Annotated in this window: 203 protein-coding genes, 1 tRNA gene, 2 rRNA genes and 1 pseudogene (2 of these 207 running past the window's edge); 85 read left to right on the forward strand and 122 right to left on the reverse strand. The window is 72.2% G+C overall.

The genetic code is table 11. From position 1 onward, the window contains the following. The 9 genes from tatA to OG361_RS08305 form a co-directional block, all read right to left on the reverse strand. Positions 1-126, reverse strand: partial view of a Sec-independent protein translocase subunit TatA gene (gene tatA / locus OG361_RS08265; protein WP_384574475.1) — the 5' portion only. The gene continues 168 nt to the left of window position 1, outside the view; 126 of the gene's 294 nt are visible here — the first part of the coding sequence; the start codon lies at positions 124-126; the stop codon falls past the left edge of the window. 184 nt (positions 127-310) lie between these two features. Then, positions 311-508, reverse strand: a complete 198-nt coding sequence (locus OG361_RS08270) for a hypothetical protein (RefSeq protein ID WP_405852698.1) — start codon at positions 506-508, stop codon at positions 311-313. A 35-nt stretch (positions 509-543) separates the two neighbouring features. Next, positions 544-807, reverse strand: coding sequence for a hypothetical protein (locus OG361_RS08275; protein WP_405852699.1), 264 nt, complete (start codon positions 805-807; stop codon positions 544-546). A 111-nt stretch (positions 808-918) separates the two neighbouring features. Then, complete coding sequence (locus tag OG361_RS08280) at positions 919-1,872, reverse strand: helix-turn-helix transcriptional regulator (protein ID WP_384574469.1); 954 nt, start codon at positions 1,870-1,872, stop codon at positions 919-921. A 16-nt stretch (positions 1,873-1,888) separates the two neighbouring features. Continuing rightward, on the reverse strand, positions 1,889-2,845 hold the full coding sequence (locus OG361_RS08285) for a helix-turn-helix transcriptional regulator (protein WP_384574466.1): 957 nt from the start codon (positions 2,843-2,845) through the stop codon (positions 1,889-1,891). Between the two features lie 123 nt (positions 2,846-2,968). Further along, positions 2,969-3,349, reverse strand: coding sequence for an FKBP-type peptidyl-prolyl cis-trans isomerase (locus OG361_RS08290; RefSeq protein ID WP_405852700.1), 381 nt, complete (start codon positions 3,347-3,349; stop codon positions 2,969-2,971). 43 nt (positions 3,350-3,392) lie between these two features. Continuing rightward, positions 3,393-4,334: an FKBP-type peptidyl-prolyl cis-trans isomerase gene (locus OG361_RS08295; protein WP_405852701.1), complete on the reverse strand. Its 942-nt coding sequence runs from the start codon at positions 4,332-4,334 to the stop codon at positions 3,393-3,395. A 119-nt stretch (positions 4,335-4,453) separates the two neighbouring features. Continuing rightward, complete coding sequence (pafA, locus tag OG361_RS08300; protein ID WP_187622747.1) at positions 4,454-5,815, reverse strand: Pup--protein ligase; 1,362 nt, start codon at positions 5,813-5,815, stop codon at positions 4,454-4,456. A 69-nt stretch (positions 5,816-5,884) separates the two neighbouring features. Continuing rightward, a complete protein-coding gene (locus OG361_RS08305) occupies positions 5,885-7,168 on the reverse strand; it encodes an MFS transporter (RefSeq protein WP_405852702.1) in 1,284 nt (427 codons plus the stop codon). A 244-nt stretch (positions 7,169-7,412) separates the two neighbouring features. Here OG361_RS08305 and OG361_RS08310 point away from each other — a divergent pair, with 244 nt between their 5' ends. Beyond that, a complete protein-coding gene (locus OG361_RS08310; RefSeq protein WP_405852703.1) occupies positions 7,413-8,432 on the forward strand; it encodes a LacI family DNA-binding transcriptional regulator in 1,020 nt (339 codons plus the stop codon). 163 nt (positions 8,433-8,595) lie between these two features. Here the strand turns inward: OG361_RS08310 and prcA are convergent, their stop codons facing one another. From prcA to arc, 5 genes are all read right to left on the reverse strand, one after another. Then, positions 8,596-9,348 (reverse strand): proteasome subunit alpha, encoded by a 753-nt coding sequence (gene prcA / locus OG361_RS08315; protein ID WP_384574451.1) that lies wholly within the window; start codon positions 9,346-9,348, stop codon positions 8,596-8,598. A gap of 46 nt (positions 9,349-9,394) precedes the next feature. Next, the gene (gene prcB, locus OG361_RS08320; protein WP_384574448.1) at positions 9,395-10,234 is read right to left on the reverse strand and encodes a proteasome subunit beta; all 840 of its coding nucleotides are present in this window, start codon (positions 10,232-10,234) and stop codon (positions 9,395-9,397) included. Between the two features lie 161 nt (positions 10,235-10,395). Beyond that, complete coding sequence (locus tag OG361_RS08325; RefSeq protein WP_030315996.1) at positions 10,396-10,608, reverse strand: ubiquitin-like protein Pup; 213 nt, start codon at positions 10,606-10,608, stop codon at positions 10,396-10,398. Between the two features lie 159 nt (positions 10,609-10,767). Continuing rightward, entirely contained in the window at positions 10,768-12,279 is a 1,512-nt protein-coding gene (gene dop, locus OG361_RS08330) for a depupylase/deamidase Dop (RefSeq protein WP_384574445.1), read from the reverse strand. A 180-nt stretch (positions 12,280-12,459) separates the two neighbouring features. Beyond that, a complete protein-coding gene (gene arc, locus OG361_RS08335) occupies positions 12,460-14,226 on the reverse strand; it encodes a proteasome ATPase (RefSeq protein ID WP_384574442.1) in 1,767 nt (588 codons plus the stop codon). Positions 14,227-14,467: 241 nt separating this feature from the next. Between arc and OG361_RS08340 the strand changes: the two genes are divergently transcribed. Further along, positions 14,468-14,779 carry a ferredoxin gene (locus OG361_RS08340; protein WP_384574438.1) on the forward strand — a complete coding sequence of 104 codons (312 nt, stop codon included), beginning with the start codon at positions 14,468-14,470 and terminating at the stop codon, positions 14,777-14,779. A 3-nt stretch (positions 14,780-14,782) separates the two neighbouring features. Here OG361_RS08340 and OG361_RS08345 read toward each other — a convergent pair whose 3' ends face one another. The 3 genes from OG361_RS08345 to OG361_RS08355 form a co-directional block, all read right to left on the reverse strand. Then, entirely contained in the window at positions 14,783-15,367 is a 585-nt protein-coding gene (locus OG361_RS08345) for a hypothetical protein (protein WP_405852704.1), read from the reverse strand. Between the two features lie 202 nt (positions 15,368-15,569). Then, positions 15,570-16,457, reverse strand: a complete 888-nt coding sequence (locus tag OG361_RS08350; protein ID WP_015032448.1) for a tRNA (adenine-N1)-methyltransferase — start codon at positions 16,455-16,457, stop codon at positions 15,570-15,572. A gap of 18 nt (positions 16,458-16,475) precedes the next feature. Further along, positions 16,476-17,609, reverse strand: coding sequence for a site-2 protease family protein (locus OG361_RS08355; RefSeq protein WP_405862149.1), 1,134 nt, complete (start codon positions 17,607-17,609; stop codon positions 16,476-16,478). A gap of 180 nt (positions 17,610-17,789) precedes the next feature. Here OG361_RS08355 and OG361_RS08360 point away from each other — a divergent pair, with 180 nt between their 5' ends. Further along, positions 17,790-18,692, forward strand: a complete 903-nt coding sequence (locus OG361_RS08360; RefSeq protein ID WP_405852705.1) for a RecB family exonuclease — start codon at positions 17,790-17,792, stop codon at positions 18,690-18,692. 105 nt (positions 18,693-18,797) lie between these two features. Then, positions 18,798-19,472, forward strand: a complete 675-nt coding sequence (locus tag OG361_RS08365) for a response regulator (RefSeq protein ID WP_384574430.1) — start codon at positions 18,798-18,800, stop codon at positions 19,470-19,472. A gap of 97 nt (positions 19,473-19,569) precedes the next feature. Here OG361_RS08365 and OG361_RS08370 read toward each other — a convergent pair whose 3' ends face one another. From OG361_RS08370 to metH, 4 genes are all read right to left on the reverse strand, one after another. Continuing rightward, entirely contained in the window at positions 19,570-21,150 is a 1,581-nt protein-coding gene (locus OG361_RS08370) for an ABC transporter substrate-binding protein (protein ID WP_405852706.1), read from the reverse strand. A 78-nt stretch (positions 21,151-21,228) separates the two neighbouring features. Continuing rightward, positions 21,229-22,818: an ABC transporter substrate-binding protein gene (locus OG361_RS08375; protein ID WP_405852707.1), complete on the reverse strand. Its 1,590-nt coding sequence runs from the start codon at positions 22,816-22,818 to the stop codon at positions 21,229-21,231. Between the two features lie 464 nt (positions 22,819-23,282). Continuing rightward, entirely contained in the window at positions 23,283-23,981 is a 699-nt protein-coding gene (locus tag OG361_RS08380; RefSeq protein ID WP_384574423.1) for an HAD family hydrolase, read from the reverse strand. Between the two features lie 213 nt (positions 23,982-24,194). After that, positions 24,195-27,707 (reverse strand): methionine synthase, encoded by a 3,513-nt coding sequence (gene metH / locus OG361_RS08385; protein ID WP_405852708.1) that lies wholly within the window; start codon positions 27,705-27,707, stop codon positions 24,195-24,197. Positions 27,708-27,950: 243 nt separating this feature from the next. On the opposite strand from metH, the gene OG361_RS08390 reads away from it, so the two are divergent. The 6 genes from OG361_RS08390 (at position 27,951) to OG361_RS08415 (ending at position 35,438) form a co-directional block, all read left to right on the forward strand. After that, a complete protein-coding gene (locus OG361_RS08390) occupies positions 27,951-28,715 on the forward strand; it encodes an IclR family transcriptional regulator (protein WP_405852709.1) in 765 nt (254 codons plus the stop codon). 371 nt (positions 28,716-29,086) lie between these two features. Continuing rightward, a complete protein-coding gene (locus tag OG361_RS08395; RefSeq protein WP_405852710.1) occupies positions 29,087-29,845 on the forward strand; it encodes an MIP/aquaporin family protein in 759 nt (252 codons plus the stop codon). A gap of 34 nt (positions 29,846-29,879) precedes the next feature. Then, complete coding sequence (glpK, locus tag OG361_RS08400; protein ID WP_405852712.1) at positions 29,880-31,412, forward strand: glycerol kinase GlpK; 1,533 nt, start codon at positions 29,880-29,882, stop codon at positions 31,410-31,412. 6 nt (positions 31,413-31,418) lie between these two features. Further along, positions 31,419-33,023 (forward strand): FAD-dependent oxidoreductase, encoded by a 1,605-nt coding sequence (locus OG361_RS08405; RefSeq protein ID WP_405852713.1) that lies wholly within the window; start codon positions 31,419-31,421, stop codon positions 33,021-33,023. A 99-nt stretch (positions 33,024-33,122) separates the two neighbouring features. After that, positions 33,123-34,184 carry an LLM class flavin-dependent oxidoreductase gene (locus tag OG361_RS08410; RefSeq protein WP_405852714.1) on the forward strand — a complete coding sequence of 354 codons (1,062 nt, stop codon included), beginning with the start codon at positions 33,123-33,125 and terminating at the stop codon, positions 34,182-34,184. 141 nt (positions 34,185-34,325) lie between these two features. Further along, positions 34,326-35,438 (forward strand): PAC2 family protein, encoded by a 1,113-nt coding sequence (locus OG361_RS08415; protein WP_405852715.1) that lies wholly within the window; start codon positions 34,326-34,328, stop codon positions 35,436-35,438. Between the two features lie 122 nt (positions 35,439-35,560). Here OG361_RS08415 and OG361_RS08420 read toward each other — a convergent pair whose 3' ends face one another. The 5 genes from OG361_RS08420 to OG361_RS08440 all read right to left on the reverse strand — a co-directional run bounded on the left by OG361_RS08420 (position 35,561) and on the right by OG361_RS08440 (position 42,325). Beyond that, positions 35,561-38,650 carry an NPCBM/NEW2 domain-containing protein gene (locus OG361_RS08420; RefSeq protein ID WP_405852716.1) on the reverse strand — a complete coding sequence of 1,030 codons (3,090 nt, stop codon included), beginning with the start codon at positions 38,648-38,650 and terminating at the stop codon, positions 35,561-35,563. Positions 38,651-38,763: 113 nt separating this feature from the next. Continuing rightward, complete coding sequence (gene mshC, locus OG361_RS08425; RefSeq protein WP_405852717.1) at positions 38,764-39,993, reverse strand: cysteine--1-D-myo-inosityl 2-amino-2-deoxy-alpha-D-glucopyranoside ligase; 1,230 nt, start codon at positions 39,991-39,993, stop codon at positions 38,764-38,766. Positions 39,994-40,177: 184 nt separating this feature from the next. Then, a complete protein-coding gene (locus OG361_RS08430) occupies positions 40,178-40,981 on the reverse strand; it encodes an SCO1664 family protein (protein WP_405852719.1) in 804 nt (267 codons plus the stop codon). After that, positions 40,978-41,568 carry a DUF3090 domain-containing protein gene (locus OG361_RS08435; protein WP_405852720.1) on the reverse strand — a complete coding sequence of 197 codons (591 nt, stop codon included), beginning with the start codon at positions 41,566-41,568 and terminating at the stop codon, positions 40,978-40,980. Before OG361_RS08435 ends, OG361_RS08430 begins: the two co-directional genes overlap by 4 nt. A 67-nt stretch (positions 41,569-41,635) precedes the next feature. Further along, entirely contained in the window at positions 41,636-42,325 is a 690-nt protein-coding gene (locus OG361_RS08440; protein ID WP_384574394.1) for a histidine phosphatase family protein, read from the reverse strand. A 53-nt stretch (positions 42,326-42,378) separates the two neighbouring features. On the opposite strand from OG361_RS08440, the gene corA reads away from it, so the two are divergent. Then, positions 42,379-43,371, forward strand: a complete 993-nt coding sequence (gene corA / locus OG361_RS08445) for a magnesium/cobalt transporter CorA (RefSeq protein ID WP_405862150.1) — start codon at positions 42,379-42,381, stop codon at positions 43,369-43,371. A 9-nt stretch (positions 43,372-43,380) separates the two neighbouring features. On the opposite strand, the gene OG361_RS08450 is transcribed toward corA, so the two are convergent. Continuing rightward, complete coding sequence (locus OG361_RS08450; RefSeq protein ID WP_405852722.1) at positions 43,381-44,166, reverse strand: ferritin-like domain-containing protein; 786 nt, start codon at positions 44,164-44,166, stop codon at positions 43,381-43,383. Between the two features lie 260 nt (positions 44,167-44,426). After that, the gene (locus OG361_RS08455) at positions 44,427-45,476 is read right to left on the reverse strand and encodes an LLM class F420-dependent oxidoreductase (protein ID WP_405852723.1); all 1,050 of its coding nucleotides are present in this window, start codon (positions 45,474-45,476) and stop codon (positions 44,427-44,429) included. 129 nt (positions 45,477-45,605) lie between these two features. Here OG361_RS08455 and OG361_RS08460 point away from each other — a divergent pair, with 129 nt between their 5' ends. Continuing rightward, a complete protein-coding gene (locus OG361_RS08460; RefSeq protein ID WP_384574385.1) occupies positions 45,606-46,583 on the forward strand; it encodes an aldo/keto reductase in 978 nt (325 codons plus the stop codon). After that, positions 46,580-48,853, forward strand: a complete 2,274-nt coding sequence (locus tag OG361_RS08465; RefSeq protein ID WP_405852724.1) for a helix-hairpin-helix domain-containing protein — start codon at positions 46,580-46,582, stop codon at positions 48,851-48,853. The genes OG361_RS08460 and OG361_RS08465 overlap by 4 nt, the downstream gene beginning before the upstream one ends. Before the next feature lie 64 nt (positions 48,854-48,917). Here the strand turns inward: OG361_RS08465 and OG361_RS08470 are convergent, their stop codons facing one another. Next, a complete protein-coding gene (locus tag OG361_RS08470) occupies positions 48,918-49,664 on the reverse strand; it encodes a hypothetical protein (RefSeq protein WP_405852725.1) in 747 nt (248 codons plus the stop codon). Positions 49,665-49,711: 47 nt separating this feature from the next. Between OG361_RS08470 and OG361_RS08475 the strand changes: the two genes are divergently transcribed. Further along, a complete protein-coding gene (locus OG361_RS08475; protein ID WP_267042707.1) occupies positions 49,712-49,900 on the forward strand; it encodes a DUF5703 family protein in 189 nt (62 codons plus the stop codon). Between the two features lie 55 nt (positions 49,901-49,955). Here OG361_RS08475 and OG361_RS08480 read toward each other — a convergent pair whose 3' ends face one another. From OG361_RS08480 to OG361_RS08490, 3 genes are all read right to left on the reverse strand, one after another. Beyond that, positions 49,956-50,795: a chaplin gene (locus OG361_RS08480; protein ID WP_405852727.1), complete on the reverse strand. Its 840-nt coding sequence runs from the start codon at positions 50,793-50,795 to the stop codon at positions 49,956-49,958. 155 nt (positions 50,796-50,950) lie between these two features. Continuing rightward, positions 50,951-51,184, reverse strand: coding sequence for a chaplin ChpH (gene chpH / locus OG361_RS08485; RefSeq protein WP_318107813.1), 234 nt, complete (start codon positions 51,182-51,184; stop codon positions 50,951-50,953). Positions 51,185-51,312: 128 nt separating this feature from the next. After that, the gene (locus OG361_RS08490) at positions 51,313-52,638 is read right to left on the reverse strand and encodes a M20/M25/M40 family metallo-hydrolase (RefSeq protein ID WP_384574374.1); all 1,326 of its coding nucleotides are present in this window, start codon (positions 52,636-52,638) and stop codon (positions 51,313-51,315) included. A 208-nt stretch (positions 52,639-52,846) separates the two neighbouring features. Between OG361_RS08490 and OG361_RS08495 the strand changes: the two genes are divergently transcribed. Together OG361_RS08495 and OG361_RS08500 are read left to right on the forward strand one after the other, a co-directional pair. Continuing rightward, a tRNA-Leu gene (locus tag OG361_RS08495) sits at positions 52,847-52,934 on the forward strand. 71 nt (positions 52,935-53,005) lie between these two features. Next, complete coding sequence (locus OG361_RS08500; protein ID WP_405852728.1) at positions 53,006-53,932, forward strand: pseudouridine synthase; 927 nt, start codon at positions 53,006-53,008, stop codon at positions 53,930-53,932. Here OG361_RS08500 and OG361_RS08505 read toward each other — a convergent pair. From OG361_RS08505 to OG361_RS08520, 4 genes are all read right to left on the reverse strand, one after another. Then, positions 53,916-54,545, reverse strand: a complete 630-nt coding sequence (locus OG361_RS08505; protein WP_405852729.1) for an MBL fold metallo-hydrolase — start codon at positions 54,543-54,545, stop codon at positions 53,916-53,918. The genes OG361_RS08500 and OG361_RS08505 overlap by 17 nt on opposite strands. Beyond that, complete coding sequence (locus tag OG361_RS08510) at positions 54,545-55,630, reverse strand: S-(hydroxymethyl)mycothiol dehydrogenase (RefSeq protein ID WP_405852730.1); 1,086 nt, start codon at positions 55,628-55,630, stop codon at positions 54,545-54,547. Before OG361_RS08510 ends, OG361_RS08505 begins: the two co-directional genes overlap by 1 nt. Before the next feature lie 121 nt (positions 55,631-55,751). Further along, entirely contained in the window at positions 55,752-57,209 is a 1,458-nt protein-coding gene (locus OG361_RS08515; protein ID WP_405852731.1) for an amino acid permease, read from the reverse strand. Positions 57,210-57,399: 190 nt separating this feature from the next. After that, a complete protein-coding gene (locus OG361_RS08520; protein WP_405852732.1) occupies positions 57,400-58,101 on the reverse strand; it encodes a FadR/GntR family transcriptional regulator in 702 nt (233 codons plus the stop codon). A 147-nt stretch (positions 58,102-58,248) separates the two neighbouring features. On the opposite strand from OG361_RS08520, the gene OG361_RS08525 reads away from it, so the two are divergent. From OG361_RS08525 to OG361_RS08535, 3 genes are read left to right on the forward strand one after another with little or no spacing between them, the layout of a single operon-like run. After that, positions 58,249-58,776, forward strand: a complete 528-nt coding sequence (locus OG361_RS08525; RefSeq protein ID WP_405852733.1) for a gluconokinase — start codon at positions 58,249-58,251, stop codon at positions 58,774-58,776. A 16-nt stretch (positions 58,777-58,792) separates the two neighbouring features. Continuing rightward, positions 58,793-60,205 carry a GntP family permease gene (locus OG361_RS08530; RefSeq protein ID WP_405852734.1) on the forward strand — a complete coding sequence of 471 codons (1,413 nt, stop codon included), beginning with the start codon at positions 58,793-58,795 and terminating at the stop codon, positions 60,203-60,205. Positions 60,206-60,258: 53 nt separating this feature from the next. Continuing rightward, positions 60,259-60,702 carry an ASCH domain-containing protein gene (locus OG361_RS08535; RefSeq protein ID WP_384560976.1) on the forward strand — a complete coding sequence of 148 codons (444 nt, stop codon included), beginning with the start codon at positions 60,259-60,261 and terminating at the stop codon, positions 60,700-60,702. A gap of 34 nt (positions 60,703-60,736) precedes the next feature. Here the strand turns inward: OG361_RS08535 and OG361_RS08540 are convergent, their stop codons facing one another. After that, positions 60,737-62,392, reverse strand: a complete 1,656-nt coding sequence (locus OG361_RS08540) for an FAD-binding dehydrogenase (protein WP_405852735.1) — start codon at positions 62,390-62,392, stop codon at positions 60,737-60,739. Between the two features lie 85 nt (positions 62,393-62,477). Here OG361_RS08540 and OG361_RS08545 point away from each other — a divergent pair, with 85 nt between their 5' ends. The 5 genes from OG361_RS08545 (at position 62,478) to OG361_RS08565 (ending at position 65,396) form a co-directional block, all read left to right on the forward strand. Further along, complete coding sequence (locus tag OG361_RS08545) at positions 62,478-63,107, forward strand: TetR/AcrR family transcriptional regulator (protein ID WP_405852736.1); 630 nt, start codon at positions 62,478-62,480, stop codon at positions 63,105-63,107. 63 nt (positions 63,108-63,170) lie between these two features. Continuing rightward, positions 63,171-63,935, forward strand: coding sequence for a glucose 1-dehydrogenase (locus OG361_RS08550; RefSeq protein ID WP_384560967.1), 765 nt, complete (start codon positions 63,171-63,173; stop codon positions 63,933-63,935). Positions 63,936-64,013: 78 nt separating this feature from the next. Continuing rightward, positions 64,014-64,529: an NUDIX domain-containing protein gene (locus tag OG361_RS08555; protein WP_405852737.1), complete on the forward strand. Its 516-nt coding sequence runs from the start codon at positions 64,014-64,016 to the stop codon at positions 64,527-64,529. Positions 64,530-64,618: 89 nt separating this feature from the next. Beyond that, a complete protein-coding gene (locus OG361_RS08560) occupies positions 64,619-65,014 on the forward strand; it encodes a YidH family protein (RefSeq protein WP_384560961.1) in 396 nt (131 codons plus the stop codon). Between the two features lie 43 nt (positions 65,015-65,057). Beyond that, positions 65,058-65,396 (forward strand): DUF202 domain-containing protein, encoded by a 339-nt coding sequence (locus tag OG361_RS08565; protein WP_384560958.1) that lies wholly within the window; start codon positions 65,058-65,060, stop codon positions 65,394-65,396. 21 nt (positions 65,397-65,417) lie between these two features. Here the strand turns inward: OG361_RS08565 and OG361_RS08570 are convergent, their stop codons facing one another. Further along, positions 65,418-66,347, reverse strand: a complete 930-nt coding sequence (locus OG361_RS08570; RefSeq protein ID WP_405852738.1) for an NADP-dependent oxidoreductase — start codon at positions 66,345-66,347, stop codon at positions 65,418-65,420. Between the two features lie 141 nt (positions 66,348-66,488). Here OG361_RS08570 and OG361_RS08575 point away from each other — a divergent pair, with 141 nt between their 5' ends. Continuing rightward, the gene (locus OG361_RS08575) at positions 66,489-66,785 is read left to right on the forward strand and encodes a hypothetical protein (RefSeq protein ID WP_405852740.1); all 297 of its coding nucleotides are present in this window, start codon (positions 66,489-66,491) and stop codon (positions 66,783-66,785) included. 87 nt (positions 66,786-66,872) lie between these two features. Continuing rightward, on the forward strand, positions 66,873-67,784 hold the full coding sequence (locus tag OG361_RS08580) for an MBL fold metallo-hydrolase (RefSeq protein ID WP_405852741.1): 912 nt from the start codon (positions 66,873-66,875) through the stop codon (positions 67,782-67,784). A 52-nt stretch (positions 67,785-67,836) separates the two neighbouring features. Here the strand turns inward: OG361_RS08580 and OG361_RS08585 are convergent, their stop codons facing one another. Further along, positions 67,837-69,135, reverse strand: coding sequence for an enolase C-terminal domain-like protein (locus OG361_RS08585; protein WP_405852743.1), 1,299 nt, complete (start codon positions 69,133-69,135; stop codon positions 67,837-67,839). 131 nt (positions 69,136-69,266) lie between these two features. Between OG361_RS08585 and OG361_RS08590 the strand changes: the two genes are divergently transcribed. Both OG361_RS08590 and OG361_RS08595 read left to right on the forward strand, forming a co-directional pair. Next, on the forward strand, positions 69,267-70,289 hold the full coding sequence (locus OG361_RS08590; RefSeq protein ID WP_405852744.1) for a phosphotransferase: 1,023 nt from the start codon (positions 69,267-69,269) through the stop codon (positions 70,287-70,289). A gap of 6 nt (positions 70,290-70,295) precedes the next feature. After that, positions 70,296-71,510 (forward strand): acyl-CoA dehydrogenase family protein, encoded by a 1,215-nt coding sequence (locus tag OG361_RS08595; protein ID WP_405852745.1) that lies wholly within the window; start codon positions 70,296-70,298, stop codon positions 71,508-71,510. A gap of 27 nt (positions 71,511-71,537) precedes the next feature. Here the strand turns inward: OG361_RS08595 and OG361_RS08600 are convergent, their stop codons facing one another. The 3 genes from OG361_RS08600 to OG361_RS08610 all read right to left on the reverse strand — a co-directional run bounded on the left by OG361_RS08600 (position 71,538) and on the right by OG361_RS08610 (position 73,854). Then, a complete protein-coding gene (locus OG361_RS08600) occupies positions 71,538-72,374 on the reverse strand; it encodes a hypothetical protein (RefSeq protein WP_405852746.1) in 837 nt (278 codons plus the stop codon). A 26-nt stretch (positions 72,375-72,400) separates the two neighbouring features. Further along, positions 72,401-72,994: a TetR/AcrR family transcriptional regulator gene (locus tag OG361_RS08605; RefSeq protein WP_405852747.1), complete on the reverse strand. Its 594-nt coding sequence runs from the start codon at positions 72,992-72,994 to the stop codon at positions 72,401-72,403. Positions 72,995-73,077: 83 nt separating this feature from the next. Further along, positions 73,078-73,854 (reverse strand): SDR family oxidoreductase, encoded by a 777-nt coding sequence (locus OG361_RS08610; protein ID WP_405852748.1) that lies wholly within the window; start codon positions 73,852-73,854, stop codon positions 73,078-73,080. Between the two features lie 198 nt (positions 73,855-74,052). On the opposite strand from OG361_RS08610, the gene OG361_RS08615 reads away from it, so the two are divergent. The 4 genes from OG361_RS08615 (at position 74,053) to OG361_RS08630 (ending at position 78,959) form a co-directional block, all read left to right on the forward strand. Then, complete coding sequence (locus OG361_RS08615; RefSeq protein ID WP_405852749.1) at positions 74,053-75,309, forward strand: exo-beta-N-acetylmuramidase NamZ domain-containing protein; 1,257 nt, start codon at positions 74,053-74,055, stop codon at positions 75,307-75,309. A gap of 75 nt (positions 75,310-75,384) precedes the next feature. Then, positions 75,385-76,728 carry an erythromycin esterase family protein gene (locus OG361_RS08620; protein WP_405852750.1) on the forward strand — a complete coding sequence of 448 codons (1,344 nt, stop codon included), beginning with the start codon at positions 75,385-75,387 and terminating at the stop codon, positions 76,726-76,728. A 141-nt stretch (positions 76,729-76,869) separates the two neighbouring features. Next, the gene (locus tag OG361_RS08625) at positions 76,870-78,195 is read left to right on the forward strand and encodes a serine-threonine protein kinase (RefSeq protein ID WP_405862152.1); all 1,326 of its coding nucleotides are present in this window, start codon (positions 76,870-76,872) and stop codon (positions 78,193-78,195) included. A 146-nt stretch (positions 78,196-78,341) separates the two neighbouring features. Further along, a complete protein-coding gene (locus OG361_RS08630) occupies positions 78,342-78,959 on the forward strand; it encodes a hypothetical protein (RefSeq protein WP_384560933.1) in 618 nt (205 codons plus the stop codon). Between the two features lie 259 nt (positions 78,960-79,218). Here the strand turns inward: OG361_RS08630 and soxR are convergent, their stop codons facing one another. Continuing rightward, positions 79,219-79,689 carry a redox-sensitive transcriptional activator SoxR gene (gene soxR, locus OG361_RS08635; RefSeq protein ID WP_384560929.1) on the reverse strand — a complete coding sequence of 157 codons (471 nt, stop codon included), beginning with the start codon at positions 79,687-79,689 and terminating at the stop codon, positions 79,219-79,221. A 158-nt stretch (positions 79,690-79,847) separates the two neighbouring features. On the opposite strand from soxR, the gene OG361_RS08640 reads away from it, so the two are divergent. After that, on the forward strand, positions 79,848-80,309 hold the full coding sequence (locus tag OG361_RS08640; protein ID WP_384560927.1) for a MaoC family dehydratase: 462 nt from the start codon (positions 79,848-79,850) through the stop codon (positions 80,307-80,309). 82 nt (positions 80,310-80,391) lie between these two features. Here the strand turns inward: OG361_RS08640 and OG361_RS08645 are convergent, their stop codons facing one another. The 3 genes from OG361_RS08645 to OG361_RS08655 all read right to left on the reverse strand — a co-directional run bounded on the left by OG361_RS08645 (position 80,392) and on the right by OG361_RS08655 (position 82,628). Then, positions 80,392-81,024, reverse strand: coding sequence for a TetR/AcrR family transcriptional regulator (locus OG361_RS08645; protein ID WP_405852751.1), 633 nt, complete (start codon positions 81,022-81,024; stop codon positions 80,392-80,394). A 91-nt stretch (positions 81,025-81,115) separates the two neighbouring features. Then, a complete protein-coding gene (locus OG361_RS08650) occupies positions 81,116-81,403 on the reverse strand; it encodes a YiaA/YiaB family inner membrane protein (protein WP_405852752.1) in 288 nt (95 codons plus the stop codon). Between the two features lie 67 nt (positions 81,404-81,470). Beyond that, the gene (locus OG361_RS08655) at positions 81,471-82,628 is read right to left on the reverse strand and encodes an acyl-CoA dehydrogenase family protein (protein ID WP_405852753.1); all 1,158 of its coding nucleotides are present in this window, start codon (positions 82,626-82,628) and stop codon (positions 81,471-81,473) included. Positions 82,629-82,696: 68 nt separating this feature from the next. Between OG361_RS08655 and OG361_RS08660 the strand changes: the two genes are divergently transcribed. The 4 genes from OG361_RS08660 (at position 82,697) to OG361_RS08675 (ending at position 86,348) form a co-directional block, all read left to right on the forward strand. Then, positions 82,697-83,452: a TetR/AcrR family transcriptional regulator gene (locus OG361_RS08660; protein WP_405852754.1), complete on the forward strand. Its 756-nt coding sequence runs from the start codon at positions 82,697-82,699 to the stop codon at positions 83,450-83,452. 18 nt (positions 83,453-83,470) lie between these two features. Next, positions 83,471-84,166 (forward strand): ArsR/SmtB family transcription factor, encoded by a 696-nt coding sequence (locus OG361_RS08665; RefSeq protein ID WP_405852755.1) that lies wholly within the window; start codon positions 83,471-83,473, stop codon positions 84,164-84,166. Between the two features lie 156 nt (positions 84,167-84,322). Then, positions 84,323-85,252 carry a DMT family transporter gene (locus OG361_RS08670; protein ID WP_384560916.1) on the forward strand — a complete coding sequence of 310 codons (930 nt, stop codon included), beginning with the start codon at positions 84,323-84,325 and terminating at the stop codon, positions 85,250-85,252. A gap of 214 nt (positions 85,253-85,466) precedes the next feature. Then, a complete protein-coding gene (locus OG361_RS08675) occupies positions 85,467-86,348 on the forward strand; it encodes a TetR family transcriptional regulator (protein ID WP_405852756.1) in 882 nt (293 codons plus the stop codon). Positions 86,349-86,370: 22 nt separating this feature from the next. Here the strand turns inward: OG361_RS08675 and OG361_RS08680 are convergent, their stop codons facing one another. Continuing rightward, a complete protein-coding gene (locus OG361_RS08680; protein ID WP_405852757.1) occupies positions 86,371-87,039 on the reverse strand; it encodes a TetR/AcrR family transcriptional regulator in 669 nt (222 codons plus the stop codon). A gap of 122 nt (positions 87,040-87,161) precedes the next feature. On the opposite strand from OG361_RS08680, the gene OG361_RS08685 reads away from it, so the two are divergent. The 10 genes from OG361_RS08685 (at position 87,162) to OG361_RS08730 (ending at position 96,288) form a co-directional block, all read left to right on the forward strand. After that, positions 87,162-88,100: a DMT family transporter gene (locus OG361_RS08685; RefSeq protein WP_384560911.1), complete on the forward strand. Its 939-nt coding sequence runs from the start codon at positions 87,162-87,164 to the stop codon at positions 88,098-88,100. Between the two features lie 74 nt (positions 88,101-88,174). Continuing rightward, positions 88,175-88,975 carry an MBL fold metallo-hydrolase gene (locus OG361_RS08690; protein ID WP_405852758.1) on the forward strand — a complete coding sequence of 267 codons (801 nt, stop codon included), beginning with the start codon at positions 88,175-88,177 and terminating at the stop codon, positions 88,973-88,975. 38 nt (positions 88,976-89,013) lie between these two features. Beyond that, the gene (locus OG361_RS08695) at positions 89,014-89,745 is read left to right on the forward strand and encodes a DsbA family protein (protein ID WP_405852759.1); all 732 of its coding nucleotides are present in this window, start codon (positions 89,014-89,016) and stop codon (positions 89,743-89,745) included. A 217-nt stretch (positions 89,746-89,962) separates the two neighbouring features. Further along, complete coding sequence (locus OG361_RS08700) at positions 89,963-91,141, forward strand: pyridoxal phosphate-dependent aminotransferase (RefSeq protein WP_405852760.1); 1,179 nt, start codon at positions 89,963-89,965, stop codon at positions 91,139-91,141. Continuing rightward, entirely contained in the window at positions 91,131-91,700 is a 570-nt protein-coding gene (locus OG361_RS08705; RefSeq protein ID WP_405852761.1) for a DUF6190 family protein, read from the forward strand. Before OG361_RS08700 ends, OG361_RS08705 begins: the two co-directional genes overlap by 11 nt. A gap of 98 nt (positions 91,701-91,798) precedes the next feature. Further along, positions 91,799-92,602 carry a dihydrodipicolinate synthase family protein gene (locus OG361_RS08710; RefSeq protein WP_405852762.1) on the forward strand — a complete coding sequence of 268 codons (804 nt, stop codon included), beginning with the start codon at positions 91,799-91,801 and terminating at the stop codon, positions 92,600-92,602. Next, positions 92,599-93,489 (forward strand): iron-containing redox enzyme family protein, encoded by an 891-nt coding sequence (locus OG361_RS08715; protein WP_405852763.1) that lies wholly within the window; start codon positions 92,599-92,601, stop codon positions 93,487-93,489. The genes OG361_RS08710 and OG361_RS08715 overlap by 4 nt, the downstream gene beginning before the upstream one ends. Beyond that, complete coding sequence (locus OG361_RS08720; protein ID WP_405852764.1) at positions 93,486-93,887, forward strand: Rieske (2Fe-2S) protein; 402 nt, start codon at positions 93,486-93,488, stop codon at positions 93,885-93,887. Before OG361_RS08715 ends, OG361_RS08720 begins: the two co-directional genes overlap by 4 nt. Then, on the forward strand, positions 93,884-95,365 hold the full coding sequence (locus OG361_RS08725) for a purine-cytosine permease family protein (protein ID WP_405852765.1): 1,482 nt from the start codon (positions 93,884-93,886) through the stop codon (positions 95,363-95,365). Before OG361_RS08720 ends, OG361_RS08725 begins: the two co-directional genes overlap by 4 nt. Then, positions 95,362-96,288, forward strand: coding sequence for a PDR/VanB family oxidoreductase (locus tag OG361_RS08730; protein ID WP_405852766.1), 927 nt, complete (start codon positions 95,362-95,364; stop codon positions 96,286-96,288). Before OG361_RS08725 ends, OG361_RS08730 begins: the two co-directional genes overlap by 4 nt. An 80-nt stretch (positions 96,289-96,368) precedes the next feature. Here the strand turns inward: OG361_RS08730 and OG361_RS08735 are convergent, their stop codons facing one another. After that, entirely contained in the window at positions 96,369-97,451 is a 1,083-nt protein-coding gene (locus OG361_RS08735) for a Zn-dependent alcohol dehydrogenase (RefSeq protein WP_405862154.1), read from the reverse strand. 106 nt (positions 97,452-97,557) lie between these two features. Further along, on the reverse strand, positions 97,558-98,949 hold the full coding sequence (locus OG361_RS08740) for an aldehyde dehydrogenase family protein (protein WP_405852767.1): 1,392 nt from the start codon (positions 98,947-98,949) through the stop codon (positions 97,558-97,560). A 542-nt stretch (positions 98,950-99,491) separates the two neighbouring features. On the opposite strand from OG361_RS08740, the gene OG361_RS08745 reads away from it, so the two are divergent. From OG361_RS08745 to OG361_RS08755, 3 genes are all read left to right on the forward strand, one after another. Further along, positions 99,492-102,059 (forward strand): S8 family serine peptidase, encoded by a 2,568-nt coding sequence (locus tag OG361_RS08745; protein WP_405852768.1) that lies wholly within the window; start codon positions 99,492-99,494, stop codon positions 102,057-102,059. Then, entirely contained in the window at positions 102,059-104,923 is a 2,865-nt protein-coding gene (locus OG361_RS08750) for an FG-GAP-like repeat-containing protein (protein ID WP_405852769.1), read from the forward strand. The genes OG361_RS08745 and OG361_RS08750 overlap by 1 nt, the downstream gene beginning before the upstream one ends. A gap of 107 nt (positions 104,924-105,030) precedes the next feature. Further along, positions 105,031-108,489: an ATP-binding protein gene (locus tag OG361_RS08755; protein WP_405852770.1), complete on the forward strand. Its 3,459-nt coding sequence runs from the start codon at positions 105,031-105,033 to the stop codon at positions 108,487-108,489. Here the strand turns inward: OG361_RS08755 and OG361_RS08760 are convergent. The 8 genes from OG361_RS08760 to OG361_RS08795 form a co-directional block, all read right to left on the reverse strand. After that, positions 108,464-109,225 carry a class F sortase gene (locus OG361_RS08760; protein WP_405852771.1) on the reverse strand — a complete coding sequence of 254 codons (762 nt, stop codon included), beginning with the start codon at positions 109,223-109,225 and terminating at the stop codon, positions 108,464-108,466. The two genes, OG361_RS08755 and OG361_RS08760, sit on opposite strands and share 26 nt — an antisense overlap. Next, entirely contained in the window at positions 109,212-109,898 is a 687-nt protein-coding gene (locus OG361_RS08765) for a hypothetical protein (RefSeq protein WP_405852772.1), read from the reverse strand. Before OG361_RS08765 ends, OG361_RS08760 begins: the two co-directional genes overlap by 14 nt. Positions 109,899-110,073: 175 nt before the next feature. Next, positions 110,074-111,477: a CitMHS family transporter gene (locus OG361_RS08770; RefSeq protein WP_405852773.1), complete on the reverse strand. Its 1,404-nt coding sequence runs from the start codon at positions 111,475-111,477 to the stop codon at positions 110,074-110,076. Between the two features lie 227 nt (positions 111,478-111,704). After that, positions 111,705-113,906, reverse strand: a complete 2,202-nt coding sequence (locus OG361_RS08775; RefSeq protein WP_405852774.1) for a molybdopterin oxidoreductase family protein — start codon at positions 113,904-113,906, stop codon at positions 111,705-111,707. Between the two features lie 169 nt (positions 113,907-114,075). Next, positions 114,076-114,828 (reverse strand): TetR family transcriptional regulator, encoded by a 753-nt coding sequence (locus OG361_RS08780; RefSeq protein WP_405852775.1) that lies wholly within the window; start codon positions 114,826-114,828, stop codon positions 114,076-114,078. A 19-nt stretch (positions 114,829-114,847) separates the two neighbouring features. Beyond that, positions 114,848-116,161 carry a hypothetical protein gene (locus OG361_RS08785; RefSeq protein WP_405852776.1) on the reverse strand — a complete coding sequence of 438 codons (1,314 nt, stop codon included), beginning with the start codon at positions 116,159-116,161 and terminating at the stop codon, positions 114,848-114,850. Then, entirely contained in the window at positions 116,158-116,997 is an 840-nt protein-coding gene (locus OG361_RS08790; RefSeq protein WP_405852777.1) for a hypothetical protein, read from the reverse strand. Before OG361_RS08790 ends, OG361_RS08785 begins: the two co-directional genes overlap by 4 nt. Continuing rightward, the gene (locus OG361_RS08795; RefSeq protein WP_405852778.1) at positions 116,994-119,084 is read right to left on the reverse strand and encodes a right-handed parallel beta-helix repeat-containing protein; all 2,091 of its coding nucleotides are present in this window, start codon (positions 119,082-119,084) and stop codon (positions 116,994-116,996) included. The genes OG361_RS08790 and OG361_RS08795 overlap by 4 nt, the downstream gene beginning before the upstream one ends. A gap of 171 nt (positions 119,085-119,255) precedes the next feature. Here OG361_RS08795 and hmgA point away from each other — a divergent pair, with 171 nt between their 5' ends. Genes hmgA through OG361_RS08810 form a run of 3 tightly spaced genes read left to right on the forward strand, consistent with a single transcriptional unit; the run spans position 119,256 to position 122,597 of the window. Next, positions 119,256-120,569, forward strand: coding sequence for a homogentisate 1,2-dioxygenase (gene hmgA / locus OG361_RS08800; protein ID WP_405852779.1), 1,314 nt, complete (start codon positions 119,256-119,258; stop codon positions 120,567-120,569). 40 nt (positions 120,570-120,609) lie between these two features. After that, the gene (locus OG361_RS08805; RefSeq protein WP_384571001.1) at positions 120,610-121,359 is read left to right on the forward strand and encodes a GntR family transcriptional regulator; all 750 of its coding nucleotides are present in this window, start codon (positions 120,610-120,612) and stop codon (positions 121,357-121,359) included. A gap of 14 nt (positions 121,360-121,373) precedes the next feature. Further along, positions 121,374-122,597, forward strand: coding sequence for a type ISP restriction/modification enzyme (locus tag OG361_RS08810; RefSeq protein WP_405852780.1), 1,224 nt, complete (start codon positions 121,374-121,376; stop codon positions 122,595-122,597). 63 nt (positions 122,598-122,660) lie between these two features. Here the strand turns inward: OG361_RS08810 and OG361_RS08815 are convergent, their stop codons facing one another. Then, a complete protein-coding gene (locus OG361_RS08815) occupies positions 122,661-123,398 on the reverse strand; it encodes a TetR/AcrR family transcriptional regulator (protein ID WP_405852781.1) in 738 nt (245 codons plus the stop codon). A gap of 63 nt (positions 123,399-123,461) precedes the next feature. Between OG361_RS08815 and OG361_RS08820 the strand changes: the two genes are divergently transcribed. The 3 genes from OG361_RS08820 (at position 123,462) to OG361_RS08830 (ending at position 126,462) form a co-directional block, all read left to right on the forward strand. Beyond that, positions 123,462-124,400: an ATP-binding cassette domain-containing protein gene (locus tag OG361_RS08820; RefSeq protein WP_405852782.1), complete on the forward strand. Its 939-nt coding sequence runs from the start codon at positions 123,462-123,464 to the stop codon at positions 124,398-124,400. Then, positions 124,397-125,173 (forward strand): ABC transporter permease, encoded by a 777-nt coding sequence (locus OG361_RS08825; protein WP_405852783.1) that lies wholly within the window; start codon positions 124,397-124,399, stop codon positions 125,171-125,173. Before OG361_RS08820 ends, OG361_RS08825 begins: the two co-directional genes overlap by 4 nt. A gap of 92 nt (positions 125,174-125,265) precedes the next feature. Continuing rightward, positions 125,266-126,462 (forward strand): CaiB/BaiF CoA transferase family protein, encoded by a 1,197-nt coding sequence (locus OG361_RS08830; RefSeq protein WP_405852784.1) that lies wholly within the window; start codon positions 125,266-125,268, stop codon positions 126,460-126,462. A 164-nt stretch (positions 126,463-126,626) separates the two neighbouring features. On the opposite strand, the gene OG361_RS08835 is transcribed toward OG361_RS08830, so the two are convergent. Next, positions 126,627-126,899 (reverse strand): hypothetical protein, encoded by a 273-nt coding sequence (locus OG361_RS08835; RefSeq protein ID WP_041662193.1) that lies wholly within the window; start codon positions 126,897-126,899, stop codon positions 126,627-126,629. 312 nt (positions 126,900-127,211) lie between these two features. Between OG361_RS08835 and OG361_RS08840 the strand changes: the two genes are divergently transcribed. Continuing rightward, positions 127,212-128,246: a serine/threonine-protein kinase gene (locus tag OG361_RS08840; RefSeq protein WP_405852786.1), complete on the forward strand. Its 1,035-nt coding sequence runs from the start codon at positions 127,212-127,214 to the stop codon at positions 128,244-128,246. Here OG361_RS08840 and OG361_RS08845 read toward each other — a convergent pair. Further along, the gene (locus OG361_RS08845) at positions 128,230-129,036 is read right to left on the reverse strand and encodes an SGNH/GDSL hydrolase family protein (protein WP_405852787.1); all 807 of its coding nucleotides are present in this window, start codon (positions 129,034-129,036) and stop codon (positions 128,230-128,232) included. The genes OG361_RS08840 and OG361_RS08845 overlap by 17 nt on opposite strands. Positions 129,037-129,683: 647 nt before the next feature. Between OG361_RS08845 and OG361_RS08850 the strand changes: the two genes are divergently transcribed. The 4 genes from OG361_RS08850 to OG361_RS08865 all read left to right on the forward strand — a co-directional run bounded on the left by OG361_RS08850 (position 129,684) and on the right by OG361_RS08865 (position 133,686). After that, on the forward strand, positions 129,684-130,514 hold the full coding sequence (locus tag OG361_RS08850) for a glycosyltransferase family 2 protein (protein ID WP_317601816.1): 831 nt from the start codon (positions 129,684-129,686) through the stop codon (positions 130,512-130,514). Next, on the forward strand, positions 130,511-131,629 hold the full coding sequence (locus OG361_RS08855; RefSeq protein ID WP_405852788.1) for a glycosyltransferase family 2 protein: 1,119 nt from the start codon (positions 130,511-130,513) through the stop codon (positions 131,627-131,629). Before OG361_RS08850 ends, OG361_RS08855 begins: the two co-directional genes overlap by 4 nt. After that, positions 131,626-132,429: a polysaccharide deacetylase family protein gene (locus OG361_RS08860; protein ID WP_405852789.1), complete on the forward strand. Its 804-nt coding sequence runs from the start codon at positions 131,626-131,628 to the stop codon at positions 132,427-132,429. Before OG361_RS08855 ends, OG361_RS08860 begins: the two co-directional genes overlap by 4 nt. A 138-nt stretch (positions 132,430-132,567) precedes the next feature. Then, on the forward strand, positions 132,568-133,686 hold the full coding sequence (locus OG361_RS08865; protein ID WP_384571192.1) for a DUF5925 domain-containing protein: 1,119 nt from the start codon (positions 132,568-132,570) through the stop codon (positions 133,684-133,686). Between the two features lie 97 nt (positions 133,687-133,783). On the opposite strand, the gene OG361_RS08870 is transcribed toward OG361_RS08865, so the two are convergent. Further along, entirely contained in the window at positions 133,784-134,158 is a 375-nt protein-coding gene (locus OG361_RS08870) for a GntR family transcriptional regulator (RefSeq protein WP_384571030.1), read from the reverse strand. A 74-nt stretch (positions 134,159-134,232) separates the two neighbouring features. Between OG361_RS08870 and OG361_RS08875 the strand changes: the two genes are divergently transcribed. The 3 genes from OG361_RS08875 to OG361_RS08885 all read left to right on the forward strand — a co-directional run bounded on the left by OG361_RS08875 (position 134,233) and on the right by OG361_RS08885 (position 136,332). After that, complete coding sequence (locus OG361_RS08875) at positions 134,233-135,156, forward strand: GNAT family N-acetyltransferase (RefSeq protein ID WP_405852790.1); 924 nt, start codon at positions 134,233-134,235, stop codon at positions 135,154-135,156. Beyond that, positions 135,137-135,616, forward strand: coding sequence for a DUF402 domain-containing protein (locus OG361_RS08880; protein ID WP_405852791.1), 480 nt, complete (start codon positions 135,137-135,139; stop codon positions 135,614-135,616). Before OG361_RS08875 ends, OG361_RS08880 begins: the two co-directional genes overlap by 20 nt. Positions 135,617-135,807: 191 nt before the next feature. Beyond that, positions 135,808-136,332, forward strand: a complete 525-nt coding sequence (locus tag OG361_RS08885; RefSeq protein ID WP_405852792.1) for a hypothetical protein — start codon at positions 135,808-135,810, stop codon at positions 136,330-136,332. Between the two features lie 94 nt (positions 136,333-136,426). Here the strand turns inward: OG361_RS08885 and OG361_RS08890 are convergent, their stop codons facing one another. The 5 genes from OG361_RS08890 to OG361_RS08910 form a co-directional block, all read right to left on the reverse strand. After that, complete coding sequence (locus OG361_RS08890) at positions 136,427-136,837, reverse strand: DUF6299 family protein (protein WP_405852793.1); 411 nt, start codon at positions 136,835-136,837, stop codon at positions 136,427-136,429. Between the two features lie 77 nt (positions 136,838-136,914). Further along, positions 136,915-137,091: a hypothetical protein gene (locus OG361_RS08895; RefSeq protein ID WP_405852794.1), complete on the reverse strand. Its 177-nt coding sequence runs from the start codon at positions 137,089-137,091 to the stop codon at positions 136,915-136,917. A gap of 8 nt (positions 137,092-137,099) precedes the next feature. Then, positions 137,100-138,596 (reverse strand): tripartite tricarboxylate transporter permease, encoded by a 1,497-nt coding sequence (locus OG361_RS08900; RefSeq protein ID WP_405852795.1) that lies wholly within the window; start codon positions 138,594-138,596, stop codon positions 137,100-137,102. Between the two features lie 3 nt (positions 138,597-138,599). Beyond that, positions 138,600-139,112: a tripartite tricarboxylate transporter TctB family protein gene (locus OG361_RS08905; RefSeq protein ID WP_405852796.1), complete on the reverse strand. Its 513-nt coding sequence runs from the start codon at positions 139,110-139,112 to the stop codon at positions 138,600-138,602. Continuing rightward, positions 139,109-140,092 (reverse strand): Bug family tripartite tricarboxylate transporter substrate binding protein, encoded by a 984-nt coding sequence (locus OG361_RS08910; protein ID WP_405852797.1) that lies wholly within the window; start codon positions 140,090-140,092, stop codon positions 139,109-139,111. The genes OG361_RS08905 and OG361_RS08910 overlap by 4 nt, the downstream gene beginning before the upstream one ends. Before the next feature lie 133 nt (positions 140,093-140,225). Here OG361_RS08910 and OG361_RS08915 point away from each other — a divergent pair, with 133 nt between their 5' ends. Together OG361_RS08915 and OG361_RS08920 are read left to right on the forward strand one after the other, a co-directional pair. Next, a complete protein-coding gene (locus OG361_RS08915) occupies positions 140,226-140,894 on the forward strand; it encodes a response regulator (protein WP_405852799.1) in 669 nt (222 codons plus the stop codon). A 143-nt stretch (positions 140,895-141,037) separates the two neighbouring features. Then, on the forward strand, positions 141,038-142,063 hold the full coding sequence (locus tag OG361_RS08920; RefSeq protein WP_405852800.1) for a lytic polysaccharide monooxygenase: 1,026 nt from the start codon (positions 141,038-141,040) through the stop codon (positions 142,061-142,063). 231 nt (positions 142,064-142,294) lie between these two features. Here the strand turns inward: OG361_RS08920 and OG361_RS08925 are convergent, their stop codons facing one another. From OG361_RS08925 to OG361_RS08940, 4 genes are all read right to left on the reverse strand, one after another. After that, the gene (locus OG361_RS08925) at positions 142,295-143,047 is read right to left on the reverse strand and encodes a D-Ala-D-Ala carboxypeptidase family metallohydrolase (RefSeq protein ID WP_405852801.1); all 753 of its coding nucleotides are present in this window, start codon (positions 143,045-143,047) and stop codon (positions 142,295-142,297) included. A gap of 141 nt (positions 143,048-143,188) precedes the next feature. Next, the gene (locus OG361_RS08930; RefSeq protein WP_405852802.1) at positions 143,189-144,067 is read right to left on the reverse strand and encodes an esterase/lipase family protein; all 879 of its coding nucleotides are present in this window, start codon (positions 144,065-144,067) and stop codon (positions 143,189-143,191) included. A gap of 155 nt (positions 144,068-144,222) precedes the next feature. Continuing rightward, positions 144,223-145,209, reverse strand: coding sequence for a DNA polymerase thumb domain-containing protein (locus OG361_RS08935; RefSeq protein ID WP_405852803.1), 987 nt, complete (start codon positions 145,207-145,209; stop codon positions 144,223-144,225). After that, positions 145,206-148,745 carry a DNA polymerase III subunit alpha gene (locus OG361_RS08940; protein ID WP_405852804.1) on the reverse strand — a complete coding sequence of 1,180 codons (3,540 nt, stop codon included), beginning with the start codon at positions 148,743-148,745 and terminating at the stop codon, positions 145,206-145,208. Before OG361_RS08940 ends, OG361_RS08935 begins: the two co-directional genes overlap by 4 nt. A gap of 236 nt (positions 148,746-148,981) precedes the next feature. On the opposite strand from OG361_RS08940, the gene OG361_RS08945 reads away from it, so the two are divergent. Continuing rightward, complete coding sequence (locus OG361_RS08945) at positions 148,982-150,019, forward strand: DUF3533 domain-containing protein (protein ID WP_405852805.1); 1,038 nt, start codon at positions 148,982-148,984, stop codon at positions 150,017-150,019. 55 nt (positions 150,020-150,074) lie between these two features. On the opposite strand, the gene OG361_RS08950 is transcribed toward OG361_RS08945, so the two are convergent. From OG361_RS08950 to OG361_RS08985, 8 genes are all read right to left on the reverse strand, one after another. After that, positions 150,075-150,959, reverse strand: coding sequence for a S1 family peptidase (locus OG361_RS08950; RefSeq protein ID WP_405852806.1), 885 nt, complete (start codon positions 150,957-150,959; stop codon positions 150,075-150,077). A 260-nt stretch (positions 150,960-151,219) separates the two neighbouring features. After that, positions 151,220-152,074: a S1 family peptidase gene (locus OG361_RS08955; RefSeq protein WP_405852807.1), complete on the reverse strand. Its 855-nt coding sequence runs from the start codon at positions 152,072-152,074 to the stop codon at positions 151,220-151,222. Positions 152,075-152,284: 210 nt separating this feature from the next. Then, on the reverse strand, positions 152,285-153,082 hold the full coding sequence (locus OG361_RS08960; protein WP_405852808.1) for a DUF1684 domain-containing protein: 798 nt from the start codon (positions 153,080-153,082) through the stop codon (positions 152,285-152,287). Positions 153,083-153,132: 50 nt separating this feature from the next. Further along, positions 153,133-154,107 (reverse strand): ABC transporter substrate-binding protein, encoded by a 975-nt coding sequence (locus tag OG361_RS08965; RefSeq protein WP_405852809.1) that lies wholly within the window; start codon positions 154,105-154,107, stop codon positions 153,133-153,135. Positions 154,108-154,168: 61 nt separating this feature from the next. Beyond that, the gene (locus tag OG361_RS08970; RefSeq protein WP_405852810.1) at positions 154,169-154,999 is read right to left on the reverse strand and encodes an amino acid ABC transporter ATP-binding protein; all 831 of its coding nucleotides are present in this window, start codon (positions 154,997-154,999) and stop codon (positions 154,169-154,171) included. Continuing rightward, positions 154,996-155,928, reverse strand: a complete 933-nt coding sequence (locus OG361_RS08975; RefSeq protein ID WP_405852811.1) for an amino acid ABC transporter permease — start codon at positions 155,926-155,928, stop codon at positions 154,996-154,998. Before OG361_RS08975 ends, OG361_RS08970 begins: the two co-directional genes overlap by 4 nt. Before the next feature lie 84 nt (positions 155,929-156,012). Then, a complete protein-coding gene (locus OG361_RS08980; protein WP_405852812.1) occupies positions 156,013-157,818 on the reverse strand; it encodes an FAD/NAD(P)-binding protein in 1,806 nt (601 codons plus the stop codon). Next, positions 157,815-158,672, reverse strand: coding sequence for an amino acid ABC transporter permease (locus OG361_RS08985; RefSeq protein ID WP_405852813.1), 858 nt, complete (start codon positions 158,670-158,672; stop codon positions 157,815-157,817). Before OG361_RS08985 ends, OG361_RS08980 begins: the two co-directional genes overlap by 4 nt. 512 nt (positions 158,673-159,184) lie before the next feature. On the opposite strand from OG361_RS08985, the gene OG361_RS08990 reads away from it, so the two are divergent. Beyond that, complete coding sequence (locus OG361_RS08990; protein WP_405852814.1) at positions 159,185-159,682, forward strand: GNAT family N-acetyltransferase; 498 nt, start codon at positions 159,185-159,187, stop codon at positions 159,680-159,682. After that, positions 159,679-160,656: an ABC transporter substrate-binding protein gene (locus tag OG361_RS08995; protein WP_405852815.1), complete on the forward strand. Its 978-nt coding sequence runs from the start codon at positions 159,679-159,681 to the stop codon at positions 160,654-160,656. The genes OG361_RS08990 and OG361_RS08995 overlap by 4 nt, the downstream gene beginning before the upstream one ends. A 45-nt stretch (positions 160,657-160,701) precedes the next feature. On the opposite strand, the gene OG361_RS09000 is transcribed toward OG361_RS08995, so the two are convergent. After that, positions 160,702-161,967, reverse strand: coding sequence for a DUF5685 family protein (locus tag OG361_RS09000; RefSeq protein ID WP_405852816.1), 1,266 nt, complete (start codon positions 161,965-161,967; stop codon positions 160,702-160,704). 311 nt (positions 161,968-162,278) lie between these two features. Between OG361_RS09000 and OG361_RS09005 the strand changes: the two genes are divergently transcribed. Continuing rightward, positions 162,279-162,713: a cell division protein SepF gene (locus OG361_RS09005; RefSeq protein ID WP_384571114.1), complete on the forward strand. Its 435-nt coding sequence runs from the start codon at positions 162,279-162,281 to the stop codon at positions 162,711-162,713. 42 nt (positions 162,714-162,755) lie between these two features. On the opposite strand, the gene OG361_RS09010 is transcribed toward OG361_RS09005, so the two are convergent. Beyond that, positions 162,756-164,549 (reverse strand): MFS transporter, encoded by a 1,794-nt coding sequence (locus OG361_RS09010; RefSeq protein ID WP_405852817.1) that lies wholly within the window; start codon positions 164,547-164,549, stop codon positions 162,756-162,758. Between the two features lie 403 nt (positions 164,550-164,952). Between OG361_RS09010 and OG361_RS09015 the strand changes: the two genes are divergently transcribed. Further along, a complete protein-coding gene (locus OG361_RS09015) occupies positions 164,953-165,888 on the forward strand; it encodes a phosphatase PAP2 family protein (RefSeq protein WP_405852818.1) in 936 nt (311 codons plus the stop codon). 76 nt (positions 165,889-165,964) lie between these two features. Here OG361_RS09015 and OG361_RS09020 read toward each other — a convergent pair whose 3' ends face one another. Continuing rightward, positions 165,965-166,180, reverse strand: a complete 216-nt coding sequence (locus OG361_RS09020; protein ID WP_358476031.1) for an I78 family peptidase inhibitor — start codon at positions 166,178-166,180, stop codon at positions 165,965-165,967. A 379-nt stretch (positions 166,181-166,559) separates the two neighbouring features. Here OG361_RS09020 and ctaD point away from each other — a divergent pair, with 379 nt between their 5' ends. Then, positions 166,560-168,296 (forward strand): cytochrome c oxidase subunit I, encoded by a 1,737-nt coding sequence (gene ctaD / locus OG361_RS09025; protein ID WP_405852819.1) that lies wholly within the window; start codon positions 166,560-166,562, stop codon positions 168,294-168,296. Here the strand turns inward: ctaD and OG361_RS09030 are convergent. The 4 genes from OG361_RS09030 to OG361_RS09045 form a co-directional block, all read right to left on the reverse strand. After that, a complete protein-coding gene (locus tag OG361_RS09030) occupies positions 168,211-169,221 on the reverse strand; it encodes a helix-turn-helix transcriptional regulator (RefSeq protein WP_405852820.1) in 1,011 nt (336 codons plus the stop codon). The two genes, ctaD and OG361_RS09030, sit on opposite strands and share 86 nt — an antisense overlap. Positions 169,222-169,454: 233 nt before the next feature. Beyond that, positions 169,455-170,729, reverse strand: coding sequence for a glycosyltransferase (locus tag OG361_RS09035; protein ID WP_405852821.1), 1,275 nt, complete (start codon positions 170,727-170,729; stop codon positions 169,455-169,457). 76 nt (positions 170,730-170,805) lie between these two features. Further along, positions 170,806-172,107 carry an ABC transporter substrate-binding protein gene (locus OG361_RS09040; RefSeq protein WP_405852822.1) on the reverse strand — a complete coding sequence of 434 codons (1,302 nt, stop codon included), beginning with the start codon at positions 172,105-172,107 and terminating at the stop codon, positions 170,806-170,808. Continuing rightward, positions 172,085-172,612 carry a hypothetical protein gene (locus tag OG361_RS09045; protein ID WP_405852823.1) on the reverse strand — a complete coding sequence of 176 codons (528 nt, stop codon included), beginning with the start codon at positions 172,610-172,612 and terminating at the stop codon, positions 172,085-172,087. Before OG361_RS09045 ends, OG361_RS09040 begins: the two co-directional genes overlap by 23 nt. Before the next feature lie 99 nt (positions 172,613-172,711). Between OG361_RS09045 and OG361_RS09050 the strand changes: the two genes are divergently transcribed. The 3 genes from OG361_RS09050 to OG361_RS09060 are packed head-to-tail and all read left to right on the forward strand — an operon-like array spanning position 172,712 to position 176,471. Then, positions 172,712-173,110, forward strand: a complete 399-nt coding sequence (locus tag OG361_RS09050) for a hypothetical protein (RefSeq protein WP_384571136.1) — start codon at positions 172,712-172,714, stop codon at positions 173,108-173,110. Next, positions 173,098-175,830 carry an ABC transporter permease subunit gene (locus OG361_RS09055; RefSeq protein WP_405852824.1) on the forward strand — a complete coding sequence of 911 codons (2,733 nt, stop codon included), beginning with the start codon at positions 173,098-173,100 and terminating at the stop codon, positions 175,828-175,830. The genes OG361_RS09050 and OG361_RS09055 overlap by 13 nt, the downstream gene beginning before the upstream one ends. After that, positions 175,827-176,471 carry an ATP-binding cassette domain-containing protein gene (locus tag OG361_RS09060; RefSeq protein WP_405852825.1) on the forward strand — a complete coding sequence of 215 codons (645 nt, stop codon included), beginning with the start codon at positions 175,827-175,829 and terminating at the stop codon, positions 176,469-176,471. The genes OG361_RS09055 and OG361_RS09060 overlap by 4 nt, the downstream gene beginning before the upstream one ends. Positions 176,472-176,488: 17 nt before the next feature. Here the strand turns inward: OG361_RS09060 and OG361_RS09065 are convergent, their stop codons facing one another. After that, positions 176,489-177,217: a transglycosylase family protein gene (locus OG361_RS09065; RefSeq protein WP_405852826.1), complete on the reverse strand. Its 729-nt coding sequence runs from the start codon at positions 177,215-177,217 to the stop codon at positions 176,489-176,491. A gap of 217 nt (positions 177,218-177,434) precedes the next feature. On the opposite strand from OG361_RS09065, the gene OG361_RS09070 reads away from it, so the two are divergent. Together OG361_RS09070 and OG361_RS09075 are read left to right on the forward strand one after the other, a co-directional pair. Further along, positions 177,435-178,217: a hypothetical protein gene (locus tag OG361_RS09070; RefSeq protein ID WP_405852827.1), complete on the forward strand. Its 783-nt coding sequence runs from the start codon at positions 177,435-177,437 to the stop codon at positions 178,215-178,217. Positions 178,218-178,603: 386 nt separating this feature from the next. After that, positions 178,604-178,876 (forward strand): hypothetical protein, encoded by a 273-nt coding sequence (locus OG361_RS09075; RefSeq protein WP_405852828.1) that lies wholly within the window; start codon positions 178,604-178,606, stop codon positions 178,874-178,876. Positions 178,877-178,980: 104 nt separating this feature from the next. On the opposite strand, the gene der is transcribed toward OG361_RS09075, so the two are convergent. The 6 genes from der to OG361_RS09105 all read right to left on the reverse strand — a co-directional run bounded on the left by der (position 178,981) and on the right by OG361_RS09105 (position 183,694). Next, a complete protein-coding gene (der, locus tag OG361_RS09080; protein WP_405852829.1) occupies positions 178,981-180,429 on the reverse strand; it encodes a ribosome biogenesis GTPase Der in 1,449 nt (482 codons plus the stop codon). Between the two features lie 70 nt (positions 180,430-180,499). After that, positions 180,500-181,144, reverse strand: coding sequence for a lysophospholipid acyltransferase family protein (locus OG361_RS09085; RefSeq protein ID WP_405852830.1), 645 nt, complete (start codon positions 181,142-181,144; stop codon positions 180,500-180,502). Then, positions 181,141-181,806: a (d)CMP kinase gene (gene cmk / locus OG361_RS09090; protein WP_405862156.1), complete on the reverse strand. Its 666-nt coding sequence runs from the start codon at positions 181,804-181,806 to the stop codon at positions 181,141-181,143. Before cmk ends, OG361_RS09085 begins: the two co-directional genes overlap by 4 nt. 183 nt (positions 181,807-181,989) lie before the next feature. Then, positions 181,990-183,078, reverse strand: coding sequence for a prephenate dehydrogenase (locus OG361_RS09095; protein ID WP_405852831.1), 1,089 nt, complete (start codon positions 183,076-183,078; stop codon positions 181,990-181,992). Then, positions 183,075-183,437, reverse strand: a complete 363-nt coding sequence (gene aroH / locus OG361_RS09100) for a chorismate mutase (RefSeq protein WP_141297311.1) — start codon at positions 183,435-183,437, stop codon at positions 183,075-183,077. Before aroH ends, OG361_RS09095 begins: the two co-directional genes overlap by 4 nt. Before the next feature lie 110 nt (positions 183,438-183,547). Beyond that, the gene (locus OG361_RS09105) at positions 183,548-183,694 is read right to left on the reverse strand and encodes a hypothetical protein (protein ID WP_405852832.1); all 147 of its coding nucleotides are present in this window, start codon (positions 183,692-183,694) and stop codon (positions 183,548-183,550) included. Here OG361_RS09105 and OG361_RS09110 point away from each other — a divergent pair. From OG361_RS09110 to OG361_RS09120, 3 genes are read left to right on the forward strand one after another with little or no spacing between them, the layout of a single operon-like run. After that, positions 183,693-184,037 (forward strand): DUF952 domain-containing protein, encoded by a 345-nt coding sequence (locus OG361_RS09110; protein ID WP_405852834.1) that lies wholly within the window; start codon positions 183,693-183,695, stop codon positions 184,035-184,037. The genes OG361_RS09105 and OG361_RS09110 overlap by 2 nt on opposite strands. Before the next feature lie 44 nt (positions 184,038-184,081). Then, the gene (locus OG361_RS09115) at positions 184,082-184,570 is read left to right on the forward strand and encodes a Rieske (2Fe-2S) protein (RefSeq protein WP_405852835.1); all 489 of its coding nucleotides are present in this window, start codon (positions 184,082-184,084) and stop codon (positions 184,568-184,570) included. Between the two features lie 10 nt (positions 184,571-184,580). Next, positions 184,581-185,270: a DNA polymerase beta superfamily protein gene (locus tag OG361_RS09120; RefSeq protein WP_405852836.1), complete on the forward strand. Its 690-nt coding sequence runs from the start codon at positions 184,581-184,583 to the stop codon at positions 185,268-185,270. A 51-nt stretch (positions 185,271-185,321) separates the two neighbouring features. Here OG361_RS09120 and OG361_RS09125 read toward each other — a convergent pair whose 3' ends face one another. The 14 genes from OG361_RS09125 to OG361_RS09190 form a co-directional block, all read right to left on the reverse strand. After that, positions 185,322-186,101 carry a DNA polymerase beta superfamily protein gene (locus OG361_RS09125; RefSeq protein WP_405852837.1) on the reverse strand — a complete coding sequence of 260 codons (780 nt, stop codon included), beginning with the start codon at positions 186,099-186,101 and terminating at the stop codon, positions 185,322-185,324. A gap of 3 nt (positions 186,102-186,104) precedes the next feature. After that, positions 186,105-187,136 (reverse strand): ADP-ribosylglycohydrolase family protein, encoded by a 1,032-nt coding sequence (locus OG361_RS09130; RefSeq protein ID WP_405852838.1) that lies wholly within the window; start codon positions 187,134-187,136, stop codon positions 186,105-186,107. After that, entirely contained in the window at positions 187,133-187,879 is a 747-nt protein-coding gene (locus OG361_RS09135; RefSeq protein ID WP_405852840.1) for an NUDIX hydrolase, read from the reverse strand. The genes OG361_RS09130 and OG361_RS09135 overlap by 4 nt, the downstream gene beginning before the upstream one ends. Further along, a complete protein-coding gene (locus OG361_RS09140) occupies positions 187,876-188,955 on the reverse strand; it encodes an AAA family ATPase (protein WP_384571181.1) in 1,080 nt (359 codons plus the stop codon). The genes OG361_RS09135 and OG361_RS09140 overlap by 4 nt, the downstream gene beginning before the upstream one ends. Beyond that, positions 188,952-189,605: a nicotinamide riboside transporter PnuC gene (pnuC, locus tag OG361_RS09145; RefSeq protein ID WP_405852842.1), complete on the reverse strand. Its 654-nt coding sequence runs from the start codon at positions 189,603-189,605 to the stop codon at positions 188,952-188,954. The genes OG361_RS09140 and pnuC overlap by 4 nt, the downstream gene beginning before the upstream one ends. Positions 189,606-189,723: 118 nt before the next feature. Next, positions 189,724-190,974 carry a pseudouridine synthase gene (locus OG361_RS09150; protein ID WP_405852844.1) on the reverse strand — a complete coding sequence of 417 codons (1,251 nt, stop codon included), beginning with the start codon at positions 190,972-190,974 and terminating at the stop codon, positions 189,724-189,726. Next, positions 190,974-191,567, reverse strand: coding sequence for an SMC-Scp complex subunit ScpB (scpB, locus tag OG361_RS09155; RefSeq protein ID WP_384571187.1), 594 nt, complete (start codon positions 191,565-191,567; stop codon positions 190,974-190,976). The genes OG361_RS09150 and scpB overlap by 1 nt, the downstream gene beginning before the upstream one ends. Then, positions 191,564-192,841, reverse strand: coding sequence for a segregation and condensation protein A (locus tag OG361_RS09160; protein ID WP_405852845.1), 1,278 nt, complete (start codon positions 192,839-192,841; stop codon positions 191,564-191,566). Before OG361_RS09160 ends, scpB begins: the two co-directional genes overlap by 4 nt. A 45-nt stretch (positions 192,842-192,886) precedes the next feature. After that, complete coding sequence (locus tag OG361_RS09165) at positions 192,887-193,387, reverse strand: hypothetical protein (RefSeq protein WP_405852846.1); 501 nt, start codon at positions 193,385-193,387, stop codon at positions 192,887-192,889. After that, positions 193,372-194,397: a ParA family protein gene (locus tag OG361_RS09170; RefSeq protein ID WP_030212665.1), complete on the reverse strand. Its 1,026-nt coding sequence runs from the start codon at positions 194,395-194,397 to the stop codon at positions 193,372-193,374. Before OG361_RS09170 ends, OG361_RS09165 begins: the two co-directional genes overlap by 16 nt. Positions 194,398-194,846: 449 nt before the next feature. Further along, positions 194,847-195,962, reverse strand: coding sequence for an alanine dehydrogenase (gene ald, locus OG361_RS09175; RefSeq protein WP_384576657.1), 1,116 nt, complete (start codon positions 195,960-195,962; stop codon positions 194,847-194,849). Between the two features lie 150 nt (positions 195,963-196,112). Continuing rightward, positions 196,113-198,098: an AAA family ATPase gene (locus tag OG361_RS09180; protein WP_405852848.1), complete on the reverse strand. Its 1,986-nt coding sequence runs from the start codon at positions 198,096-198,098 to the stop codon at positions 196,113-196,115. 214 nt (positions 198,099-198,312) lie between these two features. Continuing rightward, positions 198,313-198,939, reverse strand: coding sequence for an NUDIX domain-containing protein (locus tag OG361_RS09185; protein WP_405852850.1), 627 nt, complete (start codon positions 198,937-198,939; stop codon positions 198,313-198,315). Between the two features lie 96 nt (positions 198,940-199,035). Beyond that, positions 199,036-200,694: a CTP synthase gene (locus tag OG361_RS09190; protein ID WP_405862159.1), complete on the reverse strand. Its 1,659-nt coding sequence runs from the start codon at positions 200,692-200,694 to the stop codon at positions 199,036-199,038. Between the two features lie 664 nt (positions 200,695-201,358). Between OG361_RS09190 and OG361_RS09195 the strand changes: the two genes are divergently transcribed. Both OG361_RS09195 and OG361_RS09200 read left to right on the forward strand, forming a co-directional pair. Then, positions 201,359-203,161: a glycoside hydrolase family 15 protein gene (locus OG361_RS09195; RefSeq protein WP_405852851.1), complete on the forward strand. Its 1,803-nt coding sequence runs from the start codon at positions 201,359-201,361 to the stop codon at positions 203,159-203,161. A 76-nt stretch (positions 203,162-203,237) separates the two neighbouring features. Next, positions 203,238-204,620 (forward strand): FAD-binding oxidoreductase, encoded by a 1,383-nt coding sequence (locus tag OG361_RS09200; protein ID WP_405852852.1) that lies wholly within the window; start codon positions 203,238-203,240, stop codon positions 204,618-204,620. 6 nt (positions 204,621-204,626) lie between these two features. On the opposite strand, the gene OG361_RS09205 is transcribed toward OG361_RS09200, so the two are convergent. Together OG361_RS09205 and OG361_RS09210 are read right to left on the reverse strand one after the other, a co-directional pair. After that, positions 204,627-206,282 (reverse strand): flavin monoamine oxidase family protein, encoded by a 1,656-nt coding sequence (locus OG361_RS09205; protein ID WP_405852853.1) that lies wholly within the window; start codon positions 206,280-206,282, stop codon positions 204,627-204,629. A 91-nt stretch (positions 206,283-206,373) separates the two neighbouring features. Next, complete coding sequence (locus OG361_RS09210; RefSeq protein ID WP_405852854.1) at positions 206,374-207,894, reverse strand: APC family permease; 1,521 nt, start codon at positions 207,892-207,894, stop codon at positions 206,374-206,376. Positions 207,895-208,055: 161 nt separating this feature from the next. On the opposite strand from OG361_RS09210, the gene OG361_RS09215 reads away from it, so the two are divergent. Further along, a complete protein-coding gene (locus OG361_RS09215) occupies positions 208,056-209,678 on the forward strand; it encodes a PucR family transcriptional regulator (protein WP_384576637.1) in 1,623 nt (540 codons plus the stop codon). 37 nt (positions 209,679-209,715) lie between these two features. On the opposite strand, the gene OG361_RS09220 is transcribed toward OG361_RS09215, so the two are convergent. The 6 genes from OG361_RS09220 to OG361_RS09245 form a co-directional block, all read right to left on the reverse strand. Continuing rightward, positions 209,716-210,885, reverse strand: coding sequence for a glycosyltransferase family 4 protein (locus OG361_RS09220; RefSeq protein ID WP_405852855.1), 1,170 nt, complete (start codon positions 210,883-210,885; stop codon positions 209,716-209,718). A 111-nt stretch (positions 210,886-210,996) separates the two neighbouring features. Then, positions 210,997-211,761, reverse strand: coding sequence for a hypothetical protein (locus OG361_RS09225; RefSeq protein ID WP_405852856.1), 765 nt, complete (start codon positions 211,759-211,761; stop codon positions 210,997-210,999). Then, entirely contained in the window at positions 211,758-213,509 is a 1,752-nt protein-coding gene (gene recN, locus OG361_RS09230) for a DNA repair protein RecN (RefSeq protein ID WP_405852857.1), read from the reverse strand. Before recN ends, OG361_RS09225 begins: the two co-directional genes overlap by 4 nt. Before the next feature lie 140 nt (positions 213,510-213,649). Continuing rightward, positions 213,650-214,570 (reverse strand): NAD kinase, encoded by a 921-nt coding sequence (locus tag OG361_RS09235; RefSeq protein ID WP_384576625.1) that lies wholly within the window; start codon positions 214,568-214,570, stop codon positions 213,650-213,652. Next, positions 214,567-215,382: a TlyA family RNA methyltransferase gene (locus OG361_RS09240; protein ID WP_405852858.1), complete on the reverse strand. Its 816-nt coding sequence runs from the start codon at positions 215,380-215,382 to the stop codon at positions 214,567-214,569. Before OG361_RS09240 ends, OG361_RS09235 begins: the two co-directional genes overlap by 4 nt. 7 nt (positions 215,383-215,389) lie before the next feature. Further along, complete coding sequence (locus OG361_RS09245) at positions 215,390-215,668, reverse strand: hypothetical protein (RefSeq protein ID WP_405852859.1); 279 nt, start codon at positions 215,666-215,668, stop codon at positions 215,390-215,392. A gap of 42 nt (positions 215,669-215,710) precedes the next feature. Between OG361_RS09245 and OG361_RS09250 the strand changes: the two genes are divergently transcribed. Continuing rightward, positions 215,711-216,058, forward strand: a complete 348-nt coding sequence (locus OG361_RS09250; RefSeq protein ID WP_405852861.1) for an SCP2 sterol-binding domain-containing protein — start codon at positions 215,711-215,713, stop codon at positions 216,056-216,058. A gap of 54 nt (positions 216,059-216,112) precedes the next feature. On the opposite strand, the gene OG361_RS09255 is transcribed toward OG361_RS09250, so the two are convergent. The 4 genes from OG361_RS09255 to OG361_RS09270 form a co-directional block, all read right to left on the reverse strand. Next, complete coding sequence (locus OG361_RS09255; RefSeq protein ID WP_405852862.1) at positions 216,113-216,997, reverse strand: ABC transporter ATP-binding protein; 885 nt, start codon at positions 216,995-216,997, stop codon at positions 216,113-216,115. Beyond that, positions 216,994-218,028 carry a FecCD family ABC transporter permease gene (locus tag OG361_RS09260; protein WP_405852863.1) on the reverse strand — a complete coding sequence of 345 codons (1,035 nt, stop codon included), beginning with the start codon at positions 218,026-218,028 and terminating at the stop codon, positions 216,994-216,996. The genes OG361_RS09255 and OG361_RS09260 overlap by 4 nt, the downstream gene beginning before the upstream one ends. Continuing rightward, the gene (locus tag OG361_RS09265; protein ID WP_405862161.1) at positions 218,025-218,984 is read right to left on the reverse strand and encodes an iron chelate uptake ABC transporter family permease subunit; all 960 of its coding nucleotides are present in this window, start codon (positions 218,982-218,984) and stop codon (positions 218,025-218,027) included. Before OG361_RS09265 ends, OG361_RS09260 begins: the two co-directional genes overlap by 4 nt. Positions 218,985-219,201: 217 nt before the next feature. Next, a complete protein-coding gene (locus OG361_RS09270) occupies positions 219,202-220,278 on the reverse strand; it encodes an HAD hydrolase-like protein (RefSeq protein WP_405852864.1) in 1,077 nt (358 codons plus the stop codon). Positions 220,279-220,359: 81 nt separating this feature from the next. Between OG361_RS09270 and OG361_RS09275 the strand changes: the two genes are divergently transcribed. After that, positions 220,360-221,655 (forward strand): DUF1015 domain-containing protein, encoded by a 1,296-nt coding sequence (locus OG361_RS09275; RefSeq protein WP_405852865.1) that lies wholly within the window; start codon positions 220,360-220,362, stop codon positions 221,653-221,655. A 66-nt stretch (positions 221,656-221,721) separates the two neighbouring features. On the opposite strand, the gene OG361_RS09280 is transcribed toward OG361_RS09275, so the two are convergent. From OG361_RS09280 to OG361_RS09295, 4 genes and pseudogenes are all read right to left on the reverse strand, one after another. Then, the gene (locus tag OG361_RS09280; RefSeq protein ID WP_405862163.1) at positions 221,722-222,537 is read right to left on the reverse strand and encodes a hypothetical protein; all 816 of its coding nucleotides are present in this window, start codon (positions 222,535-222,537) and stop codon (positions 221,722-221,724) included. Between the two features lie 150 nt (positions 222,538-222,687). After that, positions 222,688-224,115, reverse strand: a pseudogene (locus tag OG361_RS09285) (hypothetical protein); the annotation flags it as partial. 161 nt (positions 224,116-224,276) lie between these two features. Next, positions 224,277-224,393, reverse strand: a 5S ribosomal RNA gene (rrf, locus tag OG361_RS09290). A 103-nt stretch (positions 224,394-224,496) separates the two neighbouring features. Next, positions 224,497-227,555: ribosomal RNA gene (locus OG361_RS09295) — 23S ribosomal RNA — on the reverse strand (it continues 60 nt past the right edge of the window).

Here is a 227,555-nt window from a genome sequence, read left to right on the forward strand (position 1 = left end):
CTCGCTCTTGAGGATGCGGGCCGACTTGCCCAGCGAGCGGGCCATGTCCGGGAGCTTCTTGGCGCCGAACAGGAGAATGATGACGACGAGGATGAGAATGATCTCGGTGGGGCCGAGCCTACCCATAGCTTTTACCTTCTTCACCGAGGCGACATGGAGTGCGTGCCCGGCGGGTCGGACATGTGTCCGGCCACCGCGCTGTCTGCGATCGTAACCCGCAGGAGTAAACGTGGGGCAATGCCCGTGCATATTCCGGATTGCGTCCCGCGAGCCCGGTCAGGGGTCGCTTCCCGCAGCGTACGGCACCGATTCAGCGCAGAGTCTCGCCTGTTCGAGCCAGTCCTGTGGCGGCGGTTTCGAGCTCCTCGGCGGCCTGGTTGATCCGCTCTGCGGTGCGGGCCACTTGACGGCCGAGGCGCTGGACCTCCAGGAAGACCTTGATGGCGAGGACGCCGAGGACGGCGATGCCCAGGAATCCGAGGGCGATGGCGAGCATGGGCCAGAACATGGGCTGAGCCTAGACCTTGGGCGGGTGCGGGTCGGTCAGACGGTGGTGTGGAGGCGCAGGGTGCGGACGCCGCCGCCGGTGAGCAGCTCGACGATGCGCTCGCCCGCGGGCTTGCGGACGGAGCTGCCGCACTCGGGGCAGGTGAAGGAGTAGAAGGTGGTGCGGCGGCTGGCTCCGATGGCGAGGCGCAGGGCGCTCGCGGAGAGTTCGAAGCGGGAGCGGCAGTCGGGGCAGGCGGCCTTGAAGAGGACCGGGGCCATCGTCGCCACAAGACCGTGCATCACGGACATTTCCCTCATCTCTCTACGGCAGAAACCAGGTCAACAGCTACGTCGTCAACCACGTCGATCGCTACGTCAGCGGCTACGTCAGCGGCTACGTCAACAACAGCGTCCTCGAAGCGGAGAACGTCACACGCCCTCGTACGCGGCGAGCGCGGCGGTCGCCGCTTCGCGGGCGCTGTCGGCGAGCTCGCGCGGCTCGACGATCCGCCCGTCGCTGCCCAGCCGGAGCGCGAGCCTCCGCAGCGAGGCGGGGTCCGGCGTCCGCAGGGTGATCCGCAGCCCCCCGTCGGGGAGCTCATCGGCCCGGTCGTGCGGGTAGTACTCGGCGACCCAGCGGCCGCCCGGGCCGACCTCGACGACGACCTCGGGGTCGTCGGCGGAGGGCTGGACCAGCCCCTCCGACAGGTCGCGCAGTTCGAGCTCCGGCGGCGCCGCGTGCTCGTCGAGGAGCCGGATCTCGACGACCCGGTCGAGACGGAAGGTGCGGCGCGCCTCGGAGAGCCGGCACCACGCCTCCATGTAGGTGTGGCCGACGGCGAAGAGCCGGATCGGGTCGACCTCGCGCTCGGTGAGCTCGTCGCGCGCGGGCGAGTAGTAGCGCACCCACAGCCGTCGGCGCTCGGAGATCGCCCGGTCGACCTCGGCGAAGACGCCGCCCTCGGACTCGAAGGTGACCGAGAGCCGGGAGCTGGCCCCGGCGGCCTCGCCGGCCGCGGCCTCCAGCTTGGCGGTGGCGCGCAGCAGCGCGTCCCGGTCGCTCTCGCGGAGCCCGGGCAGGGTGGCGACGGCGCGGGCGGCGACCAGGAGGGCGGTCGCCTCGTCGGCGGCGAGCCGCAGGGGCGCGGCGACGTCGTCCGGGTTGTGCCACCAGATCCGGTCGCCGTCGGTGTCGATGTCGAGGAGGTCGCCGCCGCGGAAGCTGGTGCCGCACATGGGCAGCACGTCCAGGTCGGAGATCAGCTCGTCCTCGGTGATCCCGAAGGCCCGGGCGACGTCGGCGACGTGGGCGCCGGGGCGCTCACGGAGATAGGTGACGAGGGACAGCATCCGCCTCGTCTGGTCGATCGCGTTGGCAGCCATGCGGTACGTCTTCCCCTCAGCCCTTGGCCACGGCGCGCAGCCGGTCCAGTACATCGGCCCGCAGATCCGCGGGTTCCCGCACGACGACGTCGGGACCGAACTCGACGAGCCAGGCATCGAGCCCGTGCCCGTACGGGATCTCCAGCTCGTCCCAGCCGTCGGCGCCCTCCCGCACGGACTGGGCGCGGGCCCGCAGCGGGTAGCCGCAGCCGGCGCGCAGCCGGATCCTGGCGGAGCGGGTGGCAGTCTCGCCGGCCCAGCTCTCGACGGTCTCGCGGACGGTGACGACGTCGGGCACGGGCGCGGTGAAGGCGCCGGCCCGGGAGCGGACCTTGCCGGTGATCCGGGAGAGACGGAAGACGCGCTCGGCGCCCCGGTCGCGGTCCCAGCCGGCGAGGTACCAGTGGCCGCGCCAGCACTCGAGGGTCCAGGGCTCGACCTGGCGGGTCTCGGGGCGGGCGGCGTTGGCCTTGCGGTAGTCGAAGACGACGGGGCGGCGGTCTCGGCAGGCGAGCATGAGGGGCTCGAAGGCGGCCTCGTGGACCGGGATGCGGGGTTCGAGGGCGCTGGGCTGGACGTCGTACGAGTCCTCCGCCTCGGGCATGCCGGCGGCGCGGAGCTTCTGGAGGGCGCCGCTGGCGGCCCCCGCGAGGCGGGCCTGCTGCCAGACCTTGGCGGCGAGGCCGAGTGCGGCGGCCTCCTCGGCGTCGAGGGTGATGGGCGGAAGGCGGTTGGAGTCGCGGCGGGCGAGGTAGCCGGTCTCCCCCTCCAGGTTCTCGACCGTCTCGATGACGAGGCCCAGCTCGCGCAGGTCGTCCTTGTCGCGCTCGAACATCCGGTTGAAGGCGTCGTCCCCGCTCGCTTCGAGGTAGGCCTCGATGGAGCCGCGGAGTTCGCGCTTGCTCAGCGGGCGGCGCGTCCCGAGCAGACACAGCGCGAGATTCATCAGTCGCTCGGACTTGGCAATCGCCATCGACGCCCCGCACCTCATTTACCGGATCCACTTGTCGGACGTCCGACCGTACCGCCCCGGAGTGTCGGGACAAAAGCCGAGGGCCCCCGCCACGGGTGGCGGGGGCCCTCGGACGACCGTGGGTCAGCGCTTGGCGACGCCCACGAGGTCGCAGACGAAGATCAGCGACTCGCCCGGGGCGATGGCGCTGCCGGCACCGCGGTCGCCGTAGGCGAGGTGCGCGGGGATGACCAGCTGGCGGCGGCCGCCGACCTTCATGCCCTCGACGCCCTTGTCCCAGCCGGAGATGACCTGGCCGACACCGAGACGGAAGTCGAGCGGGTTGCCGCGGTTCCAAGAGGCGTCGAATTCCTCACCGGTGGAGAAGGCCACACCCACGTAGTGGACCTTGACGAAGTCGCCGGCCTCGGCGATCTCGCCGTCGCCCTCCCAGAGGTCCTTGATCTCCAGGTCCTTCGGCGGCTCGCCACCCGGGAAGTCGACCTCGGGCTTCTCGATGCTCACTGAACTGCTCCTCATACTGATGAACTGCGCGATCGGGACAGTCTTACATCTTCGTCAGGATGTCCACGGCGAACACCAGCGTGGAGTTCTTCGGGATGCCCTGCTGCTCCTTGTCGCCGAACGCCTCGGACGGCGGGGCGACGATGAGGACGCGGCTGCCGATCTTCTTGCCGACGAGACCGTCCTTGAGGCCCTTCAGCGTGAGCTGCGCGAGCGGGAAGTTCGCGGGCTTGCCGGTGGTGTAGGTGGAGTCGAAGACCTTGCCGTCCTTCCACAGGGCGGCGACGTAGTTCACGACGACCGTGTCGGTGGCCTTGACGGCCTCGCCGTTGGCCTCGAGCACGTAGTTCGAGACGAGCTTGGTGGGCGGGTCGACCTTGGGAACGGTCAGCGAGGGCGCCTTGCCGTCGGTGTTCGTCCCGACCTTCGGCAGGTCCTTGTTCTCCTGGGCGACCGGCGTGCCGGTGGCGGACTTGGGGATCGTGACGGACTTCAGGATGTCAACGACGAAGACGAGGGTGGCGTTCGGCTTGATGCTCGGCGGCGAGCCCTTCTCGCCGTAACCGAGCTCCGGCGGGATGCCGACCTCGATGCGGCTGCCGACCTTCTGCCCTTCGAGGGCCTGCTCCCACCCCTTGATGACCTGGCCGGCGCCCAGCGTCACGTCGAAGGGCTGACCGCGGTCGAAGCTGTTGTCGAAGGGGGTGGTGGAGTCCCAGGCCTGACCCAGGTAGTTCACCTGGAGGGCGTCGCCCTTCTTCGTCACCGCGCCGTCACCCTCGCTGATGACGTTGACCTTCAGTTCCTTGGGCGGGTCGCCCTCGCCCTTGGCGAGGGTCGGCTTCTCGCCGAACTTGACCCCCGCGGTGATGGCGGGCAGCCCGTTCTTCATCGAGGCGGAATCGGAGCCCTTGTCGTCGCTGCCGCACGCCGCTGTCGAGAGCAGCAGCAGCGGGACGACGAGAAGGCCGGCAAGTCGGCGCACGTGTTCCTCAGATCTCAGACGGCACAGTAGTTGTGCCGACACTCTAGGCGCTCCTCCTGTCACGTCGAGGGCCCCGCACGCCAAACGTGCGGGGCCCCGGGGACACGTACGCGCCGGTCCTACATTCCGGCGATCAGCTTTTCGACGCGGTCGTCGACGGAGCGGAACGGGTCCTTGCACAACACGGTGCGCTGTGCCTGGTCGTTGAGCTTGAGGTGGACCCAGTCGACGGTGAAGTCCCGGCGCTGCTCCTGGGCGCGGCGGATGAAGTCGCCGCGGAGCCGGGCCCTGGTGGTCTGCGGGGGCACCGACTTGCCCTCGAAGATCTTCATGTCGTTGCAGATCCGGGCCGCCTGCCCGTTCTTCTGCAGCAGGTAGTAGAGCCCGCGGCGGCGGTGGATGTCGTGGTACGCGAGGTCTATCTGCGCGACCCGCGGGTTCGACATGGTCATGTTGTGCTTGGCCCGGTACCGCTCGATGAGCCGGTGCTTCATGACCCAGTCGATCTCGGTCTCGATGCGGTCGAGCCGCTCGCTCTCGATCGCGTCGAGGGTGCGGCCCCAGAGCTCCAGGACCTGGGCGACGGTGCCGGAGCGGATGCCGCGCCGGTCGACGAAGTCGACGGCCTTCTCGTAGTACTCGCGCTGGACCTCCAGGGCGGAGGCCTCGCGGCCGCTGGCGAGCCGGACCTTGCGCTGGCCCGTGATGTCGTGGCTGACCTCGCGGATCGCCCGGATGGGGTTCTCCAGGGTCAGGTCGCGCATCACGGTGCCGGCCTCGATCATGCGGAGCACCAGGTCGGTGGCGCCGACCTTGAGCAGCATCGTCGTCTCGGACATGTTCGAGTCGCCGACGATGACGTGGAGGCGGCGGTACCGCTCGGCGTCGGCGTGCGGCTCGTCCCGGGTGTTGATGATGGGCCGGGAGCGGGTCGTGGCGGAGCTGACGCCCTCCCAGATGTGCTCGGCACGCTGGGAGACGCAGAAGACCGCGCCACGCGGGGTCTGGAGGACCTTTCCCGCGCCGCAGATGAGCTGCCGGGTGACGAGGAAGGGAATGAGGATGTCCGCGAGCCGGGAGAACTCCCCGTGGCGGGCGACGAGATAGTTCTCGTGGCAGCCGTAGGAGTTTCCGGCCGAGTCGGTGTTGTTCTTGAAGAGATAGACGTCGCCCGCGATTCCCTCCTCGTGCAGGCGGCGTTCGGCGTCGACGAGCAGGCCTTCGAGAATGCGCTCGCCGGCCTTGTCGTGGGTGACCAGTTCGGTCACGTTGTCGCATTCCGGTGTGGCGTATTCCGGATGCGAACCCACGTCCAGGTACAGGCGGGCGCCGTTCCGCAGGAAGACATTGCTGCTGCGGCCCCATGACACGACACGGCGGAAGAGGTAGCGCGCCACTTCGTCAGGAGACAGTCGGCGCTGTCCCCTGAACGTGCACGTGACGCCGTACTCGTTCTCCAGCCCGAAAATGCGGCGGTCCATGTCTGAACATTACGCCTGACGGCGTGTGATGAAACCGGGTTGGGCGTTCCCGTTTCGATCATTTTCCGATCAGTGCGCGTTCTTTTCGGTGTGTACGGGGGTGGGACCGCCCGCGCTGACGGCGTGTCGCGCGTCGGCGGGGGCCGGGGACACCGGGGTCACGGGGACGTGGAGGGCGCGGCCGGTGGCGAGGAGGACGAGGAAGGCGATCAGGCCGCCCACGCCGGCGACGGCGAATCCGGCGACCGTTCCGGCGAGTTCGACGGCGGGTCCGGCGGCCGCGGAGCCGAGGGCCGAGCCGACGCCGAAGGTGGTGACGAGCCAGGAGAAGGCCTCGGTGACGGTCCCGGTCGGGGCGTGCCGGTCGACGACGATGAACGCGCAGGCGAGGGCGGGCGCGAGGAAGACGCCCGAGAGGACCGAGAGGGCGGTCATGGCGACCGGGCCCGGCGTGAGGGTCAGCGGCAGGTAACAGAGCGCGAGGAGCAGGACGAGGACCCGCAGGCGTCTCTCGGGCGCGCCGGACCACCGGCGGGCGCCGTAGGCGACACCGCCGAGGAGGGCGCCGAGGCCGAGGGCGGCCATCAGCCAGCCGTAGACGGAGGGGGTGCCCGCGTCGTCGGCGTAGGAGAGGGCGGCGACGGTGATGGAGCCGAGGGCGAGGCCGACGAAGAAGAAGGAGCCGAGGAGGGCGAGGAGGCCGGGCGAGCGCAGGGCCCCCAGCCAGTGGGCCTCGCGGGGCGCGGAGCGCCAGGCGCGGGAGGGCTCGGAGAGGACGACGGCGAGGGCCCCGAGGACGCCGAGGACGTTGATGACGAGGAGGGCGGCGGCGGGCGACCAGAGGGAGACCAGGAGCGTCAGCAGGAGGGGCCCGACGGTGAACATGACCTCCTGGGCGACCGCGTCGAGGGCGTAGGCGCGGTGGACCCGGTCCTCGCGGCCGAGGACGCTCGGCCACAGGGCCCGCAGTCCGCCCTCCAGGGGCGGGGTGAAGAGACCGGCGAGGACGACGGCCGCGTAGGCGAGGGCGAGGTGGCCGATGCCGGTGAGGGCGAGCAGGGCCATGCCGAGGGCGGAGAGGACCGCGGCGGGCAGCTGGACCCGGGGCTGGCCCTTGAGGTCCACGGCGCGGCCCAGGAGGGGCTGGCCGACGGCGGTGGCGACGCCGTAGGCGGCGATGAGTCCGCCGGCGAGGGTGTAGCTGCCGCCCTGGTCCCGGACGAAGAGCGTCAGGGCGATGGGGCCGACGCCGTTGGGCAGGCGTCCGACGAGCGTCCCGGCGAGCAGCCGGGCGGCGTGCGGTGCCCGGAGTATGTCGAGATAGCCGCCGTGTGCCGTGGCCTCGGTGGCCATGTCGGTCTCCCCTCACCCTCGGACCCCGCCGAGGTTTTACGTATAACGTCAGGCGTCATACGTATCATGTCGGCTGTACGCGGGTCCACCCCGCGCTCCGGGGACGACCGGGTACTGTCCGGATTCCACCCGGCGTACCGGCGTACCGGCGTAGCGACGCACCGACCGTCCGTCGTACCGGAGCGAGCGCCCGGGCACCGGAGAACCGACGACCGACCGAGACCCGTCCGACGCGGAGGCTTGTGTGCAGACCCCGGAGCCGCTCGGCGGCACGCGCCCGACCAGCCGGGACGTCGCCCGGGTCGCGGGCGTCTCGCAGGCCACCGTCTCGCTCGTCCTCGGCGACAAGTGGCGCGGCCGCGTCTCCGAGCGCACCGCCGACACCGTGCGGGAGGCGGCGCGGAGCCTCGGCTACCGGCCCAACCTGGCCGCCCGAAACCTCCGCCTCGGCCACACCCGTACGGCCCTGCTCGTCGTCCCGGCGCTCACCAACGAGTTCTTCGCCCGCGTCTACACGGGCGCCGCGACCGTCGCGGCCCGGCACGGCTTCGGCGTCGTCCTGTACCCCTCCCCCGACGGCGTGGGGCCCGCCAAGGACCCCTTCGCCTCGGCCCGTGCGGCACTCGACGGGGTCATCGCCTCCTCGATGGCCTCGGACGCCCTGAAGGCCTTCAGGGGCACGGACCTGCCCCTCGTCATGCTCGACAGCGACCCCGCCGACACCGGCGCCGCGGCCCACGTCAACCTCGACATCGCGGACGGCATGCGCCAGGTCACGGGCCACCTGCTCGCCCTGGGCCACCGCCGCTTCGTTCACCTCGCCTCGGCCGTGCCCTCCTGGACCTTCGACGTCCGGGCCGCCGCGCTCGCCGAGGCCCTCGCCGACGTGTCGGTACGGACCGTCCGCGCGCCGCTGGACGTGCACGGCGCCATGGCCGCCACGGAGCGCGCCCTCGCCACGCCCGGCCCGCGGCCCACGGCGCTCGTGTGCGACGACGACATCCTCGCGGCGGGCGCCTGCAAGGCCCTGCGGCGGCTGGGGCTGCGGGTCCCCGAGGACGTCTCGGTCACCGGCTTCGACGATCTCTCGCTCGCGACCGCCGTCGAACCGGAGCTGACGACCGTCTCACTGCCCGCCGAGCGCATCGGGGAGCGCGGCATGGCCGCCCTCCTGGCCGTCCTCGCGGGGGAACCGCAGGCTCCGGACGACCTCCCGGTCACCCTGGTCCCCCGCGGCTCCTCCGGGCCCGCCCCGGCCGCCTGAGCCGATCCGGAGGCAACCCCTCGGAAGCGGCGGCGGCCGGGCGCCCCGGGACCGCCCGGAATGCCCGAGGGGCCCCGGTCCGCTCACGCGTACCGGGGCCCCTCGACTCGGGCAGGGAGTGACTACTCCTCGGAGGCCTCGTCCGAGGGCTCCCAGGGAGTGACTACTCCTCGGGAGCCTCGTCCGAGGGCTCGTCCGTCTTCGTCACGGCCGCGTTGTCCGCCTGCAGGAGGCGCGACAGCTGCCGTCCGACGATCCGCTTGAACTTGCGCTGCTGCGGGCGCGTACGGTCCAGGACCGCCACCTCCAGCCGCTCCGCGGGGATCTCCCGCTCGCTGCCGTTGGTGTCCCGCGAGAGCGCCTGCACGGCCAGCTTCAGGGCCTCGGCCAGGGACATGCCGTCCCGGTGCCGCTGGTCCAGGAAGGAGCCGATCTGCTCCGCGTTTCCGCCGACCGCGACCGAGCCGTGCTCGTCCACGATCGAGCCGTCGTGGGGCAGCCGGTAGATCTGGTCGCCCGCCGGCTCGGCGCCGACCTCCGCGACGACCAGCTCCACCTCGTACGGCTTCTCCCCCGCGCTGGAGAAGATCGTGCCCAGCGTCTGGGCGTAGACGTTGGCCAGGCCGCGCGCGGTGACGTCCTCCCGGTCGTAGGTGTAGCCCCGCAGGTCGGCGTAGCGCACGCCGCCGATGCGGAGGTTCTCGTACTCGTTGTACTTGCCGGCGGCGGCGAAGCCGATCCGGTCGTAGATCTCGCTGAACTTGTGCAGTGCGCGCGACGGGTTCTCGCCGACGAAGACGATGCCGTCGGAGTACTGGAGGACGACAAGGCTGCGGCCTCGGGCGATGCCCTTGCGGGCGTACTCGGCCCGGTCGGCCATGGCCTGCTGGGGGGAGACGTAGAACGGAGTGGACACCGGCTGTCCGTCCCTTTCTTCTGGGCTTCTACAGAGCGACGAGTGGTCAGAGCAGGGCGGCGCGCGGCCCGTCGGGCTGCTCGAGACGCCGCTCGGTGACCGATCGGGCCAGGTCGGAGGACTCGCCCTCGGTGAGCCTGCGGAAACCCTCTTCGGTGATGACGGTGACGAGCGGGAAGATCCGGCGGGCCATGTCGGGGCCACCGGTCGCCGAGTCGTCGTCCGCCGCGTCGTACAGCGCCTGCACGACCAGGGTCGTGGCCTGCTCCTCGGTGAGGTCGGGACGGTAGAGCTTCTTCATCGACCCGCGCGCGAAGATCGATCCGGAGCCGGTGGCGGCGTAGCCGTGCTCCTCGGAGCGGCCGCCGGTCACGTCGTAGGAGAAGATCCGGCCCTTCTCCTTCGCCTCGTCCCAGCCCGCGAAGAGCGGCACGACGGCGAGCCCCTGCATGGCCATGCCGAGGTTGCCGCGGATCATGGTGGACAGGCGGTTCGCCTTGCCCTCCAGGGAGAGCGTGGCCCCCTCCACCTTCTCGAAGTGCTCCAGCTCCAGCTGGAACAGCTTGACCATCTCCACCGCGAGACCGGCGGTGCCGGCGATGGCGACGGCGGAGAACTCGTCGGCCGGGAAGACCTTCTCCATGTCCCGCTGCGCGATCATGTTGCCCATGGTGGCCCGCCGGTCACCGGCGAGGACGACCCCACCGGGGAACGTGACCGCCACGATGGTCGTGCCGTGCGGGGCGTCGATGACGCCGGGCGGCAGCTTGCGGCGGCCCGGCACCAGCTCCGGCGAGTGCTCGGACAGGAAGTCCATGAACGAGGACGACCCCGGCGTCAGGAAGGCCGCCGGCAGACGCCCGGTGCTACGAGAGTTGGCTTCCACGCGATTCCTTCCGGGTGGGGGAATCGGCCCGCCGTGGGACGAGCGAGCCGATCTTGATTGCTGTGCACGGACCCTACCCGTGCCACCGCCTGTCATCCGTCCCCGGACCCACGGCTTTCTCCGGGGCTCCGGGGACGGAGGAGTACAGGCGCGCTGTGCGGCTACTCGCCGCCCTTCTGTACGAAAGACCGCACGAAGTCCTCGGCGTTCTCCTCCAGGACGTCGTCGATCTCGTCCAGGACGGAGTCCACGTCGTCGCTCAGCTTCTCCTGGCGCTCCTGCAGGTCGGAGCTCGCCTCAGTGGTGGTCTCCTCGACCTCCTCCGTGGATCGCGTCGCCTTCTGCTGTCCGCCGCCGGTGTCCTTGGTCGCCATATCCCTCACCCCGCTCGAATCGGCCCGCTCGGTTGAGTCCGTACAAGATCAGACCCTATAGGTCGGGTCTGACTTCGGCCCCGCAGTTTCCACAACGCCCGGGCACTGATTCCATGATTCCCAGTGCCGGGGTATTTCAGGCCCGTGCCGGGCACCCGATCAGCCGCCGGAGAGCACGCGCACCAGTTCCTCGGCCGTGCGGCAGCGGTCCAGGAGCGCCTTCACGTGGGCCTTTGTGCCGCGGAGCGGCTCCAGGGTGGGGACGCGCTGGAGCGAGTCCCTGCCCGGCAGGTCGAAGATCACCGAGTCCCAGGAGGCCGCGGCGACGTCGTCGGCGTACTGCTCCAGGCAGCGGCCGCGGAAATAGGCCCTGGTGTCCTCCGGAGGCGCCGTCTCGGCCCGCTGCACGTCGGGCTCGTCCAGGAGCCGTTTCATGCGCCCGCGGGCCACCAGACGGTTGTACAGGCCCTTCTCGGGGCGCACGTCCGCGTACTGGAGGTCCACCAGGTGCAGGCGGGCCGCGTCCCAGTCCAGGTCGTCGCGGCGCCGGTAGCCCTCCATGAGCTCCCGCTTGGCGATCCAGTCGAGCTCGCCGGCCAGGCTCATCGGGTCCCTCTCGAGCCGGTTGAGGGTGTCCTCCCAACGGGTGAGGACGTCCTTCGTCTGCTCGTCGGCGTCGGAGCCGTACCGCTCCTCGACGTACTTCCTGGCCAGCTCGAAGTACTCCATCTGCAGCTGGACCGCGGTGAGTGTCCGGCCGCTGCGGAGCGTGACCAGGTACTGGAGGGTCGGGTCGTGCGAGACCTGGTGGAGGGTGCGGACCGGCTGGTCGACGGCGAGGTCCACGGTGATGAACCCGTCCTCGATCATCGACAGGACCAGGGCCGTCGTGCCCAGCTTGAGGTAGGTGGAGATCTCCGAGAGGTTCGCGTCGCCGATGATCACGTGCAGGCGGCGGTACCGCTCGGCGTCCGCGTGCGGCTCGTCCCGGGTGTTGATGATGGGCCGCTTGAGGGTGGTCTCCAGCCCCACCTCCACCTCGAAGTAGTCGGCGCGCTGGCTGATCTGGAAGCCGTGCTCCCGTCCGTCCTGACCGATGCCGACCCGGCCCGCCCCGGTCACGACCTGGCGGGAGACGAAGAAGGGGGTCAGGTGGCGCACGATGTCCGAGAAGGGGGTCTCCCGCTTCATCAGGTAGTTCTCGTGCGTGCCGTAGGAGGCGCCCTTGTTGTCGGTGTTGTTCTTGTAGAGGTGGATCGGCTGGGCGCCGGGGAGCTGGGCGGCCCGTACGGCCGCCTCCGCCATGATCCGCTCGCCGGCCTTGTCCCAGAGCACGGCGTCCCGCGGGTTGGTGACCTCGGGCGAGCTGTACTCGGGGTGGGCGTGGTCCACGTAGAGCCGTGCCCCGTTGGTGAGGATCACGTTGGCGAGGCCGATGTCCTCGTCGGTGAGCTGGGTGGAGTCTGCGGCCTCGCGGGCGAGGTCGAAGCCGCGGGCGTCCCGCAGCGGATTCTCCTCCTCGAAATCCCAGCGGGCGCGGCGCGCCCGGTGCATCGCCGCCGCGTAGGCGTTGACGATCTGGGACGAGGTGAGCATGGCATTGGCGTTCGGGTGTCCCGGGACGGAGATCCCGTACTCCGTCTCGATGCCCATTACTCGCCGTACGGTCATGCGGCCCTCCTTGCCCGGCGTCGCTCACAGTGCGCGACTCGGCGTTACCGAAGAGCCTAGATCGGCTCCGCGCTGGTGGGGAGATCACTTGCGGTATTTCCCGTGCTGCCGGGAGAAATGCTGGACGGAATGCGACGGCTGCGGATGCCCGGTTTCCGGACATCCGCAGCCGGTCGCGTTTTACAGGTACTGACCGGTGTTGGCCACCGTGTCGATGGAGCGTCCCGTGTCCGCGCCCTGCTTTCCGGTGACAAGGGTGCGGATGAAGACGATCCGCTCGCCCTTCTTTCCGGAGATACGGGCCCAGTCGTCGGGGTTGGTGGTGTTGGGCAGGTCCTCGTTCTCCTTGAACTCGTCCACGCAGGCCTGGAGGAGGTGGGAGACCCGGATACCCTTCTGGTTGTGGTCGAGGAAGGCCTTGATGGCCATCTTCTTGGCCCGGTCGACGATGTTCTGGATCATCGCGCCGGAGTTGAAGTCCTTGAAGTACAGGACTTCCTTGTCGCCGTTGGCGTACGTGACTTCGAGGAAGCGGTTCTCCTCGGATTCGGCGTACATCTGCTCGACGACGGACTGGATCATGCCGTGGGCGGCGGCCGCCTTGGATCCGCTGTGCTCGGAGATGTCGTCCGAGTGGAGCGGCAGGGTGGCCGTGAGGTACTTCGCGAAGATGTCCTTCGCGGCCTCCGCGTCCGGACGCTCGATCTTGATCTTGACGTCGAGCCGGCCGGGCCGCAGGATCGCGGGGTCGATCATGTCCTCGCGGTTGGAGGCGCCGATGACGATGACGTTCTCCAGGCCTTCCACACCGTCGATCTCGGCGAGCAGCTGGGGGACGATGGTGTTCTCCACGTCCGAGCTGACACCGGATCCGCGGGTGCGGAAGAGGGATTCCATCTCGTCGAAGAAGACGATGACGGGGGTGCCCTCGCTCGCCTTCTCCCTCGCACGTTGGAAGACGAGGCGGATGTGCCGCTCGGTCTCGCCGACGTACTTGTTGAGGAGCTCGGGGCCCTTGATGTTGAGGAAGTAGGACTTCCCCGCGGGCTGGCCGGTCACCTCGGCCACCTTCTTGGCCAGCGAATTGGCCACGGCCTTCGCGATCAGCGTCTTGCCGCAGCCCGGCGGCCCGTAGAGCAGGATGCCCTTGGGCGGCCGCAGTTCGTGCTCCTTGAAGAGGTCCGGGTAGAGGTACGGAAGCTCGACCGCGTCGCGGATCAGCTCGATCTGGTTGCCCAGACCGCCGATCTTCTCGTAGTCGACGTCCGGGACCTCTTCGAGAACGAGCTCCTCGACCTCGCTCTTCGGGACCACCTCGTAGACGTAGCCGGACCTGGAGTCGAGCAGCAGGGCGTCGCCGGCGCGGATGGTGACGTCCAGCAGAGGCTCGGCGAGCCTCACCACCCGTTCCTCGTCGGTGTGCCCGACCACCAGGGCGCGCTCGCCGTCCTCGAGGATCTCCTTGAGGGTGACGATGTCCCCGGCGCGCTCGTACTCCATGGCCTCGACCACGTTGAGCGCTTCGTTGAGCATGACTTCCTGGCCGCGCCGGAGCTCCTCGAGCTCGACGCTGGGGCTCACATTCACCCGGAGCTTGCGGCCCCCGGTGAAGATGTCGCACGTGCCGTCCTCATTTGCCTGCAGGAAGACACCGAAGCCGGCCGGCGGCTGTGCGAGCCGGTCGACTTCCTCCTTGAGGGCCACGATCTGGTCGCGGGCCTCACGGAGCGTGTTCGCGAGTCTTTCGTTCTGCGCGGACACGCCGGCCAGGTTGGTCTGCAGCTCGACGATCCGCTCTTCGAGAATCCTCGTGTGGCGCGGAGAGTCGGCGAGCTTGCGGCGCAGGACGGCGATTTCCTGCTCGAGATAGGCAACCTGACCGGCGGGGTCTTCAGACCCTCGCCCCGGCCGGATGCCGCGGTTGATGTCGTCGTCGTGGGCTGCCACGGTCCTCACCTCCTCCAAGGGGAGCTGGACGCTTCCTGACCCTACCTGCGTGGGTGGTGATTGAAACCCCTAGATCAAAAAGACTCTGGGCTGTGTCCGATCTTCACCCTTGCGGTTCCCCTCTCGCCAGGGGAATACCCACCCTTCACCGTCTGAAAGCGGGCGGTTGTATCGTCGTCATGGGTCAACACCCGTCAGAGGTGGCCCGACTTACCCGCGCGAAGCAGAAATGGCAGGAGATATGACCGTGCAGAACGATGCCCCGCCCACGGGCGCCGAGGAGGCGCTGGAGGTCTGGATCGACCAGGACCTGTGCACCGGGGACGGGATCTGCGCGCAGTACGCTCCCGAGGTCTTCGAGCTGGACATCGACGGGCTCGCTTATGTGAAGAGCGCCGACGACGAGCTCCTCCAGGACAGCGGGGCGACCACGCCGGTGCCGCTGCCCCTGCTCCAGGACGTGGTGGACTCCGCCAAGGAGTGCCCGGGCGACTGCATCCACGTACGCCGGGTCACGGACAAGGTCGAGGTGTACGGCCCCGACGCGGAGTGACGGTCAGGCGCTGAATGCCTCGGCGCGGGTGGCGCGGACGAAGGCGCCGCCCTGCCACACCCAACTGACCTGCTCCTTCTCGTCCGGGCAGCAGGTGGGTACGTCGGGTGACGAGTAGCCGAGCAGCGTGGCGTGCACCGCTCCGTCGCGGACGGCGAGCCCGGTGACGTTCCTGTGCTCGTCCGGTGCGACGAGCGTGGCCACCACGCGCGCGGGGGCGCCCGTGCCCTTGCCGCGGGTGAGGACGTAGATGCCGCCCGGCGGGGTGCCGGCGCCCGCTTCGCAGTGCACGACCGCAACGGTCTCCGGGTTTCCGTCCCCGTCGAGGTCGCCGGAGACCCGCTTCGCGATCTTGTGGGGGCCTCCCCCGCACTCCAGGGGGTAGTCGGCGTCGGCGGCCTCCGGAGCGGGCGCGGGACGCGGGGCCTCGGGGGCGGCGGTGGCTCCGGCGGGGCCGGGCTGGAGCAGTCCGGCGAGGGCGACGACCGCGGCGGTCGCGGTGGCGGTGGCCAGCCAGTGCGCCGGGCGGGCGCGGGTGTGCGCGAGGTCAGGCAGATCCGCGGGTTCCGGGGCGGCGGAGGGCTGCACGCGAGACGTCTCCTGTGGGGGCGGTGCGGAGGGTTTCCGGCATCGTGCCATACGTCACAGGGGGACGGAACAGCCGGGGTCGGCGTCCGTCCGGTCTCCGGCGCGGATCCGCCCCGGCGGCGGCCCGAACATGAGGACGCCGCCGTCGAGTTCCCTCCCGTGGGCGGGAACTCGGCGGCGGCGTGCTGCGGGTGTCGGGACGTCAGCCCTTGTTGGGGCCTTCGTAGTCCTCGCCGTAGGCACCCTTGGCGGGGCGGCGGCGGCGCATCGGGGGCTCGACGCCGTCCGCGAGGCGGCGGGCGGTGACGAGGAAGCCGGTGTGGCCGATCATGCGGTGATCGGGCCGGACGGCGAGGCCCTCGACGTGCCAGTTGCGGATCATGGATTCCCAGGGCTGCGGCTCGGCGTAGCAGCCGAACTCGCGGATGGACTCCACGGTGCGCGCGAGCTGGGTGGTGGTCGCCACGTAGCAGCAGAGGATGCCGCCGGGGACGAGGGCCTTGGAGACGGCCTCCAGGCACTCCCAGGGAGCGAGCATGTCCAGGATGACGCGGTCCACGTCGGTGTCGGACAGGTTGTCCTGGAGGTCGCCCACGGTCAGCTGCCAGGCCGGGTGGGGGCCGCCGAAGTAACGCTCGACGTTGCCCTTCGCGATCTCGGCGAAGTCCTCGCGGCGCTCGTAGGAGTGCAGCATGCCGCTGTCGCCGATGGCGCGGAGCAGGAAGCTGCTGAGCGAGCCGGAGCCCACACCCGCCTCGACGACGCGTGCGCCGGGGAAGATGTCGGCGAAGGCGAGGATCTGCCCCGCGTCCTTCGGGTAGACCACGGCGGCGCCGCGGGGCATGGACAGGACGTAGTCGGGGAGCAGGGGGCGCAGCGCGAGGTAGGCGACGTTTCCGGTGGTGCGGACAACGCTGCCCTCGGGGGCGCCGATCAGTTCGTCGTGCGGGAAAGAACCCTTGTGGGTGTGGAAGTTCTTTCCCTCTTCGAGCGTGAACGTGTAGTGACGGCCCTTGGGGTCGGTCAGCTGAACCTGGTCCCCGACCTTGAAGGGCCCGCGTCGGCGGGCGGCACCGGTCGGTTCGGACATGTGAACAGAGTACCGGGGTTACGAAGACGGTCGTGCCATGGCCCTGACGAAGGCGCGCTCGACGTCGGTGGTGGCGAGGACGCCGTAGATCTCCCCGGTCTCCTCGACGACCAGGTACTCCGTGGCGGGGCTGGTGCGGAGGTGGTCGAGGAGGGGCTGGCCGGCGAGCTCGGCGGGGACGCGCATGCCGTCGGCGAGGTCCTGCGCGAGGGTGCTGACGGCGACCCAGGGGCGGCGGTGCTGGGGGACGGCGGCGATGGCGGCCTCGCGGACGATGCCGGTGGGGTCGCCGCCGCCGTCGACGACCACGAGGGCGCGGGCGCCGGCCTCGTTGGCGCGGCGGAGGGCCTCGGAGAGCGGGGTGGTGGGTTCGACGGGGATGGCGCGGCGGGTGAGGGCGCGGGCGCGGAGCTCGGGGAGGTGCTCGCGGAGGCGGGCCATGCGGAGGCTGTTGCCGGCGCCGGTCCAGATGATGGCGGCGAGGATGGCGGCGAGCAGGGCGTCCGTGACGGTGTCGAGGCCGCTGATGTCGTCGGTGGCGTTGCCGAGGAGGCCGGTGCGGGTGAGCAGCGGCAGGCCGACGAGGACGAGGACGGCGAGGGCGCGGCCGACCCAGGCGGCGGCGATGGTGCCGCTCATGGGCTTGCCGGTGATCTTCCACACGACGGCGCGGAGCATGCGGCCGCCGTCGAGGGGCAGGCCCGGGAGGAGGTTGAAGGCGGCGACGATCAGGTTGGAGATCATCAGGCCTGCGAGGAGGACGCCGGGGACGGTGCCGGGCTCGACGGCGTACAGGGAGAGGTAGAACAGGCCGGCGAGGACGAGGGAGAAGAGCGGGCCGACGAAGGCGAGGACGAATTCGCGGCCGGGGGTCTCGGTCTCCTTCTCGATCTCGGAGACGCCGCCGAAGAACTGGAGCTGGATGCGGCGCACGGGGAGTTTGAACCGGAGCGCGGCGATCGTGTGGGCCAGTTCGTGGACGAGCACGGAGGCGTAGAAGGCGACGGCGAAGAAGAGGGAGACGAGGTAGCGGGCGGCGCCGAGCTCGGGCAGGACCCGCTCGATCTGGTCGCCGAAGACCCAGGTGATGAGGGCGGCGACCAGGAACCAGCTGGGTGCGACGTAGACGGGCACGCCGAAGGGGCGGCCCATGAGGATCCCGCCGCCGGGCTCCTCGGTCCGCTGCGGCTTGGGCTCGTCCTGGTTCACGGGTTCCTTTCGTCGCGAGGTGTGACCCACGTCGTTACGTCACGGTTCGATCATGCAGTGCGACGGGGTCCCAGGTCGATGGTATTCCGCTCGCTGTCGGTGGCGGGTCGTAGGGTCTGAGTCATGAGTACGAGCGAGCAGGTGCCGGCGGAGCCCCGGGCGCCCATGTCGTTGTCGCCGTCGCGGGCGAGCGATTTCATGCAGTGTCCGCTGCTGTACCGGTTCCGGGTGATCGACCGGCTGCCCGAGAAGCCGAGTCCGGCGGCGACGCGGGGCACGCTGGTGCACGCCGTGCTGGAGCGGCTCTTCGACGACGTGGCGGTGGAGCGGACGGCGCCGCGGGCGAAGTCGATGGTCCCGGGGCAGTGGGAGCGGCTCCTGGAGTCCAAGCCGGAGCTGGGCGAGCTGTTCGCGGAGGACCCGGAGGGGGAGCGCCTCGCGGGCTGGCTGGGCGAGGCGGAGCGGCTGGTCGAGCGGTGGTTCACGCTGGAGGATCCGACGCGTCTCGAACCGGCCGAGCGCGAGTTGTTCGTGGAGACGGAGCTCGATTCGGGGCTGCGGCTGCGCGGGGTGATCGACCGGATCGACGTGACGCCCTCGGGTGACGTGCGGATCGTCGACTACAAGACGGGCAAGGCGCCGCGGCCGGAGTACCGCGAGGGCGCGCTGTTCCAGATGACGTTCTACGCGCTGGTGGTCTGGCGGCTGAAGCGGGTGATCCCGCGACGGCTGCAGCTGGTCTACCTGGGCAGCGGTGACGTGCTGACGTACGACCCGGTGGAGGCGGACCTGCTGCGGGTGGAGCGGAAGCTCCTCGCGCTGTGGGAGGCGATCCGGCTGGCGACGGAGACGGGTGACTGGCGGCCGCGGCCGACGAAGCTGTGCGGCTGGTGCGACCATCAGTCGGTCTGTCCGGAGTTCGGCGGGACTCCCCCGGTGTATCCGCTGAAGATCGTCTCCGCGCGCCCGCCGGAGTCGGGCGAATCCGGGCAGGGCAGAATGGACCCGGCGCCGCCCGCACCGTGACATCAGCCCGATCCCCCGGGCCGAGCCCGATCCTCTGGGCTCAGCCCGATCTCGTGAGTTCAGCCCGACCGCTTGAGCTCAGCCCCGCCCCGTGAAGGAGCCCTTGTGACGATCCGCGTCCTCCTGGTCGACGATCAGCCGCTGCTGCGCACCGGCTTCCGGATGATTCTGGAGGCGGAGCAGGACATCGCGGTGGTGGGTGAGGCCGGTGACGGTCTCCAGGCGCAGGAGCAGGTGCGCGCGCTGCAGCCGGACGTGGTGCTGATGGACATCCGGATGCCGCGGATGGACGGTGTGGAGGCGACCCGGCAGATCACCGGGCCGGGCCGGGACGGTCCGGCGAAGGTGCTGGTGCTGACCACGTTCGATCTGGACGAGTACGTGGTGGAGGCGCTGCGGGCGGGGGCGAGCGGCTTCCTGCTCAAGGACGCCCCGGCGAACGAGCTGGTGCAGGCGATCCGTGTGGTCGCGGCGGGCGAGGCGATGCTGGCGCCGTCGATCACGCGCCGGCTGCTCGACAAGTACTCGGCGCATCTGCCGACGGGCGAGGAGCAGGTGCCGGACACGCTGAACACCTTGACCGATCGTGAGGTCGAGGTGCTGAAGCTGGTGGCCCGGGGGCTGTCGAACGCGGAGATCGCGGCGGATCTGTTCGTCAGCGAGACGACGGTGAAGACGCACGTGGGCCACGTGCTGACGAAGCTGGGCCTGCGGGACCGGGTGCAGGCCGCGGTGTACGCGTACGAGAGCGGTCTGGTGCGGCCCGGCGGCAATCAGTAGCCGGTCCTGCGGATACGGCGGAGGGGCCCGGTGCGCGTGTCGCGCGCCGGGCCCCTCCGCCGTTCACGTGGCTCCGTGAGCCTTCACCGGGGCCGTGTCAGCCCTTCTTCAGCTCCCAGAAGCGGAAGACGGTGGAGGAGTCGAGGGTCCACTCGAGACCGGTGACGTCGTCGCGGGCGACCGCGTACTGCTTGCCCTGCCAGAGCGGGAGGACCGGGAGTTCGTCGGCGACGAGGTCCTGGAGCTGCCCGTACTCGTCGACGGTGCCGGCGCGGTCGGCGGTCGCGGCGGTCTTCGGGAGGATGCTGCCGGTGATGGTGTTGTTCTCGTAGTGGTTGCCGAGGACGTTGCCCTCACCGAAGAACGGCGCGGTGAAGTTGTCGGCGTCGGGGTAGTCGGGGACCCAGCCCTTGACGTAGACGCCGTACTTGCCGGCGGCGATGTCCTTCTCGTACTGGTCGTAGGCGACGGACTTGACGTCGGCCTGGAAGAGCCCGCTGGCGTTGAGCTGACCGGCGATGGCCTTGAGCTCCTCGTCGGTGGCCGGGCCGTAGCGGCTGGGGGTGGACCAGAGGGTGAGCTTCACCTTGCCGGTGATGTCCGCATCCCGCAGGGCCTTCTTCGCCTTCGCCTCGTCGGGGGTCCCGTAGGTGTCGTAGAAGGCGGTGTTGTGACCGGCGACACCGGCCGGGACGATCGAGTAGAGCGGCGTGGCCGTCGACTTGTAGACGTTCTCGACGAGGGCCTCGCGGTTGACGAGGTGGGCGATGGCCCGGCGGACGCCGAGCTTGCCGACGACGGGGTCCTTCATGTTGAAGACGAGGTGCTGGACCTCGGCGCTGCTGCCCTGGATGACCTCGATGCCCTTGTCGTCGGTCGTGTCCGAGGCTTCGAGGGCGGCGATGTCGCCGGCGGAGAGGCCTCGGTAGGCGATGTCGACGTCGCCGTCGGTGAGGGCCTTGGAGAGGGCCGCGCGGTCGCCGCTGTAGAGCTTGAGGGTGATTCCGCCGTTCTTGGACTTGGCGTTGCCCCGGTAGCCGGAGTTGGCGGAGAAGGTGGCCTCGGTCTCGCTGAAGGAGTCCAGCTTGTACGGGCCGGAGCCGGTGGCCTTGCCGTCGGTGCGCAGGGCGTCGGCGGGGTACTCGCGGTGGTCGACGATGGAGCCGGCGCCGGAGGCGATCTTGCTGGGGAAGGTGGCGTCCGGGACCTTGAGACGGAAGACGACGGTGCGCTCGTCGGGGGTCTCGATGGTGTCGATCGTGGAGAGCAGCGGCGCGGGACCGGAGGGGTCGGCGATCTTGAGGGCGCGCTCGAAGGAGAACTTGACGTCCTCGGAGGTGAGCGGGTTGCCGTTGGAGAAGGTGAGGCCGTCCCGGAGGGTGCAGGTGTAGACCTTGCTGCCCGCGGAGAAGGCGCACTCGTCGGCGGCCTCGGGCTCGGGTGCGGAGCCGCCCTTGGGGAAGGCCAGCAGGGACTGGAAGACGTTGTTGAACAGCAGCCAGGAGCCGGGGTCGTAGCCGGCCGCCGGGTCGGTGGCGAGGATCTCGTCGGACATGCCGACGCGTATGCCGTCGCCGGATCCGGAGCCTCCGCCCTGCTCGGTGCCGCAGCCGCCGAGGAGGGCGGCGGACAGCCCCGCGGCGAGCGGGGCCGTCAGCCACTTCGTGTGTGCCTTCACAGAACTTGCCTCTTGATCTCTTGCCAGGCCGGCCGCGCGCTGGTGCGCGGCCGGTGTAACCGATCCAGCCGAGGGGGGTTATGCGGTGCCGCGGCCCAGTTCCCAGAGCAGCAGGTCCGAGGAGGTGTTGAGCGCGTACTCGACTCCTGTGAGGTCGTCGCGCGCGGCGACGTACTGCTTGCCCTGCCACAGAGGCAGGACGGGTACGTCCTGGGCGACGATCTTCTGGATCTGCGCGAAGACGGGGCTCGCGGCGGTGCGGTCGGCCTGGCGGCGCGACCGCGGGATGAGCTGGTCGCGGACGACCTTGTTGACGTACGGGGTGTTGAGGAAGTTGTCGCTGTCGAGGAAGGGGGCGATGTAGTTGTCGGGGTCCGGGTAGTCGGGGAACCAGCCGAGGCCGTAGACGGCGTAGTCGCCGCGCTTCTGGGCGGGGCGGAAGGTGGACCACTCGGCGCCGCGGACGGTGGCGTCGAAGAGTTCGCTGGCGACGAGCTGCTTCTTGATCGCCTCGAACTCCTGGGCGGTCTCGGCGCCGTAGTGGTCGGTGGTGTAGTTCAGGGTCACCTTGACCGGGGTCTTGACGCCGGCGCCCTTGAGGATCTTCGCGGCGCGGGCGGGGTCGGGCTCGCCGTACTCGTCGAAGAAGGGGGTCGCGTGGCCGGTGATGCTGGAGGGGATCAGCGAGTAGAGCGGCTCGGCGGTGGGGCCGTAGACGAGGTTGACGAGGGCGCCCCGGTCGACGACGGCGGCCATCGCCTGGCGGACGGCCTTCTCCTCGACGGAGGGGTCCTTGGTGTTGAAGGCGAGGTAGCGGATCTCCAGGCCGGGGACCTCGGTGACGCGGATGCCGTCCTTGGGGGTCTCGGTGAGGTCCTTGATCTGCTTCTGCGACAGGGAGCGGGCCATCATGTCGATGTCGTCGCCCTCGAGGGCCTTGCCCATGGCGCCGGCGTCGGCGAAGGCGCGCAGCTCGACCTTCTCGTTGCGCGGGACGATGTCGCCCTTGTACTTCGGGTTCCTGGTGAAGACGAAGCGGGCGGCCTTGTCGCCCTCGCGCTCGACCTTCATGGTGTACGGGCCGGACCCGTCGACGTCGAAGCCGGTGCGGAGCTCCCCGGCGGCGTACTTGTCCTTGCTGAGGATGCCGGCGACCGGGGTGGAGAGCTTGTACGGGAAGGTGGCGTCGGGGGTCTTCAGGTGGAAGACGACCTCGTCGGCACCCTTGGTCTCGACGGTGTCGATGTTGGCGAGGAGCGCGGCCGTTCCGTTGTCCGACTTGATCTTCAGGACGCGCTCGATGGAGTACTTGACGTCCTCGGCGGTGACCGGCGTGCCGTCGGCGAAGGTGAGGCCGGAGCGGAGCTTGCAGCGGTAGCTCTCGCTGGCCTTGTCGGAGAAGCCGCAGGTCTGGGCGGCCTCGGGGACGGGCTCGCCGCCGCCGCGGGGCACGTGCAGCAGGGTCTGGACGGTCTGCCGCAGGATGTTCCAGGTGCCGGTGTCGTAGGCGAAGGCCGGGTCGAGGGGGGCGGGGGCGTCCTCGGTCGCGATGAACTGGTCCGTGGTGCCGACGACGATGGCTCTGCCGTCCTCGGCTCCACCACAGGCGGCGAGCAGGGGGGCCAGCAGTACGGCCGCGGCGGGCAGCACCAGGGTCTTGCGGTTCATCAGGGACGTTCTCCTCATCCGGCCTTGGATGCAGCGGTCTGGGACACTCCGCCGCCGGCCGCCCGGTCGGGGCGGGAGCGATCGGGCCGGGTGTTGCGATCGGTCCTGTGTTCGCGGCGACTTGGGTGTGCGCCGGTGCACGCGGTTATGCGGCGAAGTACTCGCGAAAGATTAGTCGGCGGCGCCGCTATTGCCGGACCGCGGACGGGCGCGGGGGTAATCGCAGGGTGATCATGAATACGGGGTGCTCGATAGTCATGCGTCACCACGATGCGGACGGGGTCCACCGAACCGGGACACATGGGATCGGCGAAACCGGCAGATTTCGGGCGCCCCACACGACCGGGCCACCCACCGTCGGGCACTCTGGGTGACGAAGGTCACGTAGAGGCTTTATCGGTGAATGGCCCGGGTGATTTCCGCGCGCGAAAGCGCATTCAGCTGGGGGAAAGCTCAGACGAAGCTCAGATGCCGGTGATCAGGGTACGCAGGAAGGGCACGTCGACCTCTTCCAGGGAGCGCACGACGACCCGGCCCGGGGAAGGCGCGATCGGGGCGACGGAGGGCACCGCGACGACCCGGCAGCCCGCTGCCTCGGCGGCCGCCACGCCGGTCGCCGTGTCCTCGATGACGGCACAGAGCGCGGGATCGGCTCCCACGCCCCGGGCGGCCGTCAGATACGGCTCGGGGTGCGGCTTCGTACGGACGACCTCGTCGCCCGCGACGGTGAGGGTGAAGCGGTCGTGGCCGAGCGAGGCGAGGATCCGGTCGATGATCCGCCGGTGCGAGGCGGAGACCAGGGCGGTGGGGATGGAGTGCCGGGCCAGCTCGGCCAGGAGTCGCTCGGCGCCGGGCATGAAGGGCACGCCCCGCTCGATGCGCTGCTCGAACTTCTCGTTGAGCAGGACGGTCAGCTCGTCGAGGGTGATGTCGGCACCGGTGGACTCGATGAGGTAGCCCGCGCTGCGGGTCATCGGACCGCCGACGACGATGTCCTTCCATGCCTCGTCGAGCCGGTGCCCGAGGTCGGCGAAGACCTCGACCTCGGCGTCCCACCAGAACCCCTCCGTGTCGACGAGGGTCCCGTCCATGTCGAGGAAGACCGCCTGCAGCGCGGAGCTTCCGTTCGTACGGAACAGGGACGCGGGGACCGTACTGGTCATCCGGCACACCTTCCATGGAGGGACGAGAAGGCCGGCCCCCCTCCCCGGTACGGGGAGGAAGACCGGCCTGCACTGGACCGACAAGTGTACGTCTCGCTCAGCGAAGACGACGAGATTTACGCCGTGGCGGCCGCGGTGCCCCTGCGGAGGCGGCCGAGGCGGCCCCTACGGAGGCGGCCGCGGCGGGCCCCTGCGGGGTCGGTCACCGGGACGTCACCGTGCGTTGAAGTAGGTGGCTTCGGGGTGGTGGATCACGATGGCGTCGGTGGACTGTTCGGGGTGGAGCTGGAACTCCTCCGAGAGGTGCACGCCGATCCGCTCCGGCCGCAGCAGGTCCGCGATCTTCGCCCGGTCCTCCAGGTCCGGGCAGGCCCCGTAGCCCAGCGAGAAACGCGCGCCCCGGTACTTCAGCGCGAACATGTCCTCGACCGCGGCCGGGTCCTCGCCGCCGAAGCCCAGCTCCGCACGCACCCGCGCGTGCCAGTACTCCGCCAGGGCCTCCGCCAGCTGCACGGACAGACCGTGCAGCTCCAGGTAGTCGCGGTAGGAGTCCGACGCGAACAGCTCGGCCGTCGCCTCACCGATCTTCGAGCCGACCGTGACGACCTGCAGACCGACGACATCGACCTCGCCGGACTCCTCCGGGCGGAAGTAGTCCGCCAGGCACAGACGCCGGCCCCGTCGCTGGCGCGGGAAGGTGAACCGGGTCCGCTCGTTGCCCGCCTCGTCCAGGATGACCAGATCATCGCCCTTGGAGACACAGGGGAAGTAGCCGTGGACGACGGCCGCCTCCAGCAGGTTGTCCGTGTGCAGACGCTCCAGCCAGCCCCGCAGCCGCGGCCGGCCCTCGCTCTCCACCAGCTCCTCGTACGAGGGCCCGTCGCCGGCCCGGTTCTGCTTCAGGCCCCACTGCCCCTTGAAGAGGGCGCCCTCGTCGAGCCAGGACGCGTACTCCTTCAACGGGATGCCCTTGACGACCCGCGTCCCCCAGAACGGCGGAACCGGCACCGGATTGTCGACGGCCACGTCCGAACGGCCACCCGGCTCGGCCTCCTCGACCTGGAGAGCGGCGGCCTCGCGCTTCACCACCCGGCGCTGCTTCAGCTCCGGCAGCGCCGCACCCGGCACACCCCGCTTGACCGCGATCAGCGCGTCCATCAGCCGCAGACCCTCGAAGGCGTCCCGCGCGTAGCGGACCTCGCCCTGGTAGATCTCGTGGAGGTCCTGCTCGACATAGGCGCGGGTCAGGGCCGCGCCGCCGAGGATCACCGGATACTTGGCGGCCAGCTCGCGCTGGTTCAGCTCCTGGAGGTTCTCCTTCATGATCACGGTGGACTTCACCAGGAGACCCGACATGCCGATGACGTCGGCCCGGTGCTCCTCCGCGGCCTCCAGGATCGCCGAGACCGGCTGCTTGATGCCGATGTTGACGACGTTGTAGCCGTTGTTGGACAGGATGATGTCGACGAGGTTCTTGCCGATGTCGTGGACGTCGCCGCGTACGGTGGCGAGGACGATCGTGCCCTTGCCGTCGGCGTCGGTCTTCTCCATGTGCGGCTCCAGATAGGCCACCGCGGTCTTCATGACCTCGGCGGACTGGAGCACGAACGGCAGCTGCATCTGGCCGGAGCCGAAGAGCTCGCCCACGGTCTTCATGCCGTCGAGGAGGACGTCGTTGACGATCTCCAGGGCGGGCCGGGAGGTCAGGGCCTCGTCGAGGTCCGCCTCCAGGCCGTTCTTCTCGCCGTCGACGATCCGGCGCTTGAGCCGCTCGTCCAGCGGCAGCGCGAGGAGCTCCTCGGTCTTGCCCGCCTTCATCGACTTGGTGTTGACACCCTCGAACAGGGCCATCAGCTTCTGCAGCGGGTCATAGCCCTCCGCGCGCCGGTCGTAGATCAGATCCAGCGCCGTGGTGACCTGCTCGTCGTCGAAACGGGCGATCGGCAGGATCTTCGACGCGTGCACGATCGCCGAGTCCAGACCCGCCTTCACACACTCGTCGAGGAACACCGAGTTCAGCAGGATCCGCGCCGCCGGGTTCAGACCGAAGGAGATGTTCGAAAGACCCAGCGTCGTCTGCACCGCCGGGCGGCGCCGCTTCAGCTCCCGGATCGCCTCGATCGTCGCGATCCCGTCCTTACGCGACTCCTCCTGACCCGTGCAGATCGTGAACGTCAACGCGTCGATGAGGATGTCCGACTCGTGGATCCCCCAGTTCCCGGTCAGGTCCTCGATGAGCCGCTCGGCGATCGCCACCTTGTTCTCGACCGTCCGCGCCTGCCCCTCCTCGTCGATCGTCAGAGCGATCAACGCCGCACCGTGCTCCTGCGCCAATCGCGTGACCTTCGCGAACCGCGACTCCGGACCGTCCCCGTCCTCGTAGTTCACGGAGTTGATCACCGCCCGGCCACCGAGCTTCTCCAGACCCGCCCGCAGGACGTCGACCTCGGTCGAGTCCAGCACGATCGGCAGAGTCGACGCCGTCGCGAAACGACCCGCCAGCTCCCTCATGTCCGCGACACCGTCACGGCCCACGTAGTCCACACACAGGTCGAGCATGTGCGCGCCCTCGCGGATCTGGTCCCGCGCCATCTCGACGCAGTCGTCCCAGCGGCCCTCCAGCATGGCCTCACGGAACTTCTTCGACCCGTTCGCGTTCGTCCGCTCACCGATCGCCAGGTACGCCGTGTCCTGCCGGAACGGCACGGTCTGGTAGAGCGAGGCGGCGCCGGGCTCGGGGTGCGGGGTGCGCTCGGGGGGCGTGATGCCGTGGACCCGCTCGACGACCTGGCGCAGGTGCTCGGGCGTCGAGCCGCAGCAGCCGCCGACCAGGGACAGGCCGTAGTCGCGGACGAAGTTCTCCTGCGCGTCGGCCATCTCGGGCGGAGTCAGCGGGAAGTACGCGCCGTCCTTGGTCAGCACCGGCAGGCCCGCGTTCGGCATGCACATCAGCGGCGTGCGCGAGTGGCGGGCGAGGTAGCGCAGGTGCTCGCTCATCTCGGCCGGGCCCGTCGAGCAGTTCAGGCCGATCATGTCGATGCCCAGCGGCTCGAGCGCGGTCAGGGCCGCGCCGATCTCCGAGCCGAGCAGCATGACGCCCGTGGTCTCGAAGGCGAGCGAACAGATCAGCGGGACGTCGAGGCCCAGGGCCTCCATCGCGCGGCGCGCGCCGATCAGGCTCGACTTGGTCTGCAGCAGGTCCTGGGTCGTCTCCACGATCAGGGCGTCCGCGCCACCGGCCAGCAGGCCCTCGGCGTTCTGCTGGTAGCCGTCGCGCAGGACGTCGTACGCGATGTGACCGAGCGACGGCAGCTTGGTGCCGGGGCCGATGGAGCCCAGCACCCAACGCTGGCGGCCGTCCCTGGCCGCGAACTCGTCGGCGACCTCGCGGGCGATCCGGGCGCCCGACTCGGAGAGCTCGAAGATCCGGTCCGCGATGTCGTACTCGCCGGCGGCCGAGTGGTTGGAGCCGAAGGTGTTGGTCTCGACGCAGTCGACGCCGACCTCGAAGTAGGCCTCGTGGACCGAGCGGACGATGTCGGGCCGGGTCACGTTCAGGATCTCGTTGCAGCCCTCGAGGTTCTGGAAGTCCTCAAGGGTGGGGTCCTGGGCCTGGAGCATGGTGCCCATGGCACCGTCGGCGACGACGACACGGTCGGCGAGCGCCTCGCGGAGGGCGGCGGCGCGGGTCCGGCTGTCAGCGGAAGGGGTCGGCAACGAGGCCATGGATGAGCTCCCTGGAATGCGACGGCTGTCGGCTTTGCACCTTCGGCGGAGGGTGCACGGGGCCAGCGTAACCGCGCTCGGCCCGGGGTGGACACGGCGTCCCACGGGCCGGACGGCATCCTGTGTGCGGGGACTCCCGGTCCGGCCCGTTCTTGACCGACACTGTCCTAGGTGACGCAAGGTCGGCATCGACCGATAGTGTTCAGCATTGTCGAACAACGTAAGAGGGAGAAGGGTCGGGCGATGGCGAAGAACATCCAGTCGCTTGAACGGGCGGCGGCGATGCTGCGACTGCTCGCGGGCGGCGAGCGCCGGCTCGGCCTGTCCGACATCGCGTCCTCGCTGGGCCTCGCCAAGGGCACGGCGCACGGGATCCTGCGCACCCTCCAGGCGGAGGGCTTCGTGGAGCAGGAGGCGACCTCGGGCCGCTACCAGCTGGGGGCGGAGCTGCTACGGCTCGGCAACAGCTATCTGGACGTGCACGAGCTCCGCGCCCGGGCCCTGGTCTGGACGGACGACCTCGCGCGGTCCAGCGGCGAGAGCGTGCACCTGGGGGTGCTGCACCAGCGGGGCGTACTGATCGTGCACCACGTCTTCCGGCCGGACGACAGCCGCCAGGTCCTGGAGGTGGGGGCCATGCAGCCGCTGCACTCCACGGCGCTCGGCAAGGTCCTCTCCGCCTACGACCCGGTGGCCCACAGCGAGGGGCTGGAGGTCGAGCGGGAGGCGTTCACACCCCGTACGACGACCGAACTGGGCGACTTCGAGGCGCTGCTCGACATGACCCGGGCCAAGGGCTGGGCGGCGGACGTGGAGGAGACCTGGGAGGGCGTGGCCTCGGTGGCGGCGCCGATCCACGACCGGCGCCGGATGCCGGTGGGCGCGGTGGCGGTCACGGGCGCGGTGGAGCGGCTCTGCCCGGGCGGGGAGCTGCGTCCCGAGCTGGTGGCCGCGGTACGGGACTGCGCCCGCGCGGTCTCCCGGGATCTGGGGGCCGGCCGCTTCTGACCCGGCCGGGCGCCACCCGTGCGACCGAACCCGCGCGACTGACCCGTACGACTGACCTGACTGCCCCGTGCGGCTGCCCCGTACGACCGACCTGACTGACTCGTGCGGCTGCCCCGTACGACCGACCCGTACAAGCGAACCCGCCGGTAACGATCCCGTTATCGGCGGGTTTTTCGCATCCCGGGCCCTTGACGTGCTGTTAACCCGGGGGCAAAACTTCCGTTCACCGGTCGGCATTGTCGAACACCTAACGGCAATACACGCTAGAGTGTGGCAGTGCCAAGGGCCGGCAACGCCCTCACACGAGGGCGCGGACCACCGGAGGGACCCGGGGTTCGCCTTCCCCTGGACGAAGGACAAAGGAGTCGCGGGTGTCCAGCTCCGACATCTTCCTCGGCGAGACCATCGGTACCGCCGTACTCATCCTGCTCGGCGGCGGTGTCTGTGCCGCCGTCACGCTCAAGAGCTCCAAGGCCCGCAGCGCGGGATGGCTCGCGATCACCTTCGGGTGGGGCTTCGCCGTCATGACGGCCGTCTACATGACGGCTTCCCTCTCGGGCGCCCATCTGAACCCCGCCGTCACGGTCGGCATCGCCATCAAGGACGGGGAGTGGGGCAACGTCCCGGTCTACATCGCCGGCCAGATGCTCGGCGCGATGATCGGCGCGGCGCTGGTCTGGGTGGCCTACTACGGCCAGTTCCAGGCCCACCTCACGGACCCGGAGACCGTCGGCGAGAAGCCGCTCGAAGGCCCCGGCCCGGTGCTCGGCATCTTCTCGACCGGCCCCGAGATCCGGGTCACCTGGCAGAACCTGGCCACCGAGATCATCGGCACCGTCGTGCTGGTCCTCGCGGTGCTCACTCAGGGCCTCAACGACAGCGGCAAGGGCCTCGGCGTCATAGGCGCGCTCATCACCGCCTTCGTCGTGGTCTCCATCGGCCTCTCGCTCGGCGGTCCGACCGGCTACGCCATCAACCCGGCCCGCGACCTCGGTCCGCGCATCGTGCACGCCCTGCTCCCGCTGCCGAACAAGGGCGGCTCCGACTGGAGCTACGCCTGGATCCCGGTCGCCGGTCCGCTGATCGGTGGCGCCCTCGCCGCGGGTATCTACAACATCGCGTTCGCCTGAGCCGTCCTTCTTCCAGACCCCCTTGGAGCACACCGTGACCGACGCACACACGTCCGGCCCCTTCATCGCGGCCATCGACCAGGGCACCACCTCCTCGCGCTGCATCGTCTTCGACAAGGACGGCCGGATCGTCTCGGTCGACCAGAAGGAGCACGAGCAGATCTTCCCGAAGCCGGGCTGGGTCGAGCACGACGCCGCCGAGATCTGGACCAACGTCCAGGAGGTCGTGGCCGGCGCTCTCAGCAAGGCGAACATCACCTCCGCCGACGTCAAGGCCATCGGCATCACCAACCAGCGCGAGACCACGCTGCTGTGGGACAAGAACACCGGTGAGCCCGTCCACAACGCCCTCGTCTGGCAGGACACCCGCACCGACGGCCTCTGCAAGGAGCTCGGCCGCAACGTCGGCCAGGACCGCTTCCGCCGCGAGACCGGCCTGCCGCTCGCCTCGTACTTCTCCGGCCCCAAGGTCCGCTGGCTGCTCGACAACGTCGAGGGCCTGCGCGAGCGCGCCGAGCGCGGCGACATCCTCTTCGGCACCATGGACTCCTGGGTCATCTGGAACCTGACCGGCGGCGTCGAGGGCGGTCACCACGTCACCGACGTCACCAACGCCTCGCGCACCATGCTCATGAACCTGCACACCATGGCCTGGGACGAGAAGATCCTGCAGTCCATGGAGATCCCGGCCGCCGTGCTGCCGGAGATCCGCTCCTCCGCCGAGGTCTACGGCACGGTCAAGGGCGGCGTCCTCGACGGCGTCCCGGTCGCCTCCGCGCTCGGCGACCAGCAGGCCGCCCTCTTCGGCCAGACCTGCTTCGCCGAGGGCGAGGCCAAGTCCACGTACGGCACCGGCACGTTCATGCTGATGAACACCGGCGACAAGATCATCAACTCCTACAGCGGCCTGCTGACCACGGTCGGCTACCAGATCGGTGACGCGAAGCCGGTCTACGCCCTGGAGGGCTCGATCGCCGTCACCGGTTCGCTGGTGCAGTGGATGCGTGACCAGATGGGCCTGATCAAGTCCGCCGCCGAGATCGAGACCCTCGCGTCCTCGGTCGAGGACAACGGCGGCGCCTACTTCGTGCCGGCCTTCTCCGGCCTGTTCGCCCCCTACTGGCGCTCCGACGCGCGCGGGGTGATCGCCGGCCTCACCCGGTACGTCACCAAGGCGCACATCGCCCGCGCCGTCCTGGAGGCCACCGCCTGGCAGACCCGCGAGATCACCGACGCCATGACGAAGGACTCCGGCGTCGAGCTGACCGCGCTCAAGGTCGACGGCGGCATGACCTCCAACAACCTGCTGATGCAGACGCTCTCGGACTTCCTGGACGCGCCGGTCGTGCGTCCGATGGTCGCCGAGACGACCTGCCTCGGTGCCGCCTACGCCGCCGGCCTGGCCGTCGGCTTCTGGCCGGACACCGACTCGCTGCGCGCCAACTGGCGCCGCGCCGCGGAATGGACCCCTCGCATGGACGCCGACAAGCGTGACAGCGAGTACAAGAGCTGGCTCAAGGCCGTGGAACGCTCCATGGGCTGGCTCGATGACGCATCCGAGGAGTAATACGAGATGACCACCCTGCAGAGCGTCCCTGCCCTTGGGACGCACCCGGCGTCCGGCTCCCTCCCGAGCCGCGCCGAGACCCGGGACCAGCTTTCCAAGGCGACGTACGACCTCCTGGTCATCGGCGGCGGCATCCTGGGCATCTCCACCGCCTGGCACGCCGCGCAGTCCGGTCTGCGGGTGGCCCTGGTGGACGCCGGCGACTTCGCCGGCGCCACCTCCTCCGCCTCCTCCAAGCTGCTCCACGGCGGTCTGCGCTACCTGCAGACCGGCGCGGTGAAGCTGGTGGCGGAGAACCACTTCGAGCGGCGTGCGGTCTCCCGCCAGGTGGCACCGCACCTCGCCAACCCGCTCACCTTCTACCTGCCCGTCTACAAGGGCGGCCCGCACGGCGCCGCCAAGCTCGGCGCCGGTGTCTTCGCCTACTCCGCCCTGTCCGCCTTCGGCGACGGCGTCGGACACCTGCTCTCCCCCGCCAAGGCCGCGCAGGACGTGCCGGAGCTGCGGACGGACAACCTGAAGGCCGTGGCCGTCTACGGCGACGACCAGATGAACGACGCCCGCATGGCGCTGATGACGGTCCGCGCCGCGGTCGACGCCGGGGCCACCGTCCTCAACCACGCCGAGGTCACCGGGCTGCGCTTCACCCGGGGCCGCGTCACCGGCGCCGAGCTGAAGGACCGCACCAGCGGCGACGAGTTCGGCGTCACCGCCCGCCTCGTGCTCAACGCGACCGGCCCGTGGGTCGACCACCTGCGCAGGATGGAGGACCCGAACGCGGCCCCCTCCATCCGCCTCTCCAAGGGCGCGCACCTGGTCCTCAAGCGGACCTCGCCGTGGAAGGCCGCGCTGGCCACCCCGATCGACAAGTACCGCATCACCTTCGCCCTCCCCTGGGAGGACATGCTGCTCCTCGGCACGACCGACGAGGAGTACGAGGGCGACCCCGGTCAGGTCGAGGTGACCGAGAAGGACACCGCCCAGATCCTGGACGAGGCCGCGTTCTCCATCCGCGACCAGCAGCTCTCCCGCGATCTGATCACCTACGCCTTCGCGGGCCTGCGGGTGCTTCCCGGCGGTCCCGGCGACACCTCGAAGGCCAAGCGGGAGACGGTCGTCACCGAGGGCCGCGGCGGCATGCTGTCGGTGGCCGGCGGCAAGTGGACGACCTTCCGCCACATCGGCCGTACGGTGATGAAGAAGCTGGAGGCCCTCCCGGGCCACCCGCTGGGCGACGACTACGAGTCGGTCTCCACGCTGCCGAAGCGGCTCCCGCTGCCCGGCATCGCCAACCCGAACGCGGTCGCGCACCGGCTGCTCTCCGACGGTCCGGCGCCCGGCCCGCGGATGGCCGCCGACACCGCCAAGCACCTGGCGACGCACTACGGCTCGCTCTCCTTCGACATCGCCCGCATGGCGAACGAGAACCCGGAGCTGGCGCGGCGGATCCACCCCGACGCACCGGAGATCTGGGCGCAGGTCGCCTACGCCCGCGACCACGAGTGGGCCGAGACGGCGGACGACGTGCTGCGCCGCCGTACGACGCTGACGATACGGGGCCTGGCGACGGACGAGGTCCGCGCCGGCGTCGAGTCGATGCTGCGGAAGTAACTCCCGCGATTTCAGGGGCGGTTCCTCTCGGAGGGGCCGCCCCGATGCGTGCCATGCGCCGTCCACACCGCCGCAACACTCGACGCGCAGAGTGGACGTATGAAGTTTCAGGTCCTGTCGATCGTCCCCCACTCCCCGCACCCGCTCACCGGCGAACTGCTGTCCGCCGCCGACCGGTTGGAGCAGGTCGTCACGCTCGGCGAGGCCGCCGAACGCCTCGGTTTCGACGCGTACGCGATCGGCGAGCGGCACGCGGGCCCGTTCCTCTCCTCCGCCCCGACCGTGCTGCTCGCCGCGCTGGCCGCCCGGACGACCCGGATCAGACTGCTCACCGGAGTGACCGTGGTCGCGGTCCTCGACCCCGTCCGGGTCGCCGAGGACTACGCCACGCTGGACCAGCTCTCCCGCGGCCGGCTCGAACTCGTCGTCGGCAAGGGCGCGGAGGCCGGCCACTTCGACCTCTTCGGCCTCGACGAGGAGCGGCAGTGGGACCTCCAGAAGGAGAAGTACGAGCTGCTCCGCCGGCTCTGGTCGGAGGAGGGCGTCGACTGGGAGGGCGAGTTCCGGCCCCCGTTGAAGAACGTCACCACGGTGCCGCGCCCGTACGCCGGTCCGCCCCGGATCTGGCACGGCTCGGCCACCAGCCTCGCCTCCCCCGAACTCGCGGCGAAGCACGGCGATCCGCTCTTCACCGCCAACGCGATCCAGCCCAGGGCGGCGTACGCGCGGCTCATCGCCCACTACCGCGAGAAGTTCGAGGAGTACGGGCACGACCCGGCCCACGCGCGCGTGGCGGCCGGTTCCGGCGGGCTGCTGATCGCCGACACCGCCGAGCGGGCGGTCGCCCGCTACCGGGAGCTGTACGAGACGAAGGTGCGGCAGAGCTTCAGGCCGCACCTGGAGGGGAAGGCCGGGTACAACACCCCGTTCCGCACGATCGAGGACGCGATCGCGGGCGGCCCCCAGCTGATCGGTTCGCCGCAGCAGATCATCGACAAGATCCTCGGCTACCACGAGCACTACGGGCACGACCTCCAGTCCGTCACCGTCGACGCCTTCGGCCAGTCCACGGCCGAACAGACCGAGACGCTCCAGCGCTTCGCCGAGGAGATCGCACCGGTCGTACGGAGGGAGGCGCCGAGCACGCTCTGGGAGGAGTGAGACCGCCGTGTGCGGAGGCGAGTTCCTGGGTAGTCGATCAAGGCCGCACGGGTTTTCGGGGATGTCCGGGGGCTGCGGGCGGACCGCCGGAAAGCCGTAAGGTTGGTCCGTACGACAGGAACTTCGAAAAGGAGGCGCTGGGTGATCGAGCTCGAGGGGGTACCCGAGCTGATCGACCCGGTCATGGTGGCCGCGTTCGAGGGCTGGAACGACGCCGGCGACGCCGCCTCCACCGCGGTCGCCCATCTGGACCGGGAATGGAAGGGCGAGGTGTTCGCGGCCCTCGACGCCGAGGACTACTACGACTTCCAGGTCAATCGGCCCACGGTCTTCCTGGACAACGGAGTCCGGAAGATCACCTGGCCGACGACCCGGCTCTCCGTGGTCCGGATCGGCGGCGACAAGCCCCGTGACCTGGTGCTCGTGCGCGGGATCGAGCCCTCGATGCGCTGGCGCTCCTTCTGCAACGAGCTGCTCGCCTTCGCCCACGAGCTGGGGGTGGAGATGGTCGTGATCCTGGGCGCGCTGCTCGGGGACACCCCGCACACCCGGCCGGTCCCGGTCAGCGGAGTGACCTCCGATCCGGACCTGGCGCGGACGATGGACCTGGAGGAGACCCGGTACGAGGGCCCGACGGGCATCGTCGGCATCCTCCAGGAGGCGTGCACGCACGCGGGCGTGCCCGCGGTGAGCCTCTGGGCGGCGGTGCCGCACTACGTGTCGCAGCCGCCGAACCCGAAGGCGACGCTCGCGCTCCTCAACCGCCTGGAGGACCTGATCGGGCTGCGCATCCCGCTGGGCGAGCTGCCCGAGGACGCGCGGGCCTGGCAGGTGGGCGTGGACCAGCTGGCCGCCGAGGACAGCGAGGTCGCCGAGTACGTGCAGACCCTGGAGGAGGCACGGGACACGGCGGAGCTGCCGGAGGCCTCGGGCGAGGCGATCGCCCGCGAGTTCGAACGCTATCTGCGGCGCCGCGAGCCGGGCACCGGGCCCGGGGGCGGCCCCGGGCTGGCGACGGACGGCGGCGACTCCCCGTTCCTGCGGGACTCGGGGAGCGGCCGGACGAGGCCGCCGAAGCCGGAGCGCCCGGCACCGGAGCCGGAGGCCGCACCGGAGTCGGAGGCGGCACCGGAGTCCGGTCCGCAGCCGGAGTCCGGTCCGCAGCCGAGTCCCGAAGGGACCCCCGAAGAGACCTCCGAAGGATCCGCCGAAGGCTCTTCCGACGAGAGCGGGAACGGCGACTCGGAGAAGTAGAGACATCGGTACGGGAGGGGGTGCCCGAGGGCGCCCCTCCCGTACGCGTATCGGCCCGTCAGGCCGTCACGCGGCCACGCGGCCACGCGGTCACGCGGTCACGCGGTCACGCGGTCACGCGGTCACGCGCAGCTGAACCGGGCCGCCGCCCAGTCGCCGTGGTCGCCGCTCTTGGACCCGTTGGTGTCCGTGATCCGCAGCCGGACGTGCCGGGCCCCGGTCACGTCGACGTTCACCGGCAGGGTCGCGGACGCGCCCGTCAGCCGGGGCGAGGTCCACAGGACCGCGCCGTCCGCCTCGACGGAGAAGGCGACGTCCCCGTAACCGTTGATCTCGTCGTCGATCCCGACGTCGGCGGTGAAGGCGGTGCAGCGCCCACCGAGGTAGACCTCGATGTCGGAGTCGGCGTGGCCGCCGATCCCCTTCTCGTAGGTCTTCCCCGCCAGGGTGAGGGTCCGGCCGTCGGAGGCGCCGGACTCACCGTTGGAGCGGTCGCGTTCGGGCGGCCCCCAGCCGTTCGTGGAGCGCAGCCAGGCCAGGTCGCTCGCCCAGGCGTCGGCCGTCGGCGGCGGGGGCATCAGGCCGACCGCGAACCGCTGCGTGGCGGTGCGGTCGGTGCCCGCCGCGCGGTGGCGTGCGGTCGCGGTGAGGGTGGCCTCGCCGGGCTTCGCGTCCGCGGGAGGGGTGACGGTGACCTCGACGCGCCGGGTGGTGCCGGCCGGGACGCGGTCGACCGGCGCGGCCGGGGTGACCTGCCAGCCGGCCGGGGCGTCGAGACTCACCCGTACGTCGGTGGCGTCCCGGGTGCCCGCGGTGACGTCCACGGCGACCGTGCCGGGGGTGCCCGCGCCGAGCTCCTGTCCGGTCGGGGCGGCGAGGACGGCGGAGGCGCCCGGTACGGCGCCGCCGACCGCGCTGGTGCCGGTCAGCCGCAGCTCGAAGCCGCGGTCGGTGGGCAGGGCGGTGGTCTTGACCCGGACCACTCCCCCGCGCTCGTCGCGGTCGTACCACCAACCGCGGGAGGCGGTGTCGAAGGCGGCGCGGGTGGCGAGGGCGGGCAGCGCGCGCCCGTCGAGCAGGACGGCGCCGGGGGCGTCGCCGGTGTGGACGGTGAAGGCGTACGGCCGTGCGGTCGGCTTTCCGGTGTACGTGCCCCGGCTCGGGCCGATGCGGACGGAGACCTCACCGGGGCCGCCGTTCGGGGCGCGGACCTCGGCGCGCTGGGTGGCGTACCGGCCGCCGCGGTGTTCGCGGGTGACGCCGTCGTCCTCGTACAGCTCGAAGGAGGAGCTGCCCTTCGGGTAGATGTCCCAGGCGATCGGATCGCCGGGGGCGCGGTCGGTGTACGAGCGGATGTCACCGGGCCACATGGGGACGGCGGCCCCGGCCCGGACGAAGAGGGGCAGGGTGTCGAGCGGGGCGCTGTAGTCGTCGAGGGTGACCGGGCCCTCGTACGCGCGCCCGCTCCAGTAGTCGATCCAGGTGCCCTTGGGCAGGTAGATGCCGTCGCGTTCGACGGCGTCCCGGTAGACGGGAGCGACGAGGAAGTCCTCGCCGCTGAGGAACTCGTACTTCGCGGCCTCGGTCGCGGCCTTCGGGTCGTCCGGGTACTCCAGGGCGAGCGGCCGGGCGAGGCCGACGCCGGTCTTCGTGGCCCGGTGGGCGTGGCTGTAGATGTACGGGAGCAGGGCCTCGTGCAGCTTGAGGGAGGCGCGGTTGATCGAGGTGTACGGCTCTCCGTACCGGAAGGGCTGCTTGTCGTTGGCGGCCCAGCCGTCCATGGTCATGGTGACCGGCAGGAAGGTCTTCCACTGGAGGTCGCGGGTGTACGTCTTGGCGCTGCCGCCGAAGATCCCGTCGACGTCGCCGGTGGTGTAGGCGAGGCCGGACATGGAGGCGCCCGCGTAGGTGGGGATCTGCCAGCGGATGTACTCCCAGCTGCCCGACTGGTCGCCGGACCACTGGACGCCGCAGCGCTGGGCGCCGGACCAGCTCTCGGGGGCCCAGGTGAAACCGCGGGCGTCGCTGTGGGCCTCGATGCCGGCGTAGGCGTCCTTGCAGCCGTCGAGGGCGAACTTGTAGCCCGCGCCGACCCAGGCGACGTCGAGCTTGGCGACGCGCTGGCCGGCCGCGACCTGCTCGCCGAGCCGGTCGATGCCGTCCTCGGTCCACAGGCCGAGCTTCATGCCCCGCTCGCCCAGGCCGGTGGAGGTCTCGGCGAGGTTCTCGTAGCCGCAGCCGTAGCCGTCGTTGACGAGCATCCAGCCGTTGGGCATGTCGTTCTCGACGTAGCCGTCGGCGACCTTCAGGGCGTCGAGGGTGTGGCGCTCGCCGCGGTTGGCGTTGTGGAGGTAGCAGTCCGCGTCGCCGATCTCCAGGCCGTAGACGGGCGGCAGGAAGGGCTTGCCGGTGAGGCGGGTGTACTGGCCGATGACGTCCTTGAGGGCGTCCTGTCCGGTCCCGGCGAAGTAGTAGGCGTCGAAGCGCCGTTCCTTCGCGGTGGTGGTCACGGGCTCGGTGAAGGCGTAGGTGTTCGGGGCGTAGGTGTTGCGGTAGACGCCGTAGCCGGCCGAGGAGAGGTAGAACGGGACGGAGTTGGGGTGGCCGCCGTCGTTCCAGTCGTAGTCGACGCCGACCTCGACGGTCTTGTCGCGGTGGGAGGTGTTGCCGCGGCCGTTCTGCATTCCGGCGCCGTAGAACTGTTCGTCGGCGCCCCGGGCGAGGGTCTGGGTGGTGCGGTCCTGGTTCCAGGTGAGGCCCTGGGACTCGGACCAGAGCGGGGTGCCGTCGGCGCGTACGGCCGAGAAGCGCAGCGGCGACTTGGTGACGCGCAGGGTGACCGCGGCGGTGCCGAGTTCGTACCGGTCGCCGAGGTCGCGCCATCGGGTGCTCGGGGGCGGGCCCTGGGGCAGGGCGATGTCGGTGCCGGTGGGGTCGGTGAACCTGCCGTCGGGGGCGAGTTCGATGCGGAAGGTGTCGGCGGTGACGAAGGAGACGCGGGCCTCCGCCTGGCCTGCGGTCAGCCGGTAGACGGCTCCGTCGGCGGCGAATCCGGTGACGTCGCCGACGATGGTGTCGGCGGGATCGGCCGCGGCGGCTGCGGGGGCGGCCTCGGCGGCGGGGTCGGCCGCGGCCGCGGGTCCCGCGAGGGCGGCGACCATCCCGAGCAGTGCACCGGCGACTGCAGCTCTCATGCGCGTTGATGATTGCATGAGGTCTCTTTAGCGCGGAATCGAGTACCGCGACAGGGCAAAACGGAACCGCCCTTGGACTTCGCAAGGAAGTCCAAGGGCGTTTGCACAAAAGGGAGTTGAGCGAGATCCCGCTACAGGGCGACGCCGAGGAGCGCGTCCACGGCACGGGAGACGAGGCCGGGCGCGGACTCGTCGGTGCCGCCCTCGGCGTCCTGGAGCGCGGCCCAGCGGTCGACCGCGGCGAGCGCGGCCGGGGCGTCGAGGTCGTCGGAGAGGGCCTCGCGGAGCTCCTCGACGAGGGCGTCGGCGGACGGGCCGTCGGGACGCGAGACGGCGGCGCGCCAGCGGCCGAGGCGCTCCACGGCGTCCTGGAGGACCTGGTCGGTCCACTCCCAGTCGGCGCGGTAGTGGTGGGAGAGGAGCGCGAGCCGGATGGCGGCCGGGTCGACGCCGTCGCGGCGCAGGCGCGAGACGAAGACGAGGTTGCCCCGGGACTTGGACATCTTCTCGCCGTCCAGGCCGACCATGCCGGCGTGGACGTACGCCTTGGCCATCGGGAACTCGCCGGTGAGGGCCTGGGCGTGGGAGGCGCCCATCTCGTGGTGCGGGAAGATCAGGTCGGAGCCGCCGCCCTGCACGTCGAAGCTCATGCCGAGGTGGTCGAGGGCGATGGCGACGCACTCGATGTGCCAGCCCGGGCGGCCGGCGCCGAGGCTGGCGCCGTCCCAGCTCGGCTCGCCCTCGCGGGCGGCCATCCAGAGCATCGGGTCGAGCGGGTTCTTCTTCCCGGGGCGGTCCGGGTCGCCGCCGCGCTCGGCGGAGAGGTGGCGCATGAGCTCGGTGTCGTAGTTCGACACCTGCCCGAAGTGCGGGTCGGCGTCGACGGAGAAGTAGATGTCGCCTTCGAGCTCGTAGGCGGCGCCGGAGTCCCGGAGGCGCTCGACGAGCGGGATGATGCCCGGTATGGCCTCGACCGCACCGATGTAGTGCTGCGGCGGCAGCATCCGCAGGGCGGTCATGTCCTCGCGGAAGAGAGCGGTCTCCCGCTCGGCGAGGCCGACCCAGTCGATGCCGTCGCGGATGGCGCGTTCCAGCAGCGGGTCGTCCACGTCCGTCACGTTCTGGACGTAGTGCACCTGCCGCTTGGTGTCGAGCCACACGCGCTGAACGAGGTCGAACGCGTTGTAGGTCGCCGCGTGACCCATGTGGGTCGCGTCGTACGGCGTGATGCCGCAGACGTAGATACGGGCGACGGGGCCGGGGGCGAGGGTGACTCGTCCGCCGGTCGCGGTGTCGTGGATCCGGAGGTCGCGGCCCTTGCCGGGAAGGGCGGGGACCTCAGAAGCGGGCCAGGCATGCATGACCCGAGCGTAACCGGACAGGTGTTCCGGATACGAACCGGATCCGGGATCTTGACCTATTAGGCGGTCTTGCGGGTCGGAGGCTTGCGTGCATACCCCCCAGGGGTCCATGCCCTCTTCCGCGCGATGGCCGAAACTTTTCGGTCCGGAGGCCGGCCGGGGCGGGCCGGGGCGGTCCGGAGTCTCAGACCGGTGGCCAGGGGATCGCGGGCCACTGACCCGAGGGCTCCGGGTGCCGGCCGCCCGCCCGCAGGGTGGCCACGCGCCCGCGTACCGCCGCCACCTCGGCCCCGGTCAGCAGTTCGGCCAGACGGGTCGCGAGCGGCGCTCCGGGCGCCAGGGACCGGTCCAGCCCGTCGAGGACCGCGGCGGCCTCGGCGGGCAGCTCCTCGCCCGCCCAGCCCCAGAGGAGCGTGCGCAGCTTGTCCTCGACGTGGAAGGTGACCCCGTGGTCGATGCCGTACAGGCGCCCGTCCGGGGCCGGCAGCAGGTGCCCGCCCTTGCGGTCGCCGTTGTTGATGACGGCGTCCAGGACGGCGAGGCGCCGCAGCTCGGGGGTGTCGGCGTGGACGAGGAGCGCGGTGCGGTCCTCGTCGATCTGCGCGGGCCCCACGGCCTTCCAGCCCTCCCCCGCCTCCTCGTCCTCGGTGAGGGCGAGCAGCCGCGCCTCCGGGTCGGCCTCGATCCACAGCTGGACCATGCCCTCCCCGTACGGACCCTCGCGGAGCACGGTCGGCGGGACCAGGCCCCAGCCGGTGGCCTCGGAGATCTCGTACGCGGCGACCTCGCGCTGCGCGAGCGTGCCGTCGGGGAAGTCCCACAGCGGCCGCTCCCCGGCGACCGGCTTGTAGACGCAGGCCGCCTCGTGGCCCTCGTACGCGACGGAGCAGTAGAGCACGGCGTTGGACGCCTCGCGGACCTGGCCGCGCACGGTCAGCTCACCGCGGGCCAGCAGCTCGGCGGCCGGCGGGGTCTCGGGGCTGCTCATGCTCCGCGACGGTATCCGTTCTGGCGCGGGCAGACGTGACCCTCGGGGTCGAGCGGCAGGCTGCACAGCGGGCACGGCGGCCGGCCGGCGTTCACGACGTCCAGGGCGCGCTTGGCGAAGGCCCGGGCCTGGGCGCCGCTGAGGCGGACGCGGAGCATCGGCGGACCGTTCTCCTCGTCCTGGAGCATCCGCTCCTCGGCCTCGGCGAGATCCTCCTCGGACTCCACGTCGAGCTCGACGAGCGCCTGCGCCTCGACGATCATGCGCTGCTCCTCGCCGTCCCAGGCGAGCGCCATGGTGCCGACCCGGAACTCCTCCTCGACGGGGGCGTCGAGCGGTGCGGTGTCCGCGATGTCGGTGGGGGCGACCGCGGGGACGGGCGCGTTGCCCCCGGTGCGGCGCACGACCTCGTCCAGGAGTTCGTCTATGCGCTCGGCGAGCGCGGCGACCTGGGCCTTCTCCAGGGCGACGCTCGTGACCCGGCCGCTCGCGGACGCCTGCAGGAAGAACGTACGGCGGCCAGGCAGCCCGACCGTGCCGGCCACGAAACGCTCCGGTGGGTCGTAGAGGAACACCTGACGGGACACGTTCCCGGCTCCCTTGAGTCTCGACAGTCGTACTACAGCGGCGCGTCCACCCTACTGCGCGAAGGGATCACGGTGCGCCCGCACCGCCCCCGACCTCCGCCGCACCACCACTGTCGGGCGTCTCCCGCGGGGCGAGCGCGGCGAAGTCCCCGGTGTCGCCGAGCCGGAGGAGGAAGGGCCGCAGCCGGGTGTAGCGGATGACGGTGACCGAGCAGGGGTCGACGTGGATGCGCTGGAAGAGGTCGAGGTGGAGGCCGAGGGCGTCCGCGACGATCGACTTGACGATGTCCCCGTGCGAGCACATGACGTAGGTGGCGTCCTCGCCGTGCTCGGCCTCGATCCGGGCGTTCCAGTCCCGTACGGCGTCGACGGCCCGGGCCTGCATGGCGCGCATGGACTCCCCGCCGGGGAAGGCCGCCGCGGAGGCGTGGGCCTGGACGATCTCCATGAGGGGTTCGTCGGCCAGCTCGGCGAGCTTGCGGCCGGACCAGTCGCCGTAGTCGCACTCGCTGATCCGGTCCTCGACGTGCAGCGGGAGGTCCGGCCGGGCCTCCAGGAGCGGCCGCAGGGTCTCCCGGCAGCGCTGGAGGGGGCTGGAGACGACGGCGGCGATCGGGACGCCCGCCAGCCGCTCCGGGAGGGCTGCGGCCTGTGCCGCTCCGCGCTCGTCGAGCGCGATCCCGGGCGTGCGCCCGGCGAGGACCCCGGAGGTGTTTGCGGTGGAGCGTCCGTGCCGGACGAGGATCAGCGTGGCCATGCCGGCCAGCCTAGAACGACGCACACGTGCGTGGCGGAGGGCGGCGGGGGAGAATACGGCCCGTGATCGTCGATTCAGCCATCTATCGGGACGGGCGCCGGATGGCGGGGCCCGTCGACCTGTCGGACGCGCTGGACGAGGCGCGGGCCGCGGGGGACGCCTTTCTGTGGGTGGGACTGCACGAGCCGACGGAGGCGGAGTTCGCCCACGTCGCCTCGGAGTTCGCGCTGCATCCGCTGGCCGTCGAGGACGCCCTCAAGGCCCATCAGCGGCCCAAACTGGAGGTCTACGACGACTCGCTGTTCGTGGTGCTCAAGCCGATCGTCTACGAACCGGCGAGCGACCGGGTCTCCTCCGGCGAGCTGATGCTGTTCGTGGGCGACTCCTTCGTGGTGACGGTCCGGCACGGCGAGGGCGCCCCGCTGGCGGCGGTGCGCAAGCGTCTGGAGGCGGATCCGGACATGCTGAAGCACGGGCCGACGACGGTGCTTTACGCGGTGAGCGACGCGATCGTGGACCACTACCTCGACGTGGCGGCCGAGCTCCAGGTCGACCTGGAGGAGCTGGAGGCGGACGTGTTCGCGCCGACCGGCGGCGGTGCGTCGAACACGGCGGAGCGGATCTACACGGCGAAGCGGCAGGTCCTGGAGTTCCGGCGGGCGAGCGGTCCGCTGGCCGGGCCGCTCGCCCGGCTGACGGCCGGTTCGGTGCCGTTCGTGAACGAGCGCGCCCAGCCCTTCTTCCGTGACGTCAACGACCATCTGCTGCGCTCCAACGAGCAGGTGGAGGGGCTCGACCGGCTGCTGTCCGACGTGCTCTCGGCCCATCTCGCGCAGATGGGGGTGCGGCAGAACGACGACATGCGGAAGATCTCGGCATGGGCCGCGATGGCCGCGGTCCCCACGATGATCGCGGGGATCTACGGCATGAACTTCGACCACATGCCCGAGCTGCGCTGGACCTGGTCCTACCCGGCGCTGATCGTCCTGATGACGGGGACCGTCATCGGGCTGTACCGGCTGTTCAAGCGGCGCGGCTGGTTGTGACGCACCGCCTCAGAAGGCGGGTGCGGGGGTCGCGGGCCCTCCGAGGGCGTCGAGCCGTTCGGGCATCCTGAGGTCGACCATCTTGTGCCAGCCGGCGACGCGTTCGTACGCGTGCATGCCGTGGATCCCGGCGACGAGGGCGGCCGCCTTGGGCCTGGGCCAGCGCAGGATCCGGCCCATGTGGCCCATGACGGCGAGGCTGACGTCGCGGTAGACCTTGATCTCGGCCAGGGCGGACTCGCGCAGCGTGCGCTGGATGAGCCGGCCGTGGCCCTCGCGGGCGAGCCGGAGCAGTTCCTCGTGGCAGTAGGCAAGGTGGTTCGCCTCGTCGTTGTCGATCATGTGGATCGCCTTGCCCACTTCGGGGTGGTTCCCGAAGTACGTCACGAGCATGTCCATCTGGTCGGCGGCCCGCTGCTCCGTGACCCGGCTGTGGGCGAGGTAGACGACGATGTCCTGCTCGGTCAGCGGCTCGTCGCGGCGGAGCTTGTCGTGGGCGAGGCCGATGCCGCGCCGTTCGAGCAGCATCGTGTAGTCGGTCTCGGGCGGTACGGGGACGGGTTCGAGGCCGCGCTTCCTCAACAGCGCGTTGAAGATCCGGCCGTGTTTGTCCTCGTCCGCGCCGTGGCGGGTGATCTTGGGCGTGAGCTCGCGCATGCCGGGGGCGACGAGGGCCGCGATCCGCGCGTTCTCCCAGCCGCCCTGGGTCTCGCCGCTCGCGGCGATGGAGCAGAAGAGCTGGAAGGACTCGTCGTTGTCGATGATTTCCTGGAACAGACTCTTGGCCGTGAGCATCGCCGCCACCTCCATGCGGACGTCCGCACCTCCCTGTCGGGAAGTACGTCCGGGGAGTAACGAGTCAAATGCGCTTCCCGGCGACGGGCAACAGGTGGGCCTGAAGGCTCGGCCGAAAGAGTGACGTTCCGAGGCGTAACCGAGGGGTGCGGTGGAGCGTTGTGCTGCATGACGGCCGTGGCGGGGAAGACCCCCGAGCCCCCACCACGGCCGCGGACCACTTCTCCGCGGCGTTACCCGCGGACCACTCCTCCGCGGAGTTACGCGAGGCCCGCCCGCTCCATCGCCTCGACACCCGCCCGCAGGGCCGCCAGGCGCTCGTCGAGCGTGAAGCCGGCCGGGGCGAGGGTGAGGGTGGTGACCCCGGCCTCGGCGTAGGCCGTCATCCGCTCGGCGATCCGCTCGACGGAGCCGAGCAGGGTGGTCTGGTCGATCAGGCTGTGGGGCACGGCGGCCGCGGCGCCCGTCTTGTCGCCGGCCAGGTACTTGTCCTGGATCTCGGCGGCCTCCTTCTCGTAGCCCATGCGCTGGGCGAGCTGGTTGTAGAAGTTCTGCTTCCGGCTGCCCATGCCGCCGACGTACAGCGCGGTGTACGGCCGGAAGACGTCGGCGAGGGCGTTGACGTCCTCGCCGAGGGCGAGCGGCAGCGTCGGGCAGACGTCGAAGCCGTCCATGGTCAGGCCGGCCTTCTCGCGGCCCGCGCGCAGGTGCCGGAGCGCGGTCTCCTCCAGGTGGGCGGCGGAGGGGAAGATCAGCAGGGCGCCGTCGGCGATCTCGCCGGTCTGCTCCAGGTTCTTGGGGCCGATGGCGGCGATGTAGAGCGGGATGTGCTCGCGCTCCGGGTGGACGGTGAGCTTGATGGGCTTGCCGGGGCCGTCGGGCAGCGGCAGGGTCCAGTGCTCGCCCTCGTAGCTGAGGCGCTCGCGGGACATCGCCCGGCGGACGATCTCCACGTACTCGCGGGTCCTGGCGAGCGGCTTGTCGAACTTCACCCCGTACCAGCCCTCGGAGACCTGGGGTCCCGAGACGCCGAGGCCGAGGCGGAACCGGCCGCCGGTGAGCGAGTCGAGGGTGGCGGCGGTCATCGCCGTCATGGCGGGCTGGCGGGCCGGGATCTGCATGATGGCGGAGCCGACGTCGATCCGTTCGGTCTTCGCCGCGACCCACGCGAGGACGGTGGGCGCGTCGGATCCGTAGGCCTCGGCGGCCCAGCACACGTCGTAGCCGAGGCGGTCCGCCTCCTGGGCGACGGCGAGGTTGTCGCCGTCCATACCGGCGCCCCAGTAGCCGAGGTTGATGCCGAGCCGCATGCCACACACCCCTTACCCATCGGTAACGTCTCTGTCCGCCGGACTCTAGCGCGCGGCTCGGGCATCCGTCAGGGTGCGGTTGTCCACAGGCTCTCTCCGCGTGGTGCCCTGGCCAGTAATCTCGCGCCCATGGAGCAGAGGCATCTCGGACGTACCGGCCTGCGCGTGTCGCGCATCGGACTCGGCACGCTCACCTGGGGGCGGGACACCGACGAGCACGACGCCGCCGCGCAGTTGAAGGCGTTCTGGGACGCGGGGGGCACGCTCGTGGACACCGCCGACGTGTACGGCGGCGGCGAGGCGGAGCATCTGCTCGGGCGGCTGATGGAGCGGCTCGTGCCCCGGCAGGACCTCGTCCTGTCGACCAAGGCGGGCAGCGTGCCGGACCCCGACCGGCGCACCGACGGCTCCCGTGGGCATCTCCTCGCCGCTCTCGACGCCTCCCTCGACCGGCTCGGCACCGATCACGTGGACCTGTGGCAGCTGCACGCCTTCGACCCGCACACGCCCCTGGAGGAGTCGCTCCAGGCGCTCGACATCGCCGTACGGAGCGGGCGGGCGCGGTACGCGGGCGTGGCGAACTTCTGCGGCTGGCAGCTGGCCAAGGCGGGGACCTGGCAGCTCGGCGGGGACCGTACGCGGCTGGCGGGCACGCAGTTGGAGTACTCGCTGCTCCAGCGGGGGGTCGAGCGCGAGGTGCTGCCGGCCGCCCTGGACCTCGGGATAGGTCTGCTGCCCTCCTCGCCGCTCGGCCGCGGGGTCCTGACGGGCAAGTACCGCAGCGGGACCCCGACGGACTCGCGGGGCGCCTCGGAGTCCATGGCGCCGTTCGTGGAGCCGTACCTGGACGAGGCGGCCGGCCGGATCGTGGACGCGGTCGCGACGGCCGCCGACGGGCTCGCGACGACCCCGCTGGAGGTGGCGCTCGCCTGGGTCCGCGACCGGCCCGGAGTGACCGCGCCGATCGTCGGCGCGCGCACGGCGCGGCAGCTCACGGCCGCGTTGTCGGTGGAGAGCCTTAGTCTTCCTGACGAGATCTGCCGGGCGCTGGACGATGTGTCGGCGCCTGTGCACCGCTATCCGGATCACGACTGGAGCACCCTGTGACCGAGCCTGCCGGGGAGACCGCGCCCGAGGCACCCGAGGCCGTGGAACCCGAGGTTCCCGAGGCCGTGGAGCCCGTCGGGGAGCCCGCCGAGGACGTACGAGAGGGTGCCGGGGACTCCGAGCCGCCGCGAACGCCCGACTCCGCGACCGAGGAAGCCGAGGAAGCCGGAGAGGCTGAGGAGACCGAGGAAGCCGGGGAGGCCGGGGAAGCCGGGGAGGCTGAGGAGGCCGGGGAAGCTGCCGCGGGCGAGGCCGGAACCGGCCCCGAGGCCGGGGCCGAGGGGTCCGACACGCCCGAGTTGACCGACGCGCAGGCCGAGCTCGCCGCCCAGCGCGAGCTGCGGGCCCGGATCGAGGCGCGGAAGGCCGAGAAGGAGGGCCCCCTCGCGAGCGGCGCCAAGCTGAGCGGTACGGCCGCCGATCTCCTCGCGGCGGTCCGGGCCGTGGAGGGCGGCGCGGCCCCGGGCAGCTCGGTCTTCGAGGCCCCCGAGCCCCCGCCCCGGCGCCCCTCCCCCGAGGCCGCCCCCGCCATGACCGTGCGGCCCCCCGTCCAGGCGTCGGCGCCCGTTCCGGCGCCCGACACCACGGCGGCCGTGCGGGAGGTACTGGCCCGGGGCGGCGCGCCCGAAACCCTTGCCGGACAGGTCGCCGCCGCGCTGGGCGAGGGCGCTGCCGGCGTGCTCGGCGAGGACCCGTGGCAGCTCCTCGCCGTGCCCGGGGTGCGACCGGAGCAGGCCGACGGTTTCGCCCGGGCGCTGCTCGGCGCCGAGTGCGGTCCCGACGATCCGCGCCGCGCCGTCGCCCTGACCGTGTGGCTCCTGGAGCGGGCCGCGCTCCAGGGGCACACCGCGCTGGAGCTCCAGGCCGTGCGTGCCGGACTCGCCCGGCAGGCGGTGTCCGATCCGGAGAAGGCCGTCGAGGTGGCGGTCTCCGAAGGGGCGGTCCTCGTCTTCCAGGAGGAGACGGCGGAGGAGCACGTCGCGGACGAGGAGGAGCCCGACGAGACGGCGGAGACCACCGCGGCGGAGGAGCCGGCCGCACCCGTGCTCCTCGGACTCGACCGGTACGCGCTGGCGGAGGAGAGCCTCGCGGACGGTCTCGCCCGGCTGGTCAGGACGGCCACGGCCGACACCTGGGAGGGCTCCGAGCTGGAGCGCGCCGCCGGGGAGCACGGACTCGTCCTGCACACGGGCGGCGAGGCGTCCCGCGCCGAGCCGGTCGCGCTCGTGGCGGCCGCCCGCGCCCGGGGCCTGCGCGCGCTGCTCGCCGTCCACGGCGAGGGCGGCCGGCGAGCGCTCGGCGCGGCCGGGGCGGAGGCCGTCACGGTCGCCGCGCTGCTCTCCGGGGCCGCGGGTCCCGGCCGCGACGAGGAGGGCGCCTTCGCCCTCGACCTGCTGGCGGTCCTGGACGCGCCGCAGCTCGACGTGGAGACGGCCGCGATGCTCGTGGAGTCGCTGTCGGACGGCTGCCGGCTGGTGCTGAGCGGCGACCCCGAGGTGCTGGGGGCGCCGGGCGCGGGCCGGGTCTTCACGGACGCGCTCGCGGCCCGGGTCTGCCCCCGGATCGCCTCGCGCGTGCCGGACCCGGGCCCGCTGGGCGAGCTCGTCTCGGGCATCGGCGTCGGTGAGCTGAACCAGGTGGAGGCGCCCGGCAAGGAGGTCGTCATCGTCCCCGTGCGGGACGCCGGCGAGGCCGTGCACCGCACCGTCCAGCTGGTGGCGGACTCGGTGCCCCGGGCGATCGGGGTGCCGTCCGAGCAGACGCAGGTGATCACGGTCGGCCACGGCGGCTCGGCGGGGACGCGCGCGCTGAACGCGGCCCTCAAGCAGCGGCTCAACCCCGGCCCCGGCCGCTTCGGCGGCTACGACCCCGGGGACCGGGTGGCATACGCGCCGGTGCCGGGGCGGACGGTGACGGGGGCGGTCCTGTCGGCCGACGCCGAGGGCCTGCGGCTGCGGTGCGGGGACGGCGAGCTCCTCGTACCGAAGGAGCGGGTGGAGTCGGCGCTGCGGCACGGCTGGGCGCTCACCGCGCACCAGGCGGCCGGGACGCGCTGGCCCGCGGTGGTCGTGGTGCTGCCCGGGGACGCGGCCGCGGGCCTGAGCCGCCCGTGGGTGTACACGGCCTTCGGCCGGGCGGAGCGCCATCTGTCGGTGGTGCACGGCGTGGACCAGGCGCTGGCCCGCGCGGTGGCGGAGGTCGTGGCCCCCGAGCGTACGACGCGGCTGCGGCCGCTCCTGGAAGGGCTGCTGGCCACGCCCGAGGAGTGAGGGCCGCGGGAACGGACGGAGGGCCGGAGCACCGGGTGCGGTGCTCCGGCCCTCCGCCGTCTCCTCAGGAGCTGTTGGCCGCGGCCGCGAGCCCGTCCTCCTCGCGCCCTTCCTCGTCGCCACGGGCGGCCCGGCGGTCGTCGCCCCGGGCGTCGGCGTGGTCGGCCCCGGCCCCGGCCTCGGCCTCGTCCTCGTCCTCGTCGAAGACGGAGCTGACGTCGAAGCGGCAGACGATCCGCTCCGGATCGGCGTGGTCGAAGGGGGCGTTGAGCCACTCCCCCGGTTCCGGGAGCTCCTCGGCGGCGGTGACCCAGAGCGTGGAGTCACCCTCCTCCAGGCCGAACTCCTTGTGCCGGGAGGCGATCTCGTCGGGCTCGTACTCGCCGAAGAGCACGCCGAGCGCGGCGAGGGGGGAGACACCGGCCCTGGCCGACGTCCCCGCCGTCGTGTCCGCCTCGCCGTCGAGCTCGGCGACGCGCCGGGCCTGGGCGAAGAGGCGCTGCGGTTCCACCACGGCGTAGTCGCGGCGGATCAGGAGGCTGAGGGCATGAGGTTCGTCAGGTCCGGCGTAGGGCGGCAGGGCGTCGTCCGCGCCGGGGATCTCGAAGGGGGTGACCTCGTCGTACCGGTCGTAGAGGAGTTCGTCGTACTCCTCGGCCGCCGCGGCGAGGGCGTTGAAGGCTTCGTAGACGGCCGTGTCGTCGTCCCCCGTGCGGCGTTCGACCGCCGCGAGGTGACGGTCCAGTGCGGCTTTGACCGCCTCGGCGGCGGCGCGTACCTCGGCAGCGGTGGGCTGCGCAGCATCAGACATGGGACAGACGCTATCCGTACCGGGCCGGTGCCCGCACAATAGATGCGATGCCGGAATACGAATTTGTCGATGTGTACGTGCCGCGCGGTGTCTCCCGCAAGGAGGCGGCGCGGCTTCTGACCGATCATGCCGAGTACGGACACTGGGAGTTGGACCGCCTCAGCCTGCACCGGGACGGAAGTCGCAGGGTGCGGTTGAAGCGGCGGATCATCCGCCAGATCCGGGCGACCTGGTAGGCGACGAGAAGGGGCCCCGCGGTGTGCGGGGCCCCTCGCGCGTGGTGCGGCCGACTCAGGCGGCGCTACGGGCGCGGCGGTAGATCAGCGAACCGGCGAGCAGCAGACCGGCGCCCGCGGGGACGATGACGCCGAGCGGCCCGGAACCGGTCTCGGCGAGCTCCTCGACGGCGCGCGGCGGCGTGAGGCCGTGCGTCCCGGGAGTGTTCGCGCCGGGGGTGTGGGTCCCGGGAGTGTGCGGGCCACCCTCGGTGCCCGGAGTGCCGGGGTTACCGGGAGTCCCAGGGTTGCCGGGGTTACCCGGGTTGCCGGGGTTCCCAGGGTTACCCGGGTTGCCGGGGTTACCGGGGTTCCCAGGGTTACCCGGGTTACCGGGGTTCCCAGGGTTACCGGGGTTGCCCGGGTTACCGGGGTTCCCAGGGTTACCGGGGTTGCCCGGGTTACCGGGGTTGCCCGGGTGCGTCGGCTCGATGCCGTTGCCGCAGTCGTTGCCCGCGGCGGCGTTGCCCAGGCCGATGCCCGTGACGCTGTTGCCGCACACGTTCACCGGGACGTCGACCGGCACCTGGACCGTGTTGCCGGAGCCCACGCCGGGTGAGTCGCTCGCGTGCCCGCCGGCGGAGGATCCGCCGCCCGGCTTGCCCGGCTTGGAGGTGTTGGCGCACTTGTTGCCCATCGCCGGATTCAGCAGTCCGACGACGTTGACGGTGTTTCCACAGGCGTTCACCGGTACGTGCACCGGGACCTGGACCGTATTTCCGGACGCGACGCCCGGGGAATTCTTGGCCGTACCGCTCGCGCCGGAATCGGCGTGCGCGTAACCGCCGCCGACGGCGGCGAAAACGCCTCCCGCGGCCGCGACGGTGATGAGACCTTTGCGCGTGACCTGTCGCATAGCTTGTTCCCTGCCTTTTCGGCTCTCGCCTTCTCGGCTTCGAAAGAGCGCCACCGGGTGGAGAACCCGGGACGGAAATCGCCACCGGCCCCGGAGTGCATGGCACGCACTCCGGGGCCGGACCGGCTCACACCCTCACGGGGCGAGGCACAACGTCAGGCGTTGACGCAGGTGTTGCCGAAGGTGGGGTTCAGCAGGCCGATCACGGAGACCGTGTTGCCGCACACGTTCACCGGGACGTGAACGGGAACCTGGACGACGTTGCCCGAGAGCACGCCGGGGGAACCGATGGCAGCACCCTGAGCGCCCGCGTCGGCAACGGCCATGCCCGCACCCGCGAGAACGAGACCGCCAGTGGCAGCCGCAGCAGCGACGACCTTCTTGATCATTATTCCTCCTAGTTGCCAATGCGATCCCAGCCGCGGACCGCACCACCTGTAACGAGGGGGAATGGAGGGGGCTACGAGCCCACGAGTTCATTCACTCTTTCCGGTCAGGCACGAACGGGCGGCCGAATTCAGCAGGCGTCGAGGAAACGGTCCAGGACGCGGACGCCGAACTTCAGGCCGTCGACCGGCACGCGCTCGTCGACGCCGTGGAACATGCCGGCGAAGTCGAGCTCCGGCGGCAGCTGGAGCGGCGCGAAGCCGAAGCAGCGGATGCCGAGGTCGTCGAAGGACTTGGCGTCGGTGCCGCCGGAGAGCATGTACGGCACGGCGCGGGCGATCGGGTCCTCGGCGCGCAGCGCCAGCTGCATGGCGTCGACCAGGGCTCCGTCGAAGTTGGTCTCCAGGGCCTTGTCGCCGTGTACGTCCTCGCGCTTCACCCGCGGTCCGAGGATGCGGTCGAGATCGGCGAGGAACTCCTGCTCGTACCCGGGCAGGAAGCGGCCGTCGACGTGCGCCGTGGCCTGGCCGGGGATCACGTTCACCTTGTAGCCGGCGCCGAGCATGGTCGGGGCGGCCGAGTTGCGCAGGGTGGCGCCGACCATCTTGGCGATGCCGCCGAGCTTGGCGAGGGTGCCGTCCATGTCCTCGGGGTCGAGCGGGGTGCCCAGCGCGTCCGAGAGCTCGTCCAGGAAGGAGCGCACGGTCTTGGTGACCCTGACCGGCCACTGGTGGCGCCCGAGGCGGCCCACCGCCTCGCAGAGCTCCGTGATGGCGTTGTCGTCGTTGGTCATCGAGCCGTGGCCGGCCGTGCCCTCGACGGTCAGGCGCATCCAGTGCATGCCCTTCTGGGCCGTCTCGACCAGGTAGAGCCGCAGGTTCTCGTTGACGGTGAAGGAGAAGCCGCCGACCTCGCCGATCGCCTCCGTGACCCCGTCGAAGAGACCCCGGTGCTTGTCGACGAGGTGCTTGGCGCCGTAGGTGCCGCCGGCCTCCTCGTCGGCGAGGAAGGCGAGGACGATGTCGCGCGGGGGCTTGCGGCCGCTGCGCATCCGGTCCCGGACGACCGCGAGGGTCATCGCGTCCATGTCCTTCATGTCGACGGCGCCGCGGCCCCAGACGCAGCCGTCGGCGACCTCGCCCGAGAAGGGGTGGTGGGTCCAGTCCTCGGCGTTGGCCGGGACGACGTCGGTGTGGCCGTGGATGAGCAGGGCCGGGCGGGACGGGTCCTCGCCCTCGATGCGGGCGACGGTGGAGGCCCGCCCCTTGTGCGACTCGATGATCTTCGGCTCGAGTCCGACCTCCGCGAGCTTCTCGGCGACGTACTCGGCCGCCGCCCGCTCTCCCGGGCCGGAGTGGTCGCCGTAGTTGCTGGTGTCGATGCGGATGAGGTCGCGACAGAGGTCGACGACCTCATCCTCGCCGGTGACGCTCCGGGCGCTGTTCGACTCGCTCACGCTGCTTCCTCCCACTACGTGCCCCACGTGATTGCTGGTGGTCGCCCCCATCCTCCCGCGTGGGCCCCTCCCCGCCCAAGGGCGACCGTCGGCCGACATGCGGCCGTCACACGTCGGGGGGCGGAAGGGGATGGTGATCGACCACCCCGAATGTTTGCTATGGTTTTCCTCGTCGGAAGGGCCCAGCGGCCAGGAAGACAGACACCTTGTCCGGGTGGCGGAATGGCAGACGCGCTAGCTTGAGGTGCTAGTGCCCTTTATCGGGCGTGGGGGTTCAAGTCCCCCCTCGGACACCACACGGAGTCCCGGTCGAGATCTTCTCGACCGGGACTTCTTGCATGAGTACGCGGTGGCACGAGGTGGAGCGGTGAGACGGAGAGCGAAGGCGCCGGCCGCGCCGCTGGCGCAGCGGGACGGGATCGATCCCGTGCGGGTGCGGCTGCCCGAGGACGCCGAGGGGGCCTGGGCGACCGTGCGGGAGCATCTGCTCGACCGGTACGGGCCGGCCGTCGGGGCCGGGCGGGTCGAGGAGATGCTGCGGCAGGGCCGGTTCGTCGGGGTCGACGGGCCGGTGGCCAGGGACGAGCCTTACACGGTGGGGCGGTACCTGTGGTTCCACCGGGACTTCCCGGCCGAGGTGCCGGTGCCCTTCGACATCGGGATCGTGCACCGGGACGAGCGGATCCTGGTCGTGGACAAGCCGCACTTCCTGGCGACCATGCCCCGGGGGCGGCATGTGACCGAGACCGCGATGGCGCGGTTGCGGCGGGAACTGGGGCTGCCTCGGTTGCAGCCGGCGCACCGGCTGGACCGGCTGACCGCGGGGCTCGTGCTGTTCGTCGTGCGGGAGGAGGACCGGGGCGCGTACCAGACGCTGTTCCGGGACCGGCTCGTACGCAAGGAGTACGAGGCCGTGGCGGCGTACGACCCGGCGGTGGAGCTGCCGGTGACGGTGCGGAGCCGGATCGAGAAGGAGCGCGGGGTGATGGCCGCCCGGGAGGTGCCGGGCGAGCCGAACAGCGAGAGCCGGATCGAGCTCGTCGGGCACGCGGGAGGGCTCGGTCGGTACCGGCTGGTGCCGGAGACCGGGCGGACCCATCAGCTGCGGGTGCACATGAACTCCCTGGGACTGCCGCTCCTGCACGATCCGGTCTACCCGGTGGTCCGTGAGGACGGGCCGGAGGACTTCGGGCGGCCGCTGCAACTGCTCGCGCGGACGCTGGAGTTCACCGACCCGTTCACGGGTGTGGCGAGGTGCTTCGAGAGCCGGCTGCGGCTCAGTGGCCTCGGCTGATCCACTCCTGGAGGTGCGGGGCCTCGGCGCCGATCGTCGTCGGGTCGCCGTGGCCCGTGCGGACGATCGTCTCCGGGGGCAGGGTGAGGAGCTTCTCGCGGATCGAGTCGACGATCGTCGGGAAGTCCGAGAAGGACCGGCCCGTCGCGCCGGGACCGCCCTGGAAGAGGGTGTCCCCCGTGAAGACCGTGCCGAGCTCGGGGGCGTGGAGGGAGACCGCCCCGGGGGCGTGACCCGGGGTGTGGAGGACCACCAGGTCCGTGCCGGCGATCGTGAGGACCTGGCCGTCGGCGAGCTCCCCGTCCGGGCTGTGATCGGGGTGGGTCCGCTTCCACAGCGGCTGGTCGGCGGGGTGGAGCAGGATGCGGGCGCCGGTGGCGGCCGCGAGCGCCGGGGCCGCGTCGACGTGGTCGTTGTGGGCGTGGGTGCAGACGATGGCGAGCAGGGCGCGGCCGTCGAGGGCGGCGAGGATGGCCTCGGCGTCGTGGGCGGCGTCGATGACGATCGCCTCGGTGTCGTCGCCGACGATCCAGACGTTGTTGTCGACGTCCCAGGTGCCGCCGTCGAGGCTGAAGGTGCCGGAGGTGACGAGGTGGTCGATGCGGGCGCTCATCACAGCACCACCACCGAGCGGAGGACGTCGCCCTCGTGCATGCGGGCGAAGGCCTTCTCGACGTCGCCGAGGCCGATGGTCTCGGTGACGAAGGCGGCGAGGTCGATGCGGCCCTGCTGGTGGAGGTCGATCAGCATCGGGAAGTCGCGGGAGGGCAGGCAGTCCCCGTACCAGGAGGACTTGAGGGCGCCGCCGCGGCCGAAGACGTCGAGGAGCGGGAGTTCGAGCTTCATCTCGGGCGTGGGGACGCCGACGAGGACGACCGTGCCGGCGAGGTCGCGGGCGTAGAAGGCCTGCTTGTACGTCTCGGGGCGGCCGACGGCCTCGATGACGACGTCGGCGCCGAAGCCGCCGGTGAGCTCGCGGATCGCCTCGACGGCGTCGGTGGAGCGGGAGTTGACGGTGTGGGTGGCGCCCATCCCCTTGGCCGTCTCCAGCTTCCGGTCGTCGATGTCGACGGCGATGATCTTCGCGGCTCCGGCAAGTCGGGAGCCGACGATCGCCGCGTCGCCGACGCCGCCGCAGCCGATGACGGCGACGGTGTCGCCGCGGCCGACGTTCCCGGTGTTGATGGCGGCGCCGATGCCGGCCATGACGCCGCAGCCGAGGAGGCCCGCGACCTCGGGGGCGACGGCGGGGTCGACCTTGGTGCACTGTCCCGCGGCGACGAGGGTCTTCTCGGCGAAGGCGCCGATGCCGAGCGCCGGGGAGAGCTCCGTGCCGTCGAGCAGGGTCATCTTCTGCTTGGCGTTGTGGGTGGCGAAGCAGTACCAGGGGCGGCCGCGCTCGCAGGCCCGGCAGGTGCCGCAGACCGCGCGCCAGTTGAGGACCACGAAGTCGCCGGGGGTCACGTCGGTGACGCCCTCGCCGACCGACTCGACGATTCCGGCGGCCTCGTGGCCGAGCAGGAAGGGGAACTCGTCGTTGATGGCGCCCTGCTTGTAGTGGAGATCGGTGTGGCAGACGCCGCACGCCTGGATCTTCACGACGGCCTCGCCGGGGCCGGGATCGGGGATCACGATCGTCTCGACCCGTACCGGTTCGTTCCTGCCGGGGGCGATGACCCCCTGGACGTGCTGCGGCATCGCGAACTTCCCTTCCTCCGACCGGATCTTGTAAGGCTCTTGCGTACCACTATCTCCTGACAAAAGGCGAGTCCCCCGCAGGCCGTGCCTGCGGGGGACTCGCCCGTTCCCGTGAGGGAGGTCAGTCCTGGGTCGTCGCGGCGGCCGTACGAACCCGGCGGCGGACGAGGAACCAGCCGCCGACGAGCGCGGCAGCGATGAGCGGGAGGCAGTTCACGGTGGTACGGCTGATGCCCTCGTCCATCCACATGAGGACGAGGACGGAGGCGAGGAAGCCCAGGGTCACGATCTGGGTGTACGGGGCCCAGGGGAGGTTGTAGCCGGGGCGGGTCAGCTTGCCCTGCTGGGCGCTGCGCCAGAAGAGCAGCGAGCAGACCATGATCATGGCCCAGGTGCCGATGATGCCGATCGAGGCGAAGTTGAGGACCAGCTCGAAGGCCTCGCCGGGCATGACGTAGTTGAGGGCGACGCCGAGGACGCCGAAGCCCGCGGTGAGCAGGATGCCGCCGTAGGGGACACCGCCCTTGTTCATGACGCCGGTGAACTTGGGCGCGGAGCCGGAGAGCGACATGGAGCGCAGGATGCGGCCGGTGGAGTAGAGGCCCGAGTTGAGGCTGGAGAGGGCGGCGGTGAGGACGACGAGGTTCATCACGCCCGCGGCACCGGGGATGCCCAGCTTGTCGAAGACGGTGACGAAGGGGCTCTGGTCACCGGAGTACGCGGTGTACGGGAGGATCAGCGCGAGCAGGACGACGGAGCCGACGTAGAACAGGCCCACGCGCCACATGATCGAGTTGATGGCCTTCGGCATGATCTTCTCGGGGTGCTCGGTCTCGCCGGCGGCGACGCCGCACAGCTCGACGGAGGCGTAGGCGAAGACGACGCCCTGGATCAGCAGCAGCATCGGCATCATGCCGTTGGGGAAGATGCCGCCGTTGTCGGTGATGTTGCCGAGGCCCGGGGTGTGGCCGCCGACCTCGTGCGAGGTCACGACGAGGAAGATGCCGATCAGCATGAAGGCGACGAGGGCGCCGACCTTGATGATCGCGAACCAGAACTCCATCTCGCCGAAGTACTTCACGGAGATGAGGTTGGCGGCGAGGACGACCGCGAGGGCGATCAGGGCGAGGACCCACTGCGGGACGTCGCTGAACATCGCCCAGAAGTGGGCGTAGGTCGCGGCCGCGGTGATGTCGGCGACGGCGGTGGTAGACCAGTTGAGGAAGTACAGCCAGCCGGCCGTGTAGGCGCCCTTCTCGCCCATGAACTCACGGGCGTAGGAGACGAAGGCGCCGGACGAGGGGCGGTAGAGCACCAGCTCGCCGAGGGCCCGCACCACGAAGAAGGCGAAGACGCCGCAGACGGCGTAGGCGATGAAGAGGGAGGGGCCCGCCTGGGACATCCGGCCGCCGGCGCCCAGGAAGAGGCCGGTGCCGATGGCGCCGCCGATGGCGATCATGTTGATGTGCCGGGACTTGAGGTCCTTGCGGTATCCGGCGTCGCCGGCGTCGACGTGGGGGGCGGCCGGGTTCGCCGGAGCGGCGGACAGCGGGTCGGCCGCGATGACGCGGTCACTCATGGAGTTGTTCGCCTTCGTGAGGGGGGCTGTGCGGTACCCGGCCGTGCCTCGTGGGGGTCTCCCCGGCACGGCCAGCGCACATCCTCACGGCAAGGAGCGCCAACTGACTGTGGTGCATGTCACTGAACGCCCATATTTGAGCTAGTTCAGAGCTTGCCGGGCTCCGTGGTGCTCGTGGTGCTCACGGAGCTCACGGAGCGAGGACGTCGAGCTCCTGGAGGGCGCCGACCGCGATCTGGCGGGTGAGCTCCTCGGCGCGGGACGCGTCCCGCTCCCGTACGGCCTCGGCGACCTGGACGTGGAGGGTGACGGCGGCCGGGTCGGGGTCCTCGAACATCACGTGGTGGTGGGTGCGGCCGGTGAGCACCTCGGCGACGACGTCACCGAGGCGGGCGAACATCTCGTTCCCGGAGGCGTTGAGGACGACCCGGTGGAAGGCGATGTCGTGGACGAGGTACTCCTCCAGGCGGCGGCCGCGCGAGGTGGCGACCATGCCGAGGGCCTGTTCGGTGAGCTCCCGGCACTGCTCGGGGGTGGCGTTCAGGGCGGCGAGGCCCGCGGCCACGGGTTCGACGGCCGAGCGCAGCACGGTGAGGGAGCGGAGCTGGCGGGGGCGGTCGGCGCCGGCCAGCCGCCAGCGGATGACCTGGGGGTCGTACACGTTCCAGCTGGCGGTGGGGAGGACGGTGACGCCCACGCGGCGGCGGGACTCGACGAGGTGCATGGACTCCAGGACGCGCACGACCTCGCGGACCACGGTGCGGGAGACGTCGAAGCGCTGGGCGAGCTCGTCGGTGCGCAGCACGGTGCCGGGCGGGTACTCCCCCGCGGTGATCGCGAGACCCAGGGTGGCGAGGACGTGCGAGTGGAGCCCCTGGGCCGGTGTCGTCATGGCAGCAAGCCTATGCGTGCTCGCGCGGGTGATCACATCGGGAATTTAAAGTAGTACTTTTTCGTCACACTCCCTTGAATACGTCGTACTCAATGGGTTTCATGGGCGCGACGGATCGATGTCGAAGAAGACAGCGAGGCACCACCCATGAGCACCACCCCCCAGCCCAAGGCAAGGACAGTCGTCGTCGTGATGGGCGTCGCCGGGACCGGCAAGACCACCATCGGCCCGCTGGTCGCCGAGGCGTTGGCCCTCCCCTACGCGGAGGGCGACGACTTCCACCCGGCGGCGAACGTGGCCAAGATGTCGGCCGGCATCCCCCTGGAGGACACCGACCGGGAGCCGTGGCTCGACGCCATCGGGGCGTGGGCGCACGACCGGGCCGGGCTCGGTGGCGTGGTGAGCAGCTCCGCGCTGAAGCGGACCTACCGGGACCGGCTGCGCGCCGCGGCCCCCGGCGTGGTCTTCCTCCATCTGACCGGTGACCGGGAGCTGATCGAGCAGCGCATGGGGGCCCGGAAGGGCCACTTCATGCCGACGGCACTCCTCGACTCCCAGTTCGCCACCCTGCAGCCGCTGCAGGAGGACGAGGCCGGCGTCGCCGTCGACGTCTCCGGCACCCCCGAAGAAATCGCCGCCCGGGCCGTCGCCGCGCTGCGCCGGCCCACCCACTGACCCCCGAGGAACCACCGTGCCCAGTCTCAGTGTCGAGATCCTGGCAGCGGATGCCGCCGAACCGATCACCTCGGCAGGCAACGCCCAGCTCGGCATCGCCGTACTCGCCGGCATCGCCGTCATCGTCCTGCTCATCACCAAGTTCAAGCTGCACGCGTTCCTGGCGCTGACCATCGGATCGCTCGCGCTCGGCGCGTTCGCCGGCGCGCCGCTCGCGGACACCATCAAGTCCTTCACCACCGGCCTCGGCAACACCGTGGCCGGCGTGGGCGTGCTCATCGCGCTCGGTGCGATCCTCGGCAAGCTCCTCGCCGACTCGGGCGGCGCGGACCAGATCGTCGACACGATCCTGGCCAGGGCGAGCGGCCGGTCCATGCCCTGGGCGATGGTCGTCATCGCCTCCGTGATCGGGCTGCCGCTCTTCTTCGAGGTCGGCATCGTGCTGCTGATCCCGGTCGTCCTGCTCGTCGCCAAGCGCGGCAACTACTCGCTGATGCGGATCGGCATCCCGGCCCTCGCCGGACTCTCGGTGATGCACGGGCTCATCCCGCCGCACCCCGGCCCGCTCGTCGCGATCGACGCGGTCGGCGCCAACCTGGGCGTCACGCTCGCCCTCGGTCTCGTCGTCGCCATACCCACCGTGATCATCGCCGGTCCGCTGTTCTCCCGGTACGCCGCCCGCTGGGTGGACATCCCGGCCCCCGAGAACATGCTGAACTCTCTTGAGGGGGCCGCCCGTCCCTCCGAGGACCTGGAGAAGCGTCCCGGCTTCGGCGCCACCGTGGCGACCGTCCTGCTGCCCGTCGTCCTGATGCTGGTCAAGGCGCTCGTCGACATCGTGGTCGACGACCCGGAGAACGGTGTCCAGAAGGTCACCGACGTCATCGGCTCGCCGCTGATCGCGCTGCTCGCCGCCGTCATGGTCGGCATGTTCACCCTGGGCCGGGCGGCCGGCTTCACCAAGGAGCGGCTGTCCTCGACCGTCGAGAAGTCCCTCGCCCCGATCGCGGGCGTGCTGATGATCGTCGGTGCGGGCGGCGGCTTCAAGCAGACCCTGATCGACATCGGCGTCGGCCAGATGATCCTGGACTTCTCCGAGAGCTGGTCCATCCCGGCCCTGCTGCTCGCCTGGCTGATCGCGGTCGCGATCCGGCTCGCGACCGGTTCCGCGACGGTGGCGACGATCTCGGCGGCGGGGCTCGTGGCTCCGCTCGCTGAGGGCATGTCGACGAGTGAGACGGCGCTGCTCGTCCTCGCGATCGGCGCGGGTTCGCTCTTCTTCAGCCACGTCAACGACGCCGGGTTCTGGCTGGTGAAGGAGTACTTCGGGATGACCGTCGGCCAGACGGTCAAGACCTGGTCGGTGATGGAGACGATCATCTCGGTCGTGGGCATCGTGTTCGTGCTGCTGCTGTCACTGGTGTTGTGACCTGAGCGGCGCGTACGGCCGTGAGGCCGGTCGTGGCTGACAGACTGTCGGCCATGACCGGCCCTCACGCGCTCAAGCCGCTGCTCCTCGCCTTCCCCGGCCCCCTGCGGGACCGGCTCGTCGCCGCCGTCCTCTCCGGCGAGAAGGTCGCCACGACCGGGCTCCTCGTGGAGTACGAGGTCGAGAACGAGGAGCTGCCCGAGGTGGGCGAGCGCTCGGCGCTCATCGACTCGGACGGCCGCGAGGTGGCGGCCGTGGAGGTGACGGAGGTTCAGGTCCTGCCCCTGGGCGAGGCCGACCTGCAACTCGCGCTCGACGAGGGCGAGGGGTACCGGTCGGTCGCGGAGTGGCGGGAGGCCCATGAGCGCTTCTGGCACAGCGAGGAGATGCGGGAGGGGCTGGGCAACCCGGGGTTCGTGGTGGACGACGGGACGATGGTGGTGGTGGAACGGTTCCGCGTGGTGGAACGGTTCCCCGTGGCAGCGGACGCCCTCTGACGCGGAGCCCGCGCCTCAGCCGACCGCCCGCGCCTCAGCCGACCGCCTGTGCCGCCGCCCTTCCCGCCGCGCGGCCCGAGAAGATGCAGCCGCCGAGGAAGGTGCCTTCGAGGGAGCGGTAGCCGTGGACCCCGCCGCCGCCAAAGCCGGCCGCCTCGCCCGCCGCGTACACGCCCTCCAGGGGCTCGCCGCTCTCCGTCAGGACGCGTGAGGAGAGGTCCGTCTCCAGTCCGCCGAGGGACTTGCGGGTGAGGATGTTGAGGCGGACGGCGATCAGCGGGCCGGCCTTGGGATCGAGGATGCGGTGCGGGGAGGCCGTGCGGATCAGCTTGTCCCCGAGGTACTTGCGGGCGCCGCGGACCGCCGTGACCTGGAGGTCCTTGGTGAAGGGGTTGGCGATCTCGCGGTCGCGGGCGGTGATCTCCCGGCGGAGGGCGTCCTCGTCGATGAGCGGCTCCTCGGTGAGCGCGTTCATCCCGCGGACGAGGGCGGAGAGGTCGTTCTCCACGACGAAGTCGACGCCGTGGTCCATGAAGGCCTGGACCGGCGCCGGTACGTCGGCGCGGGCGCGGCCGATCACGTCGCGGACGGACTTGCCCGTGAGGTCGGGGTTCTGCTCGGAGCCGGAGAGGGCGAACTCCTTGCCGATGATCCGCTTGTCGAGGACGAACCAGGTGTGGTCGTGGCCGGTCCGCATGATGTGTTCGAGCGTGCCGAGGGTGTCGAAGCCGGGGAAGAGCGGGACGGGCAGTCGCCTGCCGGTCGCGTCGAGCCAGAGGGAGGAGGGGCCGGGGAGGATGCGGATGCCGTGCCGGGCCCAGATGGGGTTCCAGTTCTCGATGCCCTCGGTGTAGTGCCACATCCGGTCGCGGTTGATGTGGTGGGCACCGGCCTTCTCCGCGATGCCGAGCATCAGTCCGTCGACGTGGGCGGGGACGCCGGAGAGCAGCTTGGCGGGCGGGGTGCCGAGCCGCTCCGGCCACTGCTCGCGTACGAGGTCGTGGTTGCCGCCGATGCCGCCGGAGGTGACGATCACCGCCTGGGCGCGCAGCTCGAAGGTGCCGGTGGGCGTGCGGGTGCTGGCGGTGCCGCGGGCGGCGGTGGAGGGTTCCAGGACCTCGCCGGTGACGGTGTCGACGGCTCCCGCGGTGCGGCCGAGCCCGGTGACGCGGTGGCGGAAGCGGAGCTGGACGAGGCCGCGGGCGACGCCCTCGCGGACCCGCCGCTCGAAGGGGGCGACGAGGCCGGGGCCCGTACCCCAGGTGATGTGGAAGCGGGGTACGGAGTTGCCGTGGCCGTTGGCGTCGTAGCCGCCGCGCTCGGCCCAGCCGACGACGGGGAAGAACCGCACGCCGCGCGCGTGGAGCCAGGAGCGCTTCTCGCCGGCGGCGAAGTCCACGTACGCCTCGGCCCACTTCCTCGGCCAGTGGTCCTCGGTCCGGTCGAAGCCGGCGGTGCCGTACCAGTCCTGGAGGGCGAGGGCGTGGCTGTCCTTGACGCGCATCCTGCGCTGCTCGGGCGAGTCGACGAGGAAGAGGCCGCCGAAGGACCAGTGGGCCTGGCCGCCGAGCGACTGCTCGGGCTCCTGGTCGAGGAGGATCACGGTGCGGCCGGCGTCGACCAGCTCGGCGGTGGCGACGAGCCCGGCGAGACCGGCCCCGATCACGATCACATCAGCGTCGTAGGACATGGATCGCATCTTGGATACACGGATGTATCGAGTCAACCGTTTCGCCGCCCTCCCGTTTTCTAATGTCGAGCATTAATATGTTCGTATGGCAAGGACGTCGGGACCTGAGACCCGGGAGAAACTGATCCGCGCGGCGGAGGAGCTCTTCGCCGCCCGAGGCGTCGACGGCGCGCAGCTGCGGGACGTCGTGGCGCTGGCCGGGCAGGCCAATCCCTCCGCGGTCCAGTACCACTTCGGCTCGCGCGCCGGGCTGCTCGACGCGGTCATGGCCGGCCGCCAGGCCCGTACGCGCGAGGTGCTCGCGCCCCTGCTCGACGCGGCGACGGACGATCTGAAGGAGCTGGTCGCGGCCCTCGTCACGGCCGAGGCGAGCGAGCTGCGCACCGAGCGCGGCCGCCGCTGCCTGCGGATCTCCGCACAGCTCAGCCACGAGAGCGGCGTCCGCAGCCGCACCCCGCACCCCACCCTCGCCGGCACCGTCTACTGGGACCTGATCGAGCGGCTGGCGGACCGCCTCGCCGCCACCGGACTGCCCGAGCCCCTGCTCCTGGAGCGCCTCGACCTGGCGCTGACCGTGGTGGGCGCGGCCATGGCGGACCGGGCCCGGCAGTACCTCGACGGCACCGAACCCCTCACCGGCGAGGCGCTCTTCCTCGCCGACCTGGTCGAGACGACCACCGCGCTTCTCCGGGCCGCACAGCCCCGGAGCGTCTGAGACACGCGACAGCGACACCAGCCGCGACCGCGACAGCTTCCGCAGGACCTTGAAGGGACCCTCATGAACGACCTCACCGGCAAGACCGTGCTCATCACCGGCGGCGCCCGCGGCCTGGGCGCCGAGGCCGCCCGGCAGGCCGTGGCCGCCGGCGCCGATGTCGTGATCACCGACGTCCTGGACGAGGACGGCCAGGCGACCGCCGACGCGCTCGGCGAGCGGGCGCGCTTCCTCCACCACGACGTGACCTCCGAGGAGGGCTGGGCGGCGGCCGTCGCGTACGCCGTGGCGGAGTTCGGCGGGCTGCACGGCCTGGTGAACAACGCGGGCATCTCCACGGGCGCCTTCCTGGAGACCGAGTCCGTCGAGCACTTCCGCAAGGTCCTCGACATCAACCTGACCGGTGTCTTCATCGGCATGAAGGCCGCGATACCCGCGATGAAGGAGGCGGGCGGCGGCTCGATCGTCAACATCTCCTCGGCCGCGGGCCTCATGGGCCTGGCGCTGACCGCCGGTTACGGCGCCTCCAAGTGGGGCGTGCGCGGACTGACGAAGATCGGCGCGGTGGAGCTCGGCACGGCGGGGATCCGCGTCAACTCGGTCCACCCGGGCATGACGTACACCCCGATGACGGCCTCCGTCGGCATCGAGCGCGGCGAGGGCAAGTACCCGAACACGCCGATGGGCCGGGTCGGCGAGGCCGACGAGATCGCGGGCGCCGTCGTCTTCCTGCTCTCGGACGCCGCCTCGTACGTGACGGGCGCGGAGCTGGCGGTGGACGGCGGCTGGACCACCGGCCCGACCGTCAAGTACGTCATGGGGCAGTGAGACCGGCTCCCCCTGCTCGGGCCTGTTCGGGTCTGCTCCGGCCTGTTCGGGTCTGTTCGGGCCTGGTTGGATGGCGGAATGAGCGCCGCTGAAGAGATTCTCGATGTCGTCGACGAACACGACCGGGTGATCGGACGGGCCCCGCGCGGTGAGGTGTACGCGCAGGGCCTCATCCATCGCTGCGTCTTCGTCCGGGTCCGGGACGCCGAGGGCCGGACCTTCGTCCACCGCAGGACGCCGACCAAGCTGGTCTTCCCCTCCCTGTACGACATGTTCGTCGGCGGGGTCGTCGGCGCGGGCGAGTCCTACGACGAGGCCGCGCTCCGCGAGGCCGAGGAGGAGTTGGGGGTCACCGGACTGCCCCGGCCCGAGCCGGTGCTGACCTTCCTCTACGACTCCGGGGGCGTGGCCGGGAAGTGGTGGTCGGCGGTGTACGAGGTCCGGTGCGACCTGCCGGTGCACCCGCAGGTCGAGGAGGTCGCCTGGCACGACTTCCTGACGGACGAGGAGTTCGCCGCGCGGCTCGGCACGTGGGAGTGGGTGCCCGACGGCATGGCCGGGTACGAGCGACTGCGGGCGCACGGGGCCTGGTGACGGCGCCGGGCGGGGCCGGGTTTCGGGCACCGAACGGGCCGGGTGAGGGGCGCCGGGCGGGTCGATCACCCGGCCGTTAGGGTGCACGTGTGAGCGATTTCGTGCAGAGTCTGCGGCTGTGGTTCGCGCCGCAGCGGATCCGGGACGAGGGCGACACCCCCGACTACCGCTTCTCCCTGGCCAACGAGCGGACCTTCCTGGCCTGGATCCGTACCGCGCTCGCGCTGGTGGGCGGCGGTTTCGCCGTCGACCAGTTCCTGCCGGACCTGCGCTGGGGCGTCCGGGTCGGGCTCGCGCTCGCGCTGCTCGGGGCCGGTGTGCTGTGCGCGCTGCGGGCGGTGAACCACTGGGTGCGCTGCGAGCGGGCGATGCGGCGCGGCGAGGACCTTCCCGGGTCCCGGTTCCCCGCGGTGCTGAGCCTCGTGGTGGCCGTGGTGGCGGTGGCGATGGTGGTGGTCGTGCTCTTCGGCTGGACCGGGCAGTGACCGGACGGACCGGACGGACCGAGCGGAAGGGCCGGACCGCGCGGTGACGGGGGCCCACGGCACCGGGGCCCCCGACCCGGAGGTCCGGGACCCCGGGCTCCAGCCGGAGCGGACGCGGCTCGCGTGGCGGCGTACGACCCTGTCGTGGACGGTGGTGGCGGTGCTCGCCGTCAAGCTGGCCCTGCACGACGACACCACCGCGACGGGGCTGACCGCCCTCGCGCTGTCGGCGCTGGTCTGGATCGGCTTCCTCGCCGTCGCCCACCGCCGTATCCGCGCCCTGAGCACGGTCAGGCCTGGCCCGCTCTCGCATCGGGGCGCGCTGCTCGCCGCGGGATGCACGATCGCGCTGGCCGCCCTCGGGGCGGCGATGATCTGGTGACCCGGCGGGGCGTCCCGGCGGTCAGGGGACGGTGACGACGACCTTGCCGTTCAGACCGCCCTCGGCGTTGGCGCGCTGGGCGTCGGCCGCCCGCTCCAGGGGGAACGTCCTGGCCACCCGCACGGTGAGGACGCCCTCGTCGACCAGGTCCGCGATGGCCGCGAGGTCGACGGGGTCCGGGCGCACCCAGAAGTAGCGACCGCCGAGGGCGAGGACCTCGCCGTCGGCGATCGAGGCGAGGCGGCCACCCGGGGCGAGCAGGGCGGCGGAGAGCTTCAGGAACGGGCCGCCGATGGTGTCGAGGACGGCGTCCACGCCCTGCGGGGCGAGGGTGCGGACCTGCTCGGCGAAGGTGCGCTCGTCGTACTGGACGGGCTCTGCGCCGAGCTCCGCGACCCGCTCCCGGCCCGCGTCCCGCGCGGCGCCGATGACCCGGCAGCCGTGGTGGCGCGCGATCTGGACGGCCATCGACCCGACGCCGCCGGCCGCCGCGTGCACGAGGACGGTCTCGCCCGGGCGGACCGCGAGGGCGTGGTGGAGGACCTGGTAGGCGGTGAGGCCGACGAGGGGCAGGGCGGCGGACTCCTCGAAGCCCAGGGTGCGCGGCTTGCGGGCGAGGGTGCGGACGGGAGCGGCGACGTACTCGGCGAAGGTGCCCCGGGAGAGGAAGTCCTCGCGGACGTACCCCATGACCTCGTCGCCCACGGCGAACTCGGTGACGGAGACGCCGGGGCGGATGACGACACCGGAGACGTCCCAGCCGGGGACGACGGGGAAGACCGCGTCCAGCATGCCGTCGAGGTATCCGGCCTGCGCCTTCCAGTCGACCGGGTTGACGGAGGCCGCCCGCACCTCGACCAGGACCCCGTCCGGACCGATCTTGGGGTCGGGCAGCTCGCCGTACTCCAGGACCTCGGGGCCGCCGTACCGGCTGTAGCTGATCGCCTTCATACCCCGACACTCGGCCGGGCCCGGGGCTCTCGCAAGTCGGGCGGGAGTGCATGATCACGGCGATTCACGTGAATCAGGACGAGCGGGGTATATGGAACTAGCCTGGAAGGGAGTCAGCCGACCCCTCGCAGAGGCCACGTCATGACCGTTCTCCACCACGAGCACCCCACCCACGCGCACTCCCACGGCCCGCAGTGCGGGCACACCGTCGTCACGCACCGGGACCATGTCGACTACGCCCACAACGGGCACCTGCACCGCGAGCACGCCGGGCACTGGGACGAGTGCGAGACCACCTCGCACATCCCGCACACCCACCCCGACCACACGCACGGGCCGGAGTGCGGACACACCGCCGTCGAGCACGGCGACCACCTCGACTACGCGCACGACGGGCACCGGCACGCGGCGCACGGCAACCACTGGGACGACCACTGACGCCCTCGACCTGCCCGGCTTCCCGGGAGCTCGTCCCGACTGGCACTCTTCCCCTGTCCAGTCGGGCTCTCAACCGGGGGAATCCCTTTGTCTGTCACCGATCCCTACGTGGTCGCGCTCGCGCCGAACGTCCACGCCTTCGTCCAGCCCGACGGCGGCTGGTGCCTGAACAACGCCGGCTTCCTCGGCGACGCGCGCGAGTCGCTCCTCGTCGACACCGCGGCCACCGAGCGGCGGGCGCGGCTGCTGCGCGAGGCGGTGCTCGCCGAGGGGCTGCCGCTGCCCCGGACCATCGTCACGACGCACCACCACGGCGACCACACCTACGGCAACGGGGTGTTCCGGCCGGAGGCGCGGATCGTCGGGCACGAGAACTGCCGGACCGAGCAGCTCGCCGCCGGACACCAGCTCCATCTGCTGTGGCCGCAGACCGACTTCGGCGAGGTCGACATCCTGCCGCCGTCCGTCACGTACCGCGAGCGGCTGACGCTGTACGTCGGCGAGATCGAGGTACGGGTGATCCACCCGGGCCCGGCGCACACCACGGGCGACTCGATCGTGCACCTCCCGGAGCAGGGCGTGGTCTTCACCGGCGACCTGGTCTTCCACGGCGGGACGCCCTTCCTGCCGATGGGGTCGCTCTCCGGCTCGCTGCGCGCGCTCGAACTGCTGCGCTCGCTCGACGCGCCGACGGTCGTGCCGGGGCACGGCCGGGTGACCGACCCCTCGGCCTACGACACGACGGAGCGGTACCTGCTCTGGGTGCGGGAGCTGGCCGCGGAGGGGTACGCGAAGGGGGCGACGCCGCTGGAGACGGCGCGCCGGGCGGAGCTCGGGGAGTTCGCCGCCTGGCAGGAGAGCGAGCGGCTCGTCGCGAACCTCCACCGGGCGTACGCGGAGCTGGAGGGCCTGCCGGAGGGGTCGCCACTGAACCCGGTGGCGGTCTTCGGCGACATGGCGGCCATGAACGGCGGGATGCCGGTGGCCTGCCACGCCTGACACCGCACCCGTGGCCTGTCACGCCTGACACCGCGCGATCGAAACCGGGGCCTCACCAGCGCGGGACCCGGGGTGTGCGCCACTCCGGGTCCGCGACGCGCATCGCCGCGGCGTCGTCGCGCTCCCGCAGGGTGCCGTCGTCGTCGAGCCAGCGGCGGTGCAGCGCCGCGAGCGCGGCCCGGTCGAGCTCGACGCCGAGGCCGGGCGCGTCGGAGACCGCGAGCCGGCCCGCGCGGAAGACGGGACGGGTGGTGACGACGTCCTCGGTCTGCCACGGGTAGTGGGTGTCGCAGGCGTGGTGGAGCTCGGGCAGGGTGGCGGCGACCTGGGTCATGGCGGCGAGGCTGATGCCCAGGTGGGTGTTGGAGTGCATGGAGAGCCCGACGCCGTAGGTGCGGCAGAGCGCGGCCAGTTCGCGGGTGCGGTGGAGACCGCCCCAGTAGTGGTGGTCGCAGAGGACGATCCGTACCGCCTCCTTCGCGAAGGCCTCCGGGACCTCCTCGAAGGTGGTCACGCACATGTTGGTCGCGAGCGGCACGTCCGTGGCGGCGGCGATCTCGGCCATGGCGCCGGTGCCGCTCGCCGGGTCCTCCAGGTACTCCAGTACGTCCTTCAGTTCGTGCGCGACGGCGAGGGAGGTCTCCACGGACCAGGCGCCGTTGGGGTCGAGGCGGAGCGGGCGGCCGGGGAACTCCTCGGCGAGCGCGCGGATCGCGGCGATCTCCCGCTCGGGCGCGAACACCCCGCCCTTGAGCTTGAAGGAGCGGAAGCCGTGGAGGCGGTCGAAGCGGCGGGCCTGGGCGACGATCCCCGCGGGGTCGAGGGCCGCGCCCCAGTCGTCCGCCGGGTCCGCGCCCGGGTGGGCGGCCCAGCGGTAGAAGAGGTAGGCGCTGTACTCGACGGTGTCGCGGACCTTGCCGCCGAGCAGGGCGTGGACGGGCAGGCCGAGGGTCTTGCCGAGGGCATCGAGGCAGGCGGTCTCGAAGGCGGAGACGACGGAGAGACGGAGCTTGTCGGCGGTCCTGACACCGCGCAGGCCGCCCGCGTCGACGCCCGTGTCCAGGGACTCCGCCGTGCCCGCGCCCGTGCCGAGGTCGGAAAGCGCGAAGAGAGCGTTCACGTCCGTGACCGAGTGTCCGGGCAGAGCCTCGGCCAGCGGGCGGGCGAGGTCGAGGTAGACACCGTCGCCGTAGGTCTCCCCGAGGCCGCTCACCCCTCCCCTGGTGATCACTTCCACCACGAGCCGGGGCGTAAAGGGCTGGTGGACGCCCTGGACGTTGAGGAGGGGCGGGTCGGAGATGAGGATCGGGGTCAGCCGGACTTCGTCGACGAGCAGCATCTTCGCATCCATATGTGAACTCTATTCAGGGATAAGACCTGAGAGCCAGAGCGCGGACGGGGTTTCCCAGCACCCCTCTGGACGACATACCGACTGGTCGGTCATCATGAATGCCGACCGAAGCCGATCCGGAGGTACGCACCATGAGTCCCGCCCCGCCGCCAGGTCTCGACCCCGAGCAGCTGCGCCGCTTCCTCGACCGGGAGCGGCCCGGCCTGGTCGCCGGCCCCCTCGAAGCCCGGCTGATCGAGGGCGGCCGCTCGAACCTGACCTACGTCGTGACCGACGGCACCGGCCGCTGGGTCGTCCGCCGGCCGCCGCTCGGCCACGTCCTCGCCACCGCCCACGACATGCGGCGCGAGCACCGCGTCATCAGCGCCCTGCACACGACGGACGTGCCGGTGCCGGAGACGCTGCTGCTCTGCGAGGACGAGACCGTGCTCGGCGCACCCTTCTACGTCATGGAGTTCGTCGACGGGACGCCGTACCGCTCCGCCGAGGAGCTCGCGCCGCTCGGTCCCGAGCGCACCCGCGCCGCCGCCCTCGGCCTGGTCGACACCCTCGTCGACCTGCACGCCGTGGACCCGGCGGCCGTCGGGCTCGGCGACTTCGGCCGCCCCGAGGGCTTCCTCGACCGGCAGCTGCGCCGCTGGGGCAAGCAGCTCGACGCCTCGCGCGGCCGCGAGCTGCCGGGGATCGAGGAGCTGCACGCGGCCCTCGGCCGCGCGCTGCCGGAGTCACCCCCGCCCACCGTGGTGCACGGCGACTACCGGCTCGACAACGTCCTCATCGGCGAGGACGACCGGATCCGGGCCGTCCTCGACTGGGAGATGTCCACGCTCGGCGACCCGCTCACCGACCTCGGCCTGCTCGTCATGTACAGCACGCCGCTCGATCTGCCGGACTCCCCCATCTCGACGACCGCCACGGCCCCCGGCCACCCGAGCGCCGCCGAGCTGGTCGAGCGCTACGCGGCCCGCTCGGGCCGCGACACCTCCGCCCTCGCCTGGTACACGGCCTTCGCCTGGTTCAAGCTCGCCGTGATCCTGGAGGGCATCCACTACCGCTGGACCCTCGGGCAGACGGTCGGCGCCGGCTTCGACCGCATCGGCGAACTCGTCCCCGTCTTCATCGAGCACGGCCTGACCACCCTTCAGGAGGGCTGACCCGCCATGGACTTCGCCTACGACGCACGCACCGAGGAGCTCCGCGCGAGGCTTCTCGCCTTCATGGACGAGCACGTGTACCCGGCCGAGACCGTCGCCGAGGAGCAGCGCGCCCTGCTCGCCTCGCCCTGGGACACCCCGGCGGTGGTCGAGGAGCTCAAGGCCGAGGCCAAGCGGCAGGGCCTGTGGAACCTCTTCCTCCCGGACGCGGAGTACGGGGCCGGGCTGACCAACCTCCAGTACGCGCCGCTCGCCGAGATCACCGGCCGCAGCCCGCACCTGGCCCCCACCGCCCTCAACTGCGCCGCCCCGGACACCGGGAACATGGAGCTGCTCGCCCAGTTCGGCGACGAGGCGCAGAAGAAGCAGTGGCTTGAGCCCCTCCTGACGGGCGAGATCCGCTCGGCCTTCGCGATGACCGAGCCCGAGGTCGCCTCCTCCGACGCGACGAACATCGAGACCCGGATCCGGCGGGACGGCGACTCGTACGTCGTCGACGGACGCAAGTGGTACATCTCCGGGGCGATGAACCCCGACTGCCGGATCTTCATCGTCATGGGCAAGACCGATCCCGACGGGACGGACCTCCGCCGCCAGCAGTCGATGATCCTCGTGCCGCGCGACACCCCCGGCGTCGAGGTGCGGCGCGCGATGCAGGTGTACGGGTACGAGGACCACTCCCACGGCGGCCACGCCGAGGTGGTCTTCGACGACGTCCGCGTCCCCGCCTCGCACCTCATCCGCGAGGAGGGCGACGGCTTCGCCATCGCCCAGGCCCGGCTCGGCCCCGGCCGCATCCACCACTGCATGCGGCTCATCGGCATGGCCGAGCGGGCCGTCGAGCTGATGTGCCGCCGCGCCGTCTCCCGTACCGCCTTCGGCAAGTCCCTCGCCCAGCAGGGAGTCGTCCAGAACTGGATCGCCGACGCCCGGGTGACGATCGAGCAGCTGCGGCTCCTCGTCCTCAAGACGGCCTGGCTCATGGACACCGTCGGCAACCGGGGCGCGCACACGGAGATCCAGGCCATCAAGATCGCTACTCCGCGCGCGGTCGTCGACATCATCGACAAGGCCGTTCAGACGCACGGGGCGGGCGGGGTCTCGCAGGACTTCCCGCTGGCCGAACTGTGGGCGGCGGCGCGGACGGTGAAGCTCGCGGACGGGCCGGACGAGGTGCACCAGCGGTCGCTGGCGCGCCGGGAGCTGAAGAAGTACCTGTAGGACCGGCTTCGGCCGCATGCCCCGGGCTCAGCCCAGGCGCAGGCGCAGGTGCAGGTGCAGGTGCAGGTGCAGGTGCAGGTGCAGGCAGACGATGCCCGTCGCCGTGTGGACGCAGAGCCGTTCGTCGTCGAGCCGGTCCAGGCCCAGGATCTCCCCGCCGAGGTGGATCCGGTGCAGGACCTCCGTGGTGTCGGCGGCGAACAGCGTCAGGACGCCGTCGGCACCGGCGGTCAGGACCGTGCCGCGGCCGTGGTGCAGGTACCCGACCGCGGCGGCGAAGACCCGAGCGCCGTCCGGCACGAGCCGCACCGAGCGGACGTCGGTCAGTCTGGCGTCCAGGGGGTCCTTCACCCGGCTGTCGGCCGGGTACATGGCGAGGTAGCGATTGCCCCTGTCGTTGGGGGCGATACAGGCGACGAACCGGGGGACTCCGGTGCCCGGTACGGGGAAGGCCCCGACCAGTCCGCGCGTCTCGGGAAAGGGGATGGGCGGCCCACTCGCCCGGAACCGCCCCCCGACCGGCTGCCGCTTCCGCTTCCACTTCCTCTTCCCGGGCCGGTCCCGGAGGAGGACCGGGGCACCCGGGTGGACGTCGACGGCCGGACCGTCGTCCCGCTCCTCCGTGCGGTCCAGTACGGCGCCGCTCGCGCCGTCCAGGAGACGCGCGCCGTCGGCGTCCTGGACGACCACGACGGGCCGGCCGGAGCTGTACCCGGCCCGGACGCGCGTCACGGGATCGTCGACGGACTCCCCGTCCACGGGCGGCGGCCCGAGGTGCCAGCCCTTGGCGGACCTGGCGTCGGCGCTCAGGGAGGCCAGCCGGTGGTGTCCGTCCGGCCCGTGGCCGGCCGCGACCCCGTTCACGGGCCCAGTGATACCCCGAGGGGCTGTCAGGGGCGGAGGGCTCGGAGCAGGAGGTCGGCGAGGTGGCCGGCGACCTGCTCGGGGGTGAGGGGGCCGTCGGGGCGGTACCAGGTGGAGAGGTGGTGCACGGAGCCGAAGTGGTAGTCGACGACCAGGTCGGCGGGGGTCGCCGAGGAGAAGACCCCGGAGCGCTGCCCTTCCTCGACGAGGGCCCGGAACCGCTCGTGGTAGCGGCGCCGTTCGGAGCGGACCTGCTTGTTCTTCTCCGGGCTGAGGTGGTGCATGGAGCGGAAGAAGATGGCGGCGTCGTCGAGGTTCTCGATGGTGGTGACGACGACGTCGGCGGCCGCGGCGCGCAGCCGCTCCTCGACGGGCGCGTCGGCGTCCGCGTAGCCGTCGAGCCGCTCCTGCTGGAGGCGCAGGACCCGGGAGTAGACCTCCTGGAGGAGGTCCTCCTTGGAGCCGAAGTAGTGGTACAGGGCACCCTTGGTGACCCCGGCCGCCTCGACGATCTCCTGGACGGAGGTGCGGTCGTAGCCCTGCTCCGCGAAGAGCCGGGTGGCGGCGGCGAGGAGCCTCTGTGGGACGGGTGTGCCGCCCCCGTCCGTCGTCCTGGCCATGCTCCGCCGCCTTCCACCGTGATCGTTCCTGGTCCGGGGACCATAGTCCCCGTCCCTAGATCTTCCCATCCGCCGGGGCCCTCTTATCGGGTGCCCGTCTCCCAGGTGCGCTGGACGTGGTTCATGGTGCCGAGCCAGCGCTCGGGGTCGGTGGCGCGGTTGCGGTAGTAGGCGGCGACCTCGGGGTGGGGCAGGACGAGGAACCGGTCGGCGTCGATGGCGTCGAGGAGGGCGTCGGCGACGTCCTCGGGCTCGATGGCGGTGGGGGTGAGGACGAGCTCGCCGGCCGATCCGGCGGCGGTCAGCATGTCCGTACGGACGCCCTGCGGGCAGATGGCGTGGACCTTGAGGCCGCGGTGCCGGTAGGTGAGGGAGAGCCACTCGGAGAAGGCGTAGGCCCCGTGCTTGGAGACGCTGTACGGGGCCGCGCCGATCATGGTGAGCAGTCCGGCGGCGGAGACCGTGGAGACGAAGCGGCCGGTGCCGCGCTCCAGCCAGTCGGGGAGCAGGGCGCGGGCCGCGCGGACGTGGGCCATGACGTTGACGTCCCAGGCGGCGGCCCAGACGTCCTCGTCGGCGAAGGCGTCGCCGGGCGAGGAGAGTCCGGCGTTGGCGCACCAGATGTCGACGGTGCCGCCGAGGGCCTCGCGGGCCTCTTCCACGACGGCGGAGGCGTCGCCCGGGACGGCGATGGCGCCGATCTCCTCGGCGACGGCCTTGGTACGGACGGGGTCGAGGTCGTTGACGACGACCCGGGCCCCTTCGGCGGCGAAGCGGCGGGCGAGGGCCGCGCCGATCCCGCCGCCCGCTCCCGTGACGACCACGCCGGCGCCCTCAACGGCACTCACGTCCGCGCTCATGGATGAACCCACCTCTCCGAACCTCACCGGGACGGTGATGACGACGATGACGATGACGATGACGGCAGACTAACCGGTCGGTATGTCGTGAGGGAAGAGTCGGTCCGCACGCCTCGTTCCCCGGGGCGGTCAGGAGCGCTAGCGTGCGTGCCCATGTCACGCGCCCCGGCCGGGGACGGCGATCGAGGAGGTTTCCGCATGAGCCTGTCGCGACGGAGTCTGCTGGCCGCCGGGGGCGCCCTCGGCTCGGTGGGCGCGGTGTCCGCCACCGCGCCCACCGCCTCGGCCGCACCCGCCGCCGGGCGCCACCGGGTGCGTACCGGCTTCGAGCGCCTCGCGGCGGACGGGTACGCCCTGCTGGCCGGCGAGCGGGTCGGTGTCGTCACCAACCCGACCGGGATCACCGCGGACGCCCGGCACGTCGTGGACGTGATGCACGCCGACGAACGGGTGGACCTGGTCGCCGTCTTCGGCCCCGAGCACGGCTTCCGGGGCACCGCACAGGCGGGCGGCTCCGAGGGGCGGTACGACGACCCGGCGACCGGGCTGCCCGTCTACGACACGTACCTGAAGAGCGGGCAGCCGCTGGCGGACGTCTTCACGGCCTCCGGCGTCGACACGGTCGTCTTCGACATCCAGGACGTCGGCGCGCGCTTCTACACGTACATCTGGACGCTGTACGACTGCATGGTGGCCGCCGCTCTCGCCGGGAAGCGGTTCGTCGTCCTCGACCGGCCGAACCCGGTGACCGGACGGGCGGCGCTCGGCCCCGTCCTCGACCGGGCCTTCGCGACCTTCGTCGGGCGCGAGCCGATCGCGCAGGCGCACGGCATGACGGTGGCCGAGCTGGCCCTGCTCTTCAACGCGGAGTTCCTGGCCGCGCCCGTGGCCCTGGAGACCGTCCGCATGACGGGGTGGCGGCGCACGGAGCTCTTCGACGCGACCGGGCTGCCCTGGGTGCCGCCGAGCCCGAACATGCCGACGCCCGACACCGCGCTCGTCTACTCGGGCACCTGCCTCTTCGAGGGGACGAACCTCTCCGAGGGCCGGGGCACGACCCGCCCCTTCGAACTGCTCGGCGCCGAGGGGATCGACCGGCGGTGGGCGGAGACGGCGAACGCCCTCGGCCTGCCCGGAGTCCGCTTCCGCGAGGCGTACTTCGCCCCGACCTTCTCCAAGTTCCAGGGGAAGACCGTGGGCGGGGTGCAGCTGCACGTCCACGACCGCGACTCCTTCGACCCGGTACGGACCGGGATCGGGCTCCTGGTCACCGCCCGGCGGTCGTGGTCGGGCTTCGCCTGGCGGGCGGACCACTGGATCGACAAGCTGACCGGCTCGACCGGGGTGCGGACGCTGATCGACGCGGGCGCGGACACCGACGAGGTCGTCGGGGCGTGGGAGACCGGCCTGACGGCCTTCCGGGCGGTACGCGAGGAGTATCTGCTCTACCGCTGACGGGGGTTGACCCCCCTGCCGACAGGGGGGCCGGCGGGATGTCCCCGCGGGCGGCCCGCCGACCAGGCTGGCCCCATGAACCTCTCCTTACGACGCCGCTCCGCCCGCGCCAGGTCGGCCCTCGTCGGAGTGCTCGTCGCCGCCTCCCTCGGCGCCCTGGCACCCGCCGCCGGGGCGACCGGCCGGCCGGCCCCCGACCCCGCACGCGAACTCGCCCGCACCGCCCACCCCCTGACCGACCTGAGCGCGCTCGACCGGATGATCGGCTCGGCGAAGGTCGTCGGCATCGGCGAGGCCACCCACAGCTCGGCGGAGTTCTTCGCGGCCAAGCACCGGATCTTCGAACACCTCGTGGAGCGGCGGGGCTTCACCACCTTCGCCCTGGAGGCCAACTGGTCCACGGGACTGCTCGTCGACGAGTGGGTCCGCACCGGGCGGGGCGACATCCGGGCGATCATGCGGGACGAGTTCCAGGAGTCGTACCGCCTCTGGAACACCGAGGAGTACCTCGACCTCTTCCGGTGGATGCGGAAGTACAACGGGCTTCACCCCCGTCGCCCGGTCCGCTTCCTGGGGACCGACCTCGGGTACGCGGGACCGAACCTCTTCGACGCCGTCACCTCGTACGTGGCCCGCACCCGCCCCGCGCTCCTCCCCCGCTTCCGGGAGCTGTACCGGGACTCGCGGCCCTCGGGCGAGGTCGAGTCCTGGATGAAGGCGTACATGGCCAAGCCGCGCCCCGAGCGGCAGCGGATGGCCGACGACGTGAACCGGGCCCTCGCCCTCCTGGAGCGGCAGCGGCCGGGCGAGGACCCGGGGGCGCGGGAGGCGCACACCTGGGCCGTCCAGCACGCGCGTGCCGTCGCCCAGGTCGGCACCGAGTTCGCCCACGACCTGACGGAGGCGGGGGCCGCCGCGGCGATGCTCTACCGGGACCGCGTCATGGCGGAGAACACCGTGTGGTGGCAGCGGCAGACCGGCGACCGGATCGTGCTCTCCGCGCACAACGGGCACGTCGGGTACGTGACGCCGAAGCCGGACCAGTACCCGCGCATCCAGGGCGCCTTCCTGCGGGACGCCCTCGGCCGGGACTACGTGAGCGTCGGCGCCTCCTTCGGGCAGGGCTCGTTCAACGCGCACGACACCGAGGCCCCCGGCGAGCCGCTAAGGGCCTTCACCGTCGGCCCTCTCGGCCCGGACAGCCACGCCCACACCCTGGACCGGGTCTCCCCCGGCGCCTTCTACCTGGACCTGCGGCGGACGACCGGGGCGGCGCGCGACTGGCTCGACGCGCCCCGGCGGGCCCGGCACATCGGGACCGCGTACCCCTGGCCGGGCGACATCGTGCCCGTACGGCTCCCGGCCTCGTACGACCTGCTGATCCACTTCCCGCGGGTCTCGGCGGCGCGGCTGCGCTGACGGTACGCCAGGAGGGCCGCCCCGCCACGTCTGGACGGGTCCGCGCGCGGGCATGCTCGCCATGGAGCCGCCGCCCGCGCACCCGCGCGCCTCGGCGCGGCGGCCACCTCGACGTGGAGGGACGGTCGGGCCGTGACCGGGATGAGTGTGGAGCCGTACCGGGAGATCACCTTCGACAAGGACGGCGACGGGCCGCCCGGGCAGTCCGCGGCCCTCGCCGCGCTCGCCCGGCAGGGGGTGACGGACCTGGTGCTGCTGGCGCACGGATGGAACAGCTCCCCGTCCGGCGCCACCCGCCTCTGCTCGGACTTCTTCGCCCCCTTCCCCGGTCTGTTCGGGCCGGGGGTCGAGGCCGGGTACGCGGGGGTGATCTGGCCGTCGATGATGTTCACGGACGAGCCGGTCCCCGACTACCGGGCGCTGGTGACGATCCTCCCCGAGAAGGAGCCGGTCCTCGGGCGGCTCACCGAGCTGCTGGCGCTCGCGCCGCCGGACGAGGCCGCGTTCATCGAGTTCGGGTCGCTGCTGAGGGAGCTGACGGACGTGCACGGGGCCGCGGACGGGGGTGGGGGTGCGGACGGGGACGGGAGCGCGTACGGGGACGGGAGTGGGGACCTGGACGGGGAGGCGGTTCTCGCCGGGGCCTCCGCGGAGCCGGTGCCAGCGTTCCTGGTCGCGGACCCGGTGGAGATGTGCGCCCTGTTCACCGAGGCGGTGGAGTCGACCGGCGGCTCCGTGCCGGCCGAGGGCTTCGGGGAGGGGCTGAAGCGGTACTGGAAGGGAGCCCGGGAGGCACTGCGGCAGGCCACGTACTACGTGATGAAGCGGCGGGCCGGACGGGTCGGCGAGCTCGGGCTCGGGCCGCTGCTCGGCGAGGTCGCCCGGAGCGCCCCGGGGCTGCGCGTCCACCTCGTGGGGCACAGCATGGGCGCCCGGCTCGTCGCCTACGCGCTGCGGGGGCTGCCGGCGGGGGCGCGGCCCGTGACCTCCGTGACCCTCCTCCAGGGCGCCTTCTCGCACTACGCCTTCGCCGCCCGGCTGCCGCACGACCCCCGGCGGTCCGGCGCGCTGAGGGACGCGCAGCACCGGGTGCGCGGCCCGGTGGTGGCCTGCTACTCCCGGCACGACACGGCGCTCGGGGTGATGTACCCGCTGGCCTCCCGGCTCGCGGGCGACTCCGAGTCGCTCGCCGGTCCGGTCGCGGGGCCGGGCGGCAGGCCGCTCGGCGGTCCGCTCGCCGGTCTGCTCGGCGCCGGGGACCCGCGCTGGGGCGCGATCGGGCACGACGGCGTCCAGGCGGTGCCGGGGACGGTGGAGCGGACTCTGGCCGCGGTGCTGCGCGAAGGGGTGCCGGGGTCGGGGTGCGTGAGCGTGGACGCGGCGGACGTGGTCCGCTCGCACAGCGACATCCTCCGGCCCGAGCTGGCCCGGGTGGTGGTGTCGGCGGCCCGGGCGGGCCGCGGGTGAACCACACCGGACGCGTTGGTTCCGCCGCGTGTCGGGGGTCCCTCCGACCCCGTTGATGGCTGCCATCCGATTTTCGATGGAACATCGCGGGCCACTCGTTCGTCCCTCTGATACCGCGGAAGGACCAGCGACGGAGGTGGCGAGAGATGGCCGGTTTCCGGAGTCTCGCGAGACAGGTGCGCGATCCCGGGTGCGACACGGCGCTGCGCAGGTACTCACTGCGCAAGTGCCTGGAGCGGTTCGCGCCGTACGGGCACCGGGCGACCTGGGACCATCTGTGCCGCCGGCACAGGTTCGGTCCCGAGGACCGGGAGCTCGACCCGGGGCGGCTGGTGGCCGCGCTCGACGAGCTGGAGGAGGCGCGGGCCGTGTGGCTCGCGTACGAGGAGCGGTTCGCCGCGCGGCGGCGGCGCGAGAAGCACGACGGGCTGCGCCGGCCCGGCGCGCTCGACGACTGGCACCGGCGGGTCTGGGGCGGCAACGGGGTCGTGCGGTGCGGCGACCCGGCCGTGCATCCCTCCGACCCGCTGCCCGAGGTGCTGCGGCGGCTGATCACCGCTCTGGAGGACGGCCCCGGCGAGCGGTGCCCGGTGTGCGCGGGACCGCGGATCCAATGGCGGGCGGGGTCGGGCGACACGTACGAGCCGTGGCTCGGCCCGGTCTGCGGGGACTGCGGCGTGGGCGTCCCGCGCGCGGTGCTCACGTCGGGCGCGCTGGCCCGCGCCCGCGGGGAACTGCGCCGGCCGCTGGCTCCGGCGGCGTGATGCCCGGGGGGACCGGACCTTGCGCGTCCGCGCGGTCTCCCGTGCTCCAGGTGCGTCTCAACGGGTCCCGGGGCCCGGGGAGGCGGCCGGGGTGCCGCTGTCGCCCGAGTCGCCGGCGGAGGCCGCGGCCCTCGCGGTGGCGGCGGGCGCGGGGGCGGTGACGGAGGCGGTGGCGACGGGCGCGGAGGCGGTGCTCGCCTCGTAGCCGTCAGCCCTCGATCCTCAGCCCTCGACCCCTCAGGCCTCGACCCCTCGGTCCTCAGTCCTCGGCGGACTTGCGCACCGGCAGCAGGCGGGAGCCCGCCATCTGCTCGCCGAAGACGTCGTCGGGGTTGGAGAGCACGCAGGTCTCCAGGGAGAGGCAGCCGCAGCCGATGCAGTCCGTCAGGTGGTCGCGGAGCCGGCCCAACTGCTTGATGCGCTCGTCGAGTTCGGTCCGCCAGGCCGCCGAGAGCAGGGCCCAGTCCTCGTTGGTGGGGGTGCGCTCCTCGGGGAGCCGGGCCAGCGCGTCCCGGATGGTGGCGAGGGGGATGCCGACCCGCTGCGCGGCCCGGACGAAGGCGACCCGGCGCAGGGTGTCACGGCCGTAGCGGCGCTGGTTGCCCGTCGTGCGGCTGCTGCTGATGAGCCCCTTCGCCTCGTAGAAGTGCAGGGCGGAGACGGCGGCCCCGCTACGGGCGGAGAGCTGGCCGACGGTGAGCTCGTGGATCTTCTCTGGAATCTGCGGCACTCCCCGAACCCTACGGGACGGTTCAGGACCGGCGCCGTCCATCCGTCGACCCCGGACGTCCGTTGACAGGAGACCACCCGCGCCACAATGCTGAGCAAGCGCTTAGAAAGCGCCGGAGTGAGCCGACCAGAGGGACAGCGACACAAGGGAGCAGGGACATGGCCGAGCCGAGGATCTTCACCTCCGCCGACGAGTTGCGCGCGGGGGTCGGCGAGCAGCTGGGGTACAGCGAGTGGCTGGAGATCGACCAGAAGCGCATCGATCTCTTCGCCGAGGCCACCGGCGACCACCAGTGGATCCACGTCGACCCGGAGCGCGCCGCCGACGGCCCGTTCGGCACGACGATCGCGCACGGCTATCTGACCCTGTCGCTGCTGCCCCTGTTCGTTCCGCAGGTCCTGCGGGTCGAGGGCATGAAGATGGGCCTCAACTACGGCACCGAGAAGGTCCGGTTCCCGTCCCCCGTGCCGGTCGGCTCGCGGCTGCGCGCCACGGCCGTCCTGACGAAGGTCGAGGAGGCGGGCGGCGGCGTGCAGGTGACGGCGGCGGTGACCGTGGAGCGCGAGGGCGCCGACAAGCCCGTCTGCTTCGCGGAGTCGGTCTCCCGCTACTTCTTCTGAGCCCGCGGGGGTGTCCCGACGCCCTCCTGAGCCCGCGGAAGTGTCCGACGCCCTCCTGAGCCCGCCGAAAGCGTCCGGCGGATCAGGGGATCCGGACGACTCCGACCATCCTGAGGACGAGGTCGGCGTAGAGCGCGCCGACCTCGTCGGGTGTCCGGCGGCCCTGTGTGTTGAACCAGCGCGAGACGTCGATGCAGAGCGAGAGCACCGCGACCGTGGTGCCGGGCACGTCCGGCACCACGAACTCGCCGGCCGCCACTCCCTCGTCGATGATCCGGCGCACCGCCGCGTCGGACTGCCGGCGCAGCTCCACGATCTCGGCGCGGTGCTCGGGGCCGAGGGCGTCCAGCTCATACTGGACGACCCGCGCGGTCGTGTGCCGCTCGGCGTGCCAGCGGACGAAGGAGTGCACCGCGTCGGCGAGGCGCTCGGCGGCCGTGCCGTCGCCGTCGGCCGCGGCCCGGAGGATCTCCAGGGCCTTGTCGTGACCGATCCGGCTGATCCGGTGGAGCAGCTCTTCCTTGGTCTTGTAGTGGATGTAGAGCGCGGCCGGGCTCATGCCGGCACGGCCCGCGATGTCCCGGGTGGTGGTGGCGTGGTACCCGCGCTCGGCGAACGCCTCGACGGCGGCCACCAGCAGTCGCCGGGCCGCCTCGGGCGTGACCTCGCCCCAGGGCATGTCCTCGCCCCCGGGCGTCTCCTCCGCCGCGCTCATCGCACACTCCTTCTCGGACCCCGTCAGGACGAACACCATATCAACGAGGGTGAGCAAGCGCTTAGAGCCCGAAGGTCCGGAGACCGGTGGGTCAGAGCTTCTGGAAGGGGTCGTGCTCGGCGAGGATCTTCTCCAGGCGGGCCTGGTCGACCCGGCTGACGATCTGGCCGGCCTCCTGCCGGTCGCGGACGACCTTGGCGAGGGTGAAGGCCGAGGTCGTGAGGTAGAGGACCGAGACGGCGAGGAAGGCCCGCACCCAGGCGCTGGCCTCCAGCTGGTAGACCCCGATGGCCACCGCCGCGCCGGCGACGCCGAAGGAGATGACGGCCTGCGTGTAGTAGGCGGCGGTGTTCTGCTGCTTGACCGGTGTGTCGCTCATGAGGACAGCATCGGACGGATGTGGCCGGTGCCACATCCGTCCGTGTACTCAGGGGGGTACTCAGACGTCAGAAGGCCGAGACCCCCGTGAGCGCCCGCCCGATGATGAGCTTCTGGATCTGGCTGGTGCCCTCGTACAGCGTCATGACCCGGGCGTCCCGCAGCAGTTTGCCGACCGGGTACTCGTCGATGTAGCCGTAGCCGCCGAAGACCTGGAGGGCGTTGTTCGCCGCGCGGACGGCGGCCTCGGAGGCGTACAGCTTCGCCTTGGAAGCGGCGGTGGCGAAGTCCTGGCCCCGGTCGATCAGGTCGGCGACCCGCCAGGTGAGCAGCCGGGCCGCGTCCACGTCGACGGCGATGTCGCTGATCAGCTCCTGCACGAGCTGGTACGAGGCGATGGGCTTTCCGAACTGCTCGCGCTCCCCCGCGTAGCGCACGGCGGCGTCGAGCGCGGCCTGGGCGATGCCGACACAGCCCGCGGCGACGGACATGCGGCCCTTGGCGAGGGCGGACATGGCGACGGTGAAGCCCTTGCCCTCGGGGCCGAGCATCGCGGAGGCCGGGACGCGGACGTCCTCCAGGACCAGTTCGGCGGTGGCCTGGCCGCGCAGGCCGAGCTTGCCGTGAACGGCGCGGCGGGTGAGGCCGGGGGTGTCCGTGGGGACGAGGAAGGCGGAGACGCCCTTGTGGCCCGGGGTGTCATTGGTGCGGGCGAAGAGCAGGACGACATCGGCCCACGTGCCGTTGGTGATGAACATCTTGGTGCCGCTGACGACGTACTCGTCGGCATCGGGGTCGCGCACCGCGCGGGTGGTCAGGTTTCCGGCGTCGGAGCCGGTGCCCGGCTCGGTGAGGCCGAAGCAGCCGAGCGCCTCGCCGGAGGCGAGCCGGGGCAGCCACGCCCGCTTCTGCTCCTCGCTGCCCCAGCCGGCGATCGTCTTGGCGACCAGGCCGAGGGAGACGGAGACGATGCCGCGCACGGAGGAGTCGCCGCGTCCGAGCTCCTCGGTGACGAGGCAGTACGCGAGGTGGTCGCCGCCCGAACCCCCGTACTCCTCCGGGATGGTGAGCCCGAGGAAGCCGACGGCGCCGAGCTTCTTCACGAGGGACCGGTCCACCTCCTCGGCGCGGTCCCACGCGACGGCGTGCGGGGCGACCTCGCGTGCGACGAAGTCCTCGGCGAGCCGCCGTACGGCTTCCTGCTCCTCACTCAGCGCCAGATCCACCGTGCCACCTCGCCCGTCCATTTAATTACCACTGCTAGTTTTCTCTGCGCAGGCCTACTATGTGCGCCATGGCCCGACCGCGCAAGCCCCTGCTCAGCCGAGACCGCATCGTCGAGACGGCGGGCGCGCTCGTGGACGCGGAGGGGCTCGGCGCGCTCTCCACCCGCCGGCTCGCGGCCGAGCTCGGAGTGAGCGGCCCCTCGCTCTACAACCACTTCCGCACGAAGGACGAGATCCTCGACGCGATCGCGGACGCGGTGAGCGCGAAGATCGACCTGTCGATGTTCGAGGAGACCGACGGGCGCGACTGGCGCACGGCGCTGCACGACTGGGCCGTCTCCTACCGCGCGGCCCTCGCCGACCACCCCCACATCGTCCCCGTCCTCGCCCAGGGCCCCGGCCGCCGCCCGGCCGGCCTGCGCGTCGCCGACGCGGTCTTCGGCGCGATGGTCCGCGCGGGCTGGCCGCCGGCCCAGGCCACCTCCATCGGCGCGCTGATGCGGTACTTCGTCACGGGCTCCGCCCTCGGCTCCTTCGCCCGCGGCTTCGTCGACGACGAGACGGCCTACGACCCGGCCGACTACCCCCACCTCGGCCAGGCCCACCTCCTCGCCGAGCACCGCCAGAAGGTGGACGAGCGCGCCTTCGAGACCGGCCTGCGGGCGCTGCTCGACGGGCTGCGGATCCAGTACGAGGGTTCGGTCGCCGGCGGACCGGTCGCCGAGAGCTCGGTCACGGGCGGACCGGGTGTCGGCGGACCGGTCGCCGAGAGCTCGGTCACCGGTGGACCGGTCGCCGACGGTTCGGTCACCGCCGAAGGATGAGTGCGGGACCCTGGGGCCATGGCAGCCAGTGATCTCGCCGCGCTCGCGGCGCTCTTCGCGGACGAGAGCCGCGCCGCTTTCCTGCTCGCCCTGCTCGACGGACGGGCCTGGACCGCCGGGGAGCTCGCTCGGCACGCCGGGGTGGCTCCGTCCACCGCGAGCGAGCACCTCGGGAAGCTCGTGGCCGGCCGGGTCCTCACGGAGGAACGGCAGGGCAGACACCGGTACGTCCGCCTGGCCGACCCCGGGATCGCGCATCTCGTCGAGGACCTGGCGGCCCGGTCCGAGCCCGAGGCGCCCGCGGCCCCGCGCTCGCTGCGGGCCGCGAGCGCCGGGCGGGCGATGGCCCGGGGGCGGACCTGCTACGACCATCTCGCCGGACGGCTCGGCATCGCGATCACCGAGGCGATGACCGTCCGCGGACTGCTGCGCCAGGACACCGGCTTCGCCCTCACGGACCGGGGCGTGGCGTGGTTCGACGAGCTGGGCATCGCCCTCGTACGCAAGGGACGGCGGCCCGTCGCGCGCGGCTGCCTCGACTGGACCGAGCGCCGGCCGCACCTCGCGGGGGTCGCGGGCGCCGCGCTCTGCCGGCACGCGCTGGACACCGGCTGGTGCGTACGGATCGGGTCCGAGCGGGCCGTGAAGGTGACGGCGGAGGGTGAATCCGCGCTGTACGCGTCCCTGGGCATCGCCCCGGCGGCCCTGCGGTAACCGCCTTGCCCGCGCCAAGCCGTCCCGCGATGTCCGCGCCGAGCCGTCCCGTGATGTCCGCGCCGCGCAACCCGGCGCCCGACCCGTGACGCCCGCTGCGAGCCGTCCCGCGATATTGCGGTGAGCGCCGAAGCGTCCGCACCCTACGGTCGACCCATGCAGACCCGAACCTCGCGCCTCGCGCTCGCCGCCGCCGGCGTCACCGTCGTCCTGTGGGCCTCGGCCTTCGTCTCCATCCGCAGCGCCGGGGCCGCCTACTCCCCCGGTGCGCTCGCCCTCGGGCGACTGCTCGCCGGGGCCCTCGTCCTCGGATGCGTCCTCCTGATACGGCGGGAGGGGCTGCCACCCCGGGCCGCCTGGCGGGGGATCCTGATCTCGGGGCTGCTCTGGTTCGGGGTCTACATGGTGGTCCTCAACTGGGGCGAGCAGGAGGTCGACGCGGGCACGGCGGCGATGGTGGTGAACGTCGGGCCGATCCTGATCGCGCTGCTCGGGGCGAGGTTCCTGAAGGAGTCGCTGCCGCCCCGGCTGATCGCGGGCATGGCGGTCTCCTTCGCGGGCGCCGTCGCGGTGGGCCTCTCGATGTCCGGCGGCTCCGGCTCCGACGGGACCTCCGGCGGGCACGCCTCCCTGCTCGGCGTGCTGCTCTGCCTGCTCGCGGCCGTGGCGTACGCGGGCGGGGTCGTGGCCCAGAAGCCGGCGCTCGCGCACGGCAGCGCGCTCCAGGTGACGACCTTCGGGTGCCTGGTGGGCGCGGTGGCCTGTCTGCCCTTCGCCGGGCAGCTGATCGAGGAGGCGGGCCGGGCCCCGCTGTCGGCGACCCTCAACATGGTCTACCTGGGGGTGTTCCCGACCGCGCTCGCCTTCACCACCTGGGCCTACGCCCTGGCCCGTACGACCGCGGGCCGGATGGGCGCGACGACGTACGCCGTACCCGCCCTCGTCGTCCTCCTCGCCTGGCTCCTCCTCGGCGAGCTGCCCGGTCCGCTCACGCTCGCCGGGGGCGCGCTGTGTCTCGCGGGCGTGGCCGTGTCCCGCTCGCGGCCGCGGGTGGCCGTCGCCCCCGGAACGGCCGAATCCACCTGACATCCGTACGCGGCGGTTCCGGTCACATCCCGGTCCGGTTCCGGCCCTTGCCCGCCCGCGACCTGGACGGGAGATGTCCGTCAAGCCCCGTTTCCGGCCGGAGGTGTTCGTGGGGACGTTTCGCCGTCGCCCGGCCGGATAGTTTCGAGTCGGTCACAGTCGCGAGCCGGAACATCACGATCCGGCACCTTCTCGAGAGCCCACGGGGGAGCTCATGGCGATTCAGCAGAGGGCGGAACGGACGAGACAGGAGATCCTGTCGGCGGCCGCGCGGGTCTTCGACGGACTCGGCTACGAGCGTGCGTCGCTCGCCAGGATCGCCAACGAGGCCAGGGTGACCACCGGCGCCCTCGTCTTCCACTTCGCGACCAAGGCCGACCTGGCGACCGCCGTCCGGGGGCGGGGGCGGGCCGTCACCCGGATCACGGTCGAGTCGGCCTGCCTCTCCGCGGAGGGCGTGGGCGGCACCGCGATCGACAAGCTGGTGATCACCACGCACGCGCTGATCCGGCTCTTCGAGACCGACTACTCGGCGCGGGCCGGCGAGCGTCTGGCGCGCGAGATGGGGGCCGACTGCCCCGTACGCTCCCGGGACTGCCCCTGGCGGCGCGAGGTGGCCCGGCTGGCCCGGTACGCGGCCGCCCAACAGGCGTTACGGCCCGGGGTCGACGCGACAGCGGTGGCGGCCCTGATCGGCTACGTGATCACCGGGGTGGAGATCGAGATGCGTTCGCCGAGCGCGGCGGCCGACGACGACACCTGGGCGGCCGAGACCGGCGCCCTGCAAGGCCCGGCCGAGGAACGCCTGCGCCGGATATGGGAGTTGATCCTGCCGGGCCTCGTCCACCCGGCCCCCCGGCGGTCCCGGAGGGCCACGGCGACGACCGCCCCCACGGCCGCTGCCACAGCCGCTGCCACGGCCGCCGCCACGGCCAAGGTGACGGCCCCTCCCCCGAACGCTTTCCCGGCGCCGACGACCTTCCCGACCCCCGCTTCCGCCGCGGCCTCGTCCACCGCCTCGGCCACCGTCTCGACCACGTCGACGAGTACGGCCGCCCCGGCCCCGGAGCCCGGCGCCTCTCCCGCGGCGCCCTAGGCACCGCCGGCGCGTCACACCGTCAGTCCCCACGCCCGGAGTGCAGCAACTGGCGGGCGAAGGCCGCCAGCGACCGGCCGATGCGCTCGGTCGACAGGCCCAGTTCGTGCCGCTGGAACCGGAAGAGCTCGGGTGAGAGCGGACTGAGCGCGATGTCGATCAGCGGGTCCGGATCCTCGACCCCGTGGTCGACGAGCAGCGTCCGGACGTGCACGCGCCAGAATCCATAGGCACCCGTCCTGAAGCGCGCGGGCCCGGTCTCCGCGCCCAGCGCCAGCGGCAGATGACGCTCCAGCAGGTCGAGCATGGCCAGGTAGAACGCGGCGAGGCGCTCCCCCGCCGGCGCGCCGGGCCCCAGCGGCGGCGGACCGTAGATGAGCTGGCCCTGGAGCCGGCGCTCGTGCTCGTCGAGGAGCGCGACGGCGACCGAGGACGGGTCCGGGAAGCTCCGGTAGAGCGTGGCTCGGCCCACGCCGGCCGCCTTGGCGATCCGGTCCATGGTGATCGTCCGCGGGTCCTGTTCGGCGAAGAGCTGCTCGGCGGCGGCCAGGATCTGGGCACGGTTCCGCTCCGCGTCCGCGCGTCTACGCGGCGCGACCGGCTGTTCGTCCGCCGCCTGAAGATCGCCGAGGAGCCCGCCGACCCGGTGCACGGAGGAGGCTCCACGACCTCGCTGCTCGTCCTCGCTCATGGACCAGACCTTACTTCCCCCGGGGCTAAGTGGACACCTTGTCCGTTTGCCGTGCCGCGTGGGATGCTAAACGGACTCAGTGTCCACTTACCCGCTCGCCATCCCGCCCCAGGGAGATCCAGATGCACACCGCGCTCCTCGCCGCGGCCCTGCTGGTCGGCTGCCTCCTGGCCGTCCAGGCCTCGGTGAACCTCCAGCTCAACGCGGCCGTCGGCACCCCGTACGGCGCCTCGACCATCCAGCTCGGCGTCGCGACCGGTCTGCTCACCGTGCTCGCGGTGGCGGCCGGAGCACTCGGCGCCCTCGGCAAACTGCCCGACGTGGAGGCCTGGCAGCTGCTCGGCGGACTGGCCAGTCCGCTCTACATCACCAGCGGCATCCTGCTCTTCCCACGGCTCGGCGCCCTCGCCGCCGTCGGGCTCTTCGTCACCGGCCAGATGTTCGCCTCGCTCGCGCTCGACCTCTTCGGTCTCCTCGGCCTCGAGCGGCAGGACCTGAACGCCGGGATCGTCCTCGGCGCCCTCGCCGTGCTCGCGGGCATCGTCGTGATCATCCGGGGCATGAAGGCGGCCGCCCCTCCCGGCGCCCCCAAGATGTCGAGCGCCGGCCGCGTGGGCTGGCTCGCCCTCGGCATCCTCGCCGGCGCCGTCCTGCCGATCCAGGGCGCGATCAACGCCCAGCTGCGTGCCCAGCTCAAGGAGCCCATCACCGTCGCCGTGATCAGCTTCGCGGTGGCGACCTTCACGATCGCCGTCGTCCTGCTCGTGCTCTACACGACCCGGCGCACCCCGAAGCCCAAGATCGCCCCGCTGAAGAAGATGCCCTGGTGGGGCTGGCTCGGTGGCGCGTGCGCCGCCGCCTACGTCACCGGCACCTTCCTGCTCATGCCCACCATCGGCGCGGCGGTGACCATCGCGCTCACCGTGACGGGGCAGCAGCTCACCTCGGCGCTGATCGACCACAAGGGTCTGTTCAAGCTCCCGCAGCGCTCCCTGACGAAGCCGCGCGCCCTGGGTCTCGTCCTGCTGATCGCCGGCTCCCTGACCATCCAGCTCGTCTGACCGGGGTCGCCCCTCCTCCCCCGGGTCCCCGCCCGGGGGCCCGGGGCCCATCGGCGCGTCATGAAAGGTGTGTCATGAAAGCGTCCTACTCCGCCGGGCCGGACATCCACGTCCTCCCCTCGGCGCTGCCCATACCCGGACTCGGCGACCAGGCGGTCAACGCCTTCCTCGTACGGTCCAGCCGGCCGTTCCTCGTGGACACCGGGATGCCCGTCGACCGGGAGGGGTTCCTCGAATCCCTCTGGTCGCTGATCGACCCGGCCGAGCTGCGGTGGGTCGTCGTCACCCATGACGACCGCGACCACACCGGGGCCCTGGCCCGTGTCCTGGAGGCCGCGCCGCGCGCGAAGGTGCTGACCAACGCGATATCGCTCACGCGAATATCCGAAGAGTTCGGCATTCCGCAGGACCGGGTGGTGACGGCCAACCCGGGCAGCCGCGTGAAAATCGGCGACCGGGAGTTGAGTTTTCACCGGCCGCCCACTTTCGATTCACCCGGGACACTCGCCGTGTTCGACCATTCCGACGGCACTCTCTACAGCTCCGACAGCTTCGGGACCGTGGTCGAAGAAATCACCCCGGACTTCGCCGATCTTTCCGAGACGGAATTCTTCCACGGGTTCGACGTCCTGAACCGGGCGATAGCCCCGTGGACCGCGCTGGTCGACGAGGCGAAGTTCCTCCGACCCGTGCGCGAACTGGCCGCGCTGCGTCCCGCGCGGCTGCTGAGCGCCCACGGACCGACCGTCCGCGAGGACGCCGTACCGCGGCTCTTCGAGGCGATGGCCCGCATCCCCTCCCTGCCCGCCTGGCTGCCCGACGCCGACCTCGACCTCGAGGCGGCGCTCGACGCGCACGAGGCCCCCACGGGCTGAGCCCCGCGCTCGGCCCGCGTACCGAACCGAGGAGAACCATGTCCGACCCGACCACCGCCGACCCGACCACCGCTGGACCGACCCCCGCCGTACCGACCCCGCCGCGCGGAATCGTCACCGTCTTCTCCGACATCTGGTGTTCCTTCGCGCACATCGCCATCCACCGGCTGCACGCCACCCGGACCCGACTTGGCCTGGAGGAGCAGGTCTCCTTCGACCTGCGCGCCTTCCCGCTGGAACTGCTGAACGACGCCCCGAGCCCGCGCCCCGGCACGGACAGCGAGGTCGCCCGGATGGCCAGCCTGGAGCCGGCCGCGGGCTGGCAGCTGTGGCAGGCCAAGGACTGGCTCTACCCCTCGACGACACTGCCCGCCCTGGAGGCGGTCCTCGCCGCGAAGGAGCAGAGCCTGGCCGCCTCGGAACAGCTCGACCTGGGGCTCCGCCGGGCCTTCTGGGCGGAGTCGCGCACCATCAGCCACCGCAAGGTGATCCTGGACGTGGCCGCGGAGACCGGTGCGGTCGACGTCGACGCGCTCGCCGAGGCGCTGGACGACGGGCGGGCCCGCCGGGCGCTCTCGGACCAGGCCGCCCTGTCGCGTACCGACCTGGTGAACTGCAGCCCGCACCTGTTCCTGCCCGACGGCTCCGACCACGCCAACCCCGGCATCGACGTGGGCTGGGAGGGCGCCTACGGCATCGGCTGGCCGGTGATCGCCTCGGACGACCCGAAGGTATACGAGGACATCCTGCTGCGGGCCGCCACCGAATAGTCGAATACGCCGCCAGCGCGGCAGAATCCCGGAACGACGGCCAGGCATTCCTTTCAGTGGAATGCCTGGCCGTCGTTCCTTTTTGCCGCCGTCAGAACATCGCGGTGATTATTAATTGCGTGACCCGGCCGTTATTCGCAAGGCCGGTCGAAGCTCATACAGTCGTTCCCGCCGCCGGAATTCCGGAAGCAGATTCGTATCGACAGCGGGAGTCCTCATGTCGTTGACCGACAAGGCAGACGTCAGCACCTTCGTCGACCTCACCCAGCACGAGATCGAAGCTCTGAAGACCCGGTTCAACCTCGCCGACGCGCACACCCACCAGCGCCAGTCCGACTCCCAGGAGCGGATCGTCTCGCGGCTTCCCGAGCTCTGGCACGAGTCGGAGTCGAAGCAGCAGGCCCACTTCGAGCGGCAGTTCCTGGACGCCTTCTTCCGCCTCCACCAGCAGCCCACCGCCAGAGCGATGGACCGCACGCTCCTCTCGTACTCCGCGAGCGTGTCGACCATGGTCGCCGGCATGTTCCTGAAGCAGCGCGGCAAGTCGGTCCAGCTGGTGGAGCCCTGCTTCGACAACCTCGTCGACCTGCTGCGCAACATGCAGGTCCCGATCTCCCCGCTCGCGGAGTCGGCGCTGCACGACAAGGACGCCATCTACGAGCGGCTCGTCGAGCAGGTCGACGCGGACGCCATCTACCTCGTCGACCCGAACAACCCCACCGGCTTCACCCTGCTCGCCGAGCGGCTGGAGGGCTTCCGCGAGGTCGTCCGCTACTGCGTGGACCACGACAAGGTCCTGGTGATGGACTTCTGCTTCGCCTCCTTCGCGCTCTGCGACGAGGGCATCGGCCGCGTCGACATCTACCAGCTCCTGGAGGAGTCCGGCGTCACGTACATGGTCATGGAGGACACCGGCAAGACCTGGCCCATCCAGGACGCCAAGTGCGCCATGATCACCGCCAGCCGGGACATCCAGGAGGAGGTCTACAACCTCCACACGAGCGTCCTCCTGAACGTCTCGCCCTTCGTCCTCAACATGGTCACGCAGTACGTCGAGGACTCCATCTCCGACGGGTTCGCCTCCGTCCGCGACATCATCCGCACCAACGGCGAGGCCGCCCGCGCCGCGCTCAGCGGCACCATCCTGGAGTTCCAGGAGCCGGTCGTCGGCACCAGCGTCGCCTGGTTCCGGATCAAGCCGGAGCACCTGACCGCCACCCAGCTCCAGGCCGTCCTCTTCGACGAGGAGGTGTACGTCCTGCCCGGCACCTTCTTCTACTGGAACACCAAGGCGAAGGGCGAGCGGTTCCTGCGCCTGGCCCTGGCCCGCGAGCCCGAGCTGTTCGCCGGCGCCATGGAGCGGATGCGGAAGGTGCTCGAGCGCTATGCGGCCTGACGAGAACTCCGAGGCGCTCACCGACTCCGCGCCCCTGACCGGCTCCACGGTGTTCATCGACGCCACGCTCTTCATGGGCATGCACAGCAAGGACGACGCCGTACGGGTCGCCGCGAAGTCCTTCTTCGCGGACCGCCTCGCCGCCGGAACCGCCGGCCGGGTCGTCATGAGCTGGGAGCAGGTCGGCCGCTGCGACGACCTCGTGTGGGGGTACGAGCGAGGCGTCCAGGACGACTACTACCCCTTCATGGACGTCCTCCACACCGACCTGGCCATCGACCGGATCGCCTACGACGAGGCGGACGTCCGCCTCGCCCTCACCGCGCCCGAGCTGGACGGCCTCCCCACGCACGAGCGCCTGCTGCTCGCCCAGGTCATCGGCCGGGGCGGCACGCTGTACACCGCGAGCCCCCGGCTGCTCGGGACCTCCGGACTCCCCGTCGTACCGATCGCGGGGCCCGGCGCCGCCGCCCCGGCCGAGGAGCCGTCGTTCCCCGCGTACCTGGAGGACCTCTACCGGCGCTCGCTGGTCCTGACGGTCGTCTCCGAAGCGCTCTGAAGCCGTCCGCGGCGCCCGAAGCGCTCCGAGCGCTCCCCGAAAGCGCTCCGCACCCCCTCCCAAGACCTCCGACACCCGTTCCGAAGGGCACCCCACTCATGCCTGGCACCTACTCCGGGACCGTGGTCCCGCTGATCACACCCCTCGACGAGAACGGCACCGTCGACGAGCAGAGCGTCGCCCGTCTCATCGGTCACGTACGCACCGAGGTCACCGGCCTCATGCCGGCCCTGACCTCCGGCGAGGGCTGGAAGCTCGACGACCGGCAGTGGCAGGACGTCGTCACGTACACGGTCAAGCACGCCGGCGGGCTGCCCGTGCTCGCCGGGATCCAGCTTCCCGACACCGCCTCGGTGATCGACCGGGCCCGCACGGCCGCCGCGATCGGCGTCGACGCGATCGTCGTCACCACTCCGTTCGGCGCCGACGTGACGCAGGACGGGATCGTCGAGCACTACCGGGCGATCCGCGAGGCCGTCGACATCCCGATCTTCCTCTACAACGAGGAGGCCCTGTCGGGCAATCGCATCGAGTTCGACACCCTGCTGCGGATCTGTGAGATCCCCGGGATCGTCGGCATCAAGGAGTCCAGCGGGGACGCCGCGTTCACCCGGAAGACAGCCGAGGCGGGCACCGGCATCCCGGTCTTCGAGGGCTGGGAGAACCTCCTCGTCGACGCCCGCGGGATCGACGGATTCATCGGCCCGCTCGCCAACCTCGAACCCGCGCTGTGCAACGCGATGCTCGTCGACCCGACCCCCGAACGCCAGGCGGAGATCAACGCCGTCTGCGAGCGGTACGGAGTCTTCCTCGACGACTGGTACAGCTGGGTGAAGAAGGAGCTGCACCGGCGCGGCGTGATCAGCTCCCCCACCACGCACGAGGAGGCGAAGGCGGCATGAGCGCCTCGCCCTCAGCCTCCTTCCCCGCCACCCCCGCTCCCGCTCCCGTCGCCGCGCACTCGATCACGGCCCCCGCCGCGACCGCCCAGCGCGACCTGCACACCCTCTACCGACGGGTCCCCAGCCTGGGCGACTACGGGTCGATGACCGCGATCGAGGAGCGGTGGATCCTGCCGATGGCCCGCGGCTACGAGGCGTCGGCGCCCCGGTTCGCGAACACCGGCGAACTGCTCGGCGCGCTCAAGGAGTTCCTCGCCGAGGAGGAGGCCTCGCTCCCGGAGAGCGCGACCTTCCTCGCCGAGCACGCGACGCTGGAGCAGTTCAAGGTCGTGGTGCGGGAGTTCGCCCTCGACGGGCTCACCGAGTCCCAGTCGCTGCTCCCGGTCGTCCCCCGGCTGCCGTACCGCTCGGGCATGGCGGTCTTCCGGGTCCTCATCGACGAACTCGGCTGCGGCAACGACGAGAAGGCCCACTCCCAGCTCTACCGGGACCTGCTCACCGAGCTCGACATGAGCCTCCGGCTCGACGACTACCTCGACGGGACGAGCCCGGAGTGCTTCGCCTACGTCAACATGTTCCACTGGCTGGCGAGCCGGGCGCCCTCGCCCCAGTACTTCCTGGGCGCGTACGCCTACTTCGAGACCAGCGTGCTGTACGCCTTCCAGAGCTTCGCCCGGGCCGCCCAGCGGCTCGGCATCGCCCACTCCGCCTACTACACCGAGCACCTCTACATCGACGCGTACCACAGCAGTCACATGCGGACGGCGATCCGGGCGCTCGACGAACCGGACCTCGCGAAGATCTGGGCGGGGGTGCGGCTGACCTCCGACATCGTCGGCGCGGCCACCGAGGCGGCGATCGCGCGGGCACGGGAGACCGTCGGATGACGGCCGTGCCCGCCCGGCGCCGGCGGGGGGCCGACGAGCCCACCGTCCGGCAGGTGACCGAGGACCTGGTCCTGGTCGAGGTCGGCGGCCGCAAGGTGCTCGCGGCCGCCCTCTGCCCCCATCGCGGGGGCAGGCTCAAGTACGGCAGGGTCGACGGGGACAGGCTGCGCATCACCTGCCCCCTGCACCACACGACCTTCGACCTGACGAGCGGCGAGCGCACCTCGGGGGCCGCGTGCGCCGCCCTCCGGGTCGTCGACGTCCTGCCCGGGCAGGACGCCGCCACCACCGGGAGCGCCGCCACCACCACGGGGATCGCACCTGTCACCGGGAGCACCCCTTCCACCGGGGACGCCCCCACCACCGGGGGCTCCGCCACCACCGGGGGCGCCCCATGACCACCACACCGACCGGGGCGGCGTCCAGCGTGACGCCGCCCCGCGCGGGGGTCGAGCACGACGGCATCGCGCCCGTACCCGAGGCCGAACGCACCTCGACCCCGGCCGACTTCGGCTGGATCTGGCCGTCCGCGCAGTTCTCCTTCGGCACCGTCGTGCTCGGCGCGCTGCCGGTGGTCTTCGGCCTCGGCTGGTGGGCCTCGGCGAGCGCCATCGCGGTCGGTGTCGCCGCCGGTACCCTGCTGCTCGCGCCGCTGGCCCGCTTCGGCGTCCGCACCGGGACCAACGACCCCGTGGCGAGCGGGGCCCACTTCGGAGTGCGCGGCAGGGTCGTCGGCAACGCCATCACGGTGGTGACGGCACTCGGCTTCTTCGCGATCGCCGTGTGGACCGGCGGCACCGCGGTCATGGTCGCGGGCCACCGGCTGCTGTCCACGCCGACGGGCCCGGGCGCGCTGACGGTCGCGATGCTCGTGACGGCGGCCGCGGTCGCGCTGGTCGCGGTGCGCGGCCACGAGACGCTCGTCCGCACGTACCGGGTGACCGCGGTCACCGGCGGGGCCGTCCTGCTCGGCACCGTGCTCGTCCTGGCCCCGCGCTTCGACGCCGGATACGCCGGCGGGACGCTCGCGCTCGACAGCGCCCTGCACACCTGGCTGCTCGCGGCCACCGCCTCCGCGACCGTGCCGCTGTCGTACGCGACCTTCCAGGGCGACTACACCCGCTTCATGCCCTCGGCCACCCCCACCGGGCGGGTCGTGCGGGCCAGCGGGATCTCCATGTTCCTCAGCAGTCTCGTCGCGCTGCTCACCGGCGCGTACGTGACGACCCTCTTCCCCGTCCCCGACGAGCCGTGGCTCCAGGGCCTGACGGACGCGGTGCCCGGCTGGTTCGCGGTGGCGGTCGTGGTGTTCGGCTTCGCGGGCACCCTGCCGCAGGCCGGGCTCTGTCTGTACGCGGCCGGGCTCTCCGCCAACTCGGTGTTCTGGCGCGCCTCGCGGGCCGCGGTGACGACGGTGGTCGCGCTGCTCGCGGTGGCCGTGCTCTACCTGGGGGCGGTCGTGTACGACGCGATGGACGCGATGTCGGCGTTCGTGACGCTACTGCTCACGGTCGTCGCGCCGTGGGCGGCCGTGCTCTCCGTCGGCTACGTGCTGCACCGCGGGCGGTACGACGCGGAGGCGCTGCGCACCTTCACCACCGGCGGGGGCGGGCGTTACTGGTACGCGGGCGGGGTCAACCCCCGGGCGGCCACGGCCTTCGCCGCCGGCTCGGCCGTCGGGATCCTGTGGGTCAACAACCCGCTGTACACCGGGCCGTTGACGGGTCTGACGGGCGGGGTCGACCTGAGTCTGCCGGCCTCCTTCGCCGTGGCCGCCGCGCTGTACGGGGCCCTGTGCCGGGTGTGGCCGGAGCCGCTGCTGCCGCCTTCCCCCGCCCCGACGAGGCACATCACCGCGGCCCGAGGAGAGACATGACCGGGTGGCGACTGACGGTCCGGGCGGCGGTCAGGGAGGCCGAGGGCGTCCTCGGGCTGCTGCTCGCCGACCCCACGGGCGCCGAGTTGCCCCCGTGGGAGCCGGGCGCGCATCTGGAGGTGACGCTGCCGTCCGGGACGGTCCGGCACTACTCGCTGTGCGGCGACCCGGCGGACCGGAGCACGTACCGGCTCGGGATCCTGCGGGAACCGGCGGGCCGGGGCGGCTCCGCGGAGATCCACCGCTCCGTCGGCGAGGGCACGGTCCTCGGCGTCCGCGGCCCCTTCAACCGTTTCCCGCTCGTCCCCGCGGAGCGCCATCTGTTCATCGCGGGCGGCATCGGCATCACCCCGCTGCTGCCGATGGTCCGCTCCCTGCCGCCGGGGTCGTGGTCCCTGCTGTACGGCGGGCGGAACCTCGCGGCCATGGCGTACCGGGCGGAGCTCGCCGGGGTCCCCGGGGTCACGCTCGTGCCGCAGGACACGGCGGGACTGCCCGATCTGGACGCCGTCCTCGCCGGTCTGCCCGCGTCGACCGCCGTCTACTGCTGCGGCCCGGAGGGACTGCTCCGGGCCGTGGAGGAGCGGTGGCAGGGTCCGCTCCACACGGAGAGGTTCGGCGCTCCGCCGGCGGAGCGGGCCGAACCCCCGGACGCGGAGGGCTTCGAGGTCGAGCTGCGCCGCAGCGGGCGGACCCTGCGGGTGACGCCCGGGCGGTCGCTGCTCGACGCCGTCCGCGAGGTGGTGCCCGACGTCGCGTACTCCTGCGAGGAGGGCTGGTGCGGCACCTGCGAGACGAAGGTCGTCGCGGGCACGCCCGAGCACCACGACACGGTCCTGGGTGATGAGGAGCGGGCGTCGGGGGCGACGATGATGATCTGCGTGGGCCGTTCGCGCGGCGCCCGCCTCGTCCTGGACCTGTGACGGCGGGCACGGCCCGCACCGCCCGGAGAGGGGGTGCGGGCCGCGCCCGCCGCGCGTCTGTGCCCGTGCCTGTGCCTGTGTCAGGGGAAGATGACCAGGGCCCGACCGCCCTTGCCCGCGAGCATGTTGTCGAAGGCGCCCGGGATGCCGTCCAGGGTGATCCGCTCGGTGACCAGGGAGCCGAGGTCGAACCGCCCGGCCCTGATGTGCTCGGCGAGGACCGGCAGGTCGACGGCCGGGTTCGAGTTGCCGTAGACGCAGCCGGCCAGGGTGCGGCCCCAGTGGAAGAGCTCCAGGGCGTGGAAGGTGACCTGCTGGTCCTTGCCGCCGATGCCGACGACCGTGGTGCGGCCGCCGCGCCGGGTGGACTCCCAGGCGGTACGGATGGTGACGGCGCGGCCGACGCACTCGACCGCCACGTCGACGCCCTGGCCGCCCGTCAGCTTCCGGATCTCCTTCGCCGTGGTCTCGGAGGCGACCACGTACTCGGTGGCGCCCGCCGCCCTGGCCAGTGCCTCCTTCTCCGGGGAGACGTCGACCGCGACGATCGTGGACGCGCCCGCGATCCGGGCGGCCTGGAGCGTGGCGAGGCCGACCCCGCCGACGCCGAAGACCGCGACGGTCTCGCCCTCCCGGACCCGGGCGGAGTGGTGGACCGCGCCCCAGCCGGTGAGGACGGCGCAGCCGAGCAGGGCCGCGTCGGTGAGCGGGATGCCGTCGGGGAGGGGCAGGACGCAGTCGGCGGCGACGACCGTCTCCTCGGCGAAGGCACCGACGTTGAGACCGGGGTGGAGCTCGGTGCCGTCCTCCGTGCGGGCGTGGACGTTGGCGGCGCCGGCGAGGGCGTTCACGCAGAGCCAGACCTCGCCGAGCGAGCAGGGGTGGCAGCTGCCGCAGGACGGCGCCCAGTTGAGGACGACGCCGTCGCCGGGGGCGACGTGCGTGACGCCCTCGCCGACCGAGACGACCGTGCCGGCGCCCTCGTGGCCGAGGACGGCCGGGACCGGTACACGCATGGTGCCGTTGGAGAGGGACAGGTCGGAGTGGCAGACCCCGGCGGCGGCGAGCCGGACCCGGACCTGGCCGGGGCCGGGCTCGGGGAGTTCGATGCCGGTGATCTCCAGGGGAGAGCCGACGGCGGGCAGGACGGCGGCGCGGATCACGCTCACGTGCGGTGCTCCTCGGGACTCGGAACTGTCGGAACTGCTGGACCTGCTGGACCTGCTGGACCTGCTGGACCTGCTGGAACGGCCAGAACGGCCAGAACGGTCAGAACTGGAGGGACTTCGTCTGGAGGTACTCGGCGAGGCCGTGCGCGCCGAGCTCCCGGCCCACGCCGGACTGCTTCCAGCCGCCGAAGGGGGCCAGCGGGTTGAACCGGCCGCCGTTGATGTCGACCTGGCCGGTATCCATGCGGCGCGCGAAGGCGACGGCCTCCTCGGGCTCGCCCCAGACGGCTCCGGCGAGGCCGTACTCGGTGCCGTTGGCGATGGCGAGCGCGTCGGCCTCGTCCTCGTACCGGATGATCGAGACGACCGGGCCGAAGATCTCCTCCCGGGCGATGGTCATGTCCGGGGTGACGTCGGCGAAGACGGTCGGGGAGACGTAGTAGCCGGTCTCGCGCGGGGCCTCGGGGCCGCCGGCGACGAGCCGTGCGCCCTCCTCGACGCCCTTCTCGATGTAGCCGCGGACGCGCTGCTGCTGCCTGGCGTTGACGAGCGGGCCGACGCGCTCGCCGGGGACGTACTTGGCGACGGCCTCGGCGGCGAGCGCCACCGCCTCCTCGTACCGCTCGGCGGGGACGAGCATCCGGGTCCAGGCGCTGCACGTCTGGCCGGAGTTGGACATGACGTTGGCGATGCCGACGGCGACGGCCTTGGGGAGGTCTGCGCTGGGCAGGATCACGTTGGCGGACTTGCCGCCGAGTTCGAGGGCGACCCGCTTGACGGCGCCGCCGGCGAGGGCGCCGATGCGGCGGCCGACGGCGGTGGAGCCGGTGAAGGAGACGAGGTCCACGTCCGGGTGTTCGGCGAGGGCCTGTCCGGCGACCGGGCCGAGGCCGGTGACCAGGTTGAAGACGCCGGCGGGCAGGCCGGCCTCGTGCACGGCCTCGGCGAAGAGCTGGGCGGTGAGCGGGGTGTCCTCGGCGGGCTTGAGGACGGTCGTGCAGCCGGCGGCGAGCGCGGGGGCCACCTTGGCGACGATCTGGTGGAGCGGGTAGTTCCAGGGGGTGATGGCGGCGACGACGCCGACCGGCTCGGCGTAGACGGTGGAGTTGCCGACCTTCTCCTCGAAGGGGTGGGTGGCGGCCAGTTCGGCGTACGTGCCGGCGACCGCGATCGGCAGGCCCGCGTGGACGGCGGCGGCGAGCTGCGGCGGGGCGCCGAGCTCGGCGGTGACGGTGGCGGCGATCTCCTCCGCGCGGGCGGCGAGCGCGTCGCGCAGGGCGGCGATGCGGGCGGCGCGCTCGGTCGGCGGGGTGGTGGCCCAGCCGGGGAGGGCGGCGCGGGCGGCGCGTACGGCGGCGTCGACGTCCTCTGCGGTACCCGCCGGGACGTGGCCGATGACCTGCTCGTCCCCCGGGTTGATCACGGGGATGGTCTCCGTCGAGGAGGCGGGACGCCACTCCCCGCCGATGTACATCGCGTCGTGGGCCTTCATCCGCTGTCTCCTCACATTGCCGGCCGGACGTTACCGACCGGTTCGCCGTCGCGACCCAAACTAGCGCTGTTAGTTTTCCAACGCCAGGGTCCGCCGGAGTGCCCTCGGTCTCGCCCGGCTCCCCCAGCGGTGCCCCCGGTCCCGCCCGGCTCCCTCCGGGGCGCGCCCCGGCATCGATCGTGCCGCCCCGGCGGGGGCCTGTCCACGGACGCCCCGTACAGCCCTGCGCCCCCGGAACTGGCGGAAGCCCCCTTGCCTCCGGCCGCTCCGCACCCCTTCCGCGGCCACTCCGCATCTCCCTCCGCGCCCCCTCCGCAGCCACTCCTCAGCCATTCCACTTGCCACGCCGCGGTCCCTCCCCTCCCCCTCCACGCCCCGTCCCGCCCCCGGCCGCTCCCCGACCTCCGGTAATTCCCCAGTAACGGCCCGGACCTAGCGTCCCCGACCGAGCCCGCCCCGCCTCCCCAGGACCTTCCCCCGGGTCCGCACAGGGGTGTCGGGGCGTCGGCCTCCCCCGTACCAGCGTTGGAGGAGCCACCCACATGCACCTGCCCCGCTCACCGCTCCGGGCACCCTTCCGCTCGCCCGTCCGGCGCGGAACCACCGCCTGGGCCGCGGCCGCCGCCACCGCGGCGGCCCTGCTCGTGGCACCCGCCGTGGCCGCCGCGCCGTCCGCGGCCACCGCGCCCTCCCCCGGGGCCGTCGTCGACCCCGGCGTCACCGCCACCGTCGAGGCCGGCGGCGAGGCGACCTTCTTCGTCGTCCTCACCGACCGCGCCGACCTCTCCCGGGCCCGCTCCCAGCGCGGCCACGAGAAGAAGGCCCGGGTCACCTTCGACTCCCTGCGCGCCGAGGCCGCCCGCAGCCAGGGCTCGCTGACCCGCTTCCTCGACCGGGCCAAGGTCGGCTACGAGTCGTACTGGATCGCCAACGCGGTCAAGGTCACCGGCGACAAGGCCCTCGTGGAGAAGCTGGCCGCCCGCCCCGACGTGGCCTCCCTCCGCCAGGAGCGGCACTACGCCCTCGACACGGTCGAGGAGAGCTCCGCGGCGGCCGAGGAGGCGGTGACCCCCGAGTGGGGCGTGCAGGACATCGGGGCCGACCAGGTCTGGTCGCGGTACGACAACCGCGGCGAGGGCATCGTCGTCGCCAACATCGACTCGGGCGTGCAGTACGACCACCCGGCCCTGAAGGGCAACTACCGGGGCAATCTCGGCGACGGCACCTTCAGCCACGACTACAACTGGTACGACCCGACCGGACAGTGCGCCGACGGCGCGCCCTGCGACAACAACGGCCACGGCACCCACACCATGGGCACCATCGCCGGCGCGGGCGGCATCGGCGTCGCCCCCGGCACCACGTGGATCGCCGCCAAGGGCTGCGAGGCGCGCAGCTGCTCGGACTCGTCCCTGTTGAAGTCCGGCCAGTGGATCCTGGCGCCGACCGACCACAACGGGCAGAACCCGCGCCCCGACCTGGCCCCCGACATCGTCAACAACTCCTGGGGCGGCGGGAACACCACCTTCTACCAGGACATCATCGAGTCCTGGAACGCGGCCGGGATCTTCGAGGCCTTCGCGGCCGGCAACTCCGGCAACGGCACCAGCTGCTCCACCACCGAGGCCCCCGGAGCCCAGGCCCCGGCCTACGGCGTCGGCGCGTACGACGCCACCGGGAAGATCGCCTCCTTCTCCGGCTTCGGCCCCTCGCTCGTCGACGGCTCGATGAAGCCCAACATCTCCGCCCCGGGCGTCGACGTCCGCTCCGCCTGGCCGGGCAACACCTACCGCGCCATCTCCGGTACGTCGATGGCCACCCCGCACGTCGCCGGCGCCGTCGCCCTGCTCTGGTCCTCGGCCCCCTCCCTCATCGGGGACATCGACGCCACCCGCGCGGCCCTGAACGGCTCCGCCCGCGACGTCGACGACACCCACTGCGGTGGCACCGCCGCCGCCAACAACGTGTGGGGCGAGGGCAAGCTCGACGTCCTCACGGCCGTGGACCGCGCCCCGCACACCGCGGCCACCGTCACCGGTGCGGTCACCGACCGGGCGACCGGCGCCCCGCTCGCCGGGATCACCGTCACCGCCACCGCCGGCGAGGCCCGCCGCTCGGTGACCACGGACGCCTCCGGCGCCTACCGGCTGACGCTGGCCGCCGGTACGTACTCCCTCACGGTCGGCGGCTACGGCTACCGGGACCTCGTCGAGGACGGGCTCACCGTCACCACCGGCGAGTCCCTCGCCCACGACCTCGGCCTGGACGCCGTGCCGGCGCACGCCGTCGCCGGCACCGTGCTGGACGTCACCGGGAAGCCCCTGAAGGGCGCCACCGTCCGCTTCACCGACGCCCCGCTCGCCCCGGTCGTCACCGACGCCTCCGGCGCCTTCCGCTTCCCGGCGGTCGCCGAGGGCTCGTTCACCCTCACGGCCACCCCGGCGGCGCCCGTCCTCTGCAACGGCACGTACCGCGCCACGCTCGCCGTGGACACCGCGGAGAGCGTGACGGCCGCGCTGCCCGCCCGTACCGACGCGGCCGGCAACAGCTGCCTGCCCGCCGCGTACGCGTGGACCTCCGCGTCGACGAAGCTGGCGCTCTCCGGCGACGAGAACGCGAAGACGATCGCCCTGCCGTTCCCCGTCCCGTTCTACGGCGTGACGTACAGCCAGGCGAGCGTCACCACCAACGGCCTGGTGAACTTCCTGGCGCCGCGGCTCGGCGACTACGCCAACACCGCGCTGCCGTCTCCCGGTCAGCCCAACGGCGTCCTCGCCGCGTACTGGGACGACCTGGTCCTGGACTCCAAGTCGGCGGTGAAGACCGCCGTGAGCGGCACGGTCGGCCAGCGGCGGTTCACGATCGTCTGGGAGAACGCGGCCTTCGCCGCCGACCCCGCCAAGCGCGTCACCTTCGAGGCCGTCTTCGAGGAGGCGACCGGCGCGATCGTCCTCCAGTACCAGTCGATCGGCGCGAACGCCCTGGAGACCGGCGGCGGCGCGACCGTCGGCATCGAGAACCAGGCGGGCACGGACGCCCTGCAGTACTCCTTCAACGAGCCGGTCCTCATGGACCGTTCGGCCATCCGTATCTTCCCGAAGGCGGCGTGATGACCCACCGTTCCCGGCGCGGAGTGCGCCTCGCCTCCGCCCTCGTCGCGGCCGGACTCGCGCTCACGGCGCTGCCCGCCACGACCGCGTACGCCGACGACGAGCCCCTCGGCCGGGTTCTCACCGACGCCCAGGCCGACGCCCTGGAGCGGCGCGCCGAGCCGGCGGCACCACTCGACATCACCCCGCAGGACCCTGCGCGGAGCCCGCTCCAGGGCACCGCCGACACCGCCGACACCACTGACACCGCGGCCGGCGGCTTGACCGTCACCCGGACCTCCGCCCTGGAGACGTACCGGGGCCAGGCCGACACCGCGCAGCTCGGCGGCGGGCGCGGCGACTTCCTGGCCGTGCACAGCCTCGGCACCGTCACCCGGCTCACCGAGGACGGCCGCACGGTCTGGAAGCGGGACAACGCCTCGCTCTACGCCGACTGGCAGGTCACCAACATCCGTCCCTGGCAGACCGAGCCGTACCCGGCGCGGATCACCACCGGATTTCACGCCAACAGCCCCTTCCTCGACAGCTCCGACCAGGGCTGGACGCAGGGCGACCTGACCGGCGACGGCATCGCGGACGTCGTCTTCACGGCCGACGTCGGCACCAGCCCCTACCGTCCGTTCACCTCCCCCGGCTCCTCGCTGACGACCGGTACCTTCGTCACCGTCCTCGACGGCGCCACGGGCCGGACGCTGTGGTCGAAGCTCTTCGCCGACGCCCAGCAGGTCACGCTCGTCGGCGACACCCTGCTCGTCGGCGACCAGCCGTCGACCAGCCTCAACTCCGCCAAGGACGCCACCGCCGCCCTCCGGGCCTTCCACCTCTCGTACGACGGCACGACGCTCTCCCCGTCGGCGACCTGGACGTACGAGACGGGGCAGCGGCACGGCCGGTGGGGCTCCACCGTCCCGCTCGGGAACGGTCTCGTCGCCGTCTCCTGGTACGTGAAGAAGACCGACACGGCCCCCGCCGCGGGCCGCACCCTGGTCCTCGACACCGCCGACGGCTCGGTGACCTGGCAGACGGACACCGACCTCTACACCCGCCAGCTGGCCTATGACGCGGCGCGGAAGCGGCTGGTCGCCCTGGAGCAGGCCGACTACCGGGACGGCGTGCGGTACGAGCTGGCCGCCTACGATCCGGCCGACGGGACCCGCACCACCCTCGACACCCGGGTCAACGCGCTCGGCATCGGGCTGCGGATCGGCCGGCTGCGCGGGGACTCCGCTCCGGAGTACGCGATCAGCGAGTCGACGCTCGACGAGAACCTGTACGTCAACACCGCCACCGTGCGCGCCCTGGACGGCGGCGACGCCACCGAGCTGTGGTCCCGCACCGTCAAGCGCGGCGAGGACAACGCCAAGGACGGGGACTCCGCGCTCGGCCTGCGGATCGCCGACGGCAAGGTGCTCGCCTCGTACGTCACCACCGAGGGCAAGGAGACCGCCGCCAACCCGGGAGGCAGCCGCTACGGCACGCTGACCGCGCTGAACGGCCGGGACGGGGAGGTCCGCTGGCAGCACACGGGCACGGAGGCCTCGCCGATCTACGCCCAGCCGTACCGCGAGGACGACGAGTGGCGCGTGCGGACCGTGGACAACGAGCAGAACATCCGGTCGTACCGCCTCGGCAGCGGCCGCCAGGCGTCCCTCACCCCGCTCCAGGCGGACCTGACCACGGGTCTCGCGGCGGACGTCAACGGCGACGGGCGCGAGGACGTGATCGTCGGCGGCCAGTCCCACGGGCTGTGGGCCTACGACGGGCCCTCGCTCGTGACCGGAACGCCCCGGGTGCTGTGGCGGGCCACGCTGCCCGGCTCCGTGCAGGGTGACATCCGGATCGCCGACACCGACGGCGACGGCCGGCGCGACGACCTCGTCGTCGCGGCCGACAAGGCGGCGGCCGTCGTGGACGCCCGCACCGGCCGGGTCCGCGAGACCATCGACGGGAAGGGGCGGTTCGTCCGCTCGGTGACGGTGGCGGACCTGGACCGGGACGGCGCCGAGGAGATCCTCGTGCCGACCGACGCGGTCCGCGCCTACAGCGGCGGCGGGCGCGCTCTCTGGGAGTACACGCCCGGTCCCGGCCTGGTCTTCTCCGACCTGGCCGTCGCCGAGGGCAAGGTCCTCGGCTCGTACCAGACGCGCGGGGTCAACGACGGGACGGCCGTGGTCGGCGGGACGGCGCTCGACGCACTGACCGGCAAGGCCCTCTGGTCGGCGGATCCGACCTGGACCGGCGACGCGGACACGAAGGCGTACGCGGCGCAGCTGTTCCACGGGGTGTACGCCTCACCCGGCATCCCGTACGCGGACGGTCACGCGGTCGTCTACTCCTGGATCGTGCGGGAGGGCGGCAGCTGGGTCACCTACTTCGAGTTCCGCGACCTCCGCACCGGCGAGGTCGTGCACACCTCGACCGGTGGCGGTGCCTGGACGCTCGGCAACTGGTTCACCGGCGACGAGGGGCTCGTCCTCGCCGGGACGGCCTCGCTGCGCACCTTCGGCAAGGACGGCCGCGAGCACGCGGTCTTCACGCTGCCGATGCTGCACAACGCGCGGTTCGGCACCGGTCCCGACGGGCGGCGGCTGATCTTCGGCGGCACCGAGGGCGCGGCCTACCTCTGGGACCCGGCGGTGCTCACGGGTGGGCGCGACTACCCGCAGCACGTGGCCCAGCTGGGGGGCTTCGCGACGCAGAACCTGGTCGTCGCGGACCTCGACGGCGACGGCGTGGACGAGGTCGTCGGGCTCGGCAAGGACGACACGGGCTACGACCGCACGATCGAACTGTCCGGCGGACGCTACCTGCTCCAGGACAACCAGATCCACGGCATGGTCACGGGCCGGCTGACCGCCCAGTAGCCCGCCGCGGATCACGGCCCCCGCCCGCACCACCGGGCGGGGGTCTTCCGCCATTTCCGGACCGCCCCATTCCGGTGCAGGGGGCACCCATTACAGTGGGCGCCCTCATGAGCGCAGACATACCAGCGGGCGCACCTCCGGTGCTGCGATTGCGCCTCTTCGGCGGGTTCCGGGTCGACCGGGACGGCGGGCCGCCGCTCTCCGAGCGGTGGCCGCGGCCGAGCGCGCGCACGCTGGTGAAACTGCTCGCGGTCTCCCCCGGACACCGTCTCCACCGCGAGCAGGCGATGGAGATCTGCTGGCCGGACGCGGATCCGCAGGCCGCGCTGGGCAGTCTGCGCGTGGCCCTGCACGCGGCCCGCCGGGCGATCGAACCCGAGCTGGCGCCCCGGTCCGTCTCCTCCTATCTGACCGGCGATGGCTCCCTGCTGCGGCTCGATCCGCGGACGGTGCGGATCGACGCCGACGAGGCCGAGGCGCTGGCGGAGGCGGCGCTCGCCGACGGCGGGCGCTCCGCACTCGCCACTGCCCTGGCCGCGTTCACGGGCGAGCTGCTGCCCGAGGACCGGTACGCGCCCTGGGCCGAGGCCCGCCGCGAGCGGCTGTCCGCGCTGCGGGAGCGCACCCTGCTCGCGCTCGCCGCCGCCCACCTGGCCGCGGGCACTCCCGAGGAGGCGGTGTCCGCGGCCGAGCAGGTCCTCGCGGTGGCCCCGGCGGAGGAGGAGGCGCACCGGATCCTGATCGAGGCGTACGTACGGCAGGGACTGCGGCGCCGTGCGGTGGCCCAGTACCACCTGTGCCGGGAGGCGCTGGACGCGGAGTTCGGGGTGCGCCCCGGTCCGGAGACCGAGCGGCTGCACCGGGCGGCCCTCGCCGCGCCCGTGCCGGCCTCCCGCTCCGTGGGGCCCGCCCTTCCGGCCGTGGTCCGTCGGCCACCCGCCACTCCGCTGCGCGGCAGAGACGAACTGCTCGCCCGACTGCTCGCCGCCGGCTCCCCGCCCGTGCTGCTGCTCACCGGGGAGGCCGGACTGGGCAAGACCCGTCTCGCCGGCGAGACGGCGCGGCGGGCGGCCGCCGAGGGCACGGCCGTCCTGTGGGGCGCGGGCCACGACGCGGAGGGGCACACGCCCTACGGGCCGTTCACCGAGGCCCTGGACGGCTGGCTGGCGGACCGGCCGACCGCGGAGCGGGCCAGGGCGGGTGCGGAGTATCCCGAACTGGCGTCGCTCCTGCCGTCCTTGGGGCGGGTGCGTCCGGAGAGCGGGCGCAGTCCCGAGGAGGAGCGGGACCGTCTGTTCCGGGCGACGGCGGGGCTGCTCGGAGAGCTGGCGGCCGAGCGGCCCGTGATGGTGGTGCTGGACGACCTCCACGCGGGGGACGCGGGCTCGTTCCAGCTCCTCAGCCATCTTGCGCGCCGGGCACGGGAGGTGGGAAGTGCTTGGCGATTTCTCGCCACTGTGCGCCCGGAGGAACTTCCCGCGTCCGACCCCCGCCGCCAGGTCCTCGACCTGCTGCTGCGCCAGTCCCTCGCCGCCTCGGTCGAGCTGCCCCGGCTCTCCCGGGAGGCGTGCCTGGCCCTGACGGCGGACGCGCTGGGCGCCGACGGCGCCGTACCGGAGCGCGTGTGGGAGCTGTCGCTCGGCAATCCGCTCTTCGCCCTCGAACTGGCCCGTGCGGTACGGGACGGGGACGAGCGGCCCAGCGCCCCGGAGGGCGTACGGCAGCTGGTGGCCGAGCGGCTGGGGCGGCTCGGTCCTGCGGCCCGCCGGGTGGTCGACGCGGTCGCGGTCGCCGGGCAGGACGCGGCCCTCACCGAGGTCCTCGACGTGGCCCGGCGCGGCGGCCATCCACGGCTCTCGGCGGCCGAGGCCACGGAGGCCGTGGAGGCCGCGGTCGCCGCCTCGGTGGTGGAGGAGCGGCCGGTGGTCTGCGAGGGCCGGCCGGTGGCCGGGCTCGCCTTCCGCCACCCGCTGGTCCGGCTGACCTGCTACGAAGGGCTGTCGGCGGCCCGCCGCCGGCTGCTGCACTCGGCGTACGCGGAAGCGGTGCTGCGCCGCAGGCCCGACGCCGTGGACACGCTCGCGGCCCATCTGACCCGGGCCGACGACCCGCGCGCCACCGGCTATCTGCGGCAGGCGGCCGAGCGGGCCGCGGCCCTCTACGCCAACGACACCGCCGACCGCTACTACGCCGAACTCACCGGCCGTCTCGACGCGGTGGCCGCCGAGTCGGCGCGGGCGCGGATCGACCGCAGCGCCGTGCTGCGGCGCCTGGGCAGGTTCGAGGAGGCGGCGCGGCTGCTCGGCGAGGCGCTGGAGGAGTTGGGCCGGCGCGGTGACGCGGACGGCCGTGTCCTGGCGGCGGCCCGGCTCGCGGAGCTCATGCCGAAGACCCGTGGCACGGAGGACGGTTTCCGGCTGCTCGACGCCTGCCCGCCCGGTTCCGGGACCCCCGCGGCGGTGGCGAGCGCCCACCATCTGGCCCGTGCGGTGCTGTGCTTCGTCGCGGGCCGGTACGAGGAGGGGGTGGTCGCCGCCCGGGCGGCGGAGGACGCGGCGCAGGCGGTGACAGGCCCGGAGCGGCGCGGGTTGCTGGCCAGGGCGCTGGCCGCGCGGGCGACCTCGCTGGGGCTCGCGGGCCGGTTCGGGCAGGCGGGCCCCGTCGCGGACCGGGCGCTGCCGCACGCGGAGGCGTACGGCGATCCGCAGTTGCTGGCCTCGGTGCTCTCGGTGCTGCGCGAGACGGCCCGGCGGGCGGGGCGGCTGCGGGAGGCGATCGCGACGGGCCGCCGGGCGCTCGCGCTCGCGGAGCGGTCGGGCGATCCGACGGCGACGGTCTTCGAGCGGGCGAACCTGGCCGAGCTCCATCTCCTCGTGGAAGAGGTGGCGGAGGCCCGGGAGCTCGCCGAGACGGCGGTGCGCGACTCGGAGTCGTACGCGGAGTCGAACGCGGTGTGGTGCGCGCCGTACGCGCTGGTGGCGCTCGCCCGCGTACGGATGCGGGAGGCCGAACCCGGCGGGAGCGAGCTGCTCGCCCCGGCCGAGCGGACGGCGCTGACCCAGGGCGACCACCAGGCCGAGTACGAGGTGCGGTCGGCGCGGGCCGAGTTGGCGGTGCGGGAGGGCAGGCCGGAGGAGGCGCTGCGGCTGCTCGCCGGGTACCGGGAGGCCGGTACGGCGCATCTGACGGCCTGGGCACTGCTGGCGTGCGGGCGGGCCGCGGAGGCGGCGGAGGTGGCGGGCGCCGAGGTCGGTCGGGCGGAGCGGGCCGGGGAGCGGCTCGCGGAGACCGAGGCCCGAACGGCGCGTGCCGCCGCGCTCGCGGCCCTCGGCCGGGAGCGGGAGGCGGCGGAGGGCTTCGACCGGGCGGCGGCCCTGGCGGAGGAGTTGCCGTATCCGGCGGGCGCACGCCGGGTGGCGGGGGCCCGCCGGGGCGGGGAGGACGACGCCCTCGGGGAGAATGACGGCCTCGGGGAAGGCGACGGCCGCCGGGAGAGCGGCGGAGGCGGGTTGAGCGGTGGACGCGGCTGGGGTCCGTCGGTCAGGTCCTCCGGTCGACGTCGGTGAGGTGGGCGAAGACCACGATGTTCGCCTCGTAGCCGGTACGGCGATCGAAGGCTCCGCCACAGGTGAGCAGCCGCAGTTCGGGCCGCCCCGTGGCTCCGTACACCTCCTTGTCGGGGAAGTCGGCCTTGGCGTACGTCCGGACGCGGTCGACCGTGAAGACGGCGACCTTGCCGTCGGCGCGGGCGACCCGGACGGTGTTGCCGGGGCTGAGCGAGTCGAGGTCGAGGAAGACGGCCGGTCCGCTGCGGGTGTCGCGGTGGCCGACGACGACGGCGGTGCCGCGCTCCCCCGGGGTGGCGCCCTTCGCGTACCAGCCGACGATCCGGGGATTGTCGACGGGTGGTGTGGCGAGCCGCCCGCCGGCGTCGAGACCGAGCTCGGTCACGGGGGCCTCGATGGTGATGGCCGGGACCTCGAGCGCGGTGGGACGCGACCGGGTCAGCGGCGGGGGTGGCGGCGTCGGCCGGGGCGGGGGCGTGGCCTTGGGGAGCGCCCTGGGCTTCGCCTTGTGGTCGACGGCGGTCGGGGCGCCGGCCGCCGCTCCCGCCGCGGCCCGGCCGGGAGCGGCCGGGCCGGCGGCGAGCGGCGGGTCGGCCGGTTCCCCGTCACCGGCCCACCAGGCGCCCCCGGTCACCAGGACGCACGTCACCGTGACGGTCCTGGTGAGCCGGAGGAGTCGCCGTTGCCGACGCGTGAGTCGGGACCGGTGCGTGGGGCGGGACCTACGCGGCGCCATTGTCGCGGCGGCGCGAGCGACGGATCAGGACCAGTCCGGCCGTGCCGGCGAGGCCCGCCGCGATGGCCGCCCCGATGCCGAAGGTCGAGGAGTCCTCGGCGGCGATCGGCGCGCTGCCGCCGCCACCCGCGCCGACCGGGCCGTGCGGGGGCTTGCCGTGGCCGTGGCCGCCGGGACCGCCGCCCGGACCGCCGTTGCCGTTGCCGCCGGTGGTCGGCGGGCTGGTCGGGTTCGTGATCACGCCGCCGGGGCAGTTGACCCGGAAGACCTTCGACTTCGCCGCGCCGTTCTGGCCCACCCACGTCCATTCCACCTTGTACATGCCGGACGACAGGCCGGTGATGTCGTCCGTGTGTCCGTCACCGTTGCTGTCGACGGCGATGCTGCCGTTCTTCAGCGACGGGTCCTGGTTGCCTGGCTGGCCCGGCTGCTCGTAGATGTTCCACTGGACGCTCTGCAGGCCGTCGAAGTTGAAGGCCGCGAAGCGGAAGGTGCATCCGACCAGGGGCTCGTTCTCCTGGCTGGTGTCGGGGGTGCCCTGTCGGTGGACCTTGACGTCACCGTTGTCGCCGGGCGCGGCGAAGGCCGCCGGGGCGCCGGCGAGGGTCACGCCGCCGAGCGCCAGGGTGGCGAGCGCCGCGCGGAGCAGAGTGCGGGTGGGGGGTGTCGTCATGGGGGAGGTCCTCCAGTCGTGAGTGAGCACAGCGGACGCATAGTTGCGATAATCCGACTATCTGTCACGACATGGTCACAAAAGGTGACGACTCGACCGCGCCAACCTCCGTCTCCACCCGTCCGGCCCACTCCCCGTCGCCACACGGGACAGGGCCGGGTCAGGGCGGCCCGGCTCAGATGATGCCGAAGAGGATCCCCGACGCGAGGACGACCAGCGAGGTCAGGGCCGCCCACTTCACCGTGAACTTGGTGTGGTCGCCGAACTCCACCTTCGCCATGCCGACGAGGACGTACACCGCCGGCACCAGCGGGCTCGACATGTGCAGCGCCTGGCCGACCAGGGAGGCCCTGGCGATCTCCAGCGGCGACACGCCGTGGGCCGCGCCCGCCTCCGCGAGGACCGGCAGCACGCCGAAGTAGAAGCCGTCGTTCGACATGAAGTACGTCAGTGGGAGGCTCAGGACACCGGTGACCAGGGCCATGTGCGGCCCCATGCCCTCGGGGATCGCCCCGACGAGCCAGTCGGCCATGTGCTTGACCATGCCCGTACCGGTGAGGACACCGGTGAAGACGGCGGCGGCGAAGACCATGCCCGAGACGTTGAGGACGTTCTCCGCGTGGGCGGCGATCCGGGCCTTCTGCTCCGCCATGTTCGGGTAGTTGACGGTGAGCGCGAGAGCCGCGCCGAGCAGGAAGAGGACCGGGATCGGCAGCAGTTCGAGGATCATCGCGGTGAGCAGCACGAGCGTCAGACCGGCGTTGAACCAGTACAGCCTGGGCCGGAGCGTCGCCCGGTTCGGGTCGAGCCCCTGGAAACCGTCGCCGTCGCTCGCGCCCTCACCCGCGTCCGCCTCGGCACCGGAGCCGCCGACCGGCTTCTTCGACGCGTCCGTACCCGCTCCGCCGCCGGCCGCGACCAGCACGGTCCCGGTCTCCGGCACCAGGGCCTCGTCGAGCGTGAGGTAGCCGATGCGCCTGCGCTCGCGGCGCCCGAGGACGTACGCCAGGGCGAAGACGAAGAGCAGGCCCATGCCGAGCGCGGGGATCATCGGGACGAAGATGTCGGCGGCGTCCAGCTTGAGCGCGGTCGCGGCGCGGGCGGTGGGGCCGCCCCAGGGCAGGGTGTTCATGACGCCGTTGGCGGTGGCGGCGACGCCGGTCATGACGACCAGGCTCATGCCGAGCCGCTTGTAGAGCGGATACATCGCCGAGACGGTGATCATGAAGGTGGTGGAGCCGTCGCCGTCCAGGGAGACGATCGCGGCGAGCACCGCCGTACCCACGACGACGCGGACGGGGTCGGCCTTGCAGAAGCGCAGGATGCCCCGGACGATCGGGTCGAAGAGGCCGACGTCGATCATGACGCCGAAGTAGACGATCGCGAACATCAGCATCGCGGCGGTCGGCGCCAGCTTGCCGACCCCCTCGATGACGTAGTCGCCGAGCTGGGCCCCCTGCCCGACCGCGACGCAGAAGAGCGCGGGGATCAGCACGAGTGCCGCGATCGGCGACATCTTTTTCATCATGATCAGCACCAGGAAGGTCGCGATCATGGCGAAGCCGAGGACGGTCAGCATGGAGGACACCTCACGTTCACCCTTGAACTGCCGCCGAGCGGCGGTCCGGATGACGGTAGGTGTCCTCTTCCGCCGTTAACAAGATGTTGACGCGTGAGCAATACGAGCAAAACCCCAGGTCAGAGCCGAGGTCGCGGTCGGGGTGCCGACCGAAGCGTCGGCCGGGGTGCTGGCCGGGGTGTCGACCCGGGTGCCAGCCAAGGTGCCGGCCGGGGCACTGGAGGGGGCTAGCCGAGGGGTGCCACCTCGACCGGGAAGCCGTTGAGGACGGCGGTGCCGGAGAGGGGGTCGATCCGGGAGCCGTCGAGGAGCTGGTTGACGTTGACTCCGGGGCGGACGGCGGCCACGGAGAGCCGGGTGCCCGGCCGGTCGTGCCCCCAGCCGTGCGGAAGGCTCACCACGCCCGGGCGCACGCCGTCGGTGACCTCCACGGGCACGTCGAGCGCGCCGCCCTCCCCGGTGACCCGGGCGAGGTCGCCGTCGGCCAGCCGTAGCCGGGCCGCGTCCTCGGGGTGCACCTGGAGGGTGCACCGGTTCGAGCCTCCGCCCAGGGCGGGGGTGTTGTGCAGCCAGCTGTTGTTCGAGCGCAGGTGGCGGCGTCCGACCAGCTGGAGGGTGCCCGGGGCGGGTACGGCGTGGAGCGCGGCGCGCAGCCGGGGCAGATCGGCGGCGAGGGGCGCGGGGAAGAGCTCGATCCGCCCGCTGCGGGTCCTGAGCACCTGCGGGAGGCGCGGCTTGAGCGGGCCGAGGTCGATGCCGTGCGGGTGCGCCCGCAGCTCGTCGAGGGTGAGTCCGTACGGTCCGAGGCGGAGCATCAGGTCGAGCCGGCGCTCGGGTCCGGTGTCGCCGGTGAGCCGGGCCGCGAACTCCTTGGGATCGGCGCCGTACGCCGGCGAGTGCTCCTGGGTCACGGCCTTGGCGAGGGTCGTGTCGATGGCGAGCTCGTCGACGGCGGACGGCGGGGCGCCGTGCATGCCGGAGACGGCGAGGATCAGCCGGGCGTGGATCTCGCACTCGTCCATGCCGTCGGCTTCGAGAGGGATGACGGCGGGGGTGTAGCGGGCCTGGTCACGAACGGCGAGGCCGTTGAAGGCGAAGTCGAAGTGGGCGCTGCGGGAGGGCGGCGGCGGGGGCAGGAGGACGTCGGCGTGGCGGGTGGTCTCGTTGAGGTACGGGTCGACGGCGACCATGAGGTCGAGGGAGCCGAGGGCCGCGTCGAGGCGGTTTCCGTCGGGCGCGGAGAGGACGGGGTTGGCGGCGACGGTGATCACCGCCCGGATGCGTCCGTCCCCCGGCGTCTCGATCTCCTCGGCGAGCGCGACCAGCGGCAACTCCCCCTTGGCCTCGGGGTGGTGCGAGACCCTGCTGTGCCGACGGCCGAGGGCGAAGCCCCTGCCGGGGCCGGGCGGGCGCGGGGCGGGGGCAGTGGCGGAGAGCGGGAAGAGGGCGCCCCCGGGCCGGTCGAGGTTGCCGGTGAGGACGTTGAGGACGTCGACGAGCCAGTTGCCGAGGGTGCCGTACTCCACGGTGGAGCTGCCCATCCGCCCGTAGACGGCGGCGGAGGGGGCGGCGGCGAGGTCGCGGGCGAGCGTACGGATGGTGGCGGCGTCCACGTCGCAGGCGGCGGCGACGGCTTCGGGGCTGAACTCCCCCACCGCCGCCCGGACCTCCTCGACCCCTTCGACGCGGGCGGCGAGCGGGCCGAGGTCGGCGAGTCCCTCGTCGAAGAGGGTGTGGACGAGGGCGGCGAGGAGCAGCGCGTCGGCGCCGGGGCGGATGGCGACGTGACGGTCGGCGAGGCGCGCGGTACGGGTGCGCCGGGGGTCGACGACGGTGAGGGTGCCGCCGCGCCGGCGCAGCGCCTTGAGCCGGCCGGGGAAGTCGGGGGCGGTGCACAGACTGCCGTTGGAGTCCAGCGGGTTGGCGCCGAGGATCAGGAGGTGGTCGGTGCGGTCGAGGTCCGGCACGGGCACGGCGAAGGGGTCCCCGAACAGCAGGCCGCTGGAGACGTGCTTGGGCATCTGGTCGAGCGTGGACGCGGTGAAGAGGTTCCGCGTGCGCAACGCGCCGATGAGCAGGGGCGGGTAGAGAGCGCCGGCCATCGTGTGCACATTGGGGTTGCCGAGGACGATACCCACGGAGTCCGGCCCGTACTCCTCGATCAGGGGACGGATCCTGGCGGCGATCGTGTCGAACGCCTCGGCCCAGGTCGCCTGCTGGAGCCTGCCGTCCTTGCGGACCAGCGGGCCTCGGAGCCGGTCCGGGTCGGCGTCGACCTCGGGGAAGGCGGCGCCCTTGGGGCAGACGAACCCCTGACTGAAGACGTCCTCGCGGTCTCCGCGTGCCCCGGTGACCCGGGAGCCGTCGATCGTCAGGGTCAGTCCGCAGGTCGCTTCGCAGAGGGGGCAGATGCGCGAGGCGGTGGTCATGGCGTCTCCCTGGGGCGGCGGGGCACGGGGCGGCATCGGGTGGCGCCGAGCATACCGACCAGTAGGCACGTGCGGGAGGGGTGCGCGGGGTCGGTGTACGGGAGGGGTGTACGGGGCGGTGTACGGGGCGGTGTGCGGGGGCGGTGTGCGGCAGGGGCGCGTGGGGGCGCTACGAGAGCGAGGGCGCCAGATACGCGTAGAGGAGCAGGCGGGTCTCGTCGACCAGCGCCGGATCGCCCTCGGGGTCCGTACGGAAGGCGAGCCGGACGAGGGCGTCGGCGGTCTCGACGCCGACGAGGACCTTGCGGTGCAGTGCCTCGTCGGCGGTACGGCCGAGGTGGGTGGCGAGCAGGCCGCAGAGCCGCTCGGCGACGAGGCGGTTGGGGTCCTCGACGGCCTCCTCGGCCACGACCCCCGCTTCCCCGACCTCCCCCGTTTCCCCGGCTTCCCCGGCTTCCCCGGCGCCCTCCGCCACCGCCTCCCCGGGCTCGGCCGCCCTGACCCCCGCCACCGTCTCGCCGGGTGCGGCGGCCGGCACTCCGAAGTCGACGAGCGCGAAGCCGGGGACGGTCCGCTTCATCGCGATGAACTCGTCGAGGACGCCGTCGATGGCCCCGTACGCGTCGAGGAGGGGCGTCGCCGCGAAGCGGACGGAGATCCGCTCGGCGTACTCGTCGAGGTTGCGGTGGGCGAGGGCGGCGACCATCGCCCGCTTGTTGCCGAAGAAGCGGTAGACGGAGCCGATGGGGACTCCCGCGCGGGCGGCGACGGCACGGGTGCTCAGCTGCTCGTAGCCGGTCTCGTCGAGGAGCACGGCGCAGGCGTCGAGGATCCGGGCGAGCCGCTCGGCGCTGCGCTGCTGGACGGGGGTGCGGCGGAGCGCCGGCGGGGTCTTCGGACGGGTCTGGGGCACGGGGACCATGATGCCGCTCCGGTCGGGGTCAGGCGATGAGCAGGCCGATGCCTCCGAGGGTGTACGCGATCATCAGGACGAACAGCGGCAGTTGGCCCGCGACTGCCCGGGCCGGCGGGAAGAGCCGGACGGACCGGTCGTGGGCGGCGACGACACCGAGGACGTGACCGGTGACGATCGCGGCGACCTGGAGGGTCGCGAGGCCGCCGGGACCCAGTGGTGGGGCGGATGCGAGGGCGTTGTCAGTGCCCGCTGCCATGATGACTGTACGTGGTCCTTCGGTGACGAAGAGCGAGAAGTAGTGGGCGACGAGATAGCCGAGGGCGATGGGCAGGAGCGAGTGCGCGAAGGAGGTGAGGGGGGTGGTGAGGGTGCGGTCCATGAGGCGGAGGGCGCCCGCGCAGAGCCCGTAGCAGGCGGCGGCCAGGGCGACGGCGGCGAGCAGGCCGAGCGTGGCGGTGGCGGTGGGGCCGAGGGAGGAGGTCTGGAGGGTGGTGATCCAGCGGGGGTTGTCGGAGAGGCCGTCGTAGGCGGTGGAGCCGAGGAGGACGCAGACGGTGGCGACGAGGCCGGGTATCTGCGGGGTGGAGTCGAGGCTGTGGAAGGGGGAGCGAAGGACCAGACGGCCGTCGGCGCGGCGGCCGAGCGGTGAGAGCCGGGCGAGGAGGGAGGAGTAGACCTCGAAGGGGTCGGCGTGGGCGAACCAGCGTTCGCCGTGGCGGGCGGCACCGAGGAGCTGGACGGCGCTGTGGACGGCGAGGGCGATGAGGAGGGTGGTGGTGGAGGTGTTGTCGGGGGCGACGAGTTCGAGCCAGGTGAAGGCGAGGAGTCCGACGGCGGCAGGGCGGATGCCGAGTGCGGCGGGAAGGGGGCGCGGACTCCGCGGCGGGCGGAGGGCGTGGAGGGCGCGCAGGGGGGTGAGGAGGCGCCAGACGGGGCCGAGGAGGAGGGAGGCGGGGACGAGTCCGACCCAGAGGAGGACGTAGAGGGCGCCCGGCGCGGGGTTGTGGTCCGGGTCGTCGGGACCGAGGAGGAGGTGGGCGAGGAAGAGCAGGGCGAGGGCGGCGCCGAGGAGCCGGAGGGTGGTGCGGGTGGCCGGCGCGTCGGCCACCCGCTGGACCGCCGCCGGTAGGGGGCGTCCGGCCCGATCGCCGCGGAAGCGGGAGGAGGACCAGAGCAGCCCGAGGGCGAGGAAGGAGACGAGGAGCGCGGCGAAGGCGCCCGCGTAGGCGTAGAAGGGCGAGAGGGGGAGGTCGTGCTGCGAGCCGACGCCATGGGCCAGCGGGAGGCCGGACGTCGGGGCGAGCGGGAGGCCGGGGACGGGGACCGGGACGCCGGTCACCGGACGACGAGTTGGGTCAGGAGGAGTCCGGACTCGTGGGTCTCGACCTCGAAGAGGCCGGTGCGGTCGGCGGTGAGGGTGAGGGTGGCGGGGATGCCGGGAGAGAGGGCGAGTTCGCGGTCGTAGCCGTGCACGTGGAGGGTGTCGGCGCGGTCGCCGGTGACACGGAGGGTGAGGCGCTCGCCCTTCTTCAACTCGATGCGGGAGGGGGGTGGTTGGACGGTCTTTCCGGTGATGGTGAGGGTGACGGTCCGGCCGGTGTCGGACGGACGGGGGCTCGGCGGGGCCGGAGTGGCGGTGCCGGAGGGACGGGGGCTCGGCGGGGCGGAGTCGGCGGGGGCGCCGTCCAGGCGGACGGTGGCCTGGACGGGGGCGCCGGCGACGGCCCAGACGGTGTGGTCGTCCGCGTGGAGGCGGACGGTCAGGGTGCGGGCGCCGGGCGGTACGTACCCCCAGGCGCCGTAGAGGCGGGCGGTCTCCCGGCCGTCGACCAGGAGACGGGCGTGGCCGCGGCCGGGGAGGGCGGCGCCGCCGGTGCTGTCCGGGGTGAAGCGGAACCTCTCCACCGTGAGGTGGACGTTCCAGCCGCCCTCCGTGTCGGGCCTGGTCTCGACCCGGACGGTGGGCGCGGTCGCGGCGGGGACCTCCCGCAGCCGGTGGCCGGCCTCGTCGCGGGCGGGGAGCAGGGTACCGCTGCTCCCGGTGGCCTCCTGGTGGCTGGTACCGGGGTTGTGGTGGGTGGTGGGCCGGTCGGCGCAGCCCGCGAGGGACAGCGTGGCGGCCAGGACGAGCGCCAGGGAGAGGAGGGGCGCCGCTGCCCCGCGGGGGCGCGTCACGCCGTCCCCTCCTCACGCGGCCGGGCGTCGACGGAGACGGGCTCGGGCTCGGCGTCGCCGCCGGACTCCTCGTCCACTGCCCGGGACGTACGGGTGCCGGCCGCGATCACTGCCCAGAGCACCCAGACGACGCCGAGCAGCAGGCGGAACCAGGCGGGGCTCAGAGGGATGCCCGGGACCATCAGGACCGCCTTGTCGAAGGCGTCGAGCAGGGTGAGGACGCCGAGGGCCAAGGTGGTCCAGGCGAAGACCGGGCGGGTGGGCCGCAGGGCCAGGCCGATGAGGGTCCACCACACGCCGGTGAGCAGCAGCGCGAGGGCGGGGACGACGGTCGGGGTGAGGGCGAGGGTCGAGCCGGCCACGTCGAGGGCCAGGCCCGCGAGGCCGATGAGGGTGGCCACGCCCGCGAGTCGGTGGCCGCGCAGGCGGCGCCACCACAGGGCGAGACCGGTCAGGGCGAGGATGAGGGCGCTGCCGAGGGCGAGCTGGGTCTCGACGCGCTGGAGGCCGCGGGCGCCGTACCAGTCGCAACCCGCCGGGAGGCGGCGCGCCTGGACGCTGTAGTCGGCGCAGACGAGGAGCTGGGCGAGCTTCACGGGTTCGCCGACGAGACGGTCGGTGTTCCCGGAGACGTCGCCGCGGCGGGCTCCGCAGCCGGGCAGGGCGCCGGGGCTGGCGGCGCCGGCGTCGGTCTGCCAGCAGTTGCCGCTGCCCTGGCCGTCCCACCAGACGTCGGTGCGGTTGGGACGGGAGTTGCCGGCCCGGTCGACGCCGAGGTGGTTGGCGGCGTAGCGGTTGTGGTGGGAGGTGTCGGTCTGCTTGCCCCAGGCGGACTCGCCGCGGATGAAGGCGGGGACGGCGTTCAGGTAGAAGGCGGTGCGCTGGTGGCCGTACACCCAGTTGTCCTCGTAGAGGTTCCAGTTGCCGCCGGCGGTGATGATCCCGGTGCCGGGCGGCATGGAGATCTGGGGGCAGACGACGCCCTGCTCGTAACCGCGCTCGACGGGCGGCTTGGCGCAGGTGCCGTCGGCTACGTACGGGTAGTAGTTCTGGTTGTTGTCGTGGATCAGGTTGCGTTCGAAGCGGGCGTGGTTCTGGGGCAGTCCGGGGTGGCCGGGGAAGGCGGAGTCCATGGAGGCGCCGCCCATGTTGTGGTCGAACTCGTTGTCGTGGACCCAGACCGAGTCCCCGGCGGTGCCGGAGTAGCCGACCATGTTGTGGTGGCTGCGGCAGCCGGTGATCTCGATGGAGTAGCGGGGTACGTCGTAGCCGCGGCCGTCGTTGATGTTCGAGGCCGAGCCGGGGTAGATGCCGGAGTCGCCGTTGCCGTAGGACTCGCAGTTCTTGTAGAGGCCGTGGTCGGAGGCGAACGTGAGGAAGCCGTACTCGTCGTTCCAGCGGGTGAGGACGTCGTCGATGACGAAGCCGTCGGCGGCGAGCACGTACAGCGAGTTGAAGGTGGTGCGCTGGGCGGTGAAGTTGCGGAAGTAGACGCCGTCGGACCGGTCGGCCCGGATGGCGTTGAGCTTCTGGTACTTGGCGTCGAAGACGACGTCCGCCCGGGAGGCGCCGGTGCCCTCGATCTGAAGGTTCTTCTTGCCGAGGATCGCGACCAGGTTCTGGTTGTGCGGGCACTGCCGCTGCTGCTCGTAGCTGAGGATCTGGTAGCCGAACGAGGACCTGGGGGCCTTGAGCGCGGCGCACGTGCCGGTGGGCACGGGCAGCGAGGGCTCCTCCTCGTAGAGGCCGGGGAGGACCGCGATCGTCATCCCCGGCCGGTCGACGGCGTCGACGGCCTGCTGGAGATGGCGGTAGCCGTCCCGGGCGCAGCGGTCGAGGAGGGCGAGGTTGCGGGCCTTGAGCGGGGCGGGGAAGCCGGATATCCGGCGGGTGAAGTCCGCCCGGTCGGTCTTGCAGACGAGGAGGTCGGGTTCGCCCGTGCGGAGCTTCGGCACGCTGCCGGAGCCGTCGGGGAAGGTGACGGGCCGCTCCTCGTGGGCCTGGGCCCCCGGGGCGGTGAGCAGGGCTGCGGCGAGGGCCGCGAGCACGACCGAGAGCGCGAGGACGAACCTTCGGGTCCAGGACATGCGCGTGAGAGTAGAGCATTGTTCATCTTTTCTGACCCCCTCGCGCAGAGATCGGTGGAGATCAATTGACGACACCTTCCACCGGCGCCCCGTTGACGGGAGCCGCGCGGAATCCTACGGTCATCCATAGGATTACAGGATTCCCTTGTGGGCTCAGGACAGGAGCGGGCGATGACCACGGAGCAGGCCAGGAAAACGGCCGAGGCGCTCACCTACAGCACCGGGTTCGGCAACGAGCACAGCTCGGAGGCGGTCCCCGGCGCGCTGCCGCACGGCCGCAACTCACCGCAGCGCGCACCCCTCGGCCTCTACGCCGAGCAGCTCAGCGGCAGCGCCTTCACCGAGCCGCGGGCGCACAACCGCCGCTCCTGGCTCTACCGGATCCGCCCCTCGGCCGCACACCCGCCGTTCACCCGGATCGACGACGGCGCGCTGCGCGGCGCCCCCTTCACCGAGACCGTGCCCGACCCCAACCGGCTGCGCTGGAACCCGCTTCCCGAGCCGGCCCCCGGCACCGACTGGCTCGCCGGCCTGTGGACCCTCGGCGGCAACGGCGACGCGACGCAGCGCACCGGCATGGCCGTGCACCTCTACCACGCGAACGCCTCGATGGAGCGGGTCTTCGGCGACGCCGACGGCGAGCTCCTGATCGTCCCCGAGCGCGGCGGCCTCCTCCTCCGCACCGAGCTCGGCCTGCTCGCCGCCCACCCCGGCGAGGTCGCGCTGATCCCCCGCGGCGTCCGTTTCCGCGTCGAGCTCCTCGACGAGACCGCCCGCGGCTACGTCTGCGAGAACTACGGGGCCCCCTTCCAGCTCCCCGACCTCGGCCCGATCGGCGCCAACGGCCTGGCCAACGCCCGCGACTTCCGGGCCCCCGTCGCCGCCTACGAGGACGTCGAGGGGCCGGTCGAGGTGGTCAACAAGTACTGCGGCCACCTCTGGTCGGCGACCTACGGCCACTCCCCGCTCGACGTCGTCGCCTGGCACGGCAACCACACCCCGTACGTCTACGACCTGCGGCGCTTCAACGTCATCGGGACGATCTCCTACGACCACCCCGACCCGTCGATCTTCACGGTCCTCACGGCGCCGTCCGACACCCCGGGGCTCGCGGGCGTCGACTTCGTGGTCTTCGCCCCGCGCTGGCTCGTCGGCGAGGACACCTTCCGCCCGCCGTACTTCCACCGCAACGTGATGAGCGAGTACATGGGCCTCATCGAGGGCGCGTACGACGCCAAGGCCGAGGGCTTTGTACCCGGCGGCGGCTCGCTGCACAACATGATGTCCGCGCACGGCCCCGACCGGGAGACCTTCGACAGGGCCAGCGCCGCCGAGCTCCGGCCGCAGAGGATCGACGACGGCCTTGCCTTCATGTTCGAGACCCGCTGGCCGGTGACCGCGACCCCGCAGGCCGCGAACGCCGACCATCTGCAGAAGGGGTACGACGACGTATGGCAGGGTCTGGAGCGCCACTTCCGGCCGTAGTGTCCTGGCCGTAAGCCCGTAGCCTTCGTACGGAGAACCCGTGACCGCCTTCGCTCCCGACTCGCTGGTCCTGAACCGCAAGCTGCCGCTCTGGTATCAGGTCTCGCAGTCGCTGCGCGCCTCGATACTGGGCCGCACGCCCGACGCCTCGCTGCGGCTGCCCACCGAGGAGCAGCTCGCCGCCCACTACGGCGTGAGCGTGCTGACCATGCGCCAGGCCCTCAAGGAACTGGAAGAGGAGGGGCTGATCAGCCGGCACCGGCGGCGCGGCACCTTCATCGAGCCGGGCGCCCGCCGCTCCACCCCTCGCCGGCTGCTCGGCTCGATCGACGCGATCGTGGCCCAGCAGTCGGGCGAGCGGACGACGGTCCTCGGGCACGGCGCCGAGCCGGTGCCGGGCGAGCTCACCGAGTACTTCCCGGACGTGACGGAGGTCGTGGCGTACCGGCGGCTGCGCTGTGACGGGGAGAGCGGCGAGCCCACCAACTGGGTGGAGAACGCGGTGCGGCCGGAGCTCGCCGCCGCGATCGACCCGGCCGATCTGGAGCGCTGGCCGATGACGAAGGTGCTGCGGGACGTGGTCGGGGTGCGGATCAGCCGCATCACGGACACGGTCGAGGCCCGCCTCGCCGACCCGGAGACGGCGGGCCTGCTCCAGGTCCCGCTGCTCTCGCCGATCCTGCACTACACCGGCGTGACCTACGACGCGGACGGCCGGGTCGTCGACGTGGCCCGCATCCGGTACCGCGGCGACCGGTTCTCCTTCACCGTCACGGTGGAGGCGCACTGACAGCGCTGGTTAGCATGCGGGGCGTGACGACAGCGCCCGGAGCGGACGACGATCCGCCCCTCCTCGACGAGCTCATGCCGTGGTCCGTCGCGCCGCTGCGCTTCGGGCGTTCGTGGATCGTGGCGCCGGACCGGCGGACCCTGCGGGCCCGCTGGGACCGGCTGACGGCCGCCGAGGGGGCCGAGCGCGAGGCGCTCTTCCGGCCGAGCCGGGCGCGGACCCCGTCGAGCGCGGTGGCGGCGCTGCCCGGGCAGCGCACCGGGACCGTGCGCTTCGCCCGTGAGTCGGGCCCGTGCCCGACGCCGGTCCGCGTGGCGCACGGCCCGTTCGACGAGCAGTGGCTGCTCCCGGACCACCGGCTCATCGACACCGCACGCCCGGAGCTGTGGCGGGTCGCAGGGGAGCCGCAGGTCTTCGCCGTCGAGCAGGGGTACGTGCCGGGGGCGGCCGGACCGGCGCTCCTGGTGACGGCCGTACTGCCCGAGGGGCGGTCCCCCGCCGGCCGGCCGGGCCGGATCCGCCCGCTGTTCCGGCGCCCCGGGGGCTCGGAGCCCAACCTCGCCCCCGGCCTGCTGCCCTTCCTCTCGGAGCGGTACGGGCACGAGGTCGACGCACGGGAGTGGCTCGCCTGGACCCTGGCGGCGGCTCGCCCCTCCCCCGCCGGGTGCCGCGTCCCGCTCCCGGACGGCCCGGAAGGACCGGCGGCGTGGGCGGCGGGCGTGGCGCTCGGCCGGGAGCTCGCCGACGTGCAGCTGCGGGGCGCCCTGAGCGGGTCGAAGCCGAGGCTGCCGGGCGGGCGCCGCCCCTACGTGCGGGCGGCGGTCCCGGAGCGGCCCGGGGCGATGACGTACGACGCGGGCGAGGAGGCCCTGTGCCTCGACGAGGGCCGGATCTCCCCCGTACCGGCGGAGGCCTGGGAGTTCCGGGTCGGCGGGGTGCGCGTCCTGGAGCAGTGGTTCGCGCACCGGACCGCGCCGGCGGAGCCCGGCTCCCTGGAGGCGCTCGGGCCGGCCGCCTGGCCCCAGGAGTGGACCTCGGAGCTGCTCGAACTGGTGACGGTCCTGGCGCTGCTCGGCGCGCGGGAGCCGGAGCGCGCCGCCTTCACGGCGGCCCGCACCGTGTCCCGGGAGGACCTGCGGGCGGCGGGGGTGCTCCCGGTGCCGGACCGGGCCCGCCGCCCCGCGTCCGTACTGGACCATCAGGAGGAGGGCCCGGAGGGCCAGTTCGCGCTGCTCTAGGGCCTGTCCGACCCTGATCCGCCGGACAGGCCCCAGCGGCGCCCGGCGGCGTCCGGAGGCTTCTCAGGCGGGCGCCGTCCCGGGGACGAAGGAGTCGAGCACCCGCCGCAGGGTCCGCTCGAAGATCTCCTCGGGGTCGAGGGGTTCGACCCCGGCCCCGGCCAGGACGGCGGCCAGCCGGGGGTAGCCGCCGCCGGCGATCTGCCGCATCAGATAGGCGGCGCGGACGGCCTGCTCCTGCTCGCCGGACCAGGGCAGGGAGCGGGCGCGCTCGGCGAGGGCGATCTCGTTGGCGACGATGGTCATCACCGTGCCGTTGACGCTCGCGATCAGCTCCATCTTGGTGCCGCCGGGCAGGTCGAGGCCGTCCAGGCAGCCGAGGCAGTGCTCCAGGAACCGCAGGGCGTTGGGGCCGTAGGCGTAGCCGGTGGTCATCAGCCGGATCACCCAGGGGTGGCGCTGCAGGATGCCGCGCGCCTGGCGTCCCATGTCGAGCATGTCCGCGCGCCAGTCGCCGCCGGACGTGCCGGGCGGGTCGGGGAGTTCGTACTCGGCGCTGACGGCGTCGACCATCAGCTCGTACAGGTCCTCCTTGCGCGGGACGTAGTTGTAGAGCGACATCGTGCCGCAGCCGATGTCGCCGGCGATGCGGCGCATCGAGACCGCGTCGATGCCGTCGGCGTCGGCGATGCGCACCGCGGCGGCCACGATGTCGCTCCTGCTGTACGCCGGCTTCGGGCCGCGGCCCGCGCGCTCGGGCCGCGCCCAGATCACTTCCGGTTCGGCCGCTCGGCCCGCCATGGATCATCACCTCGCTCCCCATGCTAGTTACGTACACCGTACGTAGTGGGGTATGGTCGCGCCATGACGACTACGTACGCTGTACTTAGTGAGGGTCTGCAGAAGCGGTACGGGGAGGTCCACGCCCTGCGCGGGCTCGACCTGGCCGTCCCCGAGGGCACGGTCTGCGGCGTCCTCGGCCCCAACGGCGCCGGCAAGACCACCGCCGTCCGGGTGCTCACCACCCTGGTCGCGCCCGACGCGGGCAGCGCGCGGGTCGCCGGGCACGACGTGGTGCGCGACCCGGCGGGGGTGCGCCGGAAGATCGCGGTCACCGGCCAGTACGCCTCGGTCGACGGCGATCTGACCGGCGCGGAGAACCTGCGGCTCTTCGCCAGGCTGCTGCGCGCCCCGCGCTCCCGCGCCGACGAACTTCTGGAGCGGTTCGGCCTGAGCGCGGCGGCCGGCCGGCCCGCGCGCACGTACTCGGGCGGGATGCGGCGCCGGCTCGACCTGGCCGCGAGCCTCCTCGTCCGGCCGGACGTCCTCTTCCTCGACGAGCCGACGACCGGACTCGACCCGCACAGCCGGAACGGGATCCGGGACGCCGTACGGGAGCTGGCGTCCGAGGGCACGACCGTGCTGCTGACCACGCAGTACCTGGAGGAGGCCGACCAGCTCGCCGACGACATCGTCCTGATCGACGAGGGACGGGTCGCCCAGCACGGCACACCGGCCGAGCTCAAGGCGCTCATCGGCAACTACGCCGAGGTCGTCGTCGCCGACCCCTCGCTCCTCGACGCGGCCGCGGCCGTCCTCGACCGGCTCACCGGCGGGATCCCGGCCCTCGACGCCGAGCGGCGCACGGTCGGCGCGGTGACCGCGGACACCACCCTCACCCTCCCCCGGATCGTCCGCGAGATCGACGCGGCCGGGGTCCACATCGTCGACGCGTCCCTGCGTCCGCCCACCCTCGACGAGGTGTTCCTGCGCCTCACCGACCGGAAGGAGCTCGTCGCGTGAGCGCCCTCGTGCACGACGGGACCGCCGTCCTCGGCCGCCATCTCCAGCGGATCCGGCACGCGCCGGCCATCACCGTCATGACCCAGACGATGCCGATCGTCTTCCTCCTCTTCTTCGGGTACGTCTTCGGCAGCGCGCTCGCCATGCCGGGCGCGGAGTACCGGGCCTACCTGGTCCCCGGCATGCTCGTGGCGACAGCGGCCGGCGGGCTGATGACGGGCATGTTCCAGGCCGCGCAGGACTCGCACCGGGGCGTCATGGACCGGTTCCGGACCATGCCCGTGAGCCGGGCCGCGGTCCCCCTCGGACAGGCGCTCGCCGACCTGGTGGCGAGCGCGGTCGGCACGGTCCCGCTGATCCTCGTCGGCCTCGCCATGGGCTGGCGGATCGAGGGCACGGCCCTGGAGGCCCTGGGCGCCTTCGGACTGCTGCTCCTCTTCCGCTTCGCGACGACCTGGATCGGCATCCTGCTCGGCCTGGCCTCGCAGAGCGAGGAGGCGGCCGGCCAGCTGGGCAGCGCCACCTTCATGCTGCCGCTGCTCTCGAACGCGTACATCCCGACGGACGGCATGCCGGGGTGGCTGCGGACGGTCGCCGAGTGGAACCCGATCTCGGCGGTCACGACGGCGGTACGGAAGCTCTTCGGCAACGCGCCCGTACCGGCGGACGCGGCCTGGCCGGTGGCGCACCCGGTGGCCGGGGCGCTGCTCTGGTCGCTGGCCCTGATCGCGCTCTTCGCGCCGCTCGCGGTCCGCCGCTACGCGCGCCGCTGAGCGCCGCGGTCGCGGGCGCGCGCCCCGGACCGGCCCCGGCGTGACGCATCCCCTGATGACAGGGGCGGCCCGGCAGGGTAGGCAGGGCTGTCATGAGCACTCAGCCACTCCCCCTCGAAGGGGTCACGGTCGTCGCCGTCGAGCAGGCCGTCGCCGCCCCCTTCGCCACCCGGCAGCTCGCGGACCTCGGCGCCCGCGTCGTCAAGATCGAGCGCCCCGACGGCGGGGACTTCGCCCGGGGGTACGACACGGCCGCCCGGGGTCTCGCCTCGCACTTCGTGTGGTGCAACCGCGGCAAGGAGTCGGTGGCGGTCGATCTCAAGGACCCGCGGGGTCTGGCGCTCGTCCGGCGTCTCGTGGCCGGCGCCGACGTCTTCGTACAGAACCTGGCGCAGGGCGCCGCCGCCCGGCTGGGCCTCGACGCCGCCACGCTCTGCGCCGCACACCCGAAACTGATCGCCGTGGACGTCTCGGGCTACGGGGCGACCGGCCCGTACGCGCACAGGCGGGCGTACGACATGCTCGTCCAGTGCGAGGCGGGCCTCGTCTCGGTGACCGGGACCCCGGACCGGCCGGTGAAGTCGGGGATCCCGGCGGCCGACATCGCGGCGGGGATGTACGCCTTCTCGGGCGTCCTCGCCGCCCTGGTGCGGCGCGCCACGACCGGGCGCGGCGGCCCCGTGGAGGTCTCCCTGCTCGACTCGCTGGCCGAGTGGATGGGGCATCCGCTGCACCACGGGTCGCACGGAAGCACGGCCCCGGCGCGAACGGGGCTCGCGCACGCGGTGATCGCCCCCTACGACGCCTATCCGACGGCCGACGGGGGTCTGGTGCTGCTCTCCGTGCAGAACGACCGCGAGTGGCGGCGGCTCGCCGAACACGTCCTCGGCCGCCCCGAGCTGGCCGAGGACCCGGCCTTCGCGACGAACACGGCACGGGTCGCCGGGCGCGGGGCGACGGACGCTGTGGTGGCGGAGGCACTGGCCCCGCTGACGGCCCCGGAGGCGCTGGCCCGTCTCGACGCGGCGGGCGTCGCCTGCGCCCGGCTCAACTCGGTGGCGCAGCTCGCCGACCATCCCCAGCTGACGGCCCGTGACCGCTGGAGGGACGTGGACTCCCCGGTCGGGCCACTGCGTTCGCTGCTGCCGCCCATCGTCTTCCCGGACGCGCCGGAAGCGCGGATGGACCGGATCCCGGCCCTCGGGCAGGACACGGACGAGGTCCTCGGGCAGCTCGGGGTGTCCGAGGCGGAGGTGAAGGAGCTCAGAGGCGCGGGTGTGATCGCCTGACGGTCACGGCATGGGGCGCGGGGCGTGGTGCACACGGGCGGACACGGGAACGACCGATCGCCGGACGGGTGGGGACACGTCCGGCGAAGTCGCGAGCGGAGTCGTACGGGCGGGCGGGCGGAAGCGGGCGGGCACCTCGGGGTACGCGGCCCGGCCCCCGGCCCCTAGTGGCGCGTGCCGAAGAGCGAGCGACGCAGTCGGCGGAGCGGAGCGAAGAGCGAGACCCGCGCGCTGCGGCTGCGGTGGCCGTGCACCGGCGCCTCCGGCGTACGTGTCGTCAGTTCCCGCATCAGCAGCGTCGCCTCGGCCACCTCACGCTGGGGCACGGCGGGGCCGCCGAGCACCGCGAGATGGCGGTCGAGCCGCGAACTGGTCGCGCTGCTCCCGCAGGTGATGGCAGGCACTCGCGGCCTGCTGCGCATTGCTATCTGTTCCATGTCACTCCCCACCCGTACAAGGGCACCCGGCCCGGGCAGGTTAACCCTATCGCTCCACTGCCACACTCGTGTATCCCGCCGCCGGGATTCACCGCACTCGTACGAGGGTTGACGGTGACTGTGTGAATCCATCTGATTCCAGGGCGAGTTGGACAGCTCTCGAACACCTGCCGAACCGTCACGAACCATCCTGCACCCGGGGCTCCGACCTCGGGACACGGAGGCCGGTGTGATCTCCGCCACCAAGATCGTTCAGCGCCGTTTCCCGTACGGAACGGAGTCAGGCGGACACCGCTCGGTTACCGTGGATCCATGACGGTGATCGCGGGTCGTTACCGGCTTCTGGACGTTCTCGCGGAGGGGGCGACGGGCACCGTCTGGCGCGCCCTCGACGAGACGCGCGTCCAGGAGGTCGCACTCAAGGAGTTCCGCGCGCCGGCCGGACTCCCGGCCGACGAAGTCCCCCTGCTGTACGCACGCCTGGAGCGCGAGGCGCGGGCGGCCGCCCGGATCTCCCACCCCTCGGTGGCGACGGTGCACGGGGTGGCCACCGAGGACGGCCGGCCGTGGGTGGTCATGGAACTGGTCCGCGGCCTCACCCTCGCCGAGACCCTGGAGGCCGGCGATCCGCTGCCCCCGCCCGAGGCCGCACGCGTCGGCGTCGAGGTCCTCGCCGCGCTCCGGGCGGCGCGGGAGGCGGGTGTCCGCCATCGGGGCGTGGAACCGGGGCACGTCCTGCTCGCGAACGACGGGCGGGTGGTGGTCACCGGGTTCGGCACGGGAACCGACGCCGAGCCGGAGGAGGACCCCGGGGCGGAGTCGGGCTCCCTCGGGGCGCTCCTCCACGCGGCCGTGGCGGGCCGGTCCGGACCGCTCGACTCCGTGATCGAGGGGCTGCGGAGCGAGGACCCGGAGTCGCGCCCGACGGTGGATCAGGTCGAGCGGGAGCTGCGGCGGATGGCCGGGGGGCCCACGAACCGGGCACGGGGCGCGGGATCCACTCGGACGCCCCCTTCCGCCTCGAAAGAAGGAAACAGCAGGGACCACAGTGACGACGGCGTGTCCGATGCTGTCGGTGTTGACGGGAACGGGCCCCGGGACGCCGGGAGTTCGGCGACGCCGAGCGACGGGGCACGGGTGCCACGGCGGCGCGGGCCCCGCCGGGGCCCGGTCCTCGCGGCCGGGCTCGCCGGGGCCCTGCTGATCGCGGGGGCGCTGACGTACCACTTCGTACGGGACGAGGAACCGGGCACCGGGCCCGGTCCGGGCGGGGTCACGAGCACCGCTCCGGCCGGTCCCGGCGCCACGGGCACGGGCGACGGGCCCTCCGCTACACCGCGCCGTTGAAGGAGGGCAGGTAGCCGCCCGACTGTCCGGAGGCGGTCGGGTGGTACGACTCCCCGATGTTGAGCCAGTTGACGCTGTGCAGCCAGGCGGAGCCGGAGCAGATCTCATGGCCGGTGAAGGACGGGACGACACTGGCGAAGGTGTAGCCGTGGTCGGCCGCGCGCTTGGCGACGGCCGCGTTGAGGTAGTCGGAGGCGCCGTTGATGGCGCTCCGCTCGTTCTCGCTCAGGCCGGCGATGCAGCTGCCGCCCAGCTTGTAGAAGCGCGGGTAGCCGAGGACGACGACCTGGGCGGCCGGCGCCTTGGTCCTGATGGCCGTGTAGACGGAGTCGAGCTTGCCGGGCAGCGTGGAGTCCACGTACGCCTTGGCTTGATTCACACGGCTGAGGCAGGTGGCCTCGGACTCCAGCACACAGGTCGTCATGACGTCGGCGAAACCGGCGTCATTTCCCCCGATCGTGATGGAGACCAGGTCTGTGGCGGCCGAGAGGGGGCCGAGCTGATTGGCGGTCACATCACCCGTTCGGGCGCCCGAGCAGGCGGTGAACGCGAAGGACGAGGGGGCGTTGGCGTTCTTCCAGAGGACCGGAAACGCCTTCGTGGAGCGCTTGCAGTCGCCGCTGGCGCTGTCGTAGCTGCCGGCGCCGACCCCGGAGGAGTACGAATCACCCAGCGCCACATAGTCGAGAGCGGCGGCTTCGGCCGCCTGCGCGGCGCTCGCCCCGGTGAGGGCGAGGACGGCACCGAGCAGGAGCGAGGACGAAAGGGACGTGAATCGGGACAGTCTCATGGAACCTCCCTGTAGCAGGATCTCTGCGCTACCAGGTAGTAGCATCGGATCCGCCGCACCGGAAGTGTTCATGTCAAAACTAGGGGTGAACTCCAGTGTTTCTGCAGCGATCCTCCAGTGGTGACCGTCGAGATCAAGCCACTACGGGAAGCGGAACTTCCGCTCCCGGCGAGCGATCGAACGAGGTCGCGACACATTCACACAACAATGCACAGAAGTGTGATCCCGTCTCACTGTTCCCTGCGTGCAAACGGATTGATCGAATCCGACCGGGACACTTGCACATCTGACCGATGAAGCTTCGCCAAACTGCGGAAAAGCAGGCCATCGATCCGGGACTTGCCATACAGTCCCATTCATCAATACCGTCGTACATCTCACCCGCACCGGTCCACCATGCACAGCGGCTCAGGGGAGGGCTCTAGCGTCGCGATGGTACCGGGGTGGGGCGCGGTAGGGGGGTGCCGTGCTCGGTGTTCGAACGTGCGCCGAGTCGCGGGTACCGCGCGGCCAGTCATGCCAACTCGCCGATCCCGCACGGAGATCATTCCTGTGCGGGCGGGGCGAGAACCCCCCTTTCGAACCGGACACACCATCGGACCGCCCAAGGGGTGGGCGGCCCACCGGACGAGAGGGATTCAAGACCCATGAGCTCGTTCCTGCGCCCGGCCACTACGGGCCAAGAAATGACCGAGCCGAGTCGAATAGCGGCCCAGTACCGGGCCATCACTTCGCATTTGGCGATCACTCCGCCCGTGAGTGTTGTCATTCCCGCGATGAATGAGGCCGAAAATCTTCCGTACGTCTTCAAGACGTTGCCGGAATGGATCCACGAAGTCGTCCTCGTCGACGGAAATTCCACCGACGACACCGTGAACGTCGCCCGCGAACTCTGGCCGGACGTCAAGGTCGTCAAGCAGGTCGGCAAGGGCAAGGGCGACGCGCTGATCAGCGGCTTCGCCGCCTGCACCGGCGACATCATCGTCATGGTCGACGCCGACGGCTCGGCCGACGGCCAGGAGATCGTCTCCTACGTCTCCGCCCTGGTCGGCGGCGCCGACTTCGCAAAGGGCTCCCGATTCGCCAACGGCGGCGGCACGGACGACATGACGACCATTCGCCGGCTCGGCAACTGGGCCCTCTGCACGCTCGTCAACCGCAAGTTCGGCGCCCGCTACACCGACCTCTGCTACGGCTACAACGCCTTCTGGCGCCACTGCCTCGACAAGGTCACGCTCGACTGCACCGGGTTCGAGATCGAGACCCTGATCAACATCCGGGTCGTCAAGGCCGGCCTCAAGGTCCAGGAAGTGCCCAGCCACGAGTACCTGCGCATCCACGGCGTGAGCAACCTCAACGCCGTGCGCGACGGGATCCGGGTCCTCAAGGTCATCCTGAAGGAGAAGGGCGTCCGGAAGGCGGCCCGCCGCCGCCCCGCCGCGTTCTCCGTCAACGTCCCCCGGGGAGAGGTGTCTTGAACGACCGCACGTCCCCGCACGGCTTCTCGGTGGTGATCTGTGTCTACACGGAGGAGCGGTGGGAGGACATCCTCGCCGCCGTCGCCTCCGTGCGGAAGCAGTCGCTGCCGGCGCTGGAGACGCTGCTCGTGGTCGACCACAACGAGCGGCTCCTGGCACGGCTCACCGAGGAGTACGCGGACGAGCGGCTCCATGAGGAGGTGCGGGTGCTCGCCAACGCGGGCCCCCGCGGCCTCTCCTCCGGCCGCAACACCGGAATCGCCGCCGCCCGCGGCGAGTTCGTGGCCTTCCTCGACGACGACGCCGTCGCCGAGCGGGACTGGCTCCACCACTTCGCCGCCGCCTACGACGACCCGCGGGTGATGGCCGTCGGTGGCCGGACCCTGCCCGCGTGGGCCTCCGGCCGCCGCCCGGCCTGGTTCCCCGAGGAGTTCGACTGGGTCGTCGGCTGTACGTACCGGGGCCTGCCCCCGGGCCGGGTCCGGGTGCGCAACGTCCTCGGCGGCAACGCCTCCTTCCGCCGTACGGCCTTCGACGCGGCGGGCGGCTTCGCCACCGGCATCGGCCGGGACGGCAACCGGCGGCCCCTCGGCGGCGAGGAGACCGAGCTGTGCATCCGGCTCGCCAAGGCGCTGCCCGGAGCGATCCTGCTCATCGACGACCGGGCGGTCATCCACCACAAGGTGCCCGCCGCCCGCGAGCGCTTCGGCTACTTCCGCACCCGGGTCTACGCCGAGGGGCTCTCCAAGGCGCTCGTCGCGCAGAGCGTCGGTGCCCAGAAGGGTCTGGAGTCCGAACGGCGCTACACCACAAGGGTGTTGCCTGCGGGCGTCCTGCGGGGAATGGGCGACGCGCTGCGCGGCCGGTCGGGCGGCGCGGGGCGGGCCGTGGCGATCGTGACCGGGGTGACGGTCGCGGCCGGCGGCTACGCGCTGGGCACGCTGCGGGCCCGGCGGGACGGACCGACGTTCTCCTGGGAGCCGATCGAACGAGACGTGACCGAGGCAGAGATCACCGCCGAGGTCGAGGTCGAGGAAACCGCCGAGGTCGAGGTCGAGGCCGGGACTCCGACAGAGGCCGGGTCCACCGGACTCGCCGAAGGAGCGGCCCGATGACCGGGACCGACCCCACCAGGGCAGTGCCCATCCTCATGTACCACGCCGTCGACCGGGATCCGGCTCCCGCCACCCTGGGGCTCTCGGTCACCCCCGAGGCCTTCGCCGCGCAGATGGAGGTGGTCGCCGAGCGCGGATTCACCCCGCTCACCACGGCGGGGCTCGCCGCCGCCTGGCGCACCGGGGCGCCGCTGCCCGCCCGGCCGCTCCTCATCACCTTCGACGACGGCTACGAGGGTGTGCACCGGCACGCGCTTCCGGTGCTCGCGAAGCACTCCTTCGCGAGCACCGTGTTCGTCTCCACCGGCTGGCTGCGCGGAAAGCACGACGAGGGCGGCGCGCTCGACACCATGCTCGACTGGGAGCAGGTGCGTGAACTGGCCGACGCGGGAACGGAGATCGGCGGCCACAGCCACACCCATCCTCAGCTCGACCAGCTCGACGCGCGGCGGCTGCGCTTCGAGACACTGCGCTGCCGGGAGATCGTGGGCGAGGAGCTCGGGAGCGCCCCGGTCTCCTTCGCGTACCCGTACGGGTACTCCAGCCGACGGGTCCGGCGTACCGTCCGGGAGGCCGGATTCGCCCAGGCGCTCGCCGTCGGCAACACGCTGGCCCGACGGCGGCAGGGTCCGTACGCGCTGGAGCGGGTGACCGTGCGCCGGTCGACGGACGTCGAGGAGTTCACCCGGCTCGTGGAGGGCCGGGCGATCGCCCGGAACTTCGCGGCGGACCGGGCCATGACCAAGGGGTACGCGCTCGCGCGGCGCGCCCGGGGAGCGGCGCGGGGCCACTGGATCTGAGCGGTACGGGGGTCGCGGCGCGCTCCCGCCCCGGCCCTGCTCCCGTACCACGCACGGGCGAACGGGATACCGCGCACCGGTGACCCGAGGAGACGCCCCGTTCAAAAGACGGTGCACGGAATGCCCGGTTGCCGGATCATGGGCGCCATGGCTGACACCCCACCGGTACCGTCCGAACCGCAGCGGTCGCTGCCGATCAGGCTCAACCTCGACGACAGCGACTCGCCGTCGGACGTCGTCGACGCGCTGTTCCTCGGCCGCTTCGCGACCGGCGAGCAGCCCCACTCGCACAGCACCACCCTGGACCGGGTCAAGCCCGAGGCCACGCTGCTCCCGGCGGGCGCGCGGGTGCTGCGGGCCGCGAAGGACGACGACCGCAGCGCGGTGCTCGCCGAGGGCGAGGGCTGGACGCTGCTGATCTCCCGCTGGAACCGGGGCGCGGACGTCACCGTCACGGCCTCGGAGGCGGAGCTCGCGGAGCGGGTCCTGAAGGAGGCGACCGACGGCGCGAAGGACGAGCCGGAGCCGCAGCCCGAGAACGTGACGATGGGGTTCTGGTACGTGTCACCCCGGCGGGGGCCGCACCGGACGACCCGCCAGATCAGTGCCGGGACCTGGGACGAGGTGCGCCCCAACTACTCGGCGCCCGTAGCCGATTCCATGGACCGGCTGATGAAGGTGACGCCCGAGTCCATCGCGGGCCGGCTCCTGCTGCTGCACGGGCCGCCGGGGACCGGCAAGACCTCCGCGCTCCGGACCCTGGCCCGGTCCTGGCGGGAGTGGTGCCAGGTGGACTGCGTCCTGGACCCGGAGCGGCTGTTCAACGACGTCGGCTATCTGATGGACATCGCGATCGGGGAGGACGAGGGCACGGCGAAGGGGCGCTGGCGGCTGCTGCTGCTGGAGGACTGCGACGAGCTGATCCGGGGCGAGGCGAAGCACACGGCGGGTCAGGCCCTGTCACGGTTGCTCAACCTGACGGACGGTCTGCTCGGCCAGGGGCGCAACGTCCTGGTCGGGGTCACCACCAACGAGGACCTGGAGCGGCTCCACCCGGCCGTGGTCCGCCCGGGCCGCTGTCTGGCCCGCATCGAGGTGGGGCCGCTGACCCGGGCGGAGTCGGTCTCCTGGCTCGGACGCGAGGAGGGCGTGCCGCGCGAGGGCGCGACGCTGGCGGAGCTGTTCGCGCTCCGGCGCGGCACTCCCCCGGCGGAACTCCCCGAGCCGCGCACGGCGGGGGCGGGCCTGTACCTGTAGCCCGTCGGCCACTTGGAACCTGCCGACCACTGGAGCCCGTCGGCCACTTGGAGCCCGCCGGCCGCTGGAGCCCCGTCGGCCGTCGCCGAGGAGACGGTCAGTTGTCGTAGGCCGCGCGCAGTGCCTCGCTCATCGCCGCCTCCGCCGCCTCGCGGCTGAGGCCCAGGCGACGGGCCTCCTCGACGTACTGGGCGGCGGCGGTGGCGGCCCGGCGGGTCGCGGCGTCGCCCGCCGCCGCGACGAAGGTCCCGTGGCGGCCGCGCGTCTCGATCACTCCGTCCGCCTCCAGCGCCTTGTACGCCTTGGCGACGGTGTTCGCGGCGAGGCCCAGCTCCTCCGCGAGTCCCCGTACCGTCGGCAGCTTGAATCCGACCGGCAGTCTGCCCGACCGGGCCCGCTCCGAGATCTGGGCACGCAGCTGTTCGTACGGAGCGGTGGTGGAGTCGTGGTCCACGACGATGGTGAGTGTCACCCCGCCGATTCTGCCCCCACCCCGCGGGAAAATGGGAGGCGGCGGCGCACCCTCCGCCCGTAGCGTGCGGGCACATGACTGTGATCGTCCGTGATGTACGGGCCGAGGACGCCGAGGGTTTCGCCCGGGTCCGTCGCGCCGCCGTCCCCTTCATGCTCGTGACCGCCGAGCAGCTCGCGTTCGACTGGGCGCACGCCCATCCCGACGGCCATGTGCGTCCGCTGGTCGCGGTGACCGAGGACGGGTTGATCATCGGGACGGCCCAGGTACGGATCGCCCATGACGCGCCGGAGCCGGGCATCGGCTCCGTCAACGTGTACGTGGACCCGGCGTACCAGGGGCGCGGGGCCGGGACGCCGCTGCTGCGCGCCGCCGAGGAGCACCTCGCGGAGCAGGGCGCGCGGACCCTGTACAGCTGGGTCATGGACACGCCGGAGGACCGCGCGTGGGCCGAGCGGCGCGGCTACGCCCCCAGCCGTTCCGCCCACTTCCTCCGCCTCGACCTGACGACGGCCGAACTGCCGCCGCTCCAGGAGCCGCCGGCCGGTGTCGAACTGCTGCCGGCCGAGGACTTCGCGGCCGATCCGCGGCCGATCTTCGAGCTGGACGCGGTGACGACCGCCGACGAGCCGAGCGACGTGGGGGCCTCGCTGGACGACTACGCGCACTGGCGGGAGACCACCTGGAACCATCCCCTCCACGACCGGGCACTGACGACGGTCGCGGTGGTGGACGGGGTGCCCGCCGCGTTCAGCGCGGCGCAGACGGACGGGCTCGGCCGGTACAACTCGGGAATGACGGGTACGGCGCCCGCCTTCCGTGGCCGCGGGCTCGCGAAGCTCGCCAAGAACGCGTCCCTGCACCGGGCCCGCGCCGCGGGGTGCACGGAGGCGTTCACGAGCAACGACGCCGGCAACGAACCGATGCTGGCGATCAACAAGTGGTTCGGTTACGAGATCGGCGCGGTGGAGGTACGGCATGTCCGGACGATCGGTTGAGATCACCCTGGTGAAGGCGGGGCGGACGAAGATCCGCTATCCGGCGGAGGTCCTCACGGAGGAGGGCGGCCGGCTCTCGGTCCGCGCCCCGTGGGCGGCCGAGGGGGTGCGGGACTTCGGCTTCGTACGGTTCGAGCCGGGTGACGTCTTCGTGGAGCACTACTGGCCCGACCGCTGGTACACGGTCAAGGAGGTGTGGACCGGCGACGGCACCCTCAAGGGCTGGTACTGCGACATCACCCGGCCCGCCGAGATCGACGGGGGCGGGGTGGTCGTCGAGGACCTGGACCTGGACCTGTGGGTCTCCGCGGACGGCAGTGAGGTGCTGCGGCTCGACGAGGACGAGTTCGCGGCGAGCGGCCTGGCCGCCTCCGACCCCGAGGCGGCGGCCCGCGCGGTCGTGGCCCTCGACGAGCTCGAAGCACTCGGCCGGGAGGGCCTGCTGGACCTGCTGCGCTGACACCGCTCCGTGCGGGGCACGGACGACCACTTCCCCGACATGGCGCCACTGGCGACACCAGCGGCGCCACGAATGGCTCGCGATGGCGCCATACATGTGCCATGATGGCACCACGAGCCGCGCACTCCTCTGCCCCACAGGCCTGAGGGGTGCGCGTCTCACGGGGAGCGAGCCATCAAAAGGGGCGGATCATGGAGACAGCACAGCACCAGGATCAGACGGCGCCCGGCGCCTCCGCCGCCTTCGCCCGCTACGTGCTCTGCGGCGGCGGGGTGGGGCTCACCGCCGGCTTCGCCGTGGCAGCCCTGGCCTCCTGGATTCCCTGGGCCCTGGCCAACGCCCTGGTCAGCGTGGTCTCCACACTCCTCGCCACCGAGCTGCACGCCCGCTTCACCTTCGGCGCGGGCGGGCGCGCCACCTGGCGCCAGCACGCCCAGTCGGCCGGGTCCGCGGCGGCCGCGTACGTGGTGACCTGTGCGGCGATGTTCGCCCTGCAGCAGCTGGTGGCGTCACCCGGCGCGGTGCTCGAACAGGTCGTCTACCTGTCCGCCTCCGCACTCGCCGGAGTCGCGCGCTTCGCGGTCCTGCGCCTCGTCGTGTTCGCGCGGAACCGCTCGCGGGCCGCGGCCCCCCTCGGCACCGCTCGCCCTGTGCACACGAGCGTGGCCCGCGCCTCGCTCCCGGCCGACCCCGCGACGCTCTGCCGCGCCGCCTGACGTGCGCCTGCCCGCAGCACCCGGCGCGCGGGCCGGCCGGACGAAGCTCCCTGGGGCGTGTGTCGAAAGTAGCGCCGGACTTTCGACACACGCCCTAGTACAGCTCGACGTCCGACTCCTCCACGGCGAGGAAGCCGGGCGTCGGCAGCCCCATCCCGCCGGCCGTGAGCTGCATGAGGGTGGCCTCGACCCGGGCCGCGCCCGGCTTGTAGGCCGGGTCCTTCACCACCGAGCTGTTGACCCACTCGTGGACCTGTCCGTCGCAGACGGCCCGGCTGCCGCCGATTCCGGCGGAACGGTTCCCCTGGACGAGGGTGGAGCTGACGAAGACGGGGCCCGCGCTGTCGTCGAGGCAGCGGTACGTACCGGAGAGGGTGACCGTGCTGTCGGCGGCGACGGTTCCGTATCCGTCGACGGAGAGGCCGTCGGGCCCTCCCGCGTGGGCGAGGGGGGCGACGGCGGCGGCGAGCAGGGCGCCTGCGGCGAGGGCGATTCGGGCGCGCATGAGCGGGGTCCCTTCGGGGTGTGGGGGATGGTGCTGCCCGCCAGGGATACCGGATCAAGCCTCTCGATGTCCGAAACTCACTCCATCGGGGGCGAGTTGAGGCGCTTTCGGTACTGGATACGATCGTACGGTCCGTCCGCGCGGCGCTCGACGGCCTCGTAGCCGTACCGCTCGTACAGCTTCTGGTGATGGAAGGCCGCGTCGATCACGGCCTTCACCGCGGGCACGTCGGCGGCGACCGCCGGACGGATCACGATGTCTGTCAGACCGTCACGCGACGGCGGCTCGTGATCACCTTCCTCAGCAGCGGCCAGGCGAGCAGGATCACGACGACCGCGTACACGGTGATCGCGAACGGGGTGTTCACCAGGCCCGTCAGCGACCCGTCACTGATCTGGAGGGCGCGGCGCAGCTGCTGTTCGGCGGCCGGGCCGAGGATGACGCCGATGACGGCCGGCAGCACCGGAAGGCCGTAGCGCCGCATCCCGAGGCCGATGAGCCCGATGACGAGCAGGATGACCAGGTCGAGCGCCTCGCCGCCCACCGCGTACGCGCCGACGGCGGCGAAGAAGAGGATGCCGGCGTAGAGGTACGGGCGCGGGATGCGCAGCAGTTTCGCCCAGACGGGCGCGAGCGGCAGGTTGAGGGCGAGCAGCAGCACCATGCCGACGAAGAGCGAGGCGATCAGGCCCCACACCAGCTCGGGTTCCCGCTCGAACAGCAGAGGGCCGGGCTGGATGCCGTACTGCTGGAAGGCGGCGAGCATCACGGCGGCGACGGCGGTCGTCGGCAGGCCGAGGGTGAGCATCGAGACGAGCGTCCCGGCGGCGGAGGCGGAGGCCGCCGACTCGGGTCCGGACACCCCCTCGATCGCGCCCTTGCCGAACTGGTCCTTGTGCTTCGAGAGCCGCTTCTCCGTCACGTACGACAGGAAGGTCGGGATCTCGGCGCCGCCGGCCGGGATGGCGCCGAGCGGGAAGCCGATCAGCGGGCCGCGCAGCCAGGACTTCCAGGTCCGCTTCACATCGTCCCTGCCCAGCCAGGGCCGCCCGACGGGGATGGCCTCGCCCGCCGTGCGCCGCAGGTGCGCGGCGACCCACAGGGCCTCGCCGATCGCGAAGAGACCGACCGCGACGATGACCACGTCGACGCCGTCGGCGAGCTGGAGCGAGCCGAAGGTGAGGCGCTGCTGCCCGGTCATCTGGTCGAGGCCGACCAGGCCGATCGTCAGGCCGATGAGGAGGGAGGCGAGACCGCGGATGCGGGAGGAGCCCAGGACGGAGGTGACCGCGATGAAGGCGAGGACCATGAGGGCGAAGTAGTCCGGGGCGCCGATGTCGACGGCGAGCGCGGCGACGGTCGGGGCGAGGACGACGAGCAGGATCGTGCCGATCATGCCGCCGGCGAAGTGGCCGATGGCGGCCGCGGCGAGCGCCTGCGCGCCTCGGCCCGCCTTGGCCATCGGATTGCCCTCGATGGCGGCGACGACGGCGGCGCTCTCGCCGGGGGTGTTGAGCAGGATCGAGGTGGTGGAGCCGCCGAACATGGCGCCGTAGTAGATCCCGGCGAACATGATGAAGGCGCCGGTCGGTTCGAGTCCGTAGGTCACCGGGAGCAGCAGGGCGACGGCCATGGCGGGGCCGATGCCGGGCAGGACGCCGATGGCGGTGCCGAGGAGCACGCCGACGGCGGCCCACAGCAGGTTCATCGGGGTGAGGGCGGTCCCGAAGCCGTCCATGAGGGAGTACAGGGAATCCATGGATCAGATCACTCCCATCAGCGGGCCGCCGGGCAGCGGAACGCCGAGCAGCTTGTCGAAGACGGCGTAGGTGAGGAGGGAGAGGCCGGCCGCGATCAGCGGGTCGCGGTGGAGGTGGCGGCTGCCGAGGGCGTAGGCCGCTCCCCAGAAGAGGAGGGCGCCGGCGACGGGGAAGCCGAGGGGGCCGATGAGGACGGCGAAGGCGAGGAAGACTCCGGCGAGGAGCAGGACCGTACGCCAGTCGGCGGGCTCGGACAGGTCGACGTCCTCGCCCGCCTCGGCCTCGCCGCGGCCGCCGCGCAGGACGTCGACGGTGAGGAGGCCGGCGACGACGAGCAGGCCGCAGCCGACGACGAGGGGGACGGTGGCGGGGCCGACGGGGCCGCGGCCGGTGACATCGGTGGAGAGGGTGAGGGCGTCGGTGAGGACGAGGACGCCGAGGAGGAAGAGGAGGACGCCGACGCCGAGCTCGGAGCGCTCGCGCAGCCAGTTCTTCACGGAGGTGTTCGCGGTCACAGGCCGAGCTCCTTGAGGACGGAGGCGACGCGCCGGTCCTGTGCGGTGAGGAAGTCGCCGAACTCCTCGCCGGGCAGGAAGGCGTCGTTCCAGCCGTGGGTCTTCAGGGACTCGCGCCACTGCGGCGAGCCGTGCAGCTCGGTGACGAGGCCGACGAGCTTCTCGCGCTCGGCGTCGGAGAGGCCGGGCGGGGCGACGATGCCGCGCCAGTTGGTGAACTCGGTGTCGAGGCCGGCTTCGCGGAGCGTGGGGGCGTCGAGGCCGGGGACCCGCTTCGGGCCGGTGACGGCGAGGAGGCGGAGCTCGCCGGCCTTGATCTGGTCGAGGTACTCGCCGACGCCGGAGACGCCGAAGCCGACCTTGTTGCCGAGGATGGAGGCGAGGAGTTCGCCGCCGCCGTCGAAGGGGACGTAGTTGACGTCCTTCGGGGCGATCCCGGCGGCCTGGGCCATCAGCATCGGGGCGAGGTGGTCGGGCCCGCCGGGCGAGGAGCCGCCGCCGACCGGCAGCTTGCCGGGGTCCTTCTTCCAGGCGGTGAGGAGGTCCTGGATCGTCTTGTACGGGGAGTCCTTGCCGACCACGACGATGTCCTGCTCCTCGGTGAGCCGGGCGATCGGGGTGGTGTCGGCAAGGGTCCTCGCGGTCTTGTTGGTGTGGACGGCGCCGACGACGCCGAGCCCCATGGACATGGCGAGGCGGCCGTTGCCGCGTTCGCCGACGAGCCGGGTGAGGCCGACGGTGCCGCCCGCGCCGGGCAGGTTGAAGACCTCGATGTCGCCGGTGAGGCCCGCCTCCTCGGCGTTCTTGGCCGCGGTACGGGCGGTGATGTCGTATCCGCCGCCGGGGGTGTTCGGGACCATGAAGCGCAGGCCGGGTATCTGCGTGCCGGTGTCGGAGCCGCTGCCGCTGGTGAGCAGCGGCGGACCGACGAGCACCAGCAGCGCCGACCCGAGGAGAGCCAGGGGGGTGCGCAACCGCACGTGTGCCACCTCTCAGATAGGAGGGAAACGGGGGTGTGAGGTGGCCCACATGTTGCACGTACGTGAAGAAGCTGTCTCTCTTCCGCAATCAACGGACGTTGTGGTCGTTGTGGTCGGGACCTACCGTGACGGCGTGACGAAAGTGCTGGTCGTGGACGACGACTTCATGGTCGCCAAGCTGCACTGCCGCTATGTGTCGGCGGTGGAGGGCTTCTCGGTGTCCGGGGTCGCCCACAGCGGCGCCGAGGCACTGCGCGCGGCCGAGCGGCTCCGGCCCGACCTGGTCCTGCTCGACGTCTTCCTGCCGGACATGGACGGGATCAGCGTGCTGCGGGAGCTGCGGGCCGCCGGTCTGGGCATGGACGCGCTCTTCATCACGGCGGCGCGGGACGTGGACACGATCCGCTCGGCGCTGCGCGCCGGGGCGCTGCACTATCTGATCAAGCCGTTCAGCCAGGCGGCGCTGCACGAGCAGCTGCGCCACGTGGCCTCGCTGCGCAACCGCCTCGACGACCTCGCCGAGGCCCGCCAGGAGGACGTGGACCAGATCTTCGGCACCCGCCCGCGGGGCTCCCGCGAACTTCCGAAGGGCCTCGCCGCCCACACGGCCGACCTGGTCGACTCGGTCCTCCGCGCCCACCCGGAGGGCCTCTCGGCGACGGAGTGCGCGGAGGCCGGCTCCCTGTCCCGGGTGAGCGCCCGCCGCTACCTGGAGTACTTCGCCCAGACGGGCCGCGCGGAGATCACGCTGCGGTACGGAGGCACGGGCCGCCCGGAACGCCGCTACCGACGGCTGGGCTGACTTTTCTCAGGGGCTTCTTACGCGCGCCTTAAAGCGATCCTAAGGATCGCCGTCTCGCCCTCTCCAGGGGCTTCTTCACGGTTCCGGGCGGCTAGCTTGCTGGCAACCCCCCACACCCACCCTCGTGAAGGAGCTCTCCCCCCATGACTTCTCGCCGTACGGCCGCGGCCGTCACCGTCACCGCACTGCTCGGTCTGTCAGGGCTCGCCTCCGGGCCCGCGTTCGCGCACGGGTCGATGACGGATCCGGTGAGCCGGGTCTCGGCCTGTTACGCGGAGGGGCCCGAGGCGCCGAAGTCGGCCGCCTGCAAGGCCGCGGTGGCGGCGAGTGGGGCGCAGGCGTTCTACGACTGGAACGCGGTGAACATCGCCAACGCCGCCGGGAAGCACCGGGAGCTCATCCCGGACGGCAAGCTGTGCAGCGCCGGCAACGACAAGTACCGGGGGCTCGACCTGGCGCGGGCCGACTGGCCCGCCAGCCGGCTGGACTCCGGGGCCCACACCTTCCGTTACAAGGGGACCGCCCCGCACAGGGGCTCGTTCGAGCTGTACGTGACGAAGGACGGGTACGACCCTTCGAAGCCGCTCTCGTGGTCGGACCTGGAGGAGAAGCCGTTCGCGACGGTGACCGACCCGCGGATGGAGAACGGCGACTACGTCTTCGAGGGGACGGTTCCGAAGAAGTCCGGCCGGCACCTGATCTACTCGATCTGGCAGCGGTCCGACTCCCCCGAGGCGTTCTACACCTGCTCGGACGTGGTCTTCGGGGCGGAGACCGGTGGTGCCGCTCCGGCGCCGACCGCTTCCGCGCCGAGCGAGGAGCAGATCGAGGACGGGCAGGACGAGTCCTCCGTCGAGCACGGTGGGCACGGGGACGCCGATCCGGCGACGGGTGCGGAGGAGACGGCGGCCGCTCCTGAGCCCACCCGGCCGGCGGAGGCGACGGCCACCGGGACCGAGGCCGAGGCCGAGGCCGGAAGCGAGCCCTCGGCCGAGGCCTCCAACGCGCCTGTTCCGGCTACCGGTTCCGGTTCCGACTCCGGGGAGCTCCTCGCCGAGACCGGGGGCGACGCCACCACCCCGTATCTCGCGGTCGGTGGCGCCGCCGTGCTCGCGCTCGGTGCGGCCGTGCTCTTCGGGACGGCCCGGCGGCGCCGGACCCACCGCTAGGGCGTGTGTCGAAAGTAGCGCCGTCTGCCCGAAGGGCAGGCCCGGCGGTGTCCGGTGCGTGCGATCGCAAGGCGGAGGGTCGCCCCGATACTGGATGTATCGGAGCGATCCCGACAACGCGGCGAGCGTGCGTGCCGGGCGCCGCCGGGCAGGCGGGACTTTCGACACACGCCCTAGGTCAGGGGCGGGGCGTCGGCGACCGGTCAACGGCCGCCGACGTCCGGCCGGGGGTCAGATGCCGCAGCTGGAGGCGGACCAGAAGCGACTGCTGCGGTGGTCCACGTGGGTGTGGTCGCCGTGCCCGGGGTAGCCGGGTCCGAGGATGCCGTTGAAACCGTGGTTGCGGGCCTGCTGGGCGAGGCGGCACAGCGAGTGGGGTCCGGAGCCGAGGTCGGCCGCGTCTCCGTACAGGTGACGGCTCGACGAGGCTCCGCCGGCCGCGTCGTTGCAGGCCTGGCTGCGGAAACCGCTGGTGACCCGGATGGACTGGTCACCGAGTGCGTGGCGGAGGGCCTCCAGCTTCCACATCGTGCGCAGCGCGTTGGCCTTGGCGGTGGTCGCGCTCACCGCGCCGCCCGCCCAGGTGGTGTTGCAGTTGTTCAGCTCGGCGTAGGAGAAGTGGAGCGGTGTGCAGTCGTCGTCCTGAAGGCTGTAGATCTTGCTGAAGGTCGCGGGGCCCGCGACACCGTCGACGGCCAGTCCGTAGGCGGCCTGGAAGCGCTTGACGGCCGCGGCGGTCGCGGGGCCGTAGGCTCCGTCGATCGCGAGCACCGCGCCGTAGCCGGGGTAGCCGGCCACACGGATCTGCAGTTGCGTCACATCGGAGCCGGAGGCTCCCTCGGAGAGGGTGCGCGACCAGGTGTAGCAGCCGTCCGCGTGGGCGGTGCCGGCGGTCGCCACCACTCCGCCCACCACGGAAGCCATGAGCATGACAATCGAGAGAAGAAGGCGTACGGGCTTGGAATGTGCGGTACGTCGGGGCATCGAGCCTCCATTGCCTCACAAGACCGGGGGTGACCCGTGAAATCGGGCCACCCCCGAGACTGGCCGCCGCGTCGACGCGCGTCAACCACGCCTGGCGAGCGTCATTTGTCGGCCCAATGACGGGACCGGCCGACTCCGGCCCTAGCCGATCACCGAGAGACAGGTGGTCGGGGTCGCGTGGGCCGGGTCGAGGGCGTTGGCCACCTCGTGGAAGGTGACCCGGTCCACCGTGCCGATCGCCACGTGCTCGGAGAGGTCGAGCGCGCACTTGTCCTGGATGAGGACGTTGGTGACGTTCGGGCCGGACAGGAACTGCGAACGGTACGGCGTGACCACCTCGTCGTACTGGGTCGCGATCACGTGGTAGCGGACCCCGGGAACGGTGTCGCCGCCCTCGTTGAGCTTGGTGATGAACGGCGAGCCGGCGATCTGGTCGGCGAGGCCCGGGGGCGTGGCGCTGATCAGGTCCTCGGCGCCGGGGAAGTACGACAGGAGCTTGGTGAGGCCGAGGAGGGTGGTGCCGTGGTTGTCGGGGGCGATCCCGACGAGCGCGTTCACCTTCGCGGCCCCGCCGAGGAACTTGAGGTACCAGCGGGGCATCATGCCGCCCTGCGAGTGTCCGACGAGGTCCGCCTCGGGGGCGCCGGTCGCGGCGAGCACCCGGTCGACGTACGCGTCGAGCTGCTCGGCGGACTTCGCGATGGGGCCGAGGCCGTGGAAGAAGGGCACGTTCGGCAGTTGGCCGTAGTCGAGCGAGAAGACGCAGTATCCGCGGTTGACCAGGTACGGCGCGAGGACGAGCCAGTTGTCGACGGAGTTCCCGAAGGTGCCGTGGACGAGGACGACCGGGCGGGGGTGCGCGGCGGAGGGCTTGCAGGAGAAGTCGTTCCAGCCACGACTGGAGGTGACGGTCTCCGTCTGGGCCGAGGCGGTGGCGGTGGGGGCGAGCGTGGCGGCGGCGGTCAGCAGCAGGACGGACAGCGCTCTGACGGCGTGCTTCCAGGACTTTCGGGGCAGCATCGGGCGATCTCCTTGCGGCTCAAGGGGATGGTGGGGGTGCTGTGCCCTGCGGTCCGGACCACAAGTGGGGATGCGCGGTGGGGATGCGCTTCAGCCAAGCTACGCACGGGTAGCCTTGGCTGGGAAGTTACGCGTCGGTAAAAAGTGATGTGTCGTCACGCCGGCGCGAGACGAAGGGACTTCAGGGCCGCCAGTGAGCCCGGCAGCACCGCTCTCGGCCCGAACTTCGCCCGCGCCCGGTCCGCGATCGCTTCGATCAGCCGCGCCTTCTCGTCCGCCGGGTCCAGGGACAGCTGGTGCGCGGCCCCCTCGGCGTCCGTCAGCCCCTCGGCGCGCAGCGCGATCCCCCGCACCCGGGCCCGCTGGAGGCCGAGGGCGTCGTGGAGCGCGTACGCGAGGGAGGTGAGCGACGCCGAGTGGGCGGTCGGTTCGGGCAGGGTACGGCTCCGGGTCGTCGTGGTCCGGTCCGCGTACCGCACGGTGATCGCGAGCGAGCGGCACACCCGCCCCTCCGTCCGGAACCGGGCGCCGAGTTCGCCGGCGAGCGAGAGGAGTGCTCTGCGCTGCTCCGCCCGGTCGATCTCGTCGTACGGGAAGGAGCGCTCGGCCGCCACCGAGAGGGAGACCGCGTTCGGGACGACGGGGGCGCGGTCGATGCCCCGGGCCCGTTCCCACAGCTCGCGGCCGGTCTTCGCGCCGACGAGCCGCTGGAGCACGGCGAGCGGCGCGTCGGCGACCCGGCCGACGGAGTCCAGTCCGTAGCCGCAGAGGGTACGCGCGGTGGCGCGGCCGATGCCGTCGAGCGCGACGACCGGCCGGTCGCGCAGGAAGGCGGCCGGGTCCTCGACGACCAGGGTGACGCCGGGGCGGGCCTCACGGGCCGCCATCCGGGCCAGCATCGGGTTGGGCCCGGCGCCGATGACGCAGTCGACGCCGTACAGGGCGAGCGCCCTGACCCGGATCACCGAGGCGAGTTCGGCCGGGCTCCGGTCGAAGTAGCGCAGCGCGCCGGTCACGTCGGCGAGCGCCTCGCAGGGCGGGGCGGTCTCGACGTTCGGGGTGAACTCGCCGAGCAGTTCGACGAGTCGGGGAAGCAGGACTTCCCACATCGGTTCGAGGCGGAAGCGTACGCAGAGGATCATCCGGCGCTCCCCGGGCTGCTGTGCCAGAGCTTCCTGGGCGGTGTCGCCGCGCCTTCGCCGGCCGGCTTCAGGTCCGCCCAGGGGTTCATCTCGTATCCGGTCTCCATCCTGATGCGGCGGCCGCTGTCACCGTTCCCGGAGACCGCGCCCGGCTCCGAGGTCCGCTCCCCGACCGGCCCCGCGACCGGCCCCGCGAGGCGGGCCCCCACCGCGTCCAGACCGCCGGACGCCCGCAGTTCGACCAGTTCGGCGAGGTTCCAGGCGGCCGAGCCGACCACGCTGAGGCTGCGCGGGCCGCGCCGCTGCACCACGCCCCGGACCAGGAGCAGCCAGGAGTGGAAGACGGTGTGGGCGCAGCGCTCGTGGGCGTCGTCGAAGAAGGCGAGGTCGACCAGGCCCGTACCGTCGTCGAGCGTGCTGAAGATGACCCGCTTCCCGGAGCGGATCGGCGGGGTCTGGGTGGCGGCCTTGGCGCCCGCGACCAGGACGGTCCGGCCGTGAGGGGTGTCGCGCAGCCGTTGGGCCGAGACGACGCCGAGTTCGCGAAGGAAGGCGTGGTGGTCGTCCATGAGGTGGCGGGAGGCGTCCATGCCGAGGATGCCGAGCTCGGCGCTGAGGCGTTCCGTGTCGTCGAGGTCGGGCAGGCCGACGGGTGCGGTCTTCCCGCCCCGGGCGAGCGGGAGTTGGCCGCCGTGGGAGGCGGCCCCCCGGTGGATGCGCCGGAGTTCGGTCAGATGGAGCAGCAGGTCGCGGCGGTTGGCGCCGAAGGCGTCCAGCGCGCCGACCTGGGCGAGCCGTTCGGCGACGGGTGTGCGCGGACGGGCCCGCTCCCAGAAGTCGAGCAGGGAGGCGTACGGCTGTCCGGCCTCGATCCGGGCGCTCTCGGTCTCGCCGATGCCGTGGACGTCCGCGAGACCGAGCCGGAGCCCCCACACCCCCGGGGCGGCGGACCCCACCGGAGCATCGGACACCCCCGGGACGGACCCGACCGGAGCATCGGACACCGCCGAAATATCGGACACCAGTTCGATACGGTGAGCGACCGCCGAGCGGTTCACGTCCAGCGGCAGCACCGGCACCCCGCGCCGCCGCGCGTCCGCGAGCAGCAGCCGCTTGGGGTACATGCCGGGGTCGTGGGTGAGCAGCCCCGCGTAGAAGGCCGCCGGGTGGTGCGCCTTGAGCCAGGCCGACTGGTACGTCGGCACGGCGAAGGCCACCGCGTGCGCCTTGCAGAAGCCGTACGAGCCGAAGGCCTCCACGATCTCCCAGGTGTGGGCGGCGACTTCGGCGCCGTACCCCCGCGCCGAGGCCCGCTGCGCGAACCAGGCCTTGATCCGCCCCTGCGACTCCGGGTCCGAGAGCCCGCGCCGCACCTGGTCGGCCTCGTCGCGGCGGCAGCCGGTCATGATCCGCACGATCTCGATGATCTGCTCGTGGAAGACGACCACGCCGTACGTCTCCCGCAGCGGCCCCTCCAGGTCGGGGTGCGGATAGCGGACCGGGGCACGGCCGTGCCGGGCCTCGATGAAGGGGCGGACCATGTCGGCGGCGACCGGTCCCGGCCGGAAGAGCGAGATGTCGACGACGAGGTCGTGGAAGTCGGCGGGCTGGAGCCGGCCGACGAGGTCGCGCTGGCCCGGCGACTCGATCTGGAAGCAGCCGAGGGTCTCGGTGGAGCGGATGAGCCGGTACGTCTCGGGGTCGCCCTCCGGGATCGCGTCGATGTCCGGCCGGGTGCCGGTGGCGCGCTCGACCTCGGCGACGGCGTGGGCCATCGCGGACTGCATGCGCACGCCGAGGACGTCGAGCTTGAGCAGCCCGAGGTCCTCCACGTCCTCCTTGTCGAACTGGGACATGGGGAATCCCTCGCCGCTGGTGGGGACCACGGGGGTACGGGTGAGCAGCGAGGCGTCCGAGAGCAGCACCCCACAGGGGTGCATGGCGGTTCCGCGCGGCAGGGCGTCGAGCGCCTCGACCAGCTCCCAGAGACGGCTGTACCTCCCCCGCTCCCCCGCGAGTTCGCGCAGCTCGGGCAGTTCGTCGAGGGCTGCGAGCGCGTCCCGGGCGCGGATGTGCGGGAAGGCCTTGGCGATCCGGTCGATCTCGGTCGGGTCGAGGGAGAGGGCCGCGCCGACGTCCCGTACCGCGTGGCGGACCCGGTAGGTCTCGGGCATGGCGACGGTGGCGACCCGCTCGGTGCCGAAGCGGTCGATGATCGCCCGGTACACCTCCAGACGGCGGGCGGACTCCACGTCGACGTCGATGTCGGGCAGGACGGTGCGGCGCTTGGACAGGAAGCGCTCCATCAGCAGACCGTGCTCGACCGGGTCGGCGTGGGCGATGCCGAGGAGGTGGTTGACGAGGGAGCCGGCGCCGGAGCCCCGGGCGGCGACCCGTATCCCCATGTCCCGTACGTCGTCGACGACCCGGGCGACCGTCAGGAAGTAGGTGGCGAAGCCGTGGTGGGCGATGACGTCCAGCTCGCGGTGCATCCGGTCCCAGTAGGCGCGCCGCTTCTCGTACCCCTTCAGGACCATGCCGGCGGCGGCCCGGGAGGCGAGGACGCGCTGGGCGGTACGGTGCTCCGCGCCGACGAGGTACGGCTCCGGGAAGTGCGCGGAGCCGATGCCGAGGTCGTCCTCGGGGTCGACCAGGCAGTCGGCGGCGACCGCCGCGGTCTGTTCGAGCAGCCGGTGGGCGGCGTCCCGGCGGAAGCCCGCGGCCTCGACGATCCGCTCGGCGGCGGCCGGCATGTCGTCGGCGCCCTTGAGCCAGGCCTCTCCGCTGTCGAGCTCCTTGCGGGGGTCGACGGGGACGAGGCGGCGGGCGGAGTCGAGGACGTCGGCGACCGGCCCCTGGCCGGGGTCGGCGTAGCGGACGGCGTTGGTAAGGACGGGCCGTACGCCCTGCGCGGCGGCGAAGCCGACGGTGCGGGCGGCGAGCCGCAGGGATCCGGGGCCGGCGCCGGTACGGCCGTGGTGGACGGCTTCCAGGCGCAGCGCGTCGCCGTACCGCTCGCGCCAGGGGGCGAGCAGTCGGGCGGCCCGGTCGGGGCGGCCGGCGGCGAGGGCGCGGCCGACGTCGGACGCGGGGCCGAGCAGCACGGTCAGGCCCTCGTCGCGCAGGTCGGTCCAGGCCGCCAGGGGGCTCCCGCCGCCGGCGGCATGGGCGGCGGTGATCATCGCGCAGAGGGAGGCCCAGCCGGCGCGGGAGCGGGCGAGGAAGACGGCGCGGGGCGCGGACTCGTCGACGAAGGAGCCGCCGCGCACGGGCACCCGCCGGGCGGAGCCCTGGTCGGGGACGGGTCCGGGGGCCTCGTGGGCCCCGTACGCGAGGTCCACGCCGAACAGGGGGCGGACGCCCTCCTTCGCGCACGCCTTCGCGAAGCGGATCGCGCCCGCGAGCGTGTCGCGGTCGGTCAGGGCGAGCGCGTCCATGCCCCGCTCGGCGGCGCGCAGGGCCAGCCGTTCGGGGTGCGAGGCCCCGTAGCGCGGGGAGAAGCCCGACGCGGTGTGCAGGTGCGTGAATTCCGGCATGGCGCACCTCCCGCACTCCCGCATCGAATTCGTACATACGTTCCCACCCCCTCGCTCCCACCCTAACCCATTTCGAACGCCTGTACGATAACCTGTACGGGTGGCACTCCCCGGCACCTCCCCGGCACCCTCACGACACCCCGCGCCACCCCCGCGACACCCCCCGCCGACCCCACGGTCAGCCATTCGGCCCATCCCACCTGCGAAGACACCCGCCGCCCCGGAGCCTGGGGGGCATGAGTCTCGTCGATGAGCTGAAAAGCGCCGTCACCCCCCGAGCCGCCCTGCTCGTCATCGGCGTCTTCGCCCTCCAGCTCCTGTTCATCACCTCGTACGTCGGGGCCCTGCACCACCCGAAGCCGACGGACGTGCCCTTCGGCGTCGTCGCGCCGCAGCAGGTCTCCGCCCAGCTCGTCGGGCAGCTGGAGAAGCTCCCCGGCGCGCCGCTCGATCCCCGGGCCGTCGCCGACGAGGCCGAGGCGCGGAAGCAGATCATGAACCGGGACATCGACGGGGCCCTCCTCGTCGACCCGACCGGCCGCACCGACACCCTGCTCGTCGCCTCCGGCGGCGGCACCGTGCTCTCCGCCGCCCTGGAGACGATCCTCACCACGGTGGAGGCGACCCAGCAGCGCACCGTGCGGACGGTCGACGTCGCCCCCGCGTCGCCGGAGGACTTCGACGGGCTCTCCGCCTTCTACCTCGTCGTCGGCTGGTGCGTCGGCGGCTACATCTGCGCCGCGATCCTGGCGATCAGCGCGGGCTCCCGGCCCGCGAACCGGGAACGCGCGATCATCCGCCTCGGCGTCCTGGCGATCTACGCGGCCCTCGGCGGTCTCGGCGGCGCGATCATCGTCGGCCCCATCCTGGGCGCCCTGCCCGGCAGCGTCGCGGCCCTGTGGGGCCTGGGCACCCTGGTGGTCTTCGCCGTCGGCGCGGCCACCCTCGCCCTGCAGTCGGTCTTCGGGATCGTCGGCATCGGCCTGGCGATCCTCCTCATCGTGGTCGCGGGCAACCCGAGCGCGGGCGGCGCCTTCCCGCTGCCGATGCTGCCCCCGTTCTGGAAGGCGATCGGCCCCGCCCTGCCGCCGGGCGCGGGCACCTGGGCGGCACGCTCGATCGCGTACTTCAAGGGCAACGACATGACCGCCTCGATGCTGGTCCTCTCGGCCTGGGCGGTCGTCGGCACCGTCGTCACCCTGGTGATGTCCTCGCTGAAGCGCAAGCCCGAGTCGGAGCCGATCGCGGAGGAGCCGGGCGAGGTCCGCCCCTGACGACCCGCCCGCACGAGAAGGCCCCCGGCGTGCGCGCCGGGGGCCTTCTCGTCGCCTAGTAGACGCTGACCCCGTACGCGCTCAGCGCCTCCGTCACCGGCTGGAAGAAGGTCGTCCCGCCCGAGGAGCAGTTGCCGCTGCCGCCCGAGGTGAGGCCGATGGCCCGGCTGCCGGAGTAGAGCGGGCCGCCGGAGTCACCCGGCTCGGCGCAGACGTTCGTGCGGATCATGCCGTAGACGATGTCCCCGCCGCCGTAGTTCACGGTGGCGTTGAGACCGGTCACCGAGCCGCTGTGGGTGCCGGTGGTGGAGCCCCGGCGGGTGACCGACATGCCGACCGTCGCGTTGGCGGCGCTGGTGATGTCCACGCTGCCGACGGTGCCGGACTTGGTGACCGTGCTGTTGGTGTAGCGGACGATGCCGTAGTCGTTGTTCGGGAAGCTCGACCCGGCCGTGGAGCCGAGGACGGTCGTGTGCGAGGAGTTGGAGTACCAGGTGCCCGCGCCGTCGGTGCAGTGACCGGCGGTGAGGAAGTAGTAGGCGCCCGCGCTGTCCCGGACGTTGAAGCCCAGGGAGCAGCGCCAGCCGGCGTCGGCGTAGGTCGCGTCGCCGCCGGAGATCAGCTTGGTGAACGTGCCGGGGGTCCGCTCGACCCGGATCGCGCCGGCGTTGGCCCCGGCCTGCCGCTTGATCTTCGCGATCTCGGCGGGGGTGACCGTGGAGTCGGCGGTGACGACGACCGCGCCGGTGGCGCTGTCGACGTGCCAGGCGGTGCCCGCCACGTCGGCGGCGAGCACGGCGTCGCTCGCCGCCGAGAGCTGGGTGGCTCCGAAGGTCTGCGCGGAGTCGGCGCTCGCGGTGGGGACGGCGAGCGCCGCGGCGGCGGCGAGACCGGCGGCGACGGCGAGCATCCGGGTCGTTCTCGTGGGGGTGGTGCGCATGGTCCTCACTTCTCGTTCCTCCTGGGGGGAATCGGGGGCCGGCCGTGGGGTGACGGGCCCGTGAGGCGCGGCCTGAGGCCGGCGCTGAGGGGGAGTGTCGGGCCGTACGACTTCACGCCGCAAGGGCGCCTTTCGGTCGTACGGCCTTCAACGGGCGCTGTTCCTTGGGGTGTTCGAGGGCGGGGGCGGTTCACTTCACCGCAGTCCGGTTCGCCTCACCGCAGTTCACCGCACCGCGGTTCAGCCCAGCTCGGCTCGGCTCAGTAGAGGCTGACCTTGTACTTGGCGAGGGCCTCCGGCACCGGCTGGTAGAAGGTCGTGCCGCCGGTGGAACAGTTGCCGCTGCCGCCGGAGGTGAGGCCGAGCGCCTTGGTGCCGTCGTAGAGCGCCCCGCCGGAGTCGCCGGGCTCGGCGCAGACGTTGGTCTGGATCATGCCGCGTACGGTGCCGCCGCCGGAGTAGTGGACGGTGGCGTCGAGGCCGGTGACCGTGCCGCTGCGGGTGCCCGTGGTGGAGCCGGAGCGCTTGACGGGCTCGCCCACGTAGGCGTCGGCGGCGGTGAAGCCGCCGGTGTGGGCGAGCGAGGCGTTGTCGTAGCGGACGAGCGCGTAGTCGTTGCCGGGGAAGCTGGAGCCCACCGTGGCACCGATCAGGGTGGACTGCGCCGAGTTGGCGTACCAGGTCTTCACGACGTTGCCGCAGTGACCGGCGGTGAGGAAGTAGTACGTGCTGCCGCTGCGTACGTTGAAGCCGAGCGAGCAGCGGTAGCCGCTGCCGTAGATGGCATCGCCCGCGCCGAGCAGGGGCTTGAAGACGCCGGGGGTGCGCTGGACGTGGAGGGCTCCGGCGTCGGCTCCGGCCGCCGCGCGGATCTTCGCGATCCCCGCGTCGGTGACGGTGGCGTCGGCGGTGACGACGACCCGGCCCGCCGCTCTGTCGACGTACCAGGCGGTGCCGCCGACCCCGGCGGCGTCGACGGCCGCGTCGGCGCGGGCGAGCCGCTCCGCTCCGGCCGGGCCGGGGGCGGGGGCGGCCTGGGCGCCGGGGAGTCCGATGGCCGTCGCGGCGGCGAGCCCCGCGACGAGGGCGAGCAGTCGGGTGCTTGTGATCCTCACTGTGCTCCTCACAGTTCTCCTTCTGGGAAAAACGGAGGGGCCCGTGGGTAGGGGCCCGTGAGGCGCCATCAGGTGACGTGTCCCTGACATGCACCGCCAGTGATAGTGGCCCCCATGGAGCGGACGCACAAGACCGCATGACGAACGGGCGCCCCCGGCCGTCATGGCCGGGGGCGCCCTTCGTCCCGTACGTCCTGCGGAAACCCCTGCTCAGGAGGGGCTCAGTCGCCGCTCCCCCGCCGGGACCGCGGTGTCGAGCGTGTTCCCGGGCGGCGGGAACGGGCAGATGAAGTGGTCGGCGAAGGCGCACGGCGGCAGCAGCGCGCGGTTGAAGTCCACCGTCACCGAGCCGTCCGCCGCCGGAGCCGGCGGCCGCAGGAAACGGAAGCGGTAGCTGTCCCGGCCGCTGGTGGCGTCCGCGAAGACCGCCCACAGCGAGCCGTCCTCCTCGACGGCCACCTGGAGGGTGTGCTCGCCGCCGTGCAGCTCGAAGGACAGCTCCCCGGCGAGCCCGAGACCGCGCTCCCTGCCGTCGGCGTTCTCGACCCGCACGCTGCGCGTCTCCTCGTACGGACGGAAGACACCGGGCACCACCCAACGCTCGTCGTACGGGGTGGCCTCGATGCCCGCGAAGGAGCGGCGCGCCGCCGAATCGGGGTCGAAGTCCCGTACCGCCCAGAGCCCTTCACGCCGCAGGACCACGAGCCGCCGGCCGGCCGACTCGACCCGGGACTCGTGGATCGGGGCGTGGTCGGCGGTGAGCCGGACCGTGCCGATCAGGGGCTTGCCGTCGACGGTGATCGCGTCCTCGGCGCCCGCCGTCAGGACCACCTCGCCGTCGTCCGCCCGCCACTCACCGGGAACGTCCGGAATTCGACCCTCCGGGTGATCCGAGAGCCAGTGGGTGCCGGTGAGGGAGAGCGGGCCGTACGAGGAGGCGACCGCGGCCTCGCGCTGCTCGTGCCAGTGCTGCCAGTCCTGCCAGTCCTGCTGGGGATCCGTGCTCATGGTGTTCCACCTTTTCATACGGGCTCCGCGAGCCCGAGGCGCGGCGTGGGTCAGTTCTTGGTGCGGGGCAGACCGGGCGGGTTGATCTCCGACTTCTCGACGGCCTCGCTCTCCAGCCCCCAGCGCTTGAGGACCTCGGCGTAGGTGCCGTTCTCGATGATGTGGTCGATCGCCGCCGCGTAGGCGGCGACGAGCCCGCTGTCCTTCTTCGTGGTGGCCGCGATCTTGCCCTGGAGCCCGGCGCCCGCGCCGGAGAACGTGCCGACGGCCTCGGTCTGGCCGGCCGAGGCCACGTGGTACGCGACGGTGGGGTTGGGACCGAGGTACCCGTCGATCCGCCTGGACTGGAGGGCCAGGTAGTAGTCGCTGGTGTTCTGGAAGTACTTGATGTCGACGCCCTTGCGGCCCGCCTTCTCGTTCTGCTCGGACCAGTCGACGAGGATCTTCTCCTGGTTGGTGCCGGAGCCCACGGCGATGGTCTTCCCCGACACGTCCTCGGGGCCCTTCACCGTCCAGCCGGAGCCCTTCTTCGCCTCGAAGGCGAGGTCGTCGAGGCGGTAGGTGGCGAAGTCGTACTTGTCCTTGCGCTCCTCCGTCACGGTGACGTTGGAGAAGACGGCGTCGTACTTGCCGCTGTCGAGGCCGACGAAGAGGTTCTCCCAGGAGACCGGGTTGAACTCGGGCTTCAGGCCCAGGGTGTCGGCGACCAGGGTCGCGAGGTCGAGCTCGACGCCGATCAGTGTCTTGTCGTCGGTGGCGCGGAAGGCGAGCGGCGGATTACTGCTCGCGGAGACGCCGAGGATGAGCGTGCCTCTCTTGCGGGCGGCCTCGGGCACCTTGGCGGCGATGGCGTCGACCTTGGCCGTGTGGACGCGGTTCTGGTTCGGGCCCACGTTGATGCCGTTGTCCTTCTGCCCCTCGGGCTTGACCACGCCGGTGGCGGCCTCGCCCGAACCGCAGGCGGTGAGCACCCCGAGGGCGGTGAGCGAGGCGAGGGCGGTGAGGAGGGTGCGGCGGGAGTTCATGACGGTGCTCCTGTGCGTGTGCGTGTACCGGAAAAGGGACGGAAGCGGAGGACAGGGGAGGTCAGAGGACCTTGGAGAGGAAGGTGCGGGTGCGCTCGTGGCGCGGGCTGTCGAGCACCTCGGCCGGCGGTCCCTGCTCGACGATCCGGCCCTCGTCCATGAAGACCACCGTGTCGGCGACCTCGCGGGCGAAGCCGATCTCGTGTGTGACGACGATCATGGTGGTGCCGGAGGCGGCCAGGTCCTTGATGACGTCGAGGACCTCGCCGACCAGTTCGGGGTCGAGCGCGGAGGTCGGCTCGTCGAAGAGGAGCAGCCCCGGTTCGAGGGCGAGCGCGCGGGCGATGGCGACCCGCTGCTGCTGTCCGCCGGAGAGCTGCTTGGGGTACGACTCCGCCTTGTCCGCGAGTCCGACGCGTTCGAGCAGCTTCGTGGCCGCGGCCTCGGCCTCCTTGCGGGGGCGCTTCAAGGCCGAGACGGGGGCCTCGACGATGTTCTCCAGGACGGTGAGGTGCGGGAAGAGGTGGAAGTTCTGGAAGACGAAGCCGATCCGGGTGCGCTGCTTGAGGATCTCGCGCTCCCGCAGTTCGTAGAGCTTGTTCCCGGAGCGGCGGTAGCCGACGAGGGTGCCGTCGACGCTGACCGTGCCGCTGTCGACCTTCTCCAGGTGGTTGATGGTCCGCAGGAGGGTGGACTTGCCGGAGCCGGAGGGGCCGAGGACGACGGTGACCTCGCCGGCCCGGACGTCGAGGTCGATGCCGCGCAGGACGTGGAGCGGGCCGAAGTTCTTGTGGACGGAACGGATCTCGACCTTGGCCGTGGTGGGGGCCGGGGCGGTGGTGCCGGTGGCGGCCTTGGAGGCCTTGGAGACGGTGGTGGTGACGGAGCTCATCGGGCGCTCCCCTTCGCGTAGTGGCGTTCGACGTAGTGCTGGACGACGGAGAGCACGGTGGTGAGCAGGACGTACCAGGCGGTGGCGACCATCAGGAGCGGGACGACCCGCCCGTTGCGGCCGTAGACGACCTGCACCTGGTAGAAGAGTTCGCCGATCGCCATGACCGAGACGATCGACGTGCCCTTGAAGAGCGAGATGATCTCGTTGGCGGCGTTGGGCAGGATCGAGCGCATCGCCTGGGGCAGCACGATCCGCCGCGCCTGGCGGAGCTTCGGTATGCCGAGGGAGGCCGCCGCCTCCAACTGGCCCTCGTCCACGGCGAGTACACCGCCGCGGACGATCTCCGCCGCGTAGGCCGCCTGGTGCAGGGCGAGTCCGAGGACGGCCGCGCTCATCTCCCCGACGAGGCCCATCGTGTCGAAGGAGAGGAAGGTCGGCCCGAAGGGGATGCCGATGCTCAACTCCTTGTAGAGATAGGCGAGGTTGAACCAGAAGAGCAGCTGGACGATGAGCGGGATGGAGCGGAAGGCCCAGATGTAGGCGAAGGCGACCGACCGCAGGAACGGGCTGGCCGAGAGCCGCATGAAGGCCAGCACGATGCCGATCGCGAAGCCGAGCGCGGTGCCGTAGAAGGTGAGCTGGAGGGTGACCCAGACGGCCTGGAGGATCGTCTCGGTGGTGAGGAACGCGGCGAAGACGTCCCACTCCCAGCCGGGGTTGGTGACGAGCCCGTGGCCGAACTGCACGAGCAGGACGGCGGTGGCGGCGACGGCCACCCAGCGCCAGGGATGGCGCACGGGGACGACCACGAGGTCCGCGGGCGCCGACGCGGTGGCGGCGGCGGGGGCGGTGGCGGCAGCGGTCCCGGAGACGGACGGGTCCTTGGTGAGGGAGTCGGTGGACGGCGGATCGCTGGTGAGAGCCATGGCGGTTCCTCGGGAGCGGGAAGGGGTCGGGAAGCGGGAGGGGGAGGCCGAGAGGGGAACGCGGAGGCGGAGGCGGAACGCGGATCAGGCGCTCAGCGGTGCCGGGAGCCGACAGCTCCGGTCGCGCAGGAAGGCCAGGGCGGCCCGTGCGGTGACGTCGTTCTGCCCGAAGGCGATCCCGCCGGTACGGGGCCGGGTGAAGGCCCCGCCGGCCCGGGCGGTGGTGTGCGGGCCGAGGGCGAAGCGGCGCGGATGCGGGCGCCCGTCGTGCTCCAGGATCCGGGCGTCGGCGGGGTCGACGGCGAGGAGGCCGCTGGCGGTGGCCCGGGCCCCGTCCTCGTACAGGGCGCGCAGCAGCGGGCTGCCGGTGAGCTCCAGGGTGGGGTCGGGGAGCCGGGCCTCGACGAGGGCGCGCGCCTCGGTCCACTCCCCGGGCGCCGCGGGTGACTCGGCCCGGAAGAGTCCGCGCTCCTCGTCGGTCTCGACGGTGACCCGGGGGCCGAGGAAGCGGACGACGCCGGCGCGGGAGAGCGCGAGGAGCTGCCGCAGCCGGGGCCCGGGCGGGCCGGAGGCGAGGTAGCTGAAGAAGCCGTGCCACCAGCCGCCGAGATCGATGCGGTCGCCGAGTCGCATGAGCTGTCCGTAGACGGAGAGCAGGCCGGCGAAGACGGCGGCGTCGGGGCTGTGGGTGGGGTCGTGACGGCGGCTCAGGTCGTCGGCGATGTAGTCGCGCAGCCCGTACTGGAGGGCCTCGGCGGAGGTGAAGCGGACCCCGTCCAGCGGGTGGTCGAGGGCGTCCAGGTCGAGCCGGTCGGCGGGGTCGGGGACGGCCGCGGCGACGAGCGCGCCGAGCTCCGCCCCGCGCGGCGGCGCTTCCTCGTACGCCCGCGCGAAGTCGCTCCAGGCGAGGGAGGTCCGCTCGGGGTGGGCGGCGAAGAGCCGGTGGTAGTGGGCCCAGCCGAGCTCCTTGTCGATGAGCGGCCACACGTCGCGCCGGAAGTCGAGCGGCCCGGGCCGCTCCAGCAGGGCTTCGGTCTCCGGGGTCCCGAAGAACCGGGGCAGCGGGGGCCGTTCGCCGTCGAGGGCGTACCCGATCTTCGAGTGGTACGGGACGCCTCGCCGCGATCCGACGTGCAGCACGGGCTCCCGGCCCGAGGGTACGTAGACGAGGTCGTCGCCCTCGCCCTCGTACCGTCCGCCGCGGCCCTCGGTGAGCAGCACCATCAGGTCGACGAAGGCGAGGCCGAAGCCGCGGACCAGGACGGGCGCGCCGGCGGGCAGCGCGGAGAGGTCGGTGTCGGCGGTGAAGCCGGGCGGGAGGTGGACGAGCCGGTGGCGGGCGGCGAAGGCGGCGAGGGCCCGCTGCTCCGGGTCGGGTTCGGCTTCGAGGTGGCCGAGGGTGAGGACGACGAGGTCGGCGAGGAGGGGCTCGGCGCCGGCCTCCAGCCAGACCCGCTGGCGTCCGTCGCGGGGGCCGCCGATCCGCAGCGCGGTGGTCCGGTGCTCGTGGACGGTGACGGAGACGGGCAGAGCGGCGAGGGCCCGCTCGTACACCCAGCGGAGGTAGGCGCCCTGCTGGGGGCGGGTGGGAAAGGTACGGCCCTCGATGCCGGCCCAGTCGGCGAGGGTGGGTCCCGGCCGGACGGGCCCTTCGAGCGACACGGTCTCGTCGGTGAACATGGTGACGTCCTCGGCCTGGGAGTTCATCCAGAGCAGCGGGGACTGTTCGGTGCGCCAGATCCGGCCGGGGCCGGGCGGGTGCGGGTCGACGAGGTGGAGGTCGAGGGGGTCGTCGCCGTACAGCTCGGGCAGGTTGGCGGCGAGCCGTTCGAGGAAGCCGGTCCCCCGCGGCCCGGCGCCCACGATCACGATCGACGGGCGGGGGCTCATCGGGCACCGGCCGTGCCGCGGGCGTAGTACCGCTCGACGTAGTGCTGTCCGAGGCTGAGGACCGAGGTCACGGCGACGTACCAGAGGGTGGCGACGAGGAGCAGCGGGATGACCTCGTACGTGCGGTGGTAGACGAGCTGGGTCGAGTAGAGCAGGTCCTGGACGGCGATGACCGAGACGATGGAGGTGCCCTTGAGGGTGCCGATCAGCATGTTTCCGGCCGGCGGGACGATCGCGCGCATCGCCTGGGGCAGCACGATCCGGGTGAGCCGGCGCCACCGGCCGAGGCCGAGCGACTGGGCGGCCTCGATCTGGCCGCGGTCGACGGAGAGGATGCCGCCGCGCACGACCTCGGCGGCGTAGGCGGCCTCGTGCAGGGTGAGGCCGATGACGGCGACGGAGACGGGGCCGAGGAGGTTGACCGTGTGGACGCCGAGGACGGTCGGGTAGAGCGCGCCGATGTTGAACCAGAAGAGCAGCTGGACCAGGATCGGGGTGGACCGGAAGAACCAGACGTATCCCCAACTGACCGCGCGCAGAACGGGGTTGGAGGAGAGTCTGAGGACGGCGAGCAGGGTGCCGAGGACGAATCCCAGGGCCATGACGAGGGCGGTCAGCCAGAGGGTGAGGCCGAGTCCGCGCAGGACGGACGCGGAGGTGAAGTACTCGGCGACGACGTCCCACTGGAAGGCCTTGTTGCGGACGACCGAGAGGAGACCGAGGCCGAGGAGGACGAGGACGACGGTCGCGGCGGCCCACTGGCCCGCACGGCGGGCGGGGACGACACGCGGCGGCGGCTCGGCCGGCGGGGGCGCGGTGGCGGTCTTTTCGAGGGTGGCGAGGGGTGTGGTCATGCGAAGGCTCCGTGGATGCCGGTGGGCGGATCGAACACGGGATGCACGCGGCGGTGCACACAGGTGTGCACACGGGGGTGCGCCTTCACACGCACGGCGAGCGGAGAGCGCGGGACCGGGCCCCTCAGCCCGATGTCCGCCCTGTGAGGCTACGGCCGTCGAGCGGAGGCTTGTCAAGTCCGTCCGGAATATGAGCCGTTGGTCTCACCGCGGTTGACGGGGAAACGGATGCCTGTTCCACTGGGCCCATGCATTCGCAGCAGCTGGTCACGCGCTCCCACATCGACTTCGGTCGCGTGTGGTCCTCTTCCTGTTGAGCCGACCCTCTGCGATTCCCTTTCCCGCGGCGTCTTCCGTGACGTTCTTCGTGACGTTCTTCGTGACGTCCCCCGCTCCCCCTTCACCTGCGCGGCACTGAGCTCAACTCCCCTCGCTCTCCTCTGCCTTGGTTCTCTTCGCCCCGCCTTGGCTCGCTTCGCCCTGACTCTGTTCTCTTCGCCCGAAAGAGACGTATGCCTCTCACACCCAGCCGTGAGTCCGCGCTGACCGTGCGCCGGACCACGGCCGACGACCCGTTGGCGCGCCCGCTCCTCGAGGAGCTGGCGCACGAGTACACGACCCGTTACGGATCGGCTCACGACCTGAGCCGCTATCCGGCCACCGAGTTCGCCCCTCCCGACGGCGCCTTCCTGCTCCTCCTGGAGCAGGGCCGGCCCGTGGCCGGAGGCGCGTACCGCCGCTACGACGAGCACACCGCCGAGCTGAAGCGGATCTGGACCCACTCGGCGCACCGCAGGCGCGGCCTCGCCCGCCGTGTCCTCACCGTGCTCGAACGGGAGGCTGCCGCCCGCGGCTACTCCCGCATCTACCTGACGACCGGACCGCGCCAGCCGGAGGCCAAGGGCCTCTACCTGGCCGGCGGCTACCGCCCGCTCTTCGACGTGTCCGCCGACCCCGAGTCGATCGGCCCCCTGCCGTTCGAGAAACTCCTGGAGAACCCGAAACCATGAGCACGCGCACGAGTCCCGGCACCGCCCGCACGAACCTCGCCTTCGCGCTGATCACCGCGGCCGCGCTCACGCTCACCGCCTGCGCCGGTGGCGAGCCGACGACAGCGCCGGCCGGGGCGTCGGGGGCACCGGGCGCCGCGAAGGGCGCGCTCCCGACCGAGGACGTGGTGTCGGGGGTCAAGAAGAACGAGGCCGCGGCGAAGCTGCTCCCCGCCGATGTGCGGCAGCGGGGCAGCTTCACGATCGCCTCCTCGGTCGCGACCCCGCCCAGCTCGGCCTACCTGCCCGACGGCAAGACCGTGGTCGGGGTGGACGCCGACTTCGCGGGCGCCGTGGCGAAGGCCCTCGGTCTGGAGCTGAAGCGCGAGGTGGTCGGCTTTGAGGCGATCCTGCCGGCGCTCGGCAGCGGCAAGTACGACGTCGGCACCGGGAACTTCGGCGTGACCGAGGAGCGGCGCAAGACCATCGACTTCGTCACGTACATCAACGACGGGCAGGGCTTCGCCACCCGGGCCGACAGCCCGCTGAAGGCGGTCACCGACCTGACCCAGCTGTGCGGCCTGAAGGTCGCGACGGGCGCCGGCACCACCTTCGAGCGGACCCTGGAGAAGAACAAGGGGCGGTGCGCGGAGGCGGGCAAGCAGCCGTACGAGGTGAACGTCTTCAGCGAGACGGGAGCGGTCTGGATGGCGCTCCAGCAGGGTCGCAGCGATGTCGTGATGAACACGATCAACGGCGTGCGGTACGCGGTGACGCAGCAGAAGAACGTGAAGTTCCTCAACGAGTACCGGCGGCTCGACGTCGGCTTCGCCTTCAGGAAGGGCACCCCGCTCGCGCCCGCCTTCCAGGCGGCGGTGAACGGACTGAAGGCCGACGGGACGTACGACCGGATCCTGAAGAAGTGGGGAGTGACCGCGTCGGGCATCGCGCGGTCGCAGATCACCCCGCCGGAGCTCCCGGCGCCGAAGAAGTAGCGGCTCCACCGGCGGGGCGGCGCGCCCCGCCGGTCCGACGGGTCGTCAGCAGCCGTCGCAGGGGCAGCAGCAGTCGCATCCGGAGCAGTCGGGGCCGTCGCAGTCCCGGCAGCAGCCCTCGCGCTTCTTGCGGGACCAGGGGCCCTCGTACTCCTTGGCGCAGCAGATCTGGCAGGTGCAGAACAGCCAGGCGAACATGGCGCACCCGGCGAGGAAGCCGCGCGGCTTGGGCGCCTGCGGGGCGCCGCCGCCGAACTGCGGCGGCAGCCCGCCGGGGCCGCCCGGTCCACCGGGACCCATGGGTCCGCCCGGCCCGCCGGCGCCTCCGCCGTAAGGGTTCCCGCCGCCCCCGTAGGGGTTGTACGGCCCCGGGGCCCCGCCCGCGTACGGATTGCCCGGCACCGGCCCCTGCCCCTGCCCCTGCCCCTGGCCCGGCCCCGGCGCCCCGTGCGAGCAGCTCGTGCCGAAGGCACGGTCCACCGAGGCGCGGAGCTCGTGGGCGAGGAGGACGTGGACCAGCTTGCCGTCGGCGAACTCGGCGTCGCGCAGCGCGAGACGTATCCCGTGCAGGGCGTCGTCGGCGAGCCGGCGGGCCTCCTCCCGGGAGGTGCCGGTCGCGGTGAGCGGGTTCCAGGCGCCCGCCGCCGCGTCGGCCGTCTGGTCCTCGACGGCGTCGAGGAGGTGGGCGAGGCGGCCGAAGAGCCGGCCCGCCTCGGCGAGCGGTGCAGCGTTCCCCGGGCGCCCCGCGAGGACGGCGGTGTGCGCGAAGGCGGCCGCGGTCGCGGTCTCGGTCGGCTCGGTGACGGCGAGCAGCGGGGTCCCGGGCCCGGCGAGGGACTCGATCCCGGTCTGGCGGTCGACGGCGTCGACGAGGACGGCGGTGTCGAACCCGAGGGCGCGGCCGGTCCTGGCCCCGGCCCGGTCCCAGGAGCGGGCGACCCGGCGGGCCGCGGCGGCGACCGGCCGACGGGCCAACAGGCCGTCGCGGTCGGCGACGTGGTCCCGTACCTTCGCCGAGGCGAGGACGAGCGAGACGGCGGCGGCGAGGCGCGCGCCCTCCCCCTGGGCCACCGGCGCGGTCCGCATCCCGCGCAGCGCGCAGGGTCCCGCGGTACGCCGGCCGCTCGCCACCGCGCCGGTCTGAGCCTCCGTCAGGACGGAGACGATGAGGCCGTCGTAGTTGGTGACGACCCTGGCGAACTGGCCGTGGTCCGCCCGAAGTGCCAGGCAGAGGCCACAGAGGTGGGCCATCCACTCGACCTTCAGGCTGTCGGTGAGCCGGTGCGTGCAGGGTCTGACGATTCCGAACAAGGGACTCCCCCGTGAGCCGTGCGAAGTGCCGCCGAGCGGCTTCGCGGCATCGTAGCGAGCCGGGTCGTTCACCCGTACGCGCCCATCGTCACCCTTCTGGCCCGACTTTCATATTTTAAGTTGCACACCCCTCCGCCAGGACCCGCATACCGCAAGTTTCCTGACGAATCGCCAGAAAACCCTGCTCACGTTCTGCACCAGTACCGTCACGAATCCCCTGCGCGGCGTGTATCCGCTTGGCGCGCGATCCGCATCATGGACGACGATAGGGACTGCGGAACCACAAGTGACCGCGCTGAAAGGAGGCGTCCATGGGATCGGTGCGCAAGGCAAGTGCCTGGCTGGGACTCGTCGAGGACAACGACGAGCGTTACTACGACGACGAGTACGCCGACGGTGCCGAGAGCGGCGACGCCTGGGTGACGGACCCCCGGGTCCGGGTGGCCACGGACACCGCCCAGGATCAGGGCCGCCGGATCGCCACCGTCTCCCCCGACGGCTTCCGGGACGCCCGGGGCATCGGCGAGCTCTTCCGGGACGGTGTTCCGGTGATCGTGAACCTGACCGCGATGGAGCCGAACGACGCCAAGCGCGTGGTCGACTTCGCCGCCGGTCTCGCCTTCGGTCTGCGCGGATCGATCGAGCGCGTGGCGACGCGGGTCTTCCTGCTGACCCCCGCCGACACCCAGATCGTCGGCGGAGAGAGCCGTCGGCGTCCGCAGGACGGTTTCTTCAACCAGAGCTGAGCGGGTCCGCCGGCCCCACCCGGGACCACCCGAGGGATCGGGTCAGTGCGCCGGGCGCCCCGAGCCGGCGGGCTCGATCGCTTCCCGGGTCGCGGGCACCCGCGGCTCGGCGTGCGCACGGGATCCGTCCGGCCCGCAGAGCTCGTCCGGGGCGGAGAGCCCCACCGTTCCGCAGCCCTCGTCCGGGGCGGAGAGCCCGACCGCTTCACGGAGCTCGTCCGATCCACCGGCCGCACCTGCTCCACCGACCTCGTCCGGCCCACCGAGCCCGTCCGGCCCATCGAGCTCGTCCGCTTCCGCCGGACACTCCATGACCCGGGGCAGCCGCCGGGCCATCAGCGCGCCCACGAGCAGCAGCGCTGCGCTGACGAAGAGCGTGATGTGCAGACCGTTCACGAAGGCGTGCCGGGCGGCGTGGTGCAGGGCCTCGCCCGCCGTCCCGCCGAGCTGGTCGGCCACCTGATAGGCCTCGCCGAGGGAGTTCGCGGCGGCGCTGCTCGCCTCCGTCGGCACACCGGGGACCGAGGCGAGCCCGGGGCCGTACGCCGCGTTCATCACGCTGCCGAGCAGCGCGATGCCCATGCCGGCACCGAGCTGGTACGAGGTCTCGCCGATCGCCGCCGCGCCGCCCGCGCTCCGCTGCGGCGCCTCGCTGAGCATCGACTCGTACGCCGAGAAGAGCGTGGTCTGCAGACCGAAGCCGAGCAGCACGAAGCCCACCGTGAGTAGCAGCGGCCGGTCGCTCTGTCCCATGAGGGTGAGCAGCAGCACGGCGGCGGCGGTGAGCACGAAGCCCCAGCCGACCATCCGGCGCGGCCCGATCCTGCGCAGGGTGTACGAGCCGGTGGCGCCGGCGGCCATCGCGGCGAAGGTGAGCGGCAGGAGGCGCAGCCCGGTCTCCAGGGGGCTCAGTCCGAGGACGAGCTGGAGGTACTGGACGGCGATGAGCTCCAGGCCGACCAGGGCCAGCATGGCGAGCACGATGCAGCCGACCGAGGTGGTGAAGGCGGCCCGGGAGAAGAGCCGCATGTCGATCAGCGGGTGCGGGCGCCGCTTCTGCCTCCGTACGAAGAGGACGAGGAGCGCGGCGCCGACGAGGAGCGGTCCGGCGGTCGGGAGGTCGAACAGCGGCTCGCCGGCCCCGGCGCGCTTGACCCCGAGGACGCAGCCGAGGACACCGGCGGCGGCCATGAGGGCGCCGAGGACGTCCCAGGGGCCGTCGCCGTCGCCACGGGACTCGGGGAGGAGACGGCGGCCCAGCGGCAGGATGAGCGCCATGAGCGGGATGTTGATGAGGAAGACGGAGCCCCACCAGTAGTGCTCGACGAGGAAGCCGCCGAGCACCGGTCCGGTGGCGGCCCCGATCGCGGCGACCGCGGTCCAGATGCCGATGGCGGTGGCGCGTTCCCTGCGGTCGGGGAAGACCGCCCGGAGGATGGAGAGCGTCGCGGGCATGATCATGGCGCCGCCGACGCCGAGCAGCGCGCGGGCCGCGATGAGGACCCCGGGCTCGGTGGCGAGGGCGGCGACCGCAGAGGCGACGCCGAACAGCGCGTAGCCGAGGAGGAGGATCCGTCGTCTTCCGACCCGGTCGCCGAGCGTGCCGAAGAGGATCAGCAGCGAGGCGCAGATCAGCGGATAGGCGTCGACGATCCAGAGCAGCGCGGTGGAGCTGGGGCGCAGGTCCTCGGTGAGCGAGGGGACGGCGACGTGGAGGATGGTCGCGTCGAGGGCGACCAGGAGAAGGCTGACGCAGAGGACGACGAGGACGACCCAGCGGTTGGTTCCGCCGGCTGCGGCACGCGCTCGTGCTCGGGCCGTGATCGTCCGCGACATGTACGTACCTCCCAGTGAAGCTCTCGCGCTCGGCAGGCGCCGACCAGGGCGTATGCCCCTGGGGCGGCCCGACATCGACGGGCGAGTGAGCCGTCAGCGTACGCGAGTTCAAGCCCCGAGCGCGTGGTGCAGCTCTCACCCCGGCGGGGCTCCCTGTGTGGCGTACGCCACTCGACAGGGGACACGCGTCGCATGGAATTCCGTACGGATATCTGTTTGAAGAAATTCCCCGGCGTTCAAACACTCTTCCGGAATGGGTCTCTCGGCAATGGGGCTGATGGTCATCGGATTTTCCGACGCGTCGCGAATAGGACGGCCGCTGAGACCTACTCCACATCACATCAACATCACGAAGGGACCGGATCGACCGGGGTGGCTTCTCACTCCCTGTAACGTCGATTGGGTGCGTACCGACATCTTTGCCCGGCTGGACCGGGAGCCGGAACCGCCGAAGATAGAGGTCCCGCGGATGACCCGCACGCGTCTCGCCCTCTTCGGCGGGACGTCGGCGTTCTATCTCGCCATGGTCGTCGCCGTGCTGCTCTCGACGTGGCTGGTGACCCTCGACTGGAAGATCATGCTCTTCCGGCCCTACCAGCAGTGGCCGGAGATCCACGGCTTCCTCGACTACTACGTCGTCCTCGGTCAGCGCGGCCCCACGGCCGTCATGGTGGCCGCATGGCTGGGCTGGCGCTCCTGGCGCCAGCACACCCTGCGGCCACTGCTGTGTCTCGGCGCGGCACTGCTGCTGCTCAACGTCTCGGTCGGCGCGGTCAAGCTCGGACTCGGCCGCCTCGGCCCCCACTACGCGACGCAGGTCGGCTCCGCCGAGCTCTTCGCGGGCGGCGATATATTCCCCTCCGGCCACACCGCCAACGCGGTCGTGACCTGGGGAATCCTCGCCTATCTGGCGACCACCCCGCGGGCCAGGCGCTATCTGTCGGCCCTCTCCGCCGTGGTCGCCCTCGGTGTCGGCCTCACCACCGTCTACCTGGGTACGCACTGGCTGAGCGACGTACTGCTCGGCTGGGCCGCGGGGCTCCTCGTCCTGCTCGCCCTGCCCTGGTGCGAGCCGGTCCTCGCGGTGGCGGAGTCCTGGATCCTGGCCCTGCGCGACCGCCTGCGGGATCGGCTGCGGGACCGTCGCCGCCTGGTGCCCTCGCTGCCCGTGGCCTCCGGCGGCCCCCGCCCGGGGTTCTTCCCGCAGCGGCCGGCCGGTGCGGAGGAGCCCGTACGGGAGACCGTTCCGGTGCGGGAGACCGTCTCCGTACGGGAAACCGTCTCGGTGCGGGAGACCGTGGGCGTGGCCCGCGGTCGCACCCCGGTCACGCGCGCCTGACCCGCGTACCCCCACACATCGGAGAAGGGCCCCGGCCGCATCGGCCGGGGCCCCCTCCCGTTCGCGGGTTCTCGCGTCAGCCGAGCCAGCAGCGGGTGACGGCGCCGTCCTCGACCTCGAAGTTGATGCGTCCGGACAGGTACTCCATGGTGATGATCGAGCCGGGCGGCAGGGACCTGACGACCCTCCAGCCCCGCGCCCTGGCGAGTTGCTCGGCGCCGTCCGCGTCGAGTCCCACATAGGACTCGGGAGCGTCGCGGGGCGGTTCGGGAGTGCGCGATGTGGGTGACATGGAGCTCACGTTAGTCCCTCGGCGGTCACGCTTGTGTCACAAGTTCTCGACATATGTTTGACACGCCCGCCGTCACTCGAAGGGACAGTTTCCGGCCGGTTCTCCAGCAATTCCGAAGGCCTTCCAGCAGTTCGCACGAGGCGGTTCGTCGCACCGGTAAGTCGCGGGGAATTTCCCGTTCCCCCCATGCCCTGCGGCGAATTGCCCCGAGACCGCCCGCGCGACGCTCTCACGCTTCCCTTACACAATGCTTACGCGGACTCCGCCGGAGAACTGTCCGCCGACTGGAGCAGCGGCCGCTCCGCCTCCCCCTCCCCCCGGCCCGCCGCGCGCATCATGTCCGAACGCCCTGAGAGCGAGGGGCGAGGCGGAGGCAGTGATGGGCACCGAGACAGCGACCGCGACCGTCGAATCGGCCCGGCAGCGGCACGGCCGGGTCCTGATCGACTGGGCCACCACGACCGACCACAAGAAGATCGGCCACCTCTACCTGGTCACCTCGTTCCTCTTCTTCCTGCTGGCCGGGCTCATGGCGATGCTGATGCGGGCCGAGCTGGCCCGCCCCGGGCTCCAGCTCGTCTCGAACATGGAGTTCAACCAGGCCTTCACCCTGCACGGCACGATCATGCTGCTGCTCTTCGCCACCCCCACCTTCGCCGGCTTCGCCAACGAGCTGGTGCCGCTGCAGATCGGCGCGCCCGACGTCGCCTTCCCGCGGCTGAACATGTTCTCGTACTGGCTGTTCCTCTTCGGCGGCCTGATGGTGATCGGCTCACTGTTCACCCCGAGCGGCCCCGCCGCCTTCGGCTGGACCGGGTACGCCCCGCTCAACAGTCTGGAGCGGTCGCCGGGCGTCGGCGTCGACCTGTGGATCATGGGACTCGCGCTCTCGGGCTTCGGCACGATCCTGACCTCGGTGAACTTCCTCGCCACCATCGTCGGGATGCGGGCCCCCGGCATGACCATGTTCCGGATGCCGATCTTCACCTGGAACGTCCTCTTCACCGCGGTCCTGGTGATCGTCGCCTTCCCCGTCCTCGCGGCGGCGCTGCTCGTCCTGGAGGCGGACCGGCGGCTCGGCACCGTGGTCTTCCAGCCCGAGAACGGCGGGGCACTGCTCTGGCAGCACCTCTTCTGGTTCTTCGGCCACCCCGAGGTCTACATCATCGCGCTGCCGTTCTTCGGGATCGTCAGCGAGATCATCCCGGTCTTCGCCCGCAAGCCGATCTTCGGCTACGCGACGCTGATCGCGGCCACCATGGCGATCACCGGCCTGTCGGTGGTGGTCTGGGCCCACCACATGTTCGCGACGGGCGCGGTGCTGCTGCCGTTCTTCTCGCTGCTGTCGTTCCTGATCGCGGTGCCGACCGGGGTGAAGTTCTTCAACTGGACCGGGACGATGCTGCGGGGCTCGCTCTCCTTCGAGACCCCCATGCTGTGGTCGGTCGGCTTCCTGGTGTCGTTCCTCTTCGGCGGGCTGACCGGGGTCATCCTCGCCTCGCCGCCGATGGACTTCCAGGTGACCGACTCGTACTTCGTCGTGGCCCACTTCCACTACACGGTCTTCGGCACGGTCGTCTTCGCGACCTTCGCCGGCTTCTATTTCTGGTGGCCCAAGTTCACCGGCCGGATGCTCGACGAGCGGCTCGGGAAGATGCACTTCTGGACCCTCTTCGTCGGCTTCCACCTGACCTTCCTGGTCCAGCACTGGCTCGGCGCGGAGGGCATGCCCCGGCGGTACGCCGACTACCTGGAGGCGGACGGCTTCACCGCCCTCAACACGGTGTCGACGATCGGCGCCTTCCTGCTCGGCACGTCCACGCTGCCGTTCCTGTACAACGTGTGGTGGACCCACCGGTACGGCGCGAAGGTCGACGTGGACGACCCCTGGGGCTTCGGGCGCTCGCTGGAGTGGGCGACCTCCTGCCCGCCGCCCCGGCACAACTTCGACGCCGTGCCGAGGATCCGTTCCGAATCGCCCGCCTTCGACCTGCACCACCCGGAGTTCGCGGCGTACGAACGCATGCGGATCACCAGTCCTCCTCCGTCCGCCCCTCCGTCCGTCCCGCCGTCGGCGTCTCCGTCCGATCCAGAGCGCGGGACAGCAGGTCCCTGAGGCCGCGGATCCGCTCGGTGAGCTCCGGCGGCTCGACCACCTCGAAGTCGAGGCCCATGAGCGCCACGTGGACCACCATGAGGTGGAGGCTGTGGGCCCCCGTCCGCAGCAGACAGCTCTCGTCGCCCTCGGGCTCCAGGACGCCGTCCATCGGGCCGACGACCGCGGCGGCCTCGGCGAGCGGGACGAGGAGCCGGACGGTGGCCTCCGCCGCGTAGGCCGCGCCGGACACGCCCTTCGACACATAGGCGGCCAGGTCCTCGGCGGGCGGCTCGCGGGGCGGGAAGCGGGGCCCGTGGGGCGGCTTGGGCTCGATCCGGTCGGCCCGGAAGGTCCGCCAGTCACCGCGGTCCACGTCCCAGGCGACGAGGTACCAGCGCCGCTCGGTGCAGACCAGCCGGTGCGGTTCGACGGTCCTGCGGGTGCTGTTGCCGCCGTGGTCCCGGTACGCGAAGCGGAGCCGCTCGCTGTCCCGGCAGGCGTTGGCCAGCTCGGTGAGCACCCCCGGGTCCACCCGCTCCCGGGGCGTACGGAGCATGGGCACGGTGAAGTCGGTGAGCGCGCCCACCCGCCGCCGCAGGCGCCCCGGCAGGACCTGCTCCAGCTTGGCCAGGGCCCGTACGGAGGTCTCCCCGATGCCCTCCACACCCTGCCCGGCGGCGGTGCGCAGCCCGACCGCGACCGCCACGGCCTCCTCGTCGTCGAGCAACAGCGGCGGCAGCTCGGCCCCGGCCCCGAGCTGGTAGCCGCCCCCGGTGCCGGGGCTGGCGTGCACGGGGTAGCCGAGCTCCCGCAGCCGGTCGACGTCGCGGCGCACCGTACGCGAGGTCACCCCGAGCCGATCGGCGAGATCGGCACCGGACCACTCCCGGTGGGCCTGAAGCAACGAGAGCAGACGCAACAGCCGTGCGGAGGTCTCCAACATGCCCCGAGTCTGCCAGCCGTCGCGGACAGCTACGGTCCGCGATGGCACGCCGAAGCCGTCTGGGGCGGGGGCCGGGGCCCGAGGCCGGGGCCCGAGGCCGGGGCCCGAGGCCGGGGCCCGAGGTCCGAGGCCGGGGCCGAAGCCGGGGCCCGAAGCCAGGGCCCGAAGCCAGGGCCCGAAGCCCGAGGCCCGGGCCCCCGGTTCCGGGGCCCGGGGCCCGGGCCGCTCGCCCCTCAGCGGAAGCGGCGGACCAGGCGGCCGGCCTTCGCCTTCAGGGTGTAGGCCGCGTCGACCGCCCGGCCGATCTCGCGGTGTCGCTTCGCCCGCCCCTCGGAGTGGGTGCGCCGGCCGGCGCCCCCGTCGACGAGCTCCGTCCAGAGCGTCTCGTGCCGGGCGGCGATCCTGGCCGGGTCGAAGCGCTCCGAGGCGGCGAGCGCCGCCCGCGCCGTCTTGGCGCGCAGCTCGTCGTCCTCGACGAGGCCGCGCAGCGCCCCCGCGACCGCGGCCACGTCGTCGACCGGCACGAGCCGCCCGTCGACCCCGTCCTCGATGATCTCGCGCGGCCCGTACGGGCAGTCGGTGGAGACCACCGGCAGCCCGCAGCGCATCGCCTCGACGATCGTCATGCCGAAGGACTCCCGCTGCGAGGTCACCGCGGCGATCGAGCCCTTCACCCACTCCGGTTCCATCGGGTGGACGGCGCCCATGAGGAAGACCTGCTCGCCGAGGCCCCGCTCCTCGATCTGCCGGGCCAGCGCGCCCCTGAGGTCCTGGATCGCGTCCCCGGTCCCGTAGATCCGCAGCTTCCAGTCGGGGTGGTCGGCGGCCACCGCCGCGAAGGCGTCGATGAGCACGTCGTACCGCTTGACCCGGGTCAGCCGCCCCGCCGCGACGACGGTCTTCGCCGCGGGGTCGGCGGGCGGAACCGCCGGCGCGGGCACGCTGTTGGGCACGGCCTCGATCCGTACGCCGGGCAGCCCGAGCTTCCGGTAGGCGCGGGCGTCGGCCTCGGTGACCGTCGTGACGGCGTCGAGGAGCGCGTACTCGTGGCCGATGTCCCGTCGCAGCCGCCGGCTGTGGCCGTCCAGGATCAGGTGTTCCTGGCCGACGAGGACCGGCCCCCGGCGGGCCTGCCGGGCCAGTTGCACGTTGAGCCCCGGGCGGGTGGCGACGAGGACGTCGGCCTCCACCCCCCGCAGGTGCTCCCCGATCCGCGCGTCGGTCAGCGCGCTGTACTGCTTCCAGCGGCCGTCGCCGCGCGGGAAGACCTCGGCGGGGCGGTGGAAGTCGGGGTGGTCCCCGTCGTACTCGGGGCTGTCCTTGCGCAGGTCGACTAGGTGACGCAGCGTCACCCCCGCGGGCAGTTCGAGTATCGGTCGGTCGCGGTGGCGGAAGACCGACACGATCTCGACCTCGTGGCGCGCGGCCAGTTCCTCGGCGAGCGTGAACGTCGTCCGGATCGTGCCGCCGTAGTGATAGCCGTTGTGAAGCAGAAAGGAAATACGCATCGCGCTGCCGGTTCCCCCCGGTCAGTCAGTCTGTTGGTCGGTCGGGCCGACTGTACTGCCGGGACGGGCCCGCCGTTCACGGGCGGTAGCCGAGCTGGGGCACGGTCGCGCAGTTCTCCGTCATCTCGCCCTGGCTGACCCAGCCCCGGCCGACCTCCCAACGGGCCACGGAGAGGCAGGTGTTACGGGTCTCGGGCGGCCGCGCCAACTGCTCGAAGCGGACGGGGAGCAGCAGTCCGCGCGCAGTGTACGGCTCCGGACGGTTGAGGAACTCCTCGACGCAGCCGCGGGTGAGTCCCTCACCGGACAGGCAGGAGCGGGCCGCGTCGGTGAACCACATCGCCGCCGCCCATCCCTCCAACTGCCATTGGGAGAGCTGTCGTTGTCCCATCGCGGTCCGGAACTCGCGGACCGCCGGATGGTCGGTGTCCTGGTGGTTGCGGCTGGCTCCGGTCACCCAGAGGGCGCTCAGGCAGCCGGGGGCGCGGGCGTAGTCGCGGGCGACGGACGAGGACCAGTTCTGGACGTTGGTGACCTTCGCGTCGACGCGGACGCCGAGCGCCTCCATCGCCTCGCACAGCCGCACGTTGCCGTGGGTGTCCATCGCGTCGAAGAGGAGGTCGACGTGCCGGTCCCGCAGATCGGCGGCGACCGCACGGAAGTTGGGCAGGGCGAAGTCGACCTGCTCGTCGACGACCCGGTAGCCCTCGGCGCGCAGTCCGTCCGCGACGAGCCGGGCGTACGCGGCGGACGCGGCCTGGTTGTAGGAGACGACGGCGGCGGTCCTCGCTCCCTTCTCCCGCTCGAACCAGCGGTAGACCTCGGTCCCGCCGTACAGCGTCCCGTCCCAGCCGGGCTTCCCGCCGGTGCGCGGGGCGGAGCTGCCGTAGATCCCGTAGAGGTGCGGGTACGTGTCGTAGGCGGGGGTGAGGGGCTGGCCGCCGATGTCGGGGACGCCGGCCCGGGCGACGAGGGGCGCGCCCGCGTAGTTCAGGGCGGTGGTGGCGACGAGGGCGAAGACCCGGCGCTCGTCGATCAGCCGGTGCACGCACGTGTTGTTGCCGACACCGCTGCCGCCGTCGTCGCAGGTCTCGACCTCGATCCGGCGGCCGTCGAGACCGCCGCGGGCGTTGAGCGCGTCGAAGTAGGCGCGTGCGCCGTCGCGCGGGCCGGTGAAGGCCTGCCCACCGACCGGGCTGGTGGCGCTGGTGATGATCCCGACGCGGAGCGGCTCACCGCCGGAGGGGGTGGCGGTGGGCCGCGTCCCGAAGGCGCGCTCCGGGAGCCGGCTGCCGCAGGCCGTGAGCACGGCCAGGAGGGCGAGCAGCACGGCGAGGAGCAGCGCCGCCCCTGGTTCAGCAGCCCGGAACGGTGACACCGCTCAGCTCGACCAGGCCGCAGAGGGTCTTCACGGAGACCTTCCAGGTGTCGTCGACGAGGACCGAGGTGCCCTGGGAGTCGGGCAGGGCGGGGGACCCGCCGACGAGCAGGTCGTAGGTGACGTTCGCCTCGGTCGCCGAGGTGAACTCGACGCCCGTGACCTTCGCCGAGGTCACGGCGGCGTTCTCGTTGCCGGCGAAGGCGGCGAGGACCGGCTGCATCTCGGCGCCGTTCTCCAGGAGCTCCACCTTGTCGGCCGTGGGGGTCTTCGGGTCGAAGAACGCCGTCCAGTTCTTGGTGATCTCCGCCTCGGCGGCGGCCGGGTCGGCGGGCTCGCCCTCCTCCGGCGGCTCTGCCGTCGTCCCGGGTGGTGCGGTCTCCGTCACCTGGTCTCCGGTGTCCGCGTCGTCGGAGCAGCCCGCGACGGCGGGCACGAAGGCCAGCACGGCGACAGCCGCGAGGGCCGCGAGCCGGGGGCGTCCGCCGAGTCGTTCGAGAACCATCTGGCTCACCACCGGGTGTCTCGCCGGGACGTACGTCCTGATGGTTCCAGGGTGGGACGGTTCGGGGCATAGTGCAAGGAAGAGACGAGGGAGGCCCCCGTGGCGACATCCCGGATCCTGCTGTGGGGCGGTACCGCCGCGGCCGCCGGGGGCGCGGTGCTGTGCGTGCTCGGCTGGTACGGGATCTCCGGTGAGCGCTTCGCCGAGCGGCAGCTGCCCTATCTGGCCTCGTGCACGGTGCCGGGTGCGGCGCTGATCGTGGCGGGCGCGGTGCTCGTCGCGGCGGCGCTCCTGCTGCCCGTACGCCCTCCGGAACCGCGCCCGGCCGAAGCGGAGGAGACTCCCCCGCCGTCCTCGGACGGCCCGCCCCTCCGGGTCCCGGGCGGGACGCTCGCCCACCGCCCGGACTGCCCGCTGGTGGCGGGCAAGGCGGAGGCGACGGAGGCGGACGACGCGTCCCTGAGGCCGTGCCCGGTGTGTGAGCCGTGGCCTCCCTGACGTACGAGCTGACGCTCGCCGGCCTCGCGGTCGGCAGCGCCGCCGCGCTCACCGGGATCGGCCTGATCGTCACCTACCGGGCGACGGGGGTGCTGAACCTGGCGCACGGCGCCGTCGCCATGATCTGCGCCTACGTGCTGCGGCACCTGGTGGTCGTCTGGGGCTGGCCGCTGCCCCTCGGGGCGCTGGTCACGCTCCTCGTGGTCGCGCCGGGCATCGGCCTCGTCCTCGACCGGGGTGTGTTCCGCCCGCTCGCCCTCCTCGGCTCGAACCCGGCGCGGACCCTGGTGGCGTCCATCGGCGTCTTCGTGCTGCTCGTGGGCGGGGCGGTACTGGTGTGGGGCAGCGGGGCTCGGGACGACGCTCCGGTGCTCCTCGGTGACGACCCGTGGGCGCAGCTGGGGGCGGTGGTGGTGCTGGCCTGTCTGGTGGCGGCGGTGACGCGGTGGACCCGGTTCGGCCGGGAGCTGAGGGCGGTGGTGGACAACCGTCCGCTGGCCGTCCTCTCGGGGGTCGACGCGGACCGGGTGGCGTCGGCGGGGTGGGCGTTCGGCGCGTTCACGGCCGGACTCACGGGGGTGCTCCTCGCCCCGTACGTACGGCTCGACCCGTACGGGATGCCGCTGCTCGTCGTCGAGGTGATCGCGGTCGCGGTGATCGCCCGGATGCGTTCGCTGCCCGTCGCGGTGGCGGCGGCGGTCGCGCTGGGCGTGGCCCAGGCACAGCTGACCCGGCTGCACCCGGAGGGGTGGGCGGGGCCGCTGGTGCAGGCGGTCGGGGCGAACCTGTTCGTGGTGGCGCTCCTGGTGGCAGCGCTCGTCCTGCCGGGCGTGGGCGGCAAGGGCCGGGACGCGCTGCCGACGCCGACACGTTCCCCCCGGGTCCCGACGGTCGTGTGGCTCGTCGTCGGTGTCCTGCTCCTCCTCCCCCTCGGCTTCGCGGGCTCCGACCTGCACACGGCGGTCCAGGTCCCCGCACTCGCCGTGATCCTCCTCTCCCTCGTCGTGGTGGCGGGCCGGGGCGGGCAGATCGCGCTGGGCCAGGCGGCGTACGCGGGCCTGGGCGCGCTGCTCACGGCGGTGCTGACGACGGCGGGCGTGCCGGCCCTCGCGGCGCTGGGGCTCGCGGTGCCGATGGTGGCCGTGGTGGGGCTGGTGACGGCCTGGCCGGCGATCCGCCGCCACGGTCTCGCCCTGGCCCTCGCGACGCTGGCGACCGGCGTGGCGGTGAGCCGCTTCGTCCTCACGCAGCCGTACGCGACGGCGGGCCTCTCTCCCGGCCGCCCGGCGGGCTTCTCCGACGACCGCGCCTTCTACGCCCTGGAGCTGGCCCTCCTCGCCGGCTGCCTGGTCCTGGTGGCGGTGCTGCGCCGGGGCCGCACGGGCCGCGCGCTGGCCGCGCTGCGGGACCACGAGCCGGGCGCGGAGGCGGCGGGCGTCCCGGTGCCCGCGCTCAAGCTCCTCGCCTTCGTGCTGGGCGCCGCCCTGGCGGCGCTCGGGGGCGGTCTCCTGGGCATGGGCCTGCGCGCCTTCGACCCGGAGGCGTACGACCCGGTACGCGGCCTGCTCTGGTTCGCCGCCGTCCTGGTCCTGGGCGCCGACAGCCTCCTGACGCCCCTGGCGGCCGCCGCGATCCTGGTCACCCTCGACGCGGGCCCGCAAGCGGGCGCGGCGGCGGCCCTGATCGGCCTCCTGGCCACCCAGACGGGCCGCCTCCCACCCCTGACGACCCTGCTGACCCCCCGGACCCCACCGACCGACGCCGCCAAGCCCCCCAGGGGCGAACCACCCCGGGTCCGGGAACACCCCCACCGGGCCCCGGCCGGGGACGGCGCCGCACCCCCCGGGGGAAGACCCGTACCCGTCCCGACCACCCGTACGCCCGGCACGCCCCGTCCGGCCGAAGGCGGGACGCACCCCCACCCGCCCGCAGCCGCCGACGGCGCGACACCCCCCACGGGAAGACCCGCACGCACGCGCGGTAAGGGTGGGAACCCCGGTCCGGCCGGAGGCCGGGCGCACCCCCGGCGGGCCGCACCGGGCCACCCGCCCGCACCACCCCCCGGCCCGGTCCTCGCCGCCCACGACCTCACCCTCGCCTACCCCGGCGGCATCACCGCCCTCTCCCATGTCACCCTCGCCCTCGCCCCCGCCCGCGTCACCGCCCTCGTCGGCCCCAACGGCGCCGGCAAGAGCACCCTCTTCGACTGTCTCGCCGGGACCCTCCGTCCCCGCCGCGGCCAGGGCCTCATCACGCTCGACGGCGTCGACATCACCGCCCGTTCCGCCCACGCCCGGACCCGGCTCGGGATCGCCCGGACCTTCCAGCGGCTCGCCGTCTTCCCCTCGCTCTCCGTCGAGGAGAACGTCCGCCTGGGCGGGGAGCGGGGCCACGTCCGCGCGGACCCGGCCGCCGTCGAGCGGAGCCTGCGGCTCCTCGACCTGGCCGGCCCCGTGCGGCACCGCGCCGCCGCCGGCCTGCCGACCGGGACCCTGCGCCGCGTCGAGCTGGCCCGCGCGCTCGCGGGGCAGCCGCACACGCTCCTCCTCGACGAACCCGCCGCCGGTCTCGACGCCGCGGAGACCGCCGCGCTCGCCCGGATCCTCGCCGCGCTCGCCGCCGACGGTCTGACGGTCCTCGTCGTCGAGCACGACCCGGACCTCGTCGCCGGGATCGCCGACACCGTGCACACCATGGAAGGCGGCCGGATCCTGTCATGAGCATCGAGATCGAGCTGCGCGTGGCCCGGGTCCGTTACGGCCCCCTGGAGGCCCTGCACGGCCTCGACCTGCCCGTCCCGGCCGGCACCGTCACCGTGCTCCTGGGCCGGAACGGCGCGGGCCGGACCACGGCCCTGCGGGCGCTCGCCGGCACGGTGCGGCTCTCCTCCGGCCGGGTGCTGTGGCGCGGCACCGACGTGACCCGGCTGCCGGCCCACGCGCGGGCGCGCCGCGGGCTCTGCTTCGTACCGGATCTTCGGGCGGTGTACGAGGGGCTGACCGTCGCCGAGAACCTCGCGCTCGCCGCGCCGCACGGCGCCGCCGCCCCCTACCCCGAACTCGTACCGCTGCTGTCCCGGGCCGCCGGGACCCTCTCCGGTGGGGAGCGCCGGATGCTGGCGGTGTCCCGCGCCCTGCTGACGCCCGCGCGTGTGGTGCTGGTCGACGAGCCGTCGCTCGGGATGGCCCCGCCGGTGGCGGCACGGACGTACGGGCTCCTCGCGGCGCTCGCCGTGGAGGGCGGGGCGGCCGTGGTCCTCGCCGAGCAGCGCGTACCGGAGGGTCTGCCGCGCGGCACGCTCGTGCACGAGCTGCGGCGCGGCTCCCGCGCGGCCGCCGGGGAGCCGGCCGAGTTCGCCTGACGCCCCCCGGCTCGGCGTCAGAGCGGTGCGATCCGCAGCATCGTGCCGACGACGATCCGGTTCGGGTCGGCCCCGATGAGGCTGCGGTTCGCCGCGTACAGCGCCTGCCAACCGCCCTTGACGGCGAAGCGGCGGGCGATCGAGCCGAGCGAGTCCCCGGGCTGGACGGTGTGCACGCGTCCGCTCAGCCCGTACCGCTTGGAGCAGACGGGCCAGGCACCCCAGCCCTGGGTGCGCAGGACCTCCTCGGCGATCCTGATCTGTTGCGGGCGGGTGGCGAGGTCGGCGCGCCGGGCGTACTTCTGTCCGCCGTGCTCGACCCAGGTGGGCTGCCAGAACTGGAGTCCGCCGTAGAAGCCGTTGCCGGTGTTGATGTGCCAGCGGCCGCTGCTCTCGCACTCGGCGACGCAGCCCCACGGCCACTGGTCGACGGCGCAGGCGTAGCGCGGACGCGCGGCGGCCGCGCGCACGGCGACGGCGGAGGCGGAGACCGCCCCGGCGACCTTCCCCTGGGCGAGCTCCTGGGTCGGCTCCGAGGCCCACTCCGGGGTCAGCGGCGGGGCACCCTCCGGGGCCTGCTCCGGGGTCCGCTCCGGGGTCCGTCCCGCCGGGACCGGCGCGACGACGGCCTCCCGGGGTCCCTCCACGGCGTCCCGGGCCTGGGCGGGCGCCGGTGTCAGGGTCAGCACCGCCGCCGCCGACGCGGCCGCCACGGAACCCGCCGTCCAAAATCGGATCTTCGACATCGGGGCAGGCTAGGCAGCGTCCCGGCACCTCCGGACCGTGCCGCGCGGAACACTGTTCACACCCCACCCGGTCGGCGTCACCGGGCCCACCGCGGACACCGCCGGTAAGTTGCCTCGCTTCCGCGCGTGACCCCGGCCGAGCCTGACCCGTTGAACTCGGCATGAGACGCCCGGGATCGGCCCGGCGTCCCCCCGTACCGAGTCCAGGGAGCCCCCCGTGCCGCGCATGCTCGACGTCAGCGAGGACGTACGCGCCGAGATCGGCGACGAAGAAGCCGACCGGCTGCTTGCCGGCGACAACGCCCCGGGCAGCTACGACTGCACCTCCTGCCGCACGCCGGGGGACTCCGAGCAGGAGCGCACCAGCACGGTGCTGTTCGTCGGTGAGGAGACCGCGGTCCTCGCGTTCGCTCACGCCAGCTGCATTCCGTCCCAGGTCGTCAAGGTGGCCGAGGCGCAGCTCCAGGGTGCCGTCGCCTCCATCACGGCCGCGGACACCGCCGACGCGCTGTCCGCCGCCCACCCCGAGCAGGCCGTGCTCGGGGTCACCAGCGGTCTCGTCCTGATCGAGGGCGAGCTGCACCCGGCGCTGGTCGTGGAGCCGACCGCCCCCGTGGCCCGCCCGGGCACGGACGGTCTCGTCGACGAGTTCCTGCCGCTCCTCGCGGAGCAGGGCTTCCGGCCCGTCAACGACCTCAACGAGAAGCCCGCCGTGCTGCCGGGCTGGTCGGTCCTGGTCGCCATGGGCCAGCTGCACTCCGTCCTCCAGCCGGGCCCCGGCGGTGCCGGCCAGGCCGCCTGGTGGCAGGCGCACCAGCCGCTCCAGGTCACCGAGGGCTGGCGCGCGGCGGCCAACAAGTCGCACACGGTCCTGGTCTTCGCCGCCCCGGTGGGCTCGATCGGCCAGCAGCCGCGGGAGGACCTGCTGCGCGACGCCCTGGAGAAGGCAGCGGCGAACGGACGCCTGGTGGCCGCCGCGATGCCGCTGGCCGGTACCTGATGGACGACGGCCGGCCCGCCATAGGACCCGCGCGGGCCCCAGCAGGACGCACGGGACCACCGGCGCCGGGGGCACTGGGCGGACCGGGCGGACTCGGAGCGCTGGGCAGGCCGGGCGGACCGGTGGGACTGGGCCGACCGACTGGACTGGGCGGATCGCCCGGACCGGGCCGACCGGCGCGACCTGCGGCGACGGGCGCTCCCCTGGGGGCGGCCGCGCCGCGGGCCGCGGGAGGCGCGGCGGTGCCGGAGGCTCCGACCGTGCCGCGCCCCCGGCGGGCGCCTCTTTCGGAGAACCGCCCGCATCCGACGGGCGGCGGGGTCGTTGGCACGTACGTGCACCCATACGACCCTTTCCTCCAGCCGTATCCGAGCCAGATCCCCTCCATGCGCCCGGCGCAGGACGTCACGGCGGGCCAGTCGGCCACGCCGATCTACGACGCCCTGTACTCGGAGTACCGCCGGTCGTTCCGCACGCTGCCGGGTGACCGCAGCGGCGAGGAGGATGTGGCGTTCCGGGCCTTCGGTACGACCACGAGCACGGGTCTGCACGGATACGGCCACGGGCACCGGCACGCCGCCGCGTACCCGCCGATGTGGACGGCGCAGCAGCCCCACACCCCGGCGGCCCTGCCGCCGGGTCCCCGCCGCGGCGTCTAGAGCGCGACGGACGCGGCGCCGGCCGCGGCGGACACACCTGACACGGCTGAGGGCCGGGGCTGATCGCCCCGGCCCTCAGCCGTGTGTCATGTCGTGCCGCCGGACTACTTCTTGCGGCCGCGCTTCTCGCGCACGCGCACCGAGATGTGGATCGGGGTGCCCTCGAAGCCGAACTCCTCGCGGAGGCGGCGCTCGATGAAGCGGCGGTAGCCGGCCTCCAGGAAGCCCGAGGCGAAGAGCACGAACCGGGGCGGCTTGGTGCCCGCCTGCGTACCGAAGAGGATGCGGGGCTGCTTGCCGCCGCGGATCGGGTGCGGGTGGGCCGCGACGATCTCACCGAGGAAGGCGTTGAGCCGGCCGGTGGGGACGCGGGTCTCCCAGCCGGCGAGGGCGGTCTCGATGGCCGGGACCAGCTTCTCCATGTGGCGGCCGGTCTTGGCGGAGACGTTGACCCGGGGCGCCCAGGCGACCTGCTGCATCTCGGTCTCGATCTCGCGCTCGAGGTAGTAGCGGCGCTCCTCGTCGAGCTCGTCCCACTTGTTGTAGGCGATGACGATGGCGCGGCCCGACTCGACCGCCATCGTGATGATGCGCTGGTCCTGCACCGAGATGTTGTCGGTGGTGTCGATGAGGATGACGGCCACCTCCGCCTTCTCGACGGCGGCGGCGGTGCGCAGGGAGGCGTAGTAGTCCGCGCCCTCCTGGAGGTGGACCTTCTTGCGGATGCCCGCGGTGTCGACGAACTTCCACGTCACGCCGCCGAGCTCGATCAGCTCGTCGACCGGGTCGCGGGTGGTGCCGGCCAGCTCGTTGACGACGACCCGGTCCTCGTTCGCCACCTTGTTGAGGAGGGAGGACTTGCCGACGTTCGGACGGCCGATGAGGGCGATGCGGCGCGGGCCGCCGACGGCGTTGCCGAAGCGCTGCTCGGGGGCCTCGGGCAGCTTCTTCAGGACCTCGTCGAGGAGGTCGCCGGTGCCGCGGCCGTGCAGCGACGAGACGGGGAACGGCTCGCCGAGGCCCAGGGACCAGAGCATGGCGGCGTCGGCCTCGCCGGACTGTCCGTCGACCTTGTTGGCGGCGAGGACGACCGGCTTCCCGGCGCGGCGCAGCAGCTTGACGACGGCCTCGTCGGTGTCGGTGGCACCGACGGTGGCGTCGACGACGAAGAGGCAGGCGTCGGCGGCCTCGATGGCGTACTCGGCCTGGGCGGCGACGGAGGCGTCGATGCCGAGGACGTCCTGCTCCCAGCCGCCGGTGTCGACGACCTTGAAGCGGCGGCCGGCCCATTCGGCCTCGTACGTGACGCGGTCGCGGGTGACGCCCGGCTTGTCCTCGACGACGGCCTCGCGGCGGCCGATGATGCGGTTCACCAGGGTCGACTTGCCGACGTTCGGACGGCCGACGACGGCGAGGACGGGGAGCGGGCCGTGCCCGGCCTCCTCGATCGCGCCCTCCACCTCTTCGGCGTCGAAGCCTTCTACCGCGGCGAGCTCCATGAACTCCGCGTACTCGGCGTCGCCAAGTGCCCCGTGGTCGTGCTGGTCGTTCATGAAGTCCGTTCCTTGATCATTCGTGGTCGGTGGGTCCCCGGCCCGCGGGGCCCACTACTGAAAGTCTCGCTCAGCGTCCGGTGAGGCGCCTGGCGTTTTCCAGGTGCGCGGTGAGCTGCCCCTGGATGCGTACGGTGGCCTCGTCGAGCGCCTTGCGGGTGCGCCGGCCGGAGCCGTCCCCCGCTTCGAAGGCGTCGCCGAAGACGACGTCGACGCGGCCGCGCAGCGGAGGCAGCCCCTTGAGCAACCGTCCCCGGCGCTCGGTGCTTCCCAGGACGGCGACCGGGACGATCGGCGCGCCGCTGCGGACGGCGAAGTAGGCCAGGCCGGCGCGGAGCGAGGCGAAGTCGCCGTCGCCCCGGGTGCCCTCGGGGAAGATCCCGAGGACGCCGCCCTGCTCCAGGACGCCGAGGGCGTTGCCTATCGCGTTCCGGTCGGTGCCGTCGCGGTCCACCTTGACCTGCCCGATGCCCTCCAGGAAGGGCCCGAGGGGCCCGACGAAGGCTTCCTTCTTGATGAGGAAGTGCACGGGGCGCGGTGCGGTGCCCATGAGCATGGGGCCGTCGATGTTGTGCGCGTGGTTGACGGCGAGGATGACGGGGCCGCAGGACGGCACCCGCCAGGCGCCGAGGACGCGCGGCTTCCAGAAGCCGTACATCAGGCCGATGCCGATGCGTCGGCCGACCGCGGCGCCCCTCTCGGAGGGCAGGGTCACTTGGCGGCCGCCCTCTTCTCCTCCACCAGGGTGACCACGCACTCGATGACCTGGTCCAGGGTGAGGTCGGTGGTGTCGACCTCGACGGCGTCGCCGGCCTTCGCGAGCGGGGAGGTCTTCCGGCTGGAGTCGGCCGCGTCCCGCTTGATCAGGGCTTCCTTCGTCGCGTGCACGTCGACGCCCTTGAGCTCGCCGGAGCGGCGGGCGGCACGGGCCTCGGGCGAGGCGGTCAGGAAGATCTTCAGGTCGGCGTCGGGCAGGACGGTGGTGCCGATGTCCCGGCCCTCGACGACGATGCCGTACTCGGCGCCCTTCGCGATGCTCCGCTGGAGCTCGGTGATGAGCGCCCGCACCTCGGGGACGGCGCTGACGGCGCTGACCTTGGAGGTGACCTCTTCGGTCCGGATGGGACCGGCGGCGTCGGCGCCGTCGACGGTGATGGTGGGCCGGGCCGGGTCGGTGCCGGAGACGATGACCGGCTTGGCGGCGGCGTTGGCGACGGCCTCGGCGTCGGACACGTCGACACCGTTGCTGATCATCCACCAGGTGATCGCCCGGTACTGGGCGCCGGTGTCGAGGTAGCTCAGCCCCAGCTTGGCGGCGACCGCCTTCGAGGTGCTCGACTTGCCCGTGCCGGACGGCCCGTCGATGGCGACGATCACGGATTCCACGGTGGGAACACCTTCCTGGGTGAGCGGTAGGGCCCGGCGGAGATGCAAGGGGCCCCCACAAGGTTACCGAGTCCCACGCACCCGTTCGGCCCAGCCCACGTCCGGCCCCCTCGCGGGGCGTCACCGGAGAGGTGTCAGGAACTGGGCCGGGGGCCGTCCGTACCGCTCGTGCCGTCAGCTCGTGCGCAGCGCCCAGCCCCGTTCCTGCAGGGCCGTGCCCAGGGCCGGGGCCACCGCGGGGTCGACCATGAGCTGGACCAGGCCCGCCTGCTGGCCGGTCGCGTGCTCGATGCGGACGTCCTCGATGTTGACGCCCGCGCGGCCCGCGTCGGCGAAGATCCGGGCCAGCTCGCCCGGCTGGTCGCTGATGAGGACGGCGACGGTCGCGTAGACCGTGGGGGCGGCGCCGTGCTTGCCGGGGACGCGGGCGCGGCCGGCGTTCCCGCGGCGCAGCACGTCCTCGACGCCCGAGGCGCCGTCCCGCCGCTTGTCCTCGTCGGCGGACTGCAGGGAGCGCAGAGCGCGGACCGTCTCGTCGAGGTCGGCGGCGACGCCCGAGAGGACGTCGGCGACGGGGCCCGGGTTGGCGGAGAGGATCTCGACCCACATGCGCGGGTCGGAGGCCGCGATCCGGGTGACGTCGCGGATGCCCTGCCCGCAGAGGCGTACGGCCGACTCGTCGGCCTCCTCCAGGCGGGCGGCGACCATCGACGACACCAGCTGCGGGGTGTGGGAGACCAGGGCGACGGCCCGGTCGTGGGCGTCGGCGTCCATGACGACGGGCACGGCCCGGCAGAGGGCGACGAGCTCCAGGGCGAGGTTCAGGACCTCGGTGTCGGTGTCCCGGGTCGGGGTGAGGACCCACGGTCGTCCCTCGAAGAGGTCCGCGGTCGCCGCGAGCGGGCCCGAGCGCTCCTTGCCGGACATCGGGTGCGAACCGATGTACGCGGTGAGGTCGAGGCCCAGCGCCGCCAGCTCCCGCTTCGGCCCGCCCTTGACGCTCGCCACGTCCAGGTAGCCGCGGGCGAGACCGGCCGACATCGCCTCCGCGAGGGTCGCGGCCACGTGCGCCGGGGGTACGGCGACGATCGCGAGGTCCACGCGTCCCTCGGGTGCCTCGTCGGTGCCCGCGCCGAGCGCGGCGGCCGTCCGGGCGCGCGCCGGGTCGTGGTCGCGGAGGTGGACCGTGACGCCGCGGCCCGCCAGGGCGATCGCGGCGGAGGTGCCGATCAGTCCGGTTCCGATGACGAGCGCTGTTCTCACTGGGCGATGTCCTTGCGCAGGGCGGCCGCGGCGCCGAGGTAGACGTGCGCGATCCGGGACTTGGGCAGATCGGTCTCGACGTGGGCGAGGAGCCGGACGACCCTCGGCATCGCGCCCTCGATGTCGAGCTCCTGGGCGCAGATCAGGGGGACGTCCACGATCCCGATCCCCCGGGCCGCGGCGGCGGGGAAGTCGCTGTGCAGATCGGGGGTGGCCGTGAACCAGATGCTGATGAGGTCGTCGGCGGTGAGCTCGTTGCGCGCGAGGACGGCGGTGAGCAGCTCCTCGACCTGCTCGCGCATGTGTCCGGCCTCGTCCCGCTCCAGCTGGACGGCGCCTCGGACCGCTCGTACCGCCACGTCGTGCTCCTTCGCCTGCGTCAAGTGCTCTCCGTTCAGCCTAGCCAGCGGTGGGGGCGGCGCGCCGCGGCGCCCGCCTTCCGAGACGGAGGGCGGGCGCCGGACGACGGTCAGAGCTGCTGCTGACGGATGAGGTCCTCCAGGGAGCCCTGGGGCACCGAGCCGTTCGGGGTCAGCCTGTCGACGGCCTGCGGCAGCGGCTGGCGGAGGACCTGCGCGGTGGACGCGAGGGACCCGCGCGGTAGAACTGTCGGCATGCTGCTGCACGTCGTACCGCTGGCCGACTGGTCCGCCGATCCCGTCGATACCGCCGCCCCCTACGCCCCGCCGTCACTCGCGGCCGAGGGCTTCGTCCACTGCTCGGCGGACGAGGCCTCGGCCCTGGAGATCGCCGACGGCCCCTACCGCTCCGTGCCCGGCCCGCTCCTGGTCCTCGTGATCGACGAGTCCCTGCTGGGCGGCGAGGTCCGCTGGGAGGGCTCGGACGGCCGGCTCTTCCCGCATGTGTACGGAGCGATCGAGCGCGCGGCGGTGACGGCGGTGCTGGAGGTCCGCCGGGACGCGGACGGCCGTGCGAGGGAGCTGGCCCCCCGCACGTAGGCGTGTTGCGGGTCCTCGGGGCGGGGTGCGGCCAAGCTGGCGCCATGACTTCACGCGCCACGAACCGCCGTACCGTCCTCTTCGCCGCCGCGGCCCTGACGACGACGGGGTGCGGCTCGGACGACGGGGGTGACGCCGGTACGACGACCACCGCCCCGGCCACTCCTGACGCTTCGGCCCCGCCGAGTGCCCCCGCGACATCCGCCACACCCGAGTCGCCTGCCGCGTCGGCGACGACGGCCGGTGCTCCCCCGCTGGCCAAGACCTCCGAGATCCCGGTCGGCGGCGGCACGGTCTTCGCCGACCGGAAGGTGGTCGTCACGCAGCCCGCCGCCGGGGAGTTCAAGGCCTTCTCCGCGGTCTGCACCCACCAGGGCTGCCTCGTGAACAAGGTCGCGGACGGCACCATCGACTGCCCCTGCCACGGCTCCAAGTACCGCATCGCCGACGGCTCGGTGGCGGCCGGCCCGGCCCCCCGCCCGCTCCCGGCCGAGCAGATCACCGTCTCGGGGGAGACCATCACCCTCGCGTAGCCTGACCGGCATGACTCCGGAAGAACTGGTGCGCGATCACACGATCTACTCCTGTGTCATGGGCTCGCGTGCCTTCGGTCTGGCGACCGAGGGCAGCGACACGGACGTGCGGGGCGTCTATCTCGCCCCGACGCCGCTCTTCTGGCGCTTCGACAAGCCCCCGGCGCACGTGGAGGGCCCGGACGAGGAGCAGTTCAGCTGGGAGCTGGAGCGCTTCTGCGAGCTGGCCCTGCGCAACAACCCGAACGTCCTGGAGTGCCTCCACTCCCCCGTCGTCGAGCACGTCGACGACGTGGGCCGCGAACTCCTCTCGCTGCGCGGGGCGTTCCTCTCCCGCCGCTCCCACCAGACCTTCGTGCGGTACGCCGGCGGTCAGCGCCGCAAGCTCGACGCGGACGTCCGTCAGTACGGCCACCCCCGCTGGAAGCACGCCATGCACCTGCTGCGGCTGCTGACCAGCTGCCGCGACCTGCTGCGCACCGGCGAGCTCCGCGTCGACGTCGGCGAGGAGCGCGAGCGTCTCCTCACGGTCAAGCGCGGCGAGGTGCCGTGGCCGGAGGTCGAGTCCTGGATGAACCGCCTTCAGGACGAGGCCGACAGCGCCCACGACACGAGCCCGCTCCCGGCGGCCCCGGACCACGCCCGCGTCCAGGACTTCCTGATCCGCGCCCGCCGCGCCTCGTCCCTGCGCGTGCTCTAGCCGCCGCCCGGCCGGACCCACGCGCGCGTGAGGCCTCCCGCCGGACGTCCGCTAGCCGCTCGCCCCGGCCCGGGCCCGTACGACCAGGTCGTGGAGCGCGTCGTGCGCGCGCACCGCCTCCGGGAGCTCCGAGGCGGCCTGGGCCTCGTCCAGGACCCCGTGCAGCGCCTCGACCTCGGCCCGTACGTCCTCGAAGGCCACCTCCGCGCGCCCGTGCTCGGCCGCCGCCTTGGCCGCGACGAGGTCGGGCAGCCGGCGGGGAGCCTCGGACACCTCCTCCACCAGGGTGGGCAGATGTGCCCGCACCTCGCCCGAGCGCATCAGGTGGATGCCGGTGAGCAGCGCCCGGTAGGTGTAGAGCAGCGGCTTGAGCTCGCCGCTCTTCTCGAAGAGCCGCCACTGCGTCCCGGCGAAGCCGCGGTAGTGGTGCGCGTGGTGGTGGGTGAGCACCTCGGGCACGAGCGCGCACAGCTCCGCGTGGGTCTCCGTGGTCCGCACGACCAGCGGGGACGTGAGCTGCTCCAGGACGTAGCCGTTGCGGCGCAGCATGAGCCGGGCGAACTTCCGCAGGTCGTGCGTGACGAGGTCCATCTCGACGCCGTCCCGGTCCCACATGCGGCCGCGGGTCTCCTCGGGCTCGCGCAGCCCGATCAGCGCCTCCAGCGGCAGCAGGTGCGCGCCGCGCAGGTCCACGTCCGAGTCGTGGGACGGGAATCCGTAGAGGTGCGCGCCGGAGACGGTCGCGAAGAGCAGCGGGTCGGGCTGTTCGGCCACGACGGCGGAGAGGTCGGTGAGGTCGGTGTCGAGGGCGGACCCGAGGGCGAGTGTCATGGGTCAAGCGTCCCAGAGCGCCCCGAAGGTCAGCAGGTCGCTCCGGTACTCGACGCGCTCCGCCCACTCCTTCGGCCAGGCGTCCGCGCCCAGGTGCGCTCCGGCGAAGGCGCCCGCGAGGGCGGCGATCGAGTCGGAGTCGCCGCGGGTGCAGGCGGCTCTGCGCAGGGCGGTGAGGGGCTCGCCGGGGAAGAGGAGGAAGCAAAGAAGCCCGGTGGCGAGGGCCTCCTCGGCGATCCAGCCGTCCCCGGTGTACGCGCAGGGGTCGAGCTCCGGGTCGGCGGTGCGCTGGACGGCGTCGAGGCGCTCCAGGACGGCCAGGCACTCGTCCCAGCCGCGCTCGACGAAGTGCCGGGCGGAGGGGTCCTGGGCGCGGGTCCAGAGGTCGCCGAGCCAGTGCTCGTGGTAGCGGGAGCGGTTCTCGTACGCGTACGAGCGCAGCTGTCCGACGAGCCCGGCCGGGTCCACTCCCTGAGCCAGGAGGTACACGGCGCGGGCGGTGAGGTCGGAGGCGGCGAGCGCCGTGGGGTGACCGTGGGTGAGGGCCGACTGCAGCTGGGCGGCGCCGGCGCGCTGCTCCTCGCTCAGCCCGGGGACGAGGCCGATCGGCGCGACCCGCATGTTGGCGCCGCAGCCCTTGGAGCCGATCTGGCTGGCGTCCTGCCAGAGCCGGTCGCCGTCGAGGAGCATGCACGCGCGCAGGCAGGTGTTGCCGGGGGCCCGGTTGTTCTCCGGGGAGTGGTACCAGTCGACGAACTCGTCCCGGACCGGCCGGGCGAGCCGCAGCGGGGCGAGCACACCCCGGTCCATGGCCGTGCGGACGCCCCGGGCGAGGGCGAGGGTCATCTGGGTGTCGTCGGTGACGTACGCCGTCCCGCGGGCGAGCGGGAGCTCCATCTCCCGCCAGGGGCCGAAGGCGGCGAGGATGGACGGCACGTCCTTGAACTCGGTCGGGAAGCCCAGTGCGTCGCCGAGCGCCAGGCCGACCAGGGATCCGGTCGCGGCCTGCTTCACCGCGGTACGGGTCGGGGTCATGAGGAGTGTCCTTCCGGTCGCAGGAGGGGCGGGTGGAGGGCCGTGGCCTCGCCCGCCCGGTAGAGAGCGGCCGGTTTCCCCCGTCCGCCGGTGCGGCGCGGCGGCCCTTCCACGGCCCGGACGAAGCCGGGCGTGGTGAGGACCTTGCGCCGGAAGTTGGGGCGGTCGAGTGCGACGCCCCAGACCGTCTCGTACACCTGCCGCAGCTCGCCGAGGGTGAACTCGGGCGGGCAGAAGGCGGTGGCGAGGCAGGTGTACTCGAGCTTGGCGCCGACACGTTCGCGGGCGTCGGCGAGGATCCGGTCGTGGTCGAAGGCCAGGGGCCCGTACGAGCCGTAGGGCAGCCACCGGGCCTCGGCCGCGTCGCCGCCGCCGCGCGGCTCGGGCAGGCCCGGGACGAGCGCGGTGAAGGCGACGGAGACGACCCGCATCCGCGGGTCCCGGTCCGGTTCGCTGTAGGTGCGGAGCTGTTCGAGGTGGAGCCCCGCGACGGTGGCCTCGGGCAGGCCGGTCTCCTCGGCGAGTTCGCGGCGGGCGGCCGTCTCGGCGGACTCGCGGGGCAGGACGAAGCCGCCGGGCAGCGCCCACTCCCCCGCGTACGGCTCCTGGCCGCGCTGGACGAGGAGGACGTGCAGGCGTTCCTCGCGGACGGTGAGGACGGCGAGGTCGACGGTGACGGCGAAGGGCTCGAAGGCGTGGGGGTCGTAGCCCTCGGGCGCCGGAACCGCCCTCTCCCCGCTCATCGGCGCTCCGGGAGCGGGTCGGCGAGGTGCCAGCCCTCGGCGAGGAGTGCGTCGACGGCGGCCACGGCCGCCGCGAGCCGCTCCTCGTGCGGGCCGCTGAGGACGGCCGTCCGACGGCCGGAGTGGGCGAGCTGGGTGAGGAACCGCGCGGTCATCCAGGGCCGCAGGTGCTCCCCGTCGCGCAGCCCGTCGTCCTCGAAGTCGACGCCCCGGTGGTCGGTGAGCAGCCAGAGGTGCTGGCGGCCGCGGGCGGCGATCTCCCCGGTGTCGGGGCTGGCGGTGCCCATGTACCGCTCGTGCCAGATGGTGGTGGCGAAGGCGTCGGTGTCGCAGAAGAGCACGGGCGAGCCGTCGCGGGCCGCCTCCTCCTCCAGTTCGGCCTGGCGCTGGGCGATGACGGGGAAGTCGGAGGAGCGGAAGGTGACGTCGGACCAGTCGGCGCCGGGGCGCCGGGCGCGGAGTTCGGCGAGCTTGACCTCGCTGTACTCGCGCCCGTACTCCGGTACGTACCGGGTGCGGGCCCAGACGCCGCCGCGCCGCCGGTAGTGGTCGGCGAGGGCGAGGGCCATGGTGGTGGTGCCGGTGGACTCGGCGCCGAGGACGACGACCCGCCGGGTGAGCGCGGACCGTACCGGCGGCTCCAGGAAGTCCCAGAAGCCGGCCGGGTCGGCGCGGACGGCGGTGCCGGAGACGGGGAACCGGGTGCGCTCGGGGTCGACGTCGACGGAGGCGGCGCCGAAGCGGCGGCCGAGCTCCTCGCCGTACGGCTCCGAGGTGAAGACGGCGTCGACGCGCTCGGGGACGGCGGTCCGGAAGACGGCCATGTGGGCGTCCCACACGGCGGGGTCCCGGAGGTCGACGGGGATGTCGTCGACGGCTCCGACGACGAGCGCGTCGGGGTGGATCTCGCGCATCCAGGCGACGCGGTCCGCCAGGGACAGGCTCTCGACCGAGGAGGCGCAGACGAGCACGGTGAGGCGCTCGCACCGCTCCCGCGCGGTGCGGACGAGGTGGTGGTGGCCGGCGTGCGGCGGATAGAACTTGCCGAGGACGAGGCCGTGGCCGTAGCGCTTCACGCCGTCGCCTCCGCCGGGAGGGCGCGGGGTGCGGCGAGGCCCCGCCGCCAGTCGCGCAGGCCGAGGACGCAGAGCGTCATGAAGCCGACGTACAGCAGGGAGGTCAGGTACAGCTCCTTGTACGCGTACAGGGGCACGTAGACCACGTCGGCGGCGATCCAGAGCCACCAGGACTCCAGCCGCTTCCTGCACTGCCCGTAGGTCGCCATGAGGGAGAGCGCGGTGGTCAGCGCGTCCCAGAAGGGGACGGTCGAGTCGGTCGCGCGGTCGAGGAGCAGGGTCAGCAGGAGGGTCCCCACCGCCCCCGCCGCGAGCAGCCAGGTCCACTCGGTGCGGCTCGTGCGCCGCACCGGGAGGGTCCCGGAGCCTGGTCCACCCCCGTGGGTCCAGGTCCACCAGCCGTACGCGGCGAGGGCGATGAAGACGAACTGGAGGCCGGCGTCGGCGTAGAGGCCGGCCTGGGTGAAGAGCAGGACGAAGAAGAGGTTGTTGGCGATGCCGATCGGCCAGTTGGCGAGGTGCTGGCGGGCGACGAGCCAGACGCACAGGGCTCCGGTGCCGAAGCCGAGGACCTCGGTCCAGCTCACCGGGGTGCCGAGCAGCGTGAAGAGGGGTTGCTGCAGGGGTTCGAGGATGTCCGCGAGGCTCACGCCCGCCTCCTTAAGAGTCATCCTGACTATAAATGCCGAAGGGTCTCGGCCACAAGGACGAAAAAGGCCCGTGACCGCCTGGTGGCGGTCACGGGCCTCTCCGGAGAGGGGGCGGGAACTACATCCCGACTTCCTTCATCAGCATGCCGACCTCGGTGTTGGTCAGACGGCGCAGCCAGCCGGACTTCTGGTCGCCCAGGCCGATCGGGCCGAAGGCCGTACGGACCAGCTTGTCGACGGGGAAGCCGGCCTCGGCCAGCATCCGGCGCACGATGTGCTTCCGGCCCTCGTGCAGGGTGACCTCGACCAGGTAGTTCTTGCCGGTCTGCTCGACGACGCGGAAGTGGTCGGCGCGGGCGTACCCGTCCTCCAGCTCGATGCCGTCCTTGAGGCGCTTGCCGACCTCGCGGGGCAGCGGGCCGGTGATGGCCGCCAGGTAGGTCTTCTTCACGCCGTACTTGGGGTGCGTGAGGCGGTGGGCCAGCTCACCGTGGTTGGTGAGCAGGATGATGCCCTCGGTCTCCGTGTCGAGCCGGCCGACGTGGAAGAGCCGGGTCTCGCGGTTGGTGACGTAGTCGCCGAGGCACTGGCGGCCGTCCGGGTCCTCCATGGTGGAGACGACACCGGCCGGCTTGTTCAGCGCGAAGAACAGGTGGGACTGGGTGGCGACGGTCAGGCCGTCCACCTTGATCTCGTCCTTCTCAGGGTCGACGCGCATGCCCTGCTCGACCACGATCTCGCCGTTGACCTCGACCCTGGACTGCTCGATCAGCTCCTCGCAGGCGCGGCGCGAACCCATGCCGGCGCGGGCGAGGACCTTCTGCAGACGCTCACCCTCGGCCTCGGCCCCGGGGAAGGTCTTGGGGGTCTTGATCTCCGGCTTGCCGGCGTACCGCTCCCGGTTCCGCTCCTCCGTACGGGCGTCGTACTCGCGCGAGCGGGCGGGCGCCGTACGGCCTCCACCGCGCTGCGGGGACTGCCGGGGGCCGCCCTTGGCGCCACCGCGGGCGGCGGTGCCACGACCGCGCTTGGGGCCGTCCGAGGGGCCGCCGGAGCCGCTGGAGCCGCTGGAGCCGCCCACGTCGTACTGGCGCTCCTCGGGGCGCGGGTTGCGCGGGCGGCCGCCGCCCTGCTTGTCGTCGCGGCCGCCGCCGGCGCCGCGGTAGTTGCCGCGCCCGCCGCCACCGCTGCTGCCGCTGCCGCCACGGGCGCCGCCGCCACCGCCGCCGCTGCCACCACGGCCGCCACCGCCGCCGCCACCGCCGCCGCTGCCACCACGGCCGCCACCGCTGCCGCCGCGGCCGCCGCTGTTGCCACCACGGCTCCCGCCGTTGTTTCCGCTGCTGTTCCTGCCGCTGCTGCTTCGCATCAAATTTCCGTCTTGTCGTCTACGTCTGCGTCCGGATCGAACGACGGGACGCCTTCCAGGGAGTCCGGCTCGACCGCCTCCGCCTCAGGGAGGAAGGGGGCGAGCTCGGGAAGTTCGTCCAGGCCTCGCAGGCCCATCCGCTCCAGGAAATAGTTCGTCGTCCTGTACAGGATCGCACCTGTTTCGGGTTCCGCGCCCGCCTCCTCCACCAGACCCCGCTGGAGAAGGGTCCGCATCACGCCGTCGCAGTTGACCCCGCGGACCGCCGAGACCCGGGAACGGCTGACCGGCTGGCGGTACGCGACGACCGCGAGGGTCTCCAGGGCCGCCTGGGTGAGCCGGGCCTGCTGGCCGTCGAGCACGAAGGCCTCGACGGCCGCGGCGTGGGCGGCGCGGGAGTAGTAGCGCCAGCCGCCGGCCACCCGCCGCAGCTCGAAGCCGCGGCCCTGGGCGGTGTACTCGTCGGCCAGCTCGCGCAGGGCGTCGGCCACCTCGCGCGGGGTGCGGTCCAGGACCTTGGCGAGGTGCTGCTCGGTGGCGGGCTCGTCGACGACCATGAGGACGGCTTCGAGGGAGGGCTTGAGGTCACTCACTCCTGGGCCTCCGTTTCTGGGGCGGATTCCCGGTCCGGGGCGGGCTCCCGGTCCGGGGCGGGCTCCCGGTCCACGGCCGACTCCCGGTCCACGGCCGACTCCCGGTCCACGGCCGACTCCCGGTCGAACTCGTCGGTGATGCCCGCGTCCCGGTCGCCGCCGGACCAGGTGACGACGAGCTCCCCGAGGGCGGTCTCCTGGTCGAGGACGACGGCCTTCTCCCGGTAGAGCTCCAGCAGGGCGAGGAAGCGGGCGACGACGGTGAGGGTGTCTCCGGCGTCCTCGACGAGCTCGCGGAACGCCGCCGTCCCGCGCACGCGCAGCAGCGCGACGACCAGGGCGGCCTGCTCCCGGACGCTGACGAGCGGGGCGTGGATGTGGTCGACGTACACCTGGGGCTCGGCCTTGGGCTGCATGGCCTTGACGGCCAGCTTGGCGAAGCCCTCTGCGCCGATGGAGATCACGACCTCGGGGAGCAGCTCGGCGTGGTGCGGTTCGAGCCCGACGGTACGGGGGTGGCGGTGGCCCTCGGCCTCCCAGCGCGCCTCGAAGATCTCCGCGATCCGCTTGTAGGCGCGGTACTGGAGGAGGCGGGCGAAGAGCAGGTCGCGGGCCTCCAGGAGCGCGAGGTCGGCCTCGTCCTCCACCTCGGCCGCGGGGAGCAGCCGGGCGGCCTTGAGGTCGAGCAGGGTGGCGGCGACGACGAGGAACTCGGTGGTCTGGTCGAGGTCGCCGTCGGGGCCCAGGGCGCGGAGGTGCGCCATGAACTCGTCGGTGACCTGGGAGAGGGCGACCTCGGTGACGTCGAGCTTGTGCTTGGTGATCAGCTGGAGGAGCAGGTCGAAGGGCCCCTCGAAGTTCGCGAGCCGCACGGTGAACCGCCCGTCGCCGCCACTGCCGTCATCGCCGTCGCCGCCTTCGGCACCGGCCGCCGGAGCGGCGTCCCCGACAAGAGGAGCGGGCGCGGGTGGCGCGTGCTCTCCCGCCGGGCGGGCGGGTGGGGGTGCCTCGGCCGGACCGGCGTCCGAGGCGGGAGGGGTCTCCTCCACCGGAGCGACGGGTGCCCCTCCCCCGACGCGTACGGGCTCCTCGGCCGGAACCGCCGGTACGGGCTCCGCCGCCTCGGCCCCGGCCTCCGCCACCGGCTCCCCGGCCTCGACCGCCTGCCCCCGCGCCTCGGCGAGGGGCGTGGAGCCGGACGTCCCGCCCGCCGGGCCGCGGCCCAGGGGGCGGCGGCCCGGCGGGCGGGACGTTTCGTCAGAGGCCTTGTGCATGGGGGTCCAGGGGGAACGGAGAGCTCGACAGCTCGCAGGCTACCGTCAGCGGCCGCGCAGGCGACGGACGAGGATGCTCGCGTCGCCGCGGGACTCCAGGTCCGCCAGGACGACGGCGACCGCCTCCCGGACGATCCGGCCCCGGTCGACGGCGAGACCGTGCTCACCGCGGAGCACGAGCCGGGCGTGCTCCAGGTCCATGAGCTCCTCGGCGGAGACGTAGACCGTGATCTTCTCGTCGTGGCGCTCGCGGCCGCTGGGCCGCCGGTTCGGGGTACGGCCGCCGCGCCGCCTGGCCGCCGGGGCCGGCACCGTCGCCCCGTTCGCCGGCTTCGGGGCGGGGCTCTCCGGCTCCGTCGTCCGGGCGCGCGGTTCGGCCGCCTCGGAGTCCGCCGCCGTATGCTCCGCGGAGCCCTCGGCCGCCGTCGTGTCGCTCTCGCCCGCGGGTGCCGGGACGGCCCGGCGGGGTGAGGACGCCTGGAGCGCCGTCCCCCCGGTCGTACGGAAGAGTTCGTCGGCGCCGGGCAGACTCACTCGGCGTGACACCGGGCGAGCACCTCCCTGGCGAGCTGGCGGTAGGCGGCGGCGCCCACGGAGTTGGAGGCGTACGTGGTGATCGGCTCGCCGGCGACCGTGGTCTCCGGGAAGCGCACGGTCCGCCCGATGACCGTGTGGTACACGTGGTCGTCGAAGGCCTCGACGACGCGCGCGAGGACCTCACGGCTGTGCACGGTCCGCGAGTCGTACATCGTGGCGAGGATCCCGTCGAGCTCCAGCTCGGGGTTGAGCCGCTCCTGGACCTTCTCGATCGTCTCGGTGAGCAGCGCCACTCCGCGCAGGGCGAAGAACTCGCACTCCAGCGGCACGATGACCTTGTGAGCCGCCGTCAGGGCGTTCACGGTCAGCAGGCCGAGCGAGGGCTGACAGTCGATCACGATGTAGTCGTAGTCGTTCATCAGCGGCTTGAGGGCGCGCTGGAGCGTGGACTCGCGCGCGACCTCGCTGACCAACTGGACTTCGGCGGCCGAGAGGTCGATGTTGCTCGGCAGCAGGTCCATGTTGGGCACGGCGGTCTTGAGGAGCACCTCGTCCGCCGACATGCCCCGCTCCATGAGCAGGTTGTAGACGGTGAGGTCGAGCTCCATCGGGTTCACGCCGAGGCCGACCGACAGGGCTCCCTGCGGGTCGAAGTCGACGAGCAGCACCCGTCGTCCGTACTCGGCGAGCGCGGCACCCAGGTTGATGGTCGACGTGGTCTTGCCGACGCCGCCCTTCTGGTTGCACATCGCGATGATCTTGGCGGGTCCGTGGTCGGTCAGGGGACCCGGGATCGGGAAGTACGGCAGGGGCCGTCCGGTGGGGCCGATCCGCTCGCGGCGCTGACGGGCAGCGTCGGGTGCGAGGGTGGCCGCGTACTCCGGGTCGGGCTCGTACTCGGCGTCGGGGTCGTAGAAGTGCCCCTCGGGCACCTCGTCGTAGGCGGCGAAGTGGGTGGACTCTCGGCCCATCTCGTTGCCGGCCGTGGCGTTCACGTGTAGGCCGTCCATCGTCTTCATCGTGTGGGCTGTCGTCATGGACTGGTGCGTCGCGAAGGTCCGCACCGCGACGGAGCCGATCGGGGCACCTGGCGCACCGCTCCCGGGAGTAATTGTCGACTCATTCACAAGTCGTCTTACCTCCTTGGATGTCACCAGGAACATTTATCGATAGGTCAGCGTGGCACCATGCCGACGGTTGGCGACTCTATGGCGTGTCACCGCTCCGCAGCAACACAATCCGCCGGACCCGGCCCGATGTGTCGGCAACCGAACACCTCTCTGTCAAGGGTGCGCAGGCATGCATCCACACGTTTCAGGGGTGTGCGAAACGGTTAAAGGGTTACGTTCGAGGCGAGTTGCCCGGACCCCCGGACATGGCCGGACGCACAGCCGGCCGGACCTTGTCGAACAAGGTCCGGCCGGGTGTGTGGCATTGACGGCACGCGTTGACGGCGGCGCCGCGGGGATCAGCCCAGGAGGGTGCTCAGCTCGACGTGCTCGAGGCCGTGCGCCTCGGCGACCTCCTTGTAAACCACCTTGCCGTCATGGGTGTTGAGGCCCAGACCGAGCGCGGCGTCGCGGCGCAGCGCCTCGACCCAGCCGTTGTTCGCCAGCGACACGATGTAGGGCAGCGTGGCGTTGGTGAGGGCGTAGGTGGAGGTGTTCGGGACCGCGCCCGGCATGTTGGCGACGCAGTAGAAGACCGAGTTGTGGACCTGGAAGGTCGGCTCGGCGTGGGTGGTCGCGTGGGAGTCCTCGAAGCAGCCGCCCTGGTCGATCGCAATGTCGACAAGGACACTTCCGGGCTTCATCTTGGCGACGAGCTCGTTGGTGACCAGCTTCGGGGCCTTGGCACCCGGGATGAGGACGGCGCCGATGACGAGGTCGGCCTCGACGACGGCCTTCTCCAGCTCGAAGGCGTTGGAGACGATCGTCTTCACCTTGGTGCCGAAGATCTTGTCGGCCTCGCGGAGCTTATTGATGTCACGGTCGAGCAGGGTCACGTGGAAGCCCATGCCGACGGCGATCTGGGTGGCGTTCCAGCCGGAGACACCGCCGCCGATGACGACGCACTCGCCGGCGTGGGTGCCGGGGACGCCGCCGGGGAGGACGCCACGGCCGCCGACCGAGCGCATCAGGTGGTACGCGCCGACCTGCGGGGCCAGGCGGCCCGCGACCTCGGACATCGGGGCGAGCAGCGGCAGGGCGCGGTTCGCGGTCTCGACGGTCTCGTAGGCGATGGCGGTGGTGCCGGACTCCAGCAGCGCGTCCGTGCACTCGCGGGAGGCGGCGAGGTGCAGGTAGGTGAAGAGGGTCTGGTCCTTGCGGAGGCGGTGGTACTCCTCCGCGATGGGCTCCTTGACCTTGAGCAGCAGGTCGGCGGTGGCCCAGACCTCGTCGGCGGTGACAAGGATCTCGGCGCCGGCGGCGACGTACTCCTCGTCCGTGATCGAGGAGCCGACACCGGCGTTCTGCTCGACGAAGACCTGGTGGCCGTGGCGGACGAGCTCGTGGACACCCGCAGGGGTGATGGCCACGCGGAACTCGTTGTTCTTGACCTCGCGGGGGATGCCGACCTTCATCGTCGATCACGGTCCTTGAATCTGGGGAGGGGACAACTGGGGTACTGCGATACATACCCGGATGCAATGCGGCGCACCGGGGCAGACCACGTTCGAACGCGGCGGACCCAGTCTAATGAAGGAGTTCCCGGTGTCTAGCCTTTCAAAGTACTAATCTTTCTCGAACCCACTGCGGATTTCGTAGGCTGGCGCTTCCGTTTCCAGCAAACGCTCGGCTGCGGCCCTGTGCAGCCTTGCGGCGGCCGGGTCGCCGAGCCTGTCGAGGGTGTCGGCGAGCCGCAGCTGGAGCGCCGCCTGGAGCCGGGCGTCCTGGGCCCGGCGGGCCCACTCCACCGCCTCCTCGCAGGTCCGCAGCGACTCCTCGGGACGCCCGGCGTACTCCTGGACCCGGGCCGCCTCGCTCAACGCCCGCGCGTAGCCCGGGAGATCGGCGAGCCGGCGGTAGCCGGCCGCGGCGGCCCGCCAGTTCCGCAGGGCCTCGCCGTACCGTCCCGCGTAGGTCTGCACGGCGCCGAGGCGGGCGTACAGCCGGGCCTGGTCGGCGCGCTCGTCGCGGGCGAGGCGCTGGGCGAGCGCCCGCCCGTACCAGTCGCCGGCCCGCTGCCAGTCTCCGAGCTCCTGATAGGAGCCACCTACGGATTCCATTGCGCGACCGGTCGCGTACGGATCATTTGCTGCCCTTCCGGCCTCCAATGCCAACCGATATCGCAGCAGAGCCTCCTTCGTACGCCCGGTCCGTGCGTCGAGGTCGGCCAGGTTCAGCAGGGCGGCGGCCCGCTCGCGGTGCAGTCCGCGCCGCTCGGCCACGTCCAGGACCAGCTGGTGGAGGCCGTACAGCTCGGGCGCGGCGGCCTCGGCGCCCCGGTGCGCGGCGAGCGCCCTGACCAGGGAGGCGATCAGGCGGCGGGCCAGGGTGTCGAGCTCCCCGTCGGCGACGGCGAGGCGGGCGGAGGCGAGCAGGACGGGCTGCCGGGAGCGCAGCCAGTCGGCACCGGCGGTCCGGGTCGGGAAGCGCAGGGCGCGCGGCAGACCGGCGAGTTTCCGGCGGGCGGGCGAGTCCTCGGGTTCGGTGACCGCACGGCAGGACTGGAGGAGCCGTACGGTCCGCTCCAGCATCCGGGCCCGGGCGAGCTGCACCTCGGCGGGCCGGTCGCGCTCCTCCAGCTGAGCGCGGAGGAGGGGGACGAGATGGGCGGGAACCTCGTACTGCCCGTCGTCTCCGCCGGCGACGAGCCCCAGGGCGGCGAAGTCGGCGAGGGTGGTGGCCGCCGCGGAGACCGAGCAGCCGGCCAGGGCCGAGGCGGTGTGGGCGTCACCCCGGCCGAGGGGGGCCAGGGAGAGGAATCGCAGTATCCGGGCCGCGGTCGCGGGCAGCGCCTCGTGGGCGAGCAGGAAGGTCCGGGTGAGCGGGTCGCCGCTCAGCCCGCGCAACTGCTTCGCGAGGTCGGCGACGGAGGCCTTGGGGCGGGCGGCGAGCCAGCCCCCGGCGAGGACGACCGCGGCGGGCATCCCCCCGCACGTCTCGACGAGCGTCTCGGCGGCCTGCGGGTCGACGGTGATGCGGACGGAGCCGGTGAAGGCGGTGAGCAGCTCGATGGCCGACTTGGGGTCGAGTCCGCCGAGGGTGCAGGGCCGTACGTCGGGGATGCCGGTGAGCGGCCCCCGGGAGACCCCGACGACGAGGCTGTCGGGGTTGTCGGGGATCAGCGGGTCGGCCTGCTCGGCGTCGACGGCGTCGTCGAGGATCAGGACGGCCCGGCGCTCGGCGAGGGCGTGGCGGACCAGTTCGGTCAGCTCGTCCTCTGCGGCGCCCGGCGGCTCGGCCACGCCGAGCGCGGCCAGGAGTTCCTGGGCGACGCGGGCGGTGGGGACGGGGTCGCCGCCGGGCTCGGTCAGCCGGGCGCGGAAGACCCCGTCGGGGTAGCGGTCGGCGAGCCCGGCGACCAGCTCGTCGGCGAGGGCGGTACGGCCGGAGCCTGGCTTGCCGGCGATGAGCAGGACGCGCGCGCGGGGTGCCTTGCGGCCCGTGAGGGTGTCGAGGCCGGTCCGCTCGATGTCGGCGCGCAGGGCCTTCAACTCCCGCTGCCGGCCGAAGAACCGCCGGCTCACGGCCGCCGCCACCGCCTGATCCGTCACGGGCCATGCTCCCGTCCACCTGCGCACCTGCCGATCCCGCGGGGGGCTCCGCACGGGCGATTCCGAGCGTAGTTCAGGGCGCGGCACGGACCTGGCGGAGCGCGGCGGGCACATCCCCCGATCGGATCAGCAGATCTTCAGACCGCCCGCCTTCCCCGTCGTGGGCAATCGTCACGCCGGGACGGCACGACCGCCCACACGGGGAGGGCGAGGGCTACGCCTCGAACGGACGGGCCGGCCAGGGCGCGTCCGCCGGGCGCAGCGCCTCGACGCCCTCGCCCGCCCGCGCGGCGGCCAGCGACAGGACGCCCACGACCAGGCAGTTGTTGTGCAGCTCACCCGCGAGGACCCCGCGTACGAGCTCCGCGAGCGGCACCCGCGCCAGCTCCATGTCGGCCTCCTCCTCGGAGACCTCGAAGCGCTCGCCCTCCGCCTCCGCGAGGTCCCGGGCGAGGAAGATCCGTACGGCCTCGTCGCAGCCGCCCGGGGTCGTGTAGACGTCGGTCAGGACCCGCCAGTCCTCCGCCTTGACGTGGGCCTCCTCGTACAGCTCGCGCTGGGCGGCGTGCAGCGGGTTCTCGCCGGGCACGTCGAGCAGCCCCGCCGGGATCTCCCAGAGCTTCTGCCGCACCGGGTGCCGGTACTGCTTGAGCAGCAGGACCCGGTCCTGCTCGTCGACGGCCAGGACGGCCACCGAGCCCGGGTGGACCTGGTAGTCGCGGCGCGCGACCGTGCCGTCCGGCATGACCACGTCGTCCGTGCGGACACTGGTCTTGTTTCCCTGGAACGGGGTCGTCGTCGCGACGACCCGCCACTCCTCCGGGGTGTCCTGCAACTCCATCTGGTCCTCCCACCTACGAACACACACGAACCACATACGAAAGCCGGGGTACGCGTCCGTGAGGACCCGTACCCCGGCAACGTTAACGCCCGGCTGCTACTTGGCCGGCTTGCCCGTCTTGCGCTCGACGGCCGCCTTGACCAGGCCCGCGAAGAGCGGGTGCGGGCGGGTCGGGCGGGAGCGGAGCTCCGGGTGCGCCTGGGTGGCGACCAGGTAGGGGTGGATCTCGCGCGGGTACTCGACGTACTCGACGAGCTTGTTGTCCGGGGAGGTGCCGGAGAAGACCAGGCCGGCCTTCTTCTCCAGCTCCGCGCGGTAGGCGTTGTTCACCTCGTAGCGGTGACGGTGGCGCTCGTCCACGTACGGCTGGTCGTCGTAGACCTCGCGGACGATCGAGCCCTCGGCGAGCTTCGCCGGGTACAGGCCCAGGCGCATCGTTCCGCCAAGGTCGCCGGCGCCCTCGACGTACGCGAGCTGCTCCTCCATCGTGGAGACGACGGGGTGCGCGGTGGCCGGGTCGAACTCGGTGGAGTTGGCGTCCGGGATGTCCGCCAGGTTCCGCGCGGCCTCGATGACGATGCACTGCAGGCCGAGGCAGATGCCGAGCAGCGGCACCTTGTTCTCACGGGCGTACTGGATCGCGCCGATCTTGCCGTTCACGCCGCGGTCGCCGAAGCCGCCGGGGACGAGGATCGCGTCGACGTCGCCGAGCTGCTTCTTCGCGCCTGCCGGGGTCTTGCAGTCGTCGGAGGTGACCCACTTGACCTTGACCCGGGCCTTGTTGGCGAAGCCGCCGGCCCGCATGGCCTCGGTGATCGAGAGGTAGGCGTCGGGCAGGTCGATGTACTTGCCGACGAGCGCGACGGTGACCTCGTGGTCGGGGTTGTGGACGCGGTCCAGCAGGTCGTCCCAGGTGGACCAGTCCACGTCGCGGAAGGGCAGGTCGAGCTTGCGGACGACGTACGCGTCCAGGCCCTCGGTGTGCAGGACCTTCGGGATGTCGTAGATCGACTTGGCGTCGATCGCGGCGACGACCGCGGCCTCGTCGACGTCGCACATCAGCGAGATCTTGCGCTTGATGGCGGTCGGGACCTCGCGGTCGGCGCGCAGGACGATCGCGTCCGGCTGGATGCCGATGTTGCGCAGGGCGGCGACCGAGTGCTGGGTCGGCTTGGTCTTCAGCTCGCCGGAGGGGCCGATGTAGGGCAGCAGCGAGATGTGCACGACGAAGACGTTGTCGCGGCCGACCTCGTGGCGGACCTGACGGACGGTCTCCAGGAAGGGCAGGGACTCGATGTCGCCGACGGTGCCGCCGACCTCGGTGATGACGACGTCCACGTCGTCCGTCGCCATGCGGCGGATCCGGGACTTGATCTCGTTGGTGATGTGCGGGATGACCTGCACGGTGTCGCCGAGGTACTCGCCGCGCCGCTCCTTGGCGATGACCTGCGAGTAGACCTGGCCGGTGGTGACGTTGGCCGATCCGTCGAGGTCGACGTCGAGGAAGCGCTCGTAGTGGCCGATGTCCAGGTCGGTCTCGGCGCCGTCGTTGGTGACGAACACCTCGCCGTGCTGGAAGGGGTTCATCGTGCCCGGGTCGACGTTCAGGTACGGGTCGAGCTTCTGCATCGTGACCCGCAGGCCGCGGGCCTTGAGGAGCGCACCCAGGCTGGAGGCGGTCAGGCCCTTGCCGAGGGAGGAGGCGACACCCCCGGTGACGAAGATGTGCTTGGTCGTCGTGGTGTTGGGCGGCATCGCCAAGAGGGGGCTCCCGTGGTCGCGTTCTGGAGGTGCGTACCGGCGTCCCCTCCGGAAGAATCGGGGGGTGCCGTCGCTGCGGTTTCGGGGTCCTCGGCTCTCGCCGTTTCCCACCGGTCCACGGGGTACCAGGGTATCAGCGACATCGGGAGACCGCTTCCGGCCACACGCGGCAGTCGGGTGTACACGGACGGCTACGGGAGGGCGGGGCGGGACCCCTCGGGTGTGGTGATCGAGGGTGACAAAGGGGGTGCGGACGGGGTGAGGACGGGGTGATCGAGAGTGCTGGACGGGGCGATCGAGGGATGACCGAGGGATGATCGAGGGGTGACCGGCGAGGCGACTGACAGGGTGACCGGCAGGGTAATCTTCGGGCTCGAAGGCGTGTTCACCCGATCGGAGCAGCTCCGTTACCTGCGTGATCACCGGGTCACTAGGGTGCGACGTATCCTGCTCGGACATTGCCCGCCGAGCAGGCCGGCCCGCGGCGCCACCCCGCCCTCCCCCTGGACCGGACTCCCGGGTGGGACCCCCACCCGGACCGACAGCTCGTCGACGATCCCCTGACCGCTGACACACGCAGACCCGGCTGACACCCAGCCGGCGCATCTGAGCAAGCGCCCTGCGGGGCGGACGTGGCCGTTCGACTGGAGTGAAGCACGTGGCCGGGCGCATCGAGGATTACGCACTCATCGGAGACATGCAGACCGCCGCCCTGGTCTGCCGGGACGGCAGCGTGGACTGGCTGTGTCTCCCCCGCTTCGACTCCCACGCGGTCTTCGCGGGGCTGCTCGGCACCGAGGAACACGGGTTCTGGCGGGTCGGTCCCGCCGCGGCCGAGGACGCCGAACCGCTCCCGGCGGACCGGCGCCGCTACGTGGGCGACTCGCTGATCCTGGAGTCCGAGTGGGACACCACCCGCGGCACGGTCCGGGTGACCGACTTCATGCCCCCGCGCGACGGCGCCCCCCAGATCATCCGGATCGTGGAGGGCGTCACCGGCCGGGTCACGATGCGCTCCGCGCTGCGCATGCGTTTCAGCTACGGCCGGATCGTGCCCTGGGTCCACAAGGTCGGCGAGCGCACGGTCGCCGTCGCCGGGCCCGACTCGGTGTGGCTGGACACGGACGCGGAGACGCACGGCGAGGACCTCACCACGTACTCCGAGTTCACCGTCTCCCCCGGTGACCGGATCACCTTCACGCTCTCCTGGCAGCCCTCCCACAAGGAGCCGCCCGCGCTGCCCGACCCGGCGGGCTCGCTGGAGGCGACCGCCGACTTCTGGCGCGAGTGGGTCGAGCACTGCACGTACCACGGCCCCTACCGGGAGGCGGTGGTCCGCTCGCTGATCACGCTGAAGGCGCTGACGTACGCGCCGACCGGCGGGATCGTGGCCGCGCCGACCACCTCGCTCCCCGAGGAGATCGGCGGCGTCCGCAACTGGGACTACCGCTACACCTGGCTGCGGGACGCGGCGATCACCCTCTCCTCGATGCTGCGCACCGGCTACCGCGAGGAGGCCCGCGCCTGGCGGGACTGGCTGCTCCGCGCGGTCGCGGGCGACCCGGAGAACCTCCAGATCATGTACGGCATCGCGGGCGAGCGGGAGCTCGGCGAGGCGGAGCTCGACTGGCTCCCGGGGTACGAGAACTCCGGCCCGGTCCGGGTCGGCAACGGCGCCGCCAACCAGCTCCAGCTGGACGTCTACGGCGAGGTCACCGAGGCGCTGCACCTCGCGCACATGACGGGGCTCTCCCGCAACGACTACGCCTCGCTGCTCCAGCTGAAGCTGATCAGGTACCTGGAGACGCACTGGGACCAGCCCGACGAGGGCATCTGGGAGGTCCGCGGCCCGCGCCGCCACTTCACCCACTCCAAGGTGATGGCCTGGGTGGCCGTCGACCGCACGATCAAGCTCATCGAGTCCGGGGACGCCGACGGCCCGCTGGAGCGCTGGCGCGAGCTGCGCGACGAGATCCACCGGGACGTCTGCGAGAAGGGCTACGACAAGGAGCGGAACACGTTCACGCAGTCGTACGGCTCCAAGGAGCTGGACGCCTCCCTGCTGCTGATCCCGCAGATGGGCTTCCTGCCGCCGGACGACAAGCGGGTCATCGGCACGATCGAGGCGATCCAGCGGGAGCTGTCCACGGAGGACGGCTTCGTGCTGCGCTACCCGACGGCCGGCGAGGAGGCGGGGGTCGACGGCCTGGAGGGTGACGAGGGCGCGTTCCTCGCCTGCTCCTTCTGGCTGGCGGACGACCTGGCGATGATCGGCCGGGTGGACGAGGCCCGCACGCTCTTCGAGAAGCTGCTCTCGCTCCGCAACGACCTCGGACTGCTCGCCGAGGAGTGGGACCCGCGGCTCCAGCGCCAGGTGGGCAACTTCCCCCAGGCGTTCAGCCATGTCCCGCTGATCGACACCGCGCTGCGGCTGACCGCGAGCGGGGCGTACGGCGGCTGAGGCGGCCCCGCGCGGGGGACGGCACCCGGACCTACGATGAGAGGGTCCTGTCCCCCCGCACGAAAGGGGGGCTCCCATGGCTCCCCATGTCTCCGAAAGCGCCCTGGCCGGACTGGTCGAGGACCTGGCCGGTGAGGTGATCACCCCCGGCGGTCCGGGCTACGACGAGGCGCGCGCCCTGCACAACGGCATGATCGACCGGCGCCCGTCGGTGATCGCCCAGTGCGCCACTCAGGCCGACGTGTCCAACGCGGTCCTGTTCGGCCGCGAGGCCGACCTGCCGATCGCGGTGCGCGGCGGCGGGCACAGCGTCGCCGGGACCTCCATGATCGACGGCGCGCTGATCGTCGACCTCCGCCGGATGCACGGCGTGGTCGTGGACCCGGAGGACATGACGGTACGGGTCGAGGGCGGGGCGACCATGGCCCATCTGGACCACGCCTGCCAGCCGTTCCACGTGGCGACCACCGGCGGACGGGTGTCCACCACCGGCGTCGGAGGCTTCACGCTGGGCGGCGGTTCGGGCTGGCTGGAGCGGAAGTTCGGGCTGGCCAGCGACAACCTGCTCGCCGCCGACCTGGTCACCGCCGAGGGCAAGCACGTCCACACGGACGCCGAGGAGAATCCGGAGCTGTTCTGGGCGCTGCACGGCGGCGGCGGCAACTTCGGGGTGGCGACCTCGCTGACGATGCGGCTGCACCCGCTGCCCCGGATGAGCGTCGCGATGCTGTTCTTCCTGCCCGACAACGCGCCCGAGGTGGTGCGCACCTTCCGCGATCTCGGCGCCCGCGCGCCGGACGAGATGGGCGGCGGCACCATCTACCTGCCCGCGCCCCCGGAGCCGTTCATCCCCGAGGAACTGGTCGGCAAGCTGGTGTGCGCGACGCTGTTCACGTACACCGGCCCGGTCGCCGAACTCCGCGAGTTCGCGGCGCCGCTGTTCGCGCTGAAGCCCGCCGTCGAGATCGTCACGGACATCCCGTACGTGGACCTGCAGTCGATGCTCGACGACCCGCCGGGGCTGCGGAACTACTGGTCGGCCGAGTACCTGCGGGACTTCCCCGACGAGGCCGTGGACGTCTTCTGCGACCGAGGCGCCCGGATCCCGGCGTCGACCGCCACCCAGCACGTGCTGTTCCTGATGGGCGGGGCCGTGGCCGCCGGGCCCTCCCAGTACCCGCAGCCGTGGCGCACCGCCCCCTGGGCGGTACACCCGTTCGCGACCTGGGAGGACCCCGCGTACGACGAGCAGGCGAAGCAGTGGGTCCACGACGTACGGGTCGACGCGCGGCCCTGGGCCATCGACGCGACGTATCTGAACTTCGTCGGCGCCGAGGGCGAGCAGCGGATCGTCTCCTCCTTCGGCGAGCGGAACTACCGCCGGCTCGCCGCCGTGAAGGCGGAGTACGACCCCGACAACGTGTTCCGCTTCAACCAGAACATCGCCCCGGCCGGCTGAGCCGGCTCACCGCAGTACGGCGATCACCTCCTTCGCCGCCCGCTCGCCCTCGGTCGCCCCGCCCTCCATGAAGCCCTGGAAGTCGTACGAACAGTGCTCGCCGCCGATGTGCACGTTGCCCTGGGCCCGGCCCTCGTACCCCGCGTACCGGTGGAGGTAGCCGACGGGCCAGCAGGAGTACGCGCCGAGCGCGTACGGGTTCTTGTGCCAGGCGGAGAGCTGGGCGCGGCCCGTGTACGCCCTGGAGGTGCCGGGGAAGAAGGCGTCGATGCCCGCCAGGTAGCGGGTCACGAGGCTCCGCACGTACGGGTCGGACTCGGTGGAGAACGGCCCGGCCGGGTTCAGGTTCCTGGCCAGGCTGCCGCCGCCGTACTGGATGAGGATGCCGCCGGTGCCGCCCTGGACCTTGGTGGTGTCCCAGGTCTGCTGGACCTCGGAGTCGGTGAAGCAGTCTCCGGCGGAGACCCCGGGCCAGGGGCCGGTGCCGCGCCATGGACGGGTGCCGAACTGCATGTTGAGCTTGGTGCAGTGACCCATGCGGGCGTCCCTGAGCAGGTTCCGCATGAGCGGGTCGAAGCCGGCCAGGGACAGGTCGAGCTGCTTGAGGACCGGCAGCGGGAGACAGAGGACCGTGTGGTCGGCGGTGACGGTACGGACGGCGCCGGCCTCGGTGAAGGTCAGCGTCTGGGTGCCGTCGGCGTTGGCCCGTACGGCGGTCAGGGACCAGCCCCGGCGCAGGGTGCCGGGGGCGAGCGCCCCGGCGATGGCGTTCGGGAGCCGGTCGTTGCCGCCGACGATGTGGTACCGCTCGTTGGACAGGCCCCAGATGTTGAAGTTGCCCGGATTGGTCTGGTAGCCCATGAGCAGGACGAGGGCGAGTGAGGACTGTTCGGTGGTGTCGGCGCCGTACTCGACGTTGTAGGCGACGTCGATGAACTTGCCGAGCGGCGAGGAGTGGCCGCCGGGGACCCGGGTCTCGATCCACTCGTACACGGACATGGTGTCGAGGGCGGTGCCGGTGGGCGTGGTCTGGTTCCAGAAGACCTCGCCCGCCTCGGAGAGGTCGCGGCGCAGCGCCTGGTAGACCGCGTTGAAGTCCTCGTCGGCCTGGTGGCGCGGGTAGTAGGCGCCGTCGAACCAGAGGACCTCCTCGGCCCCGTTGGGTCCGCCGCCGAGGAAGTCCTCGACGTCGAGGTCGAAGCGGCGGCAGAGCTCCAGGATCTTCTTGTGACTGGTGTCGATCAGCTCGCCGCCGATCTCGGAGGTCTGTCCGTACGCCCAGTGGGTTCGCTGGGTCCACATGCGGCCGCCGACCCGGGACGGGTCGGCCTCGTAGAGGACGGGGCTCAGGCCGGCGTCCTGGAGGGTGAGGGCGGCGGTGAGGCCGGATATCCCGGCCCCGACGACGGCGATCCGGGCGGTGCTCTGGACCGGCGGGTCCAGGGGGGCGGCGGCGTGGGCGGGTGCGGCCCCGCCCAGACCGACGGCCCCGCCGGCGCCGACGGCGACACCGGCGGCGGCCGCGTACTTGAGCAGGGACCGGCGCCCGAGGGCGTCCGCTCTCATGCCGCGGAGCTCGTCGACGGGGATGTCGAGCCGCCGGGCGTCGGCGTGCTCGGCGGCGAGGCGGTTCAGGAGGTGCATCGGGTTGGTGCGTGCCATGGGGCGCTCCTGGGAGGAAGAGGGGGGCCGGCCGGGGGATTCAGCCGGCGGATCCGGCTCGGGGTCCGGCCGGCGGAACCAGCCGGGGGACTCAGCTCTGGGGTACGGCGGCGGGGGCGGGCGCCGCGGCCTCGTCGACGGGCCGCTCGGTCGCGTCCTCCAGGACGATCCGGCCGATGATCTCGTAGCGCTCGGGCCGCTTGACCTTGAGGTAGAAACCGAGGCCGAGACCGCCGAAGAAGACCGCGCCGACGATCCAGGGGATCGCCTTGAAGAAGAGGGAGTCGGCGGCGAGACCGGCCGCGGTCTCCATGTTGATGACCAGCAGGACGACGACGGCGATCATGCCGATGCCGCCGAGGAGCGGCGCGGTGAGGGTCTTGAACCAGTGCCGGTCCTCGGGGTGGTTCGTGCGGAAGTAGCCGATGACGGCGAAGGAGCAGAGGGTCTGGACGATGAGGATCGCCATCGTGCCGAGGATCGCGAGCAGCGTGTAGAGGTGGATGTAGGGGTCCTGGCCGGTGAGCCAGAAGGCGACGACGAGGGCGACGGCGATCGCGCTCTGCACGTACGAGGCGATGTACGGCGAGCCGTGCCGCGCGTGGGTGCGGCCGAGCGCCGGGTGGAGGAAGCCCTCGCGGCCGATCGCGTACAGGTAGCGGGAGGCGCACTGGTGGAAGGCCATGCCGCAGGCGAAGGAGCCGGTGAGCAGGAGCCACTGGAAGGCGTCGACGGCCCAGGCGCCGATGAAGGACTGGGTCGGCGCGAAGAACAGGTCGAGCGGGCTGGAGGAGGCGGACAGCTTCACCGATCCGGCGAGGCCGTTGCCCGCGATCGTCATCCACGAGACGTAGATGTAGAAGATGCCGACGCCGATGACGGAGATCAGGGTGGCGCGCGGGATGACCCGCTTCGGGTCGCGCGACTCCTCCCCGTACATGGCCGTCGACTCGAAGCCGACCCAGGACCAGAAGGCGAAGAAGAGGCCGAGTCCCGCGGAGCTGCCGGTGAAGGCGTTCACGGGGTTGATGGGCTCGACGGGGATGCCGTCGGGCCCGCCGCCGGCGATCAGTACGGCGGTGGCGACCGCGAAGAGGACCGCGATCTCGGCGATGAGCATCACGCCGAGCGCCCTGGCGGTCAGGTTGATGTCGAAGTACGAGAGGACGGCCGTCACGGCCAGCATGACCGCCGCGTACAGGATCCACGGCAGGTCCGCGCCGAGCTGGTCGGCGACCGTCGTCTTGGCGAAGTACGCGAAGACGCCGACGATCGAGGCCTCGAAGACGATGTACGCGAGGACCGCGAGCATGCCGGAGGCCATGCCGGCGATCCGGCCGAGTCCGTGCGAGATGTAGCCGTAGAACGCGCCGGCGGCCGTGATCCGCTTGGCCATGGCGACGTAGCCGACCGAGAAGACGGTCAGGACGAGCGTCGCGAAGAGATATCCGGCGGGTGCGCCGGTGCCGTTGCCGAAGCCGACGGCGATGGGGAGATTGCCGGTCATCGCGGTGATCGGGGCCGCGGTGGCCACGGCCATGAAGACGACGCCGACCAGACCGACCGAGTTCGCCTTCAGCCGGTGGACCTCTGGGGTGGAGTTCTTTGCCATGGCGCGAGAGCATCCTCGCGTGTGATGCAGGCCACAATCGACATGCGGTCGCACAAATCCCGCCACGGGGCGACGACTTGTCGCCCTGGTGTACGAAGTGTCCGGTCCCGTAACCGTCGGGTGATGTCACCGGAACACGGACGCGGGTAGCGTCCGGCCCCATGGACAATCAGGGCGGGATCACCGTGCAGCGGGCGCTCGAACTCCCGGGTCTGCGCAGCGGGCTCCCGGAGGTCGTCGCCGGCGCGGACAAGCTGCACCGCACGGTGCGCTGGGTACACGCGGGCGAGGTGCCGAACATCGCGTCGCTGCTCAAGGGCGGCGAACTGCTCATGACCACGGGCCTCGGGCTCGGGACCCGGCCGGCCGAGCAGCGGGCCTTCGTCCGCCGGCTCGCGGACCGGGGCATCGCGGCGCTCGTGGTGGAGCTCGGCCCGCGCTTCGCCCGGCTGCCGGCGACGATAGTGGAGACCGCGCGGGCGGCGGGGCTGCCCCTGGTGCAGCTGCACCGCGAGGTCCCCTTCGTGGCCGTCACGGAGGAGATCCACACCGAGATCGTCAACGGCCACTACGCGCTCCTCCGCCAGGCCGAGGAGGTCCACCGGCAGTGCACGGAGGCCCTGCTCGGCGGCGGCGGCGTCCCTCAGGTCCTCCGCATCCTCTCCGACTTCGCCGCCAACCCGGTCTTCCTGGAGACCGCCGACGGCCAGCTCCTGTACGCGGCGGGCACCGAGTCCGGCCCCGCCGACCCGCTCCAGGTCTGGGACGGGCTGCGCGGTCAGCGGGCGGCCCGCGAATCCGGCCCGCCCACCGGCACGGTCCTCGTCGACGTGCCGGGCGGCGGTCCCGGTACCGGATCGGTCCGGGCCCGGCTGGTCCTCCTCGCGGTCTCCGGCGCCCTCTCCCCCGTCCACCGGATGGCGGCCGAGCGGGCGGCGGGCATCCTCGCGGTGGTCCTCATGCAGGCGCGCCAGGAGGAGGAGCTGGCGGCGCGCGGCCGGGGCGACTTCCTGACGGACCTGGCGGAGGGCCGGATCACGGCGGAGGCCGCGCCCGCCCAGGCCCGGGTGCTCGGCTTCAAGCCGGGCGACGGCCCGCTGCTGCCGGTGGTCATGCGGCTGGCCTCGGAGCTCTCCCCCTCGGGCAACTGGGCGCTCCTCGCCCGGGCGGTCCTCGAGGAGCTCTCCTCCGTCGGCGTCCCCGTCCTCCTGGGCGTCCGCCCGGTGGAGGGCAGGGTGCCCCTCCTCCTCGGCCTGCGCTCGGAGTCGGAACGCACGGCCGTCGCGGACCGGGTCGCGGCGGCGCTGCGCGCCGGCGTGGAGCGGGCCGGCCTGGAACGCGCGGGCGTCCACCCGCCGGTGGTCGTCGTGGGCGTCGCCGGAAGCTGGGCGGCGGCCTCCGCGGGCCTGCGGCACGCGGCGGAGACGGCGACGGCCGCGCAGGGCCTCTCGGAGCTCCCCTGGTACGACGCCCGCCGTCTCGACATCGACCTGCTCCTGTGGCGGCTGCGCGACCATCCGGACCTGGCGGCCTTCGTGGACCGTGCGATCGGCCCCCTCCGGGACCACGACCGCACCTCCCGCCCGCCGCTGCTCCCGACCCTGGAGACGTACCTGGCCCACGCGGGCCGCAAGGCGGAGACGGCCCGCGAGCTCCACCTCAACCGCCAGACGCTCTACAACCGGCTGGCCCGGATCTCCGAACTCCTGGGCACGGACCTGGACGACCCCCAGACGGTCCTGGCCCTCTCGCTCGCCCTGAGAGCGAGACGCCACACGACGTAGGGGGCGTCGTCCTGCAGATCGGGCCGGTGCGGGCGCGTCAGCGCCCCGCCAGCTCGTCGTACACGCTCAGCACGTGCGCGACGGTCTCGTCCTCCGTCGGCCACGTCCCGGCCTGCACCCGTCCGGCCGCCGCCAGGTCCATCCGCCGCTCCGCGTCCTCGAGGAGCCCCCGCACGGCCCCCGCGAGGGCGCCCGCGTCCCCGTACGGCACCAGCTCCGCCGCGTCCCCGACCAGTTCCGGCACCCCGCCGACCGCCGTCGCGACCAGCGGCACGCCGAGCCGCAGGGCCTCCTGCGCGAGCAGGGAGCGGGCCTCGCGCCGCGACGGGAGGACGGCCACGTCCGCCGCCGCGAGCAGCTCCGCGACGTCGTCGCGCCGCCCGATCAGCCGCACGGCGAGTCCTTCCGCCGTGATCCGCCGCTGCAGCGCGGCCCGTTCGCGCCCTTCTCCGGCGATGACGAGCAGTGGCTGCGGGTCCAGCTCGCGCCACTCCCGTGCCGCGTCGAGCAGCGTCCCGTACCCCCGCCCCCGTTCGAGGGCGCCGACGGCCATCAGCAACGGCCTGTCGACCGCGCCGAGTTCGGCGCGGGCCTTGCCGTCGTGGAGGCAGACGGGCCCCCGCGCGGCCGGCACGGTGACGGGCGCGAGCCGGGCGTCCCTGGCCCCGCGCAGCCGGGCCCGGTCGACGAGTTCGGAGGAGGTGGCGAGGACGACGGACGAGGCCCGTACGGTCGTTCGCTCCAGGAGCCGCTGCACCCCGCCCCGAGCCCCGTCCAGATGGTGGCGGCTGTGCCAGGTCGTCACAAGGGGCGTCCGCCCGCCGTCGACCGGCGCGAACGGACTCCGAGCCCCACCGGCCGACGCGAGCGGGCCCCGCCCACCGCCGGCCGGTGCGAGCGGGCACCGGGACCCGGCGGACAGCGCCAGCGCGGCCCGCACGGAGGCCTGCAGCCCGTGCGCGTGGACCACGTCCGCGCCGATGCAGGCGTTGCGGAGCGCGGTGACGGTCGCGGGGTCCCCGAGTCGCGGCAGGGGCACGAAGTGCGCGCCGGCGCCGAGGTAGTCGTAGAGACGGTCGAGTTCTGCCGGGGCGCACACGGTCACCCGCACGCCCCTCGCCACCAGCCCCGAGGCGAGTGATCTGACGTGAGCGCTGCTGCCCGCGCTGCCGCCGCCCAGCACTTGGACCGTACGGAGCTGTGTCACGCGCCCAAGGATGCCAGTCCGTGGCCCCGACCGTACGCACGTTCCGGCACCGAAGTCGGCGTCGTTCCCCTGTACGGAAGGGCGCCCTCCGTCCGGACCCGCCTCCGGGGTTCACTCACACGGGTGAGCGCACGGGGTGGTGCCCCGCGCCCCCGCTGTGGCGCCCCGCTCCCCCCACACCGCGGCGGCGACCAGCCCGACCGCGTGCGCGGCGAGCCCGAGCCGCCCGTTCCCGGCGGCGATCGCACCGCCGACGGCCGCGCCGAGCGCGTGTGCCCCCATGTCGCCGAGCATCGCGCGCTCCCCGAGGTCCTCGCCGAGGACCGCCGCCGCCGCCCCCATCGGGGCGGCGGCGAGCGACCCGCGCAGCAGCCCGGGCGCGCCGAGCGCGAGCACGGTCAGACCCGCCCGCCCCGGCCGTACGTCCACGAGGTTCACCAGATGGGCGCTGCCGGCGATGACGACCCCGGCCAGGACCTTGTCCACCGGCCGTTCCTTGAGCAGCGCCCCGGCCATCAGGGAGGCCGCGCCGATGCCGAGGAGCTTGACGGCCCCGCTGGTCACCTCGCCGCCCCGAAGCGCCGTCAGATGCGCCCGGAAGCCGCGCCGGTGGTCGCCGTGCAGGTCGTCGTAGCGCCCGCAGACGGCCGACGCGGCGACGGCAAGCGCCGCGCCCGGCGCGAGGGGCGCGACGGCGGCCGCCGAGCCGAACGCGGCAGCGGCGCCGGCCTGGAGAAGGACCGGCCGGCCCGCGTGGTTGACCCGCTCCCAGCTGCTCGGGTTCCCCGGCGGTCGCCGCCTGAGCTGCCCGTACGCGAGACGGGTCGCGCCGAAGGCCGTGGCGAACGTACCGATCCGCCCCAGGTCCCGCCTCACCCGTCTGCGCGGGCCGTCGCGAGCAGCTCCTCGGCGTGCGCCCTGGCCGTCTCGGAGTCCTCCTGGCCGGCGAGCATCCGGGACAGCTCCCGCACCCGCTCCTCGCCCTCCAGGACCGTGACGCCGGACCGGGTCACGGAACCGTCGTTGGTCTTCTCGACGAGCAGCTGGCGGTCGGCGAAGGCCGCGACCTGCGGAAGGTGGGTGACGACCACGACCTGCGCGGTCTTGGCGAGCTTGGCGAGCCGCCGCCCGATCTCCACGGCCGCCTTGCCGCCGACACCCGCGTCGACCTCGTCGAAGAGGTACGTCGGCACGGGATCGGTGCCCGCGAAGACGACCTCCACCGCGAGCATCACCCGGGACAGCTCACCGCCGGACGCGCCCTTCGCGATCGGCCGCGGCGGGGCCCCGGGGTGCGGGGCGAGCAGCAGCTCGACCTCGTCGGCCCCCGACGGGCCGTACGCGACCCGCCGGCCGCCGACCTCGACGCCCTCCGGGTCCTCGGTCTGGCTGATGTCGAACGACACGCGCGCGTGCGGCATGGCGAGCGACGCGAGCTCGGCGGTGACGGCGGCCGCGAACCGGTCGGCCGTCTCCGTACGGGCGTCGGTGAGCCCCTGCGCGAGGACGGACAGTTCGTCGCGCAGCCGGTCCCGCTCGGCGGTCAGCTCCTCGATGCGGTCGTCGTCGCCGTCCAGCTCGCCGAGCCGGGCCGCGCTCTCCTCGGCCCAGGCGAGGAGAGCCACCGTGCCCTCGCCGTCCCGCCCGTACTTCCGGGTGAGCTGGGTGAGGGACGCGCGCCGCTCCTCGACGGCGGCGAGCCGCAGCGGATCGGCGTCCAGGTCGTCGGCGTATCCGGCGAGCTCCCCGGCCACGTCGCCGAGCAGGATGGAGATCTCCCCCATCCGGTCGGCGAGCGAGGCGAGCGCCGCGTCGTGCGACCGTACGGCCTCCAGGGCCCGGCCCGCGCCCGCGACCAGGGTCGTCGCGTCGACGGCCTCGGGGTCCTCGGGGTTGCCCGCGAGCGCGCCGTGCGCGAGCGCGGCGGCGGAGGCGAGCGCCTCGGCGTGGCCGAGCCGCTCGGCCTCGGCGGCGAGTTCGACGTCCTCCCCGGCGCGCGGGGCGACGGCCTCGATCTCGGCGAGCCCGAAGCGCAGCAGATCGGCCTCCTGGACCCGCTCGCGGGCCCGGGTGGTGATCTCCTCCAGCTCGCCGGTGACGGCCCGCAGCCGCCGGTACGCCTCGCCGTAGGCGGCGAGCGGTACGGAGACGGCCTCGCCGGCGTACCGGTCGAGCGCGCCGCGCTGCCGGGCGGGCTTGAGCAGGCCCTGCTGGTCGGTCTGGCCGTGGACGGCGACGAGCTCGTCGGCGAGCTCGGCGAGCAGCCCGACGGGCACGGAGCGCCCGCCGAGGTGGGCCCGTGAGCGTCCCTCGGCCGAGATGGTGCGGCTGACGAGGAGCACGCCCTCGTCGAGCTCGGCTCCGGCCTCCTCCGCGCGTACGGCGGCGGGCCCGCCCGCGGGCACGCTGATCCGGCCCTCGACGACGGCCGAGGCCGCGCCGATCCGCACCAGGGCCGGGTCGGCCCGTCCACCGAGCAGCAGTCCCAGACTGGTCACGACCATGGTCTTGCCCGCACCGGTCTCACCGGTCACCGCGGTGAAGCCGGGCGACAGCTCGACCACCGCGTCGTCGATGACCCCGAGCGACCGTATCCGCATCTCCTCCAGCACGCCCCAGACCATACGAGGTTTCCCTGGTCCGATGCGACATCGCCCCGGGCGTAACTCTCCGGCGCGCCGCTCGTTCGGGCACCGGGAGCCGGCCGCGGAAGGCGCGCGGGACCCCGGGACGCCCGGGGATCGCGGGAGCCCCCCGGGGTACGTCAGTGGGGGGCGCCCCGCCATCCCGACACGGGCAGGGCGAACTTGGCGACCAGCCGGTCCGTGAAGGAGGCGTGGTGCAGGCGTGCGAGACGGACCGGTACGGCGCCCCGCCGCACCTCGACCCGCGCGCCCGCCGGAAGTTCCACGGTCCGCCGCCCGTCGCACCACAGCACCCCGTGCGGTGTGTGCGGCTCGACCTCGACGGCGAGGACCGACTCGGGGGTGGTGATCAGCGGCTTGGCGAAGAGCGCGTGGGCCCCGATGGGGACCATGAGCAGGGCCTCGACCTCCGGCCAGACGACCGGTCCGCCCGCCGAGAAGGCGTACGCGGTGGAGCCGGTCGGTGTCGCGCAGATCACGCCGTCGCAGCCGAAGCCGGTCACCGGGCGGCCGTCGATGGCGAGCACGACCTCCAGCATCCGTTCGGGGGACACCTTCTGGACGGCCGCCTCGTTGAGCGCCCAGTCCCGGTACAGGACGTCGCCGTTCTCGTACACGACGACGTCGAGGGTCATGCGCTCCTCGACCTCGTACGCCTTCGTCACGACCCGGTCGACGACCTTGTCGAGGTCGTCCCGCTCGGCCTCCGCGAGGAAGCCGACCCGGCCCAGGTTGACCCCGAGCATCGGCACCCCGGAGGCCCGGGAGAACTCGGCGCCGCGCAGCAGCGTGCCGTCCCCGCCGAGGACGACGAGGAGTTCACAGCCGTCGAGCGCGTCGGAGCAGGCCTCCGGCACCTTCTCCACGGACGGCGGCAGCGGCAGGTCCGAGGCCTCCGCCTCCAGGACGCGGACGCCGATGCCGCAGCGCAGCAGCCCCAGGACGACCAGTTCGGCACTGCGCACGGCGGCGGGTCTGCCGGTGTGCGCGAGCAGGAAGACGGTGCGTGATGTTCCCGATGGTGCTGCCGTTGAGCTCAACGAGGTCCCTCCGCCACGGCGCGGTCGACGTCCGCCGGATCCAGCGCGGGCGCGCCTGCCCGCAGCCACAGAAAGTACTCGACGTTCCCTGAGGGCCCGGGCAGCGGGCTGGCCGTGACGCCGAGGACACCGAGTCCGAGCTCGCCGGCCCGCCGGGCCACGTTCTTCACGGCGTCGGCCCGGAGCTCGGTGCTCCGTACGACTCCGCCCGTCCCGAGTCGCTCCTTACCCACCTCGAACTGCGGTTTCACCATCAGGACGAGGTCCGCGTCGGGCGCCGTGCACGCCACCAGAGCGGGCAGGACGAGGCCGAGCGGGATGAACGACAGGTCGCCGACGACAAGATCGACCGGTACGCCGTCGATCGCGTCAAGTGTCAACTCGCGTACGTTCGTGCGGTCCTTCACGGTGACCCGCTCGTCGCTCTGCAGCGACCAGGCGAGCTGGCCGTAGCCGACGTCGACGGCGACGACATGGGCGGCGCCCGAACGCAGCAGCACGTCGGTGAAGCCGCCGGTGGAGGCCCCGGCGTCCAGGGCGCGCCGACCCTCGACCCGCAGGCCCTGCGGTACGAAGGCCTCGAAGGCGCCGGCGAGCTTGTGGCCGCCGCGCGAGACGTAGTCGGGGTCGGAGTCGTCCTGGACGACGACGATGGCCGCGGCCGTCTCGACCTGGGTGGCGGGCTTGGTGGCGACGGTCTTGCCGACGGTCACCCGGCCCGCGGCGATCAGCTGGCTGGCGTGCTCGCGCGAGCGCGCGAGCTTGCGCCGGACCAGCTCGGCGTCGAGACGGCGGCGTGCCACTCCTGCCACGTTCGGTTCAGCTCCTGTTTTCGTTCGGACGGGGGACGGGGTGCGCGTCGAGCGAGGTCAGCTCGGCGCGCAGTCCACGGTGTACATCCTCGTACACCTCCAGGTGTCCGTCCGCCGGGAGGTCGTCCACCTCCACGAGACGCGCCAGGTGGGCGTCGACGGGGTCGTGCCCGGTGAGCTCCCTGGCGACGCCGAGCGGCGCGGGCGCGGCGGGCTCGTGGCCCCCCTCGGCCGCTTCCCCGGCCTCCCTCTCCACGGGTGCCGGCTCCGTCGTCGCATCGCTCATCCCCCGACGCTATCGCGAAGCCCTGGGGTACGGTCGACCGCGATGGCGACGATCACTGAGTGCCGTGGCGCACTGGACAGACTTTCGGACAACCTCGCGCGGGCCGACGGCGACGTGCGGGGTGCGACCGCGCTCGACCGCACCCTGAGCTGCCACATCACGGACCTGGACACGACCTTCACGGGCCGTCTCGCCGACGGCCGGATCGAGGTCGTGGACACGGTGCCGGGCCCGCCGCCGACGAAGGCGCAGATCCGGCTCGCGATGACCGGCGACGACCTGGTGGCGATGGTGGGCGGCGAGCTGAACTTCGCGAAGGCCTGGGCCTCCGGCCGGGTCAGGCTGGAGGCCGGCTTCCGCGACCTGCTGAAGCTGCGCTCACTCCTGTAGCGCCCGCGCGCCCTCGGTCCCCCTGTAGCGCCCGCGCGCCCTCGGTCCCCCTGCTCACTTCCGCAGCGCGGGCTCCTGCTGCGTCGCGGCCTCGGACCGCTTGGCGCGGGCCTTGCGCCCGGCCGGCACGACCAGCGGGGTGCCGGTCTCCGGGTCCTCGATGACCTGGCAGCGCAGTCCGAAGACCCGCTCGACCAGCTCGGCCGTCACGACCTCGGACGGCGGGCCCTCGGCGACGACCTCGCCGCCGCGGACGGCGATGAGGTGGGTCGCGTACCGGGCCGCGTGGTTGAGGTCGTGCAGGACCGCGACGAGCGTCCTGCCCTGTGTCTCGTGGAGCTCGGCGCACAGGTCGAGGACGTCGATCTGGTGCTGGATGTCGAGGAACGTCGTCGGCTCGTCGAGGAGGAGGAGCGGCGTCTGCTGGGCGAGCGCCATGGCGATCCAGACGCGCTGGCGCTGCCCGCCGGAGAGCTCGTCGACGTACCGCTCGGCCAGTTCGGCGACGCCGGTCGAGGCCATCGACTCCTGGACGATCCGCTCGTCCTCCGGCGACCACTGGCGCAGCAGCCCCTGGTGCGGGTAGCGGCCGCGGGCGACGAGGTCGGCGACGGTGATGCCGTCGGGCGCGAGGGAGGACTGGGGCAGCAGGCCGAGGGTCTTGGCGACCTTCTTGGCGGGCAGGGAGTGGATCGACGCCCCGTCGAGCAGTACCCGCCCCTCGGCGGGCTTCAGCATCCGGGAGAGGGCGCGCAGCAGGGTCGACTTGCCGCAGGCGTTGGGCCCCACGATGACGGTGAAGGAGTTGTCGGGGATCTCGACGGACAGGTCGCGGGCGATGACCCGCTGCTCGTACGCGAGGGTGACCGATTCCGCGCTCAGACGCTGCTTCTGCCGACCGGTCATACCCGTACTCCCGTTGTCCTTGTTCGTGGTCATATCCGGCCCGCCTTGCGTTCGGTGACGAGCAGCCAGAGCAGATAGCAGCCGCCGAGGATGCCGGTGACGACACCGACGGGGAGCTGGCGCTCGCCGAAGGCGTTGGTGGCGGTCCAGTCGGCGATGAGCAGCAGCGCCGAGCCCATGAGGGCGGAGGCGGCGAGGTTGGGACCGGGCGCCCGCGTCAGCCGGCGGGCCAGCTGCGGCGCGCTCAGCGACACGAAGATGATCGGCCCGGCGGCGGAGGTGGCGACGGCGACGAGCAGCACGGCCGAGGCCATGAGGACGATCCGGGTCCGTTCGACCTTCACCCCGAGGGCGTACGCGGCGTCGTCGCCCATCTCCAGCATGCGCAAAGCCCGGCCGTGGCCGAGGACGAGCGGCAGCAGGACGCAGCAGACGGCGAGGAGCGGCCAGAACTGGGACCAGTCGCGCCCGTCGAGGGAGCCGGTCATCCATACGGTGGCGCGGGTGGCGTCCACCAGGTTGGCCTTGGTGATCAGGTAGTGGATGACGGAGGTGAGCATGGCGGCGGCGCCGATGCCGACGAGGACGAGCCGGTAGCCGTGCACGCCCTTCTTCCACGCCAGGAGGTAGATCGTCACACCGGTGACGAGCCCGCCGACGACGGCACCGCCGGCCGCGGCGGCGGCGCCGCCCTGGAAGAGGACGATGACCGCGAGCGCGCCGACGGTGGCGCCCTGGCCGAAGCCGATGACGTCGGGGCTGCCGAGCGGGTTCCGGGAGATCGACTGGAAGACCGCCCCGCCGACGGCGAGCGCGGCGCCGACGAGGACGGCGACGAGGACCCGCGGCAGCCGCAGGTCCATGACGGCGAACTCCTGGACGGCGGTGCCCTTGCCGAGGAGGGTGTCGACGACCTCGCCGGGCGACATGGGGAAGTCCCCGGTGCCGATGAGGACGACGGCGGCGGCGAGCGTGAGCACGAGCAGGCCGAGGACGGAGAGCGCTGCCCGGGGCTCGTACCGTACGGAGAGCCCGCCTCCGGCCCGCAGGGTCTTGGTGGTCACAGCTGGGCCATCCTCTTGCGGCGTACGAGTCGGATGAAGACGGGCCCGCCGATGAGCGCGGTCACGATGCCGACCTGGAGCTCGGAGGGCCGGGCCACGAGCCGCCCGACGACGTCGGAGCCGAGCAGCAGGACCGGCGCGAGGACGGCCGCGTACGGCAGGATCCAGCGCATGTCGGGTCCGGTGACCGCTCGCACCATGTACGGCACCATCAGCCCGAGGAAGACGATGGGCCCGCACGCGGCGGTGGCGGCACCGCACATCAGGGTCACGGACACCATGGCGACGACCCGGGTCCTGTTGATGTTCGCGCCGAGCGCCCGGGCGGTGTCGTCGCCCATCTCCATGGCGTTCAGGGGCCGCGCGATGAGGAGCGCGAGCACGGCCCCGCCCAGGATGAAGGGGGCGACCTGCCGAATGGTCGCCATGTCGGCGGAGGCCAGCGACCCGACGGTCCAGAACCGCAGCCGGTCGAGGGCGGCGGAGTCGAGCAGCTGGACGGCGTTGACGTACCCGTAGAGCGCGGCGGTGGCCGCGGTCCCGGCGAGCGCGAGCCGTACGGGGGTGGCGCTGCGGCTCCCCCCGAGGAGGTAGACGACGACCGCGACGACGGCGGCGCCCACGAAGGCGAACCAGACGTAGTCCTTGACGTCGGAGACCCCGAGGAACGCGATGGCCGAGACGACGGCGGCGGCAGCGCCCGCGTTGACCCCGAGCAGCCCGGGCTCGGCGAGCGGATTACGGGTCAGCCCCTGCATCACGGCCCCGGAGAGCCCGAGGGCGAGCCCCACGAGCAGTCCGAGGAGGGTGCGGGGAACGCGGACGTCGTGGATGACGACGTCGTTGCCGACGCCGCTGTTCTGGAACAGCCCGTGCCACACGTCGCCGAGCGGCACCGGCTTGGCACCGATCATGATGCTCAGGACACAGACCAGCAGCAGGACCGCGACGGCCACCAACAGCCCGACGGCACGCACGGAATTCCGGCGGGTCGGAGATGGGGCGGCAGGCGTCGACTCCGCGCTCGCTCGGGAGGGACTCTCAACCAACACGGAGTTAGGTTAGCCTACCCAATTTTCTCGCTGACGCCCTCGTACGCGATGCCCGTGCCCGCCCCGTGCCCGCCCCGTGCCCGTGCCCGCACCCGCACCCGACCAGCCGTCGCCGGGAACCTCACCACCCCAACCGCGACAACGCCTTCCCCGCGTCCAACCCGAACGCCCCGTCCCCCGCGGCCGACCACGCCGCCCCGCACAGGGCCCGCACCCCGTCCATCACGTCGGCACCCACCTCGCGCGCCGACTCGAGCACCAGCTCGCCCCCGCTCACCGAAGCCCGCCATCCCCCGCACACCACGACTCCCCCGTCCCCCGCGACGACCTCCGGCTGCCCCACCAGCAGCCCCCGCAGATCCGCCGCCACATACGTCGGCCGATGCTCCGGCACCGCGGTCAGCAGCTGCGCCACATCCGTCACCCCGGTGAGGACGAGCAGCGAATCCACCCCACCGTTGAACGCACCCTCGATGTCCGTGTCCAGCCGGTCCCCCACGACCAGCGGCCGCTCCGCCCCCGTCCGCAGCACCGTCTCGCGGTGCATCGGCGGCAGTGGCTTCCCCGCGACCTTCGGCTCCACGCGACCCCCCGTCGCGATCCGTACGACCTCCACCGCCGCCCCGTTCCCGGGTCCGATCCCCCGCGCACCGGGAATCGTCAGGTCGGTGTTCGAGGCGTACCACGGCACGCCCCGGGCCACCGCGTAGGCCGCCTCCGCGAACCGTCCCCACGGCAGCTCCGGCCCGCCGTACCCCTGCACGACCGCGGCCGGCTCGTAGTCCGCCGACTCCACCGGCACCAGGCCCCGTTCGCGCAGCGCCACCCGCAGCCCTTCGCCCCCGATCACCAACACCCGCGACCCGGGCGGTACTTCGTCGGCGATCAGCCGCGCGACGGCCTGCGCGGAGGTGATGACGTCACCGGCCACCGTCGGCACTCCCAGGTCGGTGAGGTGCGTCGCGACCTCGTCCGGCGTCCGCAGCGCGTTGTTGGTGACATAGGCCAGGTGCATGCCGCCGGCCCGCGCCACCCCGAGCGCCTCGACGGCGTACGGGATGGCCTCCCCGCCCGCGTACACGACACCGTCCAGGTCGAGGAGCGCCGTGTCGTACGCCTCGTTCAACGGCACCGCGCTCCCTCCCGGAAGCTTCCTGCCGCCGTCGCCCTGCCGCTCGTGCCCGCTCCGCACCGTCACCGCTCGCTCCTCGCCTCACCGGGTGAATTTCCCCCACTCCCCCGATCATCGCTCATGCCCGCGCACACATACGATGTCGAGATGAACACCTCAGGTCACGCGGCCGCCGACGTCCGCGACGACGACGCCGGGCTGCGCCTGGCCCCGTTCCGCGGACTCCGTTACGTCCCCGAGCGGGTGGGCAGCCTCGCCGCTGTGACGTCTCCGCCCTACGACGTCGTCGTACGACCTGACGGACTCCTCCATCTGGAGTCCGCGGACCCGCACAACATCGTCCGCCTGATCCTCCCGCAGGCGATCACCGCCGGCACCCGCCACCGCAAGGCGGCCGTCACCCTCGACCGCTGGCTCGCGGACGGCGTCCTCGCCCCGGACCCGGAGCCGACGCTCTACGTGTACGAGCAGCACGGCGACGGCATCCTCCAGCGCGGCATCATCGGGGCCCTGGAACTCTCCACCCCGGACAAGGGCGTGGTCCTCCCCCACGAGGACGTCATGCCGCACGTGGTCGAGGACCGCGCCGCCCTGATGCGGACCACCGCCGCCAACCTGGAGCCCCTGCTCCTCACGTACGTCGGAGCGGAGGACGGCGGCGTCGACGAGGTCATCGAGCGCGCGGTCCACCGCGAGCCCCTGCTCTCCACCACCACCGAGGACGGCTTCCACCACCGCCTCTGGGCGGTGACCGACCCGGCCGAACAGGCCGCCGTCGCCACCGAACTCGCCGACCACCAGGCCCTCATCGCCGACGGCCACCACCGCTGGGCGACCTATCTGCGCCTGCGCGAGGAGCACGCCGCTCCCGGCCCCTGGAACTACGGCCTGGTCCTGCTCATCGACACCGCCCGCTATCCCCTCAGGGTCCGCGCGATCCACCGCCTCCTCAACCGCCTGCCGGTCTCCGACGCCCTGGCGGCCCTGGGTGACGCGTTCCGGGTGCGCCGCATCGAGCAACCGCTGCCGGTGGCCCTGGAGGCCCTGACGACCGCGGCGGCCGAGGGCAACGCGTTCCTCTTCGCGGGTGACGGGGCCTTCCATCTCCTCGACCGGCCGGACCCCGAGCTCCTCGCCCGGACGATCCGCACGGACCGCCCGGAGGCCTGGCGGACCCTGGACGCGACGGTCCTGCACTCCACGCTCCTGGACCACGTCTGGCACATCCCGGACGCGCCCGAGGACATCGCCTACATCCACGACACGGAGGCCGCGGTCGCCCAGGCGGAACGCCGCGGCGGTACGGCGGTGCTCATGCATCCGGTACGGGAGGAGGTCGTACGGGACCTCGCGCGCCAGGGCGTGACGATGCCCCGCAAGTCGACCTCGTTCGGCCCGAAGCCCGCGACCGGCCTGGTCCTGAGAAGCCTCGCACTGGACTGATCCGGAGCCGGAAACGACGAAGGGCGGCACCCCGAGGGGTACCGCCCTTCTCACATGTCCACCGCGTCAGCGGTCGTCACGGTCGTCGATGTCCTCGTCGTCGATGTCACCATCGACGACGACGTCATCACCGTCGATCTCGTCCTCGAGCTCCGCCTCGGCCTCGGCCTCGGCTTCGGCCTCGACGATCTCGTCCTCCGAGTCGTCGAACGCGTCGACGAACTCGACCCCGTCCAGCTCGGCGAGCCGGTCGGAGGCGTCCGTCGCCCCGTCCTTGTCGGCCTCCAGGGCCTTGGCGAACCACTCCCGCGCCTCGGTCTCGCGCCCGGCGGCGATCAGCGCGTCGGCGTAGGCGTACCGCAGGCGAGCGGTCCACGGGTGAACGGCGCCGGACGCGAGCTCGGGGCTCTGCAGCGTCACGATGGCGGCGTCCAGCTGCCCCAGGTCGCGGCGGGCGCCGGCGGCCACGAGACGCATCTCGACCTGCCCGGCCTTGTCCAGCTTCTGCACCTCGGGCTCGCCGGCCATCGCCAGCGCGCGCTCGGGACGGCCCATGCCGCGCTCGCAGTCGGCCATCACGGGCCACAGCTCGACGCCACCGCTCATCCGCCGCGCGGCCCGGAACTCGGCCAGCGCCTCGGAGTACTTCTGCGTGGCGTACGCGGCGAAGCCGGCCGCCTCGCGCACGGCCGCGACACGCGACGCGAGCCGCAGGGCGACCCGGGAGTACTCGTACGCCCTCTCCGGGTCCTCGTCGATCAGCTGGGCGACCATGACGAGGTTCCGCGAAACGTCCTCGGCCAGCCCCTTGGGCAGGCTCATCAGCTCCTGGCGCACGTCCGGGTCGATCTCCTCACCGGTGACCTCCTCCGGGATCGGCAGCCGCTTGATGGGCGCACGGTCGCCGCGGTCCCGGTCACGGTCGTCACGACGCCCGAACCCACCGCGGTCGTCACGCCCGCGGAACCCACCGCGGTCGCCGTCCCGGCGGTCGTCGCGGCGGAAGCCGCCACCACGGGTGTCGTCACGCCGGTCGTCACGCTGGTAGGAAGGCCGCTCGTCACGACGGAACCCACCACCGGAGCCACCGCCACGGCTGTCATCCCGACGGTCGTCCCGACGGAAGGAGGAGGGGCGGTCGTCCCGACGCTCGTCACGACGGAAGGCCGGCCGCTCGTCACGACGGTCATCGCGACGGAACCCACCACCGGAGCCACCGCCACGGTTGTCGTCCCGACGGTCGTCACGCTGGTAGGAAGGCCGCTCATCGCGACGGAACCCACCACCGGAACCGCCACCGCGGGTGTCGTCACGACGGTCGTCCCGACGGAAGGGCGGCCGCTCGTCACGACGCTCGTCACGCCGGAAGCCGCCACCGGAACCGCCACCACGGTTGTCATCGCGACGGAACCCACCACCGGAGCCACCGCCACGGTTGTCGTCCCGCCGGTCGTCGCGGCGGAAGCCGCCACCACGGGTGTCGTCACGACGGTCGTCACGCTGGTAGGAAGGCCGCTCGTCACGACGGAAGCCACCGGAGGAACCGCCACCGCGGTTGTCATCCCGACGCTCGTCACGACGGAAGGCCGGCCGCTCGTCACGACGGTCATCGCGACGGAACCCACCACCGGAACCGCCACCACGGTTGTCGTCACGCTGGAAGGAAGGCCGCTCGTCGCGACGGAACCCACCACCGGAGGAACCGCCACCGCGGTTGTCGTCACGACGGAACCCACCACCGGAGGAACCGCCACCGCGGTTGTCGTCACGACGGAACCCACCACCGGAGGACCCACCGCCACGGCTGTCATCCCGACGGAAACCGCCACCAGAGGAACCGCCGCCACGACTGTCGTCACGACGGAACCCACCGCCAGAGGACCCGCCACGACTGTCATCCCGACGGAACCCACCACCGGAGGAACCGCCACCACGACTGTCATCCCGACGGAAACCACCGCCAGAGGACCCGCCACGGTTGTCGTCACGACGGAAGCCGCCACCGGAGGAACCGCCACCGCGGTTGTCGTCACGACGGAACCCACCACCGGAGGAACCGCCACCGCGGTTGTCGTCACGACGGAACCCACCACCGGAGGAACCGCCACCGCGGTTGTCGTCACGACGGAAGCCGCCACCGGAGGAACCGCCACCGCGGTTGTCGTCACGACGGAACCCACCACCGGAGGAACCGCCACCGCGGTTGTCGTCACGACGGAACCCACCACCGGAGGAACCGCCACCGCGGTTGTCGTCACGACGGAACCCACCACCGGAGGAGCCACCACCGCGGTTGTCGTCACGGCGGTCGCCACGACGGTCATCGCGCTGGGAGGAGGGACGGTCGTCGCGACGGAAGCCGCCACCGCCGCCGCCCCGGTTGTCGTCACGGCGCGGCCCGCGGAAGCCGCCCCGGTCGCCACCGCCACCATCGTTGCGACGCGGCTCGCGCTCCGGACGGCCGTCGGGAGAGTTGGTGGACATGTGGGTGACTCCTGTCTTCGGGTACTGCAGTCATTCTCGCGCAGCCGGCACTCCGCCGCGCATCGGGAAAATCAAGCAAAAACAAAAGGACCCCTGGTCCCAGCATGAACGCTGGGGACCAGGGGTCCTGAAATATTGTTCGGCGGTGTCCTACTCTCCCACAGGGTCCCCCCTGCAGTACCATCGGCGCTGAAAGGCTTAGCTTCCGGGTTCGGAATGTAACCGGGCGTTTCCCTAACGCTATGACCACCGAAACCCTATCGGTTTCGAGCGAACAAGCACACTTTGTAGTTGTGTTCTGCTCAAAGCCAGCAACTGTTCGTTGCTTCAGAACTAACACAGTGGACGCGAGCAACTGAGGACAAGCCCTCGGCCTATTAGTACCGGTCAGCTCCACCCATTACTGGGCTTCCACATCCGGCCTATCAACCCAGTCGTCTACTGGGAGCCTTACCCTCTCAAGGAGGTGGGAATACTCATCTCGAAGCAGGCTTCCCGCTTAGATGCTTTCAGCGGTTATCCCTCCCGAACGTAGCCAACCAGCCATGCCCTTGGCAGGACAACTGGCACACCAGAGGTTCGTCCGTCCCGGTCCTCTCGTACTAGGGACAGCCCTTCTCAATATTCCTGCGCGCGCAGCGGATAGGGACCGAACTGTCTCACGACGTTCTAAACCCAGCTCGCGTACCGCTTTAATGGGCGAACAGCCCAACCCTTGGGACCGACTCCAGCCCCAGGATGCGACGAGCCGACATCGAGGTGCCAAACCATCCCGTCGATATGGACTCTTGGGGAAGATCAGCCTGTTATCCCCGGGGTACCTTTTATCCGTTGAGCGACGGCGCTTCCACAAGCCACCGCCGGATCACTAGTCCCGACTTTCGTCCCTGCTCGACCCGTCGGTCTCACAGTCAAGCTCCCTTGTGCACTTACACTCAACACCTGATTGCCAACCAGGCTGAGGGAACCTTTGGGCGCCTCCGTTACCCTTTGGGAGGCAACCGCCCCAGTTAAACTACCCATCAGACACTGTCCCTGATCCGGATCACGGACCGAGGTTAGACATCCAGCACGACCAGAGTGGTATTTCAACGGCGACTCCACCATGACTGGCGTCACGGCTTCAAAGTCTCCCACCTATCCTACACAAGCCGAACCGAACACCAATATCAAACTGTAGTAAAGGTCCCGGGGTCTTTCCGTCCTGCTGCGCGAAACGAGCATCTTTACTCGTAGTGCAATTTCACCGGGCCTATGGTTGAGACAGTCGAGAAGTCGTTACGCCATTCGTGCAGGTCGGAACTTACCCGACAAGGAATTTCGCTACCTTAGGATGGTTATAGTTACCACCGCCGTTTACTGGCGCTTAAGTTCTCAGCTTCGCCACACCGAAATGTGACTAACCGGTCCCCTTAACGTTCCAGCACCGGGCAGGCGTCAGTCCGTATACATCGCCTTACGGCTTCGCACGGACCTGTGTTTTTAGTAAACAGTCGCTTCTCGCTGGTCTCTGCGGCCACCCCCAGCTCACGGAGTAAATCCGATCACCAGTGATGGCCCCCTTCTCCCGAAGTTACGGGGGCATTTTGCCGAGTTCCTTAACCATAGTTCACCCGAACGCCTCGGTATTCTCTACCTGACCACCTGAGTCGGTTTAGGGTACGGGCCGCCATGAAACTCGCTAGAGGCTTTTCTCGACAGCATAGGATCATCCACTTCACCACAATCGGCTCGGCATCAGGTCTCAGGCTTAATGCGTGACGGATTTGCCTATCACACGCCCTACACCCTTACCCCGGGACTACCACCGCCCGGGCTGGACTACCTTCCTGCGTCACCCCATCGCTTACCTACTACCACCTTGGATCGACGGCTCCACCACTTTCCTTTCCCCGAAGGGTCCGGAACGGCTTCACGGCCTTAGCATTAATGGGCTCGATATTGGGCGTTTCAAAGCGGGTACCGGAATATCAACCGGTTGTCCATCGACTACGCCTGTCGGCCTCGCCTTAGGTCCCGACTTACCCTGGGCAGATCAGCTTGACCCAGGAACCCTTAGTCAATCGGCGCACACGTTTCTCACGTGTGTATCGCTACTCATGCCTGCATTCTCACTCGTGAACCGTCCACAACTCGCTTCCGCGGCTGCTTCACCCGGCACACGACGCTCCCCTACCCATCACAACACCCGTTGGGGCTATACGCTGCAATGACACGACTTCGGCGGTACGCTTGAGCCCCGCTACATTGTCGGCGCGGAATCACTTGACCAGTGAGCTATTACGCACTCTTTCAAGGGTGGCTGCTTCTAAGCCAACCTCCTGGTTGTCTCTGCGACTCCACATCCTTTCCCACTTAGCGTACGCTTAGGGGCCTTAGTCGATGCTCTGGGCTGTTTCCCTCTCGACCATGGAGCTTATCCCCCACAGTCTCACTGCCGTGCTCTCACTTACCGGCATTCGGAGTTTGGCTAAGGTCAGTAACCCGGTAGGGCCCATCGCCTATCCAGTGCTCTACCTCCGGCAAGAAACACACGACGCTGCACCTAAATGCATTTCGGGGAGAACCAGCTATCACGGAGTTTGATTGGCCTTTCACCCCTAACCACAGGTCATCCCCCAGGTTTTCAACCCTGGTGGGTTCGGTCCTCCACGAAGTCTTACCTCCGCTTCAACCTGCCCATGGCTAGATCACTCCGCTTCGGGTCTTGAGCGTGCTACTGAATCGCCCTATTCGGACTCGCTTTCGCTACGGCTTCCCCACACGGGTTAACCTCGCAACACACCGCAAACTCGCAGGCTCATTCTTCAAAAGGCACGCAGTCACGAGATACAGCAAGCTGTATCCGACGCTCCCACGGCTTGTAGGCACACGGTTTCAGGTACTATTTCACTCCGCTCCCGCGGTACTTTTCACCATTCCCTCACGGTACTATCCGCTATCGGTCACCAGGGAATATTTAGGCTTAGCGGGTGGTCCCGCCAGATTCACACGGGATTTCTCGGGCCCCGTGCTACTTGGGTGTCTCTCAAACGAGCCGCATGAATTTCAGCTACGGGGGTCTTACCCTCTACGCCGGACCTTTCGCATGTCCTTCGCCTATCCATACGGTTTCTGACTCGTCTCACAGCCGGCAGACTGTGAAAGAGAGATCCCACAACCCCGCATGCGCAACCCCTGCCGGGTATCACACGCATACGGTTTGGCCTCATCCGGTTTCGCTCGCCACTACTCCCGGAATCACGGTTGTTTTCTCTTCCTGAGGGTACTGAGATGTTTCACTTCCCCTCGTTCCCTCCACATGCCCTATGTGTTCAGGCATGGGTGACAGCCCATGACGACTGCCGGGTTTCCCCATTCGGAAACCCCCGGATCAAAGCCTGGTTGACGGCTCCCCGGGGACTATCGTGGCCTCC

The organism is Streptomyces sp. NBC_00090, from assembly GCF_045160815.1.
Classification (GTDB): domain Bacteria; phylum Actinomycetota; class Actinomycetes; order Streptomycetales; family Streptomycetaceae; genus Streptomyces.

Bases quoted from the DNA above. Each gene is read 5' to 3' on its own strand.
- OG361_RS08570 (WP_405852738.1), bottom strand. From the start codon at position 66,347: ATGAAGGCGATCAGCTACAGCCGGTACGGCGGCCCCGAGGTCCTGGAG.
- OG361_RS08405 (WP_405852713.1), top strand. From the start codon at position 31,419: ATGACCACCCTGCAGAGCGTCCCTGCCCTTGGGACGCACCCGGCGTCC.
- OG361_RS08380 (WP_384574423.1), bottom strand. From the start codon at position 23,981: ATGACCAGTACGGTCCCCGCGTCCCTGTTCCGTACGAACGGAAGCTCC.
- OG361_RS08820 (WP_405852782.1), top strand. From the start codon at position 123,462: ATGACGACTACGTACGCTGTACTTAGTGAGGGTCTGCAGAAGCGGTAC.
- OG361_RS08745 (WP_405852768.1), top strand. From the start codon at position 99,492: ATGCACCTGCCCCGCTCACCGCTCCGGGCACCCTTCCGCTCGCCCGTC.
- OG361_RS09205 (WP_405852853.1), bottom strand. From the start codon at position 206,282: ATGGCACGCACCAACCCGATGCACCTCCTGAACCGCCTCGCCGCCGAG.
- OG361_RS08585 (WP_405852743.1), bottom strand. From the start codon at position 69,135: ATGGATGCGAAGATGCTGCTCGTCGACGAAGTCCGGCTGACCCCGATC.
- OG361_RS08515 (WP_405852731.1), bottom strand. From the start codon at position 57,209: ATGAGTGACCGCGTCATCGCGGCCGACCCGCTGTCCGCCGCTCCGGCG.
- OG361_RS08520 (WP_405852732.1), bottom strand. From the start codon at position 58,101: ATGACGACACCGGCCCAGGGGCTCCACTCGCACGTCCTCGCCACCCTG.
- OG361_RS08610 (WP_405852748.1), bottom strand. From the start codon at position 73,854: ATGAGCGCGGACGTGAGTGCCGTTGAGGGCGCCGGCGTGGTCGTCACG.
- OG361_RS09130 (WP_405852838.1), bottom strand. From the start codon at position 187,136: ATGACCCCGACCCGTACCGCGGTGAAGCAGGCCGCGACCGGATCCCTG.
- mshC (WP_405852717.1), bottom strand. From the start codon at position 39,993: ATGCATGCCTGGCCCGCTTCTGAGGTCCCCGCCCTTCCCGGCAAGGGC.
- OG361_RS08525 (WP_405852733.1), top strand. From the start codon at position 58,249: ATGAGCACCACCCCCCAGCCCAAGGCAAGGACAGTCGTCGTCGTGATG.
- OG361_RS08375 (WP_405852707.1), bottom strand. From the start codon at position 22,818: ATGAACCGCAAGACCCTGGTGCTGCCCGCCGCGGCCGTACTGCTGGCC.
- OG361_RS08740 (WP_405852767.1), bottom strand. From the start codon at position 98,949: ATGAAGGCCCACGACGCGATGTACATCGGCGGGGAGTGGCGTCCCGCC.
- OG361_RS09255 (WP_405852862.1), bottom strand. From the start codon at position 216,997: ATGACCACGAACAAGGACAACGGGAGTACGGGTATGACCGGTCGGCAG.
- OG361_RS08640 (WP_384560927.1), top strand. From the start codon at position 79,848: ATGGCCGAGCCGAGGATCTTCACCTCCGCCGACGAGTTGCGCGCGGGG.
- OG361_RS08270 (WP_405852698.1), bottom strand. From the start codon at position 508: ATGTTCTGGCCCATGCTCGCCATCGCCCTCGGATTCCTGGGCATCGCC.
- OG361_RS08615 (WP_405852749.1), top strand. From the start codon at position 74,053: ATGAGCCTGTCGCGACGGAGTCTGCTGGCCGCCGGGGGCGCCCTCGGC.
- OG361_RS08960 (WP_405852808.1), bottom strand. From the start codon at position 153,082: ATGAGCACGGATCCCCAGCAGGACTGGCAGGACTGGCAGCACTGGCAC.
- OG361_RS08575 (WP_405852740.1), top strand. From the start codon at position 66,489: ATGACCGTTCTCCACCACGAGCACCCCACCCACGCGCACTCCCACGGC.
- OG361_RS09120 (WP_405852836.1), top strand. From the start codon at position 184,581: ATGACTCCGGAAGAACTGGTGCGCGATCACACGATCTACTCCTGTGTC.
- OG361_RS08780 (WP_405852775.1), bottom strand. From the start codon at position 114,828: ATGGTCCCCGTGCCCCAGACCCGTCCGAAGACCCCGCCGGCGCTCCGC.
- OG361_RS09160 (WP_405852845.1), bottom strand. From the start codon at position 192,841: ATGCACAAGGCCTCTGACGAAACGTCCCGCCCGCCGGGCCGCCGCCCC.
- OG361_RS09170 (WP_030212665.1), bottom strand. From the start codon at position 194,397: ATGAAGACGATGGACGGCCTACACGTGAACGCCACGGCCGGCAACGAG.
- OG361_RS08770 (WP_405852773.1), bottom strand. From the start codon at position 111,477: ATGCTGACCGTCCTCGGCTTCGCCATGATCGCGACCTTCCTGGTGCTG.
- OG361_RS08630 (WP_384560933.1), top strand. From the start codon at position 78,342: ATGGCCGGTTTCCGGAGTCTCGCGAGACAGGTGCGCGATCCCGGGTGC.
- OG361_RS09135 (WP_405852840.1), bottom strand. From the start codon at position 187,879: ATGAGCGGGGAGAGGGCGGTTCCGGCGCCCGAGGGCTACGACCCCCAC.
- OG361_RS08970 (WP_405852810.1), bottom strand. From the start codon at position 154,999: ATGAGCTCCGTCACCACCACCGTCTCCAAGGCCTCCAAGGCCGCCACC.
- OG361_RS08990 (WP_405852814.1), top strand. From the start codon at position 159,185: ATGCCTCTCACACCCAGCCGTGAGTCCGCGCTGACCGTGCGCCGGACC.
- OG361_RS08835 (WP_041662193.1), bottom strand. From the start codon at position 126,899: ATGGAACAGATAGCAATGCGCAGCAGGCCGCGAGTGCCTGCCATCACC.
- OG361_RS08930 (WP_405852802.1), bottom strand. From the start codon at position 144,067: ATGCTGCCCCGAAAGTCCTGGAAGCACGCCGTCAGAGCGCTGTCCGTC.
- OG361_RS08985 (WP_405852813.1), bottom strand. From the start codon at position 158,672: ATGACCACACCCCTCGCCACCCTCGAAAAGACCGCCACCGCGCCCCCG.
- OG361_RS09250 (WP_405852861.1), top strand. From the start codon at position 215,711: ATGGCGACGATCACTGAGTGCCGTGGCGCACTGGACAGACTTTCGGAC.
- OG361_RS08900 (WP_405852795.1), bottom strand. From the start codon at position 138,596: ATGGATTCCCTGTACTCCCTCATGGACGGCTTCGGGACCGCCCTCACC.
- OG361_RS08860 (WP_405852789.1), top strand. From the start codon at position 131,626: ATGACCGGGACCGACCCCACCAGGGCAGTGCCCATCCTCATGTACCAC.
- OG361_RS08705 (WP_405852761.1), top strand. From the start codon at position 91,131: ATGCGGCCTGACGAGAACTCCGAGGCGCTCACCGACTCCGCGCCCCTG.
- OG361_RS08665 (WP_405852755.1), top strand. From the start codon at position 83,471: ATGGCAGCCAGTGATCTCGCCGCGCTCGCGGCGCTCTTCGCGGACGAG.
- OG361_RS08940 (WP_405852804.1), bottom strand. From the start codon at position 148,745: ATGCCGGAATTCACGCACCTGCACACCGCGTCGGGCTTCTCCCCGCGC.
- OG361_RS08885 (WP_405852792.1), top strand. From the start codon at position 135,808: ATGGAGACAGCACAGCACCAGGATCAGACGGCGCCCGGCGCCTCCGCC.
- OG361_RS08595 (WP_405852745.1), top strand. From the start codon at position 70,296: ATGGACTTCGCCTACGACGCACGCACCGAGGAGCTCCGCGCGAGGCTT.
- OG361_RS08605 (WP_405852747.1), bottom strand. From the start codon at position 72,994: ATGGCCAGGACGACGGACGGGGGCGGCACACCCGTCCCACAGAGGCTC.
- OG361_RS08815 (WP_405852781.1), bottom strand. From the start codon at position 123,398: ATGGCGGGCCGAGCGGCCGAACCGGAAGTGATCTGGGCGCGGCCCGAG.
- OG361_RS08590 (WP_405852744.1), top strand. From the start codon at position 69,267: ATGAGTCCCGCCCCGCCGCCAGGTCTCGACCCCGAGCAGCTGCGCCGC.
- OG361_RS08555 (WP_405852737.1), top strand. From the start codon at position 64,014: ATGAGCGCCGCTGAAGAGATTCTCGATGTCGTCGACGAACACGACCGG.
- ald (WP_384576657.1), bottom strand. From the start codon at position 195,962: ATGAAGGTCGGCATCCCCCGCGAGGTCAAGAACAACGAGTTCCGCGTG.
- OG361_RS09045 (WP_405852823.1), bottom strand. From the start codon at position 172,612: ATGGTTCTCGAACGACTCGGCGGACGCCCCCGGCTCGCGGCCCTCGCG.
- OG361_RS09075 (WP_405852828.1), top strand. From the start codon at position 178,604: ATGCGCCCGGCGCAGGACGTCACGGCGGGCCAGTCGGCCACGCCGATC.
- der (WP_405852829.1), bottom strand. From the start codon at position 180,429: ATGAACGACCAGCACGACCACGGGGCACTTGGCGACGCCGAGTACGCG.
- OG361_RS09245 (WP_405852859.1), bottom strand. From the start codon at position 215,668: ATGAGCGATGCGACGACGGAGCCGGCACCCGTGGAGAGGGAGGCCGGG.
- OG361_RS09035 (WP_405852821.1), bottom strand. From the start codon at position 170,729: ATGCGTATTTCCTTTCTGCTTCACAACGGCTATCACTACGGCGGCACG.
- ctaD (WP_405852819.1), top strand. From the start codon at position 166,560: ATGGGCACCGAGACAGCGACCGCGACCGTCGAATCGGCCCGGCAGCGG.
- OG361_RS09190 (WP_405862159.1), bottom strand. From the start codon at position 200,694: ATGCCGCCCAACACCACGACGACCAAGCACATCTTCGTCACCGGGGGT.
- OG361_RS08755 (WP_405852770.1), top strand. From the start codon at position 105,031: ATGAGCGCAGACATACCAGCGGGCGCACCTCCGGTGCTGCGATTGCGC.
- OG361_RS08470 (WP_405852725.1), bottom strand. From the start codon at position 49,664: ATGTCTGATGCTGCGCAGCCCACCGCTGCCGAGGTACGCGCCGCCGCC.
- OG361_RS08765 (WP_405852772.1), bottom strand. From the start codon at position 109,898: ATGACGACACCCCCCACCCGCACTCTGCTCCGCGCGGCGCTCGCCACC.
- OG361_RS08305 (WP_405852702.1), bottom strand. From the start codon at position 7,168: ATGGCCACCGAGGCCACGGCACACGGCGGCTATCTCGACATACTCCGG.
- OG361_RS08760 (WP_405852771.1), bottom strand. From the start codon at position 109,225: ATGGCGCCGCGTAGGTCCCGCCCCACGCACCGGTCCCGACTCACGCGT.
- OG361_RS08625 (WP_405862152.1), top strand. From the start codon at position 76,870: ATGAGTGTGGAGCCGTACCGGGAGATCACCTTCGACAAGGACGGCGAC.
- OG361_RS08275 (WP_405852699.1), bottom strand. From the start codon at position 807: ATGAGGGAAATGTCCGTGATGCACGGTCTTGTGGCGACGATGGCCCCG.
- OG361_RS08545 (WP_405852736.1), top strand. From the start codon at position 62,478: ATGGCAAGGACGTCGGGACCTGAGACCCGGGAGAAACTGATCCGCGCG.
- OG361_RS08875 (WP_405852790.1), top strand. From the start codon at position 134,233: ATGACTGTGATCGTCCGTGATGTACGGGCCGAGGACGCCGAGGGTTTC.
- OG361_RS08725 (WP_405852765.1), top strand. From the start codon at position 93,884: ATGACCACCACACCGACCGGGGCGGCGTCCAGCGTGACGCCGCCCCGC.
- OG361_RS08730 (WP_405852766.1), top strand. From the start codon at position 95,362: ATGACCGGGTGGCGACTGACGGTCCGGGCGGCGGTCAGGGAGGCCGAG.
- OG361_RS08920 (WP_405852800.1), top strand. From the start codon at position 141,038: ATGACTTCTCGCCGTACGGCCGCGGCCGTCACCGTCACCGCACTGCTC.
- OG361_RS08650 (WP_405852752.1), bottom strand. From the start codon at position 81,403: ATGAGCGACACACCGGTCAAGCAGCAGAACACCGCCGCCTACTACACG.
- OG361_RS08410 (WP_405852714.1), top strand. From the start codon at position 33,123: ATGAAGTTTCAGGTCCTGTCGATCGTCCCCCACTCCCCGCACCCGCTC.
- metH (WP_405852708.1), bottom strand. From the start codon at position 27,707: ATGGCCTCGTTGCCGACCCCTTCCGCTGACAGCCGGACCCGCGCCGCC.
- OG361_RS09010 (WP_405852817.1), bottom strand. From the start codon at position 164,549: ATGTCGCGGACGATCACGGCCCGAGCACGAGCGCGTGCCGCAGCCGGC.
- chpH (WP_318107813.1), bottom strand. From the start codon at position 51,184: ATGATCAAGAAGGTCGTCGCTGCTGCGGCTGCCACTGGCGGTCTCGTT.
- OG361_RS08925 (WP_405852801.1), bottom strand. From the start codon at position 143,047: ATGCCCCGACGTACCGCACATTCCAAGCCCGTACGCCTTCTTCTCTCG.
- OG361_RS08420 (WP_405852716.1), bottom strand. From the start codon at position 38,650: ATGCAATCATCAACGCGCATGAGAGCTGCAGTCGCCGGTGCACTGCTC.
- OG361_RS08475 (WP_267042707.1), top strand. From the start codon at position 49,712: ATGCCGGAATACGAATTTGTCGATGTGTACGTGCCGCGCGGTGTCTCC.
- OG361_RS08645 (WP_405852751.1), bottom strand. From the start codon at position 81,024: ATGAGCGCGGCGGAGGAGACGCCCGGGGGCGAGGACATGCCCTGGGGC.
- OG361_RS08670 (WP_384560916.1), top strand. From the start codon at position 84,323: ATGCAGACCCGAACCTCGCGCCTCGCGCTCGCCGCCGCCGGCGTCACC.
- OG361_RS08350 (WP_015032448.1), bottom strand. From the start codon at position 16,457: ATGTCCGAACCGACCGGTGCCGCCCGCCGACGCGGGCCCTTCAAGGTC.
- OG361_RS09065 (WP_405852826.1), bottom strand. From the start codon at position 177,217: ATGTCGAAGATCCGATTTTGGACGGCGGGTTCCGTGGCGGCCGCGTCG.
- OG361_RS08325 (WP_030315996.1), bottom strand. From the start codon at position 10,608: ATGGCGACCAAGGACACCGGCGGCGGACAGCAGAAGGCGACGCGATCC.
- OG361_RS08750 (WP_405852769.1), top strand. From the start codon at position 102,059: ATGACCCACCGTTCCCGGCGCGGAGTGCGCCTCGCCTCCGCCCTCGTC.
- OG361_RS08700 (WP_405852760.1), top strand. From the start codon at position 89,963: ATGTCGTTGACCGACAAGGCAGACGTCAGCACCTTCGTCGACCTCACC.
- OG361_RS09005 (WP_384571114.1), top strand. From the start codon at position 162,279: ATGGGATCGGTGCGCAAGGCAAGTGCCTGGCTGGGACTCGTCGAGGAC.
- OG361_RS08690 (WP_405852758.1), top strand. From the start codon at position 88,175: ATGAAAGCGTCCTACTCCGCCGGGCCGGACATCCACGTCCTCCCCTCG.
- OG361_RS08540 (WP_405852735.1), bottom strand. From the start codon at position 62,392: ATGTCCTACGACGCTGATGTGATCGTGATCGGGGCCGGTCTCGCCGGG.
- recN (WP_405852857.1), bottom strand. From the start codon at position 213,509: ATGGTCTGGGGCGTGCTGGAGGAGATGCGGATACGGTCGCTCGGGGTC.
- OG361_RS08455 (WP_405852723.1), bottom strand. From the start codon at position 45,476: ATGCGGCTCGGCATCAACCTCGGCTACTGGGGCGCCGGTATGGACGGC.
- OG361_RS08845 (WP_405852787.1), bottom strand. From the start codon at position 129,036: ATGAGACTGTCCCGATTCACGTCCCTTTCGTCCTCGCTCCTGCTCGGT.
- OG361_RS08680 (WP_405852757.1), bottom strand. From the start codon at position 87,039: ATGAGCGAGGACGAGCAGCGAGGTCGTGGAGCCTCCTCCGTGCACCGG.
- OG361_RS08975 (WP_405852811.1), bottom strand. From the start codon at position 155,928: ATGGCTCTCACCAGCGATCCGCCGTCCACCGACTCCCTCACCAAGGAC.
- OG361_RS08715 (WP_405852763.1), top strand. From the start codon at position 92,599: ATGAGCGCCTCGCCCTCAGCCTCCTTCCCCGCCACCCCCGCTCCCGCT.
- OG361_RS08535 (WP_384560976.1), top strand. From the start codon at position 60,259: ATGACCGGCCCTCACGCGCTCAAGCCGCTGCTCCTCGCCTTCCCCGGC.
- OG361_RS08950 (WP_405852806.1), bottom strand. From the start codon at position 150,959: ATGCGCACCACCCCCACGAGAACGACCCGGATGCTCGCCGTCGCCGCC.
- OG361_RS08865 (WP_384571192.1), top strand. From the start codon at position 132,568: ATGGGCGCCATGGCTGACACCCCACCGGTACCGTCCGAACCGCAGCGG.
- OG361_RS08710 (WP_405852762.1), top strand. From the start codon at position 91,799: ATGCCTGGCACCTACTCCGGGACCGTGGTCCCGCTGATCACACCCCTC.
- OG361_RS08685 (WP_384560911.1), top strand. From the start codon at position 87,162: ATGCACACCGCGCTCCTCGCCGCGGCCCTGCTGGTCGGCTGCCTCCTG.
- hmgA (WP_405852779.1), top strand. From the start codon at position 119,256: ATGACCACGGAGCAGGCCAGGAAAACGGCCGAGGCGCTCACCTACAGC.
- pafA (WP_187622747.1), bottom strand. From the start codon at position 5,815: ATGGACCGCCGCATTTTCGGGCTGGAGAACGAGTACGGCGTCACGTGC.
- OG361_RS08935 (WP_405852803.1), bottom strand. From the start codon at position 145,209: ATGATCCTCTGCGTACGCTTCCGCCTCGAACCGATGTGGGAAGTCCTG.
- OG361_RS08340 (WP_384574438.1), top strand. From the start codon at position 14,468: ATGACCGTGCAGAACGATGCCCCGCCCACGGGCGCCGAGGAGGCGCTG.
- OG361_RS08460 (WP_384574385.1), top strand. From the start codon at position 45,606: ATGGAGCAGAGGCATCTCGGACGTACCGGCCTGCGCGTGTCGCGCATC.
- OG361_RS08945 (WP_405852805.1), top strand. From the start codon at position 148,982: ATGAGTCTCGTCGATGAGCTGAAAAGCGCCGTCACCCCCCGAGCCGCC.
- OG361_RS08550 (WP_384560967.1), top strand. From the start codon at position 63,171: ATGAACGACCTCACCGGCAAGACCGTGCTCATCACCGGCGGCGCCCGC.
- OG361_RS08720 (WP_405852764.1), top strand. From the start codon at position 93,486: ATGACGGCCGTGCCCGCCCGGCGCCGGCGGGGGGCCGACGAGCCCACC.
- OG361_RS09115 (WP_405852835.1), top strand. From the start codon at position 184,082: ATGACTTCACGCGCCACGAACCGCCGTACCGTCCTCTTCGCCGCCGCG.
- OG361_RS08995 (WP_405852815.1), top strand. From the start codon at position 159,679: ATGAGCACGCGCACGAGTCCCGGCACCGCCCGCACGAACCTCGCCTTC.
- OG361_RS09020 (WP_358476031.1), bottom strand. From the start codon at position 166,180: ATGTCACCCACATCGCGCACTCCCGAACCGCCCCGCGACGCTCCCGAG.
- OG361_RS08830 (WP_405852784.1), top strand. From the start codon at position 125,266: ATGAGCACTCAGCCACTCCCCCTCGAAGGGGTCACGGTCGTCGCCGTC.
- OG361_RS08840 (WP_405852786.1), top strand. From the start codon at position 127,212: ATGACGGTGATCGCGGGTCGTTACCGGCTTCTGGACGTTCTCGCGGAG.
- OG361_RS09185 (WP_405852850.1), bottom strand. From the start codon at position 198,939: ATGGAGTTGCAGGACACCCCGGAGGAGTGGCGGGTCGTCGCGACGACG.
- dop (WP_384574445.1), bottom strand. From the start codon at position 12,279: ATGACCGTACGGCGAGTAATGGGCATCGAGACGGAGTACGGGATCTCC.
- OG361_RS08660 (WP_405852754.1), top strand. From the start codon at position 82,697: ATGGCCCGACCGCGCAAGCCCCTGCTCAGCCGAGACCGCATCGTCGAG.
- OG361_RS08355 (WP_405862149.1), bottom strand. From the start codon at position 17,609: ATGGGCCGCCCCTTCGGCGTGCCCGTCTACGTCGCACCCAGCTGGTTC.
- OG361_RS08450 (WP_405852722.1), bottom strand. From the start codon at position 44,166: ATGCTCACGGCCAAGAGTCTGTTCCAGGAAATCATCGACAACGACGAG.
- OG361_RS09210 (WP_405852854.1), bottom strand. From the start codon at position 207,894: ATGGCAAAGAACTCCACCCCAGAGGTCCACCGGCTGAAGGCGAACTCG.
- OG361_RS08360 (WP_405852705.1), top strand. From the start codon at position 17,790: ATGAGTACGAGCGAGCAGGTGCCGGCGGAGCCCCGGGCGCCCATGTCG.
- OG361_RS09150 (WP_405852844.1), bottom strand. From the start codon at position 190,974: ATGCGAAGCAGCAGCGGCAGGAACAGCAGCGGAAACAACGGCGGGAGC.
- OG361_RS08390 (WP_405852709.1), top strand. From the start codon at position 27,951: ATGGCGAAGAACATCCAGTCGCTTGAACGGGCGGCGGCGATGCTGCGA.
- OG361_RS09105 (WP_405852832.1), bottom strand. From the start codon at position 183,694: ATGCCGACAGTTCTACCGCGCGGGTCCCTCGCGTCCACCGCGCAGGTC.
- OG361_RS08850 (WP_317601816.1), top strand. From the start codon at position 129,684: ATGAGCTCGTTCCTGCGCCCGGCCACTACGGGCCAAGAAATGACCGAG.
- OG361_RS08510 (WP_405852730.1), bottom strand. From the start codon at position 55,630: ATGCCGCAGCACGTCCAGGGGGTCATCGCCCCCGGCAGGAACGAACCG.
- OG361_RS08810 (WP_405852780.1), top strand. From the start codon at position 121,374: ATGCGGGGCGTGACGACAGCGCCCGGAGCGGACGACGATCCGCCCCTC.
- OG361_RS08675 (WP_405852756.1), top strand. From the start codon at position 85,467: ATGGCGATTCAGCAGAGGGCGGAACGGACGAGACAGGAGATCCTGTCG.
- OG361_RS08775 (WP_405852774.1), bottom strand. From the start codon at position 113,906: ATGACCACCGCCTCGCGCATCTGCCCCCTCTGCGAAGCGACCTGCGGA.
- OG361_RS08430 (WP_405852719.1), bottom strand. From the start codon at position 40,981: ATGAGCAGCCCCGAGACCCCGCCGGCCGCCGAGCTGCTGGCCCGCGGT.
- OG361_RS08795 (WP_405852778.1), bottom strand. From the start codon at position 119,084: ATGTCCTGGACCCGAAGGTTCGTCCTCGCGCTCTCGGTCGTGCTCGCG.
- OG361_RS09125 (WP_405852837.1), bottom strand. From the start codon at position 186,101: ATGACACTCGCCCTCGGGTCCGCCCTCGACACCGACCTCACCGACCTC.
- OG361_RS08285 (WP_384574466.1), bottom strand. From the start codon at position 2,845: ATGGCGATTGCCAAGTCCGAGCGACTGATGAATCTCGCGCTGTGTCTG.
- OG361_RS08280 (WP_384574469.1), bottom strand. From the start codon at position 1,872: ATGGCTGCCAACGCGATCGACCAGACGAGGCGGATGCTGTCCCTCGTC.
- OG361_RS08440 (WP_384574394.1), bottom strand. From the start codon at position 42,325: ATGGCCACGCTGATCCTCGTCCGGCACGGACGCTCCACCGCAAACACC.
- OG361_RS08890 (WP_405852793.1), bottom strand. From the start codon at position 136,837: ATGCGCGCCCGAATCGCCCTCGCCGCAGGCGCCCTGCTCGCCGCCGCC.
- OG361_RS08480 (WP_405852727.1), bottom strand. From the start codon at position 50,795: ATGCGACAGGTCACGCGCAAAGGTCTCATCACCGTCGCGGCCGCGGGA.
- OG361_RS08695 (WP_405852759.1), top strand. From the start codon at position 89,014: ATGTCCGACCCGACCACCGCCGACCCGACCACCGCTGGACCGACCCCC.
- OG361_RS09215 (WP_384576637.1), top strand. From the start codon at position 208,056: ATGGACAATCAGGGCGGGATCACCGTGCAGCGGGCGCTCGAACTCCCG.
- OG361_RS08965 (WP_405852809.1), bottom strand. From the start codon at position 154,107: ATGAACTCCCGCCGCACCCTCCTCACCGCCCTCGCCTCGCTCACCGCC.
- OG361_RS08620 (WP_405852750.1), top strand. From the start codon at position 75,385: ATGAACCTCTCCTTACGACGCCGCTCCGCCCGCGCCAGGTCGGCCCTC.
- OG361_RS08505 (WP_405852729.1), bottom strand. From the start codon at position 54,545: ATGAGCGCCCGCATCGACCACCTCGTCACCTCCGGCACCTTCAGCCTC.
- OG361_RS09200 (WP_405852852.1), top strand. From the start codon at position 203,238: ATGGCTCCCCATGTCTCCGAAAGCGCCCTGGCCGGACTGGTCGAGGAC.
- OG361_RS09110 (WP_405852834.1), top strand. From the start codon at position 183,693: ATGCTGCTGCACGTCGTACCGCTGGCCGACTGGTCCGCCGATCCCGTC.
- OG361_RS09060 (WP_405852825.1), top strand. From the start codon at position 175,827: ATGAGCATCGAGATCGAGCTGCGCGTGGCCCGGGTCCGTTACGGCCCC.
- OG361_RS09275 (WP_405852865.1), top strand. From the start codon at position 220,360: ATGAACACCTCAGGTCACGCGGCCGCCGACGTCCGCGACGACGACGCC.
- OG361_RS09030 (WP_405852820.1), bottom strand. From the start codon at position 169,221: ATGTTGGAGACCTCCGCACGGCTGTTGCGTCTGCTCTCGTTGCTTCAG.
- OG361_RS08980 (WP_405852812.1), bottom strand. From the start codon at position 157,818: ATGAGCCCCCGCCCGTCGATCGTGATCGTGGGCGCCGGGCCGCGGGGG.
- OG361_RS08880 (WP_405852791.1), top strand. From the start codon at position 135,137: ATGTCCGGACGATCGGTTGAGATCACCCTGGTGAAGGCGGGGCGGACG.